Origin of the sequence: Enterobacter ludwigii, assembly GCA_023023105.1 — a bacterium.
GTDB lineage: Bacteria > Pseudomonadota > Gammaproteobacteria > Enterobacterales > Enterobacteriaceae > Enterobacter > Enterobacter adelaidei.
Genome location: CP083824.1, coordinates 1,153,428 through 1,384,113, shown reverse-complemented (window position 1 = coordinate 1,384,113; position 230,686 = coordinate 1,153,428). Strand labels below are relative to the sequence as shown.

The following is a 230,686-nucleotide window of genomic DNA, read 5'->3' as shown; positions in this document are numbered from 1 at the left end:
CTGTGCGATATGTTTAACAACAAGCCGCAACAGGACGACAAACCTTCTCACTAAGCGGCGTTGCGGTACGCCGCTTCATTTTTCCGTCACAATCCCCCTGTACAATGGCGTTTAGCCGCCTTATTCCCGATCTTTTTTACGGATTTGCAATCCCCTTCGCAAAACATCTGCTTAGCAACTGTTGATATTATTTACTACTCGCACTATCTTCTTGCAGCCCTGCACAATTTGCGGCTCGCTGAAGCGGACCCTCATTCCCTCTCCACGCACTGTCAGGCAGGTTATGACCCTTGACGCCAGGGTGAGCACATGGCGTTTTTATCCATGATAGTGACCTATGAATTTAACCCTGATAGATACCGTTGTTACCCGCAGCCGGGCCTTAAGCCCGTGGACGGGGTTTTACTTTTTGCAGTCATTGCTGATTAACTTTGCGCTTGGCTATCCCTTTAGTCTGCTCTATGCGGTCGCTTTCACCTGCATTTTGCATTTGCTGTGGCGAGCCGCACCGCGCGCGCAAAAAACGGTAATCGGGATCTGTTCCCTGGTCGCTGCGCTCTATTTCCCGTTTGGTCAGGCTTACGGCTCACCAAACTTTAATACCCTGCTGGCGCTGCACTCGACCAACATGGAAGAGTCGACGGAGATCCTGACGATCTTCCCGTGGTACAGCTATGTGGTAGGGCTCTTTATCTTCGCGTTGGGCGTTATCGCCATCCGCCGTCAGTCGGGCGAAAAAAAATCCTGGGGTAAGATCGAAATACTCTGTCTGGTGTTCAGCATTGCCGTGGCGTTTGTCGCCCCCATCCAGAATATTCCCTGGGACGGTAAGCTAAGGCTCATCAATATCGGGTATCCGGTTTTCCGCTTCGTGAAAGACGTCGTTGTAAATAATAAAGAGGTTCTCGACGAGCAGGCCCGCATGGCTGAACTCTCCAATATGAAAGACACCTGGAACGTGCTGGCCGTTAAGCCGAAATATCACACCTATGTGGTGGTGATTGGCGAAAGTGCACGTCGGGATGCCATGGGGGCGTTTGGAGGACACTGGGATAACACGCCGTTTGCCAGTTCGGTTAATGGCACACTGTTTACCGATTATGTCGCGGCCAGCGGTTCAACGCAGAAATCGCTCGGCCTGACGCTCAACCGTGTGGTTGATGGCAAGCCACAATATCAGGATAACTTTGTCACCCTGGCAAACCGCGCGGGTTTTCAGACATGGTGGTTCTCCAATCAGGGGCAAATTGGTGAATACGATACGGCCATTGCCAGTATCGCTAAGCGTGCTGATGAAGTGCAGTTCCTGAAAAGCGGCGACTTTGAAGCCGACAAAAATACGAAAGACGAAGCGCTGCTGAAAATGACGTCGCAGGTCTTTGCCACCCCGCGTACTCAGCCTCAGTTGATTGTCCTGCACCTGATGGGATCGCATCCTCAGGCCTGCGATCGCACTGGAGGGAAGTACGCCGAGTTCGTGCAGTCCAAAGAGACCTCTTGTTATCTCTATACCATGACGCAAACCGACGACTTGCTCAGCAAGCTGTATGAGCAGTTACGCAATACGGGTGACAGCTTCTCGCTGGTCTATTTCTCAGATCACGGGCTGGCGTTTAAAGAACGTGGAAAAGAGGTGCAGTATCTGGCGCACGATGACAAGTTCCAGCAGAACTTCCAGGTACCCTTTATGGTGTTGTCGAGTGACGATAAAACGCATCGCGTCATTAAAGCCCGACGTTCGGCTAATGATTTTCTGCAGTTCTTCTCGCAGTGGACGGGGATCTCTGCTGAGCAGATAAAAACGGGGTACCCCTTTGTCTCAGGTAAGAAGGCCCCCCCAGTTTACGTTACCAACTTCAAGTTACAGAAAGTTGACTACAACCATCTGGGTACGGATATCTTCGATATTAAGAGTAAGTAAGCTGAGCGGTAATGCCCTCATCCTGACCCTCTTCCACAAGAATAGGGAACGAAGATAAAAAAAATCCGCCACATTGGGCGGATTTTTTATTAGCTCACCGGAGTGATTAGAAACGGTAACCTACGCCCGCGATCCAGGTGCCAACGTCAACGTTGCGGATACGGCTCTGCTCATAAGAGAAGTCCAGAGCAACGTCCTGGATTGGGTTGAACTGCAGGCCTGCGCCATAGGAGAAGCCGTAGTCGCTGTTGCTTGCAGTGCGGTTCGCACCCTGGTTTTCGGTCTGCTGGAATTTACCGTAGCCAACACCTACAACACCGTAGATGCTTGCCCAGTCGTTCAGACGGTAAGCTGGACCAGCAGTGATGCCGTAGTACTGGCTTTTATTGTACGCGCCGTTGTCAGAACGATCTTTCTCGGTGTAGGTGAAAGAACCGATCACGCCCAGTGGGTTGTTGTCCTGCTCGTAGCGGTACTTCAGGTTGAAACCGTTAGCTTTGTTCATCACGCCCTGATAGTCGCTCTGAGCGTAACCACCGGTAACGGTAGAAGTCGCAGCTACAGCGGTACCTGCGGAAACAGCCAGTACAGCGGCCAGTGCTGAAAGACATGCAATTTTTTTCATAACCACCTCAAATGTGCTTCAAGTAAGTCCGTAAGTTTTAAATATATCAAAAAAATTTGCGAAACTCTTTGTGATTCGTGATGTCTAAAGGTTCCTTTCCTGTAACAGAACGTTTCCAGCTTCAGCTATCTCTTTCAAATCACATGTAATTTTCACTACAAAACGCCCATAGTGCGCGCCTGTGCTGTTACATTCATCCAGATTATTCCTAATCTGACAGGCGATAAATCCAACAACGCTTAACCATTTTACGGATTTCACATGGTTTTTTTTCAACAGCGCCTCAACCGTTGCAGCATATTTCCTTTACACTGCAACCTTTGCTTCATTTGACATAAGCTGACAGGAGAAAGGATGCCTGGGTTATCCCGCACATCGTCGGTCTGGTTGCCGGTCGCAGTCATACTCGTTGCCATGTTGTCCATTCAAAGTGGCGCCTCACTGGCAAAATCACTTTTTCCGCTGGTGGGTGCCCCTGGGGTCACTGCCCTGCGCATCGTGTTGGGAACGGCGATACTGGTGGTTATTTTCAAACCCTGGCGTTTACGCTTCAAAAAAGAGCAGCGTTTACCCTTGCTGTTTTATGGGCTTTCCCTGGGAGCGATGAACTACCTGTTCTATCTCTCCATCCAGACGATCCCGCTGGGGATTGCCGTTGCGCTGGAGTTTACCGGCCCGCTGGCCGTGGCGCTCTTCTCCTCGCGCCGCCCTGTTGATTTTATCTGGGTCGTATTAGCCGTTCTGGGGCTATGGTTCTTGCTGCCGTTGGGTCAGAATGTTTCTGAGATTGATCTGACAGGTGCGGCGCTGGCCTTAGGCGCCGGTGCCTGCTGGGCTATCTATATACTCACCGGTCAGCGCGCTGGGGAAGAGCATGGCCCGGCGACCGTCGCATTGGGTTCATTGATTGCAGCCATCGTGTTTGTGCCCATCGGTATGGCCCAGGCAACGGAATCTATCTGGCAATGGTCAGTCATGCCGATTGGTCTGGCGGTCGCTATTCTCTCGACCGCTCTCCCCTATTCTCTGGAAATGATCGCCCTTACGCGCCTGCCGACGCGTATTTTCGGCACCCTGATGAGTATGGAGCCTGCGCTTGCCGCAATCTCCGGGATGGTGTTTCTTGGCGAAACCCTGACATTGACCCAGACGCTGGCGCTCTGCTCGATTATAGCGGCCTCAATGGGTTCGACGCTGACCATGCGTTCTGAACCTAAAGTTGAAAAGGTCGATATCAACTAAGGCCATATATTCTGCATGGCTTCCGCGCCATGCAGAATAAAGCTCAACTCGCCAGGATTTATAATTTCGTTCACAGTTTGTCATATTATCGAAATATCTTTCCACACTCTTACACCCCAGTCAAAATTAAGAACAACCTGTATTGAATGGAATATTTCTATTTAATTTCAATACATTAAATACTCAACCTTCTTCTTGCTATTAAACTGATAGGTATAGCCAAACCGCAGACAAAAAACCGGTGCTATACTTAGTTCCGTAATTACCTGGGACATAAACATCAAGAGGATATGAGATTATGAGTACCGCTAAACTGGTGAAAACGAAAGCGTCTAATCTGCTTTATACCCGTAACGATGTATCGGATAGCGACAAAAAAGCGACCATTGAGTTGTTGAATCGCCAGGTGATCCAGTTCATCGATCTTTCGCTGATCACCAAACAGGCCCACTGGAATATGCGCGGTGCAAACTTTATTGCCGTTCATGAAATGCTGGATGGCTTCCGCACAGCACTGGTCACCCACCTTGACACGATGGCGGAACGTGCGGTTCAGCTAGGCGGCGTGGCGCTGGGCACCACGCAGGTGATCAACAGTAAAACCCCGCTGAAAAGTTACCCGCTGGATATCCATACCGTTCAGGATCACCTGAAAGAGCTGGCAGACCGCTACGCGATAGTCGCAAACGATGTCCGTAAAGCGATTGGCGAAGCGAAAGACGAAGATACCGCGGACATTTTCACCGCCGCGTCGCGCGATTTGGATCAGTTCCTGTGGTTCATCGAATCTAACATCGAATAATTCATACGAATTTTCTATCCAACCCTCGCCCTATGGTGAGGGTTTTGCACATCTGTGGTGCACGTTTTTGGCCTGAGAACGTGCAAAAGTGAAGAAATTGTAATAATCACCTCACACAACCGTTAACGGAAGATTGTTTTTTCGTCAGAATTTACGCTAAATATCTCCCCGTCAGTTGAGCCAAACGAGACGCACCAAAACGGTGCTTCACTTTGGTGCAATCAGCCATCATTGCCTCATTTATTGTGCAATGCATGACATCATCCCCTTTGCAAAACAATAGCTTGTAAAGTTGGCACGATTTTTTCATTGTGCCACCTGTTCTCGCAGGGGATCGCCCCGTGGATATAAAAGGAAATGCTATGAAGTCTGTATTAAAAGTTTCACTGGCTGCACTTACCCTGGCTTTTGCGGTGTCCTCTCAGGCTGCCGACAAACTGGTTGTGGCGACCGACACGGCGTTCGTTCCGTTTGAATTCAAACAGGGTGATAAATACGTTGGTTTTGATGTGGATCTGTGGGCCGCTGTCGCAAAAGAACTCAAACTGGATTACACCCTGAAGCCAATGGACTTCAGCGGCATCATCCCGGCACTGCAAACCAAAAACGTTGATCTGGCGCTGGCAGGCATCACCATTACCGATGAACGTAAAAAAGCGATCGACTTCTCTGACGGCTACTACAAAAGCGGCCTGCTGGTGATGGTCAAAGCTGACAATAACGACGTAAAAAGCGTGAAAGATCTCGACGGTAAAGTGGTGGCAGTGAAGAGCGGCACCGGTTCTGTTGATTACGCAAAAGCAAATATTAAAACCAAAGACCTGCGTCAGTTCCCGAACATCGACAACGCATACATGGAACTCGGCACCAACCGTGCTGACGCAGTTCTGCATGATACGCCAAACATCCTTTACTTCATCAAAACAGCGGGCAACGGCAAGTTCAAAGCTGTCGGTGAATCACTGGAAGCGCAGCAGTACGGTATCGCGTTCCCTAAAGGCAGCGATGACCTGCGTACAAAAGTTAACGGCGCGCTGAAAACGCTGAAAGAGAACGGCACCTACAACGAAATCTACAAAAAATGGTTCGGTACTGAGCCTAAATAATAATACGTAACAATGACGTTCACTCGGGGGCGACCTTTCGCCCCTGATATTTTTGAAACACGGTAACAGTAACAGGAAAATATCATGCAGTTTGACTGGAGCGCCATCTGGCCTGCCATTCCACTCTTGCTTGAAGGCGCCAAGATGACCCTGTGGATTTCGGTCCTGGGTCTGGTTGGTGGGTTGATTATCGGTCTTGTCGCCGGTTTCGCCCGCACCTACGGTGGCTGGATTGCAAACCACATCGCACTGGTTTTCATCGAAGTGATCCGCGGCACCCCTATTGTCGTGCAGGTCATGTTCATCTACTTCGCCCTGCCCATGGCCTTCACCGATCTGCGTATCGATCCGTTCAGCGCGGCCGTCGTGACCATTATGATCAACTCAGGCGCCTACATTGCGGAAATCACCCGCGGTGCGGTGCTGTCGATTCATAAAGGTTTCAGCGAAGCCGGTCTGGCGCTAGGCCTCTCACGTCGCGAAACGATTCGCCACGTGATTTTGCCGCTGGCGCTGCGTCGCATGCTGCCACCGCTCGGTAACCAGTGGATCATCAGCATTAAAGATACGTCGCTGTTCATCGTTATCGGCGTAGCTGAGCTGACCCGTCAGGGTCAGGAGATCATCGCTGGCAACTTCCGCGCGCTGGAAATCTGGAGTGCGGTGGCCGTTGTCTACCTGATCATTACTCTGGTTCTCAGCTTCGTTCTGCGTCGTCTTGAAAGAAGGATGAAAATCCTGTGATTGAATTTAAAAACGTTTCCAAGCACTTTGGCCCAACCCAGGTGCTGCACAATATTGATTTGAACATTAAGCAGGGTGAAGTGGTGGTCATTATCGGGCCATCCGGTTCCGGTAAATCAACGCTGCTGCGCTGCATCAACAAGCTGGAAGAGATCACCAGCGGCGATCTGATCGTCGATGGTCTGAAGGTGAATGACCCGAAAGTGGACGACCGCCTGATTCGTCAGGAAGCGGGCATGGTGTTTCAGCAGTTCTACCTGTTCCCGCACCTGACGGCGCTGGAGAACGTGATGTTTGGCCCACTTCGCGTGCGCGGTGCCAACAAAGCGGCGGCGGAAGCGCTGGCAAAAGATCTGCTCGCTAAAGTCGGCCTGGCCGAACGTGCGCATCACTATCCTTCCGAGCTTTCCGGCGGTCAACAGCAGCGTGTGGCTATCGCCCGCGCGCTGGCGGTTAAACCGAAAATGATGCTGTTTGATGAGCCAACCTCTGCGCTTGACCCGGAGCTTCGCCACGAAGTGCTGAAAGTCATGCAGGATCTGGCAGAAGAGGGGATGACGATGGTTATCGTGACCCACGAAATCGGCTTTGCTGAGAAAGTGGCGTCCCGCCTGATCTTTATTGATAAAGGCCGTATCGCGGAAGACGGTAACCCGCAGGAATTGATTGCGAACCCGCCAAGCCAGCGTTTGCAGGAGTTCCTGCAGCACGTCTCCTGATCTCTCGCTTTATACGTAAGCCGGGCATGCCCGGCTTTTTTACGCCAGATTGTTCCCAAAAAATCCCCTCTGCTCTCCGCACTCTATACTTATCATTTTGCACGATATTTTCACCGGAGGACGCCGTGCCGTGGTTCCTGCTGCTGTTGATAAGCCTGTTTAGTGCGCCATCTCTCGCCGTGGCGATCCCCGGAGTCACCTCCGGGACCACGGCTACCCAGCAAAATGCGCCGCCGGCGGAACCGGATGTTGAACAAAAAAAAGCGGCTTACGGCGCGCTTGCTGACGTCCTTGAGAACGACGCCTCCCGGCAGGAACTCATTGGTCAGTTGCGGAAAGCCGCCGCCACGCCGCCGCAGGCGTCGGTGCCAACCCTCACACCTCCGCAAGTGGAGGAGCAAAAAACGGTGCTGGAAAACGTCACCGACGTGAGCCGCCACTACGGGGAAGCACTCTCCTCGCGCTTCGCTCAGCTTTACCGCAACCTGATTGGCTCGCCGCATAAGCCCTTTAACCCACAAACGTTTACCGCCGCTGCGACACAGTTCCTGATGCTGGCGGGCGCGGTATTCCTTTTTTACTGGCTGGTGCGCCTGTGCGCGTGGCCGCTGTACCGCAAAATGGGGCAATGGGGACGCAGGAAGAATCAGCAGAAAAGCAGCTGGTTGCACCTGCCGTTGATGATAGCCTCAGCGTTTATCATTGATTTACTGCTGCTGGCGTTGACGCTGTTTTTAGGCCAGATGCTGGCCGATAAGCTGAATGCAGGCAACAAAACCATCGCCTTCCAGCAATCACTTTTCCTGAATGCCTTTGCCCTGATCGAATTTTTTAAAGCTCTGCTGCGGTTATTATTTTGTCCGCGCGTACCGGCGCTGCGACCTTTCACCATCGGGGATGTGAGCGCAAAATACTGGGCGCTGCGTCTCAGCGTGCTCAGCGGGTTGATTGGCTATGGTCTGCTGGTTGCCGTGCCGATCATCTCCAACCAGGTGAACGTCCAGTTTGGCGCGCTGGCAAACGTGCTGATTATGCTTTGTATTACCGTCTGGTCGCTGTACCTTATCTTCCATAACAAAAAGGCCATTACTGAGAGCCTGCTGCACCTGGCCGATCGTTCCCTCTCGTTCTTTAGCCTCTTTATTCGCGCTTTTGCGCTGGTGTGGCACTGGCTGGCAAGCGCTTATTTCATCGTACTGTGCTTCTTCTCGCTGTTCGATCCCGGCAACAGCCTGAAATTTATGATGGGGGCGACGTTCAAAAGTCTGGCCATTATCGGCATCGCGGCATTTGTGTCGGGATTGTTGTCCCGCTGGATCTCGAAAACCATCACCCTCTCGCCGCAGGTCCAGCGTAATTACCCGGAACTGCAAAAACGGGTTAACGGCTGGATGTCGGTATCGCTCAAAGTAGCGCGTATTCTTACCGTCTGCGTGGCGATTATGCTGCTCCTGAATGCGTGGAGCCTGTTTGATTTCTGGAACTGGCTGCACAACGGTGCGGGTGAAAAAACGGTCGATATCCTGATTCGCATCGCGTTGATTTTGTTCTTCTCCGCCGTCGGCTGGACGCTGCTGGCGAGCCTTATTGAGAACCGTCTGGTTTCGGATATACACGGCAGACCGCTGCCCAGCGCGCGAGCAAGAACGCTGTTAACCCTGTTCCGCAACGCGCTGGCGGTCATTATCAGCACCATCACCATCATGATTGTGCTCTCGGAAATCGGCGTGAATATCGCCCCGCTGCTGGCGGGTGCGGGTGCCCTGGGGCTGGCCATCTCCTTCGGTTCGCAAACGCTGGTGAAGGATATTATTACCGGCATCTTTATTCAGTTTGAGAACGGGATGAATACGGGCGATCTGGTCACGATTGGGCCATTAACCGGCACGGTAGAGCGGATGTCCATTCGCTCTGTCGGCGTGCGTCAGGACACCGGTGCATACCATATTATCCCCTGGTCTTCGATCACCACCTTCGCCAACTTTGTACGCGGCATTGGTTCCGTCGTGGCGAACTACGATGTGGACCGTCATGAAGATGCAGACAAAGCTAAACAGGCGCTGCGCGATGCGGTGGAAGAACTGATGCAGATGGAGGATATTCGCGGGCTGGTGATCGGGGAGCCGTCATTTGCCGGCATCGTCGGGCTGACAAACACGGCATTTACCCTGCGCGTGTCGTTCACCACCCAGCCGCTGAAGCAGTGGACGGTGCGCTTTGCCCTCGACAGCATGGTGAAAAAACACTTTGACCTGGCGAATGTGCGGATGCCGGTACAGACCTATCAGGTACTGCCGCCCCCCTCATCGCCGCTCCCACCGCAGGAGCCGACGCTGTAATCTGGTTGCCGGGTGGCGGCTTCGCCTGACCCGGACTGCGAGACATATTATTTGCGGCGCTTGTTATCGTCCATGAATGACCAGGCAATAAAGCGGCTCTGTTTCTGACCTTGCGCCATCTCTTTTTTCACCACTTTTACGGCCCCCGCTTCTGTGAGAGCGCGGTAGAGTGGCGGCAGGTTATCCCCCCGGGAAACCAGCGTCGTGAACCACTTCACCTGACGACCAAACTGCTTGCTTTCCTCAATCATGCGCAGGATAAAGGCGACTTCACCGCCCTCACACCACAACTCCTGCTGCTGTCCGCCAAAGTTCAGTGCAGCATCTTCCGCCTGACCCAGATTGCGGCGCTTGCGTTCGCTGCCCGCACGAGCCGCTGCCGCTGAATCATGGAACGGGGGGTTGCACATCGTGGCATCGTAGCTTTCGTTTTTGTGAATAATGCCGTTGAAGATCGAGGCCGCCTCTTTCTGACGACGCAGGCGAATGGCGCGGCTTAACCCAGGGTTGGCGCTGATAATCGCCTGCGCGCTGGCAAAGGCCTCAGCGCCGATTTCACTCCCGGTAAAACGCCAGTGGTACTCATGAGCGCCAATCAACGGATAGATCAGGTTTGCCCCGGTACCGATATCCAGGATAGTGGCTTGCTGCGGAACTACACCGCCACGGTCGTCAGCAAGAAGATCGGCCAGATGGTGAATGTAATCAGCACGCCCCGGTACAGGAGGACAGAGAAAGCCTTCCGGAATATCCCAGTGAGCCACACCGTAAAAATGCGCCAGCAGGGCTTTATTCAGCATTTTAACTGCCCGGGGGTCAGCAAAGTTCACCGAAGGCTCGCCCGCAGGCGTCTGGACAATATAGTCCTGCAGTGGAGGGCAGCTCTGGCATAACGCATTCATGTCGTAGCGGCTGCGATGGCGATTTCGTGGGTGCAATCCCGGCTTTTGGGAAGTCATGGCATTCTCCTTTAAACAGCGGCGTAAGATACCCTTTGCAGGCCCAACGGTAAATCTTTCTCTGCGACGCGCAAAAACTTGCCATTTATCAGACACCTTTATGTCTATGATCCGTCAGCGAATTGTCAATTTAGATCGTTCAAAAAATAAGCAGATCATCATCAAATATTTGCGCTAAGTCACATTCGTCAGGCTTCTAAACTTAAAGGGAAATCACCTGTTGTTTCCTCATGAGGATGTGATTATGAAAAAGTACCTGACCCTTGCTGTAATCGCAGCCGCCCTGGCGACCGCGTCATTCTCCGCTATGGCCGTTCAGTCACTGACCCAAAGTACCGATACTAGCCAGCTACGTCCTGCGGGCACCGTTTCGGTTAGCCGGGCGAGTAACCTTGACGATTTGCAGGATAAATTGGCCGAAAAAGCGCGCCAGGAAGGTGCCAAAGGATATGAGATTAATTCTGCGAGCGGCAATAACCATCTGTTTGGCACTGCGACCATCTATAAATAATCCGACGTCCACGCAACACACTGCATCTGCAACACAGATGCAGTTTTCCCTCCCCCATACCTTGATTGTTCATTTTTTAACCCCATATTGAGCGTATCACTTCAAAAGACTCCAGGAGGAGTTCATGGCTTCCGGTTGGGCGAATGACGACGCCGTTAACGAACAGATCAACAGTACGATTGAAGATGCCGTTGCCCGTGCTCGCGGCGAAATTCCGCGCGGCGAAAGTTTATCGGAATGCGAAGAATGCGGAGAACCCATTCCGGAGGCACGACGTAAAGCCATGCCGGGCGTGCGGTTATGCATAACCTGCCAGCAGGATAAAGATTCAAAAGCGTCATTAAATTCGGGATATAATCGCAGAGGTTCGAAAGACAGCCAGTTACGTTGACTCTCCTTTACGTAAGCTAACCACCCAAGCGCATTCCTTTACTCTCACGATTTTTAGCGGAACGCGTAGCAAAATGTGCCCTTCTCAACGCGACTGTAAAGCACTTCAACAAGAAGTGTAAAGCGGCACTTTGAATTTATTAATATTCAATAAGTTATTTGTCATTCAATTTTTTTGAGCAACCACGTCAATTCTCTTCGATTTTATCCTCCACAAAAAAGCGTGATACTTATCACATCGACGGAACATCGTCCCCTTAACAGAATAACCTGCGAGAGATTAACTATGAAAACCATCAAATATGCTGTTGCTGCTGTTGCCCTGTCCGCTCTGTCTTTTGGCGCATTTGCTGCAGAGCCTGTCTCTTCTACTCAGGCCCAGGGCATGAATAAAATCGGTGTGGTAAGTGCAGAAGGCGCGACCACGCTGGACGGTCTGGAAGCCAAACTGGCTGAGAAAGCCGCAGCTGCCGGTGCAAGCGGGTACACCATCACCTCCGCTAACACCAACAACAAGCTGAGCGGTACTGCGGTTATTTACAAATAATCGAACGAATTGTGCTCCACCCTCACCGTACCCTCTTGGTGAGCTGCTCCAACCCTCATTGACCTGTTGTTACCCTTGCTTGCCCGTCCGCCACTGGACGGGCTTTTTTTTTGCTTAAAACGTCTCTTCAACGCGTTTCAGCCCTGCTTCGATCGTTTCAACTTCCCCGGTAGCCAGCAAACAACAGGCCATCTGTAGCTTGAGGGAATGCGGAACGGGCACATTTCCGGCAAGGCACTGCTCAATCCAGTGCGCGGTGGTGTGCGGATCTTTTGCCTCAGGCAATATCACGCCGCTATTTTCGTCCCCACGCTCCAGAATGGCGCGCGTACCGACGGAATCAATCAGCACCACCTGAGGGCAGCGCTGCGGGTTAGCATAAACTTCGCCCTCTGTACCCTGCGTCAACAATGCCCTGCCCCCAATGTCCTCGAAAAATTTACCCACACGCGCAACATATTCCGGGTGAGAAACGCTGGAAAGACGCAGAGCGGCATCTTCACCAAAAGGTGTCGCCAGTTTCGCCAGGGTGTGTGCGCTGTTACGCACCCCCATGCGCCAGCGCATATCAAGCTGCTTTTCCAGCGGTGGGCAAAGTGCACCGACAGGGATGTAAACCGGTTGATGGCCATCCAGTTTCGCCTGTGCCTGGCCAGCATGTCGTGTTGGCGCGATCCCCAGCATCCCGAAAATAGTCTCCGTCAGTACGCGCGTAGGATCTTCGCTCACGCCGTGAACCACCACCGGAAACCCGAGTTTGTGTAATAAGATAGCCAGCAGTGGAGTGAGGTTTGCCTGCTTGCGCGCACCGTTATAGCTCGGGATCACAATCGGCATCGGTTTTGCCACCGGCGGCGTTAAGCGCAGCGTATGCGCCTGCATGGCTTCATAGAAGCCGCGCATCTCCGCTTCACCTTCACCCTTGATACGCAGCGCAATCAGAATGCCCCCCATCTCCAGGTCAGGAACCTCACCATTGAGCATATGGGTGTAAAGCGCACGAGCGGTTTCATGGTCCAGATCGCGGGCATGATTTTTTCCGCGCCCTACTTCTTTGATAATTTTGCGATAATCCACGACATCTCTCCTGAAAACATCATCTTGTTAACAATATAGCCCTGAAGAACCTACAGACGTTAGTTTTTTTCAACCGGATCAACCTTCTGTTTTTATGATGAAAAGTGAAACTCAAGCACTATTTCAATTATTTGTAATTCCGCCAGAAGATTCTTAATACGTCATTATTTGCTTAAATAGTCAGCGGAAAGTCATTAAGGGTCACCGGTGAAAACGTCCAGGCAGCGTTCTCACCAGAAACATACCAGGATTTGTTATGAACAAGGTTGCTTTAGGTTTATTCATCGCCGCAACAGTGGGATGTTCTGCATCTGCATTAGCGGCAACAAACGGTGAAGGTCAGATAAACTTCACCGGGGAAATAATTGATTCTGCGTGTCAGGTGGTTAATGGGTTAAGTAATCCATTAAATGTTCAGCTAGGTAAAGTGTCTAAAACGGTATTTACCGGTGCGGGCTCTACCAGCACGTTAACGAAGTTCGATATTCAGCTAAAAGATTGTCCGGAAACCGTTACCTCCGCAGCGATTAACTTCGGCGGAACGCCGGATGCGAATAATAACGCCACGCTGGCATTAACGCCGGATGTGGATGCTGCAACAGGTGTGGCTATTCAACTGGTTGATGCTTCTGAACAACCCGTGAGTCTGTATACGCCGTCTCAGCAATATCCTTTAGCCTCCGGCACGACGGTCAACGACCTGATATTCGGCGCACGGTATATTCAAACCGGGGCCGCAATTACCGCAGGTCCGGCTAACTCTGTATCGACCTTCACCGTTATCTATAACTGATATTATCCATCCTGAGATATTAACGTTTTTATCGGCGTTAATATCTCTTCTTTTTTTGAGAAATAGTTATGCGCCACGGTTATTTACTGAGCACTCTTTTACTGGCAGCCGCCACTGCGCATGCAGGTGTTATTATTAATGGCACCCGTCTGGTCTACCATGGAGATAAAAAGGAGTCCTCTCTTGGCGTTTCAAACCCAGATACCACGGATTATCTGGTACAGTCCTGGGTCGATTCTGGCGGTAAAACCCCGGGCAAAGCGCCCTTTCTGATTACACCACCGCTTTTTCGTCTTGATGCAAAAGAGGATAACGTGCTGCGCGTGGTACGTACCGGTGGCAATCTACCGGAAGATCGTGAATCGCTGTACTGGTTAAATATCAAAGCCATTCCCTCCTCAAAACATGTTGAAGGGATGAATACCCTGCAAATTGCCATTAATACGCGCATAAAATTGTTGTATCGCCCTACTTCAGTTAAAGGCAAACCTGAAGATGTCGCAAATAAACTTGAGTGGCATCGTGAAGGCAACGATCTGGTCGTCAATAACCCAACGCCATTCTATATGAATTTCCAGAAGGTGACGCTGAACGGCCATAAAGTGGATAAAGCCACGTGGGCAATACCTGAAACGGAAACACATTTTGCCTTACCTGGCAACGTCAGCGGTTCCACTGTCGCGTATTCCATTATTACGGATTACGGCAGTATCAGCCAGACATGGTCGAAATCAGTCCACTAATATTATGTGCAGACAATTACTATAATCATGTACAGCCATAAAAAGCCGTTCACCTGCCGAATTTCATCACTGCTGGTCATTTTATGTGGCCTGGCGCTGGCGATCTTTGCACAGCAGGTTATGGCTGATGATTATTTTAACCCGGCATTACTGGATATTGATAATCCTCAACAGGGAAAGACCGACCTGTCCGTTTACGAAAAAGGGCCAGGGCAGGCACCGGGAAAATATCAGGTCGCCATTTTTATTAATAACAATAAAATTGATACACGCGACGTCACGTTCAAATTACAAAAAGATCCGCAAGGTAATAACTCTCTTCAGCCCTGCTTTAGTCTGAGCGACTTAAAAAGCCTGGGTATCAAAACCCAAAAATATCCAGAGCTGATGGCAAAAGGCCAGTGCGCTGATTTAAACACCATCCCGGCAGCCTCCACGTCGTTCCACGTTCGCAATCAACAGCTGCTGCTCAGTGTTCCGCAACTGGCACTAGGCCAGGTTCCACGGGGCTATATCGACCCAAAAGAGTTCGATGAAGGGATCACGGCTGGTCTGCTCAATTACAGTGCGACCGCGAGCCAAAGCCACGCGCTGCAACAGGGTGAACAGGATACCAGCAGCCAGTACGTCAATCTCCGGCCTGGCCTTAACATTGGCGCATGGCGGTTGAGAAACTACTCGACATGGAACCGCAGCACCACGGGTAAAGAACAACAGCAGACGTTTTCATCCATTTATACCTACGCCCAGCGCGATATTGTGGCGATGAAAAGCAGCCTGACGGTCGGACAAAGTTCTTCCCCTGCCGACGTGTTTGATAGCGTGCCTTATACCGGCGTACAGCTTAACTCCGACAGCGACATGCTCCCGGACAGCGAGAAAGGGTATGCCCCGATTATTCGCGGTACAGCACACAGTAACGCTCTGGTGATGGTGCGACAGAACGGTTACGTCATTTATCAAAATACCGTTGCGCCCGGTGCGTTTGAGATCAACGACCTCTACCCGACGGGCAGCAGCGGCGATCTTCAGGTGACGGTAAAAGAAACCGACGGCAGCGAAAGCCATTTCGTGGTGCCCTACGCTTCAGTACCGGTACTCCAGCGTGAACATAACCTGCGCTATAGCGTCACTGCTGGCCGTTATCGATCATATGACAGCGATGTAGAGAAAACGCCGTTTGCCCAGGGCAGCGCAATTTATGGTTTACCGTATGGTTTCACCGCCTATGGCGGCGTACAACAGAGCAGCCATTATCAATCTCAGGCGCTGGGCGCGGGAAAAAACATGGGTGATTTAGGCGCCTTTTCCATCGACGTGACCCGCGCGAAAGCACTGCTTAAAAAGCAACAGGCCAGCAAAGGCCAGTCCTGGCGTGTACGTTACAGCAAAGATTTTGCCGGCTCCGGTACCAACTTCTCTCTCGCGGGGTATCGCTACAACAGCAAAGGGTTTTACACCATGGAAGACACCATGGAGTCCTGGACCCGCTCGGACGACTGGTCGGCCCCACAGCAGCGTCGCGCGCGGGCTGAAGCCACCGTCGACCAGACGCTGCCCAAAGGGTGGGGTTCCGTCACCCTGAGCATGGTGAAAGAGACCTACTGGAGCCAGAGTCAGGACATGACCTCCATGAGCGTCAGCTACAACAACAGCTGGCACGGCGTGAGCTACAGCCTGAGCTACAGCATGAACAAAAATACTGACGACAGCGACGAGAACGGGGAGTCAGTTACCAACGACAACCAGTTCTCTCTGAGTGTCTCCGTTCCGCTTGACCGCTGGATGCACAACACGTGGGCTACGTACAATCTGAATAACACTAAAGAGGGTACCACGCAGAATATTGGCCTGAACGGCACGGCGCTAAAAGAAGAGAACCTCAACTGGAATATTCAGGAAGGTCTGAGCACAACCGGCAGCGGCAATTCCACCAGCGTGAATGCCGACTATAAGGCGACCTATGGCGAAGTGAGCGGCGGTATTAGTCAGGATAAATATCAGCGCACGGTGAATATGGGCCTGCAGGGTGGCGTCGTGGCGCATGCTAACGGCATCACGTTAAGTCAGCCGCTAGGGGAAACCATCGCTCTGGTAAAAGCGCCGGGGACCCATGGCACACATATCACCAACCAGACGGGAGTCGAGACCGATTTCCGTGGCTATACCGTTGTGCCATTTGTCACTGCCTATCGCCATAACACCATTTCGCTGGACACCGAAACGCTACCAGAGGATGCCGACGTGACCCACGCCGCGCAGATTGTCACCCCGACACGTGGGGCAGTCGTTCGGGCGAGCTTCAACACCCGTGTGGGACGTCGGGTATTGATGACGTTGACACAAAACGGTAAACCGCTTCCCTTTGGCGCAACCGTCACCACCGACGATAAGGACAGCGAGTTCATTGTGGGCAGCGACGGCCAGACCTATCTCTCCGGTTTACCTCAGCACGGGAAACTCTCTGTCAGCTGGGGGCCAGATGTCAGCGAGCATTGCAGCGCTGCATACGCGCTAACGGATGAGAAAGATAAATCCACCATCATTCATGCTGGCGCGCAGTGTCAGTGATCCACCGCTCAGGTTCAATATTATGCAATTGATTAAACACTGCTTTTTTCTACTGATTCTGGGAGCCGCTGCATTATTTATGCCGCATGCTAAAGCGACCTGTACCACCCCGGACCTGCCAAAAATGATCAACATCGCGTCGGTCTCGGTTTCCACAACGCTGGCCGTTGGGGCGACCATTCCCGGCTCGGAAAATACCGTTCATGTTGCAGGAAACTGCGATCAAAGCATTGATAGTGGCCTGGAGATCGTGTCCTGCTATTACGGTACGGGGGCTGAAATACCGGGCATGACTGGCGTCTATGACTCCGGCGTGCCCGGGGTTGGTATCGCATTGATGAACGACAAAGGCCAGCGTATTAGCGGAGCTGGCGGCGTACAGTGCGATTCGCGCAGCACCCCCATAGGGTATGTCTCCACCGATGGACAACAATCATTCAGTTTTGACGTCACGCTGGAGCTGGTAAAAACCAGCAATGCGATCTCTTCAGGTACTCTGGTTCAGGCCCAAACCCGGTTTGGCATTGGCGTATTTGGTCATGAAGGGATTGGCGACCCCAATAATATTTCTTACGCGGGAAATATCACGGTGCACGAGGTGACCTGCTCCGTATCCCCAAAAAGCCTGACAATCAAATTAGGGGATTTTCCGGTCAGCGCATTTACCGGTGCGGGTTCAATAGCTCCCTACAGGACGTTTGACGTGGACGTGAATTGTACCGACACCGTGCAGCCGGAGGTCATGATAACAAGTGCAAATGGCTATGATACGAACTTCCCGGGCGTCATCAACCTGACTCAGGAAACCGGCGTCGCAACGGGTATAGGGGTTCAAATGCTGTTTGACGGAGAAGTCCCTGATTTTGGTACCTACAGGAGTACTGCCGCAGTTGCGCAAGCGAATGAAACGCTGGCGATTCCTTTTCAGGTACGTTACGAGCAAACCGCAGCCGACGTCACACCCGGCAGCGCCAACAGCATTGCCACCATCACGCTGGGGTATAAATGACAAAATATCTTCCTGTTTTGCTGCTTGCTTTGACACCTCACGCCTTTGCAGAGGAAATACAGGTGCTCATGCAGGGCAATATTTTTGCCAATACCTGTTCCGTCGACAGCGCCAGCCAGAATTTGACTGTCGATCTCGGTCAGGCATCGTCAGGTGATTTTAAAGACATCGGCGACACGGGGGTATGGAAAAACGTAGATCTGACACTCTCAAAATGCCCTGCCACCACAACCCTTGCCACCGCCACGTTTCACGGACAGGCGGATGGCGCACATCCGACAAAATTTGCGAATAACGGCACGGCTGGCGGCCTGGCTCTCGAACTTGCCGATCGTCAGGATCACATCCTTATCGCTCCTCAGGCCAGCTTTAGCGTACTGATCAATCAAAGCGATCATACGGCAGACTTCCCCTTAGCTGCGCGTTACTACGCCACCTCAATGCCCGTCACCGCCGGCACGTTCAACAGCGTCGTGCAGGTGACCTTCACTTACCAGTAGGACCGCGCCCCTTAGCACGGAGGCTTTTCTTGCGCCCGACAGGCAATTTGGCCGGGCGTTTTATTACCTCAGGCACTTCCGGTTGTTCGATGGGGAAAACGGGCAAAGCATTCAACAGCCGCTGACCGTAATTTTTGGTGAGCAAGCGTTTGTCGTAAATCACCACCTCACCCCAACAACCATGGCTACGGATCAGACGCCCCACCTGCTGGATCAGGTTAAACGATGCCGCGGGTAAGCTCTGCACCTCAAACGGATAGCGGTTAAGGCTTTTCAGCCATTCCCCTTCGGTGATCACTACCGGGCTGTCGATCGGCGGGAAGGCGATTTTATGGATATGCACCTGCGTCAGGTAGTCCCCTTTCAAATCCAGACCTTCAGCAAACGACTGCAAACCTACCAGCACGCTGCGCTCACCGTTATCAATGCGTTTACGGTGCGTCTCCACCAGCCGATAGCGCGGCTGATCGCCCTGCACCAGTAACAGTAAACGCAGATCGGTAACGTGCTCCAGGAAACGCAGCATCGCCCGCCCACTGGCAAATAACACCAGCATCCCGGGGTACTTTTTGCTTTCAACCTGCTCGCGGAAGTAGGCTGCCATCTCGGCAATATGCTGCTCTTCGTTGTCGATAAGCGGCTCATACTTCATGCGCGGGATCACCAACTTGCCCTGCTCACAGTGGTTAAACGGTGAGTCCAGCGCCACAAAGCGATCGCCCGCTTTCTCTTTCAGGCCGCTCATCTCCTGCAAACGCGAAAAACTGTTCAGGGAACGCAGTGTGGCCGATGTGACCACCACATGCGGCACGCTTCGCCAGATAAGTTTTTCCAGCTGATCGGCCACGCGAATACCTACGCAGTGGAAAAAGAGGTGCACTTGTCCGTCACGCACTTCACGGGTGGCCCATTTGGTGACCGGTGCGCCCGAAGCCTGTGCCATCGAGGCCAGCCGCCACAGCTTGCTTTGCGCTTCAAACATACCGAGTGCACGGTTCATCTGGAGCAATATGCGGTGCAATCGCACCACATCGTGTGAACCGGTTTTCTCACTGAGATCGTTTAAAAACATCTCCGCCAGCCCGCGTAGCTTTTCAAGATGCTTCGCCAGTTGCTGACAAATCTCCATCACTTCATCCGGGAGTTCGCCCATCGCAAAGCGGTGTTCAGCCTCCTGCGTTGCCGGAAGCCAGAGATTGAGGATGTTATTGAGTGAGGCAATAAGGCTATACACCTCTTCGCAGTGTTCGCTAAGACGCTCAGGCACCGCCAGCGGTGGCGTGGTTTTCGGGCGGAACTGCTCCATGCAGGTCGCCACCAGCTTGCAAAAGAGATCCAGCTGCAGGCGGAACCACGGTGCGGTAATTTCGGCACTCATTTCCAGCGCGTCCCGCGCCACGTCCGGCAGATGGTGACCTTCATCAAGCACCAGAAGCAGGTTTTTGGGCTCCGGCAGCACCGCTTCGCTCTCGAGCGCCGCCATCACCAGCGCATGGTTGGCGACCACCACTTCCGCTTCCTGAATCTCACGTCGGGCGACAAAGAACGGGCACTCCCGATAGTAGTGGCAGTTGCGGTTCAGACAACTCGCTTTATCGGTGCTGAGCCTGCGCCATAAGTCATCGCTAATTGCCTGGCTGGTGTGATCGCGCAGACCATCCCATTTGTAGCCATCGAGATCGGCTTTTAGCTTTGCACACTGCTCCTGCTCGGCCTTGTTGTTCGGCGTCAGTTCGTCATCGAGAAACGCCAGCAAATCTTGCTGATTAGGCTCGCTGCTGGCAAGTGCCGCCAGGTTACGCGGGCAGACGTAGCGCCCGCGTCCGAAAGCGGCCGTAAAACGCAGATCGGGGATGATTTTGCGCAGCAGCGGTAAATCTTTGCTGAAGATCTGATCCTGCAGCGCCACGTTGGCGGTGCTGACCACCAGCGTTTTGTCCTCTTCCCGCGCAATCGCGATGCCGGGAATGAGATACGACAAGGTTTTCCCGACGCCGGTTGGGGCTTCAATCGCCAGATGTCGCCCGTCGTCCCCGGCGAGCGTTTTTGCCACGTCAGCAATCATCTGCCGCTGCGGCGCTCGGGGGATAAAGTCGGGTATCTGCTGCTGTAGCGCCTTATACCATGCGCCAATTTGCGCCTTGAGCGCAGCGGTTAAAGCCATTGGAAAACCTGAAATACTGTATAAACAGCCACTATTGTGGCACTTTCTCTTTGCTGTCGCAAAAAGAAAAGCCCGGCTTTACGACCGGGCTTCCAGATTACTGCGGGTTAGCAGGTTTACGCGGGCGGCGTCGGCGCTGCCCTTCCCCTGCTGGCTTGCCTTCGCCGCTGCGCCACGGGTTTTCACCGGCGGGTTTGGCTTCGTTGCTACGACGCGGCGGTTTGCCTGCTGATTTCGGTGCACCACCGTCGGCACGACGCGGCTGCTGACCGCGGCCACCGCCGCCCTGACCACGTCCCCCCTGACGACCGTTCTGAATTGGCTCAGCTTTAATCGACGGGTCAACTTCATAGCCCGGCGTTTCAATGCGCGGGATCTCTTTCTTCAGCAGGCGTTCGATATCACGCAGCAGCTTGTGCTCATCCACGCAAACCAGAGAAAGCGCTTCACCGGTTGCCGCCGCACGACCGGTACGGCCGATACGGTGGACATAATCTTCCGGCACGTTTGGCAGCTCGTAGTTCACCACGTGCGGCAGCTCTTCAATATCGAGACCACGGGCGGCAATGTCGGTCGCCACCAGCACGCGGATGTCGCCAGATTTGAAGTCCGCCAGCGCGCGGGTACGTGCGCCCTGGCTCTTGTTACCGTGAATGGCGGCACTGCGGATGCCATCTTTATTCAGCTGTTCCGCCAGGTGGTTCGCGCCGTGCTTGGTGCGGGTAAAGACCAGCACCTGCTGCCAGTTGCCCTGGCCGATCATCTGGGAGAGCAGTTCCCGCTTACGCTTTTTGTCAACGAAGTGAACGTGCTGGGTGACCTGCTCAGAGGCGGTGTTGCGACGCGCCACTTCCACTTCCAGCGGGTTATGCAGCAGCTTTTCTGCTAGCGCCTTGATCTCGTCGGAGAAGGTCGCGGAGAAGAGCAGATTCTGACGACGCGGTGGCAGTTTAGCCAGCACGCGGCGAATGTCGTGAATAAAGCCCATGTCGAGCATGCGGTCGGCTTCGTCCAGCACCAGAATTTCGACGTTATCCAGTTTCACCGCGTTCTGGTGTTCCAGATCCAGCAGACGACCCGGCGTTGCCACCAGCACGTCCACACCGCCGCGCAACTTCATCATCTGCGGGTTAATGCTTACACCGCCGAAAACGACCAGCGAGCGAATGTTGAGATAGCGGCTGTAGTCACGCACGTTCTCGCCAATCTGGGCTGCCAGCTCACGAGTTGGGGTGAGGATCAGCGCACGAACCGGACGACGGCCTTTGGCGTGCGGCTGGTTTTTTACCAGCAGCTCTAACAGCGGCAGCGTAAAGCCCGCGGTTTTACCGGTACCGGTCTGGGCGCTGGCCATCAGATCGCGGCCCTGCAAGACGGCGGGGATAGCCTGCTGCTGGATTGGGGTTGGCTCAACGTAGCCCTGCTCTGCGATCGCGCGCAGAATTTCCGGGTTCAGGCCAAGGGAATCAAAAGACATAAAAACTCCGAACCGCCCCGACCATCACAGGTGTAGTTTTCAGGGAGATATAACGAATAGGCGAGGACAAAAACCACAATGTCGCGAAGGGGCGGAGTGTAGCAGCTTTTGTGACGTAGCGCATAAAATATCCCTCGGTTCCCTCGACGAGGGCGTGAATCAGGCATAGTCTTAATCAATCGATTGATTAATTTTTAATGCCGCTATGAATACGACCCCGACGACATCAAAAGGTGAACAGGCCAAAAGCCAGCTTATTGCCGCGGCGCTGGCGCAGTTTGGCGAGTACGGACTGCATGCCACGACGCGCGATATTGCGGCACTGGCCGGGCAGAACATTGCAGCCATACCCTACTATTTTGGCTCAAAAGAGGATTTATACCTCGCCTGTGCCGAGTGGATCGCCGATTTTATCGGCACGCAATTTCGCCCGCACGTTGAGGAAGCCACCGCGCTGCTCGGCCAGCCGTCGCCCGATCGCGCCGCCATTCGGCAGCTGATCCTCAACGCCTGCCACAATATGATCCGCCTGCTGACGCACGACGATACGCTCAACCTGAGTAAATTTATCTCCCGCGAGCAGCTCTCCCCTTCTGCCGCGTACCAGCTCGTGCACGATCGGGTGATTGCCCCGATGCATACTCACCTGACCCGGCTGATCGCCGCCTATACCGGGCGGGATGCCAACGATACCGAGACAATTTTGCATACCCATGCCCTGCTGGGTGAAATCCTCGCCTTCCGTCTGGGGCGGGAGACTATCCTTTTACGCACCGGCTGGACACAATTTGATGAGGATAAAGCCGCGCAGATTATTCAGGTCATCACCTGTCATCTCGATCTGATCCTGCAAGGTTTAACGCAAAGGAGCCTGAAGTCATGAAAAAACCTGTCGCCATCGTTCTGGTGGTTGTTGTTTTGCTTACTGCGGGAGTCGGTGGCTGGCTGTGGTATCAGAGTCATCAGGATAAAGCCCTGACGCTGTACGGTAACGTTGATATTCGCACGGTGAATATGAGCTTCCGCGTGGGGGGGCGTCTGGCATCGCTTAACGTTGATGAAGGCGACACAATTACGCGCGGTCAGACGCTGGGTATGCTGGATAAATCCCCTTACGAGAACGCGCTGATGCAGGCAAAGGCAGGCGTATCTGTCGCCCAGGCACAATATGACCTGATGCTGGCGGGTTATCGCGATGAAGAGATTGCCCAGGCCGCCGCAGCGGTCAAACAGGCGCAGGCGGCTTACGACTACGCGCAGAATTTCTATGCCCGCCAGCAGGGGCTGTGGAAAAGCCGCACCATTTCAGCCAACGATCTGGAAAACGCCCGTTCATCACGCGATCAGGCCCAGGCCACGCTGAAATCCGCTCAGGACAAACTAAGCCAGTACCACACCGGTAATCGCCCGCAGGATATTGCCCAGGCGAAAGCCAGCCTTGAACAGGCTCAGGCGCAACTTGCCCAGGCCGAACTGGATCTTCACGATACCACTCTGGTTGCACCGTCTGACGGTACGCTGATGACCCGCGCCGTGGAGCCAGGCAGCATACTCAGCGCGGGCAGCACCGTTTTAACGCTCTCCCTGACCCGCCCTGTGTGGGTGCGCGCGTACATCGACGAGCCGAATCTCGGCCAGATGCAGCCAGGACGCGAGCTGTTGCTCTATACCGATGGTCGACCGGACAAGCCGTATCACGGCAAGGTGGGCTTCGTTTCCCCAACCGCCGAATTCACACCGAAAACCGTTGAAACGCCGGACCTGCGTACCGACCTGGTCTATCGCCTGCGTATCATCGTGACTGATGCGGACGACGCGCTGCGTCAAGGCATGCCTGTCACCGTAAAAGTAAACAACGGGGAACGACATGAATGACGCGGTTATTGAGCTCAGCAATCTGGTCAAACGCTTCCCGGGAATGGACAAACCGGCCGTCGCACCGCTGAATTGCACCATTCAGAAGGGCTATGTCACCGGACTGGTCGGTCCGGACGGTGCCGGCAAAACCACGCTAATGCGAATGCTGGCGGGGTTGCTTAAGCCGGATGACGGAACCGCCAGCGTGCTCGGGCTCGACCCGATCAAGGATGACAGCGCGCTCCATGCCATGCTCGGCTATATGCCGCAGAAGTTTGGTCTGTATGAAGATCTGACGGTAATGGAAAACCTGAATCTGTATGCCGACCTGCGCAGCGTGACCGGCGACATTCGCCAGAAGACCTTTGCTCGTTTGCTGGAGTTTACTTCACTCGGTCCGTTCACTGGCCGGCTGGCGGGTAAGCTCTCCGGCGGCATGAAACAGAAACTGGGGCTGGCCTGTACGCTGGTCGGTGAACCGAAAGTTCTGCTTCTGGATGAACCGGGTGTCGGCGTTGACCCCATCTCTCGCCGTGAATTGTGGCAGATGGTGCACGAACTGGCAGGCGACGGGATGCTGATCCTCTGGAGCACCTCCTACCTTGACGAAGCGGAGCAGTGCCGGGATGTGCTGCTGATGAACGAAGGTGAACTGCTTTATCAGGGCGAGCCGACGACACTGACACAAAGTATGGCCGGACGCAGTTTTCTGTTGCACAGCCCGCAGGAATCCAACCGCAAGCTGTTACAGCGGGTGCTGAAATTGCCGCAGGTCAGTGACGGGATGATTCAGGGCCGTTCGGTACGCGTGATCCTCAAGAAAGAGGCAACCGTCGACGACATTCGCCGTGCGCAAGGTATGCCTGAGATCGAGATGGAAGAGACCGCACCGCGCTTCGAAGATGCGTTTATCGATCTGCTGGGCGGCGCGGGAACGTCAGAATCTCCCCTCGGGGCGATCCTGCACACGGTTGAAGGTACGCCGGGCGAAACGGTGATTGAAGCCAAATCCCTCACTAAAAAGTTTGGTGATTTCGCCGCCACCGATAACGTGAATTTCGCGGTGAAGCGCGGTGAGATTTTTGGCCTGCTCGGGCCGAATGGCGCCGGGAAATCCACCACCTTTAAGATGATGTGCGGTTTGCTGGTCCCCACTGCCGGTAAAGCGCTGGTACTGGATATGGACCTGAAGGTCAGTTCCGGCAAAGCGCGTCAGCATCTGGGCTATATGGCGCAGAAGTTCTCCCTCTATGGCAACCTGACGGTCGAACAGAATCTGCGCTTTTTCTCCGGCGTGTACGGCCTGCGCGGGCGGGCACAGAACGAGAAAATCCGCCGTATGAGCGACGCCTTCGGGCTAACCAGCATTGCCTCTCACGCAACGGATGAACTGCCGCTCGGCTTCAAACAGCGGCTGGCGCTGGCCTGCTCGCTGATGCATGAGCCCGATATTCTGTTTCTTGATGAGCCTACGTCCGGCGTTGACCCCCTCACCCGTCGCGAGTTCTGGCTGCACATCAACAGCATGGTTGAAAAAGGGGTTACCGTGATGGTGACAACCCACTTTATGGATGAGGCTGAGTACTGCGACCGTATCGGGCTGGTCTATCGCGGCAAGCTGATTGCCCACGGAACGCCAGATGACCTGAAAGCACAGGCCGCCGACGATGAAGTCCCGGACCCGACGATGGAGCAGGCGTTTATCACCCTCATCCACGACTGGGATAAGGAGAATGCCCATGCACAATAACGCCATTTCCTGGCGCAGGGTGCGCGCGCTGTGCATCAAAGAGACACGCCAGATCGTGCGTGACCCCAGCAGCTGGCTGATTGCGGTAGTGATCCCCCTGCTATTGCTGTTTATCTTTGGCTACGGTATTAACCTCGACTCCAGCAAGCTCAGAGTCGGTATTTTGCTGGAACAGCAGAGCAAAGAGGCGCTGGATTTCACCCACGCGATGACCGGCTCACCCTACATTGACGCCACCATCAGCGACAATCGTCAGGAACTGATCCAGAAGATGCAGGCCGGGAAGATTCGCGGTCTGATCGTCATTCCGGTGGATTTTGCCGCCAATATGGCGCGGGCAAATACCGATGCACCGATCCAGGTGATCACCGACGGCAGCGAGCCAAACACCGCGAACTTTGTGCAGGGTTACGTGGAGGGGATCTGGCAGCTGTGGCAGATGCAGCGCGCTGAAGACCGGGGGGAAACGTTCGACCCTCTGATCGACGTGCAGACCCGCTACTGGTTTAACCCCGCCGCCATCAGTCAGCACTTTATTATTCCTGGCGCGGTGACGATTATCATGACGGTCATTGGCGCGATCCTGACCTCGCTGGTGATCGCCCGCGAGTGGGAGCGCGGCACCATGGAGGCGCTGCTTTCTACCGAAGTGACGCGTGTCGAGCTGCTGCTGTGCAAACTTATCCCCTACTACTTCCTCGGCATGCTGGCGATGCTGCTCTGTATGCTTGTGTCGGTATTTATTCTCGGTGTGCCGTACCGCGGCTCGCTGGTCGTGCTGTTCTTTATCACCAGCCTGTTTCTGCTCAGCACGCTCGGCATGGGGCTGCTTATCTCCACCGTCACCCGCAACCAGTTTAACGCCGCCCAGGTGGCGCTCAACGCCGCTTTTTTACCGTCGATTATGCTGTCCGGGTTTATTTTCCAGATCGACAGCATGCCCGCCGTGATCCGCGCCGTGACCTACATTATTCCGGCGCGCTACTTCGTGAGCACGCTGCAAAGCCTGTTCCTCGCGGGAAATATTCCGGTGGTGCTGATTATCAACACGCTGTTCCTGATGGCGTCGGCAACGATGTTTATTGGCCTGACGTGGATAAAAACCAAACGGCGGCTGGATTAAGGAGCGAACATGTTTCACCGTTTATGGACATTGATCCGCAAAGAGCTGCAATCGCTGCTGCGCGAGCCGCAAACCCGTGCCATTCTGGTGTTGCCGGTACTTATTCAGGTTTTACTGTTTCCGTTTGCCGCCACGCTTGAGGTGACGAACGCCACCATTGCCATCTACAACGAAGACAACGGTAAACACGCCGTTGAGCTGACGCAGCGTTTTGCACGCGCAAAAGCCTTTACCCATATTCTGCTGCTGAAAAGCCCGCAGGAAATCCAGCCCACTATCGACACGCAAAAAGCGCTGCTGCTGGTGAGATTCCCGGCAGATTTTTCCCGTAACCTGGACACTTTCCAGACCGCCCCCATGCAGTTGATCCTCGACGGACGTAACTCCAACAGCGCCCAGATCGCGGCCAACTACCTGCAACAGGTGGTCAAGAATTACCAGCAGGAGCTGATGGAGGGCAAACCCAAACCCAATAACAGCGAGCTGGTGGTGCGTAACTGGTATAACCCGAATCTGGATTACAAATGGTTTGTGGTACCGTCGCTGATCGCCATGATCACCACCATTGGGGTGATGATCGTCACCTCTCTGTCCGTCGCCCGCGAGCGCGAACAAGGGACACTGGATCAGCTGCTGGTTTCTCCGCTCGCCACCTGGCAAATTTTCGTCGGTAAAGCGGTTCCGGCCCTGATTGTTGCCACCTTTCAGGCCACCATTGTACTGGGCGTGGGTATTTGGGCGTACCAGATCCCCTTCGCCGGATCGCTGGCGCTGTTTTACTTCACGATGGTGATTTATGGTCTGTCACTGGTGGGATTTGGACTGCTGATTTCAGCGCTCTGCTCCACGCAACAGCAGGCGTTCATCGGGGTGTTCGTCTTTATGATGCCAGCGATTTTGCTTTCGGGGTATGTTTCCCCTGTCGAGAACATGCCGGTGTGGTTGCAGGATTTAACGTGGATAAACCCGATTCGACACTTTACGGATATCACCAAGCAAATTTATCTGAAGGATGCGAGTCTGGATATTGTGTGGGGAAGTTTGTGGCCGCTACTGGTCATAGCGGCCACAACGGGCTCAGTGGCGTACGCGATGTTTAGACGCAACATTGCGTAGCTTTTTCTCTTTGGTCAGTAACGAGACCACCGCAGGCCCTGCGAGGATTGCCAGACCGGCCAGGGCCAGCAGCAGGTTGTTTTGCAGCACACGGGACAACAACCAAAGCACAATCATCGCGGCACCAAAGTACCAGGTGGTGGTGAGCTCTTCGAGCACATCACCCACCTCACGCCAGCGTGCTTCATGGTGGCGCTGTAAGAACAACATCGACAGTACGGTGACGCCGTAGAGGACGCACAGTCCCAGGCCAACACGCACCAGCGTGCCGCTCATCCAGCCCATCACCAGTACGGCCACGACCAGTAAATGCAACATTATCTGCCAGCAACTGAGGCCAGTTGCGACACGAACACGTTGTTGCCACTTCATGGCTTCTCTCCTGAAGGATTTTTCTCTGCTTATTCAGACTACCGCACTTTACGGAAAATTCCGTAACACCGCATCTTTTTGTGACGCCGACTACACTTTATTTTCATCGGGATAGACACTCAGGAAGGAGCTTATGACGCCAAAAATGCAGCATTTCTCGCTTAACGTGCTGACAATAAACATTCATAAAGGCTTCACAGCATTTAACCGCCGCTTCATTTTACCGGAGCTGCGCGACGCGGTACGCACCGTCAATGCGGACATTGTTTGCCTGCAGGAGGTAATGGGCGCACACGAAGTGCATCCGCTTCACGTTGAGAACTGGCCCGACACGCCCCACTACGAATTTCTGGCCGACACCATGTGGAGTGATTACGCTTACGGACGCAACGCGGTCTATCCGGAAGGCCATCACGGCAACGCGGTGCTGTCACGTTTCCCGATTGAATATTACGAGAACCGCGATGTTTCCGTAGGGGAAAGCGAAAAACGCGGCCTGCTTTACTGCCGTATCACTCCGCCCGACCTTGAGCTTCCCCTCCATGTCGGCTGTGTTCATCTCGGTCTGCGCGAAGCCCATCGCCAGGCGCAGCTGAACATGCTGGCAGAGTGGGCTAATGCACTTCCCGAAGGTGAACCGGTGATCGTGGCCGGTGATTTCAACGACTGGCGACAGCGGGCGAACCATCCGTTGAAAGTGAATGCCGGGCTGGAGGAAATTTTCACCCGCGCGAACGGCAGACCCGCGCGCACCTTTCCGGTACGTTTCCCCTTGCTGCGTCTTGACCGGATCTACGTGAAAAATGCTCACGCCAGCAGTCCTACCGCCCTGGCGCTACTCAACTGGCGACATCTCTCCGACCATGCCCCGCTCAGTGCGGAGATCCACTTATGAAATGTTCCTGGCAAGATGGCAACCGGATCACGCTGCTGGTTAATGGGGACGAGTATTACCCGGCCGTGTTCAAAGCGATTGACCATGCAAAGCAGAAAGTGATCCTCGAAACCTTTATCTGGTTCGAAGATGACGTCGGTAAACAATTGCACAGCGTGCTGCTGCGCGCCGCCCGGCGTGGCGTCAATATTGAAGTCCTCCTCGATGGCTATGGTTCACCGGATCTCAGCGACGCCTTCGTCAATGAACTCACTTCAGCGGGTGTGATCTTCCGCTACTACGATCCCGGCACTCGCCTGTTCGGCATGCGTACCAACCTTTTCCGCCGGATGCACCGCAAAATTGTGGTGGTGGATGAGACGGTGGCGTTTGTTGGCGGCATTAACTACTCCGCTGAACATATGTCCGATTACGGCCCGGAAGCGAAACAGGATTATGCGATCCGCATCGAAGGGCCTGTAGTTCAGGATATCCTGTTGTTCGAACTGGAAAACTTGCCCGGTAAAGAGGTTGCACGTCGCTGGTGGAAACGCCGCCATCGTCCGGAAGAGAACCGGAATCCCGGAGAAGCGCAGGCGCTGTTCGTCTGGCGGGATAACGCCGAGCACAGAAACGACATTGAGCGTCATTATCTGAAGATGCTCGCCAACGCGAAGCGCGAGGTCATCATCGCCAACGCCTACTTTTTCCCGGGCTATCGTCTGCTGCATGCCATGCGCAATGCGGCCCGACGGGGTGTGCGTGTGAAGCTGATTGTGCAGGGCGAGCCGGATATGCCGATAGTCAAAGTCGGCGCGCGGCTGCTGTATCACTATCTGGTGAAAGGCGGCGTGCAGATTTACGAATACCGCCGTCGCCCGCTGCACGGCAAAGTTGCGCTGATGGACGATCACTGGGCAACCGTGGGCTCCAGTAACCTTGATCCGCTAAGTTTATCGCTCAATCTTGAAGCGAACCTGATCATTTACGATCGCCAGTTTAACCAGACCCTTCGGGATAACCTGCAGGCGTTGATCGTCAACGACTGCGTGCGCGTGGATGAATCCATGGTACCCAAACGCACCTGGTGGAACCTGGGCATCAGCGTGCTGGTGTTCCACTTCCTGCGCCATTTCCCGGCGATGGTCGGCTGGCTGCCGGCACATACACCAAAACTGGCGCTCGTGGAGCCGCCTGTGCAACCTGAAATGGAAACCCAGGATCGCGTTGAAGCGCAAGACGGAGGGAAAACCTGATGTCAAAATCGCATCCGCGCTGGCGGCTGGCAAAAAAAATCCTCACCTGGATCTTCTTTATTGCAGTCGCCGTGTTGCTGGTGATTTACGCGCAGAAAGTTGACTGGGAAGAGGTGTGGAAAGTTATCCGCAACTACAATCGGCTGGTGCTGCTGGGTGCTGTTGGGTTGGTTATTATCAGCTATCTGATGTACGGCTGCTATGACCTGCTGGGGCGCGCCTATTGCGGCCACAAACTGGCTAAACGCCAGGTTATGCTGGTGTCGTTCATCTGCTATGCGTTTAACCTGACATTAAGCACCTGGGTCGGCGGGATTGGAATGCGCTATCGCCTCTACTCGCGGCTGGGACTACCGGGCGGAACCATCACGCGCATTTTCTCGCTCAGCATTACCACCAACTGGCTGGGGTACATTCTGCTCGGTGGGGTGATTTTTACCCTCGGCGTGGTGCAGTTGCCCGCGCACTGGTATATCGATGAGACCACGCTGCGTATTCTCGGCATCGTGTTGCTGCTGATTATCGCTTTTTATCTGTGGGCCTGCGCCTTCGCTAAACGCCGTCATATGACCATTAAAGGGCAAGAACTGGTATTACCTTCATGGCGCTTCGCGGTGTTGCAGATGGCGGTATCCAGCGCCAACTGGATGGCGATGGGGGCGATTATCTGGCTGTTGACTGGCGAAGATGTGAACTACTTCTTCGTGCTGGGCGTTCTGCTGGTGAGCAGTATTGCCGGGGTGATTGTCCATATTCCGGCAGGGATCGGCGTGCTGGAGGCGGTGTTTATCGCGCTGCTGGCCGGGGAACATGTCTCTCAGGGGACGATTATCGCTGCGCTGCTGGCCTACCGCATGCTGTATTACTTCCTGCCGCTGGCGCTGGCAACGGTCTGTTATCTGATGCTGGAGAGTCGGGCGAAAAAGCTGAGAGCGAAGAACGAGAAGGCGTTGGCAAAATAAAAGCAAAACGGCAACCAGGTTGCCGTTTTTAGTTTCGTATACCGGGTAAGGCGCAGCCGCCACCCGGCAAAACAACCTTAACGACGGTTGCCGAGGATACGCAGCAGCATCAGGAACAGGTTGATAAAGTCCAGATACAGCGTCAGCGCGCCCAGGATCGCGTATTTGCGCAGGTTCGAACTGTCGCGTACGTCGATCTGCTCACCGATGTTTTTCAGCTTCTGGGTGTCATAAGCCGTCAACCCAACAAAGATCACCACCCCGATATAGGTCACCGCCCACATCAGCGCTTCACTTTTCAGCCACAGGTTCACCAGAGACGCCAGCACAATCCCAATCAGCCCCATAAACAGCATACTGCCAAAACCGCTCAAATCGCGTTTGGTGGTGTAACCATAGAGGCTCATCGCCCCAAACATCCCGCCGGTCACCACAAAGGTACTGGCGATGGAAGAGTAAGTGTAAACGATGAAAATGCTGGAAAGCGTCAGCCCGGTCAGCGCCGAGTAGAGCATAAACAGCGTAGTCGCCATGCCGGCGCTGAGCTTTTGCACCAGGCCTGAAAGGACGAACACCAACGCTAGCTGGGCAATAATCAGCCCAAAGAAGGTGATTTTGCTGGAGAAGATAAACATCATCAGCTCCGGCGTATTGGCCGCATACCACGCGATAAACGCGGTCAGCAACAGGCCAACCGTCATCCAGCCATACACCTGAGCCATATACGTCTGCAGCCCACTACGGGTCTGCTGTACTATTGAATCGGAACGCGGAAATCGGTCCATGATTCACTCCTGATTAAGTTTAAGTAGACACACACGTTAAGATTAACACATCCACGTAAACCGACTACCAACGGCTGGCGGCGTGTTTGTCGCTATCACGAGATTCAACCCAGCGGTCACCTTCCGGGGTGGCTTCACGCTTCCAGAACGGCGCTCTGGTTTTGAGGTAGTCCATAATGAACTCCCCTGCCGCAAACGCGCTGCCGCGGTGTGCGCTGGTCACCCCGACGAAGACAATCTCCTCGCCAGGCCACATTTCGCCAATACGGTGGATAACTGTCACTCGTCCGAGCGGCCAGCGCCCGCGTGCTTCTTCCACAATCGCCGCCAGCGATTTTTCCGTCATGCCCGGATAGTGCTCCAGGGTCAGTGCTTTCACGCTGTCACCCAGGTTGTGGTTACGCACTTTGCCGGTGAAGGTCACCACCGCACCGTCTTCATCACGCTCCGCCAGCCAGCTATATTCTGTACCCACGCTGAAGCGCTCAGGACCTACCAGAATTCGTGTTTCCGCCATTTTAGCCCCCGGTCACCGGTGGGAAGAACGCCACTTCATCCCCTGCGTTCAGCGGATGGGTGAATTCAACCAGCGTCTGATTCACGGCGGCCAGCAGCTTGCCTTCGTCCAGCGCCAGCGCCCAGCGGTCGCTTTGTGCGGCAAGATGCGCGCGCAGGGCGGCAACGTTTTCGAAGGACGCATCCAGCGTCAGGCTGTCGGTATTCACCAGCTCGCGCACCTGGGCAAAAAAGAGCACCTTAATCATGGCTGTCCACCTTAAAATCGCCGGATTTGCCGCCGCTTTTCGCCAGCAGGCGAACCGGGCCAATCACCATATCTTTTTGCACCGCTTTGCACATGTCGTAGATGGTCAGCGCGGCAACGGAGGCCGCCGTCAGGGCTTCCATCTCCACGCCCGTTTTGCCGGTTAAGCGGCAGAGTGATTCAATGCGCACGCGGCTGTGCTCTGGCTGCGCCTGCAGATTCACTTCCACCTTGCTCAGCATCAGCGGATGGCACAGCGGGATAAGATCCCAGGTCCGTTTGGCGGCCTGAATCCCGGCGATGCGGGCGGTGGCAAAGACGTCGCCCTTATGGTGGCTACCGTCGATAATCATCGCCAGGGTCTCCGGCAGCATGGTGACGAACGCTTCCGCGCGCGCCTCGCGCACCGTTTCCGCTTTGGCGGAGACGTCGACCATATGCGCTTCGCCAGCGGCGTTAATGTGGGTCAGTTGTGACATAGCTTATTTCTTTAAATGAGGATGGAAATTACACGGACGGGTTCGGGCATCCAGCTGCGGGGCGATGATGTTTTCCCACGCGGTGCGGCAGGCTTTCGTCGAGCCGGGCATGGCGAAAATCAGGGTGTTGTTCGCGACACCCGCTACCGCGCGCGACTGCAGCGTGGAGGTACCAATCTCTTCAAACGAGAGCATACGGAACACTTCACCGAAGCCTTCCACTTCGCGATCGAACAGTGGGACCAGCGCCTCGGGGGCTTGATCGCCCGCCGTGAAACCCGTACCGCCGGTAACCAACACCACCTGCACGTCATCGCTGGCGATCCACTGAGAAACCTGCGCGCGAATGGCGTAGCGGTTCTCTTTCACAATCGCTTTATCAACAATCTTATGGCCCGCTTCGTGGGCTGCATCACGCAACCAGTGGCCGGAGGTATCATCCTCTTCGCCACGGCGGTCGGAAACGGTAAGAATGGCAATACGTGTCGGGATAAATTCTGCGCTAACCTGACTCATCTTCTTATTCCCTCTTAAGCCTGATTACCCGCCAATATAGGACAGGTTTTGAGTAATACCGGTGTTGCCCTGGTGCAGGAAGTGGGTCTGTTTTTTATGCGTCAGGGCTTCAGAGATGCGTGCTTCAAGCGCATCCTGCTGCGCATCGTCTTCCAGCAGATCGCGAAGGTCCACGCCGCCATCGCCGAACAGGCAGAGATGGAGTTTGCCCACGGAGGAGACGCGAAGACGGTTGCAGCTGGCGCAGAAGTCTTTCTCATAGGGCATGATAAGCCCAATCTCCCCTTCGTAATCCGGGTGACAGAAGACCTGCGCCGGGCCGTCGCTGCGCTGGCGGATCTGATGGAGCCAGCCGCGTTTCAGCAGCTCGTCGCGCAGCACCATGCCGGAGATGTGATGGCGACGGAACAGCTCGCTGCCCTCGCCGGTTTCCATCAGCTCGATAAAGCGCAGTTGAATGGGACGGGATTTGATCCACGCCAGGAAGGTGTCCAGCTGATGATGGTTTACATCGCGCATCAGCACCGTGTTGACTTTGACTTTTTCAAAGCCGGCCGTGAACGCGGCGTCGATACCGTCCATTACCTGCTGGAATTTATCCTGCCCGGTAATGGCGTGGAACTGACGGGCGTCCAGGCTATCGACGCTGACGTTAATTGCCGTCAGGCCAGCATCACGCCAGTTCGCCACATCGCGGGCCATGCGGTAGCCGTTGGTGGTGACTGCAATCTGGCGGATACGTTCGTTTTCACGCACGGCGGCAATGATGTCGGGGAAGTCGCGACGCAGCGAGGGCTCGCCCCCGGTCAGACGCACTTTTTCCGTGCCGAGTTCAGAGAATGCACGCGTCACGCGCCGCACTTCATCCACGGAAAGAAAGCCGTTATTGGTGACGCTGCCCGGTTTGTAGCCATCGGGCAGACAGTAGGTGCAACGGAAGTTGCACACGTCGGTAATCGACAGACGTAAGTAATAAAACTTACGCGCGAAAGCATCAGTAAGTTGTGAAGCCATGTACACCTTTCCAGATACGGGAGGCACAGTCATTTCTTTCTGTACCCTGGTGGCAAATTCGCCACGGCCAGAGCGCCATATCTTTCGACACAGGCACAAGGGCTAGAGTGTATGTTTTCAATTTTGAAAACGTGGTTATGGCGATAGTAGCGCGGAAATTCTGACTGCGCCATTATCGCTTTTCGCTATATAATCATCTATATAACGAATCAATCCTGCATTTTCACTACAGAATACCTAAAAACCGCACTTTCACATTGATATACGTCATTTTGCATCGGCTGAGGCATCGTCTTTTAGGGGTAGTTAGGTTACTGTTACGCGATCAAACGTGATAAGGAATACGTATGCGCAATCGCACTTTTGCGGATCTTGACCGGGTAGTCGCTCTTGGCGGAGGCCACGGTCTGGGTCGGGTGATGTCCTCTTTGTCGTCACTCGGCTCAAGGTTGACAGGGATAGTAACCACCACCGATAACGGTGGCTCAACCGGACGCATCCGTCGTGCCGAAGGCGGCATTGCCTGGGGAGACATGCGCAACTGTCTGAACCAGTTAATTACTGAACCGAGCGTTGCTTCGGCGATGTTTGAGTACCGTTTTGGCGGTAATGGCGAACTTTCCGGGCATAACCTCGGAAACTTAATGTTAAAGGCGCTTGATCACCTGAGCGTACGGCCTCTGGAAGCCATCAATTTAATCCGTAATCTGCTTAAAGTGGATGCATTCCTGATCCCTATGTCTGAACAACCGGTTGACTTGATGGCAATCGATGCCGAAGGACATGAAGTTTACGGCGAGGTGAATATTGACCAACTCGTCCTGCCGCCAACAGAGTTAATGACCTACCCGAGCGTACCCGCCACGCGAGAAGCGGTGGAGGCAATCGGAGAAGCGGATCTTATCCTGATCGGTCCGGGCAGTTTTTATACCAGCCTGATGCCAATTCTGCTGGTGAAAGAGCTGGCACAGGCGCTGCGACGCACCCCTGCCCCGATGGTTTACATCGGTAACCTGGGCCGTGAGCTGAGCCCGGCAGCGGCGAGCTTATCACTGCCGGACAAACTGAATTTAATGGAGCATTACGTCGGGAAGAAGATCATTGACGGCGTGGTGGTCGGGCCGAAGGTTGATGTATCCGGTATCGGCGATCGTCTGGTAGTGCAGGAGCCGCTGGAGGCCACAGACATCAAATACCGCCATGACCGCCACCTGCTGCGTGAGGCGCTGGAGAAAGCGATTCAGGCGCTGGGATAGATTCGTTTTGTGCGGCCTGATGCCCTCACCCCGGCCCTCTCCCACGGGGAGAGGGAGAAAACAACGCTTTACTCACGATGCCGCGATAAACAGATCCCGCAACTGATGCAACTGGTCGCGGATCTGCGCCGCCTCTTCGAACTCAAGATTCTGCGCGTGCTGCATCATCTGGCCTTCCAGCTCGTGGATTTTCTGCTGCAACGCTTTTGGCGTCAGCACGACGGTATCCTCTTCCACCACTGAACGCGCCTTGCCGCGACCTTTCGTTTTGGTCTTCGCAATGTTCTGACCCAGCGCCAGGATATCCACCACCTTCTTGTTCAGCCCCTGAGGGATGATGCCGTGCTCTTCGTTGTAGCGCTGCTGCTTCTCGCGGCGGCGCTCCGTTTCACCAATCGCTTTCGCCATCGACGGAGTAATTTTGTCGCCGTACAGAATCGCTTTACCGTTAACGTTACGCGCGGCGCGGCCAATCGTCTGGATCAGGGAGCGTTCAGAACGCAGGAAGCCTTCTTTGTCTGCATCCAGAATCGCCACCAGCGAGACTTCCGGCATGTCCAGACCTTCTCGCAACAGGTTGATCCCCACCAGCACGTCGAACTCACCCAGACGCAGATCGCGGATAATCTCCATACGCTCAACCGTATCAATATCCGAGTGCAGATAACGCACCTTCTCGCCGTGCTCTTCCAGATACTCGGTCAGGTCTTCTGCCATGCGCTTGGTGAGCGTGGTCACCAGCACGCGCTCATTAATGGCGGAACGGGCGCGGATCTCAGAAAGCAGGTCATCCACCTGCGTCGCCACCGGCCGGACTTCAATGACAGGATCCAGCAGCCCTGTTGGACGCACCACCTGATCAACCACCTCGTCGCCTGATTTCTCCAGCTCGTAGTTGCCTGGCGTTGCCGACACGTAAATGGTTTGCGGCGCTAGCGCCTCGAACTCTTCAAACTTCATCGGACGGTTATCCAGCGCCGATGGCAGTCGGAAACCATACTCCACCAGCGTCTCTTTACGCGCGCGATCACCGCGATACATCCCGCCGATCTGTGGGATAGTGACGTGGGATTCGTCGATCACCAGCAAACCGTCTGCCGGGAGGTAATCAAACAGCGTCGGCGGCGGCTCGCCCGGCCCGCGCCCGGAGAGGAAGCGCGAGTAGTTTTCAATGCCGGAGCAGTAGCCCAGCTCGTTCATCATCTCCAGATCAAACTGGGTTCGCTGGCTCAGACGTTGCTCTTCCAGCAGCTTATTGTTCGCCAGCAGCACCTTACGGCGCTCGGCCAGCTCCACTTTGATCTCCTCCATCGCCTGCACGATACGCTCGCGTGGCGTGACGTAGTGCGTTTTCGGGTAGATGGTGAAGCGCTGGATCACCGACTCGATGTGGCCGGTCAGCGGGTCAAATAGCGACAGGCGTTCAACCTCTTCGTCAAACAGCTCGACGCGCAGCGCCATGTCGTCCGATTCTGCCGGGAAGATGTCGATCACCTCGCCGCGTACGCGGAAGGTGCCACGCTGGAACGCCTGGTCGTTGCGGGTGTACTGCAGCTCTGCGAGACGGCGTAAAATCGCACGCTGATCGATGATCATCCCCTGCGTCAGGTGCAGCATCATCTTGAGATACAGATCCGGATCGCCCAGACCGTAGATCGCAGAAACCGACGCCACCACCACCACATCACGACGCTCAAGCAGCGCCTTCGTTGCGGAAAGACGCATCTGCTCAATGTGTTCGTTTACCGAGGCATCTTTCTCAATGAAGGTGTCAGAACTCGGCACATAGGCTTCAGGCTGGTAGTAATCGTAGTAGGAGACAAAATATTCCACCGCGTTGTCCGGGAAGAACTCTTTCATCTCGCCATAAAGCTGCGCGGCCAGGGTTTTGTTGGGGGCAAGCACCATTGTGGGACGCTGGAGGTCCGCGATAACGTTGGCAATGGTAAACGTTTTGCCCGAGCCGGTTACCCCCAGCAGCGTCTGGTGCGCCAGCCCATCTTCCAGCCCCTCCTCCAGACGACGGATCGCCTCAGGCTGATCGCCAGATGGACGGAAAGCAGAATTCAATTTGAACGGTTTACTCATGGGCGACAACCTGATGACGTTATAAGCGGCAGGTGAGTAATTTTACTCCTTGTTGCCAGGAATGCCAGTAAAAAACACTGGATGAAAAACCAGTAGCATGTCAGGATATTTAGAGTAGCGTCTGAATGATTAGCGCAATAGCGGTCAAAGTTTGGACTCTGACAACATAAAACACCACCCGGGCCAGGTTATCCCCAGAACTTTTTCTTTTTTAACATTTGTCAAGCCGGGTAATGATAGTTTTATGGCAACCGGTGACACTTTCATTACGGGAATTGCTTTTATCTAACCAATTAAATAATAAGCGATATTTCCTAAAGCCGCGTTTCGCGCCAATTTGGGCGTAAGCCGCGTCTTCTCTCGCTTATCGCGTGTTTTCTAACTCTAATGCACATGGTTATCCACAGGAATAGTGGATAACTGCTTCCAGCCCGTGCAGACTGCCGCTCAGCAAATTCCCGGATTTTCCCATGAGACAGCAACAAAAAATTTTTATAGCTATTTTTTGATGATTAACAGTTGCGTCATTCATAACCAACCGATGGGATCTTGCTCACATTTCCGTCATTTCCTGCCTTGCACCACAACTCAACATCTCCGGCACCGTCGATGTGCAAGTCGTCAATTTGTCATCCCGCAACGTTGAGGCTTACTCCTAAAAAAGCTCTTTTTTTAATCACTTTCAGGTTTCTGGCAGGAGTTTTGCACAATCAAAAACGAGCCTCACCTACACACATTTTTAAGGAGAGAAAGATGTTGAGTCTGCGTGCAGTGAATCAGTTTTACGGAAGCCAACATACGCTATGGAACGTGGATTTAGATTTTCCGCAGGGGATGTGTACAGGCGTAGTTGGCCTGCCGGGAATGGGAAAAACCACGCTCATGAATTGCATCGCCGGCAAATTGCCCGTCGAGAGCGGCACGATTATCTGGCATGAAGCAGGGGCCCCGCCATGTGATTTACTCAACCCGCCATCAGAACAACGTTCAGACCCGAAAATAGGCTATGTCCCGCAGGACAGGCGGATTTTCTCCCAGTTAACGATCGAGGAGAATCTGCATATTGCCATGCGGGCAACGGGAAAACCCGACCCGGAAGCAAAAAGCGATGTTTACGACCTTTTCCCGGAGCTCTACGCGCTGCGACAGACCCGTGCCAACACGCTCTCACCCGACGACCAGTATCAGTTGGCTCTGGCCAATGCGCTGGTGAATCGCCCTCAAATGCTGATTCTGGATGAACCCATGCATGGTGCAGGTCACGGCTTTGCACAGAAGCTGGGGCAGCTGCTGGCGCGCTTAAACCGGGAGTTAGGTATGACGGTGTTATTAGCTGAACAGCAGCTGTCGTTTATCCGCCGGGTTGCGGACCGTTTCTGTATGCTCTATCGCGGGCGTAACGTGGCGCAGGGCCACGTTAAGGAACTGGATGACGAGCTCATCGCTCACTGGATGTCGCGGGAAGCAAGACGCTGAGATCGAGATAATGACCCGTTTTGGCATTTTCCGCGCCGTCAGCAAGCCAGGGAATTTCCCCGAGGCACGGCGCGGGAAGGACACGCCTGAGCGTCGTCAGATACTCCTGGTGCCGTTTACCCGGTTCAACCACGTCGTTGGCAATCCAGCCCGCCAGACGCAGTCCAGCCTGCTGTACGGCCTGTGCGGTCAACATAGCGTGATTGATGCAGCCCAGCTTGACGCCGACAACAAGAATGACCGGAAGCTGCTCGGCCCGTACCCAGTCAGCAAACGTCTGTGTATCCGAGAGCGGCGTAAACCAGCCGCCTGCCCCCTCCACCAGCACCCAGTTTGCCTGATTTTCCAGTGTCCGCAATCCGGCAGACAGCACGGCGAAATCAATCGGCCGGCCTTCGTCGGCGCTGGTAATGTGCGGCGACGTCGGCTCGGCGAAGGTGTAGGGATTCACCGCTGAATAGTCGAGTTTAAGGGTGCTGTTACGCTGCAGCGCCAGCGCGTCGGTGTTGCGTAACCCTTCCGCAGTCATCTCGCTGCCGGAGGCAACAGGCTTATAGCCAGCAGTTGTTTTTCCCCTCTGACGCGCCGCCTGTAACAGTGCAGAACTGGCAACTGTTTTGCCCACTTCCGTATCCGTTCCGGTGACAAAATAACGTTCACTCACGTTCGATAATCCCATGAAAAAGTTGATAAGAGAGCGGGAAATGCCCCCGCTGCTGTGGCCAGGCCAGCTCCAGGTGTTGCAACTGCCCACGAGTGAGAGGCTTTTTCTCGCGTCCGGCATGCAGGTGCGTGGCACCAATGCCCTTGAGCGAGCGCATGGCACTGACGGCATCGCTGAAATTGAGGGTGATGACCTGCACCGTGCTTCGATAGCGCCAGCCTGCCAGCGCCTGCGTGACCTGATCATGCGATAAAAATCGGTTGGCATGCGGCTGTTCATCCACCGCTCGCCACGCCTGATCCAGCTCCGGTAGCGAGCTTTCCAGCAGCGTGGTAAAGGCCACCTTGCCACCCGGACGGGCCACGCGGTAAAGCTCGCTTAACGCCAGTGGCAGGCTGTTACACCATTGCACTGCCAGATGGCTCCAGACCAGATCAAATTGTGCCTCAGCCAACGGAATGGCCTCGATATCCGCCACCAGATAGTGATGCGCAGCCTGCTGATGACGCGCCTCATCAAGCATGTCTGATGACAGGTCAATGGCCGTAACGTGGCTTCCCGACTCGCGCCAGTATCGACTATTCCCGCCGGGACCACATCCGGCATCCAGCACCTGCGCAAAACGGTTCTCGCCGAGTAAAGCCAGTAACCCCCGTGCACTCTGGCGCTGGAGTTCATCATGCTGCGAATAGCTGCGTGCCGCCCGGCCAAACGCTGCCGCAATGGCCTGTTTATTGACTGGCGACATACAGAGCCTCCAGAAGTGCCGAAATGTCCTCTGCTTCGTGCGCCGCCGTCAGGGTCAGACGCAAACGCGCCGTGCCCGGTGGCACGGTGGGTGGACGAATGGCAGTGACCCACATTCCCTTCTCGCGCAGCGTCTCTGCCAGCGTGAGCGCCAGACTGTTTTCACCCACGATCACCGGCTGGATGGCGCTTTGCGAATCGGTACTGCGGAAAGGAAGATGGCACAACCCCTGACGAAAACGCTGAATATGCTCCGCCAGACGCGCACGACGTTCTTTGCCTTCCTGGCTGCGGATCACCGCCATTGACGCAGATAACGCCACGGCCTGGGCGGGTGGCATGCTGGTGCTGTAGATCAAATGCCGGGCGAACTGCAACAGATAGTCAGCAACGGACTCACTGCACAATACAGCGGCTCCGCTCACGCCAAAGCCTTTGCCGAAGGTCACAATCAGCAGTTCCGGCTTCACGCCTTGCTGGTGCGCGCTGCCGCGCCCTTCATCCCCCATCACACCAATACCGTGGGCATCGTCGACCAACAGCCAGGCGTTTTGCCTTTTTGCTGCCTCGTGCAGCGCGGCAAGCGGCGCACTGTCACCGTCCATGCTGAATACCCCTTCCGTGATCGCCAGCTGTTGCCCGTCGCAGGGTTTATCCAGCAGCATAGCAAGCTGTCCCGCATCGTTATGGGCAAAACGGCGCAGCTGAGCCGGGCTCAAATTTGCCGCCTCCAGCAGCGAGGCGTGGCTTAAACGGTCGGCGACAATGCGGTCATCTTTTCCCATCAGGGCAGCGATAACCGCCTGATTCGCGGCAAAACCCGAGATAAACAGCAATGCACGCGGGTAACCCAGCCAGTCCGCAAGCTCCTCCTCCAGCGCCTGATGAGCGGTAGTGTATCCGCTGACATGTCCCGAACCGCCGCTGCCCACGCCAAATCGCTCCGCCCCCTGCTGCCAGGCGCGGACGATGGCCGGATGCTGGCTCAGCCCGAGATAATCATTGCTGGAGAAATTACAAAACTGCCGGTTATCACGGGTAAGAAAACGGCCTGCACCGTTTTCAACCACCCTGCGGACGCGAAACGCCTCTGCCGCCCGGCGCTCTTCCAGCGCGGAATGGATACGTGCCTGCCAGGTCATACGGCTGCCGCGTTATAGAACTGGTCGGTGTCGGCGTTGAATATCTGCTGCTCCAGCTGCTGCTGTTGCTCGTTATCACCCGTCAGCACCTCGGTCTGATGCGGGTTAAGCCCCAGCTTACGGAACAGCTGAACGTCTTTATCCTCTTCCGGGTTCGGTGTGGTCAGCAGCTTGCAGCCGTAGAAGATGGAGTTGGCCCCGGCCATAAAGCACATCGCCTGGGTCTGTTCGTTCATCTGCTCGCGACCTGCGGAGAGGCGAACGAAAGAGGTCGGCATCATGATACGCGCCACCGCAATGGTGCGGATAAAGTCAAATGCATCCACGTCTTCGTTATCCGCCAGCGGCGTGCCTTTGACCTTCACCAGCATGTTGATCGGCACGCTTTCCGGCGGGGTCGGCAGGTTCGCCAGCTGCAGCAGCAGGCCCGCGCGGTCTTTCACCGTTTCGCCTAAGCCCACAATACCGCCTGAACAGACCTTAATACCGGCATCACGGACTTTATCCAGCGTGTCCAGACGCTCCTGGTAGGTTCGCGTGGTGATGATATTGCCGTAAAACTCTGGCGACGTGTCGAGGTTGTGGTTGTAGTAATCCAGCCCTGCCGCAGAGAGGCGCTGCGCCTGCTCTTCATTCAGCGTGCCAAGGGTCATACAGGCTTCGAGTCCCATCTCCTTAACGCCCTTTACCATCTGCTCCAGATACGGCATGTCGCGATCGTGCGGGTTTTTCCACGCGGCGCCCATGCAGAAGCGGGTCGAGCCAGCGTTTTTCGCCTTACGGGCGGAGTCGAGCACCTGCTCGACTTCCATCAGCCGTTCAGATTCCAGACCGGTTTTATAACGCGCGCTCTGTGGGCAATATTTGCAATCTTCAGGGCAGGCACCGGTCTTGATCGACAGCAGCGTACTGACCTGTACATGGCGGGGGTCGAAGTGCTGACGATGTACCTGCTGGGCTTCAAACATCAGCTCAAGGAAAGGCTTGTTAAATAATTCAGTGACTTGCGACATCGTCCAGCGTGCGTGGTGAGCCATTGGGCTTCTCCAAAGGGTTTTGTTAATTTTCGGTTCGGTTTATACTCGTAAACCTAAAACTTTTCAAAATGGTTTACAAGTCGATTATGACCCAGGACGATCTCGCCTTCGACAAGCAGCATATCTGGCACCCTTACACCTCCACCACCCGCCCCCTTCCCGTTTATCCGGTGGCTTCTGCTCACGGTTGCGAGCTACACCTCGCCAGCGGTGAGCCGCTGGTTGACGGGATGTCTTCCTGGTGGGCGGCCATTCACGGGTACAACCACCCGCGCCTGAATGCGGCGATGAAAGCGCAGATTGACCAGATGTCGCACGTGATGTTTGGCGGGATCACCCATCAGCCCGCGGTGGATTTATGCCGTCGCCTGGTGGCAATGACGCCTGAAGCCCTGGAGTGCGTGTTCCTGGCGGACTCCGGTTCTGTGGCGGTGGAAGTGGCGATGAAAATGGCGCTGCAGTACTGGCATGCCAGTGGGGAATCCCGTCAGCGGTTCCTGACCTTCCGCAACGGCTATCACGGCGATACCTTCGGGGCGATGTCGGTGTGCGATCCGGATAACTCTATGCACAGCCTGTGGAAGGGGTATCTGCCGGAAAACCTGTTTGCTCCGGCCCCGCAGAGCCGCTTCGACGGCGAGTGGAACGAGATGGATATGGTCGGTTTCGCCCGCCTGATGGCGGCGCATCGTCATGAAATCGCCGCGGTGATCCTGGAGCCTATTGTGCAGGGCGCCGGCGGGATGCGGATGTACCACCCGGAGTGGCTGAGGCGTATCCGCAAGATGTGCGATCGCGAGGGCATTCTGCTGATTGCCGATGAGATCGCCACCGGTTTTGGCCGTACGGGTAAGCTGTTTGCCTGTGAACATGCGGGCATCGCGCCAGATATTCTGTGTCTGGGTAAAGCGCTCACCGGCGGTACGATGACGCTTTCCGCCACACTCACCACCCGTCACGTTGCCGACACCATAAGCGACGGTGAAGCGGGCTGCTTTATGCACGGCCCGACGTTTATGGGTAATCCGCTGGCCTGCGCGGTGGCGAGCGAAAGCCTTGCCATTCTGGAAAGCGGCGAGTGGAAAACGCAGGTTGCGGCGATAGAGACGCAGTTGAAAGAAGAGCTGAGCGCCGCCTCGGGTGCGAATTTTGTGGCGGACGTACGCGTGCTGGGCGCGATTGGTGTGATTGAAACCACCCATCCGGTGAATATGGCCGCACTACAGCGCTTCTTTGTCGAACGTGGCGTCTGGGTTCGCCCCTTCGGTAAGCTTATCTACCTGATGCCGCCGTATATCATTACGCCCGTTCAGTTGCGGAAGCTCACCGACGCGGTCGTCGAAGCCGTTAACATTCCCGCGCATTTCGCGATTTAACCCTATGCATTACACTTTCTGCACGAGTGATTAACGAGGGTAAATCGTATGAAAATCATCAGTAAAGATCTGCGCGACGGTGAAAAACTGCCGGAGCGTCATGTTTTCAACGGCATGGGGTACCAGGGGGATAATATCTCCCCGCACCTTGCGTGGGACGAGGTTCCGGCCGGAACCAAAAGTTTTGTGGTCACCTGTTACGACCCGGATGCACCGACAGGCTCAGGCTGGTGGCACTGGATTGTGGCGAACCTGCCCGCCGACACACGCGTACTGCCACAGGGTTCCGGCTCAGGCCTGGTTGCTCTGCCTGAAGGCGCGATTCAGACCCGTACCGATTTTGGTAAAGCGGGTTACGGTGGCGCAGCGCCGCCAAAAGGGGAAACCCACCGCTATATCTTCACGGTGCATGCGCTGGATGTGGACAAGATTGAGGTGGATGAAGGGGCGAGCGGCGCGATGGTGGGGTTTAACGTACATTTCCATACGCTTGGCAGCGCGTCGATTACGGCGATGTATTCATAAAAAAAGCCGGGTGGCGGCTACGCCTTACCCGGCCTGGATTTCGCACTCGTAGGCCCGGTAAGCGCAGCGCCACCGGGCAAAAAATCACAGCACCGAAGGCAACAGCCCCACCAGCCGCCCTTCTTCCAGAAGCTGCATCGCTTTATCAATATCCGGCGCAAAGAAGCGGTCGTCGTCATAATGCGATACATGCTCGCGCAGCGTATGACGCGCCTGCTCCAGCAGCGGACTGGACTTCAGCCCTTCGCGCAGATCGATTCCCTGACACGCCGCCAGCCATTCCACCGCCAGCACGCCACGGGTGTTGGATGCCATCTCCCACAAACGACGCCCGGCAGCCGGAGCCATAGAAACGTGATCTTCCTGGTTTGCCGATGTTGGCAGGCTATCCACGCTATGCGGATGCGACAGGGCTTTGTTCTCGCTCGCCAGCGCCGCCGCCGTCACCTGGGCAATCATAAAGCCCGAGTTAACCCCGCCGTTACGTACCAGGAACGGTGGCAGCTGAGACATGTGCTTATCCATCATCAACGCAATGCGACGTTCAGACAACGCACCGACTTCAGCAATCGCCAGGGCAATGTTATCCGCCGCCATTGCCACCGGCTCGGCGTGGAAGTTGCCCCCGGACACCACTTCATTTTCTTGAGCGAATACCAGTGGGTTATCGGACACCGCGTTGGCTTCCACCAGCAATACCTCTGCCGCCTGGCGCAGTTGCGTCAGGCACGCGCCCATTACCTGCGGCTGGCAACGCAGGGAATATGGATCCTGCACCTTTTCACAGTTGTGGTGTGAATCTGCAATACCACTGGTTTCGGTGAGAACATGACGGTACATCGCGGCGGCATCAATTTGCCCACGCTGGCCGCGCACCTCGTGAATACGCGCGTCAAACGGGCGACGCGAGCCCAGTACGGCTTCAGTCGTCAGGGCACCGCACACCACTGCTGAGGCGAACAGATCTTCAGCCTCAAACAGGCCGCGTAAAGCGAATGCCGTCGACGCCTGAGTACCGTTCAGCAGCGCCAGCCCCTCTTTTGCCGCCAGGGTGATCGGGTTCAACCCGGCTTTTTTCAGCGCCTCTTTCGCAGGAAGCCACGCACCCTGCCAGCGCGCCTGCCCTTCACCGAGCAGCAGCAGCGACATGTGCGCCAGCGGCGCGAGATCGCCGGATGCACCGACAGAACCTTTTGCCGGGATCCACGGATAGACTTCTGCGTTCACCAGCGCCATCAACGCCTGGATCACGCTCAGGCGAATGCCCGAGAAACCGCGCGCCAGGCTGTTGATTTTTAGCACCATCAGCAGGCGGACAATCTCATCATCCAGCGGCTGACCAACCCCCGCCGCGTGTGAAAGCACCAGCGAACGCTGTAAGTTCTCCAGATCGTGTGTCGCAATACGTGTCTGCGCCAGCAGCCCAAAACCAGTGTTAATCCCGTAGGCGGTGCGCCCTTCGGCAACAATGGCTTCGACGCAGGCAACGCTGTCGTTGATCGCGGCGTGGGCACTTTCATCAAGCGAGAGCGTGACCGGTTGACGCCAGACGCTACGCAGTTGTTTGAGCGTCAGTGAGCCGGGGGTGAGTGTTAAGGCGTTCATTCATGATTTCCTTGTGTGGCAGCGATCATCGGCAGGTTTAGCCCCTGCTCTTTGGCACATTCAATGGCAATCTCGTAACCAGCGTCTGCGTGACGCATCACGCCGGTTGCCGGGTCGTTGTGCAGCACGCGAGCGATACGCGCAGCAGCTTCATCCGTTCCATCACAGACAATGACCATCCCGGAATGCTGGGAGAAGCCCATCCCCACGCCGCCACCGTGGTGCAGCGATACCCAGGTCGCGCCGCTGGCGGTATTCAGTAAGGCGTTCAGCAAAGGCCAGTCGGAGACTGCATCCGAACCGTCGCGCATGGCTTCGGTTTCACGGTTAGGGCTGGCAACGGAACCGGAGTCCAGATGGTCACGACCAATCACAATCGGCGCGGAGACTTCGCCGCTGCGCACCATTTCGTTAAAGGCCAGACCCAGTTTTTGCCGCCACTCCAGCCCTACCCAGCAGATGCGCGCCGGTAAGCCCTGGAAGTTGATGCGCTCGCGGGCCATATCCAGCCAGTGGTGCAGGTGTTCGTCATCCGCGACAATCTCTTTCACTTTGGCGTCGGTTTTGTAGATATCCTCCGGGTCACCGGACAGGGCAACCCAGCGGAACGGACCGATACCGCGGCAGAACAGCGGGCGAATATAAGCAGGAACGAACCCCGGGAAGTCGAAGGCATTATTCACGCCCATCTCTTTCGCCATCTGACGGATGTTGTTGCCGTAATCAAAGGTAGGAATGCCCATCTTACTAAAGGCCAGCATGGCGGAGACGTGTTCTGCCATGGAACGTTTGGCAGCAAGAACCGTACCTTCCGGGTCGGTTTCCGCTTTTTGCTGGTAGGCTTCCCACGTCCAGCCTTTTGGCAGGTAACCGTGCAAAGGATCATGGGCGCTGGTCTGGTCGGTAACCAGATCCGGACGGACGCCGCGGGCGACGAGTTCAGGAAGAATATCTGCCGCGTTGCCGCACAGGGCAATCGACACCGCTTTGCCTTCAGACGTGTATTTTTTGATACGCGCCAGCGCATCGTCCAGGCTGGTTGCCTGTTCGTCGACGTAACGGGTACGCAGACGGAAATCAATGCGGCTCTGCTGGCACTCAATGTTGAGCGAGCACGCGCCGGCAAGCGTGGCGGCCAGCGGCTGCGCGCCGCCCATACCGCCCAGACCTGCGGTCAGCACCCAGCGGCCTTTCAGCGAGCCGTTATAGTGCTGGCGACCGGCTTCCACGAAGGTTTCGTAGGTACCCTGGACAATTCCCTGGCTGCCGATGTAGATCCAGCTCCCGGCGGTCATCTGGCCATACATCGCCAGCCCTTTAGCGTCCAGTTCGTTGAAGTGTTCCCAGGTGGCCCAGTGCGGCACGAGGTTAGAGTTAGCAATCAGCACGCGCGGCGCGTTCTTGTGCGTTTTGAATACGCCAACCGGTTTGCCGGACTGCACCAGCAGGGTTTCGTCGTGTTCGAGGTGAGTCAGAGATTTTACAATTGCGTCATAGCACTCCCAGTTGCGCGCGGCACGGCCTATGCCGCCGTAGACCACCAGCTCGTGGGGGTTCTCCGCGACCTCAGGATCAAGGTTGTTCATCAACATGCGCAGCGGGGCTTCGGTGAGCCAGCTTTTTGCGGTAAGGGTGGTGCCGCGCGGAGCGCGGACATCCTGCTGGCGGTATTTACCTGACGACATTGTGTGCTCCTCATACGGGACAGATGATGCATTTAGATATACTTGTATAGACAAGCACACACAAGGTCAGTTTTAACAAAAAAGATACAATTTTGTTATATTGCGTTAGCTATCACGCTTTTAAAACTTATGACATAAAGTGGCCCTGCAGCCGGTAACGGTTACCCGGGAAAAGCAGCCGGGCATGCGACACAATTTGCGATGACGACCATGTACGACGACGGATCAGCAGGCATGGATCGTGCTCTTTAATGCGCAGCCGTTCACACTCCTGCGGCGTGGCGCGCACGGCCTCCACAATATGCTCCCCTTCCGTCAGCGGTGCGACGAGCGAGAGATAGGCGTGCGGCGTGGTGTGGGTGTAATCCTGGTTCAGGTAGTCCGGTATCCGTTCGGCGTTAACGCAGCGATCTTCAATCTGCACCGGAATGTCGTTTTCGAAATGCACCATCACGGAGTGGAAGATCCGGCTCCCCTCTTTGACATTCAGCTCTACGGCCTGCTCGGCGCTGGCCTGGGTCTCTTCGAGCACCAGCACCTCACAGCGGTGCTGATGGTTACGCGCGGTGATCTCATCGGCAATACTGCGGATTTCAAACAGGGCAGATTGCCCTTTCGGTTCCGCCACAAACGTTCCGACCCCCTGCAAGCGCACCAGAAGACCGTCGTCGGTCAGTTCGCGCAGCGCCCGGTTGACGGTCATCCGGCTAAAACCAAACTGCGCCACCAGCTCGGCTTCCGAGGGAATACGGTCGTGCGGCCGCCAGACGCCGGTGGCGATTTTTTCGCTTATCGCCTGCTTCACCTTTTCGTAGAAAGGTGCGGGAGGGCTCGACTGCGGCAGAGGTGAGCGTGAAAACATCGTGACTCCTTGAATAGTGTTATGCCCACCAGTGAGCAATTTGCCAGGCCAGACGGGCGGCAAGCTTTGCGCCCTGTCCGTCCCGATCGTACTGCGGGTTAAACTCTACCAGATCGGCGGCCTGTAGCTTACCGCTGCGGCAGATTTGTTCGATAACCGGCAGAAGATCCAGCACCGGTATGCCTAACGCGGCCGGTGCGGACACGGCAGGCATTTCGCTCGCGGGGAGGACGTCCAGATCGATCGTCAGATAGATACGATCGGCCTGCGCCAGCACCTTTTCCAGTGCGGGTAGCGCATCGCGCCTGAAATGGAGATCATCCACCAGCGTGACGTTCAGGCGTTCGGCCTCATCCCACAGCGCCAGCGTGTTCGCCGCCCGGCTCACGCCAAAGCAGGCGTACTGAAACTCCCGCCCGCGCTCATCGCAGTAATGCGCCAGCTGGCGAAACGGGGTGCCGGACGTCGCCCGGTCGGCCTTGCGCAGGTCAAGATGGGCATCAAGATTGATCACCACCACGCGCTCGTTCGGGAACGCATCCAGAATGCCCCGACCGTGCGCCCACGCGGTCTCATGACCGCCGCCAAAGACCAGCGTGCGCATCCCGGACTGCTGGCAGGCCGTGACGGCATCGCTTAACGCCTGCTGGGCCGCTTCCAGCTCGTCGCCTTCAACGTAAAACGAGCCCATATCCGCCAGCCGTTCGTGCCCCTGATGGCTTGCCATATTCGCCAGCGCTTTCCGCAGAATATCCGGTGCCTGCACGGCGCCGGGCCTGCCATGATTGCGTTTAACCCCTTCATCACATTCAAAGCCTATCAGCGCGATGCCGGATGGAAGCGGCGTGAACTGCCCCTGCTGCTTTATCGTCTGGAAAATGCGCGTTGCATTGCTGGCCTCGGCGCTGTCGTCGCGCCCCTGCCAGACCGTTTCGGCTACCGGCCGCCATAACCTCATACTGCCTCCCCACGGAAAACACGCTGATACAGCGGATTGCGTCCCGGCTCGTAGACCATCTCAACCGGATGGCGAGCATCCCAGACGATAAAATCGGCGACAAACCCTGCCCGCAGCTGTCCGTGGGTTGCGCCACGACCCAGCGCCTGCGCGGCATTCCGCGTGACGCCAGCCCAGGCTTCTTCAGGGGTCAGACCAAACTGGACGCAGGCCATATTCATCGCCAGGTGCAGGCTGGCAAACGGGCTGGTGCCGGGGTTATAGTCGGTCGCGACCGCCATCGGTATCCCCTGTTTTCTGAGCTGTTCAACCGGCGGACGCTGGCGCTCCTGAAGAAAATAGAACGCGCCAGGCAGCAATACGGCAACGGTCCCGCTTTGTGCCATCGCCTGAACGCCTGCATCATCCAGGTATTCGATATGATCGGCCGACAGCCCCTTATATCGGCTGACCAGCGCCGCACCGCCCTGATTCGACAGCTGCTCGACATGCCCTTTTACCGGGATACCCAGCGCAGCGGCGGCCTTAAAGAGGCGCTCGGTTTGCGACGGGGTAAAGCCGACGTTTTCGCAAAATACGTCGACAGCTTCAAACAATTCTTTTTGCCACAGCACGGGCAATATCTGCTCACAGACCAGCGTGAGGTACGCATCCGGATCCTGTCGGAATTCCGGCGGAACCGCATGAGCCGCCAGCAGCGTTGGGCTTATATCAACCGGATTATTGAGGCTCAGTTGGCGTGCAACCTGCAGCATCTTCTCTTCGGCATCGGCGTTTAGCCCGTATCCGGACTTGATTTCAACCGTGGTGACACCTTCATTCATCAAACGCTGCAGCCGCTGTTGCGCCAGTTTCAGCAGGGTTTCCGGTGAACTGCTGCGCGTCGCCGTCACGGTAGCGTTAATCCCGCCTCCCTGGGCGCTGATTGTTTGATAAGAGACACCGTTCAGACGCTGCTCCCATTCTGCCGCGCGATCGCCGTCAAACACCAGGTGGGTATGGCAGTCAATCAGGCCTGGTGTAACCAGACGTCCCTGAAGATCGACGCTGTGACGGTGTCCTGAAGGTATTTCAGATTCAGGGATCACGGCCTGAATGGTTTGGCCGCGCACCACCAGAGCGTGTTGCTCTTTCAGGCCATACGGAGCGGTGCCTTCCGGATCCATCGTTGCCAGTCGCGCATTTCGCCATATTACATCGTCGGGATGAAGCTGCTGCATGGGTATTCCACTTGTCATGGGTTGTATAGACATTTATTTTCATCCACTGCCCGCTGTCAACCGTCCTGATGGAAAATGTTATTTATTTGTGATGACTTTCCCGCCCCCCGAGGGCAAAAAATGCAACTTTTACCCTTTTTAACTTCCCGTTTCGCTCAACTTAGTATAAAAAAGCAGGCTATTTCGTCTATCCCGTTAAGACTTGCATACCCAGGAGCTTTACCTTGAACATTTCCAGGATTTCCCGTCTGGCGTTAGCACTCGCCTTTGGCGTGACATTATCCGCATGCAGTTCAACACCACCGGATCAGCTGCCTTCTGAGCAGGTAGCACCGGGTACCGCCTCCCGCCCGATTTTGTCCGCTGATGAAGCGAAGAACTTCGACCGTGCACACTACTTCTCGGCGATGGAACCCAACGCTGCGCCGTGGACACCGTCTTCTATTAACCTGCCAAAACAGCCTGACTTCGTCGTTGGGCCGGCAGGTACGCAGGGTGTAACGCATACCTCTATTCAGGCTGCGGTTGATGCGGCCATCACGAAGCACAGCGCTTCTCGTCAGTACATCGCGATCCTGCCAGGCGAATATGAAGGCACCGTTTACGTTCCGGCGGCACCAGGCAGCATTACCCTTTACGGTCTGGGCGAAAAAGCGATCGATGTAAAAATTGGCCTGGCGATTGATTCAGAAATTGACAGCAACGCCTGGCGTCGCCTGGTGAACCCAGCCGGTAAATATATGCCGGGCAAACCTGCGTGGTACATGTTTGATAACTGCCAGAGCAAGCGTTCTGCCACCATTGGGGTGATGTGCTCAGCGGTATTCTGGTCTCAGAATAATGGCTTGCAGCTGCAAAACCTGACCATTCAGAACACCCTGGGTGACAGCGTCGATGCAGGTAACCATCAGGCCGTCGCGCTGCGTAGCGATGGTGATAAAGTACAGATCAACAACGTTAACATTCTCGGCCGTCAGAACACCTTCTTCGTGACCAACAGCGGTGTACAGAACACCCTGCAGAACAACCGCCTGACCCGTACGCTGGTGACTAACAGCTACGTCGAAGGTGATGTTGACCTGGTATCCGGTCGTGGCGCGGTGGTGTTTGATAACACCGACTTCCGCGTGGTGAACTCGCGTACTCAGCAGGAAGGCTATGTCTTTGCACCAGCGACGCAGTCTAACCTGTTCTTCGGTTTCCTGGCCGTAAACAGCCGCTTTAATGCTGCCGGTGACGGCGTGGCACAGCTGGGCCGCTCACTGGATGTGGACTCTGCAACCAACGGTCAGGTGGTGATCCGCGACAGCGTGATCAACGAAGGCTTTAACATGGCGAAGCCGTGGGCGGATGCCGCGATCTCCAAACGTCCGTTCTCCGGCAATACCGGTGCGGTGGACGATAAAGGAAACGTGCAGCGCAACCTGAACGACGCTAACTTCAACCGCATGTGGGAATACAACAACCGCGGTCTGGGTAGCAAAGTGGTTGCTGAGCCGAAGCAGTAAGATGTTTTGCCGGGTGGCGGCTTCGCCTTACCCGGCTTACAGAGATAAAAAAACCTCGCATTCGCGAGGTTTTTTGTTTTAAGCCGCTTAGTGGGCGTTAACCACCACCCACATAGGCCCCTGGCCTACCGCATAGCGCCCTTTCTCTTCCAGCAGGCCCTGCTCGCCTTTGATTTCATACAGCGCAATGTGGTGGGATTTCTGCCCTGCTGCGATCAGATATTTACCACTGTGGTCGATATTAAAACCGCGCGGCTGAGTTTCCGTTGGCTGGAAGCCTTCAATCGCCAGCACCCTGCCATCTTCCGAGACGCTAAACACGGTAATCAGGCTGGAGGTACGGTCACAGGCGTACAGATGGCGGCCATTTGGCGTAATGTGAATATCCGCAGCCCAACGGGTGTCAGAGAAGTCAGACGGCATCATATCCAGCGTCTGCACGCACTCAATCTGGCCGTTAGGATCTTTCAGTTCCCAGACGTCCACCGAGCTGTTCAGTTCATTGACCACATAGGCGTACTGCTGGTTCGGATGGAAAACCATATGACGGGGGCCCGCGCCTTCAACGGTAGTGACTTCAGCAGGAGTCTGCGCCACCAGGTGACCATCGTCGCTCAGGGTGAACAGGCAGATACGATCTTGCTTCAATGCAGGTACCCACAGTGTACGGTTATCCGGCGTGATATTCGCCGAGTGGCAACCTTCCAGCCCTTCCACCACATCGACAGTTTCAACCGGAATACCGTTTTCCAGACGCGTTACGCTGACACAGCCTGCGTTATACGAGCCACTAAAGACAAAATTGCCTTTACGATCGGTAGAGATATGGGTTGGGCTGCCCGGCAATGGCGCTTCGGCAGTGTAAGTCAGCGCGCCGTCGTCCGGAGAGATGCGGTAGGCCAGCACGCGAAACTCCGGGCGCACACCCACGTACAAGAAACGTTTATCCGGACTGATGACCATCGGCTGCACCTGCCCTGGGACATCAACAACCTGCACCAGCGTGAGTGACCCTTCGGTATTTAAACGCCAGACATGGATCTGCTGGCTCTCAGGACTGGCGGTATAAACGGTTTGTTTCATGAATATTCACTCCTCACTGCGCATGAAAGTAGTTAACTTTTGACGGTGAATGCTGAATTGTCGACAGGAATTTTGAAGCGTCCGCCTCTCGGTGTACCATCCCATCAATACGTAAATTCAATATTAACCCGGAAAAAAAAATGACCTCGCGTGTGATTGCTCTGGATTTAGACGGTACCTTACTGACGCCGCAAAAAACCCTCCTCCCCGCCTCCCTTGAAGCGCTTAAACGCGCGCAGGAAGTGGGATATCAACTCCTTATCGTAACGGGTCGACATCACGTTGCCATTCACCCTTTTTATCAGGCACTGGCGTTAGATACACCTGCAATTTGTTGTAATGGCACTTATTTGTATGATTATCAGGCGAAAAAGGTTCTGGCATCCGACCCGCTGCCGGTTCCTCAGGCGCTGCAATTAATTGATCTGCTGGATGAACACGCCGTACACGGCCTGATGTATGTGGATAACGCGATGGTCTATGAACGCCCGACCGGCCATGTGATCCGCACCAGCAACTGGGCGCAGTCCCTGCCTGAAGCCCAGCGTCCGGTCTTTACCCAGGTATCCTCCCTGCGCCAGGCAGCGCAGGATGTTGATGCTATCTGGAAATTCGCGCTGACGGATGAAGACACCACCAAACTGAATACCTTCGCAAAACACGTGGAAGAAACGCTGGGCCTGGAGTGTGAATGGTCCTGGCATGACCAGGTTGATATCGCCCGCAAAGGTAACAGCAAAGGCAAGCGTCTGACACAGTATGTGGAATCTCAGGGGTGGTCGATGCGTGACGTGATCGCCTTCGGCGATAACTACAACGACATCAGCATGCTGGAAGCCGCCGGTACCGGCGTGGCGATGGGCAATGCCGATGATGCAGTAAAAGCGCGCGCTAACGTGGTGATTGGCGATAACACCACTGACAGCATCGCGCAGTACATTTATACCCACCTGCTGTAATCAGGCGGTGATCGAGACGCTCTTAATTTGCGCGTAAAGCCACAGGCCGGGTTTGATCCCTAATTCATCTCTGGCCCACGGGCTGATACGCGCCCAGAGCGTCCTGCTGCCGACCTCAAGCTTTACTTCTACCTGGCCGTTATCATCAAAACACTCCGCCACTTTTGCACGCAGAATATTTCGGATACTGGTCTGCAACGGCGGTTGCAGCACCAGCGAGACATCCGACGCCTGAATGCGAATACGTAGCGCAGACTGCAGCGGTTTGTCGATTTTGTTGACCCACAGATGCTGATCGCCCAGTGCCAGCGCGGTCATTGCGTAATGCGGATGGTGTTCCAGCACGCTGACTTTGAGAATGCTGCTCTGCTGCTCCCGAGGTAACCAGGGGTGCATCACGCTGCTGCCCCACACCTCTTCAAGGTTGCCGAAGGCCTTAACACAACCCTCTTCCAGCACCAGCACTTTATCAGCCAGATGCAGGATCTCATCCAGCGAGTGGCTGACGTAGAGCATCGGAATATTAATTTCGCGCGTCAGGCGCTGCAGATACGGCAGGAGTTCACGTTTACGCGGAATATCCAGCGAGGCCAGCGGTTCATCGAGCAACAGCAACTCTGGCGCGGTCAGTAACGCGCGGCCAATCGCCACACGCTGTTTCTCACCGCCGGAAAGCGAGGATGGCAGCCTGTCGAGCAGCTGTTCAATCCCTAAAAGGGTCACCAGCTTATCAAACTGCCCGGCCATGCTTTTCGCCATGCCGTAACGCAGATTCCCGCGCACGCTGTAGTGCGGGAATAATCGTGCATCCTGAAAAACATAGCCGATACGGCGTTTATCCGGCGAAAGATATACCTTATTTTCCACGTCATTTAAGACGCGGTTATTTAATACAATGCGCCCTGATTGAGGGCGGGTCAGGCCGCTGATCGCATTAATCAACGACGTTTTCCCCGCGCCAGACACGCCAAAGATGGCGGTAATGCCGCTGGCTGGCAGCGTCTCGTTAATCGTCAGGGTATGATTTCCCAGCGTCTGGGTAAATTGAAGCTCCAGCATGACTATTTCCCCATCCGCTCACGGCTGAGTCGCGCTAGCCATTCCGACACCAGCAATGATACCAGCGCTAATACGATTGAGATGATGCACAGTCGCGCTGCGGCGTTTTCTCCACCTGGCGTCTGAATCAGGGTATACATGGCCGAGGGAATGGTTCGCGTCTCGCCGGGGATGTTCGACACAAACGTGATCGTCGCGCCAAACTCGCCCAGCGAGCGGGCAAAGGCCAGCACCGTACCGACAATAATACCGGGTAATGTTAGCGGCAGCGTAATGGTAAAGAAGACGCGCCAGCGCCCGGCGCCCAGCGTGCGGGCCGCCTGTTCCAGTTTGAGATCCACCCCCTCCAGCGCCAGACGGATAGCCCTGACCATCAGAGGGAATGACATCACAGCCGCCGCCAGCACCGCTCCGCGCCAGCTAAAAGCGAACGTCAGCCCAAACCAGTCATAGAGTTTCTCACCGATAAAACCGCGACGTCCCATTGAAATCAGTAACAGATAACCGACCACCACGGGCGGCAACACGAGGGGAAGATGAAGCACACTGTCCAGCAGGGCTTTGCCTGGAAACTTACAGCGGACCAGTAACCAGGCAAAGAAGATCCCAAAGGGCAAACTCAGCACGACTGCCAGGGAAGAGACTTTAAGGCTCAGCAGCACGGCCTGCCATTCAGGATCGGTCAATATCATCAGTGAGTTGTAAATCCATAACGTTTAAAGATTGCAGAGGCTTCTGGTCCTTTCAGATAATCATAAAAGGCAGAAACCGTCGCATTTTTATGTCCATCAACAATCGCAACAGGGTATTCCACTTTCTTGTGGGAGTCTTCCGGGAAGGTACCTACCACTTTGACACCTTTGCCGGCAACGGCATCGGAACCGTAGACAATACCCAGTGGAGCTTCGTTGCGTTCTACCAGCGCCAGCGCACCGCGGACATCTTCAGCCGGGGCCAGTTTCGGTGACAATGTCTCCCATGCGCCCAGTTTTTGCAGTGCTTCTTTGGCGTAGATCCCGGCCGGTACGTGCTCAGGATCCCCCACCGCCAGGCGGCCACCGTTTAGCAGGCTGATCCAGTTGGTCTCTTTGTTGATGGTGATGTCAGCCTGCGCGCTGGCTTTTGGCGCCACCACTACCAGGCTATTCCCCAGCAGCGTTTCGCGGGTCGCCGCATCAATCGCTTTCTTCTCCACCGCGTAATCCATCCACTTCTGGTCAGCCGAGATGAACAGATCCGCCGGCGCACCCGCTTCTATCTGACGTGCCAGCGTCGAGGAAGACGCAAAAGAGGAGACTACATCAACGTTCTTCTCTTTTTTATATGCCGCCGCGATATCCTGCAGCGCGTTGGTCAGCGACGCCGCCGCAAAGACCGTAATTTTACCGTCGTCCGCCAGCGCGTGGCCGGTAAGTGAAAGCGTCAGCGTTGCCCCTGCGAAAAGGCGTACCCAGGTACGTGCCATTTTTAACTCCTGTGAGTAGCGTTATATACACATTAATATAACGATAACGTCAGGGAGATCCCAGCGTTAAATCGTACCGCTGAAGAGGTAAACCAGTGTGATACGTTAAATATTATCGGCGAAAACGGGAAAATCTTGAGAGCAAAACGCCCGGACTAGCCGGGCGTTTTGTAGGGAATCAATGCTGCTTTTTAGCCTGGTCTCGGTGACCAATGTTCGAGAAGACGTTGAACACTTCACCCAGGCCGTAGATGGCACCGAGGATGATGGCCATCACTACTGGTACCATGATCACGGCGAATACCAGACTTTTTAACAACTCTAACATGGTTTTCTCCAGAGATTGTGAATAGCTTATTCTACCCTTTCAAGTGAGAAAAACATCCCCTTTTGTGCGGTACCCTTTGCGCCCTGCACCATTTGGGTCACAATACTCTTTTTGCCAGGATACTGTTATGCAGGCCGAAATTCTCCTCACCCTCCGACTTCAGCAAAAGCTTTTCGCCGATCCGCGTCGTATCACCCTGCTTAAACAGATAGAACAAACAGGCTCGATTAGCCAGGGGGCAAAAAACGCCAGTATCAGTTACAAAAGTGCCTGGGATGCCATCAACGAGATGAACACCCTGAGCGAGCAACCGCTGGTGGACAGAGCTACAGGCGGCAAAGGCGGCGGCGGTGCAGTGGTTACGCGTTTTGGGCAGCGTCTGATTCAACTTTACGATCTCCTGGCCCAGATCCAGCAAAAAGCGTTTGATGTGTTGAGTGATGACGACAATCTCCCGCTGGACAGTTTGCTGGCTGCCATATCCCGTTTCTCGTTACAAACCAGCGCCCGTAACCAGTGGTTTGGTACGGTAACGGCACGCGATAATCTCCAGGTGCAGCAGCATATCGAGATCCTGCTTGCCGATGGGACTACCCGCCTGAAAGCCGCAATAACGGCGCAGAGTGCAAAACGTCTTGAGCTGGATGAAGGTAAAGAGGTGCTGGTGTTACTGAAAGCGCCGTGGGTCAATATCACGAGCAATCCCGATACAGCTAAGGCAGCCGATAACCAGCTTCACGGTGCAATCACCCATATTGAACGCGGTGAGGAACAGTGTGAAGTGCTGATGACCCTGGCGGACGGACAAATGCTCTGCGCGACGGTACCGCTCAACGAGGCTGACGGATTAGAGGAAGGTGCTGTAGTCACCGCATATTTCAACGCAGACCGGGTGATTATCGCCACATTGTGCTGAGCACATTGACAATCGTACCGACAGTGAGTATCCCTGACATCTGTTGCTGCAAAAAATGGGATAAATCATGTCATCATTGCATATTTCGCAAGGCACGTTTCGTCTTAGCGATACCCGAACACTGACAATTGCCGATTTGGCAATTCGCGCAGGTGAAAGCTGGGCATTTGTCGGCACGAACGGGAGCGGTAAATCAGCCCTTGCCCGCGCGTTGGCCGGCGAGCTCCCTCTCCTCAAGGGTGAATATCAGCGCCATTTTACGCGCCTGACACGTCTGTCATTTGAACAACTTCAAAAGCTGGTCAGTGACGAATGGCAGCGTAACAACACCGATTTACTCAGCCCTGGCGAAGAAGATACCGGCCGTACGACGGCGGAAATTATTCAGGATGAGGTGAACGATCCCGCCCGTTGCCAGCACCTGGCAGAACAGTTCGGCATCACCGCCCTGCTGGACCGGCGCTTTAAATACCTTTCAACCGGCGAGACGCGGAAAACGCTGCTTTGTCAGGCTTTGATGAGCGAACCAGAGTTGTTGATCCTTGACGAACCGTTCGATGGTCTTGACGTGCAGTCTCGCGCCCAGCTGGCAACGCTGCTGGCTTCGCTTAACCAGCAGGGGTATACCGTTGTGCTGGTGCTTAACCGCTTCGATGAAATTCCGGATTTCATCCAGAATGCAGGTGTGCTGGCCGACTGTAATTTGACTGAAACAGGCGAAAAATCAGTGCTGCTTAAGCAGGCATTAATTGCGCAACTCGCACACAGTGAACAGCTTGATGGAATCACGCTTCCGGAACCCGACGCCCCTTCAGCTCGTCATGCGCTTGATCCCCACCAGCCGCGCATCGTGCTGTGTGATGGCCTTGTCTCTTATGACGATCGCCCGATCCTTAACCATCTCAGCTGGACGGTCAATCCAGGCGAGCACTGGCAGATTGTTGGCCCTAATGGTGCGGGTAAATCAACGCTACTGAGCCTGATCACCGGGGATCACCCGCAGGGTTACAGTAACGATCTCACGCTGTTTGGCCGGCGTCGCGGCAGCGGCGAAACCATCTGGGATATCAAAAAGCATATCGGGTATGTCAGCAGCAGCCTGCATCTCGATTACCGGGTCAGCACAACGGTGCGCAATGTGATCCTCTCCGGGTATTTTGATTCCATCGGCATTTATCAGGCGGTATCGGACAAACAGCACAAGCTGGCTCAGCAATGGCTGGATATTCTTGGAATGGATACCCGGGTCGCTGACGCGCCGTTTCATAGCCTGTCGTGGGGGCAGCAGCGGCTGGCGCTGATCGTTCGCGCCCTGGTGAAACATCCTACGCTTCTGATCCTCGATGAACCCCTGCAGGGACTGGACCCGCTGAACCGACAGTTAATCCGCCGCTTTGTGGATGTCCTCATTAGTGAAGGCGAAACGCAACTGCTGTTTGTTTCACACCATGCCGAAGATGCCCCCTCCTGCATCACACACCGCCTGGAGTTTGTGCCGGACGGTGAACGCTATGATTATCTGCTAAGCAAAATCGACTAAACTCCGGAGGGCGCCGCCCTCCGTTTTTCAGATAACCTGCACTAAGACATCGCTATCCCTTTGATCTACAATGCCACACGACATCAGAAAATCGGTATTTAAAAACAGTGTAAACGATTCCACTATTTTATCCCATGTCACACTTTTAGCGACTCTGTTATGCTATGGTTATTACATACCATAAGCCCAATGGAGCGAAATATGCGAGTTCTGGTAACAGGTGGTAGCGGTTACATAGGAAGTCATACCTGTGTGCAACTGCTGCAAAATGGTCATGATGTCATCATCCTCGACAACCTGTGCAATAGTAAGCGCAGCGTGCTGCCTGTGATTGAACGTCTTGGCGGGAAACAGCCAACGTTCGTGGAAGGCGACATCCGCAATGAAGCGCTGATGACCGAGATCCTTCACGACCACGCCATTGAAACGGTGATCCACTTCGCCGGTCTGAAAGCGGTCGGTGAATCCGTTGCGAAACCGCTGGAGTATTACGACAACAACGTCAACGGAACCTTGCGTCTCATCTCCGCCATGCGCGCGGCAAACGTTAAAAACTTTATCTTCAGCTCATCCGCCACCGTTTATGGTGACCAGCCAAAAATCCCTTACGTTGAAAGCTTCCCAACCGGTACGCCGCAAAGTCCGTATGGCAAAAGCAAACTGATGGTGGAACAGATCCTGACCGATCTGCAAAAAGCGCAGCCGGAATGGAGCATCGCGTTGCTGCGCTACTTCAATCCGGTCGGCGCCCATCCGTCAGGCGATATGGGTGAAGATCCACAGGGCATTCCGAATAACCTGATGCCGTATATCGCGCAGGTAGCGGTGGGCCGTCGTGACTCACTGGCGATTTTTGGTAACGACTATCCAACCGAAGATGGCACCGGCGTGCGTGATTACATCCACGTTATGGATCTGGCCGACGGGCACGTGGCGGCCATGCAGCAACTGGCAAATAAGCCAGGCGTGCATATTTACAACCTCGGCGCCGGTATTGGCAGCAGCGTGCTGGATGTGGTTAACGCCTTCAGCAAAGCCTGCGGTAAGCCGGTCAATTATCACTTCGCACCGCGTCGTGAGGGTGACCTCCCTGCTTACTGGGCCGATGCCACCAAAGCCGATAAAGAGCTTAACTGGCGTGTGACCCGCACGCTGGATGAAATGGCACAGGATACCTGGCACTGGCAGTCCCGCCACCCACAAGGTTATCCGGACTAAGGATCCGTCATGACTTCATTTAATCCCGTCGATCATCCGCATCGTCGTTTTAACCCGTTAAGCGGGCAATGGATTTTAGTTTCTCCGCATCGCGCCAAGCGCCCCTGGCAGGGGGCGCAAGAGACGCCTGCGAAACAGACGCTGCCGCAGCATGACCCGGACTGCTTCCTGTGTCCGGGCAACACCCGCGTCACCGGAGATAAAAACCCGGACTACAAAGGCACCTTCGTCTTTACCAACGATTTTGCCGCCCTGATGACCGACACGCCGGACGCGCCGGAAAGCCACGATCCGCTGATGCGCTGTGAAAGCGCTCGCGGAACCAGCCGCGTGATCTGCTTCTCGCCCGATCACAGCAAAACGCTGCCAGAACTGAGCGTGGACGCGCTGAAAGAGGTCGTCAGCACCTGGCAGGCGCAAACCGCCGAGCTGGGGCAGAGCTATCCGTGGGTGCAGGTGTTCGAAAATAAAGGCGCGGCCATGGGCTGCTCGAACCCCCATCCGCACGGCCAGGTCTGGGCGAACAGCTTCCTGCCTAACGAAGCCGAGCGTGAAGACCGCCTGCAAAAAGCCTATTACGCGGAAAACGGTTCCCCGATGCTGCTGGACTACACCCAACGTGAGTTGGCCGATGGCAGCCGCACCGTGGTGGAAACCGAACACTGGCTGGCCGTGGTGCCTTACTGGGCTGCCTGGCCCTTCGAAACGCTCTTGCTGCCAAAAGCTCACGTGCGGCGCATTACGGATCTTAGCGACGTGCAGCGCGACGACCTTGCCCTGGCGCTGAAAAAGCTGACCAGCCGTTATGACAATCTGTTCCAGTGCTCCTTCCCGTACTCCATGGGCTGGCACGGCGCACCGTTTAACGGAGAAGAGAATCAACACTGGCAGTTGCATGCCCATTTCTATCCGCCGCTGCTGCGTTCTGCGACGGTACGTAAATTTATGGTGGGCTATGAAATGCTGGCGGAAACGCAGCGTGACCTGGCGGCGGAACAGGCGGCAGAACGTCTGCGTGCCGTTAGCGACGTCCACTATCGCGAATCAGGAGTCTAAAAAAAATGAGTCTGAAAGATAAAACACAATCCCTGTTTGCTGAGAAATTTGGCTACCCTGCCACCCACGTTATCCAGGCACCTGGCCGCGTTAACCTGATCGGTGAACACACCGACTATAACGACGGTTTCGTGCTGCCGTGCGCCATCGATTACCAGACCGTCATCAGCTGTGCAAAGCGTAACGACCGCAACGTCCGCGTGATTGCGGCGGATTATGGTAATGAGACGGACGAGTTTTCCCTCGATGCCCCGATTGTGACGCACGACAGCCAGCAATGGTCTAACTACGTGCGCGGCGTGGTAAAGCACCTGCAGAAACGTAACAAGAACTTTGGCGGCGCCGATCTCGTTATCAGTGGCAACGTACCACAGGGGGCAGGCTTAAGCTCCTCTGCCTCTCTGGAAGTCGCCGTGGGAACCGTGTTCCAGCAGCTTTATCATCTGCCGCTGGATGGCGCGCAAATCGCTCTGAACGGTCAGGAAGCAGAAAACCAGTTCGTGGGCTGCAACTGCGGCATTATGGATCAGTTGATCTCCGCGTTGGGCAAAAAAGAGCACGCGCTGCTGATCGACTGCCGCTCGCTTGGCACCAAAGCCGTTCCGCTGCCAAAAGGCGCCGCGGTCATTATTATCAATAGCAACTTTAAACGCACGCTGGTGGGGAGCGAGTACAATACCCGCCGCCAGCAGTGCGAAACCGGTGCGCGCTTCTTCCAGCAACCCGCCCTGCGCGACGTGACGCTTAATGAATTCAATAAGGTGGCCCACGAGCTGGATCCGGTCGTCACCAAACGCGTTCGTCACGTGCTGACGGAGAACGCCCGAACCGTCGAAGCCGCGTCCGCGCTGGCGAAAGGCGATCTGAAACGTATGGGTGAGTTGATGGCGGAATCGCACGCCTCCATGCGCGATGATTTCGAGATCACCGTTCCGCAAATTGACACCCTGGTGGACATCGTCAAAGCCACCATCGGCGAGAAAGGTGGCGTGCGTATGACCGGCGGTGGCTTCGGTGGCTGCATTGTTGCCCTGGTGCCGGAAGAACTGGTTCCTGCCGTCCAGCAGGCGGTAGAGAAACAATACGAAGCGAAAACAGGTATTAAAGAAACGTTCTACGTGTGTAAAGCATCACAAGGAGCCGGACAGTGCTAAACGAAACACCTACCCTTGCACCGGATGGTCTGCCGTATCGCCTGTTAACCCTGCGCAACAGCGCGGGGATGGTGGTTACGCTGATGGACTGGGGTGCAACCCTTCTTTCTGCCCGCGTACCGATGCCGGACGGCAGCGTGCGCGAAACCCTGCTCGGCTGTGCCTCGCCTGAACAGTATGTCAATCAGTCCGCCTATCTGGGCGCGTCTGTAGGGCGCTACGCTAACCGCATCGCGAAGAGCCATTTTGAACTCGACGGCGTGGAGTATTCTCTGCTTCCAAGCCAGGGTGAGAACCAGCTGCACGGCGGTCCGGACGGGTTTGACAAACGCCGCTGGAAGATTGTTCGTCAAAACGATGGGGAAGTGTTGTTCTCACTGGATTCGCTTGATGGCGATCAGGGCTTCCCGGGGACCCTTATCGCCTCCGCGCGCTTTACGCTGACCGACGACAACCGTATCGCCATTGAATACCGTGCGACGGTCGACAAGCCGTGTCCGGTCAACCTGACCAATCACGCGTACTTTAATCTGGACGGTAACCAGTGCGACGTGCGTAACCACAAGCTGCAGATCCTGGCGGATGCGTATTTGCCGGTTGACGAGATGGGAATTCCTTATCAGGGCCTCAAAGACGTGAGCGGAACCAGCTTTGACTTCCGCAGCGCGAAGACTATCGCCCAGGATTTCCTGAGCGATGACGATCAGCGCAAGGTGAAAGGTTACGACCACGCTTTCCTGCTGCAGGCAAAAAGTGATATCAGCCAGCCTGCAGCACAAGTCTGGTCTGCGGATGAGAAGCTGCAGATGACGGTGTATACCACAGCCCCTGCACTGCAATTCTACTCAGGCAACTACCTTGGCGGCACGACGGCGCGCGAACACGATGAGTATAGCGACTGGCAAGGCCTGGCGCTGGAGAGCGAGTTCCTGCCGGACAGCCCCAATCATCCGGAATGGCCGCAGCCAGACTGTGTGCTGCGCCCGGGAGAAGAGTACGTCAGCGTGACGGAATACCATTTTATCCCGCATTGATTTCCAGCCCTCCTGTCGGAGGGCTTTTTTCTGCTCGCCTTGCTGAAAATAGCGCCGATCGCAGACAAAATCATAACCCTGGATTCACAAGCATCTTACACTCAGAGACTATTTTCGCTATGGTTAGGGTTAAGCGTTGCTGGTGGCACCGCCACGGCAATATAATGAGAATTGTTATCATTCTAAAAATGCTTGAGGAGTAAGAGATGGCTATTACTAAGCTGGTTCTGGTGCGTCACGGCGAAAGCCAGTGGAACAACGAAAACCGCTTTACCGGTTGGTACGACGTTGATCTGTCTGAGAAAGGCGTAAGCGAAGCAAAAGCAGCAGGTAAACTGCTGAAGGAAGAAGGCTTCAGCTTTGATTTTGCTTACACCTCTGTGCTGAAACGTGCCATCCACACCCTGTGGAACGTGCTGGACGAACTGGATCAGGCCTGGCTGCCGGTTGAGAAATCCTGGAAACTGAACGAGCGTCACTACGGTGCGCTGCAGGGCCTGAACAAAGCGGAAACCGCTGAGAAATATGGCGACGAGCAGGTTAAACAGTGGCGTCGTGGCTTCGCAATCACCCCACCAGAGCTGAGCAAAGATGACGAGCGTTACCCGGGTCACGACCCGCGTTATGCGAAACTGACCGACGCTGAGCTGCCAACCACCGAGAGCCTGGCGCTGACCATCGATCGCGTTGTGCCTTACTGGAACGAAACAATTCTGCCACGCCTGAAAAGCGGCGAGCGCGTGATCATCGCAGCTCACGGTAACTCCCTGCGTGCGCTGGTGAAATACCTGGATAACATGGGTGAAGACGAAATCCTCGAACTGAACATCCCGACTGGCGTACCGCTGGTGTATGAGTTCGACGAAAACTTCAAGCCAATCAAACACTACTATCTGGGTAACGCAGAAGAGATCGCGGCGAAAGCAGCGGCCGTTGCGAACCAGGGTAAAGCGAAGTAATTTTCGCCGGATATAAAAAAAGCGCGGAACCTTCCGCGCTTTTTTATTTGTGCCTGATTATTCAGCCGCGACGGGCTTTTACCGCATTCGCCAGCTGACGCAGGATCGTGTCGGTATCTTCCCAGCCGATGCAGGCATCCGTCACGCTCTTGCCATAGACAAGCGGCTCGCTGCCTTCCAGATTCTGGTTACCTTCAACCAGATGGCTTTCGATCATCACCCCAATCACCGCCTTCTCACCGCCAGCAATCTGCTGGCAGACATCTGCCCCCACTTCCATCTGCTTTTTAAACTGCTTGCTGGAGTTGGCGTGGCTGAAGTCGATCATCACCTGCGGTGGCAGCCCGGCTTTGTCCAGACCGACTTTCACTTCCGCCACATGTTTTGCACTGTAGTTTGGCTCTTTGCCGCCGCGCAGAATGATATGGCAATCACCGTTACCGCTGGTGTTAACGATGGCGGAGTGACCCCATTTGGTCACGGACAGGAAGCAGTGCGGCGCGCCCGCTGCGTTGATGGCGTCAATAGCTACCTTGATAGTGCCATCAGTCCCGTTTTTAAAGCCAACCGGGCAAGAGAGACCGGACGCCAGTTCGCGGTGAACCTGCGATTCCGTGGTACGTGCGCCAATTGCGCCCCAGCTCATCAGGTCTGCCAGGTATTGCGGCGTGATCATGTCCAGAAACTCACCGGCTGCCGGCAGGCCACTGTCGTTGATCTCCAGCAGCAGCTTGCGCGCAATGCGCAGACCGTCGTTAATCTGGAAGCTGTTGTCCATGTGCGGATCGTTAATCAGCCCTTTCCATCCCACGGTGGTACGCGGTTTTTCAAAGTAAACGCGCATGACGATTTCCAGCTCGTCTTTCAACTCTTCTCGCAAGGTGAGCAGACGGGCCGCGTACTCTTTCGCGGCTGCCGGGTCGTGAATAGAACAAGGACCAATCACCACCAGAAGACGATCGTCATTACCTTTCAGGATCTTATGGATCGCTTTACGAGCATGACAAACCGTGTTTGCGGCATTTTCAGTGGCGGGGAATTTCTCAAGGAGTGCTACAGGAGGTAATAACTCGTTGATCTCTTTGATACGTAAATCGTCATTCTGATAATTCATTTTCTTTCCAGCTCTGCCATAACTCTAGTAGTGAATGCAATCCTTTCAATCTAACTTGCTCGCCGCTTAGTGTAAACCGCCTTTTACACTCTCTCCCGGATTTGCAGAAACAGACCCAAAAATAGGTTTGTCTAACACATTAAAAACTCTACACTTAACCTAAAATGAACCAGGAAAATAGATATGGCGCACTCTCATTCGCACGCTTCCGGGGACGAAAACGCTAAACGACTGATGCTAGCCTTTGGCGTCACCGCAACCTTCATGATTATCGAGGTCATTGGCGGCCTGGTTTCCGGCTCTCTGGCGCTTCTGGCCGATGCCGGACATATGCTGACCGATGCCGCCGCCCTGCTCTTCGCCCTGCTGGCCGTGCAGTTTGCTCGTCGTCCACCGAATGCGCGCCATACCTTCGGCTGGCTGAGGCTGACCACCCTCGCCGCGTTTGTTAACGCCATTGCACTGGTGGTCATTACCGTTCTTATCGTCTGGGAGGCCTTCCAGCGTTTCAGACACCCGCAACCCGTTGCGGGGATGACAATGATGGTCATCGCCGTGGCAGGGCTGTTGGCTAATATTCTGGCTTTCTGGATTTTGCACCGAGGAAGTACGGAAAAGAACCTCAACGTGCGTGCGGCGGCCCTGCATGTGCTGGGTGATTTGCTCGGTTCAGTGGGCGCGATTGTGGCCGCGCTGGTAATCCTCTATACCGGCTGGACGCCTGCCGACCCGATTCTTTCAGTGCTGGTGTCGTGTCTGGTGCTGCGTAGCGCCTGGCGACTGCTGAAGGAGAGCGTCAATGAACTGCTTGAAGGTGCACCAACATCAATAGATATTGCTGAGTTGAAACGTAACCTGCACCGCTCTGTCCCGGAAGTCCGCAATGTGCATCACGTGCACGTCTGGCTGGTGGGAGAGAAACCGGTTATGACATTGCACGTTCAGGTGATCCCACCTCATGACCATGATGCGCTGCTTGAACGGATCCAGCACTTTCTTGAACATCACTATGAGATTGGTCATGCGACCATCCAGATGGAGTATCAGCCATGTAACGGGCCGGACTGCCACCTGAATGAGGCGCAGTCCGGCCATTCACATCATCAACATTAGCTGGAAAGCGCGTGAGAGCCTCGCTCACGCGCGCTGTTAATCCACATCCGGCTACCGTTCAACGCAATGAAGGTCAGCAGCAGATATTCCAGTGACATCGCATAGACGCCCTGCAGGGCGAAGATCACCACGCTGATGACATTGATGATGACCCACAGCAGCCAGTTCTCAACGTATTTACGGGTCATCAGGATCATCGCGGCAATCGACAACACCATCATGCAGGAATCCCAGAACGGGAAAGCATCTGGCTGAAGCGAAGGCATAGCCACATTCAACCCCATACCAGACATCACCGACACCGCTATGCGGGTCAGGAAAGCAAATACCGGGTTGATATAGACAGTCATTAAACCAATGGCGACCACGCAGGCGACAAACCAGGCGATAGCTTTCGGCAGAGGCAGCCAGCGGATTTGCAGCTCGGCCTCCTGCTGGCTGTTTTGACGCGACCACGCGTACCAGCCGTAAATATTGGCAGCGAAGAAGAACAGCTGCAAAAGCAGGCTGGCGTATAGCTGGATCTGGAAGAAGATAATCGCAAACAGCGTAACGTTAATCAGCCCAAACGCGTAATTGCTGATCTTCTCAAGGCTCGCCAGCCAGATACAGAGTAAACCAGCCAGCGTGCCTACGGCCTCAATCCATGACAGGTCATAGCCACCTGCACCAATCGGTATATGAACCAGAATGTTCTGCGTGCTAAAAAAATCCATCTTTTCCCCAGGGCATTTTGAATTAAGTACGTAGTGTAGCCGCAAAATCCAGCATGCGGTTAAGCGGAATTAACGCACCTTCACGCAGAGCGGCATCCACATGGATTTCATGTGCAGCACCGCCTGTCTCGAGCCCTTCAGCAATCGCCTTCAGGCCATTCATCGCCATCCACGGGCAATGCGCGCAGCTGCGACACGTTGCCCCCTCACCCGCTGTAGGCGCTTCCAGAAGCTCTTTCTCCGGCACGGCCTGCTGCATCTTATAGAAGATACCGCGATCGGTTGCCACGATGAGCTGTTTATTGGGTAGCGTCCTGGCCGCGTTGATAAGCTGGCTGGTTGAGCCCACGGCATCCGCCATGTCGACAATAGACTGCGGTGATTCAGGGTGAACAAGAATGGCGGCGTCAGGATAAAGCGCCTTCATGCGCGCCAGTGCCTGGGTCTTGAATTCATCGTGCACAATGCAGGCGCCCTGCCAGCAAAGAACGTCTGCCCCCGTCTGCTTCTGGACATAATTTCCGAGATGGCGATCGGGCGCCCAGATAATTTTTTCGCCCAGACTGTCCAGATGTTCAATCAGCTCAACGGCGATACTTGACGTGACCACCCAGTCAGCCCGCGCTTTTACCGCCGCAGAGGTATTAGCGTAGACCACCACGGTCCGGTCAGGATGGGCGTCACAGAAGGCCGAGAATTCGTCAATCGGGCAGCCAAGATCGAGTGAGCACTCAGCATTAAGCGTCGGCATCAGAATGGTTTTTTCAGGGCTCAGGATCTTCGCCGTTTCGCCCATAAAACGTACGCCAGCAACCAGTAACGTCGAAGCGGGATGTTTTGCACCGAAGCGTGCCATTTCCAGTGAGTCAGAAATACAGCCTCCGGTCTCTTCCGCCAGCTGCTGAATTTCCGGGTCGGTGTAGTAATGCGCCACCATCACCGCGTCTCGCTCTTTGAGAAGTCGCTTGATCTTCTCACGGTAGAATTGCTTTTCATCCAGGCTCAGCGGGACAGGCTTTGGCGGAAACGGATAGATTGCGGCTTCAGGATCAAACATCACACTCATTATGGCTTCTCGTTTTACTGGCTTAACAATATTGCCTTTCTTTTGCATGACATAGCAAAACGGACGGCAATTGTGTTTTGTATACTAAACAAGATAGCGAATTTGAGAGGAAATGTCATCGGAATGGATAGCAAAAAGGCGCCTTTAGGGCGCCTTTTTACACTGGTGGGTCGTGCAGGATTCGAACCTGCGACCAATTGATTAAAAGTCAACTGCTCTACCAACTGAGCTAACGACCCCTTGCGGGAATTTTTTCTTCGAAGTGGTGGGTCGTGCAGGATTCGAACCTGCGACCAATTGATTAAAAGTCAACTGCTCTACCAACTGAGCTAACGACCCATTCGGGTGCTGACTTCGAAGATTTTTACTCGGTGCCACTTTAAAGTGGTGGGTCGTGCAGGATTCGAACCTGCGACCAATTGATTAAAAGTCAACTGCTCTACCAACTGAGCTAACGACCCGAGTGGTGGGTGATGACGGGCTCGAACCGCCGACCCCCTCCGTGTAAAGGAGATGCTCTACCAACTGAGCTAATCACCCACTCTGTACTGCCGGTAATGCGTTAAGTGGTGGGTCGTGCAGGATTCGAACCTGCGACCAATTGATTAAAAGTCAACTGCTCTACCAACTGAGCTAACGACCCACTTTTACGCTGTTTTCACGTTGTTTGATATCCCGTGGCAACGGCGGCATATATTACTGATTTAAGAATTCAGCGCAACAAAAATTTCGATGAAGATCACTTAACTGCTTAGTAATCATGCTGCACGACCAGAAATAACGCGATTTCTGGTCATGCGATAATCATCCCATCGAATTCAGACGTTTTTGCGCCTGCTTAGCACCTTCGGTACCCGGGAATTTTGAGACCACCTGCTGATAAACCGCTTTGGCTTTCGCAGTGTCGCCTTTGTCCTGCATGATCACGCCGACCTTATACATCGCATCTGGCGCTTTTGGCGATTTCGGGTAATTTTTCACCACAGAGGCAAAATAAAACGCCGCATCGTCCTTTTTACCCTTGTTGTAATTCAGCTGACCAAGCCAGTAGTTCGCATTTGGCTGATAAGTGGAATCAGGGTATTTCTTAACAAAGTTCTGAAACGCCGCAATCGCGTCATCCTGACGAGATTGATCCTGTACCAGGGCAATGGCCGCGTTATAGTCTGTATTCGCGTCACCGCTTTGTACAGGCGCTCCTGTTGAAGCAGAAGCATCAGCCGCCGGGGCTGGCGCAGAAGTCGCCGCTCCGCTCTGATCGCCTGCTGCCGGCTGTGCTTGTGCACCACCACCACTGCTCAGGCTATCAATCTGCAACAAGATTTGCTTCTGGCGTTCCACAACCTGATTAAGCTGATACTGGCTTTCCTGAATTTGGCCACGGAGAGAGTCAATATCGTTTTGGTTATCGGAAAGTTGTTGCTGGAGTTGGGTTAAAAGCTGGCTGTGAGCGTTAGAAATACGCTCGAGTTGAGTGACCCGGTCTTCTACCGAGCCTGAGCCGACACTACTGATTGGTGCCTGAGCAAAAGCGGCCCAGGGGGCCGCTATTCCAACCAGTAACGACAGACTCAACAGATGATGTCTGAAGTTACTGCTCATGCAATTCTCTTAGTAAACCAGTACGGCACGACGGTTTTTGGAGTAAGCCGCTTCGTCGTGACCCAGTACTGCAGGTTTTTCTTTACCGTAAGAAACGATGGAGATCTGGTCAGCAGAAACGCCTTTACCCTGCAGGTACATTTTAACAGCGTTAGCACGACGTTCACCCAGGGAGATGTTGTACTCAGGAGTACCACGTTCGTCCGCGTGACCTTCTACGGTGACTTTGTAAGATGGGTTGCTACGCAGGAAGTTAGCGTGCGCATCCAGCATCGCAGCGAAGTCAGAACGGATGTCGTATTTATCCAGATCGAAGTAAACGATGTTGTTCTGCTGCAGCTGCTGCATCTGAAGACGCGCTTGCTCTTCAGAAGACATGTTGCCATTGCCGTTCGCGTCCATACCGGTGCCGGCACCCATCATGCCTTCGCCGCTCTGGTCATTGCTTGCGTTCTTGTTGGAAGAACACGCTGCGATTGCCATTACAGGCAGAGCGATCATCAGCCCCTTCAGCACTTTGTTCAGTTGCATTTCTATGATTCCTTTAGTAATCAATTAATTATTATTTACAGATACGGCGACCAGGCAGGTGATTTTACCTGTCCATCAGTTGCCGGAATACGCGCTTTGAAACGCCCATCTGTAGAAACCAGATTCAGCACAGATCCCATCCCCTGAGAAGAGCTGTAGATTACCATCGTGCCGTTAGGTGCCAGACTTGGCGTTTCATCCAGGAACGTTGACGACAGAACTTGCACGCCACCCGCTACCAGATCTTGTTTGGCAATGTGCTGCTGCCCACCGTTGGAGCTCACCATTACCATAAACTTACCGTCGCTGCTCACGTCTGCGTTCTGGTTCTGTGTACCTTCCCAGGAAATACGCTGCGGAGCACCGCCGTTGACATTCACTTTATAGATTTGCGGACGGCCTGCCTGGTCAGAGGTAAATGCCAGATTTTGGCTGTCCGGGAACCATGAAGGTTCGGTATTGTTGCTACGACCATCAGTCACCTGGCGAATCTGGCCAGAACCAATGTCCATCACGTACAGGTTCAGGCTACCGGTTTTAGACAGCGCAAACGCCAGTTTAGACCCATCCGGAGAGAATGAAGGTGCACCGTTGTGACGTGGGAACGACGCCACCTGACGAACAGCACCGTTTGCCAGTGTCTGGATAACCAGCGCTGAACGGCCGCTTTCGAAGGTTACATACGCCAGCTTAGAACCGTCCGGAGACCATGCTGGAGACATCAGAGGCTGGGAAGAACGTTTCACCAGGAACTGGTTGTAACCGTCGTAGTCAGATACACGCAGTTCGTAAGGGAACTGACCACCGTTGGTCTGAACCACATAGGCAATACGGGTACGGAATGCACCTTTAATGCCTGTCAGTTTTTCGAATACCGCATCACTGGCAGCGTGAGCCGCGTAGCGCAGGTACTGCTTAGTGACCTTGTAGGAGTTCTGTGCCAGAACGGTACCCGGCGCACCACCGGTATCAACCAGTTGCCAGGCCACGTTGTAAGAGCCGTCCGGGTTAGGCGTAACCTGACCCACAACCACGGCATCAATTCCCAGAGCAGACCATGCAGCAGGCTGTACTTCCTGCGCACTGCCCGGCTGCTGAGGCAGACGAGAACGGTCTAACGGGTTGAATTTACCACTGTTACGCAGGTCAGCCGCCACGATGCCACCAGCATCTTCAGGCGCAGCGCCAGGACCGGCCCACTGGAACGGAACAACCCCGATTGGGCGTGCCGAGTCCACCCCCTGGGTGATCTCGATACGTACTTCTGCGTGCAGTACTGCTGCCCACAGCATTAAAAAACCAAATGCTACACGTAATGCCTGCTTCATCATATCTCCCTTATCCGGGTAACCTTACCCACGATAATTTAGCAGAATGTTAACAAACCCAAATAGACAAAACTACCTGAACCCTGTGACTAAACCTGGTCTATTTTTCCCCGTTTGCACGGGGAAAATGTAACTTAAGGTTTGAAGTCCAGCGGTGCATTTTTGAAGACTTCATAGACTGCCTGAGACGGCGGTTTAGGCATCTTCGCCTGACGCGCTGCAGCCAGGGCCGCAGTACATAAAGCCGGGTCGCCACCTTCAGACTTAATATCTAACAGCATGCCGTCTGGAGCCAGTTTTATACGCAACGTACAGGTTTTACCGGCATAAGACGACGCATCATAGAATCGGCTTTCAATAGCGGATTTAATCTGCGAGGCATAACCGTTGATTTCAGCTCCTGACGCGCCGTTACTCTTAGTGTTACCACTTCCCGTCGGTGCTGCGTTGTTTCCTTTCGCCCCACCACCAGTTTTCGGCGCATTCTTACCAGAACTGAGATCGCCCAGCAGGTCGTCAACGCCCGCAGCGGCAGCGGCTTTCTCCGCAGCAGCAGCCTTTTTCGCAGCCGCTTTTTCAGCCGCGGCTTTCTTATCGGCAGCAGCCTTCTCAGCTGCAGCTTTTTTGTCAGCTGCAGCCTTTTCAGCGGCTGCCGCTTTCTCTGCAGCGGCTTTCTCTGCGGCAGCGGCTTTCTTCGCGGCGTCAGCAGCAGCTTTTTTCTCTGCTTCCTGAGCAGCTTTCTTAGCGGCTTCGGCTTCAGCTTTCTTCTGAGCATCAGCAGCGGCTTTTTTCGCGGCTTCTGCTTCAGCTTTCTTCTGAGCATCAGCGGCGGCTTTCTTCGCGGCTTCCGCTTCAGCTTTCTTCTGGGCATCAGCGGCGGCTTTCTTCGCGGCTTCCGCTTCAGCTTTCTTCTGAGCATCAGCAGCGGCTTTCTTCGCCGCTTCGGCCGCTAATTTGGCCTGGGCATCAGCCTGCGCTTTGGCGTCCGCTGCGGCTTTTGCTGCCGCTTCTTCTGCCTGCTTTTGCTGTTCCTGGGCTTTCTTCGCAGCCTCTTCAGCTTGTTTCTGCTGCTGTGCCTGCTCTTTCGCCGCTTCCTGCGCCTGCAAACGTTCTTTCTCAAGCTGCTTCAAACGCTCCTGCTCTGCGGCCTGCTTTTCACGCAGTTCTTCCGCCTGCTGTTGCGCCTGTTTTTCACGCTGCTCTTCAGCCCGTTTGGCACTCGCCTTCTGCTGTTGTTGGCGATTATAGTTCTGTACTACCGCACCGGGATCCACCATCACGGCGTCAATGGAAGAGCCTCCACCGCCGCCGGCTGATGCATCAATATGCTCGTCGAACGAACTCCAGATCAGCGCTGCAAAGAGAATAACGTGCAGCACTGCGGAGACGATTATCGCTCGCTTAAGCTTGTCGTTCTGTTCGGTTGCCTTTGACACTATCGGTTCCCAAAAACTACGCGGATGATCAAATAGGTTGAGTCATTAAGCCAACTGACTTAACACCCGCACTATGTAGCAAGTTCAGCGCTTTAATAATTTCATCGTATGGTACGTCTTTCGCGCCACCGATTAAGAAGACCGTTTTCGGATTTGACTCCAGGCGACGCTGTGCTTCAGCAATAACCTGCTCAGGAGGTAACTGATCCATACGATCTTTTTCTACCACCACGCTGTATTGCCCTACGCCGGAAACCTCAATGATGACCGGAGGATCGTCATTGGTGCTCACCGCCTGTGATTCTGTCGCATCCGGCAGATCCACTTCCACGCTCTGGGTAATGATTGGCGCTGTCGCCATGAAGATCAGCAGCAGAACCAACAGCACGTCCAGCAATGGAACGATATTGATTTCGGACTTGAGCTCGCGACGACCTCGTCCACGCGATCTGGCCATGGTTTACCCCTTGTTACTCTCGGTGCTGGTAAACGCCTGACGGTGCAGAATCGCAGTGAACTCTTCCATAAAGTTGTCGTAGTTCAGTTCCAGTTTGTTCACGCGCTGGTTCAGACGGTTGTACGCCATAACCGCTGGGATTGCCGCAAACAGACCGATAGCGGTCGCAATCAGTGCTTCTGCAATACCCGGGGCAACCATCTGCAATGTCGCCTGCTTCACCGCACCGAGTGCGATGAAGGCGTGCATGATCCCCCACACCGTACCAAACAGACCGATATACGGGCTGATAGAACCTACAGTCCCCAGGAAAGGAATGTGCGTTTCAAGGTTTTCCAGTTCACGGTTCATGGAGATACGCATCGCACGCGAGGCACCTTCTACAACCGCTTCCGGCGCATGATTGTTTGCACGATGCAGACGCGCAAACTCTTTGAAACCGCTATAGAAAATTTGCTCGGAGCCTGTAAGGTTTTCACGGCGTCCCTGGCTTTCCTGGTACAGACGAGAAAGCTCGATACCCGACCAGAACTTATCTTCAAACGCTTCAGCTTCACGGCCAGCGGCATTGAGGATACGCGTTCTCTGGATAATGATGGCCCAGGATGCGATTGAAAAACCAATCAAAATCAACATGATAAGTTTAACCAGAAGGCTTGCCTTCAGGAACAAATCAAGGATATTCATGTCAGTCACTGCTTAAACTCCGCGACAATAGACTTAGGAAGCGCACGAGGCTTCATTATGGTTGGATCAACACAGACAATCAGTACCTCAGCTGAGTTCAGTACGGTGTTCTCTGCATTGACTATCCGCTGCGTGAAAACCAGTGAGGTCCCGCGCATTGATGTAATTTCAGTTTGGACTTCGAGCATATCGTCGAGTCTGGCAGGCGCAAAATACTCAAGCGTCATCTTGCGTACCACGAAGGCAACTCGCTCAGCCAACAGCACCTGTTGACTAAAGTGATGATGGCGCAGCATCTCTGTGCGTGCCCGTTCATAAAAAGCAACGTAGCTGGCGTGGTAAACCACACCACCGGCATCGGTATCTTCGTAGTAGACACGAACCGGCCATCGAAACAGCGTTGTATTCACTTTACATCCCGGTAATGCAATAAAAGTTAACTCTTTTAAACTTCGCTACTATACGCGCGGGAAAGGTGGTTTGGAATGGGAGAAAGTAAACGGAGAGTAAATTTTTATGGGCTCGGGTAAGCCCATATCGTTAACGGACATTTCTTATTCAGAAGAAGAAGAAAATCAATCCAGCAAGCAGAACGAGATCGGCAATCAGCGGACAGAAGATGCCCTGCCAGTGAACAGCTTTCGGACGAAAGCCCACGCCGTGAATCACACCTGCGCACACCGCCCACATAATGAGGAAACCGTGCCAGATTTCAAGCTCACTGGTTTTCGCTGCAAAGCGCGAAGGGTCCCAGAAAATACAACCTGCCAGCAGTAATGCCATCACTAAAGAAAGCGCCCGTAACGGGCGCTTATCCATTACCGCATATAACCTTGCGATAATGTTCATTAGTGTTTTTCTTCACCCGCTTTAGTCGCTTCAACGTGCTCAAGCGCCAGGGCAGTGATGACACCAAAAGCACAGGCAAGAAGCGTCCCTAAAATCCATGCGAAATACCACATATTCAGCTCCTTACTTAGTACATAGAGTGGGTGTTGCTTTCGATATGTTCTTTAGTAATACGTCCGAACATTTTCCAGTAACACCAGATGGTGTAGGCCAGAACAATCGGCACGAATACGCAAGCAACATAGGTCATTAAGTTCAGCGTCATATGGCTGGAAGTCGCATCCCACATGGTCAAGCTAGCATTCAGCATGGTGCTGGATGGCATGACGAATGGGAACATTGCAATACCTGCAGTCAGGATGATGCACGCCAGGGTCAGTGAAGAGAACACAAACGCCAGGGCACCTTTTTCCAGACGAGACGTCAGAACCGTCAGCAGCGGCAGCAGCACGCCCAGAGCCGGGATAGCCCACAGTGCAGGCGTCGTGTTGAAGTTCACCAGCCATGCACCGGCCTGACGCGCCACTTCTTTGGTCAGCGGGTTAGACGGTGCAGTATGGTTAATGGCAGATGTCACCACGTAACCATCAATACCGTATACTACCCACACACCAGCCAGTGCGAAGCAGACCAGCGTGACCAGCGCAGCAACCTGAGCCGTCGCGCGAGAACGCAGGTGCAATTCACCGACAGTACGCATCTGCAGATAGGTTGCCCCCTGAGTGATGATCATCGCTACGCTCACCACACCTGCCAGCAGACCAAACGGATTCAGCAGCTGGAAGAAGTTACCGGTGTAGTAAAGACGCATGTATTCGTCCAGGTGGAACGGTACGCCCTGCAACAGGTTACCGAACGCCACGCCGATCACCAGCGGTGGAACGAAGCTACCAATGAAGATGCCCCAGTCCCACATGTTGCGCCAGCGGGTGTCTTCAATCTTGGAACGGTAGTCGAAACCAACCGGACGGAAGAATAAAGATGCCAGCACCAGAATCATCGCCACATAGAAACCGGAGAACGCAGCCGCGTAGACCATCGGCCAGGCAGCGAACAGCGCGCCGCCTGCGGTGATCAGCCACACCTGGTTACCGTCCCAGTGCGGGGCGATGGAGTTGATCATGATTCGACGCTCGGTGTCATTACGACCGAGGAAACGGGTGAGCATCCCCACCCCCATGTCGAAACCATCCGTGACAGCGAAACCGATCAGCAGAACGCCGATCAACAGCCACCAGATAAAACGCAATACTTCATAATCGATCATTTGATGACTCCTGTCTTAGCGTGCCGGCTGAGTAGTCGCAGTGGACTGCTCGTAGTGATAGCGACCGGTTTTCAGGCTGCTTGGGCCAAGGCGCGCGAACTTGAACATCAGGAACAGTTCAGCCACCAGGAACAGGGTGTACAGACCACAAATCAGCAGCATGGAGAAGATCAGGTCGCCTGCTGTCAGGGAGGAGTTCGCTACCGCCGTTGGCAGCACCTCACCAATCGCCCATGGCTGACGGCCATATTCTGCAACGAACCAACCGGACTCAATTGCGATCCACGGCAGTGGAATACCGTACAGCGCGGTACGCAGCAGCCATTTCTTCTCGCCGATGCGGTTGCGGATAACAGACCAGAAGGACGCCGCGATGATCAGCAGCATGATGATGCCGCAGCCCACCATGATACGGAATGCGAAGTACAGCGGTGCAACACGCGGAATGGAGTCTTTGGTTGCCATCTGGATCTGTGCTTCCGTCGCATCAGACACGTTCGGGGTATAGCGCTTCAGCAGCAAACCGTAACCCAGATCTTTCTTCACGTCGTTGAACTGGTCACGGACGGCCTGATCGGTCGAGCCAGCACGCAGCTGTTCCAGCAGCGCGTAAGCTTTCATACCGTTACGGATACGGCCTTCATGCTGCACCATCAGCTCTTTCAGACCCGTCACCTGTTTGTCAACAGAACGGGTGGCGATGATACCCAGCGCGTAAGGAATTTGAATGGCGAAGTGGTTTTGCTGCGCATCCTGATCCGGGATACCGAACAGGGTAAAGGCAGCAGGGGCCGGTTGCGTTTCCCACTCAGCTTCGATAGCAGCCAGTTTGGTTTTCTGCACGTCACCCATTTCGTAACCGGATTCATCACCCAGGACGATAACAGAGAGGATTGCAGCCATACCGAAACTTGCAGCGATAGCGAAAGAGCGCTTTGCAAATGCAAAGTCACGACCACGCAGCATGTAGTAAGAACTGATACCCAGGATAAACATCGCGCCGCACACATAGCCAGATGCCACGGTGTGAACGAATTTAACCTGCGCAACCGGGTTCAGGACCAGCTCGGCAAAGCTGACCATCTCCATACGCATAGTTTCGAAGTTGAAATCAGACGCGATTGGGTTTTGCATCCAGCCGTTCGCCACCAGGATCCACAGCGCGGACAGGTTCGAACCTAATGCCACCAGCCAGGTCACTGCCATGTGCTGGACTTTACCCAGACGGTCCCAACCGAAGAAGAACAGACCTACAAAGGTGGATTCGAGGAAGAAGGCCATCAAACCTTCAATGGCCAGCGGCGCACCGAAGATATCCCCTACATAGTGGGAATAGTAAGACCAGTTAGTCCCGAACTGGAACTCCATGGTCAGACCGGTTGCCACGCCCAGTGCGAAGTTGATACCAAACAACTTGCCCCAGAACTTGGTCATATCTTTATAAATCTGTTTGCCGGAGAGAACGTATACCGTTTCCATGATGGCCAGCAGGAACGCCATACCAAGCGTCAGTGGCACAAACAGGAAGTGGTACATCGCGGTCAAGGCAAACTGTAAGCGCGACAGTTCGACTATATCTAACATCATGACTCCTTGCTCATCGCATGAAGACTCCGAGAGTGAACCCCGTCAGAGAGAGATCCACACGCATGCCCCAATACAAATTATTCGCATCCCTGTCGTCGTTATTACCCTGAGGAAGGATAAAAACGATGACGTCAGGTTACAAATACGTTAATAAAAAACTCAAATTGATCCCGCAAATATAATACGCTGCAAAACCCTTACAATAAACAGGTTTTTATTGAATCACATTTACGTTTTTCGACGGTGATCAATTTATAGCAAAATTACCACTTTTCGGCCATTTTGATCGGGGACAATTTAGCGCTTTTCATCGTCTTTTTCCAAGGATTAAACTTTGATTTAAATCAAAAACAAACCTCAATGTTAACCATGTTTAATCATGGTAAGAATGGTGAAATTCTTGTTAATGACATGTGCATTCAAAAGTGTAATTGGTTATCGAAGACGGGAAAAATATGAACAGAAGTGATTTTAATTAACGCAGCGGAACAATGCCATTTCACAAAGAGGCAAACACTAAAGGATAGTCTTCCCTAATTATTTTTCCATTTTTCTTCTGCAATACCGCAAAATTACATTTAATTCACTTTTATTACCCCATAAGTTAACACCGCACCGTAACTATTTAGTGTAAAAGGCCACATTACCTGTGGCCTTTTCAGGCATCACCGCTATCGGTCGATAAGGAAGCTAAAAGTGCGCGACTCTCCGGGTCTAAACGCCCCTACAATGCCCTGCTCCTCTTCCCTGCCCGTTATCCGTTCATTCATATCCGTCTCGCAGCACCGTTTCACCGTCGGGTTCACGGATAACGTCGTGTCACATGCGCTGAACGCCGAGGGGTTGAACAGGCGAAGAATAAGCTCGTCCCGATCTTCCGCCTTCTTGAGGGCACTGAGCACGCATCCCGTGGGCGAAAGAGCTAACAGACTGTAACTTTCCGGCGTGGTAAACGACGAACAATTCAGTTTCATCGCATCCCAGGGAATTTTGTTGTAGCACTGCACGGGCGTTAACCACGATTTGGCCTGCTGCGCGACACCCGCGTTTTCCGGCGTTCCACTGAAACTGAACAGGCTAAAACGACAGGTTAACCGGCCGCGCACCTGAGAGTCAGGAACGGGCAGTTTGATACCCGACGGCCTGCCTGGCCGCAACAACAGATCCTCCTTGCCGAGTAATCCCACGCCGCGCAGTAGGGTCAAGGCAAAGGCTTTTTTGTTCTCACCCACTACCTCAAATTCGCGCAGACCCTCAGTGAACAGCGCAAGTCCGTTTCGCCTTTCCCGAAGAACGGCGTAGTTCAGTAGATTCCAGACGGGCACCGGCGCTTCTTTCCAGCCCTCTTCCTGCCAGTTTTCCATCGCCGGGTCCTGTACCGGGCGGGTGATCGAACCAAACTGCGTATCAGACAGCACCTCTTGCGTGGTAAATGGCGTAGGGATGAGCACCCGTACACGGTGATCATCTGCCTGATTATCCAGACGCACGTCAACATCAATGCGCCTGCTGTTGTGCGTGAGAGTGACTTCAAACGCTACGTCAAGAGACCCCTTTCGCTGACGCGCCGAACGCTCGGCCAGATTTGCCGGAACGGCGAGCCGATGATGGATTATCGCCCTGCTCCGCCAACCCTCATGCACCACCTCAACTTCGTGCTCGCCCTGTGCTGAAGTGAGTCTCCACTCTTCCCGAGAAGGCGAGTAGTCGTATTCATCGCCATCATCAGAGCTCTCTTCGATTTCCAGTACGCGGTCATAAATAAGCCCGGTTTCTTTGTCGCGCAGGCGCAGCGTACCGTCGTCATTTAAGTCAATCTGCCAGAAGGCGTTTTCAAGCAGGGATTCGGTGTTTTCCATCGGAGAGAGCACCTTCCCCGCCACGTTAGGTTCGATAAACAGCGTACGGTAGCCCATCGACGGCAGTATCTGGCTAAGCTGAATATCAAACTCCATAAACGGTTCGTAATTGCCATAATGGACAATCTGCCGGTCAATAAGACCCGGGTCGAGCTCGCACGCGCTGCGGATGAAATAAGGGATCTCATTGCCTTTCTCATCAAGCAGACGGAACTGGCTGGCGCGCAGACGTATCATAGTGTTCATCACCTCTTCACGCGGCCAGGGCATCAGGTTGAACATGACCAGCTTATCGGTATCACTTTGCGGCATGTTGTCGACAATCTTGCGCATATAGAAACGCGACAGGTTATCGGCCATGTCTTCGGCCAGTTCGAACCGGGAGACAATCTCTCGATGCACCTTGTCGCTGCAGCAGCAGCCGATGCTATCGTGAGCGTGGTTTTTGAGGATCTCTTTCCACATTTTTTCCAGTAAACCGTGGTGATAGTCGAAGCCCAGCGCCCAGGCGAGCGTCGCCAGCGGCTCAAGGATGTTGACGATTTTGTTCTCAATGCGCGCATGGGCGATTTTGATGTCCATGCGTGTCGAGCCGATTGTCCGGTGCACGCGCATGTATTTCCCGTCAATAAACTCCCCTTTCAGCGTCGCCAACTCCCCACGGCGTGCCTCAATATGTTCAAAGACGTCCTCAAACCGACTCATTACAAATTGACGCTGCGGATAGATTTCACGAAGCTTATCCATCACCGCAAAAATATTCTGCTGTAATGGCATCTGGTCGTGACCGTTAGGCAGCAAAATCTCTTTGGTGACGGAGGCGTTTTCCAGCACCTCAAAATAGCTGTCGAGCCGTTTTCGCAGCCCGGCTTCGTCCTCCGGTAAGTACTTACCAATCGCGTAGCCCAACGGCAGCACCTGTGTCGTCACTTCACTGCCGTCTGTACTCTGCCATAAAAACTCGGTTTTATCGGTTCCGTGACGTTCAGAACACCCACGCCAGAACAGGGCACGGGTGATGCCAAACCCGTTGTAGATATGCGGAAGTTGCCCGGACATACCAAACGAGTCCGGCAGATAACCGATTTTCATCGGCTCGCCGAACGCCATACAGTCGCGAATGCCGTACATCAGGTTACGGACAATCGACTCACCGCTGACAATCGTGGTATCGGTCTGGGTATACCACGGACCGATAATCAGCTTTCCACGCTCGACCAGCGCCTTCACCCGTGGCCGGTTTTCAGGCACCACGGCGAAGTAATCCTCCAGTACCGCCGTCTGTCCATCAAGGACATAATATTTATATTCGTCATCCTGTTCGAGGCGGGTCAGGATCTCTTCCATATTATTGACCAGAAGAATACGCGACTCCTCGGTGGTGAAGTACCACTCACGGTCCCAGTGCATATGCGGCGTAATATGAACGCGAGATACAGCTTTCATCTTCGTTTCCTGTTAGTGAGTTTTAAGGCGTAACGTCTTCTGTTATGTATTTGCCCTTTCTGACGGCCTGACGTCGCCAGAACAGCAAAACGAGCGTAGAGAGGGTGGTACCTGCCAATGCCGCAGCGAACCAGCCTGCCGCAGCGGCCACACCACCCAGCCCTGCGTCATGAAGTAAAAAGAGGGAGAAAATACCCGCCCCTGGCGTAGACAACCCGATCCCCATCGCACCCACTATTGCGCCCGTTGCCATCGATCCAAGCACAAACGAACCAATAACCCGGACAGGATCTTCAATCGCCATTGGGATCGCCCCTTCTGTGATACCCGCCAGCCCGAGAAGCCACGTTGATTTACCGGTTTCGATTTCAAACTGTTTGAAGAGGTGCGGGGCCAGCATCGTTGACGCCGTGACGGTAAAGGCCGATACCATTTTTACAGAGGCAAAAATGGCGTAAGGGCCATATACACCGTTGGTCATTGCCCCCAGACAGAATGCGTACGCTGCTTTATTGACAGGCCCGCCCAGATCGAACGAACACATAAAACCGAGGAGCGTACCGAGCAATAGCGCATTGGCGCCGGATAGACCGTTAAGCCAGGCCGTCAGAGAGTTGTTCAGCCATGCCACCGGCTCGCCAATCACAAACAGCATCAGGCTGCCCGCGCCCAGCACACCGAGAACCGGGTAGAGGTAATAGGTTAAGAAACCGTTGTAGCGATTATTGAGACGAATATGGTTCTTCACCCAACGCATCAGATAACCCGCAATCAAACCACCTGCAATCGCCCCCAAAAAACCTGAACCGATCATGTTGGCAGCAAGACCGGCAGCGAAGCCTGGAGCCAGCGCGGGTTTATCCGCAAGCGAGTACGCGGTGTAGGCTGCCAGCACAGGCACCATCAAAATGCCGAGCATGCCGCCGCCGAGTTTGCGGTACATCCACAGCCACGAATTTTCCTGATCGAACAGATGCTGCAGTCCAAAGATCTGCGCCAGTAACACTGCGACGGCCAGCACAGTGCCCCCGGCGACAATAAGCGGCACTGCAAAGGAGATCCCGCTGAGAAGCGCCTGCTTGAGTTCCGTTTTAACGCTCTTTCTCGCCTCAGTTTCTGTTTGCACAGGGCGCGCCACCGGTGAGGGCTGTAATGCGAGCGCGCGCTCAATCAACGCCTCAGCATGTCGCAGCGGTTCCGCGACAGGCACTGATAGCGAGGGAATCCCCTGAAAACGCTCACTTTCCTTGATAGCCACCTCTGTCGCAAAAATACAGGCGCGAGCCTCCTGCAGTTGCTCAGGGGTAAGGCGTCCTTCAATGCCGTTCGCCCCCTGTTTTTCAACCACCACGTTCACGCCGAGTTTGCGCCCGGCTTTTTCAAGGTACTCAGCAGCCATGTAGGTGTGCGCAATCCCGGCCGGACACGCCGTCACACAGACAACAGTGGGCGCATCTTCTGACGCGATAACGTCTTCATCCTGTGGCGCATCATTTAACGCGGCAAGCAGCGCTTCTGCCGTGGTTGCCGCCATCACCCGCGCCCGGAGGGCATCATCCGCCAGGCGAGACGTCAGCTCGGTTAACACCTGAATATGCGTTGAGCTCGCCTCAGCCGGGGGAATGGCGAGCAGGACAATCAGCTCGACGTTTTCCGGGCCATCAACGCCTTCCCAGGCCAGCGGCTCCCGTAATGTTGCCACCGCAAAAGCGGCGTCTTTCACTGCGCCAGATTTGCCATGCGGTACCGCCAGGCCTTCTCCCAGCGCGGTAGGGCCAAGTGATTCCCGATGAAAGACGTCGGTCAAAAATGTCTCGCCGTCCGCAATTTTGCCCAGTGCCACCAGCCGCTGAGTGAGCTGGCGTATTGCCTCATCACGGCTGGTATACCGCGCCAGCACGCAGACTGCGCTGGGGTGGGTCAGGGTCGTCAGGTCCATAAAGATCCTCACACTCAATGGTTATTGTTCGGGATCGAGTGTGGCAGACAAAATAATACATTTATGTGATCACTTTCACCTAAAAAACATTATTTGTATTTAATTTGTATTGTTTACAAATTTTAGTCTGAGGGCATAATTCCGTTAAAAGGTATTAGAAAGGCAGATGATATGGGCAACAAACCGATGTACCGACAGATAGCCGATGCGCTTCGCGAGCAAATCAACGCCGGTGAGTTAAAACCTGGTGATGCGTTACCAACGGAATCCAGTCTGCAGGACGCCTTTAGCGTGAGTCGGGTAACGGTGAGACAGGCGCTGAAACTGCTCACCGAAGAGCACATTATCGAGAGCATTCAGGGCAGCGGCTCCTACGTCAAAGAGGAGCGCGTTAATTACGACATTTATCAACTCACCGGATTTTACGAAAAACTGGCGGATCGAAATGTTGATACCCATAGCGACGTAAAAACATTCGAAGTGATCAAAGCGGATGAGAAACTCGCGGAAAAGCTGAACATTCGCCCTGATGACAACGTCTGGCATATCAAACGCGTGCGTTTTATTAAGCAAAAACCTGTGAATCTGGAAGAGACATGGATGCCGCTGGCGATGTTCGACGACCTCACCTGGGCCGTGATGGAAAACTCCAAATATCATTACATCGAACAGATTAAAAAGATGGTTATCGACCGCAGTGAGCAGGAGGTCATTCCCGTGATGCCCTCTGCCGAGGTCGTGAATGCACTGGGGATCGATGCGGCAAAACCTGTCCTCGAAAAAATCTCCCGCGGCTATCTCAGTGATGGACGCGTATTTGAATACAGCCGTAATACCTTCAAAAGTGATGACTACAAATTTACGCTAGTAGCGAAACGTAGACACTAAACGTACATGAATGACAAAAACCCGGTGCTAAACCGGGTTTTCAGGGTAATAATCGCGTTTAAAGCGTAAACGTCATACCAATGCGATAGCGCGACTCAGAGACATTATCCTCACCTTCGTAGTAGCCCTGCTGATCTAAATAGTCGTATTCAACATAGGGACTAAACCATTCGTTCCACTTATACCGCAGTGTAAATGCATTCTCAGTTGCCCAGGTTTTATTATTTTTATAGGTGTAATCCTCATTGGCATGCTTATATGCTGTGCCCTGATATAAGAAACTCCATTCGCGATTAAATTTATAACCCACAAAGATGTCGAGACGATTAACGCTGTCGCGATGTGACTCTCCCTCATCGTTAACAGTCTCATAAGTATTATAATCGTATCGGTAACGCAAACCGAGACTCCAGTCAGCTCCGGGTAGATAGTTGACCCTGATATAGGGACGAATCTGAGTGCCTTTACTGCTCCAGTGGTAAATCCCCCCGGGTTGTAGATTCCACTTATCGGCAAACCGCCAGGTATAATTAGTCTCTATCTCGTTATAGTCAGTTGTGCTGTCACCAAAAGAGTGAGCACTGTCGGACTTATCGGAACCATTTGTACCCTTTCCGTTATTTTTATTGTTTTTATTATCCATCTCCGCGCTTGCCCACCAGCCGTTAGCCCAGCTCTCACTGATCTTATACCGCGACTCATAGGAGTGGCTCCCGGTTTTATAGCCGCCCCGGACATCAAACGTTAGCGCATGGCTCGCCAGCGGCAGCCCGGCAGCGAAGAGAATCAGAAAACGTAATGGATTTTTTTGCATAACAGACCTTCATCCTTTTAAGAAAAGAAAACTCATTGCCATAAACAAATAAAATCAACAGCCATCAACCCGCAATTTTCGAGAATCATATTTATCTACAAATTAAAATCACGAACATTTTTTCATAAACAAGATCGTGATCGTAAAAATTATCAAAACATAGTTTTAATAATTGAAATTGTAAAATAAAAACCTCCCATGAATTATTCATCACATAAATTTAAGATTTATTTACTTATAAAACAGTTAATAAAAACAAACAGAATCCTCTTCCAATCACCTAAACCAAACAAAATGAAATATTGTTTCAAAACTGAGATCAAGATCATAAACACCTCCATCACCAGTCCATAAAATGAAATGAAACATTGTTTTATTTTAACCAAAGCTAATTATCAACGGACAAGGTGAATGTTGTGAAGATCAAAAAACTGCGCTGGTACATTATCTCACTCGTCATGTTAGGTACGATTATCAACTACTTAGCCAGGAGCACGCTCGGCGTCGCAGCACCAGAAATGATGAAAACGCTGAATCTCTCCAGCGAGCAATACTCATGGATTGTGTCGGTCTTTCCATTCACCTATGCCATCGGCGGGATCGCCTGCGGTTTTGTGATCGATAAATTCGGCTTGCGAGTCAGTTTTGCTGTACTGGCCGCGCTGTGGTCTTTGTGCAACATGCTGACGGCATTATTTAGCACATGGTTCCCCATTGCCGCATTGCGCGGGGGCCTGGGCCTGACCGAAGCCGCCTTCAACCCTGCGGGTATGAAAGTCACCGCCGAGTGGTTTCCGGCAAAGGAGCGCGGCTTAGCCTGCGGCGTTTACAGCCTCGGTACCTCCGTCGGTGCCATGCTGGCCCCGCCACTGGTTGTCTGGGCGATTGTTAACTACAACTGGGAAATGGCTTTTGTTGTCACCGGCGCCATCGGCGTTGTTTGGGCCATTCTGTGGGCGGTGTTTTATCGCTCCCCGGAGTCGCATCCTGCGCTGCTGAAAGAAGAGCACGAAGAGGTCATGGCCGATCAAATAGAAGTGGTTAAAGAGAAAGCCTCCCTGATGTCCATGATCAAGGATAAAAGCTTGTGGGCCATCTCCTTACCGCGTTTTATGGCCGATCCGGCATGGGGGACGCTGCACTACTGGATGCCGCTCTACCTGGTGACGGTGCGCCACATGAACATGAAAGAAATCGCCATGTTTGCCTGGCTCCCCTTCCTGACCGCTGACCTGGGTTGCCTGGCTGCGGGTTACATTTCGAAGTTTCTGAATAACCGCGGCGTGCATATTGTTAACGCCAAACGCATCACTTTTACGTTTGCCGCCCTGCTGATGCTGTCGATGGCTGGCGTTGGTTTCGTCAGTAATGTCTATGTGGCCATTGCGCTGTTCTGTATTGCCGGGTTCGCCCATCAGTGTCTGTCCGTAACGGTGATCAGCATGTCATCCGACCTGTTCCCAAGACAAAAAGTCGCCACCGCGACCGGTTTCGCCGCCTTCACCGGCAGCATGGGGAACTTCCTGTTCAGTATTTTCCTTGGCGCGATGGTCGCTGTTGTGGGTTACGACATCTTCTTTATCGGTCTGGGCGTCTTCGATTTGATTGGCGCCCTGTTCCTGTGGATGCTGATTAAGCTCCCTTCTGAAAAAGTCACACCGGTAATCGCCTGAATGACGGGTATAAATGTAAGGAATATACCGATGAATTATCGCAACATTGCGTTTATCAGCGCGCTGTTCTCAACCTCCGCGTTAGCAGCGAGTGGGAATACACAGCCTCAGGGCTCGAATGACGACTGCCTGACGTACGATTGCAGGCAGATGCTTGAGATAAAAGAAAGTATTCAGCGCGGAGATCAAACCTACGCTCCCGCCTGGAAAAATCTGCTGCAGAAAGCAGACCAGGCGCTGGAACATAAACCCTGGAGTGTGACCGATAAAAAATTGTTACCGGCGTCCGGGAATAAGCATGACTATTACAGTTTTGGTCCCTACTGGTGGCCAAACCCGGATACCAAAGACCATCTTCCCTGGATTCGTAAAGACGGCCAGATAAACCCGTCATCTAAGACAGACGATACGGACAGCAAACGCCTGGTGCAGTTCTCTGACGACGTCCGAGCGCTCTCACTGGCCGCATTTTATAGCGCAGACGCCCGCTATGCGCAAAAAGCGGAAATCATGTTGGACACCTGGTTTCTGAACAAGCAAACCCGAATGAATCCTGACCTCAGTTACGCCCAGGCAATTCCGGGCATAGTGAATGGCCGGGGGATTGGCATTATTGATACGCGCGTGTTGATCGACGTCGCTGACAGCATCATCCTGCTGCAACATGCGGGCTTCCTCTCGGATAAAGCGGTTCAGGGTTACAAAAGCTGGTATTCGGACTATGCCACATGGCTGTTATCCAGTGCTAACGGCCAGGAAGAGGGAAACTGGTATAACAATCACGGCGCCTGGTATGACGCGCAGGTTACCGCCTTTTCGTTGTTCTCCGGTGACGTCAAACAGGCTCGTCGGCAAATCGATATTTTCAAAAATCGCCACCTTGCTGCTCAGGTGAACGTCAAAGGCGAACTACCGGCCGAGCTTGAACGAACTCGCTCCTTCCATTACACCAATTTTGCTCTGGCAGCCTACGCCAGAATGGGGCGCTACGGTGAAATAACCGGTGATGATGTCTGGAATTATGCACTGGATGGGCGAACCATGAAAAAAGCCTTTTCCTTCGTCAGCCAGCAAACCGGCAAAGACGCCAGCGACTGGCCGTATCAGGAAATAAAATACAACCCTGAAGAGGCTACTGGTCCGTTACTCGCCGCAGCGAGAGTCTGGAAAGACAATGACTTCAGCAAAAATGCCGCGCTATTGACGCAGGCAAATGACACCGATATCAACATCCTGACCCCGGGCTCTGTATTGGTGAAGTAAGCGCCACGTCAACGCATACAGGTAGATAATGAAACAGTTTACAGAAGCACAGATTGCCGCTGCAAAAGCCCGGGTAACGCCGGAGATCCTTCGCCGCCTGGAGGAAAACAACCGCGACGTCCTTAACCACGACACGCTGGTTCCGCAAACGGGCTGCGCCACCTGGAACCACTATTTTTACTGCCCGGAACACAGCGTGCGGCTGTTCTGGGACCGGAAATCGCCCAATAAGCACCGTTGCCCGGTTGATGGAGCCGTCTTTACCGGTGAACCTTACTATGGTGCCTGGTGGCGCTGGCTTAACGGGCTCAATGCTAAAGCGTGCTATGAGCTGGGCATCCTCTGGCTGCTAACGGACGATAATAAATACCTCAATAAAATTACCGATATCCTGATGCAGTACGCAAAATACTACCCTGACTACGAAGAACACGGCGGTATTCCTTATAACGGTCCCGGTAAAGCCAACGCGCAGACGCTGTGTGAAGCCAACTGTCATGCCGATTTTGCCCGTGGATTCGATATCGTCAGCGCCGCGCTGACGACAGAACAGTATGAGTATATTTCCCGACGCCTGCTGCGCAGCGGAGCCGATTTTCTGATGCAGCACCGTAGCAATCAAATCCACAACCACGAGGTGAAGATCAGCGCGACCATCGGCATTATCGGCGCGATTCTCGACGACGATCGCTATCTGACGTTTGCCGTTAACAGCCCTTACGGCCTGCGGTATCAGCTGGAACATGCCCTGCTGCCCGGCGGCTTATGGTTCGAAGGTTCGCTGCATTACCACTATTACGCGCTTGAGGCGTTCATGGGCTTTGAGAAATTCGCCCAACATGGTCCGTTCAGCCTGCTGGATAAGCCCTGGTATACGAACATGCTGTCGCTGCCATTGGCGCTGCTGATGCCGAATATGACCCTGCCTAAAGTAAACGACTGCGTGAACGGCCAGGAGAGACTCGGCCACGCCGATATCTATGAATTTGCGTTCAACTATTATGGCAACCCGCAATATGGCGAGCTGTTAGCCTGGCTATACACCGCTGGACCGCGCGACAACATTGATGCCCTTTTCTATGGGCAACCGCTGCCGGCGCAGGCGTTAAGCGCCCCGGAGGGTAATGAGCATAATCCTGACGCCGGATTTACGATAATCCGCAACGCGCCAGGCCGCGCCGTATGCATTAAACATGGCCCTTATGGCGGCGAGCACGATCACTACGACAGACTCAACCTTATCGTCTTCAATAACTACAGCGCGCTGTTCCCCGATCTGGGCACAACCGGCTATGGCGCACCGCTGCACTATGGCTACTACAAAAATACGTTTTCGCACAATACGCTGTGCGTCAACGGACTCAACCAGCCCCCTGCACTACCCAAGGTTCTCGATTACCAGCAGCAGGAGGGAGAATCGCGGCTGATCGCCGAAGTGGACTGGTGCAGCGCCGCTGTGTTACCCGACAGCAAAACTCACGTGGAGTGGGATGATGAGTCCTACCGGGATATCGTTTTTCGCCGTAGCATCGTCGTGACGGAAAACCTGCTGATTGATAAATGGGACGTCGATAATCCTCACTACCAGTGCGTCGATGCGGTTTACCACATCAACGCCTCAACAACACCGACGGCGCCACAGAATGGCGTCCGGATCTGCTACCCCTACGTTAAGCAGGCAACTGAACAGCCGCTGAAGGGTAAAATGGAGGTTCACTTCCAGGCCGACGCCCCGGTTTCTGTCACCTGCTTTTCGACCAACAATACGGCGTTAATCAAAGCTCAGGGACCGAATAACCCTTCGACATCGATGATCGACTACCTGCTATTACGCAGCCGAGATAAGCGCATTTCCTTCGTGTTTGTCACAGATTTCACGGGCACCGGGAAAGTCGATATCGTGAAGAGCGACGATACAATAACCGTGATTGACATGACGTTAAACCGCACATACCGCCTCTGACAGCTCGGTCAGAAGTCACTCATTCACTATACAACTGAGGTAATACGATGTTTGTTTTTCACAATCAGACCCAGCTGGAAGAGGCTGGGAATGGCGTAACCCGCCGGATCCTCGCCCATGCCGGCAATATGATGGCGGTTGAAGTACATTTCGCGCAGGGTGCCATCGGCCCCATGCACAGCCATCCCCACGAGCAGTTGACGTATGTTCTCTCCGGTGAGTTTGAATTTACCATTGGCGACGAAACGCATATCGTCAGAGCAGGCGATACGCTGTACAAACAACCCAATGTTATGCACGGCTGCGTCTGTCACAAGGCGGGAACCCTGCTGGATACCTTTACGCCGATACGTGAGGATTTTCTGCAATAAAAAAAGGCCGCTTTACAGCGGCCAACCATGTCGAAACGGACATTTTTTTATTTCAACGCTCTCCTTGCAGAGAGCAGAGAGGATTTACTTAATGATGGTTTTCAGTGCTTCGCCGATATCCGCCAGGCTGCGAACGGTTTTCACGCCTGCGGCTTCCAGCGCTGCGAATTTCTCATCAGCCGTACCTTTACCACCCGCGATAATCGCACCTGCGTGACCCATACGCTTGCCTTTCGGCGCAGTCACACCCGCGATGTAACCGACAACCGGCTTGGTCACGTGTTCTTTGATGTAAGCAGCCGCTTCTTCTTCAGCGCTACCACCGATCTCACCGATCATCACGATCGCTTCGGTCTGTGGATCTTCCTGGAACAGCTTCAGGATGTCGATGAAGTTAGAGCCCGGGATCGGGTCACCGCCGATGCCCACACAGGTGGACTGGCCGAAGCCGTAATCGGTGGTCTGTTTGACCGCTTCATAGGTCAGCGTACCGGAGCGGGAAACGATACCCACTTTGCCCGGCTTGTGAATGTGGCCTGGCATGATACCGATTTTGCATTCGCCTGGAGTGATAACGCCTGGGCAGTTCGGGCCGATCATACGCACGCCAGCTTCATCCAGCTTAACCTTCACGGTCAGCATATCCAGCGTCGGGATGCCTTCAGTGATGGTGATGATCAGTTTAATACCTGCATCGATCGCTTCCAGAATGGAGTCTTTGCAGAACGGTGCCGGAACGTAGATGACGGTCGCGGTTGCGCCAGTGGCTTCTACGGCTTCACGCACGGTGTTAAACACCGGCAGACCCAGGTGCGTAGTACCGCCTTTACCTGGCGTTACGCCGCCAACCATTTGCGTACCGTAGGCAATCGCCTGTTCGGAGTGGAAAGTCCCCTGGCTACCGGTGAAGCCCTGGCAGATAACCTTGGTATCTTTATTAATTAAAACGGACATTATTTCCCCTCCACTGCGGCAACAACCTGCTGAGCTGCATCCGTCAGACTTTTCGCTGCAATAATATTCAGGCCGCTGTCAGCCAGTTTTTTCGCGCCGAGTTCAGCGTTGTTACCTTCCAGACGCACAACCACCGGAACGTTAACACCCACTTCTTCCACTGCACCGATGATACCGTCGGCGATCAGGTCACAACGCACGATACCGCCGAAGATGTTAACCAGAACGGCCTTCACGTTGTCGTCAGACAGGATGATTTTGAACGCTTCGGTTACGCGCTCTTTGGTTGCGCCACCGCCTACGTCGAGGAAGTTTGCTGGCTCACCGCCGTGCAGCTTAACGATGTCCATGGTACCCATTGCCAGGCCCGCACCGTTAACCATGCAGCCGATGTTGCCATCCAGCGCCACATAGTTCAGTTCCCACTGTGCAGCCTGCGCTTCACGCGGGTCTTCCTGAGACTGGTCACGCATTTCGCGCAGATCCGGCTGGCGGAACAGTGCGTTGCCGTCAGCGCCCAGTTTACCGTCGAGGCAGATCAGATCGCCCTGAGTGGTGATCACCAGCGGGTTGATCTCGATCAGCGCCAGGTCACGCTCCAGGAAGATGGTCGCCAGACCCATGAAGATCTTGGTGAACTGTTGAACCAGTTTACCTTCCAGACCCAGTTTGAACGCCAGCTCACGACCCTGGTAAGGCATTGGGCCTGCCAGCGGATCGATAGCCACTTTGTGGATCAGATGAGGGGTTTCTTCTGCCACTTTTTCGATTTCCACGCCGCCTTCGGTAGACGCCATGAACACCACGCGACGGGAACTACGGTCAACAACCGCACCCAGGTACAGTTCTTTCGCGATGTCGGTCGCGGCTTCTACCAGGATCTGGTTAACCGGCTGGCCGTTCGCATCTGTCTGGTAGGTCACCAGACGCTTGCCGAGCCAATGTTCAGCAAACGCACGAATCTCTTCTTTGCTCTTAACAACCTTCACACCGCCCGCTTTACCACGGCCACCAGCGTGAACCTGACACTTAACTACCCAAGGGCCGGAACCGATTTTAGATGCGGCTTCTTCTGCTTCACGCGGGGTAGTACAGGCATAACCCACCGGAGCCGGTAAGCCATACCGGGCAAACAGCTGTTTGGCCTGATATTCATGTAAGTTCATGTGTTCTATCCATCCTTCAGGTAATCGTTAGGTCGTGCTTTTATAGGCCCGGCAGCTATATGCCGCCGGGCAAGACTGCAAACTAGACGTCGAGCAGCAGACGCGTTGGATCTTCCAGCAGCTCTTTAATCGCCACCAGGAAGCCAACGGACTCGCGGCCATCGATCAGACGGTGATCGTAAGACAGTGCCAGGTACATCATCGGCAGGATCTCAACTTTACCGTCTACCGCCATAGGACGATCTTTAATGGCATGCATACCCAGGATCGCGCTCTGCGGCGGGTTAATGATTGGGGTAGACATCAGCGAACCGAATACGCCGCCGTTGGTAATGGTGAAGTTACCGCCGGTCAGGTCATCTACGGTCAGCTTGCCGTCGCGGCCTTTCACAGCCAGCTCTTTAATATTTTTCTCGATATCAGCCATACCCAGGGTATCCACGTCACGCAGTACTGGGGTCACCAGGCCACGCGGAGTAGATACCGCCATGCTGACGTCGAAGTAGTTGTGGTAAACCACGTCATCACCGTCGATGGACGCGTTCACTTCCGGGTAGCGTTTCAGCGCTTCAACCACCGCTTTCACGTAGAAGGACATAAAGCCCAGACGGATACCGTGACGTTTTTCAAACGCGTCACCGTACTGCTTACGCAGGTCCATGATTGGCTTCATGTTCACTTCGTTGAAGGTGGTCAGCATCGCGGTGGAGTTTTTCGCTTCCAGCAGACGCTCAGCCACACGCTTACGCAGGCGAGTCATTGGCACACGTTTTTCGCTGCGGGCACCCAGAGCAGGCTGCGCTGCTGGCGCTGCCGCAGGGGCTTTTGCTTCTGCTTTCGCAGGCGCTTTCGCCAGGTGCTTCTCGATATCTTCGCGGGTCAGACGACCACCCACACCGGTGCCTTTAATAGCAGCCGCATCCAGGTTGTGCTCAGCCAGCAGGCGACGAATCGCCGGGCTGAGCGCATCGTTGGTCTGCTCTTCCAGAGAAGCCTGCTGGCGTTGAGCCGGCGTAGAGGCTTTCTCTTCAGATTTCGCGCTGGACTCTTTGCCCGCGCTGTTGCCTTCGCGCAGGCGACCCAGGATCTGACGAGAGGTTACGGTTGTGCCTTCATCTTCCAGCACAGCATCCAGAACACCATCCGCCGAAGCCGGTACTTCCAGTACCACTTTGTCAGTTTCGATTTCTACCAGCACTTCATCGCGCTTAACGGCATCGCCTGGTTTTTTGTGCCAGGTAGCGACGGTCGCATCTGCTACAGATTCAGGCAGGTCGGGAACAAGAATATCTACGCTACTCATTATGTATCCTTTAATTAATCGACGTTCAGCGCGTCATTGACCAGATCTTGTTGCTGCTTCTGGTGAACGGACATATACCCTACCGCCGGTGAGGCGGAGGCCGGGCGACCTGCATAACGCAGGGCTGACCCAAATGGAATCACTTCACGGAAATGATGCTGGCTGCAGTACCATGCGCCCTGGTTGAGCGGCTCTTCCTGGCACCAGACAAAATCATGTACGTGAGCGTAAGGTTTCAGCGCTTCCTGCACCGCCTGGTGCGGGAACGGATAAAGCTGTTCGATACGCACGATGGCGACATCTTTCTGATCGTTCTTACGGCGCTGTTCCAGCAGGTCGTAATAAACCTTACCAGAACACATCACCACACGCTTCACAGCCTGCGGATCCAGTTCATCAATCTCACCGATGGCTGGCAGGAAGGTGCCATTCGCCAGTTCGTCCAGGCTGGACACGGCCAGCGGATGACGCAGCAGGGATTTCGGCGACATCACCACCAGCGGACGGCGCATACCGCGCAGCGCCTGACGACGCAGCATGTGGTACACCTGAGCCGGGGTGGACGGCACGCAGACCTGCATATTCTGCTCAGCGCAGAGCTGCAGATAACGTTCCAGACGCGCGGAGGAGTGCTCCGGCCCCTGGCCTTCATAGCCGTGCGGCAGCAGCATCACCAGGCCACACATACGGCCCCATTTCTGCTCGCCGGAGGAGATGAACTGGTCGATCACAACCTGCGCACCGTTGGCGAAGTCACCGAACTGCGCTTCCCAGATAGTCAGGGTGCGAGGTTCTGCGGTGGCGTAACCGTATTCGAATGCCAGCACCGCTTCTTCAGACAGCACGGAGTCCCAGACCTTGAACTGGCCCTGACCGTTGTGCACGTGCTGCAGCGGAGTGTAGGTTGAACCGTTGGACTGGTTGTGAACAACTGCGTGACGGTGGAAGAAGGTGCCACGGCCCGCATCTTCACCGGACAGACGAACAGGAATACCCTCGTCAACCAGCGTTGCGTAAGCCAGGGTTTCCGCGCCACCCCAGTCAAACAGCTTCTCGCCTGCTGCCATGGACTGACGGTCAGCGTAGATTTTCTGCACGCGAGACTGCATCTCAATGGCGTCAGGCACAGTGCTGATGCGTTTAGCCAGCTCCTGCAGGCGCTTCATTTCGACCTTGTTCGGGTAGCTCTCATCCCACTCGTGGTTGAGGTACGGCGACCAGGTAAAGGAGTGCATGTTCATTGGGCGCAGCTCTTTCACCACGCATTCACCCGCATCCAGCGCGTCGCGGTAGAGGTTGACCATTTCGGTCGCATCTTCCAGCGTCGCCACTTTGTCGCTCTCCAGCTTGTCAGCATAGATTTTGCGCGGGGTCGGGTGTTTTTTGATTTTCTGGTACATCAGCGGCTGGGTTGCACTTGGCTCATCCGCTTCGTTGTGGCCGTGACGACGGTAGCAGAAGAGGTCAATGAACACATCGCGCTTGAAGGTGTTACGGAAGTCCAGCGCCAGACGGGTAACAAAAGCAACGGCTTCCGGGTCATCCGCGTTAACGTGGAAGATCGGCGCCTGTACCATTTTACCGATGTCGGTGCAGTACGGGGTAGAACGTGCATCCAGCGGGTTAGAGGTGGTGAAGCCCACCTGGTTGTTAATCACGATGCGAACGGTACCGCCCACTTCGTAACCACGCGCTTTGGACATGTTCAGGGTTTCCTGAACCACGCCCTGCCCTGTTACCGCCGCATCACCGTGGATGGTGATTGGCAGTACTTTATTGCTGCTAGGCTCGTCCAGACGATCCAGACGCGCACGCACGGAACCGATAACCACCGGGCTGACGATTTCCAGGTGCGACGGGTTAAACGCCAGCGCCAGGTGAACCAGACCACCTTCGGTTTCGATATCAGACGAGAAGCCCATGTGGTACTTCACGTCGCCGGTGCCGAGGTGTTCTTTATGTTTGCCCGCGAATTCGTCGAACAGATCCTGCGGTTTTTTACCCAGCACGTTGACCAGTACGTTCAGACGACCACGGTGCGCCATGCCCAGCACCACTTCACGGGTGCCGCTCTTGCCGGCGTGACGAATCAGCTCTTTCAGCATCGGCACCAGCGCATCACCGCCTTCCAGCGAGAAGCGTTTTGCGCCCGGGAATTTCGCGCCAAGATAGCGCTCAAGACCCTCGGCAGCGGTCAGTTCGTTCAGGAAGCGTTTTTTCTCGTCAGCCGAGAAGGTCGCGTGGCCCGCTACGGATTCGATACGCTGCTGGATCCAGCGTTTCTCTTCGGTAGAGGTAATGTGCATGTATTCCGCGCCGATGGAGCCGCAGTAGGTTTGCTTGAGCGCGTCAATCAGATCGCCCAGCTTCATCGTGTCTTTGCCGATGGCAAAGGAACCTACGTTAAAGCTTTCCTGGAAATCGGCCTCGGTCAGATCGTGATACGCCGGATCGAGATCCGCCACACGGTCTTGCTGCCACAGTCCCAGCGGATCGAGATTCGCATGCTGGTGACCACGGAAGCGATAAGCGTTGATAAGCTGCAGGACTTTAACCTGCTTCGCATTGGTGTCAGGGTCGGAAATCGCAGAAGAGTAACGTGAGGCATCCTTCGCCAGACGACGGAAATAATCACGTGTTTTGGAATGGAATTGATCCGGTTTGACTCCCGTGCCAGGCAACTGCTGGAACATGGAACGCCAGTTTGCGTCCACTGAGTCAGGATCGGTTAAGAAGTCTTCATAGAGCTGTTCTATCCAGCTCTGGTTGGCACCAGAGAGGTAAGAAGAGTCCAGCCAGGCTTTCATTGCGCCGTTCTGCATCGTGATCCCTTAAGCATTTTTATGCTTACTTTCGCCGTAGAAACTACCACGCACACCACGTGTACGTGCCGGGGTTCACCTGCGAGCTCTTTTCATTTGGCCCGCGAAGGAACCTTTAGAAACTGTCTGGACTTCAGGGTAGTACAGGGCAGTTTTTAAAGGTTTCTGCAATCTGTCCCCTCTCCCACGGGGAGAGGGTCAGGGTGAGGGGAACAGCGCTCCCCTCTCACTACTTACGCACTGCGCTGCAACAACATCGACTTAATATGGCCGATGGCGCGCGTCGGGTTCAGCCCCTTCGGACACACACTGACGCAGTTCATGATGCTATGGCAGCGGAATACGCTGAAAGCGTCACTCAGTCCTTCCAGACGGCTATCGGTTTCGGTGTCGCGGCTATCGATCAGGAAGCGATAGGCAGCCAGCAGACCCGCCGGGCCGATAAACTTGTCCGGGTTCCACCAGAACGATGGGCAGGACGTCGAACAACATGCACAGAGAATACACTCGTACAGCCCATCGAGTTTTTCACGCTGCTCAGGAGACTGTAAGTGCTCGCGAGCGGGCGGATTTTGCCCATTATTCAACAAGTAAGGCTTAATCTTCTCATATTGTGCATAGAATTGCCCCATGTCCACCACCAAATCACGCACGACCGGCAGGCCAGGCAGAGGACGGATAACAATTTTCTGACCTGGACGCTGCAACGCGGAAATTGGCGTGATGCAGGCCAGGCCATTTTTGCCGTTCATGTTCACGCCGTCAGAGCCACACACCCCTTCACGGCAGGAACGACGAAACGACAGCGTCGGATCTTTTTCTTTCAGCTGGATTAAGGCATCCAGCAGCATCATGTCACGACCTTCTTCCGCTTCCAGGGTGTAATCCTGCATACGCGGAGCATCATCAACATCCGGGTTATAACGATAAACTGAGAATTCGAGTTTCATTATCCTGTCTCCGCATTAGTAAGTACGAATCTTCGGCGGGAACGCCGGACGCAGTTTCGGTTCCATGTTCACCTGACGGCGCGTCATGGTTTCCGATTCTGGCAGATACAGGGAATGGCACAGCCAGTTTTCATCGTCACGCTCCGGGAAGTCGAAGCGGCTATGCGCGCCACGGCTTTCGGTACGGAAGTTTGCCGACATCGCGGTGGCAAATGCAGTTTCCATCAGGTTATCCAGCTCCAGGCACTCAACGCGCTGGGTGTTGAACTCGCTGGAAGTGTCGTCCAAACGGGCATTTTTCAGACGCTCGCGGATCGCTTTCAGCTGCTCAAGACCTTTGGCCATCGCGTCACCTTCACGGAATACCGAGAAGTTGTGCTGCATACATTCCTGAAGCGCTTTACGGATTTCCACCGGATCTTCGCCGTTACGGTTGCCGTTCCAGCGGTTGAGGCGCTCAAGAGAGGCACCAATTTCGTCGTCGGTCGCGTCACGCAGGTCGCCCTGCTCGGCAATGGATTCCTGCAGATGCAGACCCACCGCACGACCAAACACCACCAGGTCCAGCAGGGAGTTGCCGCCCAGACGGTTGGCACCGTGTACGGATACGCAGGCGATTTCACCTACTGCGAACAGGCCAGGGATGACCACGTCTTCGCCCTGCTCGTTCACGGTCAGCGCCTGACCGGTCACTTTGGTCGGAATACCGCCCATCATATAGTGGCAGGTTGGGATTACCGGAATTGGCTCTTTTACAGGGTCAACGTGAGCGAAGGTACGGGACAGTTCCAGGATGCCTGGCAGACGGGACTCCAGTACTTCTTTACCCAGATGGTCGAGTTTCAGCTTGGCGTGTGGACCCCATGGGCCGTCGCAGCCGCGGCCTTCACGGATTTCGATCATGATGGAGCGCGCCACCACGTCACGACCCGCCAGGTCTTTCGCATTCGGGGCGTAACGCTCCATGAAGCGCTCGCCGTGTTTATTCAGCAGATAACCACCTTCACCGCGGCAGCCTTCTGTTACCAGAACGCCCGCACCAGCGATACCGGTTGGGTGGAACTGCCACATCTCCATATCCTGCACCGGCACGCCCGCGCGGATAGCCATACCGACGCCGTCACCGGTGTTGATGTGGGCGTTAGTGGTGGACTGATAGATACGGCCTGCACCGCCGGTTGCCAGCACGGTTGCACGTGCTTTGAAGTAGACCACTTCACCGGTTTCGATGCACAGCGCGGTACAACCCACAATTGCGCCATCGGCGTTTTTCACCAGATCCAGCGCGTACCACTCGGAGAAGATGGTGGTGTGGTTTTTCAGGTTCTGCTGGTACAGGGTGTGCAGCAGCGCGTGGCCGGTACGGTCAGCCGCCGCCGCAGTACGTGCCGCCTGCTCGCCGCCGAAGTTTTTCGACTGGCCGCCAAACGGACGCTGATAGATGGTGCCATTTTCCAGACGGGAGAACGGCAGACCCATATGGTCCAGCTCCAGAATCGCTTCCGGGCCAGTCTTACACATATATTCGATGGCATCCTGGTCGCCGATGTAGTCGGAACCTTTTACCGTGTCGTACATGTGCCATTCCCAGTTATCTTCATGGGAGTTACCCAGCGCAACGGTGATACCGCCCTGCGCAGACACAGTGTGGGAACGGGTTGGGAATACTTTTGAGAGCAGCGCACAGGTCTGGCCGCTCTGGGAAATTTGCAGTGCGGCACGCATACCTGCGCCACCCGCACCAATCACGACAGCATCAAATTCTCTGACTGGCAGTTTCATTACACACCCCACACCACAACGAATCCATAAATAACGTAAACCACCAGAGCAACGACGATTGCCAGCTGCAGAGGAAGGCGAATAGCCAGTGGTTTAACGTAATCGGTCAACACCTGCCACATGCCAATCCAGGCATGAATAAGGATGGAGAACAGCGCCAGCAGGGTGAACACTTTGGTGAAGGCAGATCCGAAAAACCCACTCCAGATTTCCCACGTCAGCGTGCCGCTGGTCGCGAAGAAACCGATCATATAGATAATGTAAAGGGTGAGAACGATAGCGGTAGCACGGACCAGAATGAAGTCATGTACGCCGTTGCGTCCTAATGCGGAGGCGTTGCTTACCATACGAGAACTCCTGCGAGAAGTGAAAGCACGACTGTAATCACAAATGAAATGTTAGCGGAGCGTTTCCCGGCTTCGAAGGTTTCTTCCAGGTAGCCAAAGTCCATCAGCATATGGCGAACACCCACCACAACGTGGTACGCCAGCGCGGTCAGAATGCCCCACATGATAAATTTCACGAAGAAGCTGTTCATGATGGCAGAGGCCTGGAGGAATCCTTCAGGAGAAGAGAGGCTGGTGCCCAGTAACCACAGCAGAATACCGACCGCCACAAACGTAATCACACCAGAAACGCGGTGCAAAATGGACGCTATTGCTGTTACAGGGAACCGGATCGTTTTGAGATCCAGATTGACAGGTCTTTGTTTTTTCACATTTCTTATCATGAATAACGCCCACATGCTGTTCTTATTGTTTCCTTCCTCCGGACTGCGATGCGGGTCAAGCAGCGTTCCTTTTCTATAACTGCGCGTCATGCAAAACATTGCTTCCAGATGCTTAAACGACACGTTACAACGCTGGGTGGCTCGGGATTGCAGGGTGTTCCGGAGACCTGGCGGCAGTATAGGCCGTTCACAAAATCATTACAATTAACCTACATACAGTTTGTCGGGTTTTCTCTGGAACAGTGATCAGGGTCACGATAACAACATCTTTTTAAATTTTAATCATCTGATTTGACAAATGTTAAACAATATTGTTACAAACGTCAGCAGAAAAGGCATATAATGCGCAAAAGTTATGAGGTCTCTCTTTCACCTGACAAATAGTTATGTAACAGTGTGATGGTATTGACCGAAGTTATCAGGACAGTTATTAGTGATATACAGGTTTGAATAATTCGGACTGCAAAAACGCTGATTTGCTGTTGTTTCACTGATATTTCATTCGTTTACCTGCAAGGCGCCATAGCTCTGTACCCTGGTTTGTCCTCGTGAGCTGAGCGGTAAGCCAAATAACAATCTGGTAACGGTGATTAACAGCTGAAAGCAAATCCGGTAAAGCGCAGTCTTAAGCATAAGGCGCTAAGGAGACCGTAAATGGCTGATACGAAGGCAACGCTCACCCTAAATGGTGACACTGCTATTGAACTGGATGTGCTAAAAGGCACGCTCGGTCAGGATGTTATTGATATCCGTACGCTGGGTTCTAAAGGAGTTTTCACCTTTGACCCTGGATTCACCTCTACCGCATCTTGCGAATCCAAAATCACCTACATTGACGGTGACGAAGGTATCCTGCTCCATCGCGGCTTCCCCATCGATCAATTAGCCACTGAATCCAACTACCTGGAAGTGTGCTACATCCTGCTGAACGGCGAAAAACCGACGCAGGCACAATACGATGAATTCAAAACCACCGTGACCCGTCACACCATGATCCATGAACAGATTACTCGTCTGTTCCATGCGTTCCGTCGTGACTCTCACCCGATGGCGGTGATGTGCGGGATTACCGGTGCGCTGGCGGCGTTCTACCACGATTCTCTGGACGTGAATAACCCACGCCACCGTGATATCGCGGCGTTCCGTCTGCTGTCCAAAATGCCAACCATGGCAGCGATGTGCTACAAATACTCCATCGGTCAGCCGTTTGTGTATCCACGTAACGACCTCTCCTATGCCGGCAACTTCCTGCGCATGATGTTCTCCACGCCGTGCGAAGAGTACGAAGTGAACCCGGTTCTGGAACGCGCGATGGACCGTATTCTGATCCTGCACGCTGACCACGAACAGAACGCCTCTACCTCCACCGTACGTACCGCAGGCTCTTCAGGCGCGAACCCGTTTGCCTGTATCGCTGCGGGCATCGCCTCCCTGTGGGGACCGGCGCACGGCGGCGCGAACGAAGCGGCGCTGAAGATGCTGGAAGAGATCAGCTCTGTGGAACACATTCCTGAGTTCGTGCGTCGCGCGAAAGACAAGAATGACTCCTTCCGCCTGATGGGCTTTGGTCACCGTGTTTACAAAAACTACGACCCACGCGCCACCGTGATGCGTGAGACCTGCCACGAAGTGCTTAAAGAGCTGGGCACCAAAGATGATCTGCTGGAAGTGGCGATGGAGCTGGAACACATCGCGCTGAACGACCCGTACTTCATCGAGAAGAAACTCTACCCGAACGTCGATTTCTACTCCGGTATCATCCTGAAAGCGATGGGTATTCCGTCTTCCATGTTCACCGTGATCTTCGCTATGGCGCGTACCGTCGGCTGGATTGCGCACTGGAACGAAATGCACAGCGAAGGCATGAAAATCGCCCGTCCTCGTCAGCTGTATACCGGCTACGAGCAGCGTGATTTTAAGTCCGATCTGAAGCGCTAAAAGACAAGCCCGGTGGCGCTAACGCTTACCGGGCATACAAGTGCGAAACGTAGGCCGGGTAAGGCGTAGCCACCACCCGGCTTTTTTATTTCTGACAGTGTGGACACCAGTAAAACGGTCTTGAAGAAAGCATCATCCTGTCGATAATCCCGCCGCACCGCTCGCACTTCTGCCCCGCCCGATGAAACACCTTGAACCGGAACAGCGCCCCGTGATGCTTATTGTCATCCACCACTCCGCGCGTGTTGTACGACAGTCGCGGGATGTCCAGCAGCGCGTGGGACAGCGCCTCCAGCCGTTCATCGCTCAGCTGAGAGGCTTTATGCTGCGGCGCCAGCCCGACTTCCCAGAGGATTTCCACCCGCAGGTAGTTGCCAAGCCCGGCCAGAAACGCCTGGTCAAGGAACAGGCCGGAAAACTGCCGGTTACGGAATTTGGGCGATAACAGTCGGGCCTTCACATCGCTCGCCGTCAGACGCATATCCAGTACGTCCGGTCCCACTCGCTGTAGAAACTGGTGTGCGAGCAGTTGCTCCGGCGTTAACATTTCGATATCAGAGGCGCTATAGAGCAGGATCGCCTTATCGGCAGTTTGCAGCCTGACGCGCAGCACGCGGGTAGTCTGCGGCTGTTCACCCGCCTCCACCACTCGCCAGACGCCGTAAAGCTGGTTATGGCTATATAACGTCAGGTTATGGGAAAAATGCGTGAGCAACGCTTTGCCGCGCGTTTCAATATGGGTTACCGTCTGCCCCACCAGCTGTGATTCAAACGGTTTCAGTTGAGGAAAAGCAAACCAGACCTCCGTCAGATGTTTGCCCTTTATCGCCGCCTCGAGGCTATCCGCCGCGCGGCGGATCTCCGGGCCTTCTGGCATTTTTCTGTCCTTTCATGATTAGTCTGCGCTGACAAGGATGCCCTCCTCAGAGAACGCTGCCCGCAAGCGGCGCGCGAACTGGAGCGCATGCTCGCCATCACCATGTAAACATACCGTATCAGCCTGAACGTGCGCCGATGTGCCATCCACGGCGGTGACCCGCCCGGCGCGCACCATCTCCAGCGTCTGGGCCAACGCTTTACCTTCGTCCGTTATCAGCGCACCGGCTTGCGTACGCGGTACAAGACTGCCGTCGGGTTGATAACCCCGGTCGGCAAAGACCTCCTGCCGCGTGGTTAACCCCAGACGCTCGCCGGCGCGAATAAGCTCGCTGCCTGCCAGACCCACCAGGATCAGCTGTGAATTGCAGTCTCTTACCGCACGGGCAATAGCATCTGCCAGCGCCGGATCTTTTGCCGCCTGGTTATAGAGCATGCCGTGCGGCTTCACGTGGCGCAGCGCGCCCTTCTCGGCGCGAACCATCGCCTCCAGCGCGCCAATCTGGTAGAGCACCTGAGCGTAGACCGTCTCAGGTGGCAGGCTCATCGCGGTGCGACCAAAGTTCTCCCGGTCAGGGAAGCTCGGGTGAGCGCCAATCGCCACGCCATTTTTGATGGCTCGACGCACGCTTGCGAGCATGATTTGCGCATCGCCCGCATGAAAGCCGCAGGCGATATTGACCGAAGAGACCAGTGTCATCAGCTCCGCGTCGGCACTCCCGCCCTCGCCCAGATCGGCGTTTAAATCAATCTTTGCCATCAAGCCTCCACGCCAGTTGTTCCAGATAACGCTGCTGATCCTGACGCGCTTTTAGCGCTTCCTCCAGCGAACATTGCACAAAATGAATCGGCTGCCCGAGAGGGATTTGTGCCAGATGGTAGCGATCGGCTTCAATAATGCAGGCAATTCGCGGGTATCCCCCCGTCGTCTGCGCATCGTTCATCAGTACGATGGGTTGACCGTTACCCGGTACCTGAATGACACCGGGCAATAAACCGTGGGAAAGCAATTCCCGGTCGGTGGTACGGGTCAGCGGTTGCCCCTGAAGACGATAGCCCATGCGGTTACTTTGCGGACTTATTTTCCACGGTGAACGCCAGAAAGACTCCTGAGAAACCTCATCAAACTCCTGATATTCCGGTCCGGGCAACGCGCGGATTTGATTTCCCCACAACAGCTGTTTTACGCCCAGCGTCGTAGAGAAATGGCGGGCTGAAGGTTTAATCGCAAGACGATCTCCGTCGCGCAACAAACGTCCTTCGTGCCCACCGATACCCGCTTTTTGATCGGTACTGGAAGCCCCCATGACCTCCGGTACATCAATGCCGCCCGCGACCGCAAGATAGCTCCGGACGCCGTGCAGAGGTCGTTTAAGCGTCAAACGCTGCCCGGCTTTCGCCCGCAGTCTCCAGCCCGTCCAGACGGCTTTGCCATCCAGCGTAGCGTCACACCCCGCTCCGGTTAAGGCAAACCATGTCTCCTGAGCAAACTCAATGACACATTGACCGAGCGTAATTTCAAGCGCAGCCGTATTGCCGGGGTTGCCCACCAGCACGTTAGCAATCTCCAGTGCAGGCCTGTCCAGCGCACCACAATAGCTGACGCCAGACTGGCGCAAACCAAAGCGGCCTGCATCCTGAACGGAGGTGTAAAGCCCGGCGCGAATAAGCGTTAACATACCCCCTCCTTCTGCGGGATAAAGCGAAGGGTATCGCCTGGACGCAAGAGAACCGGCGATTCCTGCCCGGGTTCAAATAACGGCGTGGACGTGTGTCCAATAAGCTGCCAGCCACCCGGTGATGCCAGTGGATAAATGCCGGTCTGCTCACCGCCAATCGCAACAGTACCTGCTGGCACACTCAGGCGAGGCTCGGCGCGACGCGGCGTATACAGCCTTGAAGAGAGCCCTCCCAGATACGGAAAGCCCGGTTGAAATCCTAAAAACCAGACAACGTAATCAACGGAGGCGTGCAGCTCAACGACCTGCTTTTCCGTTAAGCCGCAGTGTTCAGCCACCACAGAGAGATCGGGCCCCTGCGCACCACCATAAACGACCGGGATCTCAATCGTTCTGGAGTCAGGCTCCAGCGCCTCACTCTCTTCCCACCAGCGCTGCAAACGTTCGATGGCATCGAGGGCCAGAGTATGCGGATTACGCAGTACCACGGTGATGTTATTCATACCTGGAATGGTTTCCACCACTTCAGGGATCTCGGCCAGACGCTGCGTCAGCCGCCAGATACGCTTTTGTGTGGCTAGCGTGATCGGGGGTTCAAGCTCCAGTACGACTGCGGTTTCCCCCAGAAGATAACAACGCGCTCGCTGCACTTAATCACCTCTCATCAGGCCGGGTTGGGGATATCAATAAAGGACACATCCAGCTCGGTATTTTCCGTCAGCCATTCACTGAGGGCACGAATGCCACCGCGCTCAGTGGCATGGTGGCCTGCCGCGTAAAAGTGCAGACCCTGCTCACGAGCAGAGTGAACCGTCTGCTCTGAGACTTCGCCGGTGATGAACGCATCGACGCCGAAGCGGGCAGCGCTGTCGATAAAGCCCTGTCCGCCACCGGTACACCAGGCAACACGTTTAACCAGATCCGGTCCGGTATCACCGCACCACAATGGGCGACGCCCCAGACGCGCTTCAATCCAGGAGGCCAGCTCCAGACCCGGAACCGGCATCGCCAGTTCGCCCCACGGCACCAGAGGTTCAATCTCACCCATCACGGTAATTCCCAGAAGCTGTGCGAGCTGGACGTTGTTTCCCAGTTCCGGGTGTGCATCCAGTGGCAGGTGATAGCCGTACAGGTTGATGTCATTTGCCAGCAGCGTTTTCAGGCGGTTGCGCTTCATTCCGCGAATAATCGGCGATTCGTTTTTCCAGAAATAACCGTGATGGACAATCACCGCGTCTGCGTCCTGACGGACAGCTTCATCCAGCAGCGCCTGGCTTGCCGTCACACCGGTGATAATTTTCTGTACCGTTTCACGTCCTTCAACCTGAAGCCCATTCGGGCCATAATCGCTGAAGGAGGCACTGTTCAGTTTTTCGTTAATCAGGCTTTCCAGTTCGCTATTTTTCATCATGATTCTCTTAAGCTTTACGGGCGGCTTCGTACGCCGCCAGCGTGGCGACGCGCGCCTGTTTATGGTCAACAATCGGACGAGGATAATCCAGCGTGACGCGCTGTTTATCCGCCCAGACCCACGGTTCGTGAATCGCTTTGGCGGGAACATCCTTCAGTTCAGGTACCCAGGCGCGAATAAACGCACCTTCAGCATCAAATTTTTGCCCCTGGGTGGTTGGATTAAAAATCCGGAAATAGGGAGCCGCATCGGTGCCGGTAGAGGCCGCCCACTGCCAGCCACCGTTGTTCGCCGCCAGATCGCCATCGATCAACTGAGAGATAAAATAGCGCTCCCCGATACGCCAGTCGATAAGCAGATCTTTCACCAGGAAGCTGGCGGCGATCATCCGCAGACGGTTGTGCATCCACCCGGTTTCATTCAGTTGGCGCATCGCGGCATCAACAATTGGGTAGCCCGTTTCTCCCTTCTGCCAGGCCTGTAAAAGCGTCTCGCTATACTGCCATTTTACGTTATCGGTCCAGGGAATGAATGGCCGATGCTTACATAAATCAGGGTGATACGTCATCAAATGGCGATAGAATTCGCGCCAGATAAGTTCGTTAAGCCAGACCGAGCCCACGCCTCCGTCCAGCGCCTGAGGTTGTTCGGCCAGAAGGCGGTGCAAACACTGGCGCGGAGAAAGGACACCCAGCGCTAAACAGGCCGATAAACGGCTGGTTCCTTCAATAGCGGGAAAATCCCTGCGCGTGTCATATTCGCCCGCGCCCTGTTTGCAAAACTGGCGCAGTTTCGCGATAGCAGATTTCTCGTTTTCGGGGATCAGAAGTGCATTGAACGCCTGCTGGGGATAGTTAAATGTCAGCTCAGGCAGATCCGCTATCACGTCGCCCCGGACAGCAGGAGCGACCACGCACTCCGGCAGTGCCTCTTTAAGACGTTTAACAAAGGCATTTTTAAAGGGCGTAAACACTTTATACATTTCATGACCACCGGTCATGACGCTGCCCGGTGCCAGCATCACGCTGTCATCAAATCCCTGGCACTGAACATCCTTCAGGATTGACTCCAGCTGGCGATCTCGCTGACGTTCGTTCAGCTCGTACTGATAGTTATAAAAAAGATGTGTGACTTCGTTCTGCTGACAGATCTCCTGTACCGTCTGAAGCTGTGCGGCAAAGTCACTCACCTCTCTATAAATCAGGGGAATGCCTTTTTCGGCCAGCGAGTGCTGCAGATCGTTCAGCCAGGCACGGAGCAAGGCCGCCTGGCGGGGAGCCATATCATGCTGCCGCCACTGCTCGGGCGTGGCAATAAACAGAGCCAGTACGTTAGCGTCTTTGGCGCGACAGGCCGCCGCGAGTGCGATGTTGTCATGTACGCGCAGGTCCGCGCGAAACCAAACCAGATGGGTGGGCATAAAACTCCAGGCAAATATCCATTATGTCCGTAAGGCCATGCCACCAAAGAGAAAATGGTGCAGGCTTTTATGTACTTTGCCATGAAGTGTAGACGCGATGAAATAAAAAAGGCCGCCCGGGGCGGCCTTAACGCTACTTGTCCTGCGCTATGGAGGAAAATGCAATAAACCCGTTCGGTTCATCACTTTTTACAACGAGTACGCTGGCGACAATGAACGCGATGCAAAAATAGCGTTTCATTATGCGGTCCCTGCTGCTAACCGCTCCACCGTTCACCACCGGTGATAAGTCGGTGGACACAAGCTCTGACGAAAGCCTGACTTACGGTTGTGGTGACGCCTTTCCCGGGACCGGTGCCCATGTGCAAGATGGCGGAAAGGGACGCTGCATACTAGTTGGCCGTGGCGTAAAACGTAACCCATGGAAGTGATTTCTAAGAATATATTTAGGGAGTTGCAGTTTGATTACATAAGGACCTGAGATATTCTTGTAAGCCTCTGACGAGAGCTTGAAAACCACCCAACGGACCGCGAATCCCGAGGGACAAAAAAACCGCCACATTGCTGTTGGCGGTTTTTTTATTGCTGTGTGGAATCTTTGTATCAGTAGAAATCGCAGGTCGCTTTCTCGGCCTGATCCATCCACACCGGCTTCTCGCTGGTTTTCGCCCAGACGCGGTGCAGATAGCTGTAAAAACGTGCACGATCTTTCCAGAACAGCATCACCGGCAGCGCCAGCACACCAGCCACTACGGCGAAAGTGCGACGCATGAAAACGATATGAGCCGGAAACTCTTTATAAAGATCCATATTTTTCTCCCCTATAGTTGGCCGGAAACGTCATCCGGAAAATTCAAAATCTGTGACCTGGCTAAAATAATATCGCTTTGTTTGTAATTTTACTACTCATCCGACCACTTATTTTTGTCCGTTTAGTGAAAATTTACACTCGCGCCGTAATTAAGTTACAAAAAAGTTAACAGTTTACTTATCAATAGTTAAATTGTGGGCTTTGTCATTTTTATACTTTTTTTACACCCGCCCTCCCCATTTTTGCGAAATCTTTGCGCCAGAAATCCTACCGTTAACACAACAACAAAAGTCACCCGGAGGTGGATTGTGAGTGCAGGTCTTATTGCCGGCATCGTGCTGGTGTTCCTGTTATTGGGTTATCTGGTCTATGCCCTGATTAATGCGGAGGCATTCTGATGGCTGCTCAGGCGTTTTTGCTTATTGCCAGCTTCTTAGTGGTATTGTTCGTTCTGGCAAGGCCACTGGGAACAGGACTGGCACGGCTGATCAACAACGTACCTTTGCCGGGCACGGGAAGCGTTGAAAAAGGGATCTGGCGTGTACTGGGAGTTCGTGATCAGGAAATGAACTGGCGTCAATATCTGACAGCCATTCTGCTGCTGAATATCGTTGGCCTTATTGCGCTTTTTGCCATGTTGATGTTGCAGGGTATTCTGCCGCTCAATCCACAGCAGTTACCGGGTCTGTCCTGGCACCTTGCGTTGAACACGGCAGTCAGCTTTGTCACCAACACCAACTGGCAGTCCTATTCCGGTGAAACCACGCTCAGCTACTTCAGCCAGATGGTCGGTTTAACCGTGCAGAACTTCCTCTCGGCCGCCACTGGTATCGCCGTTATCTTCGCGCTGACGCGTGCTTTTGCACGCCAAAAAATCAGTACGCTGGGAAATGCCTGGGTGGATCTGACGCGCATCACGCTGTGGATCCTGCTGCCCATTGCGCTGCTGATCGCGCTGTTCTTTATTCAGCAAGGCACCCTGCAAAACCTGCTGCCTTATGCATCTTATACCTCGCTGGAAGGTGCAAAACAGCTCCTGCCGATGGGTCCGGTGGCATCACAGGAAGCCATCAAGATGCTCGGAACGAACGGTGGTGGCTTCTTTAACGCCAACTCGTCTCATCCGTTTGAAAACCCTACCACCTTGACCAATTACGTGCAGATGCTGGCAATCTTCCTGATTCCTGCCGCACTCTGCTTTGCCTTTGGCGACGTGGTCAACGATCGCCGTCAGGGACGCACACTGCTGTGGACTATGTCGCTGATCTTCGTGGTCTGCGTTGCGCTGGTCATGTGGGCAGAATGGCAGGGTAATCCGCATTTCCTCTCACTGGGTGCTGATAGCGCAATCAACATGGAAGGTAAAGAGAGCCGCTTTGGCATTCTCGCCAGCAGCCTGTATGCCGTCGTCACCACGGCGGCATCCTGCGGGGCGGTAAATGCTATGCATGACTCCTTTACGGCACTGGGTGGCATGATCCCAATGTGGCTGATGCAGATTGGCGAAGTGGTGTTTGGTGGCGTGGGCTCAGGTCTTTACGGCATGCTGCTGTTTGTGCTGCTGGCGGTGTTTATTGCCGGTCTGATGATTGGCCGCACCCCGGAATACCTCGGTAAAAAAATCGACGTTCGCGAGATGAAATTAACCGCGCTGGCGATTCTGGTCACCCCTGCCCTCGTGCTGCTCGGCACCGCGCTGGCGCTGATGACCGAAGCCGGACGCAGCGGCATCTTTAACCCGGGTATCCATGGCTTCAGTGAAGTGCTGTATGCCGTCTCGTCTGCGGCTAACAACAACGGTAGCGCCTTTGCCGGCTTAAGCGCCAACTCGCCTTTCTGGAACTGCCTGCTGGCGTTCTGCATGTTCTTTGGTCGCTTTGGCGTCATTGTGCCGGTCATGGCCATTGCCGGATCGCTGGTGAGTAAAAAAATTCAACCGACCACCACTGGCACATTACCGACCCACGGCGCGCTGTTTATCGGCCTGTTGACAGGCACCGTGTTGCTGGTCGGCGCCCTGACCTTTATCCCCGCCCTCGCGTTAGGCCCGGTCGCGGAATTCCTCTCTTTACGCTGATTTTGCGGAGAAATTGTCATGAGTCGTAAACAACTGGCCCTGCTCGAACCGTCATTAGTTCGCCAGGCGCTTATGGATGCGGTGAAAAAGTTGAGTCCGCGCGTCCAGTGGCACAACCCGGTGATGTTTATTGTCTGGGCGGGCAGTGTTCTGACCACCGCCCTGGCGATTGCCATGGGAACGGGCCACATGCCGGGAAATACGATGTTTACCGGCGCCATCAGCCTGTGGCTGTGGTTTACCGTGCTGTTTGCCAACTTTGCAGAAGCACTGGCAGAAGGCCGGAGTAAAGCCCAGGCCAACAGCCTGAAAGGGGTAAAAAAGACTGCCTTCGCGCGCAAGTTGCGTGAACCGAGATACGGTGCGCAGATGGATCACGTTCCGGCGGATGAACTGCGTAAGGGCGATGTGGTACTGGTGGAAGCCGGCGACATTATCCCTTGTGATGGTGAAGTGATTGAAGGCGGCGCATCGGTGGATGAAAGCGCCATCACCGGTGAATCCGCGCCGGTGATCCGTGAGTCCGGCGGCGATTTCGCCTCCGTGACGGGCGGGACGCGCATTCTCTCCGACTGGCTGGTGATCCAGTGTAGCGTTAACCCGGGGGAAACGTTCCTCGACCGGATGATCGCCATGGTGGAAGGCGCGCAGCGTCGTAAAACACCTAACGAAATCGCACTGACCATTCTGCTCGTGGCCTTGACGATCGTCTTCCTGCTGGCAACCGCGACGCTGTGGCCATTCTCCGCCTACGGTGGCACTGCAGTGACCATTACCGTTCTGGTGGCGTTGCTGGTCTGCTTGATCCCAACCACGATTGGCGGCCTGTTGTCGGCTATCGGCGTGGCCGGCATGAGCCGTATGCTCGGTGCCAACGTCATCGCTACCAGTGGACGTGCCGTTGAAGCCGCCGGCGACGTGGATGTGTTGCTGCTGGATAAAACCGGGACCATCACCCTCGGCAACCGCCAGGCGTCAGATTTCTTACCCGCTCCAGGCGTGGATGAAAAAACGCTGGCAGATGCCGCGCAACTCTCTTCCCTTGCCGATGAAACGCCGGAAGGCCGCAGTATTGTGATTCTTGCTAAGCAGCGCTTTAACCTGCGCCAGCGCGACGTTCAGAACCTGCATGCCACTTTCGTGCCCTTCACGGCGCAAACCCGCATGAGTGGGATTAACATTCAGGATCGCATGATCCGTAAAGGTTCCGTTGATGCGATTCGTCGCCACATTGAAGCCAACAACGGTCATTTCCCACCGGAAGTAGACAACCTGGTTGAGAGCGTTGCCCGTCAGGGTGCCACACCGCTGGTGGTAGCTGAGGGGGCTCATGTTCTGGGGGTGATTGCCCTGAAGGACATCGTCAAAGGCGGCATCAAAGAACGTTTTGCCCAGTTGCGTAAAATGGGGATCAAAACGGTGATGATCACCGGGGACAACCGTCTTACTGCCGCGGCGATTGCCGCCGAAGCGGGCGTCGATGATTTTCTTTCCGAAGCCACACCGGAAGCCAAACTGGCGTTGATCCGCCAGTATCAGGCGGAAGGTCGTCTGGTGGCGATGACCGGGGACGGTACCAACGATGCCCCTGCCCTGGCGCAGGCCGACGTGGCAGTGGCGATGAACTCCGGTACCCAGGCAGCCAAAGAGGCGGGCAACATGGTTGATCTCGACTCTAACCCGACCAAGCTGATTGAAGTGGTGCACATCGGCAAACAGATGCTAATGACGCGCGGTTCGCTAACCACGTTCAGTATCGCCAATGACGTGGCAAAGTATTTCGCCATTATTCCGGCCGCGTTTGCCGCGACCTATCCACAACTGAATGCACTTAATGTGATGCACCTGCACTCTCCGGCCTCGGCCATTCTGAGCGCAGTGATCTTTAACGCCCTGATTATTGTCTTCCTGATCCCGCTGGCGCTGAAAGGCGTGATCTATAAACCACTCACTGCGGCCGCCATGCTGCGCCGCAACCTGTGGATTTACGGCCTGGGTGGACTTGTGGTGCCCTTCATCGGCATCAAGGTTATCGACTTGCTGTTGACGCTGTTCGGCCTGGTTTAAAAGGTGAATCAAATGACGATGTTACGCCCCGCTATACTTCTGTTTATTCTGCTGTCTCTGATTACTGGCGGGCTGTATCCGCTGGTGACCACCGCGCTGGGCCAGTGGTGGTTTAAGGATCAGGCCAATGGCTCGCTGATTATGCAAAACGGTGAAAACCGCGGTTCGCGCCTGATTGGACAGAACTTTACGGATGCCCGTTACTTCCAGGGACGCCCTTCCGCCACTGCCGAAAGCCCGTATAATCCGATGGCTTCCGGTGGCAGCAACCTGGCAGGCAGCAACCCAGAGCTGGACAAAGCCGTCGCTGAACGCGTGGCAGCTCTGCGCAGCGCCAATCCTCAGGCCAGCCGCGAGGTTCCCGTGGAACTGGTGACGGCCTCTGCCAGCGGGCTGGACTACAGCCTGACGCCAGCAGCAGTGGCATGGCAGATCCCGCGCGTCGCCGCCGCCCGTCAGTTGACCGTCGAGCAGGTCAGCCAGCTGGTTGCAGAGCACACGCAAAAGCCGCTGGTCGGCTTCATCGGCATGCCTGTGGTAAATATTGTTGAGCTGAATCTGGCGCTGGACGCGCTAAGGAAAAACTAAATGACCGACGAGCCCATGCGCCCGGATCCGGACAGGCTGCTAGAACAGACGGCTGAAGCCCATCGTGGCAAATTGAAAATCTTCTTCGGCGCCTGCGCGGGCGTCGGGAAAACCTTCGCCATGCTGACAGAAGCCCAGCGGCTTCGGGCGCAGGGGCTCGATATACTGATCGGCGTGGTAGAAACCCACGGACGTAAAGAGACGGCGTCGCTGCTGAAGGGGCTGGCCACGCAGCCGCCCCGACGCATCAGCCATCGTGGTCGGTTAGTCACCGAATTCGATCTCGATGCCGCCCTCGCCCGTCGTCCCGCGCTTATCCTGATGGACGAACTGGCGCACAGCAATGCGCCAGGCTCACGCCATCCAAAACGCTGGCAGGACGTTGAAGAGTTACTTGAAGCCGGTATTGACGTTTTCACGACGGTTAACGTTCAGCATCTCGAAAGCCTGAACGACGTGGTGAGCGGCGTGACCGGCATTCAGGTGCGCGAGACGGTGCCTGACCCCTTCTTCGATTCCGCGGACGAGGTGGTGCTGGTCGACCTTCCGCCTGATGATTTGCGCCAGCGTCTGCACGAAGGCAAAGTCTATATCGCCGGCCAGGCCGAGCGCGCCATCGAACATTTCTTTCGCAAAGGCAACCTGATTGCCCTGCGCGAACTGGCTTTACGCCGAACTGCTGACCGTGTTGACGATCAGATGCGTGCCTGGCGTGATCTGCAAGGCCAGGAACGCGTCTGGCATACGCGGGATGCCATCCTCCTGTGTATTGGTCACGGCAGCGGCAATGAAAAACTTGTCCGCACCGCCGCTCGCCTTGCGGCCAAATTTGGCAGCGTCTGGCATGCGGTGTATGTCGAAACGCCGCAGCTACACGCGCTACCAGAAAACCAACGCCGGGCAATTCTGAGTTCGCTGCGCCTGGCCCAGGAGCTGGGCGCGGAAACGGCGACCCTTTCCGATCCTCAGGAAGATAAAGCTATTCTGCGCTACGCGCGCGAACATAACCTGGGGAAGATTGTGATTGGTCGTCGCCAGCACCGTCGCTGGTTTAGCCGCGAATCTTTTGCTGACAAACTGGCTCGCCGCGCGCCTGATTTGGATCTGGTGATCGTTGCACTGGATGACAAACCCACCCCCTTACCGACTCGCGCGCCAGACAGCCGCACCTTTAGCGATAAATGGCGCATTCAGCTTCGCGGTTGCTTTGTCGCCGTCGTGCTTTGCGCCCTGATTACCGTGATTGCCAGCCAGTGGCTGATTGCGTTTGATGCCGCCAACCTGGTGATGGTCTACCTCCTTGGCGTGGTGGTTGTGGCACTCTTTTACGGACGCTGGCCGTCGGTACTGGCGACGGTTATCAACGTTATCAGCTTCGATCTGTTCTTTATTGCCCCCCGCGGAACGCTTGCCGTTTCGGACGTACAGTACATACTCACCTTCGCCGTGATGCTCACCGTCGGGCTGGTGATCGGTAATCTGACGGCGGGCGTGCGCTATCAGGCGCGTATTGCCCGTTATCGCGAACAACGCACGCGTCATCTCTATGAGATGTCGAAATCGCTGGCGGTGGGTCGCACGCCGCTGGATATCGTGCAGACCAGCGAGCAGTTTATCCGCTCGACGTTTCATGCCAGCAACCTGATTTTACTCCCGGACGAACACGGCAAGCTGCGCCCACTGACGTCGGCCACAGGCATGACGCCCTGGGACGAAGCCATCGCGCGCTGGAGCTTTGACAAGGGTTTACCGGCGGGCGCGGGGACAGACACCCTGCCCGGCGTGCCTTATCAAATTTTGCCGCTGCGCAGTGCAGATAAAAACCAGGGGCTGGTTATCGTTGAGCCGTCAAATCTGCGTCAACTGATGATCCCTGAGCAGCAACGACTGCTGGAAACCTTTACGCTGCTGGTTGCCAGCGCGCTCGAACGGCTGGCGCTGACTGCCAGCGAAGAACAGGCGCGTCTGGCAAGCGAGCGTGAGAGTATTCGTAACTCATTGCTTGCGGCGCTCTCTCACGATCTGCGGACCCCACTCACCGTCCTGTTTGGTCAGTCAGAAATCCTGACCCTGGATTTGGCGGCAGAAGGCTCTAAACATGCTCTTCAGGCCAGCGAGATCCGCCAGCATGTACTGAATACCACGCGCCTGGTGAATAATCTGCTTGATATGGCGCGTATTCAGTCAGGCGGATTTAACCTCAAAAAAGAGTGGCTCACGCTCGAAGAGGTAGTTGGCAGCGCGCTGAAAATGCTGGAGCCAGGCCTTGGCGGGCGCCATATTGCGTTGAACATGCCTGAACCGCTTACCTTAATTCACGTTGATGGTCCGCTGTTTGAACGGGTGCTGATCAACCTGCTGGAAAATGCCGGTAAGTATGCAGGATCCAGCGCCCAGATTGGGGTCGATGCAACGGTGGAAGATCAGACGCTTCGCCTTGAAGTCTGGGATACCGGGCCAGGTATTCCTGCCGGACAAGAGCTGGCCATTTTCGAAAAATTCGCGCGTGGCAATAAGGAGTCGGCCATTCCGGGGGTTGGGCTGGGTCTGGCCATTTGCCAGGCGATTATTGATGTCCATGGCGGGACCATTTCCGCAGAGAACCGTCCGGATGGAGGCGCGCGTTTTTGTGTTACACTTCCTCTGGAAACCCCGCCGGAACTTAATGAATTACCAGAGGATTTGTGATCAACGTTCTGATTGTTGAAGATGAGATCGCCATTAGCCGCTTTCTGCGCGCTGCGCTGGAAGGAGATGGCCTGCGCGTTCATGATGCGGGTACGCTCCAACGGGGTTTAATTGAAGCCGCCACACGCAAGCCGGACCTGGTGATCCTCGACCTTGGTCTGCCGGATGGTGACGGTATTGATTTTATCCGTGAAGTCCGCCAGTGGAGCCAGATGCCGATTCTGGTGCTTTCAGCACGTACTGAAGAGACGGATAAAATCGCGGCGCTGGACGCCGGAGCGGATGACTATCTGATTAAACCTTTCGGCATTGGCGAGCTACAGGCTCGCCTTCGCGTGGCGCTGCGTCGTCACAGCGCCACCACGCCCGCCGATCCCACGTACACGTTTGGTGATATCCAGGTTGACCTTGCCGCCCGGCGCATTGTGCGTGGTGAGGAGGAGATCCATCTCACCCCAATAGAATTTCGACTGCTTGCCGTGTTGCTCAATAACCACGGGAAGGTGCTCACCCAACGCCAGCTACTGAACCAGGTATGGGGGCCAAATGCCGTGGAGCATAGTCACTATTTACGCATATATATGGGACACCTTCGTCAGAAACTCGAAGTCGACCCCGCTCGCCCTCGTCATTTATTAACTGAAACCGGTATCGGTTATCGGTTTATGCTTTGAATAACTATTCATTTTTATTTATAAATAAAACTAAGCTCACTTATTAAATATTCTGAAAATAACCCGATGGTTATTTTTCCGTCTTATTTTTGCCCATTCAAAACATTAATAACACAACCCATTAACGCATCACCAACAAATCAGCATTTTGATCTGCGATATTCATCAAAAACGAATATTTATTTCTGATTTGATCGGTTAATGGTGATCTTCTTCACAGTTCATAGCCCTTTCCTGGATAAAATGACCATGCTTTCAATTACTGAAAGGAAAATGAAACATGGAAAACAACAATCGTTTAATGCCCCATATAAGGCGGACAACACATATCATGATGTTTGCCCACCGAAACTGCTTTGACTTTCATCTCTTTAATGCCCGGTAGTCCTTCGACTTCTGGCGCACCCGCTTACAGGTCATCCTGAAACTCATTTATTTACAGGCAATTGCCTGTGAACCCGTGCGCTTATTCATCTTAATTCAGACGCATCTGCAACCGGGCAGACTGAATTTCAATCATCAAAAAGCAACTCACTGATTTTAATCAGCGGTCACCCTTTGCTTTTTTTCCGGGAAATTATCGATTTCTTTTTTACAAAGAATCGAGGGACTTCTATTACCTAAAATAAAGAGATAAAGATGAAAAATTTAAAAATCGCAGCCAGCCGTGCATGCCCTGATTGCTTTACCACTCAGCGTGAACTCGTGGATGTCAGAGCCTCTGATTATATTGATGTTGCCGCTATTGTTCTGGCGGTCAGCGATATTTCCAGCGGCATTCTGGAAGAAATAGAAGCCACCGGGTTTGGCATTCCTGTTTTTGTCGCAACGCACAAAGAAGAGATCATCCCGGCAGACTACTTATCGCGCATTCACGGCGTTTTCGAACACTCAGACACCAGCAACGACTTTTATGGACGTCAACTGGAAGCGGCGGCCCAGAAGTATGAAACCCAGTTGCGACCGCCGTTTTTCCGCGCCCTGGTCGACTACGTGAAACAGGGTAACAGCGCCTTTGACTGCCCGGGGCATCAGGGCGGCCAGTTCTTCCGCCGCCATCCTGCCGGTAATCAGTTTGTCGATTTCTTTGGTGAAACGCTCTTCCGTTCCGATCTGTGCAACGCCGACGTGGCGATGGGCGATCTGCTGATCCATGAAGGTGCGCCGTGCATTGCGCAGCAACATGCGGCGAAAGTCTTTAATGCCGATAAGACCTACTTCGTGCTGAATGGAACGTCATCATCCAACAAAGTAGTGCTTAACGCCCTGCTCACTCCTGGCGACCTGGTCCTGTTTGACCGTAACAACCATAAATCGAACCATCACGGTGCCCTCCTCCAGGCAGGTGCAACACCGGTCTATCTGGAAACCGCGCGTAACCCGTACGGCTTTATCGGGGGTATTGACGCCCACTGCTTTGAAGAGAGTTATCTGCGCGAGCTGGTATCAGAAGTCGCACCAGGCAGAGCGCGTGATGCACGTCCGTTCCGCCTGGCGGTAATCCAGCTAGGTACTTACGATGGCACCATTTATAACGCTCGTCAGGTGGTAGATAAGATTGGCCCTCTGTGTGACTACATCCTGTTTGACTCAGCCTGGGTAGGTTACGAGCAGTTTATTCCGATGATGGCCGACTGCTCTCCACTGCTGCTGGAACTGAACGAAAACGACCCGGGCATTCTGGTGACCCAGTCCGTGCATAAACAACAGGCTGGCTTCTCGCAAACCTCGCAGATCCACAAGAAAGACAGCCACATTAAAGGTCAACAGCGCTATGTGCCCCACAAGCGTCTGAATAATGCCTTTATGATGCACGCCTCCACCAGCCCGTTCTATCCGCTGTTTGCCGCACTGGATATCAACGCCCGCATGCATGAAGGCCAGAGTGGCCGCAACATGTGGATGGACTGCGTGGTCACCGGTATCGAAGCGCGTAAGCTGATCCTGCAGAATTGCCAGTATCTGCGTCCATTCGTGCCAGATATGGTGGATGGTCGTCCGTGGGAAAGCTGGGAGACGTCGGAAATCGCTACCGATCTGCGCTTCTTCCATTTTGTTCCCGGTGAGAACTGGCATGCTTTTGAGGGCTACGCCGAACATCAATATTTTATCGACCCGTGCAAACTGCTGCTGACCACGCCAGGCATTAACGCGCGTACCGGCGAGTATGAGGATTTCGGGGTACCTGCCACAATCCTTGCCAACTTCCTGCGTGAAAACGGCATTGTGCCGGAGAAATGTGACCTCAACTCGATCCTGTTCCTGCTCACCCCAGCAGAGGATATGGGCAAACTGCAACAACTGGTGGCACAGCTGGTGCGCTTCGAAAAACTGCTCGAGAGCGATGTTCCGCTGAAAGACGTCCTGCCTTCTCTTTACAAACAACATCCTGAGCGTTACGCAGATTACACCCTGCGCCAGATTTGCCAGGAGATGCATGACCTGTATGCCCGTCACAACGTGAAACAGCTGCAAAAAGAGATGTTCCGCAAATCCCACTTCCCACGCGTGATGATGAATCCACAAGATGCGAACTACGCCTATCTGCGCGGTGAAGTTGAACTGGTGTCCCTGCGCGACGCGGAAGGTCGCATCGCTGCCGAAGGCGCACTCCCTTATCCACCAGGAGTGTTGTGTGTTGTCCCAGGGGAAGTCTGGGGCGGTTCCGTACTGCGCTACTTTGCCGCACTGGAAGAAGGCATCAACCTTCTGCCTGGCTTCGCACCGGAACTGCAGGGCGTGTATGTCGAGGAGTGTGAAGGGCGCAAAGAGGTTCGCTGCAACGTCATCAAACAACCCACCGCTCAGCCTGCACTGCTGAAAGGAGAGAAATTATGAGTAAATCCAACAAAATGGGCGTGGTGCAGCTGACCATCCTCACCATGGTTAACATGATGGGGTCAGGGATCATCATGCTGCCGACCAAGCTTGCAGAAGTGGGAACCATTTCGATTATCTCCTGGCTGGTGACCGCCGTAGGGTCAATGGCCCTGGCATGGGCCTTTGCCAAATGCGGGATGTTCAGCCGCAAGTCAGGCGGGATGGGGGGCTATGCAGAATACGCCTTTGGTAAGTCAGGCAACTTTATGGCCAACTATACCTATGGTGTGTCATTGCTGATCGCTAACGTGGCGATTGCCATTTCCGCCGTGGGTTACGGTACGGAGCTGTTTGGTGCCACGCTGAGCCCGGTACAAATTGGGCTGGCGACCATCGGTGTGCTGTGGATCTGCACCGTGGCTAACTTTGGCGGCGCGCGTATCACCGGACAGCTCAGCAGCATCACCGTCTGGGGCGTGATTATCCCGGTTGTTGGCCTGTGCATCATCGGCTGGTTCTGGTTCAGCCCGACCTTGTACGCGAACTCCTGGAACCCTCACCATGTACCGTTCTTTACCGCAGTGGGTTCTTCCATTGCCATGACGCTTTGGGCCTTCCTCGGTCTGGAATCTGCCTGCGCGAATGCGGAAGTGGTTGAGAACCCTGAGAAAAACGTCCCGATTGCGGTCCTCGGCGGAACGCTGGGCGCGGCGGTGATCTATATCGTCTCGACTAACGTGATTGCCGGGATTGTGCCAAACATGGATCTGGCTAACTCTACGGCGCCGTTTGGTCTGGCCTTTGCGCAGATGTTCACCCCGGAAGTCGGGAAAGTGATCATGGGCCTGATGGTGATGTCCTGCTGCGGTTCACTCCTCGGCTGGCAGTTCACCATCGCTCAGGTCTTTAAATCCTCGGCTGACGAAGGGTACTTCCCGAAAATCTTCTCCCGCGTCACCAAAGCGGATGCACCGGTGCAGGGCATGCTGGCGATTGTCATCTTCCAGAGTGGATTATCGCTGATGACCATTAGCCCGTCGCTGAACAGCCAGTTCAACGTGCTGGTTAACCTGGCGGTCGTGACGAACATCATTCCGTATATTCTGTCGATGGCGGCGCTGGTGATTATTCAGAAGGTGGCGAAGGTGGACCCACGCAAAGCGCGGGCGGCCAATATCGTGGCGCTGATTGGGGCAATCTACAGCTTCTATGCGCTCTACTCATCCGGCCAGGAAGCGATGCTTTACGGCGCAATGGTCACCTTTATGGGCTGGACGCTGTACGGTCTGGTGTCACCACGGTTCGAGTTAAAGAATAAGCACAGCTAAAAAAAAGGAGCCATTCGGCTCCCTTTTTCATTCTTACGCGTTTTTCAACACTTCACTGACAATCTCTACCGCTTCTTTCTCAATCTGCTGACGATGTTCAGCGCCGAGGAAGCTTTCGCAATAGATCTTGTACGCATCTTCGGTACCGGATGGACGCGCGGCGAACCAGCCGTTTTCAGTCATCACTTTCAGGCCGCCAATAGAGGCTCCATTACCCGGTGCAGCCGTCAGGCGTGCAGTGATCGGGTCGCCAGCCAGCGTGCTCGCACTGACCATCTCCGGAGAGAGTTTGGACAGGGCGGCTTTCTGAGCTGAAGTCGCCGATGCCTGAATACGGTTATAGCTTGGTGCACCAAAGCGTGCAGCCAGCTCATTGTAGTGTTCCTGCGGGTTTTTACCGGTGACAGCGGTAATTTCCGCCGCCAGCAGGCACATAATGATGCCGTCTTTATCGGTTGACCATGGCGTGCCGTCGAAACGCAGGAAAGATGCCCCGGCGCTCTCTTCACCGCCAAAACCGAAGCTGCCGTCGTGCAGACCGTCAACGAACCATTTGAAGCCCACCGGCACTTCCACCAGCTTGCGGCCCAGCGCGTCGACCACACGGTCGATCATCGCAGAGGAGACCAGCGTTTTGCCCACAGCAACCTCTTTGCCCCACTGCGGACGGTGCTGGAACAGGTAGTTAATCGCTACCGCCAGGTAATGGTTCGGGTTCATCAGCCCTGCCGGGGTGACGATACCATGACGGTCGTAATCCGGGTCGTTGGCAAATGCCAGATCGAATTTGTCGCGCAGCGCCAGCAGGCCCGCCATCGCACATTCAGAGGAGCAGTCCATACGGATTGCGCCGTCTTTATCCAGGTGCATGAAGCGGAAGGTCTGATCGACGTGATCGTTCACGATGGTCAGATCCAGCTTGTAATGCTCAGCAATGCGTTTCCAGTATTCAATACCGGAGCCACCGAGCGGATCCACACCCAGCTTCAGACCGGCTTTCTGAATCGCCGCCATGTCGACGATATCCGCCAGCCCTTCAATAAACGGCTGCACCAGATCCAGCTCTTTCACATGACCAGATGCCATCGCAGCATCCAGAGAAATACGTTTCACACCTTTCAGGCCATCGGCTAACAGGGCGTTAGCACGATCTTCCACCACTTTGGTGACGTTAGTATCAGCCGGGCCGCCATTAGGCGGGTTGTATTTGATACCACCATCTTCCGGCGGGTTGTGGGATGGCGTGATAACGATCCCGTCAGCCAGCGCGCCCCCTTTCTTGTTGTGCACAAGAATGGCGTTAGACACCGCAGGCGTTGGCGTGAATCCGTTATTCTCCTGAATAATCACATCAACGCCGTTTGCGGCCAGCACTTCCAGGACAGAAATGAATGCCGGCTCAGACAAAGCATGGGTATCTTTTCCCACATAGCATAGACCAGTAACGCCATTTTTGGCGCGCTCTTCCGCAATGGCCTGAGCAATGGCCAGAATGTGCGGTTCGTTAAAGCTATGGCGCGCCGCGCTACCGCGGTGACCAGATGTACCAAACTTCACGGCGTGTTCTGCATTGCCCACAACCGGCTTCAGAACGTAATACTGCGCGGTCAGCTGAGCGACATTAATCAAATCGCTTTGTTGTGCAGGTTGGCCTGCACGGCTGTGATTTGCCATTACCGGGTCCTTCTGATGCAAGGGTTAAATTGTACCGCAAACCTTTTCAATCAATTCCGCCGGGAACTGCATAGACTGCATGATGTGTTCAATCATGCTGCACTTGCGGCCCGTATTGGTATTGGTGATCACCCAGTACGGAGTGCCAGGGACATGTTTGGGTTTGGTTTGATTGCCATTTTGCAGCAGCGTTTGCTCGTCACCCGCGAAATAGACGCGAGTACGACCGTGCAGCGACTCGGTCGCTTCAGCAAACGCTTTGTTATCCAGTGAGTAGAGTGTAGACAGCACCAGCATAAAGCGGTTAACCGCCTTTTTTTGCTCCGCATATTCATCGGACAGCAGCAGCTCGCGCATCGCCCGTACTTTATCTTTTGCCGGTGTCACGGCAGGTTTTGCTTGTGCAACAACGCTCTGCTGAGACACGACATCTTTGGTAACTGGGGTGACAGGCTGTGAAGCGGCGGAAATTTTAAGCATGCGCCGTAAAATGTCGGACGCACTCTCCCCGATATGCCGCGTCTGGCTGGCAATATACTGATAGAGTTCGTCATCAACTTCGATTGTTTTCATCTTAATCCAGTGCGATATCTTATCTGAATACAAGTCATTGGGATTATAAGGTCAAATCCCAACAGCGGATAGCGTCAAACCAGGTTGGCGGCAAAAGTCAGATTAAACTGGAACCTTGCAGCCGGGCGGCAGAATGGTCAACATGATACCCTAACCTGACATACGTAAAAAAAGAACTTTGCCATGAAATTGAATACCCGAGCGCAAACTGCACAATCGACGAACAATAATTCTCCCATCGTACTGGTTCACGGACTTTTTGGCAGCCTGGATAACCTGGGCGTGCTGGCGCGCGATCTGGTTATCGATCACGACATTTTGCAAGTCGACATGCGCAATCACGGTCTTTCAGGGCGCTCAGAAGAGATGACCTACGCGGCAATGGCGCAGGATCTGCTGGATACGCTGGATGCCAACAACCTGCAAAAGGTCACCCTCATCGGGCATTCAATGGGCGGCAAAGCGGTAATGGCCCTGACGGCGCTGGCACCTGAGAGAATTCAGGGTCTGGTGGTAATCGATGTTGCTCCGGTGGATTACGACGTTCGACGCCATGACGAAATTTTCGCGGCGATCAACGCGGTAACAAAGGCAAGAGCCACGACTCGTCAACAAGCGGCTGCCGTCATGCGTGAGCATCTTGATGAAGAAGGTGTCGTGCAGTTCCTGCTGAAGTCATTCGTTGACGGACAATGGCGTTTTAACGTGCCGGTGCTCTGGGAGCAGTACAACAATATCGTAGGCTGGGAAACGGTACCTGCCTGGCCACACCCTACCCTCTTTATTCGTGGCGTCAACTCGCCTTACGTCACCGACGCGTACCGCGACGCATTGCTGGCGCAATTCCCGCAGGCTCGTGCTCATGTTATCGCCGGGGCCGGACACTGGGTTCACGCGGAAAAACCTGACGCCGTATTGCGCGCCATTCACCGCTATCTTGCTGATACTGCAAATTGATTAAAAAGAGAGCGACTGGAAGGCTGCAGGCTTCCAGTCGTTGGCGTGCCGTTTTTGGTGATGTATGATGGCGCGCTTATCGCCCGGGCATTAGCAGGGCGGCGTGTTTCCCCCGAAGTCTCAGAATCATGGCCAAAGAACAAACGGACCGTACGACACTAGATCTGTTCGCGAATGAGCGTCGCCCGGGACGACCGAAAACGAATCCGCTTTCGCGCGATGAACAGCTGCGTATCAATAAACGCAATCAGCTTAAACGCGATAAAAATCGTGGGCTTAAGCGTGTCGAACTGAAGCTCAACGCCGACGCCGTCGATGCGCTTAACGAGCTGGCTGACGCGCGAAATATTAGCCGCAGCGAACTCATTGAAGAGATGTTGCTCGTCCAGCTTGAGACGTTACGCAGCCAGGCATAAGTCTGAAAATCCCCTTTATCGCCCTTTTCATGTAGCACAGAGTGCAGTCCTGCGCGATAGCTGTTTCCGCAGGGTTGCCAGTTCTGCTATTATTGCCCTTATCCGTGGCCGAATTGCGCCACCATACTATTAAGTTTCAAGAGGTTATTTTACTCATGGCAATCATCGGCATTTTCTTCGGCAGTGATACCGGCAATACCGAAAATATCGCAAAAAACATTCAAAAACAGCTCGGTAAAGACGTTGCTGATGTGCATGACATCGCCAAGAGCAGCAAAGAAGATCTCGAAGGCTATGACATTCTGCTGCTAGGTATTCCAACCTGGTACTACGGTGAAGCCCAGTGTGACTGGGATGATTTCTTCCCGACGCTGGAAGAAGTTGATTTCAACGGCAAGCTGGTTGCCCTTTTTGGCTGTGGCGATCAGGAAGACTACGCAGAATATTTCTGTGATGCGCTGGGTACCATCCGCGACATCATTGAGCCAAATGGCGCGGTTATCGTAGGCCACTGGCCAACGGCGGGTTACCACTTCGAAGCCTCTAAAGGCCTGGCTGATGACGATCACTTCGTGGGTCTGGCCATCGACGAAGACCGCCAGCCTGAACTGACCGCAGAGCGTGTTGAGAAGTGGGTTAAGCAGATCCGTGAAGAACTGCACCTGGATGATATTCTGAACGCCTGATTTTTATCGTGGCGCAACTGCGGTTGCGCCACGCCCCAGGTCAAACCGATTAAATTAATTGCTACAATCTTTTAACTTTTTCGCCCAGACCTGTACAATGTCTCCCTGAAAAATGTGGTTTCCATTGAGCAAGTTTGTTGGTGATACCCCATTTTTATAAGCATATTTTGCCTGAGACTTGCTGTTTTCATTTAGACATGGCAGTTCTATAATGAGACGCATTATCCAAGGTGCATTTTCTGTCACTTCCTACAGAAGTGAATCGTTTAGCAACAGGACAGATTCCGCATGACTGACAACAATACCGCATTAAAGAAGGCTGGCCTGAAAGTTACGCTTCCTCGGTTAAAAATCCTTGAAGTGCTTCAGGGTCCAGACAATCACCATGTCAGTGCGGAAGACCTTTATAAACGTCTTATTGACATGGGCGAAGAAATTGGGCTCGCTACCGTCTATCGCGTGCTGAACCAGTTTGATGACGCGGGCATTGTTACCCGTCATAATTTCGAAGGCGGTAAATCTGTATTCGAACTGACCCAGCAACAGCACCACGATCACCTGATCTGCCTCGACTGTGGCAAGGTCATTGAATTTAGCGATGACTCCATCGAAGCGCGCCAGCGTGAAATCGCGGCTCGTCATGGCATCCGCCTGACCAACCACAGCCTGTACCTGTATGGTCACTGTGCTGAAGGTGATTGCCGCGAAGACGATCACGCGCACGACGCTAAATAACTCAAGCTTTCATACTCTGAGCCAGCCGCGAGGTTGGCTTTTTTTTGCCTGTTATTTGACGCAAAAAAGCCCGGTAGCGCTGTGCTACCGGGCATGATGACAGAGAATTATTTGCTGTTGTTACTGCGAATCTCTTTCCAGATCTGGTCGCAACGCTTCGCCACTTCCTGATCGTTTCCGGTTTTACGTGCCTGAATACAGGCCTGGTAATCCATCACGCGAACGTTTTCCTGTGTGGCGAACTGCTCATGTGCCTTCTCTTTCTTCAGCACATTCAGCACGCTCTGACAGGCTTCGATCTTCTCCGGTGAACCTTCCGCTGTGTTAATGCAGGCGCTATACGCCTCTTTAAGACGCGAGTCCTCTTTCGGTGCCAGCTCCTGCGCACACCCCGCCAGCCCCGCAGCCAGCAACGCGACGATTACGATGTTTTTCATCATGTTCTGTCTCCATTAGAAGATAGTGAATGGAGCGATAACCATGAATTTCACGTCACGCTCATCCTGGAAGATGTTGCCGTAACCGCCTGCGTAGCTCGGAATGTCGGAGTGGTTGTCATACTGGGTGAAGTGCAGTTTGAACATCGTGCCTTTCGCGCGGCCGTCCTGCAGGGTGTAGATAGCATCCAGGCTGTAAGAAGACTCTTTCAGGCGATAGTTTGGATCGTAGTAAGCGTCCGGTGTAGCCATATCTGCAGGTTTTGCATCCCAGGCATAAGCGTAAGATGCACCCACCGCCCAGCCAGGCAGGTTCCAGTTTTTCAGGTCATACATCGCGCCGAAGAACACCGCTTTTTCGCCGTCGGCGTTGAAGTCAGAGCGGTTATCCCACCAGATATCAAGACGACCGTTAGACGATGCATAGGTTGGGGTCATACGCTGCAGGAAGTACCCCTGCTGCCCTTCCGCCTTCACCCATGTGCCTTCCAGACGCAAATCAACCTGTCCGACTTTGTAGCCGAAGGTGAGAGCCTGCAACCACGCGGTGCCGTCATAGATATCGTTGACGCCACCATTACTGACTTTGTCGCGCGTACCGTAGAACTGGTAGCTGGTGCTCAACGGACTGCCCGCGATATCAAATTTATAGCTGGCCTTGGCAAAGTACTGATCGACGTAACCTTGAGCCTGGCCAAATGCCGCCTCAAGTACCAGGTCGTTTTTAAAGTCGTATTTAGCACCCAGTGAATGGAGATAATCTACTTTGGTTTTCTTATCGTTCTGGTAGAACTTGTCCATTTCAATGTGCCATGGTGCTTTGTACTCGTTGGTCCACATATAGGAGAAGCTCAACGCACCTGCATCACCGTAATCAAAGTTGGCACCCGCTTCCGCGCCCTGGTAAGTACCCGGCATAAAGCTCCAGTGTGGTGCTAACAGAGTCTGACCGGTTGGCTGAATATAACCGCCGCGCGCCCATACCGGACCGTATTTGAATTTCGCTGCTGCCTTGTACAGGCTGATACCGCTTTTATCTCCGGACCAGTCTTCTTTATAGGCTTTATTACTGGAGGAGAATGCGATTTCGTTCGGGTGGGCGCTGTCGCCGTTTTCCGCCATTTCAATTGCCGTGAATGCCGCAATATCCAGACCGAACATATCGGCAGCATAACCAGACTGGAAATCCAGATTGGCGTTCCAGGTGGAGTGAGAAAGGTTGGTTTTGTATTTGTCTTCAGTGACGTCTTTACGGTCACGTTCACGCTGCCAGTAGTAAATCCCCCCCGTGAGGGTTGAATCATCAATAAAACCTGCTGCCTTCGCCTCTGGTGCAATCACCAGGCCCGACATTGCTGTCACACCGGCAATAGCCAGCGCCAGCGCACTACGTTTGCCACTGAACGTACGCATAGATTATTCCTCTTTGACGAATTAAAACGCCTTAAACGGCGAAAAATATAAAAGACCTAATGGTCAGGGGTAGTTAGAAATACCCTCGAATTAACTACCGCCTTTAGGTTATTTTTCGCGACGCGAATTATCAATGCTTTTCAGCGAGCAAAAGTCAGGATTATGACGAAGTGCACATAATTGGTAGTGATTTGTAACATCTGTGCCAATGCGAGGATTTACAGGGAATAACGCGTATTTTGAGGGAGTACCGACCGTTTATTCTGCGTATTTTTTGTCCTTAAGGTTATTAGTAAATATTGAAACTTTTTTTGAGTAAAATAAGTAGCACCTCATTGACCTCAATTTCACGAACATCTTATTTGTGCTGTGCCTTAATAGTCTGATCGTTAAATAAAAAAACGCCGCTTATCGCGGCGTTTGTCTCTCATTGACCAGAATGGCAATATTATTCGCCGATCTTAGCCCAGGTGTCACGCAGACCAACGGTACGGTTAAACACCGGTTTTTCCGCCGTGCTGTAACGGCTATCCAGGCAGAAGTAACCTTCGCGTTCGAACTGGAACGCTTTACCCGCTTCGGCCGCTTTTAAAGACGGCTCGGCATAACCCTGTTTAATTACCAGAGATTCCGGGTTGATCGTCGCCAGGAAGTCTTCGGCAGCACCAGGGTTAGGGACACTGAACAGACGATCGTACAGGCGAATTTCAACAGGCAGCGCGTGTGCAGCACTTACCCAATGGATAACGCCTTTCACTTTACGGCCATCAGCCGGATCTTTGCTCAGGGTTTCAGCATCATAAGAACAGAAGATGGTGGTGATATTGCCTTCAGCATCTTTCTCTACGCGCTCAGCCTTGATGACGTAAGCATTACGCAGACGCACCTCTTTACCCAATACCAGACGCTTGTACTGCTTGTTCGCTTCTTCGCGGAAGTCAGCACGATCGATCCAGATTTCAGCGCTGAACGGTACGTCGCGGCTACCCATTTCCGGTTTATTCGGATGGTTAGGCATGGACACCAGCTCGCTTTCACCCTGCGGGTAGTTTTCGATAACCAGTTTCACTGGATCGATGACTGCCATTGCGCGCGGTGCGTTTTCGTTGAGATCTTCACGAATGCAGGATTCCAGAGACGCCATTTCAATGGTGTTATCCTGCTTAGTCACACCGATGCGTTTGCAGAACTCACGAATAGAAGCGGCGGTGTAACCACGACGACGCAGACCAGAGATAGTCGGCATACGCGGATCGTCCCAGCCTTCAACGTGCTTGTCGGTCACCAGCAGGTTCAGCTTACGCTTGGACATCACGGTGTATTCCAGATTCAGACGAGAGAACTCGTACTGACGTGGATGCACAGGGATAGTGATGTTATCCAGTACCCAGTCGTACAGACGACGGTTGTCCTGGAACTCCAGCGTACACAGAGAGTGAGTAATGCCTTCCAGCGCATCGCTGATGCAGTGGGTGAAGTCGTACATCGGGTAGATGCACCACTTGTTACCCGTCTGGTGGTGTTCCGCAAACTTAATGCGGTACAGCACCGGGTCACGCATCACGATGAACGGAGATGCCATGTCAATTTTGGCACGCAGACAGGCTTTGCCTTCTTCGAAGCCACCGGCACGCATTTTTTCAAACAGCGCCAGGTTCTCTTCCACGCTGCGATCGCGGTACGGGCTGTTTTTACCAGGCGCGGTCAGCGAGCCGCGGTATTCACGGATCTCATCGGCAGACAGCTCGTCGACGTACGCCAGACCTTTGTTAATCAGCTCTACCGCATAGGCATACAGCTGATCAAAATAGTCAGAGGAGTAGCAGATGTCGCCAGACCAGTTAAAGCCCAGCCATTGCACGTCGTTCTTGATGGACTCAACGTATTCGATGTCTTCTTTTACTGGGTTGGTGTCATCGAAACGCAGGTTGCACTGCCCCTGGTAGTCCTGGGCAATGCCAAAGTTCAGGCAGATAGATTTCGCGTGACCAATATGCAGGTAACCATTCGGCTCCGGCGGGAAACGCGTATGAATTGTGGTGTGCTTACCACTGGCCAGATCTTCATCGATGATCTGACGAATAAAGTTACTCGGGCGGGCTTCTGCCTCACTCATCGTGGATTCCTCAAAGCGTAAACAACGTATAACGGCATATGATCTTATAAGCCGGACGTAGTGACAACCCTTAAAACGGCTCTGAAGAAAATAATGGGGGCATTTGCTGCAAAAAAAAGCGGCGAGGGATATCCCCCGCCGCTTAAGGCATGACTCTACTCAGGAGCGATTACTTGCCTTTAATCTCATACAGTGGCGTTTGACCCGCAACCACTTGACCTTTCGCCTGAATGACCAGGCCACTAAAGTCATCAATGTTGCTGCAAACGACCGGACTAATCATTGAGCGCGCGTTGGCGTTCAGGAAGTCCAGATCCATTTCCAGGATTGGCTGCCCTGCGACCACTTCAGCACCCTCTTCCACCAGGCGAGTAAAGCCCTGGCCGTTCAGCGCAACGGTATCAATACCCATGTGGACAACGATCTCAGCACCATTCTCGGTTTCGAGGCAGAACGCATGGTTGGTATTGAAGATTTTTACGATGGTACCGGCTGCTGGTGACACCACGGTTTTTTCCGTTGGTTTTACCGCGACACCGTCACCGACCGCTTTGCTGGCGAAGGCTTCGTCAGGCACCTGCTCAATGGCAACGACTTCACCCGTCACTGGGGAAACCAGTGCGGCAATCGTTTTAGCATTTGGTACTGCCTGCGGTTTTGCGGCAGCTGGCGCAGCGGCTGGAGCTGCAGACGTTTCCGCTGCGGCTACCGGACCTGTCGTTTTCATGGCATTGGCAATTTTTTCTGCCACGAACCCAACGATAATCTGCACGCTGGTTTTGTTCAGACGGATAACACCGGATGCACCCAGGCGTTTAGCCAGCGCTTCGTTCACCAGAGAAGAGTCTTTTACGTTCAGACGCAGACGGGTGATACATGCGTCGATACCGGTCAGGTTGTCAGAACCGCCGACAGCGGCGATGTACTGACGCGCCAGACCTGCAACATCCTGGTCTTTGTCCGCGCTCACATTCACGTCCTGACCATCCGCTTCGCTACCGGCAACAGCCAGTTCACGACCTGGGGTCATCAGGTTGAATTTGGTGATAGTGAAACGGAACACCACGTAGTAGATAGCAAAGAACACCAGACCCTGTGGGATCAGCATCCACCAGTGGGTTGCCAGCGGGTTACGGGAAGAAAGCACCATATCCACCAGACCCGCACTGAAGCCGAAACCGGCAATCCACTGCATACTTGCGGCGATGAACACAGAGATACCGGTCAGCACAGCGTGGATCACATACAGCACAGGAGCCACGAACATGAAGGAGAATTCCAGCGGTTCAGTGATACCGGTGAAGAAGGCTGCAAATGCACCCGCCATCATGATACCCAGGACTTTCGCTTTGTTCTCTGGACGTGCGCAGTGGTAGATAGCCAGCGCTGCACCTGGCAGGCCGAACATCATGATTGGGAAGAAGCCCGCCTGGTAACGACCAGTGATACCGACAACCGCTTTACCTGCTTCGATGGACTGTGCGCCACCCAGGAAGTTAGGAATATCGTTAATACCGGCAACATCGAACCAGAATACGGAGTTCAGCGCGTGGTGCAAACCGACCGGGATCAACAGACGGTTGAAGAACGCGTATACGCCCGCACCGACGGAACCCAGCTTCTGAATGTGCTCACCGAAGTTCACCAGACCGTCAAAGATAACCGGCCAGATGTACATCATGATGAATGCAACAACGATCATCAGGAAGGAAGTCAGAATAGGCACCAGACGACGACCGCTGAAGAAGGACAGCGCTTTTGGCAGCTCTACGCCGCTGAAGCGGTTGTACAGTTCAGCAGAGATGATACCGACGAGGATACCAACGAACTGGTTTTCAATTTTCCCGAATGCGGCAGGAACTTGATCCGCTGGGATTTTTTGAATCATAGACACCGCTGCTGGGGAGCAGAGGGTAGTTAATACCAGGAAACCGACAAAGCCGGTCAGCGCCGCTGCGCCGTCTTTATCTTTGGACATACCATAAGCCACACCAATCGCGAACAGGACTGACATGTGATCGATAATGGCGGAGCCCGATTTAATAAACAGTGCCGCCAGAGCGTTATCGCCGCCCCAACTTACCGGGTCAATCCAGTAACCGACACCCATTAATATCGCTGCGGCTGGCAGCGTGGCGACCGGCACCATAAGTGCGCGACCAACCTTTTGTAAATAACCTAGAATACTCACTTTCTTCCCCCTATGAGACCCCGTTTAAGGCATGTTCTCAGCTCTGTTTTTTATTGTGTCACGAACTATAAATACAGTTGATGATTCACTGGCATTGTGAGTGTGTGAAAAATTAATTCGTATCGCAAATTAAACACGTATTTTTTGTGATTTTTGTCACCAAATATCGTTATTAACCCTCCCTTATGCTGGCTAACTGCGAAAACTTATTTTATCATTCAAAAAATCAAGACGGATTGATCCGGCCTGAAAGATTCCAGGTTACGCTTAATTCAGGTTCCGATAGCCATCCGCCCACTCTTCTACTTTAACTCTTGAGGTGAACAATGAGACTGATTCCCCTGGCAACTGCTGAACAAGTTGGTAAATGGGCCGCTCGCCATATCGTTAACCGTATTAACGCATTTAAACCTACTGCCGATCGTCCTTTCGTTCTTGGTCTTCCAACAGGCGGCACACCCCTAACCGCGTATAAGGCACTGGTTGAGATGCATAAAGCAGGCCAGGTTAGCTTTAAACATGTTGTGACCTTCAATATGGACGAATATGTTGGCTTACCGAAGGATCACCCGGAAAGCTACCATAGCTTTATGCACCGCAACTTCTTTGATCACGTTGATATTCCATCTGAAAATATTAACCTGCTGAATGGAAACGCGCCTGATATTGACGCAGAATGTCGTCAGTATGAAGAAAAAATCCGTTCCTACGGTAAAATCCACCTGTTTATGGGTGGTGTAGGTAATGATGGTCATATCGCGTTTAACGAACCGGCGTCTTCTCTGGCTTCCCGTACCCGTATTAAAACGCTGACCCATGACACACGCGTGGCAAACTCCCGCTTCTTTGACGGTGACGTTAACCAGGTTCCAAAATACGCCCTGACCGTAGGTGTAGGCACCCTTTTGGATGCCGAAGAAGTGATGATTCTGGTCCTGGGCGGCGTGAAAGCGCAGGCGCTCCAGGCTGCCGTTGAAGGCAACGTTAACCACATGTGGACCATCAGCTGCCTGCAGCTGCATCCGAAATCAGTCATCGTTTGTGACGAACCGTCCACGATGGAGCTGAAAGTGAAAACGCTGAAATACTTCAACGAATTAGAAGCAGAGAACATCAAAGGTCTGTAATTGAATAACCGCCTCTTCATCAAGAGGCGGCCGCTTTTTTTAACCGGGGGTCGTTATGTACGCTTTAACCCACGGTCGGATTTATACCGGCCATGATATTCTGGATGACCATGCGATTGTTATCGCTAATGGCCTGATTGAACGTGTTTGCCCGCTGGCAGAACTGCCGCCGGAGATTGAACAGCGCTCACTCAATGGAGCAGTAATCTCCCCCGGTTTCATCGACGTACAGCTCAACGGCTGTGGCGGTGTGCAATTCAATGACACTGCGGATGCGGTGACGGTAGAAACGCTGGAGATCATGCAAAAAGCCAACGAGAAATCGGGCTGCACCAGCTATCTGCCAACGCTCATCACCAGCAGTGATGACCTTATGAAACAGGGCATCCGCGTGATGCGTGAATACCTGGCAAAACACCCGAATCAGGCGCTGGGTCTGCACCTTGAAGGGCCATGGCTGAATATGGTCAAAAAAGGGACGCATAACCCGAATTACGTGCGTAAACCTGATGCGGAGCTGGTTGACTACATGTGTGCTAACGCCGATGTGATCACCAAAGTGACGCTGGCGCCTGAAATGACAGGTACGGATGTCATCAGCAAACTGGCTGCCGCAGGGATTATCGTTTCAGCGGGTCATTCAAACGCGACGCTGAAAGAAGCCAAAGCGGGTTTCCGCGCAGGCATTACCTTCGCCACGCACCTCTACAACGCAATGCCGTATATAACCGGTCGTGAACCGGGTCTGGTCGGAGCGATTCTGGATGAGCCAGACGTCTACTGCGGTATTATTGCTGACGGCTTACATGTCGATTACACCAACATTCGTAATGCCAAGCGGCTGAAAGGTGACAAGCTTTGTCTGGTCACCGATGCCACCGCGCCAGCAGGTGCAAATATTGAGCAGTTCATTTTTGCCGGTAAAACAATATACTACCGCAATGGACTGTGTGTGGATGAGAACGGCACGCTGAGTGGTTCTGCCCTGACCATGATTGAAGGGGTACGCAACCTGGTTGAGCATTGCGGTATTGCCCTCGATGAAGTGCTGCGTATGGCGACGCTTTATCCGGCGCGCGCAATGGGCGTCGATAAACAGCTTGGCGGAATTGCACCAGGTATGGTTGCAAACCTGACGGCATTCACACACGATTATAAAATTATTAAGACCATCGTTAATGGTAACGAGGTCGTCACTGAGTAAGTAAAAGTATGACACCAGGCGGACAAGCTCAAATAGGTAATGTCGATCTCGTTAAACAACTTAACAGTGCGGCGGTTTATCGTCTGATTGACCAGCACGGGCCTATCTCGCGAATTCAGATAGCCGAACAAAGCCAGCTTGCTCCCGCCAGCGTGACAAAAATTACCCGCCAGCTCATCGAGCGCGGTTTGATCAAAGAAGTCGATCAACAGGCCTCCACCGGAGGCCGCCGCGCTATCTCTATTATTACCGAAACCCGTAATTTTCAGGCCATTGGCGTCCGCCTTGGCCGTCATGACACCACGCTTACGCTCTACGATCTGAGCAGCAAAGCCATTGCGGAAGAGCACTACCCCCTTCCTGAACGCACTCAGGAGACCCTGGAACACGCGCTGCTGAATACCATCGCGCAGTTTATTGAAAGCTGTCAGCGTAAAATCCGTGAACTCATCGCCATCTCCGTGATTCTGCCTGGTCTGGTCGACCCGGAAAGCGGCGTGATCCGCTATATGCCGCACATCCAGGTTGAAAACTGGGGGCTGGTCGATGCGCTGGAAAAGCGCTTTAAAGTGACCTGTTTTGTAGGCCATGACATTCGCTCTCTGGCGCTGGCGGAGCACTATTTTGGTGCCAGTCAGGACTGCGAAGACTCTATTCTGGTGCGCGTTCACCGCGGTACAGGTGCAGGCATTATCTCTAATGGGCGTATTTTTATTGGTCGCAACGGTAATGTCGGTGAGATCGGCCATATTCAGGTCGAGCCGCTTGGCGAACGTTGCCACTGCGGAAACTTTGGTTGTCTTGAGACCATTGCCGCCAACACGGCCATTGAGCAGCGTGTTCGCCATTTGCTTGAACAGGGTTATCAAAGCCGCGTCACGCTGGACGATTGCAAGATAGGAACTATCTGTAAAGCCGCCAATAAAGGCGACGCGCTGGCCTGTGAGGTGATCGAGCAGGTTGGACGCCACCTGGGTAAAACCATTGCTATCGCGATTAACCTGTTTAACCCGCAAAAAGTGGTGATCGCCGGTGAAATTGTTGAGGCGGAAAAGGTACTGCTGCCCGCCATTGAAGGCTGTATTAATACCCAGGCGCTGAAAGCATTCCGCCAGAATCTCCCGGTTGTTCGTTCAAAGCTTGACCATCGTTCAGCGATTGGCGCATTCGCGCTGGTAAAACGTGCGATGCTCAACGGCATTCTGTTGCAGCATTTGCTGGAAAGTTGATCGAACCTTATAGTAACGCCTTCTTTTTTTGATGTCGGACTGTCCATGACCATTAAGAATGTAATTTGTGATATCGACGGCGTGCTGATGCACGACAACGTTGCTGTGCCGGGTGCTGCGGAGTTTCTTCACCGCATCATCGACAAAGGAATGCCTCTGGTTCTTCTCACGAACTACCCTTCTCAGACCGGTCAGGATCTGGCGAACCGTTTTGCCACAGCCGGTGTCGACGTGCCGGACAGCGTGTTTTATACCTCGGCGATGGCAACGGCTGATTTTCTGAAACGTCAGGAAGGGAAAAAAGCCTATGTGGTGGGTGAAGGTGCGCTGATCCATGAGCTGTACAAAGCCGGTTTTACCATCACCGATGTGAACCCGGACTTTGTGATCGTGGGTGAAACGCGCTCCTTTAACTGGGAGATGATGCATAAAGCGGCATACTTTGTCGCCAGCGGCGCGCGTTTTATCGCCACCAACCCGGATACGCACGGCCGTGGCTTTTATCCGGCATGTGGTGCGCTCTGCGCCGGTATCGAGAAAATCTCTTGTCGTAAGCCGTTTGTGGTCGGGAAACCTAGCCCGTGGATCATCCGTGCCGCACTGAACAAAATGCAGGCTCACTCTGAAGAAACCGTCATTGTCGGCGACAACCTCCGCACCGATATTCTGGCCGGTTTCCAGGCGGGTCTTGAAACTATTCTGGTGCTCTCTGGCGTCTCTCAGCTTGATGACATTGATTCGATGCCGTTCCGGCCGAGCTGGATTTACCCCTCCGTTGATGAAATTGACATTATCTGATACCAAACCACGCCTCAGGGCGTGGTTTTTCATTTTCAGCCCAGCCAAATAAAAGCCCATCTAACAAAAACCACGTTTTATTGAATAATCATCAATAAAAGCATGCATGACATACTCGTTTTTCACTATTCAGCAATTACCATTGCACTATTTCCGTTTTAGCCCGTAAAACGCTTGCGCACCCTGTCCCTTTGCGGCATTTTCATAAGCAAGCAACATCACAATGCAACAGGGTTAACGGAGAAGGTTATGTGTTCTATTTTTGGCGTACTGGATATTAAAACTGACGCGGGCGAACTGCGTAAAAAAGCACTCGAATTGTCCCGCCTGATGCGCCATCGCGGCCCGGACTGGTCCGGCGTTTACGCCAGCGATAAAGCTATTCTGGCTCACGAACGTCTGTCGATCGTAGACGTCAACGCTGGTGCTCAGCCGCTGTATAACGAGAAAAAAACGCACGCGCTGGCTGTCAACGGTGAAATCTACAACCATCAGGCACTGCGTGCCGAGTACGGCGACCGCTACGCATTCCAGACCGGTTCTGACTGTGAAGTGATCCTCGCGCTGTATCAGGAGAAAGGCCCGGCGTTCCTGGACGACCTGCAGGGCATGTTTGCCTTCGCACTGTACGACAGCGAAAAAGACGCCTACCTGATCGGCCGTGACCACATCGGCATTATCCCGCTGTATATGGGTCACGATGAACACGGCAACTTCTATGTTGCCTCTGAAATGAAAGCCCTGGTACCGGTTTGCCGCACCATTAAAGAGTTCCCTGCAGGCAGCTACCTGTGGAGCAAAGACGGCGAGATCCGTCAGTATTATCAGCGCGATTGGTTCGACTATGATGCGGTAAAAGACAACGTCACGGACAAAGCCGAGCTGCGTCAGGCGCTGGAAGACTCCGTTAAAAGCCACCTGATGTCAGACGTGCCATACGGCGTGCTGCTCTCCGGCGGTCTGGATTCCTCCGTGATCTCCGCGATCACCAAGAAATTTGCCGCCCGTCGCGTGGAAGATCAGGAACGCTCTGAAGCCTGGTGGCCACAGTTACACTCCTTTGCCGTGGGCCTGGAAGGCGCGCCGGATCTGAAAGCCGCACAGGAAGTGGCAAACCATCTTGGTACCGTGCACCACGAAATTCATTTCACCGTGCAGGAAGGTCTGGATGCGATCCGCGATGTTATCTATCACATCGAAACTTATGATGTGACGACCATCCGCGCCTCTACGCCTATGTATCTGATGTCCCGTAAGATCAAAGCGATGGGCATTAAGATGGTACTGTCTGGCGAAGGTTCTGACGAAGTATTCGGTGGCTACCTGTATTTCCACAAAGCGCCGAATGCCAAAGAGTTGCATGAAGAGACAGTGCGCAAACTTCAGGCGCTGCATATGTTTGACTGTGCGCGTGCCAACAAAGCGATGTCGGCCTGGGGTGTGGAAGCGCGTGTCCCGTTCCTGGATAAGAAATTCCTCGACGTCGCGATGCGTATCAACCCGCAGGACAAGATGTGCGGCAACGGCAAAATGGAAAAACATATCCTGCGCGAATGTTTTGAATCCTACCTGCCGGCAAGCGTGGCATGGCGTCAGAAAGAGCAGTTCTCTGACGGTGTAGGTTACAGCTGGATCGACACCCTGAAAGAGGTGGCGGCAAAACAGGTTTCCGACCAACAACTGGAAACAGCGAGCTTCCGCTTCCCGTACAACACGCCGGGTTCCAAAGAAGCCTATCTGTACCGTGAAATTTTTGAAGAACTGTTCCCGGTTCCAAGTGCTGCGGAATGTGTGCCGGGTGGCCCGTCCGTCGCCTGCTCTTCAGCAAAAGCGATTGAATGGGATGAATCTTTCAAATCCATGAACGATCCATCAGGACGCGCGGTAGGCGTTCACCAGTCAGCCTACAAATAAACGCTCAGATCGCAATCAGGCCCCTCAGGGGCCTGATTTTTTTGCCTCACATTTCACCACCTAAATCTGATTAATAACCAATAATTGCCGAATATTCGGTCACGCTGTTCGCAACCTAACCAAACAGTCACATTCCGGCCATTTTCGTTGAAAAAGGTGTTGACGCTGCAAGGGTCTATACGCATAATGCGCCCCGCAACGCCGATAAGGTAACGCGAAAAAAAGATGGCTACGTAGCTCAGTTGGTTAGAGCACATCACTCATAATGATGGGGTCACAGGTTCGAATCCCGTCGTAGCCACCATCTTTTTTTGCGGGAGTGGCGAAATTGGTAGACGCACCAGATTTAGGTTCTGGCGCCGCAAGGTGTGCGAGTTCAAGTCTCGCCTCCCGCACCATTCCCAGGTAAGCGTTGCACGGATGGGGTATCGCCAAGCGGTAAGGCACCGGTTTTTGATACCGGCATTCCCTGGTTCGAATCCAGGTACCCCAGCCATATTTCTTCGATTTTGCGGTTCTCCGCGGTATTGGGGTATCGCCAAGCGGTAAGGCACCGGTTTTTGATACCGGCATTCCCTGGTTCGAATCCAGGTACCCCAGCCATCGAAGATTGCAGTACTGGCTACGTAGCTCAGTTGGTTAGAGCACATCACTCATAATGATGGGGTCACAGGTTCGAATCCCGTCGTAGCCACCATATTTAGATTGTCGATTTTTCGGTAATCAAGACAAATTGTTGGGGTATCGCCAAGCGGTAAGGCACCGGATTCTGATTCCGGCATTCCGAGGTTCGAATCCTCGTACCCCAGCCAATTTAAAAAAGTCGTTAAACACTGTTTAACGCAATTGGGGTGTCGCCAAGCGGTAAGGCTCTGGTTTCTGATACCAGCATTCCGGGGTTCGAATCCCTGCACCCCAGCCACTTAGTAACAAAAAAGCCCGCTCTGCGGGCTTTTTTGTTTTTGTTGCTAGTATTGTGCGGCCTGATGCCCTCACCCTGGCCCTCTCCCACCGGGAGAGGGAATAAAGTTTAGAGTCCGAGGGCGTATTTCAACGCCTGACGCTTCAGACCTCCGGCACGCTCAGCCGCCATCAATCCAATATTACGCAGAATACGCACCGGCCCTACGTCATTGCTGAACCCGGCATAGAACAGATCCATCCCTGACTGCATGATGAAGTTATCCGCCATACGCCGCGTCTGGTAACGCTTAAGTACCTGATGGCTTGACCAGTCCTCCGCATGCCCGCGTGCACTACCCAGCACATCCAGTAATGCATCAACATCACGATACCCCAGGTTTACCCCCTGCCCTGCCAGCGGGTGAATGGTATGTGCCGCATCTCCTACCAGAGCCAGCCCTTCGCGGGCATATTGCAACGCGTGTCGACGAGTCAGCGGGAATGCTCCTGCCGCAACCGGCGTCACATATCCCAGTCGGCTCGGGAAGTGGCGCATAATTTCGTCTTGCAGTTGCGCCATCGAAAGCCCCTGTAACTGACGAATACGCGCCGGTTTGTCGTACCACACCAGCGATGCCCAGTTATCGAACAACGGTAAAAACGCGTGCGGACCATTCGGCGTAAAGTGCTGCCAGGTGCTCTCTCCTGGCGCATTCTCACACTGGACAGTAATCAACATACAAGACTGTTGATACTGCCAGGCATGAACCCCAATCCCCGCCATCTCTCTGACCTGAGAGTTGGCGCCATCAGCGCCCACCACCAGCTTCACGGCTAATTCATCATCATTATCAAGCGTCAGGCGATATCCGTTGTCATGACGATGCAAGGCTTTGAGTGACGATGGGACACGCAGCGTCACCTTCGGGTGTGCCTCCAGCGCCTGCCAGAGCGCCTGCTGGAGGACGTTGTTTTCCACCATATAGCCCAGACGGGGCAGCTTGAGTTCAGCGGCATCAAACGCGACGTGGGCATTTTCCCACTCCCACGTTTCGAGGCGGCTGTAAGGGTGAGCACGCATCGTCAGCACCGCGTCCCAAACGCCCAGCCCGCGCAGTAGATCAACTGAGGCGGCACCGATCGCGGAAATACGCACATCCGGCTTTGCCGTCGGGTCAAACGTAGCAGGAGCAGCCTGCTCGATAACCGTCACCTCAAATCCCTGCTGCGCCAGCCCCAGCGCCAGTGCGCCGCCGACCATACCGCCGCCGACAACGGCGATTTCGGTTTGTTGGAGTGTCATGGTCAATTTTCCTTATTGCAGAATCCCTTAAGTTTACCGGATTTTTGGGGTCAGGAGGTTGACAACCTTCATACTGGTCACAACCGCACCAAAGCATTACAATACGCGGCTTGCAATCCTGAGCTGAGCAAGTCGATGACTAAAAAACTCCATATAAAAACCTGGGGCTGTCAGATGAACGAATACGATTCATCCAAGATGGCCGATCTGCTGGATACAACCCACGGATACCAGCTGACTGAAAATGCGAAAGAAGCCGATGTGCTGCTGCTAAACACCTGTTCTATTCGTGAAAAAGCGCAGGAAAAAGTCTTTCATGTGTTAGGTCGCTGGAAACTTCTCAAACGAAAAAATCCGGACTTGATCATTGGTGTTGGCGGTTGTGTTGCGTCGCAGGAAGGGAAACTGATCCGCCAGAGAGCCCCGTATGTGGATATTGTCTTTGGCCCTCAGACCCTGCACCGCCTGCCTGAGATGATCAATCAGGTTCGCGGTAATCGTAGCCCGGTTGTTGACGTCAGCTTCCCGGAGATTGAAAAATTTGACCGTCTGCCAGAGCCGCGCGCGGATGGCCCGACCGCTTTTGTCTCTATCATGGAAGGCTGCAACAAATACTGCACTTACTGCGTGGTGCCTTACACGCGCGGTGAAGAGGTCAGCCGTCCGGCGGATGACATTCTGTTTGAAATCGCCCAGCTTGCCGCGCAGGGCGTACGCGAAGTGAACCTGCTGGGCCAGAACGTTAACGCCTGGCGCGGCGAGAACTATGACGGCAGCACCGGCAGCTTTGCTGAACTGCTGCGTCTGGTCGCAGCCATTGACGGTATCGACCGCATTCGCTTCACCACCAGCCACCCGATGGAATTTACCGATGACATCATCGATGTTTATCGCGACACGCCGGAACTGGTGAGCTTCCTGCACCTGCCGATTCAGTGTGGTTCTGACCGTGTGCTGAACCTGATGGGGCGCCCGCATACGGTGCTGGAGTACAAATCCACCATCCGTAAACTGCGTGAAGCCCGTCCTGATATCCAGATTAGCTCGGACTTTATCGTCGGCTTCCCAGGCGAAACTGCCGACGACTTTGAGCGCACCATGAAGCTCATCGGCGACGTGAATTTTGACGTTAGCTACAGCTTCATCTTCTCTGCACGTCCTGGAACCCCTGCGGCAGATATGGTTGACGATGTGCCGGAAGAAGAGAAAAAGCAGCGTCTGTATATTCTGCAGGAGCGTATCAACCAGCAGGCCAATGCCTGGAGCCGTCGTATGCTTGGTACTGTCCAGCGTATTCTGGTTGAAGGCACCTCGCGCAAGAGCATTATGGAACTCTCCGGTCGTACCGAAAATAACCGCGTGGTGAACTTCGAAGGCACCCCGGATATGATCGGTAAATTCGTGGACGTCGAGATTGTGGAAGTGTTGACCAACTCGCTGCGAGCGAAGGTGGTACGTACCGAGGATGAAATGGGTCTGCGCATTGCAGAATCTCCGGAATCCGTCATTTCCCGAACCCGAAAAGAAAACGATTCTGGTGTGGGTATCTATCAGCCGTAATGCGTCCAGGCCTGCCTTTCTGGCAGGCCTTGTAATTCCCCTCTTCGCCCCCAATATCCATCGCAATGCTTGCGCCTTTATTCTGTGGCGTGAATAATTTCGGTAATGACAGTTTTATGATACCAGCCCTACTAAACACTCAAAGAGGAACGGTTTGAATATAGACACGCGTGAAATTAGCCTTGAGCCAGCAGACAACGCTCGCCTGCTGAGCCTGTGCGGGCCGTTTGATGACAACATCAAGCAACTGGAGCGACGTCTGGGTATCGAAATCAATCGTCGCGATAATCATTTCAAACTGACCGGACGCCCTATCTGCGTCAACGCCGCTGCAGATATTCTGCGTAGCCTGTATGTGGATACCTCCCCAATGCGTGGCGAAATTCAGGATATCGAGCCAGAACAGATCCACCTCGCCATTAAAGAAGCGCGAGTGCTCGAGCAGAGCGCGGAAAGTGTGCCTGACTACGGCAAGGCAATTAACATCAAAACCAAACGTGGCGTGATTAAACCGCGTACGCCAAACCAGGCACAGTACATCGCGAATATCCTCGACCATGACATCACCTTCGGCGTCGGACCGGCCGGTACCGGTAAAACCTATCTGGCGGTAGCAGCAGCAGTGGATGCGCTGGAGCGTCAGGAGATCCGCCGTATTCTGCTGACTCGCCCAGCGGTTGAAGCGGGCGAGAAACTGGGCTTCTTGCCAGGCGACCTGAGCCAGAAAGTCGACCCATACCTGCGTCCCTTATACGACGCGCTGTTTGAAATGCTCGGTTTTGAAAAAGTTGAGAAACTTATTGAGCGTAACGTTATCGAAGTTGCTCCGCTCGCTTATATGCGAGGCCGTACGCTGAACGATGCGTTTATCATTCTCGATGAAAGTCAGAACACCACCATCGAACAGATGAAGATGTTCCTGACGCGTATCGGCTTTAACTCGAAAGCGGTCATTACCGGTGACGTCACCCAGATCGACCTGCCGCGCAGCACCAAATCTGGCCTGCGTCACGCCATTGAGGTGCTGGCCGAGGTCGAAGAAATCAGTTTTAACTTCTTCCACAGTGAAGACGTGGTACGCCACCCGGTCGTCGCGCGTATTGTTAACGCCTACGAGGCCTGGGAAGAAGCCGATCAGAAGCGTAAGGCCGAACTGGCAGCAGAACGTAAGCGCGAAGCGCAGGAGCAAGAACAGAAATGAGTCAGGTGATCCTCGATTTACAGCTGGCCTGTGAAGATAATTCCGGTATGCCAGAAGAGGCGCAGTTTCAGAAATGGCTGGATGCCGTTATCCCCCAGTTTCAGGAAGAATCAGAAGTCACGATTCGCCTGGTGGATGAAGCTGAAAGCCATGAGCTTAACCTGACCTATCGCGGGAAAGATAAGCCTACCAATGTGCTCTCTTTCCCGTTCGAAGCCCCACCGGGCATCGAGATGCCGCTGCTGGGCGATCTGATCATCTGTCGCCAGGTGGTTGAGCAGGAAGCCAAAGAGCAGCAAAAACCCCTTGAAGCCCACTGGGCGCATATGGTGGTACATGGCAGCCTGCATCTGCTCGGCTACGATCATATAGAAGATGACGAAGCAGAAGAGATGGAGTCCCTCGAGACAGAGATAATGCTTGCTCTGGGCTATGAGGATCCGTACATTGCCGAGAAAGAATAGTCAGTCTCCCCACTGACTAACATGCCGCCACGAAAGGAAATCGCGTGGCGGTAAACATTGAACTAACAAGAGAACCCTTAACAAACGCCATGAGCGACGACAATTCACACAGTAGCGACACGACAAACGGTAAAAAGGGATTTTTCTCCCTCATTCTGAACCAGCTTTTCCACGGCGAACCGAAAAACCGTGATGAACTGCTGGAGCTGATTCGTGATTCCGGGCAAAACGACCTTATCGATGAAGATACGCGCGAAATGCTCGAAGGGGTCATGGACATCGCCGACCAGCGTGTTCGCGATATCATGATCCCCCGTTCGCAAATGATCACCCTGAAACGTAACCAGACACTGGACGAGTGCCTCGATGTGATTATCGAATCCGCTCACTCACGTTTCCCGGTCATCAGCGAAGACAAAGATCACATTGAAGGGATTTTGATGGCGAAAGATCTGCTGCCGTTTATGCGCAGCGATTCTGACGCTTTCAGCATGGAAAAAGTGTTACGCCAGGCCGTGGTTGTGCCGGAAAGTAAACGTGTGGATCGGATGCTGAAAGAGTTTCGCTCTCAGCGTTACCACATGGCGATTGTTATTGATGAATTTGGCGGTGTGTCGGGTCTTGTCACGATCGAAGATATTCTTGAGCTGATCGTGGGAGAAATCGAAGATGAGTATGACGAAGAAGAAGATATCGACTTCCGTCAACTGAGCCGCCACACCTGGACTGTGCGTGCGCTGGCCTCGATTGAAGACTTTAACGACGCTTTCGGCACCCACTTCAGCGATGAAGAGGTTGATACCATTGGCGGTCTGGTGATGCAGGCCTTTGGCCACCTCCCGGCGCGCGGTGAAACCGTTGACATCGACGGTTACCAGTTCAAGGTAGCGATGGCCGACAGCCGACGTATTATACAGGTTCATGTCAGAACGCCGGATGACTCACCGGTGCCAAAACTGGAAGATTAATGTAAATGGCATTTGCCCCACTGCTTGAACGCCAGCGCGTCCGTTTGCTGCTGGCGCTGTTACTCGGAGCCAGCGGTACGCTGGCTTTTTCTCCTTACGATATCTGGCCCGCCGCCATTCTCTCCCTGATGGGGCTTCAGGGCCTGACCCTGAATCGTCGTCCGGTACAGGCTGCGGCTATCGGTTACTTCTGGGGACTGGGGCTGTTTGGCTCAGGCATCAACTGGGTCTATGTTAGCATCGCCCAGTTTGGCGGAATGCCTGGCCCGGTTAACGTCTTCCTGGTGGTATTGCTCGCCGCGTATCTCTCGCTCTATACCGGTCTGTTCGCCGGCATCCTTTCTCGCCTGTGGCCAAAAACCACCTGGCTGCGCGTCGCCATTGCGGCGCCGGTTGTCTGGCAAATTACCGAGTTCCTGCGTGGCTGGGTATTGACCGGTTTTCCATGGTTGCAGTTCGGCTACAGCCAGATTGACGGGCCGCTGAAAGGCCTGGCACCGGTGATGGGCGTTGAGGCGATTAACTTCCTGCTGATGGTTGTCAGCGGCCTGCTGGTACTGGCGTTGGCCAAGCGCTGCTGGAAGCCGCTGGTTGCGGCACTGGTATTGTTCGCACTGCCCTTCCCGCTGCGCTATATCCAGTGGTATACCCTGGAGCCAGAACGCGCTACGCAGGTTTCCATGGTGCAGGGTGATATCCCGCAGGCCATGAAGTGGGATGAAAAGCAGCTTCTGAATACGCTGAAGATCTACGCCAACGCGACCGAAGAGGTCATGGGCAAATCACAGCTGATTATCTGGCCGGAATCTGCGATCCCGGACCTGGAAATAAACCAGCAGCCGTTCCTGAACATGATGAACGATCTGCTGCTCGCGCGCGGCAGCACGCTGATTACCGGTATTGTTGATGCGCGTCTGAATCAGCAGAACCGTTATGACACCTATAACACCATCATTACCCTCGGCAAAGATAGCGAATACAGCTACAACTCCACTGACAGGTACAACAAAAATCACCTGGTTCCGTTTGGTGAATTTGTCCCGCTGGAGTCCATTCTGCGCCCGCTGGCACCGTTCTTTGACCTGCCGATGTCCTCTTTCAGCCGCGGCCCATACGTTCAGCCGCAGCTGCATGCGCACGGTTTTGCCCTGACCGCAGCCATTTGCTACGAAATTATCCTCGGCGAGCAGGTACGCGATAACTTCCGCCCGGACACGGACTTCCTTCTGACCATCTCCAATGACGCGTGGTTTGGTAAGTCGATTGGCCCATGGCAACACTTCCAGATGGCGCGAATGCGTTCCCTGGAGTTGGCGCGTCCACTGCTGCGTAGCACCAACAACGGCATCACCGCCGTAATTGGCCCACAGGGTGAAATTCAGGCCATGATCCCGCAGTTTACCCGTGAGGTGCTGACCACCAACGTCACGCCAACCACGGGACTGACGCCGTACGCCCGCACCGGCAACTGGCCGCTGTGGATCCTGACCGCGCTGTTTGGTTTTGGTGCGGTGTTGATGAGTCTTCGTCAGCGTCGTAAATAACCTTACCTTATGTTGCCGGGTGGCGTTGACGCTTACCCGGTCAACTTTTCCATACTGTTGCTACCATCCTACCATTCCCTCCAGACTCCAATTCTGGCACGCCTATTGCTTTGTTTATTCAGGTAAACGCAGTTTGGCTTAACGCGCAACCTGGTCGCACCAGCGTAGATCATCGGTAGCACCGAAACGGTGCAACGAGAGATTTTTGCCTCTGAATGGTGCGGCGCACTTCGCAAAAATAAACAATAACGCAGCAAAATCTTTACATTAAGCCAGACTAAATGTTAACAAGCTTGCATAACACTGCACTCGCATAGCGCGAGATATAACAACATCACAATGGGTATCAATGCGTCTCTGGCGCTGATAAAAAAGGAGTTGGGTATGCAATTACGTAAACTGGCCACAGCAATGCTGGTTATGGGGATGTCTGCAGGCGTGGTTCACGCTGAAGACGCTCCGGCTGCCGGAAGCACTCTCGACAAGATTGCCAAAAACGGCGTGATCGTGGTCGGCCACCGTGAATCTTCTGTTCCGTTCTCTTACTACGACAACACGCAAAAAGTCGTGGGTTATTCACAGGATTACTCCAACGCCATCGTTGAAGCCGTGAAGAAAAAGCTGAACAAACCTGACCTGCAGGTGAAGCTGATCCCAATCACTTCACAAAACCGTATTCCACTGCTGCAAAACGGCACCTTTGATTTTGAGTGTGGCTCCACCACCAACAACCTTGAGCGTCAGAAACAGGCTGCTTTCTCTGACACCATCTTCGTGGTAGGTACCCGCCTGCTGACCAAAAAAGGCGGCGAGATTAAAGATTTTGCTGACCTGAAAGGCAAAGCGGTCGTTGTCACCTCCGGTACCACCTCAGAAGTGCTGCTGCACAAACTGAATGATGAGAAGAAAATGGATATGCGCATCATCAGCGCGAAAGACCATGGCGACTCCTTCCGTACCCTGGAAAGTGGCCGTGCCGTCGCGTTTATGATGGATGACGCCCTGCTGGCGGGCGAACGCGCGAAAGCGAAGAAACCGGACAACTGGGAAATCGTCGGAACTGCACAGTCAAAAGAAGCTTATGGCTGCATGCTGCGTAAAGACGACGCTGAGTTCAAAAAACTGATCGATGACACCATCGCCCAGGCACAAACTTCCGGCGAAGCGGAAAAATGGTTCGACAAGTGGTTCAAGAACCCAATTCCACCAAAAAACCTGAACATGAACTTTGAACTGTCTGACGACATGAAAGCGCTGTTCAAATCACCAAATGACAAGGCTCTTAACTAATTAGAACAACAGGGGCGGGATCTCCTGCCCTCTCGATTGTCGGGAAGCATGGACAGACTATACGTTGAGTGGTCGTTCCCCACTCAGCGCGAAAAATGAGCTTCTCACCAATCTTCGAGGGTAGCGCTGCTACCCTTTTTTTTCTGGAGTTTATTATGTCAATAGACTGGAACTGGGGCATCTTTCTGCAACAAGCCCCGTTCGGCAACACCACCTATCTTGGCTGGTTATGGAGCGGCTTTCAGGTCACTGTCGCTTTATCCATAACGGCATGGATCATCGCATTTCTTGTCGGCTCGCTGTTCGGTATTTTGCGTACCGTCCCTAACCGCTTTCTTTCAACCCTCGGCACCTTGTACGTTGAACTGTTTCGTAACGTTCCGCTGATTGTGCAGTTCTTTACCTGGTATCTGGTGATTCCTGAACTGCTGCCGGAAAATATTGGCATGTGGTTCAAGTCGGAACTGGATCCTAACGTTCAGTTCTTTGTCTCCTCGATGCTCTGTCTGGGGCTGTTTACCGCTGCGCGCGTGTGCGAGCAGGTGCGAGCCGCCATTCAGTCATTGCCACGTGGACAAAAAAATGCAGGTCTGGCGATGGGATTAACGCTGCCACAAACCTACCGTTATGTTCTGCTGCCTAACGCCTACCGCGTTATCGTTCCACCGATGACCTCTGAGATGATGAACCTGGTGAAAAACTCGGCCATCGCCTCGACCATCGGCCTGGTGGATATGGCTGCGCAGGCGGGCAAGCTGCTGGATTATTCCGCTCATGCGTGGGAATCCTTCACCGCAATCACGCTCGCCTATGTTCTGATTAACGCTTTCATCATGCTGGTGATGAACCTGGTTGAACGCAAAATTCGCCTGCCGGGCAATCTGGGAGGTAAATAATGTACGATTTTGACTGGAGTTCTATCGTCCCATCCATGCCTTACCTGCTTGATGGCCTGGTGATTACCTTAAAAATCACCGTTATTGCCATCATCATTGGTATCGTCTGGGGAACCCTGCTTGCGGTCATGCGCCTGTCGAGCTTTAAGCCGCTCGCCTGGTTCGCAACGGCCTACGTTAACGTTTTCCGTTCCATTCCGCTGGTGATGGTGCTGCTGTGGTTTTACCTGATTGTTCCCGGTTTCCTGCAAAACGTACTGGGGCTGTCACCGAAAACCGATATCCGCCTGATCTCGGCGATGGTGGCGTTCTCCATGTTCGAGGCTGCTTATTACTCTGAGATTATCCGTGCGGGTATCCAGAGTATTTCTCGTGGACAATCCAGTGCCGCCCTGGCGCTGGGGATGACACACTGGCAGTCCATGCAGCTCATCATTCTGCCGCAGGCGTTTCGCGCCATGGTTCCACTCCTGCTGACTCAGGGTATCGTGCTGTTCCAGGATACCTCTCTGGTATATGTACTCAGCCTGGCAGACTTCTTCCGTACCGCCTCCACCATCGGTGAGCGTGATGGTACGCAGGTCGAGATGGTGCTCTTTGCGGGTGCGGTCTATTTTGTGATTAGTTTAAGCGCGTCGCTGTTGGTCAGTTGGCTGAAGAAAAGGACGGTATAATGATTTCCCTGAAAAATGTTTCTAAATGGTATGGGCACTTTCAGGTGCTGACCGACTGCTCCACCGAAGTGAAAAAAGGCGATGTGGTGGTAGTGTGCGGACCGTCAGGTTCCGGTAAATCCACACTGATCAAAACCGTCAACGGACTAGAGCCGGTGCAGCAGGGTGAGATCGTCGTCAATGGCACTAAAGTCAATGACAAAAAAACCAATCTCGCCCAGCTTCGCTCTCACGTTGGCATGGTGTTCCAGCATTTTGAGCTGTTCCCTCACCTCTCCATTATTGAGAACCTGACGCTGGCGCAGGTAAAAGTGCTTAAGCGCGATAAAAAAGCGTCGCGCGAGAAAGGGCTGAAACTCCTGGAACGCGTTGGGCTCTCTGCGCATGCCGATAAGTTTCCGGCACAGCTATCTGGCGGCCAACAGCAGCGTGTGGCGATCGCCCGCGCGCTGTGCATGGATCCGGTGGCGATGCTGTTTGATGAGCCAACGTCGGCGCTCGATCCAGAGATGATCAACGAAGTGCTGGACGTGATGGTCGAGCTGGCGCACGAAGGGATGACCATGATGGTGGTGACCCACGAAATGGGCTTCGCCCGCAAAGTAGCAAACCGCGTGATCTTTATGGACGAAGGGAAGATCGTGGAAGACTCACCGAAAGAAGAGTTTTTCGCTAACCCGAAATCAGAACGTGCAAAAGACTTCCTTGCCAAAATTCTGCATTAATCTTCTCAGTGCGCAATCTGCGGATTGCGCACTGCTTCACGCTTTCACTCACTTCCTCTCGTCGGCGTCACATTGCAGCGTTAACCTTGTCACAAAATAACGCTACGTATGGAGAACGCTATGGCACAGCCTATTATTCTCGATTGCGATCCGGGTCATGATGACGCGATCGCGCTCGTCCTCGCTCTTGCCTCCCCTGAACTTGACGTGAAAGCCGTCACCTCGTCCGCCGGAAACCAGACGCCTGAAAAAACCTTGCGTAACGTCCTGCGCATGCTAACACTGCTCAGACGCACTGATATTCCTGTCGCTGGCGGGGCCGTGAAACCGCTGATGCGGGAGCTGATCATTGCCGACAACGTTCACGGTGAGAGCGGGCTGGACGGCCCGGCACTGCCGGAGCCGGGTTTCGCACCGCAACACTGCACTGCCGTGGAGCTGATGGCGAAGGTGCTGCGTGAAAGTGCCGAGCCGGTAACGCTGGTGGCAACCGGTCCGCAAACCAACGTTGCGTTGCTGCTTAACAGTCATCCGGAGCTGCACAGTAAAATTTCCCGTATCGTGATAATGGGTGGCGCAATGGGGCTGGGTAACTGGACGCCTGCGGCGGAGTTCAACATCTTTGTCGACCCGGAAGCCGCTGAGATTGTCTTCCAGTCCGGCTTGCCGGTTGTGATGGCGGGACTGGACGTTACCCATCGAGCGCAGATTATGGCGGACGATATTGAGCGTTTCCGCTCGGTGGGCAACCCGGTTGCGACAACTGTGGCCGAACTGCTCGACTTCTTTATGGAATATCACAAAGCCGAGAAGTGGGGCTTCCACGGCGCGCCCCTGCATGATCCATGCACCATTGCCTGGCTACTGAAGCCGGAGATGTTTACCACAGTGGAACGCTGGGTCGGTGTGGAGACGCAGGGGAAATATACCCAGGGGATGACTGTAGTGGATTACTACTCACTGACGGGGAATGCGCCGAATACCACGGTGATGGTGGATATCGATCGGCAGGCGTTTGTGGATTTGCTGGCGAAGAGGCTCAAGTACTACGCTGCGGCCTGATGCCCTCACCCTACACCTCTCCCAAGGTGAGAGGGGGCAGACACTAAAAACGGCAACATAGTTGCCGTTTTACTTTTATTTATGGCTCAAACGGTCGACGCTGAAACTGATCGTGCCCACATTTCGGACATAACGGCAGCACTTCCGGCGTATACACTGCAATATGGTGATGGCATTTCTCGCAGACCAGATTCCCCAGGCCAACCACTTCGCCGCTGTGGTAGACACCATGATGGTTCAGATCCTGAAACACCTCGCGCCACTCCAGCTGCGTTTTATCGGTGATATCCACCAGTTCCTGCCACAGGCTCTCTTTAATCACCCGCATAAATACGCTGTCAGTGACCTCATCCTGGCTCTCCTGGTAGCTGCGCGCGAATTCTTCCAGGTCACGGCGTACCGCGCGGGTGACCTCTTCCACTTCGGTACGCGTTAACTCACCCGTTTGCGTCACGCGGGCACGAGCCTGCTCCACCAGCGCGTCAATATCGCGCTCGCCGTTACGCAGCCGTTCCGTCAGTGTCGCCACCAGTTCGCGGTAAAATTGAGCAACCTTGTTCATCATTTTGCCTCCCGGGTAAGTAACTATTTCTAATAATAGACCTTATTTCGTCGCCGCTTTGTCAGGTGAAGCACAGACCCGGTAAATTCCTGCAATGTGCATTTGTGCGAAAGGCTGTTTTGACGCGGACGTTTGGGCTATGCTATGCGGATCTGAAATACCACATCCATTGGCTACATTTGTAGCTGTATTGAAAACAGGACCACTGGCTGCCATGCAAGAGCAATACCGCCCGGAAGAGATAGAATCAAAAGTCCAGCAACACTGGGACGAGAAGCGCACCTTTGAAGTAACCGAAGACGAGAGCAAAGAGAAGTATTACTGCCTGTCGATGCTTCCCTATCCTTCTGGTCGACTACACATGGGCCACGTGCGTAACTACACCATTGGTGATGTGATCGCCCGCTACCAGCGTATGCTGGGCAAAAACGTTCTGCAGCCAATCGGCTGGGATGCGTTCGGTCTGCCTGCTGAAGGCGCTGCGGTAAAAAACAACACCGCACCTGCCCCATGGACGTATGACAACATCGCGTACATGAAAAACCAGCTTAAAATGCTGGGCTTTGGCTATGACTGGAGCCGCGAGCTGGCAACCTGCACCCCGGAATACTATCGCTGGGAACAGAAATTCTTCACCGAGCTGTACAAAAAAGGCCTGGTGTATAAGAAGACCTCTGCTGTTAACTGGTGTCCAAATGACCAGACTGTTCTCGCGAACGAACAGGTTATTGATGGCTGCTGCTGGCGTTGTGATACCAAAGTTGAGCGTAAAGAGATCCCACAGTGGTTTATCAAAATCACAGCCTATGCTGACGAACTGCTGAACGATCTGGATACGCTGGATCACTGGCCAGATACCGTTAAAACCATGCAGCGCAACTGGATCGGCCGTTCTGAAGGCGTGGAGATCACCTTCAACGTTGAGAACTACGACCAGACCCTGACCGTCTACACCACCCGTCCAGACACCTTCATGGGCGCGACCTACCTGGCCGTGGCTGCGGGTCACCCTCTGGCGCAGAAAGCGGCGGAGAACAATCCAGAACTGGCCACCTTCATCGACGAATGCCGCAACACCAAAGTGGCCGAAGCCGACATGGCGACGATGGAGAAAAAAGGTGTAGCGACAGGCTTCTATGCTAAGCACCCACTGACAGGCGAAGCGATCCCTGTCTGGGCCGCAAACTTCGTTCTGATGGAATACGGTACAGGTGCAGTCATGGCTGTTCCAGGCCACGATCAGCGCGACTACGAGTTTGCGACCAAATACAACCTGCCGATTAAAGCCGTTATCCTGGCCGCCGATGGTTCTGAACCAGACCTGTCCGCGCAAGCGCTGACTGAAAAAGGCACCCTGTTTAACTCCGGTGAATTCAGCGGCCTGAGCTTCGAAGACGGTTTTAATGCCATTGCAGACAAACTGGCCTCTCTGGGCATGGGCGAGCGTAAAGTTAACTTCCGTCTGCGCGACTGGGGCGTTTCCCGCCAGCGTTACTGGGGTGCTCCAATTCCAATGGTGACGCTGGAAGACGGCACCGTGATGCCAACGCCGGAAGATCAACTGCCGGTGATCCTGCCTGAAGACGTGGTTATGGACGGCATTACCAGCCCGATCAAAGCCGATCCTGAGTGGGCAAAAACCACCGTCAACGGCCAGCCTGCGCTGCGTGAAACCGACACCTTCGACACCTTTATGGAGTCCTCCTGGTACTATGCGCGTTACACCTGCCCGCAGTATAAAGAGGGTATGCTGGACTCTGATGCAGCGAACTACTGGCTGCCGGTAGACATTTACATCGGTGGTATCGAACATGCCATCATGCACCTGCTCTACTTCCGCTTCTTCCACAAACTGATGCGTGATGCCGGCATGGTGAACTCTGACGAACCGGCAAAACAGCTGCTGTGTCAGGGTATGGTACTGGCTGATGCCTTCTACTACGTGGGTGCTAACGGCGAGCGTAACTGGGTGTCTCCGGTTGATGCTATCGTTGAGCGTGACGAGAAAGGCCGCATTGTGAAGGCGAAAGACGCCGAAGGTCATGAACTGGTCTATACCGGCATGAGCAAGATGTCTAAATCCAAAAACAACGGCATCGACCCACAGGTGATGGTTGAACGTTACGGCGCGGATACCGTGCGTCTGTTCATGATGTTTGCTTCTCCGGCGGACATGACCCTGGAGTGGCAGGAATCGGGTGTGGAAGGTGCAAACCGCTTCCTGAAACGCGTCTGGAAACTGGTTTACGAACACACTGCACAGGGTGATGCTCCGGCACTGAACGCCGCGGCACTGACTGAAGATCAGCAAGCGCTGCGTCGTGATGTTCATAAAACGATTGCGAAAGTGACCGATGATATTGGTCGTCGTCAGACCTTTAACACTGCAATTGCAGCTATTATGGAACTGATGAATAAGCTGGCGAAAGCCCCGCAGGACGGCGAGCAGGATCGTGCCTTAATGCGTGAAGCATTGCTGGCCGTCGTTCGCATGCTGAACCCGTTCACTCCGCACGTTAGCTTCACCCTGTGGCAGGAGCTGAAAGGCGAAGGCGATATCGACAATGCGCCATGGCCACAGGCCGACGAAGCCGCGATGGTGGAAAACACTACGCTGGTTGTCGTTCAGGTAAACGGCAAAGTACGCGGTAAAATTACCGTGGCGGTCGATGCAACCGAAGAACAGGTTCGCGAACGCGCGGGCCAGGAACCTCTGGTCGCAAAATATCTTGAGGGCGTTACCGTACGTAAAGTGATCTACGTACCGGGTAAATTGCTGAATCTGGTCGTTGGCTAAGCGCGGGAGGAAACGTGCGACAACTGGCAACAATACTCTTATCTCTGGCGGTGCTTGTCACCGCTGGCTGTGGCTGGCACCTGCGCAATACCACGGCGGTGCCTGCTCAGATGAAAACGATGATCTTTGATTCCGGGGATCCGAATGGCCCACTCAGCCGGGCAATTCGTAACCAGCTGCGTCTGAACGGTGTTGAAATTGTTGAGAAACAAACGCTTCGCCAGGATGTACCGTCTCTGCGTGTGATAGGAGGCGGTCTGTCGAGAGATACAGCCTCTATCTTCCAGGATGGCCGCACCGCAGAGTATCAGATGGTGTTAACGGTCGATGCGGCAGTTCTGATCCCGGGTAAAGATATTTATCCGATCAGCACGAAAGTGTACCGTTCGTTCTTCGATAATCCGCAGACGGCGCTGGCAAAAGATGCCGAACAGCAGATTATTATCAACGAAATGTACGACAAGGCAGCGGAACAGCTGATCCGTAAACTGCCAAGTGTTGCAGCGTCAACCAAGCAAGGTTCTGACATTGTTGAAAAACCGGTTGCTGGCACGCTTCCCGCTGCTAACTCTCTGGGTAAATGATGATCAGGCTGTATCCTGAACAACTTCGCGCGCAGCTCAATGAAGGGCTGCGCGCGGCGTATTTGCTTCTTGGAAACGATCCGCTATTACTTCAGGAAAGCCTGGATGCCGTGCGCCATGCGGCGGCGGCTCAGGGATTTGATGAACATCACACCGTTCAACTGGATAACAACACCGACTGGAACGCCCTCTTCTCGCTTTGCCAGGCGATGAGTCTTTTCGCGTCGCGCCAGACTATCCAGATCCTGCTGCCGGAAAATGGTCCTAACGCGGCCATGAATGAACAACTCGCTACGCTGGTTAGCCTGTTGCACAGCGATCTGCTCTTCATCGTGCGCGGCAACAAGCTCACTAAAGCACAGGAAAATGCAGCCTGGTTTACCCAGCTCGCAACTCACGCAGTGCTGGTCACCTGTCAGACGCCTGAGCAAACGCATCTACCCAAATGGGTGGCGGCGAGAGCGAAGCAAAACAACCTTCAACTGGATGACGCCGCGAATCAACTGCTTTGCTACTGCTATGAAGGAAATCTGCTGGCCCTGGCTCAGGCGCTTGACAGACTCTCCCTGCTCTGGCCGGATGGTAAACTCACCCTACCGCGTGTCGAACAGGCCGTTAACGATGCCGCGCACTTCACGCCATTCCACTGGGTGGATGCGTTGTTGGCGGCGAAAAGCAAACGCGCCCTGCATATTCTGCAACAACTGCGCCTCGAAGGGAGCGAACCCGTTATTCTGCTACGTACTCTGCAGCGCGAATTACTGCTGCTGATTACGCTAAAGCGTCAGTCTGCCCATACGCCGTTGCGTTCGCTGTTTGATAAACACCGCGTATGGCAAAATCGCCGGGCTATGACGACAGAGGCCATTAACCGCCTGAGTCATGAACAGCTGCGACAGGCTGTTCAGCTGCTGATGCGCGCTGAGCTCACGTTAAAACAAGATTACGGCCAGTCGGTCTGGGCAGAGCTGGAAAGCCTTTCTCTGCTGCTCTGCCACAAGGCGCTCGCAGACGTATTTATTGATGGATAGCATGCATTCTTTACAGGCCCTGTATGGTGGCACCTTCGACCCGGTACATTACGGGCATCTGAAGCCAGTCGAAATTCTGGCGAATCTGATCGGGCTTCAGTGCGTCACCATTATGCCCAATAATGTTCCGCCACACCGTCCCCAGCCTGAGGCGACCAGCGAGCAACGCAAAGAGATGCTGGCCCTGGCCATTGCGGATAAACCGCTTTTCAAACTTGATGAACGGGAGCTACGTCGCGATACTCCCTCCTGGACGTCACAGACGCTGCAGGAGTGGCGGACTGAACAAGGCCCTGACAAGCCGCTGGCCTTCATTATTGGCCAGGATTCACTGCTAAATCTCCCCACATGGCATCAGTATGAAACCATTCTGGAGAACAGCCACCTGCTTGTCTGCCGCCGTCCGGGTTATCCGCTGACGATGCGCGAAGAGCAGTATCAGCAATGGCTGGAAGACCATCTCACCGATAATGTTGAAGATCTCCACAATCAGCCTGCCGGGAAAATTTATCTGGCAGAAACACCGTGGTTCGATATCTCTGCGACCCTCATTCGTGAGCGCCTGCAACAGGGCTTAGCGTGTGACGATCTGCTGCCCGCATCGGTACTGGCGTATATTCACGCACACGGGTTGTATCAGAAAAGTGCAGATGCCTGACCCGGGACCATAAAAAGTGGCTTATTGATTATCCTGCCTTGACAGAGTAAGCCATACTGTTATCCTCCGCTGCCAGACTTTCCCGCCGATCATTGCTTTACAGAAATTGTTTTACAAAAATGGCGATGCAATCTCAGGCGGAGGGTGGGATGATACCCGCCTTCAAAAGCCCGGCCGGAGACATTTGTCCCGACACAGGCGCTAGTTCAGGTATACTGTCTGGCCACGAATTCATAGTTATACAATCTCGTTCACCCCAGGGGGAAAACTTGCAGGGTAAAGCACTCCAGGATTTTGTTATTGACAAAATTGATGACCTGAAAGGTCAGGACATCATCGCTATCGACGTTAAGGGTAAATCCAGTATTACCGACTGCATGATTATCTGCACCGGTACTTCTACGCGTCATGTTGTTTCGATTGCCGATCACGTGGTTCAGGAATCACGTGCAGCAGGGCTGTTGCCGCTTGGTGTTGAAGGTGAAGCGACGGCTGACTGGGTGGTTGTCGACCTCGGCGATGTGATTGTCCATGTCATGCAGGAAGAGAGCCGTCGCCTGTATGAGCTGGAAAAACTCTGGGGTTAATGCGTGAAGTTGCAACTGGTCGCCGTCGGCACCAAAATGCCGGACTGGGTACAAACCGGTTTTACTGAGTATCTGCGTCGTTTCCCAAAAGACATGCCGTTCGAACTGGTGGAGATCCCCGCCGGAAAGCGCGGCAAGAACGCCGATATCAAACGTATTCTTGATAAAGAGGGCGAACTGATGCTGGCTGCCGCAGGCAAAAACCGCATCGTCACCCTCGATATTCCAGGAAAACCCTGGGATACGCCGCAGCTGGCGCACGAACTGGAGCGCTGGAAGCAGGATGGCCGTGACGTCAGTCTGTTGATTGGCGGGCCAGAAGGGTTATCCCCTGCCTGCAAAGCGGCAGCAGAACAAAGTTGGTCTCTCTCCGCGCTGACGCTTCCCCATCCGCTCGTTCGGGTACTGGTGGCAGAAAGCCTGTATCGCGCGTGGAGCATTACGACCAACCACCCCTATCACCGCGAATAGTGACTTGACCAGGGTAGATTAAGCAGCGGATGAAACTACAGAATTCTTTTCGCGACTATACGGCTGAGTCCGCGCTGTTTGTGCGCCGGGCGCTGGTCGCCTTTACGGGGATTTTGCTGCTTACCGGCGTGCTGATCGCCAACCTTTATAATCTGCAAATTGTCCGCTTTACCGATTACCAGACGCGTTCAAACGAAAACCGTATTAAGCTGGTGCCAATCGCCCCCAGCCGCGGCATCATCTACGACCGTAACGGCACACCGCTGGCGTTAAACCGCACCATCTATCAAATAGAGATGATGCCGGAAAAGGTCGATAATGTTCAGGATACGCTGGAAGCGCTGAGAAGCGTTGTCGATCTTAACGATGACGATATCGCCGCTTTCAAAAAAGAACGGGCCCGCTCTCACCGTTTCACCTCCATTCCGGTAAAAACCAATCTGACGGAAGTCCAGGTTGCCCGCTTTGCGGTAAACCAGTACCGTTTCCCCGGCGTGGAAGTGAAGGGTTACAAACGTCGCTACTACCCTTATGGCTCTGCGCTGACGCATGTGATTGGCTACGTTTCCAAAATTAACGATAAAGACGTCGATCGTCTCGATAAAGACGGCAAACTGGCGAACTACGCCGCGACGCACGATATCGGTAAGCTGGGGATTGAACGTTATTACGAAGATGTTCTGCACGGACAGACTGGCTATGAAGAGGTTGAGGTTAACAACCGTGGCCGCGTTATTCGCCAGCTTAAAGAAGTGCCGCCTCAGGCGGGACATGATGTGTATCTGACGCTCGATCTTAAGCTTCAGCAGTATATTGAAACCCTGCTGGCAGGCAGCCGAGCAGCCGTTGTGGTCACCGATCCGCGTACCGGTGGCATTCTGGCAATGGTTTCAATGCCAAGTTATGACCCGAACCTGTTTGTCGATGGCATCTCCAGTAAGGACTATTCCGGTCTGCTGAATGACCCTAATACGCCGCTGGTGAACCGCGCGACACAGGGTGTTTACCCGCCAGCGTCAACGGTTAAACCGTACGTGGCGGTTTCTGCATTGAGTGCCGGTGTTATCAACCGTAATACCAGCCTGTTTGACCCGGGCTGGTGGCAGTTGCCTGGTTCTGAAAAACGCTACCGTGACTGGAAAAAATGGGGCCACGGTCATCTGAACGTCACCAAATCGCTGGAGGAGTCTGCGGATACCTTCTTCTATCAGGTGGCGTATGACATGGGGATTGACCGCCTCTCAGAGTGGATGAGCAAATTCGGTTATGGGCACTACACCGGCGTTGACCTTGCAGAAGAACGTTCCGGTAATATGCCAACGCGTGAATGGAAGCTGAAACGCTTTAAAAAACCATGGTATCAGGGCGATACCATTCCGGTGGGTATCGGACAGGGTTACTGGACAGCAACACCGCTTCAGATGAACAAAGCCATGATGATCCTCATCAATGACGGTGTCGTGAAAGTTCCACACCTGCTACTAAGTACGGTTGAAGACGGTAAAAAAGTGCCCTGGAACCAGCCGCATGAAGCGCCTGTGGGGGATATTCACTCCGGCTTCTGGGAAATCGCTAAAGACGGTATGTACGGCGTAGCAAACCGTCCTAACGGTACCGCGCATAAGTATTTCGCTGGTACGCCGTATAAAGTGGCCGCGAAATCAGGTACTGCGCAGGTGTTTGGTCTGAAAGCCAATGAAACCTATAACGCGCACCGCATTGCCGAAAGACTGCGTGACCATAAACTGATGACGGCATTTGCCCCTTATGATAACCCGCAGGTGGCGGTGGCAATGATTCTGGAGAACGGCGGTGCCGGACCAGCAGTCGGGACCATCATGCGCCAGATCCTTGACCACATTATGCTGGGTGATAACAACACCGAACTGCCGGCTGAAAACCCGGCCGCCGCTGCGGCGGAGGACCAATAATCATGACGGATAATCCAAATAAGAAATCGCTGTGGGATAAAATCCACATCGACCCAGCCATGCTGCTGATCCTGCTGGCTCTGCTGGTTTACAGCGCCCTGGTTATCTGGAGCGCCAGTGGCCAGGACATCGGCATGATGGAGCGCAAAATCGGCCAGATCGCGATGGGGCTGGTCATTATGGTGGTCATGGCGCAGATCCCGCCGCGCGTCTATGAAGGCTGGGCACCGTACCTGTATATATTCTGTATTGTGTTGCTGGTTGCGGTTGACGCCTTCGGCGCTATCTCTAAAGGCGCACAGCGCTGGCTGGATCTGGGTGTGGTTCGCTTCCAGCCTTCTGAAATTGCCAAAATTGCCGTTCCATTGATGGTCGCGCGCTTTATCAACCGTGACGTCTGCCCGCCGTCGCTAAAAAATACCGCCATCGCGCTGGTGCTGATTTTCCTGCCGACACTGCTGGTTGCCGCGCAGCCTGACCTTGGCACCTCAATCTTAATCGCCCTCTCCGGCCTGTTTGTTCTCTTCCTGTCGGGCTTAAGCTGGCGTCTGATTGGTATCGCGGTGGTGCTGATTGCGGCTTTCATCCCCATTCTCTGGTTCTTCCTGATGCATGATTACCAGCGCCAGCGCGTAATGATGTTGCTCGATCCAGAAACCGATCCGCTTGGTGCGGGCTATCATATTATTCAGTCCAAGATTGCGATTGGCTCTGGTGGGCTACGCGGTAAAGGCTGGCTACACGGCACCCAGTCTCAGCTGGAATTTTTACCGGAACGCCACACTGACTTTATCTTTGCGGTACTGGCGGAAGAGCTGGGACTGGTTGGCATCTTGATATTGCTGGCGCTCTACGTGCTGCTAATCATGCGCGGATTGTGGATTGCCGCTCGTGCGCAAACCACCTTTGGTCGCGTCATGGCTGGCGGGTTAATGTTGATTTTATTCGTTTATGTCTTCGTAAATATTGGTATGGTGAGTGGTATTCTGCCTGTAGTAGGCGTACCGCTACCGCTGGTGAGTTACGGAGGCTCGGCACTGATCGTGTTGATGGCCGGGTTTGGTATCGTAATGTCGATCCATACCCACAGAAAAATGTTGTCAAAAAGCGTATAAAAATAAGGGGATCGGAATGCGTAAGCAGTGGCTGGGGATCTGCATCGCGGCAAGTTTACTTGCGGCCTGCACAAGTGATGATGGTCAGCAACAGGCAACCGTCGCGCCACCGCAGCCTGCGGTTTGTAATGGCCCGATCGTTGAAATCAGCGGTGCCGATCCCGTTTATGAACCGCTAAATGCCAGCGCGAATCAGGATTACGAGCGCGACGGCAAAAGCTACAAAATTGTTCAGGATCCTTCTCGTTTCAGTCAGGCAGGCTTTGCCGCCATTTATGATGCTGAACCCGGTAGTAACCTGACTGCATCAGGCGAAGCCTTTGACCCAATGCAGCTTACCGCAGCGCACCCAACGCTGCCGATCCCAAGCTATGCTCGTATAACGAACCTGGCGAATGGGCGAATGATCGTCGTGAAAATTAACGATCGCGGCCCGTACGGTAATGACCGGGTGATCTCTCTGTCCCGCGCATCCGCTGACCGCCTGAACACCTCAAACAATACCAAAGTCCGTATTGATCCGATTATTGTAGCGCAGGATGGTTCGCTGTCCGGCCCAGGCACAGCATGTACCACGGTGGCTAAACAGACTTATGCCCTTCCTGACCGCCCAAATCTTGACGGTGGAATGGGGAGCGCCTCTTCACCGGCAGAGCCTGCTCAGCCAGGTGGGGAGATCCGCGCCATCAGCAATGATACCCTGCAAAGCGATGACTCGACCGGCGCGCCGGTAAAGAGTAGCGGCTTCCTTGGCGCACCAACGACCTTAGCCGCAGGCGTGCTGGAAGGCAGTGAACCTACACCAGCACCCGCTCCTGTTACCGCTCCGGCTACCCAGCCAGCTCCTGTAACAGCCCCAGCCGTGACGCAAAGTGCGCCAGTTGCTGCTCCAGCAGCGGCCAGTGGCAGTTATGTGGTTCAGGTAGGCGCAGTGAGCGATCAGGCCCGAGCCAAACAGTATCAGCAGCGTCTGAGCCAGCAGTTTGGCGTACCAGGACGCGTTGAGCAGAATGGCGCGGTCTGGCGTATTCAAATGGGGCCGTTTGCCAGCAAATCGCAGGCAGCGTCCTTGCAGCAGCGTCTGCAGAATGAAGCTCAACTTCAGTCATTTATCGCTGTTGCGAAATAATGAACCGGCGGTATCCGAATTGTCAGTTTGTGTAAAACACATTCACAAACTCATGCTTAAAGTCGGATGCCTGCCTGAATAGCATTTGCTATAGTAGGGCACTTTTTTTAATTCCATCACGGATGTCGTAGTTCTGACCATGAAGACCACTTTTTCCGCTCGTTTTGTGCAGCGCATGGCGCTGACCACGGCCCTTTGCGCTACTGCACTCTCTGCAGCTCACGCCGATGACCTGAATATCAAGACCATGATCCCTGGCGTTCCGCAAATTGATGCTGAATCCTACATCCTGATCGACTACAACTCTGGCAAAGTGCTGGCGGAACAGAACGCCGATGCTCGCCGTGACCCGGCTAGCCTGACCAAAATGATGACCAGCTACGTTATCGGCCAGGCGATGAAAGCAGGTAAATTCAAAGAATCAGACCTGGTCACCATCGGTAACGATGCGTGGGCAACCGGGAACCCTGTTTTCAAAGGTTCCTCGCTGATGTTCCTGAAACCAGGTATGCAGGTTCCTGTTTCTCAGTTGATCCGTGGTATCAACCTGCAGTCTGGTAACGATGCCTGCGTAGCCATGGCCGATTTCGCCGCCGGTAGTCAGGATGCCTTCGTAGGTCTGATGAACAGCTATGTTACCGCGCTGGGTCTGAAAAACAGCCATTTCCAGACCGTGCATGGCCTGGACGCCGATGGCCAGTACAGCTCCGCACGTGATATGGCGCTGATTGGTCAGGCACTGATCCGCGACGTACCTAATGAGTACTCCATCTATAAAGAGAAAGAGTTCACCTTCAACGGTATTCGTCAGACCAACCGTAACGGCTTGCTGTGGGATAACAGCCTGAACGTTGACGGCATCAAAACCGGTCACACCGACAAAGCCGGCTACAACCTGGTGGCCTCTGCGACAGAAGGCCAGATGCGTCTGATCTCCGCCGTGATGGGCGGTCGCACCTTTAAAGGCCGTGAAACAGAAAGCAAAAAACTGCTGACCTGGGGCTTCCGTTTCTTCGAAACCGTAAACCCACTGAAAGCAGGTAAAGAGTTTGCTTCTGAACCTGTCTGGTTCGGCGATAACGACCGTGCTTCCCTCGGCGTTGATAAAGACCTGTACCTGACCATTCCACGCGGTCGAATGAAAGATCTGAAAGCCAGCTATGTACTGAACAGCACCGAACTGCATGCGCCACTGCAGAAAAACCAGGTGGTGGGCACGATCAACTTCCAGCTGGATGGCAAGACTATCGATCAGCGTCCACTGGTTGTCCTGCAAGAAATTCCTGAAGGCAATTTCTTCGGCAAAATCATTGATTACATTAAATTGATGTTCCATCACTGGTTTGGTTAAAAATCGAACACTTGAAAGTGTGATTTTGATCCCCATATACTAAGTATCCTGATAACTCCCACCTGACGTGGGAGTTATTCTTTTTGACGTTACGCCGGAGCTGACATGAAAACCAAACTTAACGAACTGCTTGAATTCCCTACCCCGTTTACCTACAAAGTAATGGGTCTGGCGAAACCTGAGCTGGTTGATCAGGTGGTTGAAGTGGTACAGCGCCATGCGCCGGGTGACTACTCTCCGTCAGTAAAACCAAGCAGCAAGGGCAACTACCACTCGGTTTCTATTACCATCACTGCGACTCACATTGAGCAGGTTGAGACGCTGTACGAAGAACTCGGCAATATCGAAATTGTTCGTATGGTGCTGTAGTCCCTTTGAGGTTACCCGCTTTGCCGGGTAACCCCTCTCCCCGCTGTGATATACTCCCTCTCATCTTATGTCCTTCGTCTTCGGAGACGCAGTTTTGTATCAGGATAAAATTCTGGTCCGTCACCTCGGGCTGCAACCTTATGAGCCTGTCTCCCAGGCTATGCATGACTTCACCGATTCACGCGATGACAGCACCCCTGATGAAATCTGGCTGGTCGAACACCTGCCGGTATTTACACAGGGCCAGGCGGGAAAAGCAGAACACTTATTAATGACGGGTGATATCCCGGTTATTCAGAGCGACCGCGGCGGACAGGTAACGTATCACGGGCCGGGGCAGCAGGTGATGTACGTCCTGCTGAATCTGAAGCGCAGAAAGCTGGGTGTGCGTGAACTGGTGACCTTACTGGAACACACTGTCGTCAATACGCTGGCGGAATACGGTATTGACGCTCACCCGCGTGCCGATGCACCTGGTGTCTACGTCGGCGAAATGAAGATCTGCTCTCTGGGACTGCGTATTCGAAAAGGTTGTTCATTTCACGGTCTGGCGTTGAATATTAATATGGATCTTACGCCTTTCCAGCGCATAAACCCCTGTGGCTACGCCGGTATGGAAATGACACAAATGTGCCAGTGGGTCGACACGGCTGCGCCAGAAAATATTCGTCCTGTCCTTTTGAAGCACATGTTAGCGCTACTTAACAATCCTCCGCACGAATATATCCCTGCTTAATATATTATACAACATGGCTCGATAATTTGACGGGCCAGTGTTTATTTACCGCTTTTACGATTTACAATAAACCATAGATTCTATATTTTCGAAGCGCCCGAATATTACCGTTACATATTATTTAGCCTCCAGCAAGCGCGATACGCAGGATCTAAGTAACTTGAGTGATAATCACACAACTGTTTGTTTTTGATAGACAAGTAAAACAAAACCAACACTTTACGAATCTCTACAGGCATAATAAATAAATTCAACTATCATTCATAATGTGAATGTATACGGAGTAAAAGCGTGGAGTCTACTAATTTACCAGCTAAACGCCTGAATGAACCTGGTGGCGAAGACAAGCCGCAAATTTTTCGGACTTTACGTAATATTGATCTCAATTTACTGACTATTTTTGAGGCAGTATATGTCCATAAGGGTATCGTTAATGCTGCGAAAATTCTTAATCTCACGCCATCAGCAATAAGTCAGTCAATCCAAAAGCTACGCGCTATATTTCCCGACCCGTTATTTATCCGTAAGGGTCAGGGGGTGACGCCAACGGCTTACGCCACACACCTCCACGAGTACATCAGCCAGGGGCTGGAGTCGATCCTGGGCGCACTGGATTTAACCGGGAGCTACGATAAGCAGAGAACCATCACCATCGGCTGCTCCCCTTCTGTGGGTGTACTGGTGATGCCTGCGATCTTCCAGGCCGTGAAAGAGCAAGTGCCGCAGCTCCTGCTTCGCAATGTGCCTCTCAATGAACCTGATATTCAGCTTGCTCAGTTTCAGACAGACCTGATTATTGATAGCGGCAGCTTTAGCGCCAGAGCACTCGGGCAAAATGTGCTTTATGCAGATAACCTGGTTCTGGTGTGCCGCCAACATCATCCTGCTCTTAGCGAGCCATTGGCCATCGAAAACTTGCGTAACTATGATCATTCATCATTCATGACCGATGGGCAGTCTAATCATGCCCTGCGCCAGCGGATTGATGAAATCTTCCCGGAACGTCAGATCAGTTTCAGCAGTTACAATATGTTTACCACCGCATCCCTGATTGGCAGCAGTGACATGCTCTGTATCATGCCTTCACGCCTGTACAGCCTGCTCCGAAAATGCTGGCCGCTGGAGAGTATTCCTCTCAGTCAACTTAATGCGGAATCTATCGAGATTTCACTGCATTACAACAAACTGAGTTTGCGCGATCCGGTACTGGAAAACGTCATCCGCATTATCCGCCAGGCCTTCTGACAGGCTCAGACAGCACAAGCCCCTGCTACAGGCAGGGCAAAAGGCACAAAACAACAACTATTTTACAAATTGGCGACCTGGCAGGCTGCTTTAACGACCGTTTCAATGATATACTGCCTGTCGTTCGTTCAAAAATAGTTGATAAATACAACATTTCCTTGAATTGAAACGCTTTCCTTCGATATTCGCAACTGGAACACGCACGCTATGAGTAAACCCATTGTGATGGAACGCGGTGTTAAATACCGCGATGCCGATAAAATGGCCCTTATCCCGGTTAAAAACGTGGCTACAGAGCGCGAGGCGCTGTTAAGAAAACCGGAATGGATGAAAATCAAACTTCCGGCCGACTCTTCGCGTATCCAGGGGATCAAAGCGGCGATGCGCAAGAATGGCCTTCACTCCGTCTGTGAAGAAGCCTCTTGTCCGAACCTTGCTGAATGTTTCAATCACGGCACCGCGACGTTTATGATTCTGGGTGCCATCTGTACCCGCCGCTGCCCGTTCTGCGATGTTGCCCATGGCCGTCCGGTAGCGCCCGACGCTAACGAGCCTCAAAAACTGGCACAGACCATCGCCGACATGGCGCTGCGTTATGTCGTCATCACATCTGTTGACCGTGACGACCTGCGTGATGGGGGTGCTCAGCACTTTGCTGACTGTATTACTGCCATTCGTGAGAAAAGCCCGAACATCAAAATCGAGACGCTGGTTCCTGACTTCCGCGGCCGTATGGACCGTGCGCTGGACATCCTGACCGCGACGCCGCCAGATGTGTTTAACCACAATCTGGAGAACGTACCACGTATCTACCGCCAGGTACGTCCAGGTGCAGATTATAACTGGTCCCTGAAGCTGCTGGAGCGCTTCAAAGAGGCGCATCCGCATATTCCAACCAAGTCTGGCCTGATGGTTGGCCTGGGTGAAACCAATGATGAAATCATTGAGGTAATGCGCGATCTGCGTCGCCACGGCGTCACTATGCTGACGTTGGGACAATATCTGCAACCAAGCCGCCACCACCTTCCGGTACAGCGCTACGTAAGCCCGGACGAGTTTGATGAGATGAAAGCCGAAGCGATGGCGATGGGCTTTACCCACGCAGCATGCGGCCCATTTGTTCGCTCCTCATACCATGCCGATATGCAGGCGAAAGGCGAAGAAGTTAAATAATTCTGTAATATTCATTTACAGTAATACGAAAAAACCGGCCTCATGAGCCGGTTTTTTTTCGCAAGCCCTCAGGCATTGCTATCACTCTTTGTGAGAAAGCTTGTCTGCCGGGACGTCATCCTCAGCGCTTTTCTTGGCCGCCGCATCATCGTCGTTCATTGCTTTTTTAAAGCCTTTGATGGCAGCCCCCAGGTCACCACCCAGCGTGCGTAACTTCTTGGTACCAAACAGCAGGACGACCAGTGCGGCAACCACCAGCAGTTTGGTAATACTAATCTCACCCATAGATACCTTCTTTACTTAAAACAGGCTGCATTCAGCGCCAAAACCTGATTGTATTAACGGTCATTTGACGCGTGCACACAATAGCAATCTGTAACAAGGTGAATCAAGCATTGTTGAAAAAAACATCACAATAATTGCGGTGGCGCAAACCGACGGTTATGAAGAACAGGTAATTGCTGACGTGCAAGCGCAATCCGTTCTAAATTAATCTCCGCGACCAGCAACACAGGGGTTTCCGCTGCAGCAGCAATCGTCACCCCCAGCGGATCGACCACCCTGCTTTGCCCGATGTTTTTATTACCGCACTCCCCTGCGGCAACGACATAACAAGTGGTATCAAGTGCGCGCGCCGCAAGCAATGTTCCCCAATGATGCTCTTTTAACGGCCCTTTCACCCAAGCCGCAGGCAATACCAGAATGTCCGCCCCTTGTAGCGCCAAATTGAGCGCCAGCTCCGGAAAACGTAAATCGTAGCACGTCATCAACCCAACCTTAAACCCGTCAATATCCAGTAGCGGCGGAACACAGTCACCGGGATCAACAAGCCGTGACTCCTGAATGCTGAACGCATCATAGAGATGAAGTTTGGCGTAACGTGCGACAATGGCGCCGCCACGGATAGCCACAAGCGTATTGACTGCTCGACCCGGCGTTGAGGGAACATGGATCGTTAATATCGTCGTCATCGTATTACCCGCGCTCTGGGCGAGCAATTGCTGTAAAAATTCACCGTCCAGCAACTGCGCGGACTTCACGGATAAATCCGGGTCATTATCATCCCTGGCCAGCAGCGCCTCAGGGAGCACCAGCAACGACGCGCCTTTCTGCCAGGCCTGCTTCATCAGGTTGACGCACGTGAGCGCATTTTTGTGCCAGTCTGGCGTGACCGCAAACTGTCCAACTGCAACATACATATTTGTCCCCTCATCATAAACAGCGTTAAACTCGCTACTCTTACACATCAAATAGCAGGTATTTAGCGTGTTACAACTACTTTTAGCCGTTTTTATTGGTGGGGGAACGGGTAGCGTTGCTCGATGGTTTCTGAGTATGCGGTTTAACCCCCTTCATCAGGCTATACCCATGGGAACACTTGCCGCAAACCTGATTGGTGCTTTCATTATTGGTATGGGGCTGGCCTGGTTTAACCGAATGACACACATCGACCCGATGTGGAAAGTCCTGATTACGACAGGTTTCTGCGGCGGGTTAACCACCTTCTCGACGTTCTCTGCAGAAGTGGTGTTTCTCTTTCAGGAAGGCCGTATCGGCTGGGCGCTGACGAATATCGCGATTAACATGCTCGGCTCCTTTGCGATGACGGGGATCGCATTCTGGCTATTTTCCTCTGCAAGTACGCATTAACTGTCGAACCGTTAATGTTGCCTTAATTTTTCTCTGTCACTCTGGCTCCAGTGCTGAACGAGGGTGACAGAATGAAACAGAGTCTGATGAGCGCAGGAATGGTGTTGTTAAGCGTGCTGATCGTTGCCAGCTTCCTGAAAATGTATCTGATTGGCTGATTCAAAACGAAAAAAACCCGCTCTGTGAGCGGGTTTTGAAATTCTTGCTGACGCGTCTGAATTACAGAGCGATTACGTTAGCAGCAGAAGGGCCTTTGGCACCGTTAGTGATTTCGAACTCTACACGCTGACCTTCAGCCAGAGTTTTGAAACCATTAGACTGGATTGCAGAGAAGTGTACGAACACGTCTTTGCTGCCATCTTCAGGAGTAATGAAACCGAATCCTTTGGACTCATTAAACCACTTAACGTTACCTTTAATCTTAGACATCAAAATTACCTTTACATTAAAAAACGACACAAATGCTGTGTCGGTTACCAGTACATCAATTGTGAGACCTTTTGTCCAGCGGATCTTTGATAAAAAGTGACTAAAGTCGCGTTAATTTTCACTGACAGATTTTTATCGTTTATGAATCAACGTCTGCGCGTTTTTTCACCATCATGTAACGTTTTGTCAGTTAAAACTGAAAACGCATCCAGGCGAAGTAAACGTTTCCGTTGTTGTAAGTCCCCGGGATGTAGGTCATCTGGAACGTTGCGGGGCCATAGCCAATAGAGGCAAGTGGAAGCAGCACCGGGATCGGGATGTAGTTCCAGTTGTCACGTGCAGTGACGCCGGCGGTATAACCTAAACCAACGTGGAAGTTCTCGTCCGCTAACGGACGCCAGGTTTTCTCCCAGCCATAACCCCCAATCGGTTCCCATTTATTAAACGAATCTTTAAAGGCCATCAGATAGATGCCATGCCAGTTGCCCTTTTCATCCCAGCGCGACTGACCAAAACCAGCCCCCCACGGGCGCTCGTTGTATTTATCTGTCTTCTCTTTGTCATAAGCAAAACGTGCATGCCACGTTATTGCCGGAACATAGAGATCATAATGTTCAGGCGCGGTCCAGGTCTGAGAAACATTATCCGTGAAGGTAGAGAACCAGCCTTTATCCTTTGCGTTGTCCTCTGCCTGTGCAACGGAGGAGAACGTTAACTGCCCAAAAATAAACAACAAAATAGAGAAAAATGTATTACGTACGATCACAATGCAATTACCATTCTTAGTATTCGAGGCAAAGTTTACCATAAATTAGTTTAATCAACGCTTAACAGCATCAGTATTATTCCTAATTATTCGCACTTCTGAGGGAATATTCTTAAAATAGTCCACCTGCAAGCGCGAATAATCACACTAAGGGTGTGCCATTAGCGAATTTATTCCCTGGCAATACAAACACTCAGCAACTTACAAAAAATTAACATTTCATTATCATTGTAAAGACAATTTGCGGTGTTACTACTGGTCAAGCCCCTCATGATATAAATGTATAAGCCGTGGCAAAAACACTGTCTGACTGCTCTTTAGTCATCTATTTATTGATTTTAATCAGCAAGAACAGGCCATTAATTCGGCACATTTTCATCCTTCTTTTTTTTGATTATTTGTGCTCAAGGGCAGCAGAGATACAGGGGAAATCATGCTTACGTTAATCGAACTCCTTATTGGGGTCGTCGTCATTGTCGGTGTAGCTCGCTACATCATTAAGGGATACTCGGCAACAGGCGTATTATTTGTCGGTGGTTTAATACTGCTGATTATCAGCGCCATAATGGGTCATCAGGTGTTACCGGCCAGCGCAAGCAGCACGGGTTACACTGCTACCGATATTGTTGAATACATTAAAATATTACTCATGAGCCGCGGCGGCGACCTGGGTATGATGATCATGATGCTGTGCGGGTTTGCGGCCTACATGACCCATATCGGCGCCAACGACATGGTCGTTAAGCTTGCCTCTAAACCCCTGCAATATATTAACTCTCCGTATCTGCTGATGGTCGCAGCCTATTTCCTCGCCTGCCTGATGTCACTGGCCGTTTCGTCGGCAACCGGACTTGGCGTCCTGCTAATGGCCACGCTGTTCCCGGTGATGGTGAATGTCGGTATTAGCCGTGGTGCGGCGGCGGCAATTTGCGCGTCTCCGGCAGCTATTATTCTCTCCCCTACTTCTGGCGACGTCGTGCTGGCGGCAAAGGCAGCGGAAATGTCGCTCATCGACTTCGCCTTTAAAACCACGCTACCGATCTCGATAGTTGCAATTGTGGGAATGGGTATCGCGCATTTCTTCTGGCAACGCTATCTCGATAAGAAAGAAAACATCAGCCATGAAATGATGGATGTAAGTGAAATCACCACGACAGCGCCAGCGTTTTACGCCATTCTGCCGTTCACGCCGATTATAGGTGTATTGATTTTTGACGGTAAATGGGGCCCTCAGCTACATATCATTACCATTCTGGTCATCTGTATGCTGCTGGCTGCAGTGCTGGAATTTGTACGCGGCTTTAACACACAAAAAGTCTTCTCTGGCCTGGAAGTTGCGTATCGCGGTATGGCAGATGCGTTTGCTGGCGTTGTCATGCTGTTGGTTGCAGCAGGCGTCTTTGCTCAGGGGCTGAGCACTATCGGCTTTATCCAGAGCCTGATCTCCATCGCGACCTCATTCGGCTCCGCCAGTATTATCCTGATGCTGGTGCTGGTGGTGCTCACCATGCTGGCGGCCATGACAACGGGTTCCGGTAACGCGCCTTTCTACGCCTTCGTTGAGATGATCCCGAAACTGGCTCACTCTTCCGGGATTAATCCAGCGTATCTTTCCATTCCGATGCTGCAGGCGTCGAACCTGGGTCGTACCATTTCCCCTGTATCCGGCGTCGTCGTCGCCGTTGCCGGGATGGCAAAAATTTCGCCATTCGAAGTGGTAAAACGTACCTCCGTACCGGTTATTGTTGGCCTGATTATCGTGATTATTGCCACGGAGGTGCTGGTTCCCGGTGCCGCTTAAGTTAAATTACTGATATCCAGAAAGCGCCTGCGGGCGCTTTTTGTGCTTTAATAATTTCCAGAAATTAATCATGTTTATTCGATCAGGAAATCACATGTTCAGGAAGGATATCGTCATCCCGTCTGGCGCAATGGCGCTGGCACTTTGTGTCTTCTCCACACAGGCCGATCCGCTCAAGGCAACTCAGTATGGCGATTTCGATCGCTATGTGCTGGCGCTGTCCTGGCAAACCGGGTTTTGTCAGAGCATGGTCGAACGTAACCGCAATGAGCCTGACGAATGCCGACTGCAAAAAGAGCGTGAAAATAAAGCTGATTTTCTGACTGTCCACGGGTTATGGCCTGGTTTGCCGAAATCTATTGCCGCACGTGGCGTGGATGAACGTCGCTGGATGCGCTTCGGCTGCGCCACGCGCCCCATTCCAAATATGCCAGAAGCGAAAACCAGCCGAAAATGCGCTGCCGCCGAAACCGGACTGTCGCTTTCCGGTGCCGCGAAGCTGAATAGCGTGATGCCCGGCGCAGGTGGTAACTCCTGTCTGGAACGTTACGAATACGCCAAACATGGCGTCTGCTTTGGTTTTGATCCCGATGCCTATTTCGGCACGATGGTGCGAATGAATCAGGAAATAAAAAACAGCGAGGTCGGTAAATTCCTGGCGGATAACGGTAATGGTGCCAACTTACTGATTTAGTGTATGATGGTGTTTTTGAGGTGCTCCAGTGGCTTCTGTTTCTATCAGCTGTCCCTCCTGTTCAGCTACTGAAGGCGTGGTGCGTAACGGTAAAAGTACTGCCGGACATCAGCGCTATCTCTGCTCTCACTGCCGTAAAACATGGCAGCTACAGTTCACTTACACCGCTTCTCAACCCGGTACGCATCAGAAAATCATTGATATGGCCATGAATGGCGTCGGATGTCGCGCCAGTGCACGCATTATGGGCGTTGGCCTCAACACGATTTTACGACACTTAAAAAACTCAGGCCGCAGTCGGTAAACTCACGCATACAACCGGGCAGTGACGTCATTGTTTGCGCGGAAATGGACGAACAGTGGGGTTACGTCGGCGCTAAATCACGCCAGCGCTGGTTGTTTTACGCGTATGACAGGATACGGAGGACGGTTGTGGCGCACGTATTCGGTGAACGCACGTTGGCCACGCTGGAGCGTCTTCTGGGCCTGCTGTCGGCCTTTGAGGTCGTGGTATGGATGACGGATGGCTGGCCGCTGTATGAATCACGCCTGAAGGGAGAACTGCACGTTATCAGCAAGCGATATACGCAGCGCATTGAGCGGCATAACCTGAATCTGAGGCAGCATCTGGCAAGGCTGGGCAGGAAGTCACTGTCGTTCTCAAAATCGGTGGAGCTGCATGACAAAGTCATCGGGCATTATCTGAACATAAAACACTATCAGTAAGTTGGAGTCATTACCCGGATAACTACGGTAAAACCGTTACTCGCAGCGATTTTGACAATGCCGTTGCTAAAAGCTGGAGCAAGGAGAATATCAAAGCGTTCAAGCTGACCTGCAATGGTAATCCGGCTTATCTGACCGAAATGCAGGTTTCGCTGAAGGCTGACACCATTAATAATCCACTTTCTGCGACATCATTTGCACCGCAGCCACATCCTGGTAACTGCGGAACACAGTTCATCATTGATAAAGCGGGTTACTGACTTACTACCGGTCGCACCATATCAAACCGGTTTTCATCACTGATGCCATAGTACGCCGTCGGCCCACCCGCACGCAGGATGGGCTGCGCTTTCGCCGTCTGGTATATCCCCTCTTCCAGCAGCGTCTCGTCAATATGGACGCCGACCACTTCTCCTAACACCAGCCAGGTATCTACAGGTGTGCCGTCAGCCCCGGTAAGCTGAATGCATTGCGACAGGCGGCATTCAAAGTTCACAGGGCTCTGCGCGACACGCGGGGCGTTAACCAGCTGGCTGGCCGCAGGCGTCAACCCGGCAAAGGTAAATTCATCTTCCCCATGAGGAAGTGTGGCGGAGGTTTCATTCATTGCTTCGGCTAAATCGCGCGTCGCCAGGTTCCAGACAAACTCTTTTGTTTCAGTAATATTACGTACGCTGTCCTTCCAGCCATTGCTGGAAAACCCGATGATCGGCGGGCGATAGTTAAAACAGTTAAAGAAGCTATAGGGTGCGAGGTTCAACTGACCAGCATGGTCGCAGGAGGAGATCCAGCCAATCGGACGTGGGCCAATAATGGCGTTCAGCGGGTCATGCGGCAAGCCGTGCCCCTGAGACGGTTGGTAGAAGTACATAGTTCTCTCTCAATGGAGGGCAGACACGAATTACGTTTCGCTCAATGCCCTGGTTCAGGACGCTCAGCGTAACGCAATCCGCCAGGAATTAAGACTGAATAAATTTCAGCAAATCTTCATTGATCTGGTGCTTATGCGTGGTGCAAATACCGTGAGAGCCACCGGCATAGACTTTCAGCTCTGCATTCGGCAGGATCTCCGCCGCTACCCGACCACAGGTATCAATGGGGACAATCTGGTCATCATCACCGTGGATCACCAGCGTCGGAATGGTCATCCTTTTCAGATCTTCACGCAGGTCCGTTTCCGAAAACGCTTTCACACAGTCGTAAAGCGCCTTGATTGACCCCTGAAGCCCCTGTTCAACAAAACTTTCACACACCGCTTTGGACTCTTTCGCGCCCGGGCGGTTGTAGCCATAAAACGCGGCGGTCAGCTCATAGAAGAATGCCGCCCGATCGTTGACGACACCTTCCCGAATACCATCAAACACCTCTTTCGGCACCCCGTTCGGGTTGAAATCGGTTTTGATCATAATCGGCGTTACGGCGCCAATCAGCACCGCTTTGACCACGCGCTGCGTACCGTGACGCCCAATGTAGCGCGCCACTTCGCCTCCCCCTGTGGAATGCCCCACGTGAACAGCATCTTTCAGGTTAAGATGCGCCGTCAGTTGTGCCAGGTCATCAGCGTACTGATCCATATTATGGCCGTCCCACGGCTGCGCGGAACGACCATGTCCGCGGCGGTCGTGCGCAATTACGCGAAATCCTTTTGACCCCAGGTATAACATCTGATCTTCAAAGGCATCTGCCGTCAGCGGCCAGCCGTGGCTGAAAACCACCGGTTGCCCGCTTCCCCAGTCTTTAAAATGCAAATAGCTACCGTCTTTCAAGGTAATTTTATCGTAATCGCTCATGAGATCTCCTGCTAAGGAACACTGAATGCGGATAGTCGCCTGCAAGGGGCGCTTAAAAAGGATAATGCAAATTTGCGAGGGATCACGTTTTTCGCCGAAAATTCATATGGACCATGAATGTGACTTTCATCACTTCAAACTTGCACGTTCAGCCAGTATCATCGGGAGAGTTAAACCCTCGCTGCCAGACGGCGAGGGTTTTCTTTTGGATTGGTTTCTGCGTTACACGCAGTATTAACGACATGGAGTAAAAAATGTCCAGACCTACAATTATCATCAATGAACTCGACGCAGAACGTATCGACAGACTGCTGGAAAAAGCAGAATTCGCCTCACTTCCGGTGGCCGACGCCCTGAATGAGGAGCTCGACCGGGCGCAGATGTGCACCCCTGAGTCGATGCCGCATGACGTCGTCACCATGAACAGCCAGGTAAAATTCCGCAATCTGACTACTGGTGAAGAGTTGACCCGTACGCTGGTTTACCCGGCGCAGATGACAGACAGCAGCACTCAGCTTTCCGTTCTGGCACCGGTGGGTGCCGCACTGTTGGGGCTACGCACAGGGGATACCATCCACTGGGAGTTACCGGGAGGTACCTCTACCCACCTGGAAGTGCTGGCATTGATCTACCAGCCAGAAGCCGCTGGTGATTACCTGCGTTAACCCCTTCTGAACAAGCGCCCACCGCTTTGCACAGAGGATGCAGCCGCATCCTCTTTCCGCAAATTCACCCGAAATGCTTATATCGCGCGAAAAGGCCTTAATCCACGCTTAATCTGTTTTGGTGCCGTGGGGACGGTCATGAGTGAGATACTGGCTATCACACTTATTTTTCTGATTTTTGTGGCGATCATTGTCACGGCAGTGCTCTATCTTGAGCGCTACTGGTAACGTGTTTTTCTCCTGCTTCTCAACAGTAAAATGTTCCATGGCATGAAAAAGTGCCAGACAGCTATCAGAAACCGGAATCATTTTGTGCTTGAATGGTTTTAGCGTTTATAAACAAGGAGAAACGGGTATGTATCAGAGAATCATTATGCCGGTTGATGTTTTTGAGATGGAGCTGAGCGACAAAGCGGTACGCCATGCGGAGTTTCTGGCGCAAGAGGACGGTGTTATCCATCTTTTGCACGTATTGCCGGGTTCCGCCAGCCTGAGCTTGCATCGCTTTGCAGCTGATGTGCGTCGCTTCGAAGAGCATCTGCAGCACGAAGCTGAAAATCGCCTGCAAACCATGGTCAGCCATTTCAGCATCGATCCTTCGCGCATCAAAACGCATGTCAGGTTCGGCAGCGTGCGTGATGCCGTTAACGAACTGGCGAACGAACTGAAAGCAGACGTGGTGGTCATCGGTTCGCGCAATCCTTCCATCACCACGCATTTGCTGGGATCAAACGCCTCCAGCGTGATTCGTCACACGCATATTCCGGTGATGGTGGTGAGATAAAAAAAAGAGGCCACCTTTGGGTGGCCTCTTGCTATTGCAGGTGTAATCTTACTTTCTTTTGTTATGCGGTTTTGGTGCGGATCAGATAGTCAAACGAACTCAGCGACGCCTTCGCCCCTTCGCCAGTGGCGATGATGATCTGTTTGTACGGTACGGTCGTACAGTCACCCGCCGCAAACACGCCTTTTACGCTGGTTTCACACTTCGCATCAATGATGATTTCACCCATGCGGTTGCGCTCAATCGCACCTTCCAGCCAGGTGGTGTTCGGCAGCAGACCAATCTGTACGAAGATCCCGGAAAGCTGAACGTTATGCACATCGCCACTCACACGGTCACGGTATTCCAGGCCGGTCACTTTACTGCCGTCACCCTTCACTTCCGTGGTCTGAGCATTCAGTACGATGTCGACGTTTTTCAGGCTGCGCACTTTATCCTGCAGCACCTGGTCCGCTTTCATTTCTGGCGCGAACTCAAGCAGAGTCACATGTTCAACAATACCGGCCAGGTCAATAGCCGCTTCCACACCCGAGTTCCCGCCGCCGATCACCGCCACGCGTTTACCTTTGAACAGTGGGCCGTCGCAGTGAGGACAATAGGTCACGCCTTTGGTGCGATACTGATCTTCTCCCGGGACGTTCATATTGCGCCATTTTGCACCGGTGGCAATGATGATGCTGCGTGCCTTCAATACCGCGCCGGAGGCCGTTTCAATCTGGTGTAAACCGCCTTCTATTGCAGACGGCACCAGTTTGCTGGCGCTCTGGCTGTCGATAACGTCAACCTCATAATCGCTAACGTGCGCCTTCAGAGCACCGGCCAGCTTCTGGCCTTCAGTTTTCGGTACGGAGATGTAGTTTTCGATGTCCACAGTATCCAGTACCTGGCCGCCAAAGCGCTCGCCCATCAGACCGGTACGAATCCCTTTACGGGCAGAGTAAACCGCCGCTGCCGCGCCCGCCGGACCGGAACCGACGATCAGCACGTCGTAAGCATCGCGTTTGTTCAGCTCTTCCGCCGCACGTTTTTCAGCGCCAGTGTCCACTTTGGCAACGATTTCGGTGAGCGTCATGCGGCCCTGGCCAAATTCTTTACCGTTCATGTATACAGCCGGAACCCCCATCACGTTGCGATCGGTGATTTCGTTCTGGAACGTACCACCGTCAATCGCCGTGTGTTTGATGCGCGGGTTCAAAACCGACATCAGGTTCAGCGCCTGCACCACATCCGGGCAGTTGTGGCAGGAGAGTGAATAATAAGTTTCAAACTCAAAATCACCGTCGATATCACGGATCTGTTCCAGCAGCGCCTGCGCTTCTTTTGACGGATGACCGCCAGTCCACAGCAGTGCCAGCACCAGCGACGTAAATTCATGCCCCAGCGGAGAACCGGCAAAGCGCGGCCCCTGGTCAGAACCCGGGTTGGTAATCAGGAAAGACGGCTTGCGGACGGCACGCGCATTATCTTCTTTGAAGGTCACTTTCGGTGACAGTTCAGCGATCTCTGTCAGCAGTTCCTTGATCTCTGCCGATTTCGCGCTGTCATCCAGCGTGGCAATCAGCTCAACAGGTTTAGTCAGTTTCTCAAGATAGGCCTTGAGCTGGGTTTTCATGTTAGTGTCGAGCATTCTTCTTCCCTCTCTTAAAACGTCATCATGCAAGCTGCCTTATACAGGCGGCCTGAACGCAACTTGCATCATGGTGCTGGAATGAAATGGGCGCGGATGCGCCCATTGGGTGGACAAGACTTAGATTTTACCGACCAGGTCCAGGGATGGAGCCAGCGTCGCTTCGCCTTCTTTCCATTTTGCCGGGCACACTTCGCCTGGGTGAGACGCTACGTACTGAGCAGCTTTCACTTTACGCAGCAGGTCAGAAGCATCACGGCCGATACCTTCAGCGGTAACTTCGATAGCCTGAATAATGCCCTGCGGGTCAACGACGAAGGTCGCACGATCAGCCAGGCCTTCATCTTCACGCATGTTGTCGAAGTTACGGGTCAGGGCGCCAGTCGGGTCGCCGATCATCGCGTATTTGATTTTCGCGATGGTTTCAGAGCTGCTGTGCCATGCTTTGTGGGTGAAGTGAGTGTCGGTAGAGACAGAGTAAACGTCTACGCCCAGCTTCTGCAGTTCGTCGTAATGGTCTGCCACGTCACCCAGTTCGGTCGGGCAAACGAAGGTAAAATCTGCCGGATAGAAGAAGAACACGCTCCAGCGACCTTCGGTATCTTTCTCAGTGACTTCAATGAATTCACCGTTTTTGAACGCCTGGTTTTTGAAAGGTTTAATTTTGGTATTAATCAAAGACATCTGTACTTCCTCCGTGTTTTCGTTGAGAAGTAAGGTAACCAACTTTGCTCATCGGGGCTAATGCGTTTGCGTTATCAAATCAATCAGCGATACCTAACAACACCAACAAGACAATAAGGTGAACCTTTTAAAGGAAACGCCAAAAGTAAAAAGGCCGCCTCAACGGGCGGCCCTGATACCTGAATTCCCCGCGGGTACATTCAGTGCCAGCCGAAACTGGCGTTGCGTTGCGCTCTACAACCCTTTATATCAAGGCAGTGACAGCGGTTTGATTACACCACCCGTGCAGGTATTGGGCAATCCATAAGAGCGACATTCCTGTCTATGGCTGCAATAGGTTACGCCTAACACCATTCGGTAATGACTCCAACTTACTGATAGTGTTTTATGTTCAGATAATGCCCGATGACTTTGTCATGCAGCTCCACCGATTTTGAGAACGACAGTGACTTCCTGCCCAGCCTTGCCAGATGCTGCCTCAGATTCAGGTTATGCCGCTCAATGCGCTGCGTATATCGCTTGCTGATAACGTGCAGTTCTCCCTTCAGGCGTGATTCATACAGCGGCCAGCCATCCGTCATCCATACCACGACCTCAAAGGCCGACAGCAGGCCCAGAAGACGCTCCAGCGTGGCCAACGTGCGTTCACCGAATACGTGCGCCACAACCGTCCTCCGTATCCTGTCATACGCGTAAAACAACCAGCGCTGGCGTGATTTAGCGCCGACGTAACCCCACTGTTCGTCCATTTCCGCGCAAACAATGACGTCACTGCCCGGTTGTATGCGTGAGTTTACCGACTGCGGCCTGAGTTTTTTAAGTGTCGTAAAATCGTGTTGAGGCCAACGCCCATAATGCGTGCACTGGCGCGACATCCGACGCCATTCATGGCCATATCAATGATTTTCTGATGCGTACCGGGTTGAGAAGCGGTGTAAGTGAACTGTAGCTGCCATGTTTTACGGCAGTGAGAGCAGAGATAGCGCTGATGTCCGGCAGTACTTTTACCGTTACGCACCACGCCTTCAGTAGCTGAACAGGAGGGACAGCTGATAGAAACAGAAGCCACTGGAGCACCTCAAAAACACCATCATACACTAAATCAGTAAGTTGGCACCATTACCCGATGCTCAGCTAGACATCAAACATCCGGGAACATCACGCTATTCCCCGGCGCTTCCCTGTGCAGATGGATAAAGTTCAGGTGCCGTTCATACTGGTCCAGAATGTCCGTGATCACCTGCTCCTTGCTGTAATCCATCAAATCATTCCCCTGGCTACCCTCCAGTAAGAAGGTTTCCAGCCGGTAGTAGGTCGACTTCCCGCTGCGCGCCCGGTAGGTAAAACCGGGCACCGAGTACTGCTGCGGCCAGATCTGGTAGACAAAGTTCTGCTCGTCGCCCATATGCACCAGCAGATTCAGATGCCCTAACGTCTCTCCCTCCTCCGGCGGCAGGTTTTTCAGCTCCACGTAGGCACCACGCAGCTTCAGTTCCTGCGCCACCTCTTCCATCGCCGGGAAGCAGACCGTCTCCATCATCTGTTTGGTGTAGCGCGTGCCCGGGTAGTTCATCAGGCGCGACAGGCGTTTCTTCCAGCTCAGCCTATCCTGTGCGCCCATCGGGCGCGGCGCGGTGTCACGGCTGGCGCTTTCGCGGCGGTAATCTTCCACCTTGAGGGACTTATAGAGCCCGGCCATCACGAAGAAGATAACGAAGCTGAACGGCAGCCCCATGATCACCGTGGTGTTCTGCAGCGCCGAGATGCCGTTGGTCATCAACATGCCGAGCGTCAGCAGGCCGATGGCGACGGACCAGAAGATGCGCAGCCAGTTCGGCGCATCGCTGTTGATATCTTTCAGCTTCGAAGTGAAGTTGCCCAGCACCAGCGCACCGGAATACGCAGAGGTAACGTAGAACAGCAGGCCGGTAATGGTTGCCACGGAGGCGCTAAAGGTGAACGCAGGGTACTGCGCCAGCAGGCTGTAGAAGCCGCGCTCCGGGTGCGCCATCGCTTCCTGCGCGAAGGTTGCATTGCCGTGGATGATCTCATGGAGCGCGCTGTTGCCGAACACCGACAGCCACAGCAGGGTAAAGGTGAACGGGATAATCAGCGTGCCCATCACAAACTGGCGGATGGTGCGGCCACGTGAAATACGTGCCAGGAACAGGCCAACAAACGGCGACCACGCCACCCACCACGCCCAGAAGAACAGCGTCCAGTTGTTCATCCATTCGACCGGGCGATCAAAGGCGAAACTGTTCAGAGTCATCCCCATAAAACGGTTCACGTAGTCGCCGACGTTAAGCACTAACGCATTGAGCAGGAATGAAGTGTCCCCCATAAACAGCACGAACAGAATTAGGCCAAGCGCCAGGGCCACGTTCAGCTCGGAGAGCACGCGAATGCCTTTATCTACCCCCGACGTCACCGAAATGGTGGCGATAATCACCGACAGCGCAATCAACGCCGCCTTGGCAGCCATCGAATCCGGAATATCAAACAGCACGCTCAGGCCGTAGTTGAGTTGCACCACACCGATCCCGAGCGTCGTCGCGATACCAAAGATGGTACCAATCACCGCCGCAATGTCGACGCTGTGACCAATCGGCCCATTTATCTTTTTCCCGAAAATTGGGTACAGCGCAGAGCGGATGGTGAGGGGTAAATTATAACGATAGCTAAAGTATCCGAGCGCCATCCCCATCAGGGCGTACATCGACCAGCCGGTTAAGCCGTAGTGGAACAGCGTCCAGACCATCGCCTGACGCGCGGCCTCCATCGTCTGCCCAGCCCCTTCCGGCGGCTGCATATATTGCGTGACCGGTTCCGCCACGGAGAAGAACATCAGGTCGATGCCAATGCCCGCGGCAAACAGCATCGCGGCCCAACTCAGCAGACTGAACTCGGGTTTTGACTGCTCTGGCCCAAGCTTCACCGAACCGAAGCGCGAGCAGGCAATACAGACGACAAAGACAATATAGAGCGTCGCCGCCAGTAAGTAGTACCAGCCGAAGGTCTTCGACACCCAGTCAAGAGTGCGCCCAATCCACTCGGCAGAAAAACCGCTAAAGAAGATCGTCATCAGGGAAAACAACAAAATCAGCCCGGCGGAAGTATAAAAAACGACCGGGTTGATTTTGTCTTTTTCTCTGTCTTGTGAAAGGTCTGTCATCCAGTATCCTCACTGTTTTTGTAACTATTAAAATCCAAATCCGCAACAATTAAGACACATTTTATATTGAACGTCCAATCAAAAACCGCTTTAATGTATAACCAACGCTGATGAATGGAGTGGCAAAAATGCCCAAAGTGGGGATGCAGCCGATCCGGCGCAGGCAGCTTATCGACGCCACGCTGGAAGCAATAAATGAAGTGGGAATGCATGACGCGACCATCGCGCAGATCGCCCGTCGGGCGGGCGTGTCCACGGGGATCATCAGTCACTATTTCAAAGATAAAAATGGTCTGCTGGAAGCGACCATGCGCGACATCACCGGCCAGCTTCGCGACGCGGTTTTAAGCCGTTTACGCGCTCTGCCGGACGGCAGCGCGGAGCAGCGCCTGCAGGCCATTGTCGGCGGCAATTTTGATGAAACACAGACCAGCAGCGCAGCAATGAAGGCCTGGCTGGCCTTTTGGGCGAGCAGCATGCATCAGCCGATGCTCTACCGCCTGCAGCAGGTGAGTAGCCGCCGTCTGCTTTCGAACCTGGTGTACGAGTTCCGCCGCGAACTGCCGCGCGAGCAGGCCCAGGAGGCGGGCTATGGCCTGGCGGCGCTGATCGACGGGCTGTGGCTGCGCGCCGCGCTGAGCGGCAAGCCTCTGGATAAGACCCTGGCGCAATCGCTCACCAGCCACTTTATCAGCCAGCATTTACCGACCGAATAACCGAGGAGAATTTATGTCCCGAATGGCAGAACAGCAGCTTTATATCAATGGTGGTTATACATCCGCCACCAGCGGTCGCACCTTCGAGACCATCAACCCGGCCAACGGTGAAGTCCTGGCAAGCGTTCAGGCGGCCGGGCGTGAAGATGTCGACCGCGCCGTGGAAAGCGCAAAACGCGGGCAAAAAATCTGGGCAGCGATGACCGCAATGGCGCGCTCGCGCATTCTGCGCCGAGCTGTCGACATCCTCCGCGAACGTAATGACGAACTGGCGAAGCTGGAAACCCTCGACACCGGTAAAGCGTATTCCGAAACCTCAACCGTCGACATCGTCACCGGCGCGGACGTGCTGGAGTACTACGCGGGGCTGATCCCGGCGCTGGAAGGCAGCCAGATCCCCCTGCGTGACAGTTCGTTCGTCTACACCCGTCGCGAACCTCTGGGCGTGGTGGCGGGCATCGGCGCGTGGAACTACCCGATCCAGATCGCCCTGTGGAAATCTGCTCCGGCGCTGGCGGCAGGCAATGCGATGATCTTCAAGCCGAGCGAAGTGACGCCGCTTACCGCGCTCAAGCTTGCCGAGATCTACACCGAAGCGGGCCTGCCGGACGGTGTGTTTAACGTCCTGCCGGGCGTGGGTGCGGAGACCGGTCAGTACCTGACCGAGCATCCGGGCATCGCGAAAGTCTCCTTTACCGGGGGCGTCGCCAGCGGCAAAAAAGTGATGGCCAACTCGGCGGCCTCGTCCCTGAAAGAGGTGACGATGGAGCTGGGCGGCAAATCCCCGCTGATTATTTTTGACGACGCGGATCTCGATCTCGCGGCAGACATCGCCATGATGGCCAACTTCTTCAGCTCCGGCCAGGTATGTACCAACGGCACCCGCGTGTTCGTGCCTGCGAAGTTTAAAGCCGCGTTTGAGCAGAAAATCGTTGAACGCGTGGGCCGTATCCGCGCGGGCGATCTGTTCGATGAACGCACCAACTTTGGCCCGATGGTCAGCTTTCCGCACCGCGACAGCGTGCTGCGCTACATCGCCAAAGGCAAAGAGGAAGGCGCGCGCGTGCTGTGCGGCGGCGACGTGCTGAAGGGTGAAGGCTTCGATAACGGCGCGTGGGTTGCCCCGACCGTGTTCACCAACTGCACCGACGAGATGACCATCGTGCGCGAAGAGATCTTCGGCCCGGTGATGTCCATCCTCACCTATGAAAGCGAAGAAGAAGCGATCCGCCGCGCCAACGATACCGACTACGGGCTGGCGGCAGGCATCGTCACGGCCGACCTGAACCGCGCGCACGGCGCCATTCATCAGCTCGAAGCGGGCATCTGCTGGATCAACACCTGGGGTGAATCCGCCGCAGAGATGCCGGTCGGCGGCTACAAACACTCCGGCATTGGCCGTGAGAACGGCGTGATGACGCTGCAGAGCTACACCCAGGTGAAGTCCATCCAGGTTGAGATGGGTAAATTCCAGTCCATATTTTAACCGGGAGGTTTATTTGCAATTTGACTACATCATTATCGGGGCCGGCTCTGCCGGCAACGTACTGGCAACGCGACTGACCGAAGATCCAAACACCACCGTGCTGCTGCTTGAGGCGGGCGGGCCGGATTACCGCTTTGACTTCCGCACCCAGATGCCCGCCGCGCTGGCGTTTCCGCTGCAGGGCAAGCGCTACAACTGGGCGTACGAAACCGAGCCAGAACCCTTCATGAACAACCGCCGCATGGAGTGCGGGCGCGGCAAAGGGCTGGGCGGCTCGTCGCTGATCAACGGTATGTGCTACATCCGCGGTAACGCGATGGATCTGGACAACTGGGCTAAAGAGCCGGGCCTTGAGCACTGGAGCTACCTCAACTGCCTGCCCTACTACCGTAAAGCAGAAACCCGCGACGTAGGGCCGAACGACTATCACGGCGGCGACGGTCCTGTCAGCGTCACCACTTCCAAACCTGGCGTGAACCCGCTGTTTGAGGCGATGGTGGAAGCGGGCGTGCAGGCGGGCTACCCGCGCACGGACGATCTCAACGGCTATCAGCAGGAAGGCTTCGGCCCGATGGACCGCACGGTGACGCCGCAGGGCCGACGCGCCAGCACCGCGCGTGGTTATCTGGATCAGGCAAAACCGCGTCCGAACCTGACCATCCGCACCCACGCCATGACCGATCGCATCCTCTTTGAGGGCAAGCGAGCGGTGGGCGTCGAATGGCTGGAGGGCGAAAGCACCATCCCGTCGAAAGCCACCGCTAACAGGGAAGTGCTGCTGTGCGCCGGAGCCATTGCTTCTCCGCAGATCCTCCAGCGCTCCGGCGTGGGCAACGCGGAGCTGCTGAAACAGTTCGATATCCCGCTGGTGCATGATTTACCCGGCGTGGGTGAAAACCTGCAGGATCACCTGGAGATGTACCTGCAGTATGAATGCAAAGAGCCCGTTTCCCTCTACCCTGCCCTGCAGTGGTGGAACCAGCCGAAGATTGGTGCCGAGTGGCTGTTTAACGGCACCGGCGTGGGCGCGAGCAACCACTTCGAGGCGGGCGGGTTTATCCGCAGCCGCGAAGAGTTTGAGTGGCCGAACATTCAGTACCACTTCCTGCCGGTGGCGATTAACTACAACGGTTCGAACGCAGTAAAAGAGCACGGCTTCCAGTGCCACGTTGGCTCCATGCGCTCACCGAGCCGTGGGCACGTGCGCATCAAATCGCGCGATCCGCACCAGCATCCGGCGATCCTGTTCAACTATATGTCCCACGAGCAGGACTGGCAGGAGTTCCGCGACGCGATCCGCATCACCCGCGAGATCATGCACCAGCCGGCGCTGGACAAATACCGTGGCCGCGAAATCAGCCCGGGTATCGAATGCCAGACCGATGAACAGCTGGACGAGTTCGTGCGCAACCACGCCGAAACTGCCTTCCATCCGTGCGGCACCTGCAAGATGGGCTATGACGAGATGGCGGTGGTCGACGGTGAAGGCCGCGTTCACGGCCTGGAAGGGTTACGCGTGATAGATGCGTCGATTATGCCGCAGATCATCACCGGCAACCTGAACGCCACCACCATTATGATTGGCGAGAAGGTTGCCGATGCCATTCGCGGTCGCGAGCCGCTGGCGAAGAGCACGGCGGCGTATTATGTGGCGAACGAGGCGCCGGTTCGCCGCTGAGAATATTTCCCCTCACTCTAACCCTCTCCCATACGGGCTGAGGGATCCCCACAAAATAATACCAGCACGGACGACCCCCTCTCCCTTGAGGGAGAGGGCGGGGTGAGGGGGAACATACGGCAGCGGAGGTTATTCCGTTCACTTTATGTACTTTGCTACTCTGTAAGGACAGCACCTGTGAACGTGCCATGGCGGCTCAATCGCCGCCGCCCTGGCGACCCGGGCTCCCGGCGGTAAATCGCCGCTTCGCGGTACCTTCGGCTTATTCCTTCCGGCTTGTCGGGGACGGGCGGAGGAAACATCCATGTAAAGCCCGCCCTCTCGGCGCATCCCTGCGCCTCGCCCCGGCCTGCAGGAAACACCTCAGCGATTTACAGCCGGACCAGGGCATCGCTGTAAGCCATTAATTTTCCTGAAGCAATATTCTTCGCTTTTGGTTAAAAAATTACTGGGGATCCCTCACCCCATACGGGAGAGGGAAAATTACTTCCGAAACGCCTCAAGCCGCTTAATCTGCCGCCCTTCCCCGTCAAAATTCTCCGCCGCCAGCCAGGCGCGCAGCTCCGCGTCTCTCTGCGGCCATTCGCCGTCAATAATAGAAAGCATATCGCTGTCGCGGTTGCGCCCTTTGCGCACCAGCTTCTGGCGCAGGCGTCCTTCCCAGACAAAACCCAGCCGCTCCGCCGCCCTGCGCGACGCCACGTTCATGGAATCGCACTTCCACTCCAGCCGCCGGTAGCGGTGCTCAAACGCATTTTTCAGCAGCAGCCACACCGCTTCCGTGCCGATGCGCGTACCTTTCATTTTGCGCGACCAGGTCACGTGACCGATTTCGACCGACCCCAGCAGCCGCTCGTTAGCCATATAGCTCACCAGCCCCACCGCTCGCTCAGTGCGTAAATCAATGACGGCAAACGGTACTAGCTCGTCATCCAGCACCTTTCCCAGCACCCAGTGTGCGGTGGCTTCCACGCTTTCAGGCTGCGTGCTGGCAAGCCATGTCCAGTCGCTGTCATCTCCCAGCGCGTAGGCTTCATAGAGATCGGCTGCATGGCGATCGACATCCAGCGGCTCAAGACGGCAGTACTGGCCGAACAGCGGCGTGCGGGTTAATACGCGCGCGCCTTTCCAGTCCGGGACGATATCGTTAACGGTTTGACCATGTTGGTTGATTTCGGGCACGGCGGTGACTCCCTGAAAGGTAAGGAGTTTGTTATAGCAGGTTAAAAAGTGGACGAAAAGAGAGGATTAGCAGGCCGGGTAGCGCAGAACCACCCGGCACAAAATTACTTCAGCAGCTTAACCGTAGCGTCGATGTCGATCTCATCTTCGGTGAAGATCAGCGTCGTGTTCTGGAAGGTGGTGATCGCCAGCTTCTTCACCGTGCGCATTTCGCCCGGCTTTTTCTCGGACTTCGGCTTAATGCTGTTCATCAGCAGCCCCACCGACAGCACCGCGTTCTCTTTGTCGATTTTAGTATCAACCGGTTCTTCTTCGTTAAACACCACGAAGGATTTGATCGAGGTGAGCTTCACGCGCTCGCCGGCAATATAGAGGTGTTTACTTTCCGGGATCACCTTCACCGCATAGGCGGAAAGGCCTTTGTTGTTGGTGGTTGGCTCGAAGGTCACCGCCGCATCTTTCTTAATCAGATCAGGGTTCGCGACCTTAATCACATGAAAATAGCGGTTGTCGCCGTTTTCATCTTTGATAAATCCAAAGCCTTTATCTTTAAACCACGTTGTGATTGTACCGTTCATCGCTGTTACCGCCTGTCAGATCGTAATGACTAAAGTTTTGCAGCGCGCAGTGTAATGCACAATGGCGGAGGAGACAAAAAAAAGCCCCTGCACGGGTGCAGGGGAAAACTCATGTCAGAGCTTATTAGTATTTAGTTAAACACCATCCCACCATCAATTAAGAGCGACTGGCCGGTCATATAGTCGGAATCTGGCCCGGCGAGGTATGAAACGCAGGCAGCGACGTCTTCTGGTTCAGACAAACGGCCAAGCGTAATGCGTTTGGCAAAGGTTTCAGTCCCGTAGCCGAGCGGTTTACCCGCCGCCTCGGACACCTGACGGTCGATCTCCGCCCACATTGGCGTTTTAACGATCCCCGGACAATAGGCATTAACGGTGATCCCCAGCGGCGCGAGATCCCGTGCTGCCGTCTGGGTTAAGCCGCGCACCGCGAACTTGCTGGAACTGTACACCGCCAGTTCCGGGTTGCCGGTATGGCCCGCCTGAGAGCAGGCGTTGATGATCTTGCCACCGTGCCCCTCTTTACGGAAAGCATCGATCGCGGCCTGGATGCCCCAGATCACCCCTTTCACGTTAATGTTGTAAACCTTGTCGACAATCTCCGGTGTAATCGACTCGATTGGCGTGGAAGGCGCGATCCCGGCGTTATTCACGATCACATTGAAACCGCCCAGTGCGGTACGCGCTTTCTCCACCGCCGCAAACACCTGATCGCGGTTCGAAACATCCACCTTCACGGCGACAGCACGACCGCCGTTACGGGTAATTTCATCGGCAACCGCTTTCGCCGTTTCCTCGTTGTAATCCGCAATGGCGACGGCAAAGCCATCTTTCACCAGGCGCAGCGCAATCGCTTTACCAATCCCCTGGCCTGAGCCTGTTACGAGAGCAACTTTTTGCATTTCTCTGTCCTTATATTGAGTCACAAAATCTGGCTGAGATGGAGCTGGCCCATCAGCAGCGGGTTATCGCTATAGTCAACGGGAATGGCCACCACGGCGGGGCCATCGACATCCATTGCTGCACGCAGCGTCGGTTCAAGCGCATCGGCGCTCTCCACGGCAAAACCTTTCGCACCAAAGGCGTCGGCATACACTTTGAAATCGACCGGGCCAAACTCCACGCCGGAAAGACGCTGGTATTTTTTCTCTTCCTGAATGGCGACCATGTTGTAGCCGTTATCCACCCAGATGATGTGCAGCACGTTGGCGTTGAGGCGCACCGCGGTTTCCAGCTCCATGCTCGACTGCAGGAAACCGCCGTCACCGGAGACCGAAACCACTTTGCGCCCCGGGTTCACCAGCCATGCGCCAATGGCCCACGGCAGCGCGACGCCCATGGTCTGTTGACCGTTGGAGATCATCACCTGACGCGCCCGGAAGCTGTAGAGATAACGGGCGATCCAGATGTGGAAGCTGCCCATGTCGACGGTGAGCGTTACGTCGCTGTTTACGATGTCCTGCATGGCACGCACGATGCGCAGCGGATGCAGGGCAAACTGGTTAAGCGATGCGCCACGACGATCGAGCAGATCGCGCTGATGCTGACGATCGACCAGGATTTCAGAGGCGCGTGGACTCAGCTCCAGCTTATGATCGATCCGGCTGGAGAGCAGATTGAGCGTTTCGGCGATGTCTCCCACCAGCTCAAGATCCGGCACATAGTTACGTTCTTCATAGGCAGGCAGCACATCAATGTGCACCAGCGTGGCGTCGCCGCTGTTCCACATAGACGGCTCGTACTCCACCGGGCTGTAGCCGATGCAGATGATCAGATCCGCCAGATGGAGCAGCCTGTCGCCCGCCTGGTTATTGAACAGACCGACGCGTCCGGCAAAGCGGGTGAAGTGCTCCTGGTTAACCGCCCCGGCAGCCTGATAGGTGCTGGTGACCGGAATGCGACTTTTCTCCAGCAGCTTACGTAGTGCGTCACTGTTAGCGGGCTGGCTGGCCATCAGGCCAAGCAGGATGACCGGGTTTTTGGCTTTTTCAATTAGCTTTGCCACGTCGTTAACCGCTGACTCCGGTGCCGGGCCCATTCGTGCCGCGCCGCTGGCGGGTAAAATTGCGCCCGTCGCGGGCTGGTCGACAATATCCTGCGGCAGGCTGACGAACGCGCCCCCCGGTCTGCCGTGCTCGGCGGCACGGAATGCATTCGATACCACTTCGGCAATCGCATCCGGAGAGCTGACTTCCACCGAATATTTGGTGACAGGGCTGAACATGGCGACCGTGTCCATGCTCTGGTGCACCAGCTTAGCTTTATCCGCTCGCTTGACCGCCCCGCCTAGCGCTACCACCGGGTCGCCTTCGCTGTTGGCGGTGGCAATGCCGGTGATCAGGTTGGAACAACCCGGCCCGGAGGTGACCAGCGCTACCCCGGCTTTGCCGGTCAGGCGCCCTACCGCCGCCGCCATAAACGCCGCATTCGCTTCGTGACGCACCGGAATAATCTCGATGGAAGAATCCAGCAGGGAATCAAAGACTTTGTCGATTTTCGCCCCCGGAATACCGAACACCTGCTTCACGCCCTGCGCTTCCAGCTGGCCGACAACCATATCGGCGCCATGCGCCCACTGACGTGACTGTTTCTCACTGTTCACGGTAGTTCTCCTGTTAGTTTTCGACGGAACGGATCGCTGCATCAAGATCGCTGGGGTGCAGGTTGGCCTGCAAAAACGCACTGTCGGCGGGCAGGTCAATCATCAGCTTGTGAATTTCACCGAAGGTCAGCACGCCGCTCTCCAGCTGGTAGTCGAGCAGATGGCCCCCACCCTGACGGTCGTCGGTGATGAAATGTTCGTGGTAGCCCGCCACGTTAATACCCTGCATATGCTGTGGCGTGCGGAACCCGACCAGTACACCTTTCCGCTGGTTGAAGCGGAACACTGGCTGGTCGTCCAGCACGTCTGTCATCGCCCGGTACGGCGGCTTCTGACGTGGTACCGTGCGGGTATGGGCATGGCGGAAGTTACCGTCGATACGCAGCGCGCAGAACAGGTTATCGGAGGGGATTTGCTGGTCGATCGCGTCGTGGATCTGCTGACGGCTGACCGGGCCATTGAAGGTTATCCGGTACTGCGGCTGGAACCAGGTCATCACCGCGAACGGCGTTTTCTGCTCTGGCTTCGCGGCCCGGGCGCTGCCGTCGGCGCGCAGCTGGTACACCTTGCTGCTGAAGGCAATCATTTCGCCGTCCAGCTCGTTGAAGGTGCCCAGCCCAAAATCACCGTGCGCCAGCAGATCGGCGATGGTGGTCTCCCCCTCGTACACGCCGCTTAGCAGGGCGCTCATTAGCGATGTTTGATAGATCACGCTGTCAGGATGCTGAGCAGAGAACCCGCGCAGGGTCTCGCACAGGCTGGCTTCACAGTCGCAGGCAGATGAATGCATCATCGTGCTCGTCCTCTTCAACTTTATTTAGAAAGGTTAAATAAATGTTGACCCGATTCAGCAGAGAGTTCCAATATAGAATCCATGGTGGTTTGAGACGTTTTTGATATGGAACTTCGTTATCTGCGGTATTTTGTCGCGGTTGCACGCGAGCGACACTTCACCAGGGCGGCCGAAGCGCTGGGTATTTCACAGCCTCCTCTGAGTCAGCAGATCAAACGGCTCGAAGAGGAAGTAGGCACGCCGCTGTTCAGGCGTCTGACGCGGGGCGTGGAGCTGACCGAGGCGGGAGAAGCCTTCTATGAGGACGCCTGCAAGATCCTGGCGCTGAGCGACGCCGCGCTGGAGAAAGCCCGCGGCATCGCGCGCGGGCTGAACGGCAGCCTGTCGATTGGCATCACCAGCTCCGACGCTTTTCATCCCAAAATTTTCGCGCTGATCCGTCAGTACCAAGTGCAGAACATGGCGGTACAGGTTCACCAGGTGGAAGCCAATATGTCTTCGCTGACGACGATGCTGGCGGAGGGTGAGCTGGATATCGCCTTCGTGCGTCTGCCGTGCGAGAGCAGCAAGGCATTCGAGTTAAAAATCCTCGACCGGGAGCCGATGGTGGTGGCACTGCATCGCGACCATTCGCTGGCGGCGTGCGGCGATCTGGCGCTGGATCAACTCCGGGATACGCCAGTGGTGCTGTTCCCGCAGGAGGTCGCGCCCGGCCTGTACGACCGGGTTTACGGCTGCTGCGAACGGGCCGGGATCGACGTGCAGCACGCGCTGCAGTCATCACAGCTTTCGTCCTCTCTGAGCATGGTTTCCGCCGGCGGCGGCTTCGCGCTGGTACCGAAATCCATGGCGGCCATTTCTCCGCCGAATGTTACCTACCACGTACTGAGATCACCGGCGCTTTACACCGATATCGCGCTCTGCTGGCGACGCTTTGAACGCTCGCGAACGGTGAAGCGGTTTCTGGCGATGATGAGTGAGGGGTAGCAGCCGGTTTGGTTGGTGGCTTTTGTAGGCCGGGTAAGGCGCAGCCGCCACCCGGCAATGCCCTTCTGGAAGCCGCCTCGCAAACCTGCAAGCAACCTTATGTAATTCAGGGGCATCCCTTTTCATCCCTTCTTCACGGTCGTAAAGTGCCTGCGTTGCGGTACATCCGTAACCGGGCGTAGGAACCCGTTAGCATAAAGCGATATTTTTTGTCGCGACAGCGCATATCCCGTTAGAATCACGGTGGCGCTGACGGAGCAGTCGAAAGGCTGGCCGTTTTTCTTTATGCACGGTATTCCTACCTCCGTCAGCGCTACCCCCTCTGAGCGTAGGAACTCATCGGGCGGTTAACATTTTTTGCATAAAGAGGATGCCTTATGGCTACTATCCCTGGATTTTCTTACGCGCTTACTGAAGAAAGTGCTGTTTATCACCTTCTCCACGTACAACTTCCCGATTCTGCGGATCTCTTTGAACTGGCTGACGCCTGCACTGCGTATGTGAGCGTATTGGTGGAAACTGATGACGCGGTGACGTTTGCCACGCTCTGCAAGCGATTGCTGGCTGCGCTGAAGCGGCTGCGTGAGTGCTGCGATGATGAACTTCCGCAGTATCTGGTTGAACAGCTGATTGCGGGGGAAAAGATTACTTCCTGCGTGCCGGACTGCTGGCAGGAGACGACGCTGCAAGTGGATTATGCTGTGGCGTTAACGCTGGCGGTGATGGGTGGGACACTGCCTACAAGCGTGGCGAAAGAACTCACCGGGCTACTGCATGATATGGTCTGGCTGCTGGCGGAGTTTGTGAAGGAGCCTTATATAACGGCGCACTGAGGCTGGTAATGGGAGGCCGGAGTTCTGCTAGGTAAGAAGCAGGATTTCGGCCTTACGCAAAGTACAATGCTGTCTGTTGAATGTCCGTTAAGAGCGACCAGGGGACATTGATTACAGCATTCTGTGTGAATAAACAGGGGCTGGTCACAATGACCGCCTGAGCGATCACCTTTCATACGGTGTCAGCTATACAGAATTATTCTAACGCGTTATGAGAACAGCCCTTAACAAGAAGGGCTTTTATCTGATACTTTCTAGTCTAGTCTCTGTGGAAAGAGCGCAAGATGTAGTTCACCATACTTATCAGGATTTGAATTTATATGCGTCAGTAAAACATCCAACTGATTTGTTAAATATATATTCCTTTCTCTTTTTTCTTTATCCTTAATCTCCTTGAGCTTTTTCTTTTCTTCGTTTTCAAGGTCTTCCCTCTCCTTTTCAGCTTTTTTCTTAACGTTTTCATCTGCCAGTTTTTTAGCTTTATCTGTTCTGACCTTAATTAAATCATCAACAACACTCTTGACATATTGTTTACCAGAAAGTATTCGCTTCGCTTCTTCGATAATAGTAATACTATAATCAACGCACTCATTCCCATATTTAAAAGCGTACTCTGGGGATAATTCTTTTATAGCTGAGGAACTAGAATCATCAGACAGATACGGCTCACTCAAATGAGCGAAAGATCCCCTATACGAGGAGAAATTTTTCCATGACGAAAAGTTTGCATCTTCCACATCACAATGAATACCTACAGATTGAAGAACAGAATTTAAATGCTTTGTTTTTATTCCATGATTGGAAGTGATGACATTCTTCCATTTCATGATAGTCTTCATTTCACAATCAACAATGAACTCAACAACATGTTGTTTTATATGATAACTATCATCATCGCTGTCATCAGCATCGCCCTTAGTAACAAATCTGTCATCATAACTTTTCGTCCCATTTAATAAAAACATCAGTGGTATAGTGACTTCCCCACATTCCTTGAACAGGAAAAACGAATAGTTAGCGACAAAAAGGCTGACATCCTCAACAAAATTTTCAAGAGCCGCATGTAATAGAACGCAATAACTTCTTGTATCTAATTTAAATTCTTCAACACTACCAGTACCGTTCATGTGTTTTTTAAGAAAGCGCTCATACAAGGCATCATTTGCGGTATACAGAGTGTAATACATATCATCTAATAAGGTGATCTCCATTTTTTCACCTTAAGGTTGATGGGATCTCATTACTCAATCCCATTGAAGAATTTAATCTTTCGTAAGCCAGTCTAAATCTTCTTACATGCTGTTCTATACCTGTTGTAGTTGACTCAATTGCCACAACAAACTCAGCATTATCAAAAAGAGATTTTATAGAATCAATAAATTCGTATTTTTTCCCTATTAAGTCATCTACCTTGTTATTCTGTACCGTACTAGCAATATAGTTAACTAAAACCTCAAAAAATGTACGGTTAAATCTTGATTCCCATCGTTCCTCAATCGGAAGCCATTTTCTACCTACTTTTGTTTCTTCACCATCAAAAAGGTTGACCAGTACCTCACATGATTCATTAAAAAGGTTAAGATAGTTACATACACCTGCTTCTTTGGATGCAAAATTATCATTCATGAATTTAGTGAAGTTATCTAAGTAGACCCTAAGAGAACCATTGTATTTTTCTGGGTTAAGGTTTAATGCTAGAAACTTCAATAAAATCTCAACATCCCGATACCTTTTATCAGATGATTTAAGCTTCATTATTTTATGCAGATGCAAATCGTTATCTGTATGCCTTGTAATGAAATTACTAAAATCCCCCTTGTAAATCGAGTTCCTCAGCTCCTGCATAGACAATGGTGAAGATCCAGTATTTAGTCTGTAAAATATATCATATAGGACACTGTAATCCTTAAAACCTGAAAGTATAGTGCAGCGTAGATCAGCATTGAGTAAGAATCTAGCATCGTCTTTAGAAAATTCTGAAAATTTCAATCCTTCAATCGATTTTTTAATTGTTAGATTTCTTAACTTAGCATTACCATCCCATGTATTAAAACCAGGATCGATGAAACCATTTATAGCTAACAGTCTCTGTTTCCCATCGATGACCATGTATTTTTTCTTTTCGCCTATAACTTCAGCTAATACTACTTCGGGCACCGGGTACCCCACAAGCAACGACTCTATAAGCTTTGATCTTTTATCGTTGTCCCATACATTTCGTCGTTGAAAGTCGGGATTCAAATCAATGTTCCCTTCCTCAATTTGATGAAGAATTGTCTGAACCGTCCAGTCTCTGGAATAAACAACAAGCTCACCGACGTCTATATCGTTACCAGCGCTTTCGACTTGTTCTTTATTACTTTCAATAATCAAATCATCTAATTCATCAATCATTGCATTCACCTTGTTTACTATGTTAAGTAGAAAGAGTAATAGCAAGACTCAACTATAACTCATCTTAAACTTTAGCCTTCCTTTCTTTGTCTAGCACGGAAAGACTAATGCCTCACAGTAATTTTTTACTGTACTCTCGTCTCGAAAACTAAAAGTAGTTAGCTTTGCCATTCTACTGCTAGGTTCAAGGACAATTATCTGGGTCCACTTTTGCAACATCTACTCTATTTTTGTGACGACTTACTGTATAAGCTACAGCTATATAGCTGAAGCACACTTTATAACGCTATCTTCCCTTTTCGTCTATGGTTCGAACCTGATAAACATTGAATTTACTGTTATAAGGTGTTTTTTTGCCACGTCCGCTCCTGACACAAAGCGGACATTTCTTTCACAGTCACCTCATAAAGTGTTCGCACACATTAAATGAGCGCTTTCATCACGAGCATATGAACACTGCACTCCATCAATGTTTCCACATTGTCAACCCACCAACCATCACCTATAATGTTTCCTGTCTGGGAACAAGGAGCAAGGATGCACGTAGTATCAAGAGCGCCTTTCGACGCGGCCACCAGACAATTTCCAAATCAAGCACTTGCCCTAGACGAGCTTTACCGGGTACTAAAAAAAGAGCACTACCCATCACCAGACGACGTGCGAAAGTGCTTCCCCAGCCGGGACAGGATGAAATACCGGGAAAATGGTGAGTCATTGATGTGGGTGGCGGGCATTTAAAAGTGATGTTTCTTGCAGATTTAGAGCGTGGAAAGATCTTCATCAAACACATCAGCACTCACGCAGAGTATGACAAGCTCACGGACCTCTACCGGAGAACGAAAGAATGAACTATGCAGCAGCCATCAAAGCGGCAAACGATCTAACAAGCGAGCTCCCTTTCTTGGGCTCAAGCCCGTCGCGACAAGATTACGAGGATGCTCTGGGGTTGGTGGAGTATCTGATTGAATATGACCCCGATAGCCCGCTGGTAGAGATGCTCACTACGAAGATCGATAAATACGAAAACGAGTCTCAGGAGTTTGCAGAATTCAACGCGCGTGTTGCCAGCATTCCGTCAGGCGTTGCGTTATTGCGAACGCTTATGGACCAGTACCATCTCACTCAGAGCGATTTCGAGAACGAGATAGGCAAGAAGTCTCTGGTGAGTCGGATCCTTAACGGACAGCGCACGTTAACGCTGGATCATATGCGCGCGCTGGCGAAGCGTTTTGGCGTGCCGGTGAGTGCATTTGTGGGGAATTGATGAGGATAATTTTTTTATATTAAGAAAAAGTAACGCAGCCAAGCTGGCCATGTCGCGGCTAAAACTCCTATGGTAATTGTAGAGGCACGTCACTGCCTTCAAACACTTCTCTCAAACACTTTCCAAGCGATTTAGAGTCTTTTGCTGCAGGAATGACCACATGATATTCCCTGATACCAATCATTTTTACAGCATTTTCATTAAGCACGATCACAAGTTTGTCTTCAGTGAGCTGAACAGAACGAATAGAGTCTGTTAACTCATATTCCGTTGACTCACTCTGGAATCCAATACATTCATTAACGGGTAATTCATCTTCGTCGAATCGTCCGATAATGATAAAATTTTTTGGATCATGATTGTAATCCCCTATTCCGATGATGAAGACATCATTTTCTTCATAGCAGTTAATACACGCTGCAATAAGATTTTTAACATTACTCATCACTTCTCCTTATCTTGCGCCATTTTGCTCCTGACAGATTTTATCGGAAGTCTAGCGTTCATTAAGATGGCTTGTATCCTAAGAGGATACCTAAGATAGTACCCGCTCCAATTTTTTATAGATTGCTATTTTTAAAAGGTAAAGTATATATTTCCGGCATAGCGAAGCGGCTGTTGATGCTGTAATCTGCTGCACCAGCTACACCCACCTTACAGCAATAGATGGGCTTCGCCAGGATCACCGCAAGTACACTTTTATTAAAAATCAAGATCGACTTTAACTACCCCTGATGCATCTATTTTATCATCCTGAGCAGTAAGCATATCAACAAACTCATCGAAGGAGTTTGCTATTTTCGTCAGCCCGGAGGTCACTACTGAATCATTGAATATTGGATCAGATTCGTGATCCCAAAACCAGATCTCTCCCGACATACCTCCCTTGAGGCAAAGACAGATTTGATTATCACCAGACGAGGCTCCTATCGGTAACCATTGATCGCGAAAATCATTCCGGTATGTATCAGCCATTTCAAAGACAGTATATTCTTTACCCGATTCTGCAAGGCCGTACAAAGACTCAAGCGTATCGTTTCCTTGCTCATCAGACCACGGAGATGGTTGTAACGCCTTGAAAACAACATTTACATCAAAAAGAACAGAAACGCCAAAATGAAGTAAATAGGCACGATAACTTTCAGGAATTGGCCCTATTGATGTTTCTAATGTATTTAAACTCTTTTTCAGTTCATCTAATGGTAATGGTGTCGGTTTCGCTCCAAAGCGCTCTAATTTTTTCAACATTTTCCTTTCCTCCTCATATCTGATGCGGAGCCAATATGTGGCACATTGCCATGAAGATCTCTTGGGACAAGAATTATAGTATTCGCACTCAGATGATGTGGAGTAAGCATTTTTTCCCTTAACAAATTCTGAGCCGCTTTCTGTGTAATGCCTTTTTTCTCTGCAATGGCACTATATACTTTTGAAAAATCTTTATCCGTCCCATTCAGCACACCATCTTCGAAAGTAAGTGTACCTTTTGACCACGCAGAAAAATCAGGCCTTCCTTCACTGAAAGGTATAGGCTGGTTCGATGTAACTGCATTAACTTTGTCATTATATGAATACCAGTTACTTTCTCCTGGTATTCCGTCCCAATGGCCATTATTTCTTGGGAGCCTGACACCTGCTAACCCCCACGGATCAATCCACCCCAACGGGTTCGGCGCATACTGATAAAGGTTCCACCCACCGTTCAACCCAATCGGATCCTGCACAATAAACCGCCCGACCTGCGGGTCGTAGTAGCGGAACAGGTTATAGTGCAGCCCCGTTTCACCGTCAGCGTACTGCCCGGCATAGCGAAGCGGCTGGTGTGCCATCGCCGAGCGATTCACAAGCCGTGAGAACCCTTCGCTCTGATGGCGCACTTCGCCAAAGCTGCCGTACTGGCCGCTCCAGCGCACCGCGCCGCGCTCGTCAGTGACCTCCAGCGGCGCGCCGTTCAGATCGGTGTTGAACCAGTAAATCTCACCGCTGCTCTGGTCACGTAGGTGATCCACACGCGCCAGCGGGCTCCAGGCTTCATTCGGGTCGTAAATATAGGTGCTGCACTGCCCGGCGTTCTGCTGTTCCTGCAGCAGGCGATAGCCCTGCCACAGGAAGCGGGTGTCGGTGGTGCCATGCGCGGTGGTGACGATTTTGCGCGTGCGGCGACCCAGCGCGTCATAGTGATAGCGCGCCTCAAAGCGCCCTTCCGGCCCGGTTCCGCGGGCGGATACCAGACGGTTCTCGGCGTCATAGACATAATGCTGCTCATACAGCCCGTTGCGGCGGCTGACCAGGTTGCCCCAGTGGTCGTATTTCATAAACAGCGCCTGCCAGTGCTGCAGGCGGTTATCCGTGACCGGTACCGCGTCGTCATTGGCGGCGAGGTTATCCGCGGCATCATAGCTGAACTGCGCACGGCTGTGCCCCAGCCGGGCCTCGTAGTGCTTCAGCAGACGCCCTTCGGCATCGTAACCGTAATCCACCTCTCCGCGCAGGGTGTCGCTGACGCCGGAAAGCTCGCCGCGCGCGGTGTAGCGATACAGGCGTTCCAGTAGCGTCTGCTCCGGCAGGGTCACGTTCGTGCTCAGTTCGCTGCGCTGCAGGGTGCGTCTGCCGAGGCTGTCATACTGGCGGAGCTGCTCGCGCGCGCCCTGAGTGCGGCGAACCTCACGGTGCAGGCGGTCGCGGGTGAACTCGGTCACCAGCTGCTGTCCGAAGCGGATAGCGCTGACGTGGCCGGAGCCGTAGTGCAGCCAGGCCAGCTTTTGCTCGCCGGGCAGCGTCAGGCCGGTCAGGTTGCTCAGGGCATCCCATTCGTAACCGACCGCGCCGTTAATGCCGGATTCGCTCAGCACGCGCCCGGCGGTATCGTGGCGGTAAACGATCTCATCGCTTTCGATACCCAGGGCAACGCCCTCAGCTGTCGGCGTACGGCGGATGCGGGTGATCTGGCCGCTCAGGTCGCGGAAGTAGCGGTACTCAGCATGGCGCTGAGTGCGTCCAATCAGCAGCCCGCTGTCGTCATAGCTGAACTGCTGGACGCGACGAGCGATACCACCGTCGGCGGCAGGCCGTCCGTTTTCTTCGAGCGCGCAGAGGAACCCTCGCGCGTCCCATTCCATATGGCGCACGGTCTCGTCCGGGCGCGTTTCGCTGAGCGGGCGACCCACGGCGTCGTAGGTGAAGCGGTATTCCGCCCCGTTGCCGTTATCGAGTCGCAGCAGGTTACCACGCGGGTCGTAGCGCCACTGGCGCACGCGGCCAATACGGTCGGTAAGGCTGACCGGGAGACCGAGGGCGTTGTAGGCCCAGCTCACCTCGCTTTCCAGCGGGTCGCGCCAGCCCGTGAGCTGGCCGCGCTCGTTCCACACCAGCGACTCGCGGCTGCCGTCCGGGTGGATCACGGCGCTCAGCAGCCCGGCACGGCTCCACTCCCGGCGCGTGGTATTCCCTTCGGCATCCTCGCTGGCAATCAGCTGCCCGAAGCGGTCGTAGGTGAAGCGGGTGACGCTGCCGGAGCAGTCGGTGCGCTGCGTCAGCAGCCCCTGGTGGTTCCAGACCAGGCGCACCACGCCGCCAATGGCGTCGGTAATGCTCTCCGGCAGGTTTTCTTCATCGTCGGGATAGCGATACGCGGTGGTGTTACCGGCCGGATCCGTTTCCGACAGCAGGCGACCGCGAAGGTCGTACATGGCCTGCGATGACGTGCCGTCCGGGTACACCGTGCGGGTGATGCGGTCGGTCAGACGATGCCAGTGATACTCCGTATGGCGGCCAGCCGGGTCCGTCTCGCTGGTCATACGGCCGTATTTGTCCCACGTGCTGCGGCGCATCGCCCCGCCGGGAAGTATGACGTCGCAGAGCTCGCCGTCGCGGTAAACAAACGTCGTCTGGCGACCGTCGTAATCCGTGAAGCGCGCGACGTTGTCATCGTCGTCCACCAGCCAGTGCGCCTGCGCGCCGTCTTCGCGGGTCGCGCGGCGGGTGCCGTTATCAAAATCGTATTCGAACGTCAGCTGTTCGCCGCCGCTGTGGCGGAACCCGACCACGCGAGGCAGGCCGTCAATCTCGCGCCAGCGGTATTCACTCAGCAGGCCATTGGCGTCCTCGTGGGCGCTCATTAGCCCGTCCTGCCAGCTGAAGCGTCGGCGCACGCTACCGCCCCGGCCGGTCACACAGACCAGCCGGCGCTGTTCATCATAAGCGTAACTGACCAGGCAGATCTCGTCATCCAGCCAGGCGCTGGCGAGTCTGTCACGGTCGTAGCGGCAGACAACGCGCTGACCCGCGCTTTCGGTCAGGGCATGCAGGGTATTATCCGCATTCCACTCGAAGAGAATATCGTTGCCGCAGGGTTCAGAGAGGCGCTGGAGCAGTGACGGAGCATCATCCTGCAGCGGTGCATAATGCCAACGCTCGCCGCTGACGTCATACACCGACCAGCTGTCGTCAGAGTGATGTTCAAGCCATTTTTTTTCGCTTTCACAGTAGGTGCGCAGCCCTTTCGGGACCTTCGGGAAGGCGACGTAATCGCCAGACGGTGCGCGCCACACCAGGCCGTCCTGATAAGGTTCAAGGCGGCTTTCCCAGAACAGGCTCCAGCCGCGGCCCAGTGCGCTGTCGCCGGGGTTGCCGCTGCGCCAGTAGCGCTGCCAGCGCACCGGCAGACGGGAAGGCAGGACGAAATCCAGCTCGTCATCCCCGCTGAGAAACTTCTGTCCGCTGACAATATCCACCGGGCGGGCAATGATCCCCGCCGCCGCCACGCCGGTCATCAGCGTGCCGGCGCGGCAGGCGATACGGGCCAGCTTATTAATGCCAGGGATTTTGCCCAGCAGCTTAGACAGCGCCCCGACTTTGCCGGCCGCACCGCCCCAGCCGCCGATAAGCCCGGCGAACAGCAGGGTAAGATCGGAGACTTTGTAGAGCCACTCCGGGACTTCAGACTGAATGGGCAGGGTTTGCTGCGGATCGCCGCCGATGATGACGTTGTCCGAACCGGTCATCACCTTCGCGTCGCAGGTGGTTCGATCCCCGATGCGAGCCGCAGGCAGACCGTTAATAGAGACCCGCGAGGAGCCTTCGGCCATCTGCTGCGAGCCGTCGTCAGAGCACTTCACCGCGCTGTCCGTGGCCATGGCGGCAGGTTTACCGTTGATAAACACATTGGGCGAGCCGGAGGTGATGACGCCTTTCTTCGTCATGCTGGATGCCCCGGCGTCTGCGATGCTGTCCCGGGCGGCGGTCGCCAGCTCCCCGGTGTAATACCCCACGGCCAGGCTGGCGCCGACGAGCAGAACGCCCACACCAAGACAGGATGCGCCAAGGCCGGCAATAAACATGGCCCCCGCCAGAATCCCCCCGGCGGCGGCAATCAGACCACCGACAATCGTTCCGGCAATCATCCCGGCCAGCGCACCGGAGTGGCCGATATCATCACCAACGCGTGCTGCTTCAAACATAACAACGGTCCCTGAAGTTACTGGTGGAAGCGGAAGCTCCTGAGAAGTTCGCCAAACAGCGCGCTGTCGGCATCGTCCAGCACGCGAGTGCAGGTCATGGTGAACACCAGAATTTTATGGCTGTCGACAGTAAACACGGCCTGCTGCTGCCAGACGCGTTTCCCGTCGCGCAGGTAGCTGGCATGGACAATTTCACCCTGCAAAAGGCTGTCGCCAAGCGTCGCGTCGCTACGCTCACCCTGCTTCCAGCCTTTGATGTGTTTTTCCATCAGGGCGAGCTGGCGATCGATATACGCGGCAAGCGTTTCGCCGGGGTTGAGGGCATCGCGGGAGATATTAAACGCTGGTGCATCCGCCGCGGGCGGCGCGAATACGTTTACGGTACGATCCTGATAGCCATCAGGAAAGTTGATCAGTCCTTCACTGAAAAGGCACTGCGAAGATGGTTCTGACATTGAGCGGGTCCCACCACATTTTTTCAGAAGCGGTAAGTTTCGCATATGTGTTTAAGGCTGAAAAGATGCTGGTCCGGCGATCTCTCTGCTGACCGAAGGTCATTTCTGGCTTCACCGCAAATACAACTCTATTTTCCTGGTAATTGCCTGTGGTAAGCCATCTGTTACTCTGGCTGTGCTTAAGGGATGACAAGGAAAAGAGATGCTGAATCCAGGATTCGTTACCCGCCCTGACGCTATTCTGCCGTTAATTGCCAGTTTTGATATCCAGCAAGATGCCGTTATTCGGCGCTTAATGGCATTAAGGAAAATTCCACTAAAAATCCTGCGCAATCAGCAGGCTCAGGCAGCCGGTGATTTTGGCTTGCACAGTTTTATCCTGTTGAAAAGCTCGGCATCAGAGCTCTGCTATGGCTTAAGAGGACAATTCTGGCGGGCAGATTTCGGTTTGGAAAACGTGCCGGATGCCAGTGCATATCAGGCGCCAGTTTCGCCGGGCAGCAGAGCGGATATGCTCTGACATCTCCTTTCTTCCCGTATAAGGATGCGCTACTCTCACCAGTGCGTTCTCGACCAGCACGGTTCGGAACCTGTCGGCTTGCCAGCAAAAGGATAAAAAATGAAAAAAATAATTCCAGAATATACACCCGTTGATTTATCGCGTTGGGCAAGAAAAGAGCATTTTGAGGTATTTCAGGGATTTGCTCAAAGTACATTTAACCAAACGGTTCTGATAGACATTACCGCGCTGCTGAAACATATAAAAGAGGTTGGCTGGAAATTCTACCCTACGATGATTTTCCTCCTTGCTAAAATTGTCAACAGGCATACGGAGTTTCGTATGGCCATAAAGCACAATGAGCTTGTCATTTGGAATGAAATTCATCCCAACTATACTATTTTCCATAATGAAACAGAGACCTTTTCATCAATGTGGAGCCATTACGATGGCAATATTCAACACTTCCAGAATACTTATTCAGAAGACGTTGCACGCTATGGTAATAACCTTGCATATTGGCCTAAGGAAGAGTCTCGGGAAAATATATTTTTCGTATCGGCTATTCCCTGGGTGAGTTTTACCAGTTTTAATGTCAACGTTGCTAATATGCAGAACTTTTTTGCTCCGATGTTCACTCTCGCAAAATATTACGAACAAGATGGGAAAGTACTGTTACCTCTCGCCGTTCAGGTACACCATTCCGTGTGCGACGGTTTCCATGTGGCAAGACTGTTCAATGAATTACAAGAACTCTGTAATGACTTGCCACATCAATAGAAGGAAATAGGGGGCATATTAATCAGACATCAACGATCGATTCTGAATGTCCCGCAATGGATGCCAGCGCTCCCCTCTCTCGAAGACCGCTTTCTCCTTTATCCCGGGCCTTCACTCCCTGCCGCCAGCAGTGGCACTACCACGTCGCTAATGGGAACCGGGATACCGTGCGCGCGACCATAACGTTGAATAACACCGTTACGAATATCCCACTCCAGGGGCCGGTTGGCCTGACGATCTGCGAGGATCGATGTGCCTAAATCGGCAGGTGCATGCTGGAAGTTTGTCAGGATCTCTTGTGCCACCTCATCGTCCAGGTTTGCCCCCTCGGCACGAGCGACGGCCAGCCCTTCACGCAAATACGCAAGCGCCAGCTCGCTAATATCCTCGCGAGAGAACATCCCGGCGCGACGATTGGCCAGCACCATCAGGCCAGCCACCGCATTTTGCAGCAGTTTGCGCCATGCCACACTGGAGAAATCTGCCGACAGTTCAACCGCACAGCGTGTGCCACGCAGGGCATCGACCACTCGTTGTGCCTGCGGGACATCCGGCAATGTCAGACGCGGTTTGGCGCGCAGCCATACTGAAGCATCCGGCTCACGCTGCGCCGGGAACCAGACCACCGACGGCAGTACCGTTGCGCCGTTGACCCACGGCGCAAGCTGGGCTTTTTGCTCAACGCCATTTTGCAGGGCGCAGACCACGGTGTTTTCGTCACACAGCACGCGCAGCCATCCGGCGCTGTCGGCATTTTGCGTCGTTTTTACCGCCACAAAAACGAGATCAACGGGGCGCGTGATGATACTCGGATCCGTTAATACCGGACCGGGCACCACCGTTTCTCCCTCATCGTGACGCAAACGCAATTCCGGGTGCGCGGTGCGTCCGCACAACAACGGCGTGCGGCCAGCGTCATGCAGCACTGCGGCAATGGTGGTCCCAATCGCACCGGGTCCAATCAGCGCAATGGTTGGATAGTCAGACATGAGTCACTCCCCTTTTGCTAAGCCTGCTAACAGTTATACCACCCTGAGACGAGCGCGCCACCCTCGTTGTCTATACTCAACACATAACAGACAACGGAGTGCGCCATGCCTTTACCCGATTTCCATTCCTCCGAACCTTTCACTCTTGGCATCGAACTCGAACTGCAGGTGGTGAACCCGCCTGGATACGATCTCAGCCAGGACTCCTCAGCCCTTATCGCCGCCGTTAAAAACGACATCAAAGGCGGTGAAGTCAAACACGACATCACCGAAAGCATGCTCGAAATCGCTACTGGGGTGTGTCAGAACATCGACCAGGCGGCAGCACAGCTCTCTGTGATTCAGCAAAGCATCCTGCGAGCGGCAGCGGATCAGCATATTCAGATTTGCGGCGGCGGAACGCATCCGTTCCAGAAATGGCAGCGTCAGGAAGTGTGCGACGACGAGCGCTATAACATCACGCTGGAGCGCTTTGGCTACCTGATTTTGCAGGCGACGGTGTTCGGCCAGCATGTGCATATCGGTTGCCGGACCGGGGATGACGCCATTTATCTGCTGCACGGCCTGTCACGTTTTGTGCCGCACTTCATTGCCCTGGCGGCGGCATCGCCGTACATGCAGGGTACAGACACGAAGTTTGCCTCGTCGCGGCTTAATATCTTTTCCGGATTCCCGGATAACGGCCAAATGCCGTGGGTTAACAACTGGCAGGAGTTTGAAGGGCTGTTCCGCCGTTTGAGTGCCACCAGCATGGTCGACAGCATTAAAGATCTGCACTGGGATATTCGTCCCAGCCCACATTTTGGCACCGTGGAGGTGCGGGTGATGGATACCCCGCTGACGCTCGGCCACGCGATCAATATTGCCGGGTTAATTCAGGCTACGTCACACTGGCTATTGACCGCGCGGCCCTATAAGCATCAGGAGCGGGATTTTCTGCTGTATCGTTTTAACCGTTTTCAGGCATGCCGTTACGGATTAGAGGGCATTCTGACGGACGTTTACACCGGCGAGCAGAAGACTGTTGCAGAAGAGATCGACTGGCTGCTGGAGCAGGTTGCACCGTCGGCCGAGAAACTCGGCGCGACAAGTGCGATAACGGAAATTGCCCTGCTGTTAAAGCAGGGCAAGAGCGAGGCGCAACGCATGCGGGACTTTATTGCCGACGGCGGCTCGCTTATTTCTCTGGTGCAAAAACATTGTGAACTATGGGCAACCGCTCCGTAATCCTCTCCCCACCTGGGGAGAGGTGTTTTCGCTATGCAGACTTACGGAACCTGCGGGTCAGCCGCTTCTCGATTTCGACGACGAAGAACATCACGCCTGCAACGGCCAGGGTCACAAACCAGTAGCGCAGCGGAAGGGCTTCCGTACCAAACAGCATCTGCATAAATGGCAGGTAGATAATCGCCGCCTGAAGCAGGAACAGCACACCCGTCACCAGCCAGATCCCTTTGTTCGCCAGCAGGCCGCTGTTCAGGGAGAATGATTCCGTGTTGCGGCAGTTAATCATGTAGACCCACTGGGCACAGACCAGCATCTGTAGCAGCACGGTGCGGATGAACTCCGCGCTGTGGCCGCGCGGGGCCAGCCAGGCTTCAAGTGCAAAGGCCGCAATGGCAATCATGGTGCCGACGAAGGCCACGCGCCACACGGCGTAGGCATCCATCACGTGCTGTCCGGTCTTACGTGGTGGACGACGCATGATGTTGCGTTCGGCGGCCTCAAAGGCCAGGCCGAAGGAGAGCGTGGCGGAAGTGGCCATGTTCATCCACAAAATCAGCACCGGGGTCAGCGGAATGATATTTCCTGCCAGCAGCGCAATGACAATCAGCAACCCCTGCGCGAGGTTGGTCGGCATAATGAAGAGGATGGTCTTCTTCAGGTTGTCGTAAACGCGACGCCCCTCTTTCACCGCGCTGGCGATGGTGGCGAAGTTATCGTCCGTCAGGACCATGTCCGCAGCCTCTTTGGTCACTTCCGTGCCTTTGATGCCCATCGCGATGCCCACATCCGCCTGACGCAGCGCCGGGGCATCATTAACACCGTCACCGGTCATGCCGACGATTTCACCTTTGTCCTGCAACGCTTTCACCAGGCGCAGCTTATGCTCCGGGCTGGTACGGGCGAAGATGTCATACTTCACCGCGGCTTCAGCCAGCCCGGCGTCGTCCATTTTCTCCAGCTGATAACCCGTTACGGCCTGCTCGCTGTTACTGATCCCCAACATCTGGCCGATGCTCATTGCCGTCTGCGGGTGATCGCCGGTGATCATCTTCACGCGGATCCCCGCCTGCTGACAGGCGTTTATCGCCGCAATGGCTTCCGGACGCGGTGGGTCCATCATCCCGGCAATACCGAGGAAGATTAGACCGTGCTTCAGCGCATCGTGGGTTAACGCCTGCTCGCCGCTCGTCGGTTTGAACGCTGCTGCCACCATACGCAGCCCCTGGCGCGCATAGCGCTCCATCTCGGTTTCCCAGTACGCGCGGTCGAAATCTTGTGTACCGTTACGGCTCTGCTGCTGCGCGCACAGGGCGAAAATCACATCTGGCGCGCCGGTAATTAAAATCTGCTCCTCACTGCCGACCTGGTAGTGGGTGCTCATGTACTTATACTGCGAGTCAAACGGGATCTTGTTAACCAGCGTGGTCATGACCGGCTCAAGATGAGCTTTCGCTGCCAGTACCTTTAGCGCGCCTTCGGTCGGCCCGCCGGTAATCCCCCACAGACCGCGCTCGTCCTGAATCAGCTGGCTGTCATTACACAGGTCAATGGTCCGCAGGTACTGCTCCAGCATGGTGCCAGGCTGGATTTGTATGGGCTCGTCGCTCCCCTCCAGGTAAATATTGCCCACCGGCTCGTAGCTGTTACCATCTACACGATAGCAGCTGTCAGCGGTGATGATGGCTTTTACCGTCATCTCGTTCATGGTCAGGGTGCCGGTTTTGTCCGAGCAGACCACGGTCATTGCTCCCAGAGTTTCCACCGTCGGCAGTTTGCGGATAATGGCCCGCTTACGCGCCATCGCCTGCACGCCCAGAGAAAGGATGATGGAGATAATCGCCGGCAGGCCTTCCGGTACGGATGCTACCGCCAGGCTAATCAGGGAGAGCAGTAACTCGCCCATCGGGATCTCACGAAATACCAGGCTGAAAACAAACAGCGCAGCCATCATTGCCAGAATAATGACGAAGATCGCTTTACCCAGCTTGTCCATTTGTACCAGCAGCGGCGTGCGGTGCTTTTCGATGCCCGCCATCATCTGGTTGATGTGGCCGAGTTCCGTATCCTTACCGGTCGCGGTGACCACGCCAACGCCGCCGCCCGCACTTACGGTCGTTCCGGAGAAGACCATGTTGGTACGATCGCCCAACGGTAATTCACCGTTCAGCGGATAAATGTGTTTATCCACAACCGTGGATTCACCGGTCAAAATCGCTTCTTCTACCCGTAAATTATGCGCTTCGATGAGACGCATATCCGCCGGAATACGATCTCCCGCACGTAATACGATAATATCGCCCGGGACTATTTCAGTTGTCCGTATAGTTTCATGATTGCCGTTGCGAATAACGCGCGCCTCGCTGGAGAGCATATTACGAATACTCTTCAGGGATTTTTCCGCATTACTTTCCTGAACATGACCAATTAACGCATTAATGACTGCGACACCCAAAATAACCAGCGTATCGACCCAGTGGCCCATCACTGCCGTTAATACGGCGGCGGCCAGCAGGACATAAATCAGCACATCATTAAAATGGGCCAAAAAACGCAGCCAGGCGGGTTTACCTTTTTTCTCCGGCAGCGCGTTCGGACCAGATTTTTGCAGACGCGCCTGCGCCTCTGCACGGTCCAGACCGCTGGCCTGGCTCTGCGTGTGGGTAAGCACCTGCTCGACGGTCTGCTGATATGCCAGCCCGCCGGAAGGCGGCACGTTTGGGGACAATTTTTTTTCAGTCATCGTATTTTTCCTTCAATATCCGGTGAAGAGAAGCCTGAATTCCTTTCTGGCTTAAATAAATTCATTTTAAAGTCTTGCGGGTAAAATTGATCTACCGCAATATAATTGCGTCTCGGTTATTCAAAACTGCTTAAAACTATTTCGATGAGCTAATTTTTACAAAATGTTTCTAAACCAAATCTAAACGAGGAGGATCCATGTTTGGTATTTATCGCGGGCGCCGCCTGGCGTTATATATTATCGCAGCCATTGTTATTGCCACGTTAATTGGTTTTAGCACCTATACATTTGTAAAATTATTTTCGTAACGCAGACATTTATTGACATAACGCGATATTAATTTAATTATCTGCCGGGTAATATTTTATTCCTGTGATTGACACACAGATTACGGCGATTATTTTCTTGAAATCGAGTAGGCGGGTTTATATTGCTTTACGTTCCGGGATGCCGGACAATGACATTTTTAACTGACGATTAACATTAAGATGAAACACCCGTTAGAATCGCTGCTCACAGCAGGAGGCATTTTATTGCTGGCCCTGCTTTCGTGCCTGCTGCTTCCTGCGCCCTCGCCTGGGCTGGTGCTGGCGGAGAAACTGGTTACCACCTTCCATATGGTCGATCTTAACCAGCTTTACACCATTTTGTTCTGCCTGTGGTTTTTACTGCTTGGGGTTATCGAATTCTTCGTGTTGCGTTTCGTCTGGCGTCGCTGGTTTTCGCTGGCGTCGTAAGCCATAAAAAAGCCGGGTAATGGCTACGCCTTACCCGGCCTGAATTTCGATATGTTCAATGCGCCTGGCTATGATTCTCTTTGCGGTATGCTCCGGGCGGCTGGTTGAACGTGCGGGTAAAGATGCGCGTAAACGTCTGCTGCGAGTCATACCCGTAGCGCAGGCAGATTTCATAGACGCGCTCGTCTGATTCGCGCAAATCGCGCGCCGCCAGCAGCAGCTTGCGTTCACGGATATAACGTCCCAGACTCTCCCCTTTGTACTGCATAAAGAGTCTCTGCAGGTGCCATTTCGAGTAACCCGCGTGGCGAGCAATCTCGTCAATACGTAATGGCTGATGCAGGTTGTCGTCGATCCACTCGACGATGGTATCAATGACTTGAGCGGAAATGGTCATACTGCTCTCCCCTTCAGCTTCTCGCTTAAACATTATTCCCACCACTCGCGAAATGTTTGCGTGGTATCGCTCACCCGAACAGGCTCACCCAACTCCGGTGTCAGCAGCCGATAGTTTTTGTCCTTGCTGGCTTTTGCCAGCTGGATCAGCGGGTCGTTCCATGTGTGCTTCGCCAGTACGAAGCGCCCGTTATGCCCGGGCACGACGGCTTTTGCATTAAGATCGGCTGAAGCCTGCGCCGTTTCATCCGGCAGCATGTGGATGTACTTCCAGTCCTGGTCGTACTGGCCGTTTTCCATAATGGCTAAATCCACCTCGCCAAACTGTTCGCCGATAGCCCTGAAGTGCGGGCCGTACCCGGAGTCACCGCTGTAGTAAACCTTCTGCTCTGGCGTAACGAACATAAAACTGCCCCACAAGGTTTGATCGCGTTTGATACCGCGTCCGGAGAAGTGACGCGCCGGCAGTACATGCACCGTCAATTCATCACTGATGTGCACCGACTGGTTCCAGTCTCGCTCGTCGATAATCTCTGGTTTCATCCCCCAGTAACGCAGGTGAGATCCGACACCCAGCGGTGTCACCACACGCTTCACCTTCGGCAGTAATGCCCTGATGGTGGCGTAATCAAGATGATCGTAGTGATCGTGCGAGATAATCAGCAGGTCGATTTCCGGCATGCTCTCAGCGCGCCATGGATACTCGCCGACGAAGGCTTTATTCAGGAACGAGAACGGCGCGGCATAGTTACCCAGCACCGGATCGATCAGAATGCGTTTGCCCGCCAGCTGGAGATACCAGGAAGAGTGACCAAGCCACACCAGGGTGTCCTGCTCCAGCGGCAGGCTCGCAAGATCGGTTTTCACCATCGGCAGCGGCTGAGCCGGGCGTGCGTTTTCCGTTTTTTGGGTCAGAAACTCCCACATCGCCACCAGCATATTCTTGTCACCGTTATAACCCGGTGTCGGCAACGTATTGTGGAATTTCCCGTCACGATGCTGTGGGGAAGCCTCGACTTCCGTGAGCTGAGCCCCCTGCGGGGACTGGCCAAATCCGGCATTCAGGACAAACGGTAAACTTGCAGCTGAAGCAATAATCATGACAAACACCACGCAGATGAATTGAGGCTTTTTCATATCCTGACCCGAAAACGCGCCCCATCCGATGGTTTGCGCGGGGTAAACTTGATTATGAGTGAGTAAGCACTCATTATAGATGTGATGATAAAGTCGTCAAGACGTTTTCGATCTTTGACATTCCGCGTTGCAGCGTGTCAAAGCACGTGTTTCAATCAGGGTTTTTATAATTGACAGGGGGAAAAATTTAGTGGCACGTCCGAAGAGTGAAGATAAAAAACAGGCCTTGCTGGAAGCCGCAACGGTGGCGTTTGCACAGTCAGGTATTGCCGCCTCAACGGCACTCATCGCCCGAAACGCGGGCGTCGCCGAAGGGACTCTGTTTCGCTACTTTGCTACCAAAGACGATCTGCTGAATGCCCTCTATTTGCACCTGAAGCAGGATCTCTGTCAGGCAATGCTGTCCAACCTGGATCGCAGCCTTACCACGCCAAAAGAGCACACGCGAAACATCTGGAACAGCTACGTTGACTGGGGGATCAAAAACCCTCTCGCTCACGCCGCGATTCGCCAGCTTGGCGTGAGTGAAAAGATCAACGCTGAAACTGAGCAGGCTGTGAAAGAGATGTTCCCCGAGCTGCATGAACTCTGCCGCCGCTCGGTGCGTCATGTATTTATGTCTGATGAATTTAAAACGTTCGGCGATGCGCTGTTTTTATCGCTGGCCGAAGCGACGATGGAATTTGCCACCCGCGATCCTTCCCGCGCCGTTGATTTTAAAGCGCTCGGCTTTGAGGTGATGTGGCGCGGGCTTGCCCAGGAGGAGAGCGATGGAGAGTAAGGCATTGCAGGAGCACGCAAAACGCGTGGCGCTGGAGCTGCCGTTCACCGAACACTGCTGGCCGTTTGGGCCGGGGTTTGACGTGTTTAAAGTAGGCGGAAAAATTTTCATGATTGTGGCGGTTGCCCACAGGCGCCCGCACGTTAGCCTGAAATCAGACCCGGAGAAATCCCTGCTTAATCAGCAGATCTATCGCGGGATAGAGCCGGGCTACCATCTGAGTAAAAAGCACTGGATTTCCCTTTACGGCACTGACGATGTGACACCGGAACTGGTTACCGACCTCATCAATGATTCCTGGCATCTGGTGGTGGATAAGCTACCGAAAAAAGACCAGAAGTGGATCCGTCCGGCTTGATTGTTCGTCTGAGACGAACAGATTAAGCGCTCGAATTGCACTTATCTTTTTCCGCGTCGCGCTGTAATCTGCTCACCTTTCGCGCCCGCACACGGGCGAATTTCATCACCAGGAGTTGTTATGGATATCATTTCTGTCGCCCTGAAACGCCACTCCACCAAGGCGTTCGACGCAAGCAAAAAACTGACCGCTGAAGAAGCGGAAAAAATCAAAACCCTGCTGCAGTACAGCCCGTCCAGCACCAACTCCCAGCCGTGGCACTTTATTGTTGCCAGCACCGAGGAAGGTAAAGCACGCGTGGCGAAGTCTGCTGCGGGCACCTATGTCTTCAACGAACGCAAAATGCTGGATGCTTCTCACGTGGTAGTGTTCTGCGCGAAAACGGCGATGGATGATGCCTGGCTGGAACGCGTCGTGGATCAGGAAGAAGCTGATGGCCGCTTTGCGACACCAGAAGCGAAAGCCGCGAACCACAAAGGCCGCACCTATTTTGCTGACATGCACCGCGTGGATCTGAAAGATGACGACCAGTGGATGGCGAAACAGGTTTATCTGAACGTCGGTAACTTCCTGCTGGGTGTGGGGGCGATGGGTCTGGATGCGGTACCGATTGAAGGTTTCGACGCCGCGATCCTCGACGAAGAATTTGGTCTGAAAGAGAAAGGCTTTACCAGCCTGGTGGTGGTGCCTGTTGGCCACCACAGCGTGGAAGATTTCAATGCCACGCTGCCGAAATCTCGCCTGCCGCTGAGCACGGTTGTGACCGAGTGCTAAACAAAACGGGCCGCTCAGTGCGGCCCGTTACGTTTTACCGGCCGCCAGCATGCCAAATTCTCTCCGCATACCGCCCTATCACCGCCAGCGACGCCGCCAGAATCAGGAAGAACACCACCTTATTCATGCCGTCCCAGAAGTACTCGAAATAGCGGGTATAAAGGTTGATGGCAAGAAACGTCAGGCCAAAGCCGCGTAGCATACCGTCGTCGGTTTTCAGGCTGATATAAATACAGATTACCGCAGCCACCGCAAACAGCAGCGCCCACGGCAGAAGCGATGCCTGCGTCACGCTGTACCAGTTATCAATATCGTAATTGCCAAATATCGACATGATCCACAGGGCAACAAACAGGTACGTTAACCCCATCGCTTTGCTGGTCGTGTAGAGCTGTCGCGCCTGCAATAACGCCCGCAGAACCCAGCACAACGCCAGCAGCCCGCCGCCAAAGAAGATAAACCGTACCGGGTAGTTCATCCCCAGCCAGTACGCGCCCCAGCCGGATACATAGCCCGTCTCAGCACCAAACCAGTTGCCAAGTGAGAGCAGGAAAAACAGCCACACCAGCCCCGAGCGACCAAAAAAGCCCACCAGTCCGTAAATCACACAGCCTGCCAGGAACAACGGCGCCACGTGGCCGCTGCCGTTATCGAGCCGTTCACCAAGCTGCCAGAGCGCGATGGCGGTAAAGAAGACCCCGAGGAACAGGATCGCCTCAGTACTGTAGTGCCACTGGGTTTCCCGCCGCTGTCGGCTGAATCCCCACAGATAAAACAGCACCGCAATCACCGCCGGTAACCCGATGCGGGCGAAAGAAGAGAAAGCGAAGAATTCGATAATACGCGCCATCAACTCACTGTCGGAGAACAGGCTGCCAATGGCGATGATCACGCAGGCGAGTGCCGTCCAGAAGGCGTAGCGGCTGAGGCGCTGCCAGTCCATGGTGACGCGTTTCAGGGTCCCGGTTAGCCGTTGATGTTCCTCGGGGGTTAATACGCCGTCCTGTTGCCACTCATCGAGTGCGCGACGTAAAAGCCGCTCCTGTTTTCGGGTAACGTTCATTTTGCCTGCTCCGCCAGCCATTCCATTGCTTTCTCCCCCGCGTCATCCACTGGCAGATAAACCAGCAGTCGCGAACCGTTGCGAGGAGCAGAGTACCAGTACATTTGTTGCAGGGTAAACTCCCCAAGTTCAGGATGGGTGAATAGCTTGAGCTGGTTTTCCACGCCGCGCACGTCGTTGCGCTGGTGCCACAGGGTTTTAAACTCGTCAGATACCGCGAAGAAGCGTGCCAGTTTAGCTTCCCAGAGCGGGTCACCCCGGTGCTCGGCCATCGCCGCCCGGAAATAGGAGACAAATATCGGCAGCACATCGTCGCGCCGGCCAAGACGAGCACGCCACGCAGGATGCGTGAGGAACAGATAAATACAGTTGCGATCTTCCGGTGGGATAGCATTGAAATCGACCCCCATCAGATGACCAAAGCTGTCGTTCCACGCCACGATGTCGAAATTCGGTTTCTGAATACTGGCCGGTTTTGGCATCAGCGTATCCAGCAGGCGGCGCGTACCTTCGCTGATCCCCTCGCAGCAGGTCGCCTGCGGTGCTTCACCCGGCGGTAATCCGGCCAACACAAACAGGTGCCGTGCTTCAGTCGGGGTACATTGCAGTGCTTTTGCGACGGCGGCCATGACCGCGCTGGAAGGATTAACATCCCGGCCCTGCTCAAGCCAGGTGTACCAGGTCACACCCACGTCAGCCAACAGAGCGACCTCTTCCCGGCGCAACCCTGGCGTGCGTCGACGACCACTGCGCGGAAGGCCGAGACGCTGCGGATCAAGGCTTTCGCGACGGGCACGCAGAAATGCCCCCAGCTGTTTTCGGGTGTCATCCTGAAGTGAGACGACAGGTTCAGACATCAGCGCCATAAATCCCCCTGCATGGTAGTGCCAGTACCAGTATAAGCAAGAACTGGTACCCGTTTATCAGATAGTTGATGCTACGACCATCTGATGAATGACGCAATGGAGTTACCATGAATACGTCAGTTGTTTCACCGGGTCGCGCAGGCCTGATATTGCTGTTAACCGGCCAGATGCTGCCCATGATTGATACCTCAATCACCAACGTGGCGCTGGACGCCATCACCCATTCTCTGCATGCCACCGCCACCGAGCTGGAGCTGATTGTCGCCCTATACGGCGTGGCCTTCGCCGTCTGTCTCGCGCTCGGCAGCAAGCTGGGGGACAACCTTGGCCGTCGTCGTCTGTTTATGTGGGGAGTGGCAATCTTTGGCCTGGCCTCGCTGCTGTGCGGGATTTCGGGGAATATTGAACAACTGCTTGCCGCGCGCATTGTGCAGGGTGCTGGCGCGGCGTTGATCATGCCGCAAATACTCGCCACGCTGCATATCACCTTAAAAGGTACGGCCCACGCCAAAGCGATAAGCCTCTTTGGCGGGATCGGCGGGATCGCGTTTATCGTCGGGCAGATGGGTGGCGGCTGGCTGGTATCGGCGGATATCGCCGGGCTGGGCTGGCGTAACGCGTTCTTTATCAACGTGCCAATCTGTCTGGTGGTTCTGGCGTTGAGCCGTCGCTATGTGCCGGAAACCCGTCGCGAAACGCCGTCGCGCATTGACTGGGCGGGCACCGTCCTGCTGGCAGTGATCCTCTGCTGTCTGCTGTTCCCGATGGCCCTCGGCCCGCAGTGGCACTGGTCATGGCCGCTGAAGGCCGCGCTGATTGCGATTATCCCGCTGGGATATCTGATGGTATTGAATGCCCGTAAAAAAGAGCGTGAGGATGCCCATCCGCTGATCCCACCGCGTCTGATACAGCTTCGCAGCATTCGCTTTGGCGTGCTGATTGCGATGCTCTTTTTCAGCGTCTGGTCCGGGTTTATGTTCTGTATGGCGCTGACCATGCAAACCGGTCTCGGGATGGCGCCGTGGCAATCGGGGAACAGTTTTATCGCCCTGGGTGTGACCTACTTTATTTCAGCATGGTTTGCCCCGCGTATGATCGCCCGCTACAGCACCAGCACGATCCTGCTGACCGGGCTGGCGATCCAGATTATCGGCCTGCTGGCGTTGATCGCCACATTCCGCCTCTGGGGCATGAACAACACAACGCTGACCCTGGTTCCGGCGACCGGCCTGGTTGGCTATGGACAGGCGCTGATCGTCAACAGCTTCTACCGCATCGGGATGCGCGACATCCAGCCTGATGATGCCGGTGCCGCGAGTGCGATCCTGAGTACGCTTCAGCAGGCGGCACTCGGTCTTGGTCCGGCCATTTTCGGCGCAATTTTGCTGCACGGGCTGAGGAATCATCACGGGGATTATACTCAGGCGATAAACCTCTTCCTGGCCGTCGAAACAGGTTTGATGCTTATCCTTGCGCTGGCGACATTACGTATGCGTCATCGTCTGTGTCTGCCCGTGGTGAAGACCTGCCACGTCACTAAATAAGCCAGGCAGATTTGCATAACAGGTTTGCAGCCGCCATTATGGGGCTGCATCAATACAGGAGACGTTATGCAGGAATTAATTGCTCAGGTTGAAGAGTTAGGCATTGAAATTAATCACACCACTTCTTTAGTGATTATCTTTGGTATTATTTTTCTTACTGCCCTTATCGTTCATTTTATTCTGCACAAAGGGGTACTGCGTGTTTTTGAGAAACGCGCGCAGGCCAGTAGCCATTTGTGGTTACAGATCATTACCCAGAATAAGTTATTTCACCGTCTGGCCTTTACCCTTCAGGGGATAATCGTTAACGTTCAGGCGGTTTTGTGGCTGCAAAAAGGCAGCGAAGCGGCTGAAATACTCACCACCTGCGCGAAGCTGTGGGTAATGGTCTATGCGCTTCTCTCCTTCTTCTCCCTGCTGGATGTGATTTTCAATCTGTCGCAGAAAATGGCCACCGCGTCACAGCTGCCGCTAAAGGGGATATTCCAGGGAATCAAGCTGGTGAGTGCGATTCTGGTTGGCATCTTAATTATCTCCCTGCTGATTGGACAATCCCCCGCCATTCTGATTAGCGGGCTGGGTGCGATGGCCGCAGTCCTCATGCTGGTATTTAAAGATCCGATTCTGGGGCTGGTCGCCGGAATACAGCTGTCCGCCAACGATATGCTCAAGCTGGGCGACTGGCTGGAAATGCCTAAATTCGGCGCGAACGGCACGGTGACGGATATTGGCCTGACCACCGTGAAAGTAAGAAACTTCGATAACACCATCACAACGATCCCAACATGGGCGCTGGTGTCCGATGCCTTTATCAACTGGAGCGGAATGTCGGCTTCAGGCGGGCGACGTATTAAGCGCAGTCTGAATATTGATACCACCAGCATTCATTTTCTCAACGAGCAGGAACAGCAGCACCTGATTCAGGCGAAGCTGCTTAAGCCCTATATGGCCGCGCGGCACGAGGAAATAAACCTGTGGAATCAGGAGAACGGTGAAGGGGAGTCGGTATTAAACCTGCGTAAGATGACCAATATTGGCACCTTCCGCGCCTACCTGAATGAATATCTGCGCAATCACCCGCGTATTCGCAAAGATATGACGCTGATGGTGCGCCAGTTAGCGCCTGACGCGAATGGTCTGCCGATTGAAATATATGCCTTCACCAACACGGTGATCTGGGCAGAATATGAGGAGATTCAGGCCGACATCTTCGACCATATTTTCGCGGTGGTGGATGAATTTGGGCTGCGTATTCACCAGTCCCCCACCGGAAACGACATTCGATCTCTGGCAGGTGTTATCGCGAAATAAGCATTTAAGCCCGGTAAGCGCAACGCTACCGGGCGAAAACTGCACTATTTCTTGCGGGAAAGCTTAAACGCCGCAAACAGGAAAATCACCCACACTGGCAGCAGCATCGCCGACAGGCGCATCTCATCCATCGTGCACATCAGCACCAGAATCAGCCCCAGGAAAGCGATACAGAGATAGTTACCTGCCGGATAGAGCAGCGCCTTAAACTGTGTTTCACGCCCCTTGCGGCGCATCGCCGCGCGAAAACGCAGGTGCGCCAGGCAGATCATGATCCAGTTCAGGAGCAACGTGGCAACCACCAGCGCCATCAGCAGGCCAAAGGCCTCTTTCGGTAACAGATAGTTAATCAACACCACCAGCGACGTGATAGCGCCAGAAAGCAACAGCGAATTCACCGGCACGCCACGACGGCTGACGCGGGTTAGAAACCTCGGCGCGTTGCCCTGCACAGAGAGGCCAAACAGCATGCGACTGTTGGAGTAGACACCGCTGTTATAGACCGAGAGTGATGCAACCAGAATGACGAAGTTCAGCGCAGAGGCCACCACGTTGCTGTTCAAATCGTGGAAAATCATCACAAATGGACTGCTGTCAGACTTCACCTCAACCCACGGGTAGAGCGCAAGCAGCACCACCAGCGAACCGATATAGAACAGCAGAATACGGTACACCACCTGGTTGACCGCTTTAGGAATGCTTTTATGCGGATCGCGCGCTTCAGCAGCGGTGATGCCAATCAACTCCAGGCCGCCAAAGGAGAACATAATCACGGCAAGAGAGAGAATAAGCCCCTTCCAGCCCGTTGCCAGGAAACCGCCGTGTTGCCACAGGTTGTCGATAGTGGCACGCTCGCCACCGTGACCTGAGAACAGCAGCCAGAGGCCAAAGCCGATCATACCGATAATCGCCAGCACTTTAATCAGCGCGAACCAGAACTCGGTTTCACCATACAGGCGCACATTCACGAGGTTAACGGCGTTAATGATAATGAAGAAGGCCGCCGCCCAAATCCACGTCGGAACGTCCGGCAGCCAGTACTGCATATAGATGCCAGCCGCCGTCAGCTCAGCCATCCCCACCAGCACGAACATCACCCAGTAGTTCCAGCCGGACAGGAAGCCTGCAAACGGGCCCCAGTATTTATAAGCAAAGTGTGCGAAGGAGCCTGAAACCGGCTCTTCAACGACCATCTCACCGAGCTGGCGCATGATCAGGAAGGCGATAACCCCGGCGATACCGTAGCCCAGCAGAACCGCCGGGCCAGCCATCTGAATCGCAGGACCGATACCGAGAAACAACCCGGTACCAATTGCGCCGCCGAGGGCAATTAACTGAATATGTCGATTTTGCAAACCACGTTGCAGCGTCGGATTCTGTTCCGACGAAGCTTCAGTACTACCGTTGCCTGAAGCGGATGACGCGTCTTTCACGTCCTACCCCTGTCTCTTTTTTAGAAGGGGCACGTTTTAACACTTCATGCTGGAGGTAGCAAGGGATTGGGTGGCACCTCGGGCAGCCACCCCGATACCGGAGTGGCTGTGGTGTCATTATTTTTTCTTGTAAATATTCGCCGTACCGTGAATTTTATTGTTGGTGTTACCTGAAGTGAGCACCAGCACATCCGCGCCTTTCTTATCCGCTTTTTCAATCAGCTCTTTTTTTGCGTCATCCACCGATACTTCATTCGAGGTGCTTACCGTACCGATTTTTTGATACTGAGACGCAACTTTCTTGAACTCATTTTTTGTCAGCAGTTGGGCAGCAAACGCATTGGTCGTAAACAGTAACGCAGTTCCCAACAAAATAGCTGTTGTCTTTTTCATAACCTTTTTCCTTGAGATTAATCAGCAACTACGAAAAACCTCACACATTATGGTGAGGTTTTATGAGCATGGTAGAGAATCTCAGGAAATGCCATACGTCCTGGAAAATTCTTTTATAACAACCCGTTGCATGAAATTACTAACGACTATTAAGAATATTCAAAAACACGCGCCGTGCCAGCAATATCAATGCGTACCGACGTCCCAGGGTTCCACCCAGGCTGGCTTACCGTCTTCAGAATCACAGGCTGCTGTTGCCCGGCTAATCCCAGGGTGAGCGTCGACAGCTGACCGGTGAAATCCACATCAAGAATCGAGATCGGGCTTTCATGCGCTGCACATGCCGTTACGCGCAGCTGTTCGGGGCGCATCATTACCCTGCCCTCTCCTGTCGCATGCGCGTTGTCCGTCGGCACCTCACCCAGCGCGCACAGGGCACTCCCGGCATTGAGCTGAGCTGGCAGGATCACCGCATCTCCAAGAAACAGCGCCGTTTCTTCGTCAACAGGCTGCGTGTAGACTTCATAAGGCGTACCAACCTGGGTAAAACGTCCGGCACGCATGACGGCAACCTGGGTGGCAAACGACAACGCTTCGTTCTGATCGTGGGTGACCAGAATGGAGGCAACGCCCGCTTCGGCCAGCAGATCGGCCGTTGCTTTGCGCGTCATCGCGCGCAGGCCCGTATCCAGAGCCGAGAAAGGTTCATCCAGCAGCATCAATGAAGGACGTTGGGCCAGCGCACGGGCCAGCGCCACACGCTGCTGCTGCCCACCGGAAATCTCATGCGGCCAGTGTGTCGCAAGCTGCCTGTCCAGCGAAACCATATCCATCAGCGCTTCAATACGCTGACGCTTCTCATGACGGGTACCGTCCAGCCCCCAGGCAATGTTATCTGCCACATTAAGATGCGGGAACAATGCGCCCTCCTGAGGAACAAAACCGATCCCGCGCAGGTGGGCGGGGACAAAACTGTTCTCATCGAACAGCGTTCGCCCCTGCATGACAATACGCCCGGTGTCCGGTGTTTCAAACCCGGCAAGAATTCGCAGCAGCGTGGTTTTACCTGACCCGGATGGCCCGACAATTGCCGTCCGGCTCCCGGGGGCAACGCTCAGGTTTAAGCTGTCGAGCACCTGCACATCAGAGAATGTTTTAGAAATGGAGGTTAATTCAAGCATGTCAAAGCCCTGCAATTTTTTTCGACTGCATATAGAGAATGGCGGTCAGCGGGAGTGAAATCAGGATCATCAGCATTGCGTAAGGCGCTGCGGCCACATAGTCAATTTCACTGGTCAGCGCCCAGAACCCGGTGGAGAGCGTGCGCGTGCCCAGCGGAGAGAGCAGCAGAGTCGCAGTCAGCTCGTTGCTGACACCGAGGAAAACAAGTGCCGCCCCCGCTGCCGCACCTGGCGCAGCCAGCCGCATCGTGACGCTCCATAGTGCCTTCGCCGGCGTACTGCCAAGACTGCGCGCCACGTTTTCCAGTTCCACCGGTGCCTGTGCTATCCCGGCACGCAGGTTAATGAGCGCGCGGGGCATAAACATCAGCAGATAGGCAAGGAACAGGGTAATTTCCGTCTGGTAAATGGGACGGGCGTAATGAATGGTGACAGTGACCAGCGCAAGCGCGGTGACAATCCCCGGCAGCGAACTGGTGATGTAGATGCAGCCTTCCAGCATACGAAAAACGCGGTGGGGGTAGCGAATTCCGAGCCAGGCGATGGGGATCACACACGCTGTCGTCAACAGAGCACCACCCACACCAAGCATCAGCGTCTGGCGCAGTGAGTGCCAGAGATCGGCGCTCATCCAGTTTTGCACACCGCCGAGCCAAATCCAGCGACACAGAACAATTAATGGCACGCCCAGTGCCAGAACAATCAGCACGATGAAAAACAGCTGACCCAGCGCAGCCGCAGCGGGTTTCAGCGGCCAGCGCTTCTGTTCACGTGCGGCACCAGCACCAATGCGCGCGTAGCGTGCTTTTCCGCGCGTCACGCCTTCCAGCACTAAGATAGCCAGACAGCACAGGGCCAGTACACCCGCCAGCATGTTTGCGGCAGGACCGCTGAAGGTAGACTGAAACTGGTCATAAATCGCCGTGGTGAAGGTATCAAAACGGATCATCACGTACAGGCCATATTCCGCCAGCAGGTGCAGCGCCACCAGCAGCGCGCCGCCGCAGATAGCCAGCTTGAGTTGTGGCAGCACCACGCGGAAAAAGACCCGCCACGGCGGCGTGCCGAGCGAAGCGGCCACATCTTCCAGCGTCGGGTCAAGGCGGCGCAGCACCGCCGCTACCGGCATATAGATAAAGGGATAGTAGGCAAGCACGGAGAGGAACACGCCTGCAGAAAGTCCATGCATCGACGGGACAACACTTACCCACGCATAACTTTGTACAAACGCGGGGATAGCCAGCGGAGCCACCGCCAGCGCAGACCAGATCCCTCGTCCGGCAAGCTGCGTGCGCTCTGTGAGCCAGGCGATTGCTACGCCTGTCACAATACAAAGCGGAACCGCTAACGCCGTCAGCCACAGCGTGTTGCTGAGCAACTCAGCAACACGCGGGCGGAACACCAGCGCCTTAATCGTCTCCCAGCCCGTCTCAATGCCAATGGCAATGATAAAACCTAAAGGCAGAAGCGCCATTAATGAAAACAGGACAGCTAACGCAACCATCGGCAGTGCAGGACGCCTGCGAGCAGGCTCCTGCACTCTGTTTTTGCCGATGTCGAGACTTAGACCAGACATAAGACGTTCACTTTACTCTCAGGATCACAGCAGACCGGCTTGTGTCATCAGCTCGATAACTTTTTTACTGTTGAGCGTTGAAGGTTCAACTTTCGGCGCATCGAGATCTTTCAGCGGAACAAGTTTCGGGTTAGAGGCAGCATTTACACCCACAGCATATTCAAAGGCATTGTTGGTACGCAGGCTTTCCTGGCCTTCTTTACCCGTGATGTATTTGATGAACGCCTGTGCTTGCTCTTTGTGTTTGCTGGATGCCAGTACACCACCGCCGGAGAGGCTCACAAACGCGCCCGGATCCTGGTGTTTGAAGTAGTAGAGCTGGGTGTTTTTGCTGTTTTCACCCGTTTTGGACTGGTCGACAAAACGGTAGTAGTGATAAATCACGCCGCCATCAATCTGACCGGCATTGACGGCCTTCATGACGGTGCTGTTACCTTTGTAGGCAACAAAATTGGTTTTCATCGCTTTAAGCCATTCCAGAGTCGCCTTCTCGCCTTTCAGGGCCAGCATTGCGCTCACGATGGCCTGGAAATCTGCGCCTGACGGTGATGCCGCCCAACGGCCTTTCCACTCAGGTTTCGCCAGATCCATCAGCGATTTTGGCAGCTGCTGTTCGGTCAGTTTTTCCGGGTTATACACGAACACCGTGCTGCGGGCAGCAATCCCGATCCAGCGACCGTGCGCCGGACGATATTCTGCTGGTACCTGCTTCAGGGTATCTGCATTCAGCGGCGCGAACAGGTTGGCATTATCCACCAGAACCATGGACGGCGAGTTTTCCGTCAGGAATACGTCTGCTGGCGATGCGCTGCCTTCCTGAACCAGCTGGTTACCCAGCTCGCTGTCATCACCGTTACGCAGAGTCACTTTAATACCGGTTTCTTTAGTAAAACCGTCAACCCACGACTTAACCAGGTTTTCGTGCTGCGCGTTGTAGACAACGATACCCTCGTTGTTATCGGCCGCAACTGATTGTGTAGAAAGTAAAAGTGATGAAGACAACAAGGCAAGGGAGAAACATGACAGCAGACGAGAATTCATGAACATATCCTTAATTGACCAACGTGATTAACAACGCATAGCTTTGTGGGACAGGATTAAAGCATACAAAAACGCTAATGATAATTAGTATCAATCCAGTTTTAGCGTAAAAGTGTAAAATTTCATTATAGAGGTGTTTAAAGTGATAAAAATCCAGATTTAAGAATGGAGAAAAATAAAGATTAAGAAATCCTTAAGGACTGCCCTAATAAAAGATAATTAGCACTCTATTTATTAAGCCGTTATTTAACCGAAAAGAAAAGAATAAAAATTCGACCACAGGGCATTAGAAAAAAATGACTCCCTTCATGTCATTGTCCTGTTATCGCATTAGTCGATCTTAAGCGGAAGTGTCTCCAGCGTTCTCAGGATCAGACTTCGATTCGACCATTTCGCCTCACCGTCCAAAGCGGTAATCCCTCGCTTGCTCAGGGCCGCCGCCAGATTTTCAGCCTGAAACTGCGCCAGCAACTGCCCGATGCACTGGTGCACACCTGCTCCAAACCCTAGCTGTCGCTGTGCATTCTTTCTGCCCGGAATAAAGCGCGACGCCTCTTCAAAAACGCGTTCATCCCGGTTAGCGGAGCCAAGGCACAGTAACACGTTATCGCCAGCCTTCAGTTCACGCCCCAGAAAATGCACAGGAGCCGCAACATTCCGCCTACCCATCTGAAGCGGGGATTCAAAGCGCATCGTTTCGCTTACTATCTCTTTCATCCGCAGCGTGTTATTTCTGACCCCATCCTGCAATTCCGGATGCAATGCCAGCATATAGAGCAGATTTCCGGTTAGCGCTTCGCTGGTTTCACTGCCGCCAATAAGCATCGTGATGCAGTCCGTGCTAAACCGCTCATAAAGCGCATTCCCATCTCCGCCATATCCTTTCAGCAGGCTGCGATAAAACAGCGAATCGTAACCTTCTCTGTGCGCCTGTGCGAGCTGGAGAAAGCTATCATCCAGACGGGAGAGCGCTTTTATCAGCCTCTGAAGCCCCTCACGGTCAATGGCGCTGGGATCCAGCAATAGCCTGATGGCACTTTTCTCTTGCTCCACCACCTCCTGTTGCGCCTGCGGCAGGTTAAGCCATACGGTGAAAAGCTTCCCCCATAGCGGCGCTGCAATCTGCCGAACTCCGTCAAACGGGCGAGCTGTGGGTAAAGCGGCTACCACTGAATGTGATTCGTGTGAGATGAGATGGGTTAATGCCCTCCAGGATTCGCCGGTAAACAGAGCTTGCAGAGCCTGACGGTGAGCGCGATGAACACTTCCCTCCTCAAAAAGGACAATGCCGTAGAGAAGATCCCGCAGCCGGGGCGGAAGGTTAAAACACTCTTTTTCCAGTACAGCATGCACGTCTTCAGGGATACCTGAAGAGACGAATGCACGCTCTTTCATTGCCTGATACACGTCCTGATAGCGGGTAAGCACCCATGTTTTCCCGATTCGCGTCACCGGCTGATGGTTTCGCATATGGTGATAGACGTCGTGAAGATTCTCCTGAAAGACAGGAGAGGCAGGATTAAACCGAAGCGCTTTGTCGACATATGCCATGGCTGAGTCCTCATCACAGGATTAATCACCATTGAGTTAAGCAGGGATATGTTTCAGTTCAAGTATGGCGATGGAGTCTGGGGGATTACGGGGATCAAATGGCACGCCCTGTAGGATTCGAACCTACGACCTACGGCTTAGAAGGCCGTTGCTCTATCCAACTGAGCTAAGGGCGCACTGAGAAGAGTGAACTTCGCGGTGGTGAAACGCGAAGAATTATACGGTCAATGTCAGGTGAGTCAATGCCTTTTCCGTTTTCAGGCCCAATAACGACTAGTCGGTTGTAAATACGGCTGTTTTTTCAACATTTTCATCAAATTCACCGTAAAATTATGCGCTGCGAAAAGGCTTAGTGGCATTTAAGTAACGCCTGCTGTTTTCCTGAACGTCACCTCGTCACACTAGTAAGAGGTATCCCGGCCGCCCGGAGGCTGACAGACAACAGGACAATGGAGTGACAGCGCAAAACCTGATCTATACGCCCCCCCAGCTACAGACCCTTTCTCAGGACATCGTCGGCATTAAACTTGAGCCCATTGTCGCCCTCACCTCTTTGCGTCAGATTGGCGCTGAGGTGCTTAGCATCATGTCCGAAACACGGCACAGTGAGGCGTTTTTCCATCGTCAGTCCGCAGAAGAGTCGATAACCCTGCTTGAAGCGCAGCTTGTCGCGTTAAAAAATACACCGCACTGTCATAACCTTTTTATTAATCTGCCGATAACCGTCCTGACAGAGTCAGAATCTTTTCAGCGACTTATCCGGCTGAGTGGGGCTCCGCTGAATATTGAGATCGTCGATCTCGCGGCTTTTTTGGCGCTGTCTGTTGCACAGAAACAGAGCGTCATTCAGAACCTGCAGCAACTCAGAAGGCAGGGGCACAGCATCTGGCTGGATGATATTGATGAAGTATTAATATCGTCGTTTATATCCTGTCGCCTACCGTTAAGCGGCATCAAGATTGATAAAGAAGCTTTCTGGCGCTTACGCGCCACCCCTGCGCTGAGGCAACTGGTTTCACTTTGCTTTCAGCTTGCCGGGAAAGTTCTTATCGAAGGGATTGAAACTGAGCGCGATCACACCTGGGCACTGCAGGCGGGCGCAGATCTCGGCCAGGGGTATTACTGGCCGTCCTGGACATGGCCGGAGGATTAAAAAGCCATTTCCAGGAGGGAGACCATGCGAATGACAGTGCGCCGTTACAGGCGGCGGCGTACAGGAAGTGATGCATTGGGATTTACGCACTCGCCTTTTGCTCCCCCCTTTTTCGACCGACTCGAATTTTTGAGCCAGTCCATCAGCCAGCCCCGCAAAACAGACGCCCCGTTTATCCTTCTGGTGACGGAGGATCACTTCCTGCGCACCGGTTTTCTCAACGGGCAGTTTCCCCTGAGCAGTTGCTGCGACTACGCCACGCTGGACGACGCCCTTGTCGCTCAGACGCAGTGGCCATCAGCCCGTCTGGTCGTGGATATTGAAAGCCGCTCCACGGGGCTTCTGGAGAAACTGGATCAGTTGAGACGGCATAGCCTGTTTCCTCCTTTCCTTACGCCCTGGCTGTTGGTCCGGGCCGATAATTACGACACCCGCCTCTTCTGCAAAGCGGCAGGTCCCTTTCATGTGCTCGAACGTCAGCTGAACACCACTGCGCTCCAGCACAGCCTGCTGGATACCCGCCCCCCGCAGGGTACCGGGAAAGACTGGTTCTCGCGTAATGAATGGCCCATCCTGCAGGAGCTTTCCCGGGGCAAGACATTACGTCAGATTGCCCATATGCAGAATCGTCCCTATAGCCGCATTATCTATCGTCTTAGCTGCATCCTGCTGAAACTCGGGCTAAGCCATCGCCAGGAATTGCTGCATCTTCTTAATAATCTCTCAGACTGCACGTTTTCACTCACATCCTAACCCCTTATTTCCTAAAGCGGTTTAGGAATTTACTTACCACTTACGTTGCAACAATGTTAATTCTTAACAATAAAATCGAAATTATAACTATTCCTAATTTATGGGCGTGAACCTTGTGAAATACCACAAATTGACGAAACAGCAGAACTTTCCTCCATCCGTTAAGTGAATGCAGAAGGCGTTAATAAGATGATAATGATGTAAAAACAAGCAGCTTGGTGACACCTTCCAGGAGTAAAAAGCGAAGCGGTCAGCATGTTCTCCTGTACAGCAGACACCGTTATCCAGATCAACGTAAGAACTTTCAGATGAAGGTCTGACGGCCTGTGAGGGTAATTTTTAACCTCTCCACAGCGGGTTCGCCCCTTTAAAAAAGGCGTAATTTTGTTAACAATTAATCAACATACAGAGATATCTGTTATTTTTTGTTATTACATAAAGACGAAAATATGCGGTAAATGAGATACCAGGATATTTCCGCTAATTTTAAAAAATTAGCTATTCAGATCCAGAAGATAATACAAACCAACACACGGATATTAATTTACAGGGTTTTCGGAAAAAACTTACCCTGTATAATAAGATGCGTACCAAATCTGAATAAGAAAAACCTTTTTGCCAACACCAGCCAAATGAGATGACCGCGCTGAGGCATAGTTCTTTTCATTACGTAAACAAGGATGCTTTCGCTCTTTCCAGGGAAATACTTCGGTATAGGGATCTGCACATTATATCCTTCCGGCATTTCGTGAGTTTTACAAAACTCTACATAACGCTTTTAACAATCTGAGGCATTAAAAATGAAACCGGCATCCGTTATCATTATGGACGAACACCCTATTGTCAGAATGTCGATAGAAGTCCTGCTACAGAAAAATAAAAACATCACCGTCAAGCTCAAGTCTGGCGACAGCCATGAAGTCCTTGACTGTATCCGTAATCACCCTATTGATATGGTGATCCTTGACATCGAACTCACCAGTACAGATGCTTTCGCTTTACTAAAGAGAATCAGAAACTTAAATAAAAACATTAAGATTCTGTTCCTCTCGTCGAAATCAGAGTTGTTTTACTCAGGCCGTGCCATTCGAGCCGGGGCAAATGGCTTTGTCAGTAAACGAAAAGACCTGGGTGAGATCTACAATGCCGTAGATATGATCCTGATGGGCTATTCTTTTTTCCCGTCGGAAACGCTGAATTTTATAAATCACCAGGGTTCAGGGAAAGGGATCGCAGTGGATATGCCATTATCGAATCGTGAAGTCACGGTATTACGTTATCTGGCGAATGGATTATCCAATAAGGAAATAGCTGAACAGCTACTATTGAGTAACAAAACCATTAGTGCGCACAAATCCAACATTTATTCCAAGCTGGGCGTGCAAAGTATCGTGGAATTAATTGATTACGCCAAAGCGCACGAACTGCTATAACCTGAATTCACTCCCTGCAGCTTATCTGAGCTGCAGGGAGTGCGGTCAGTGCTAATTATAGTTAATCATGAAAGTGGCATCTGCATCAGCCCGTCCGGGCTGAGGGTTATCAGCAGTCGCGATATAATTGGCATAAAACGACAACACCGCATTCCCCTGCGCATCAACCGTGACTGGCTGGCTGGCCTGTTGAAGCGGCAGGCGCGTTTTATCCGCATCCCTGATCTCAACGGCGACATGACTTGCTGTACTGGCGTCATTCAGCGCCAGCAACCCGTTATTGCTTCCGTCGGCTTTACCCGAAAACGTAATAGACGCCGCCCCCGGCGGGCAGTCGGTCAGCTTCAGCGTAAACGGCATAGGCTGCGTGCGGCTCCCGGTGGAGCTGAGCTGTTTAGTCGGCCAGGTGCCTAACGTGACGGTCTTGTCGCTATCGCTCCCCTCTGCTACACAGGTGAAATCGACAATATTTCCGGACATCTGAATGTTAATCTCTCCCAGTGCAGTGGCAGCCTGCACGTTTGCATGAAGCATCACCAGAGCCACTGCGGCGAGATACCCTTTCCCGTTCAGCATCATTTCCCCTTAATCGTAATCCACACGCAGATAACCGCGAGAGGTGAAACGTCCTTCTGCAGGCTTGTTACCCGTGATGCTCACCGGCCAGACCCGGATCCCTACCTGAGCCTGCGCGTTGTCGTCCAGGCGGAACGGAATTTTGCTGTTCAGATTGTTCGGCGTCAAAGGTGTACCGCTCTCGTTTGCCACCACAAAACCCAAATCTGCATTATTGGAAACCAGCGCATTACCTGAAACTTTTTCCGCCTCGATACGCATCGTCAGATAAGCATTGGCTTCCACATTGGTACACTTAATGGCAATGGTTTTGCTTTGCGGCGAGACTTTCTCGGGACGATTACCAGCTCCGGCCTGACTGAACAGCGATGCGCCAATGTCGCCAAAATCAAACTCCACCACCTGCCCTGCGTTTATCGCACAGCTTTGTGGTACCTGGATTGTTCCGCTGTAGCTGATGGTATAGACCGGCGTATTCAATGGGTCAGACGTTGTCGTCGTGACATACACCCTGAACATGGTCTGCTCGGGAATAACCACCATGTTGATAAACCGCCGCGTGACTCTCAGACGAAAAACCAGCTTCGAGTCGGTGACTGGAAATGCCTTGTTGTTCGGTACGTTAGGATGCTGCCCCATCTGGATGTAATTCGCGGGTGGATAGAACGTGCCCGCAAAGTCGTCATGAATCTGCATGGCGCCATCAAGGTAATCGTTAAGTTTTACATACTTGTAGCTATCAATTACCGTCGTGATCGGCAGACTGGTAACGTAACTACGCATCGTGGATTTCCCGCTTGTTCCCTTAGGGCAAATGGCATTCACCCCGACAAGCCCGGTTTTTTGCGCCAGGGTAACAATCTGCCCCGGTTTGTTATTGGAGCTATTAAAGACGTTTGAAAGATCGTAGGAAATATCCTTCGCCACCCCCGTCGAGTTCTGACAAACCGTAGCCCACGCGGGCAATGCGCTGCAAAGCAGCGCAAAACTAACAGCAGTGCGTAAAATGCGCATCTTTGGGTTCCTGTTAACGATCACAGCTGACTCCCGCCATCGTGATAGCCTGGTTCTGACTCTCAGGCGGTAAGCGATAGTGCGCACGGCACTGGGACTGCGCCCCGTCGCCCCACTGGATAAGCAGTTCACCTTCCAGCGGCAGCCCACTCAGATAGATCTGCCCGTCATCCCCCACCATGCTGGTAACGCCACTCTGGGTTTCGCGCACCACAGCACCGAACGGCACGGGCTGGTTACCGCGCATCACCGTCAGCAGGGCACGCACACCAATACGCGTATCA

212 protein-coding genes, 13 tRNA genes, 5 pseudogenes and 1 riboswitch (2 of these 231 only partly in view) are annotated in these 230,686 nt (G+C 53.8%); of the genes and pseudogenes, 121 read left to right on the top strand and 109 right to left on the bottom strand.

Annotated features, from left to right (window positions below; genetic code table 11):
• A protein-coding gene (gene mntS, locus LCD46_06530; GenBank protein ID UOY71969.1) for a manganase accumulation protein MntS crosses the window boundary here: on the top strand, positions 1 to 54 show its 3' portion. 75 nt of this gene lie to the left of the window's left edge; only the last 54 of its 129 coding nucleotides appear in the window; the start codon falls outside the window, past its left edge; its stop codon occupies positions 52 to 54.
• A gap of 283 nt (positions 55 to 337) precedes the next feature.
• Positions 338 to 1,921, top strand: a complete 1,584-nt coding sequence (locus LCD46_06525) for a phosphoethanolamine transferase (protein ID UOY71968.1) — start codon at positions 338 to 340, stop codon at positions 1,919 to 1,921.
• A 106-nt stretch (positions 1,922 to 2,027) separates the two neighbouring features.
• Here LCD46_06525 and ompX read toward each other — a convergent pair whose 3' ends face one another.
• Positions 2,028 to 2,546 (bottom strand): outer membrane protein OmpX, encoded by a 519-nt coding sequence (gene ompX / locus LCD46_06520; GenBank protein UOY71967.1) that lies wholly within the window; start codon positions 2,544 to 2,546, stop codon positions 2,028 to 2,030.
• A gap of 354 nt (positions 2,547 to 2,900) precedes the next feature.
• Between ompX and rhtA the strand changes: the two genes are divergently transcribed.
• The 6 genes from rhtA (at position 2,901) to ybiO (ending at position 9,498) form a co-directional block, all read left to right on the top strand.
• Positions 2,901 to 3,788 (top strand): threonine/homoserine exporter RhtA, encoded by an 888-nt coding sequence (gene rhtA, locus LCD46_06515; protein UOY71966.1) that lies wholly within the window; start codon positions 2,901 to 2,903, stop codon positions 3,786 to 3,788.
• Positions 3,789 to 4,086: 298 nt separating this feature from the next.
• Positions 4,087 to 4,590 (top strand): DNA starvation/stationary phase protection protein Dps, encoded by a 504-nt coding sequence (dps, locus tag LCD46_06510; protein UOY71965.1) that lies wholly within the window; start codon positions 4,087 to 4,089, stop codon positions 4,588 to 4,590.
• 362 nt (positions 4,591 to 4,952) lie between these two features.
• Positions 4,953 to 5,696: a glutamine ABC transporter substrate-binding protein GlnH gene (gene glnH / locus LCD46_06505; GenBank protein ID UOY71964.1), complete on the top strand. Its 744-nt coding sequence runs from the start codon at positions 4,953 to 4,955 to the stop codon at positions 5,694 to 5,696.
• Between the two features lie 84 nt (positions 5,697 to 5,780).
• Entirely contained in the window at positions 5,781 to 6,440 is a 660-nt protein-coding gene (glnP, locus tag LCD46_06500; GenBank protein UOY71963.1) for a glutamine ABC transporter permease GlnP, read from the top strand.
• Positions 6,437 to 7,159 (top strand): glutamine ABC transporter ATP-binding protein GlnQ, encoded by a 723-nt coding sequence (glnQ, locus tag LCD46_06495; protein UOY71962.1) that lies wholly within the window; start codon positions 6,437 to 6,439, stop codon positions 7,157 to 7,159. Before glnP ends, glnQ begins: the two co-directional genes overlap by 4 nt.
• A gap of 125 nt (positions 7,160 to 7,284) precedes the next feature.
• On the top strand, positions 7,285 to 9,498 hold the full coding sequence (gene ybiO, locus LCD46_06490) for a mechanosensitive channel protein (protein UOY71961.1): 2,214 nt from the start codon (positions 7,285 to 7,287) through the stop codon (positions 9,496 to 9,498).
• A 47-nt stretch (positions 9,499 to 9,545) separates the two neighbouring features.
• Here the strand turns inward: ybiO and rlmF are convergent, their stop codons facing one another.
• Positions 9,546 to 10,457: a 23S rRNA (adenine(1618)-N(6))-methyltransferase RlmF gene (gene rlmF, locus LCD46_06485; GenBank protein UOY71960.1), complete on the bottom strand. Its 912-nt coding sequence runs from the start codon at positions 10,455 to 10,457 to the stop codon at positions 9,546 to 9,548.
• Between the two features lie 244 nt (positions 10,458 to 10,701).
• On the opposite strand from rlmF, the gene LCD46_06480 reads away from it, so the two are divergent.
• The 3 genes from LCD46_06480 (at position 10,702) to ybiJ (ending at position 11,905) form a co-directional block, all read left to right on the top strand.
• Complete coding sequence (locus LCD46_06480; GenBank protein UOY71959.1) at positions 10,702 to 10,968, top strand: DUF1471 domain-containing protein; 267 nt, start codon at positions 10,702 to 10,704, stop codon at positions 10,966 to 10,968.
• A 124-nt stretch (positions 10,969 to 11,092) separates the two neighbouring features.
• Positions 11,093 to 11,359, top strand: a complete 267-nt coding sequence (locus tag LCD46_06475; protein UOY71958.1) for a DksA/TraR family C4-type zinc finger protein — start codon at positions 11,093 to 11,095, stop codon at positions 11,357 to 11,359.
• Positions 11,360 to 11,644: 285 nt separating this feature from the next.
• A complete protein-coding gene (gene ybiJ / locus LCD46_06470; protein UOY71957.1) occupies positions 11,645 to 11,905 on the top strand; it encodes a DUF1471 family protein YbiJ in 261 nt (86 codons plus the stop codon).
• A 114-nt stretch (positions 11,906 to 12,019) separates the two neighbouring features.
• On the opposite strand, the gene ybiB is transcribed toward ybiJ, so the two are convergent.
• Positions 12,020 to 12,982 (bottom strand): DNA-binding protein YbiB, encoded by a 963-nt coding sequence (ybiB, locus tag LCD46_06465; GenBank protein ID UOY71956.1) that lies wholly within the window; start codon positions 12,980 to 12,982, stop codon positions 12,020 to 12,022.
• Positions 12,983 to 13,238: 256 nt separating this feature from the next.
• On the opposite strand from ybiB, the gene LCD46_06460 reads away from it, so the two are divergent.
• The 5 genes from LCD46_06460 to LCD46_06440 all read left to right on the top strand — a co-directional run bounded on the left by LCD46_06460 (position 13,239) and on the right by LCD46_06440 (position 18,598).
• Positions 13,239 to 13,775: a fimbrial protein gene (locus LCD46_06460; GenBank protein UOY71955.1), complete on the top strand. Its 537-nt coding sequence runs from the start codon at positions 13,239 to 13,241 to the stop codon at positions 13,773 to 13,775.
• 68 nt (positions 13,776 to 13,843) lie between these two features.
• Positions 13,844 to 14,518, top strand: coding sequence for a molecular chaperone (locus LCD46_06455; protein UOY71954.1), 675 nt, complete (start codon positions 13,844 to 13,846; stop codon positions 14,516 to 14,518).
• Between the two features lie 27 nt (positions 14,519 to 14,545).
• Positions 14,546 to 17,089: a fimbrial biogenesis outer membrane usher protein gene (locus tag LCD46_06450; protein ID UOY71953.1), complete on the top strand. Its 2,544-nt coding sequence runs from the start codon at positions 14,546 to 14,548 to the stop codon at positions 17,087 to 17,089.
• A 22-nt stretch (positions 17,090 to 17,111) separates the two neighbouring features.
• Positions 17,112 to 18,098: a fimbrial protein gene (locus LCD46_06445; protein ID UOY71952.1), complete on the top strand. Its 987-nt coding sequence runs from the start codon at positions 17,112 to 17,114 to the stop codon at positions 18,096 to 18,098.
• Entirely contained in the window at positions 18,095 to 18,598 is a 504-nt protein-coding gene (locus LCD46_06440) for a type 1 fimbrial protein (GenBank protein ID UOY71951.1), read from the top strand. Before LCD46_06445 ends, LCD46_06440 begins: the two co-directional genes overlap by 4 nt.
• Here the strand turns inward: LCD46_06440 and dinG are convergent.
• Positions 18,585 to 20,762 (bottom strand): ATP-dependent DNA helicase DinG, encoded by a 2,178-nt coding sequence (gene dinG / locus LCD46_06435; protein UOY71950.1) that lies wholly within the window; start codon positions 20,760 to 20,762, stop codon positions 18,585 to 18,587. The genes LCD46_06440 and dinG overlap by 14 nt on opposite strands.
• Positions 20,763 to 20,859: 97 nt before the next feature.
• Positions 20,860 to 22,239, bottom strand: a complete 1,380-nt coding sequence (gene rhlE / locus LCD46_06430; protein ID UOY71949.1) for an ATP-dependent RNA helicase RhlE — start codon at positions 22,237 to 22,239, stop codon at positions 20,860 to 20,862.
• 205 nt (positions 22,240 to 22,444) lie between these two features.
• On the opposite strand from rhlE, the gene cecR reads away from it, so the two are divergent.
• From cecR to LCD46_06405, 5 genes are read left to right on the top strand one after another with little or no spacing between them, the layout of a single operon-like run.
• The gene (gene cecR, locus LCD46_06425; protein UOY71948.1) at positions 22,445 to 23,122 is read left to right on the top strand and encodes a transcriptional regulator CecR; all 678 of its coding nucleotides are present in this window, start codon (positions 22,445 to 22,447) and stop codon (positions 23,120 to 23,122) included.
• Positions 23,119 to 24,114 carry a secretion protein HlyD gene (gene hlyD, locus LCD46_06420; protein UOY71947.1) on the top strand — a complete coding sequence of 332 codons (996 nt, stop codon included), beginning with the start codon at positions 23,119 to 23,121 and terminating at the stop codon, positions 24,112 to 24,114. The genes cecR and hlyD overlap by 4 nt, the downstream gene beginning before the upstream one ends.
• On the top strand, positions 24,107 to 25,846 hold the full coding sequence (locus LCD46_06415; protein ID UOY71946.1) for an ATP-binding cassette domain-containing protein: 1,740 nt from the start codon (positions 24,107 to 24,109) through the stop codon (positions 25,844 to 25,846). The genes hlyD and LCD46_06415 overlap by 8 nt, the downstream gene beginning before the upstream one ends.
• Complete coding sequence (locus LCD46_06410; GenBank protein UOY71945.1) at positions 25,836 to 26,969, top strand: ABC transporter permease; 1,134 nt, start codon at positions 25,836 to 25,838, stop codon at positions 26,967 to 26,969. Before LCD46_06415 ends, LCD46_06410 begins: the two co-directional genes overlap by 11 nt.
• Before the next feature lie 9 nt (positions 26,970 to 26,978).
• Positions 26,979 to 28,085 (top strand): ABC transporter permease, encoded by a 1,107-nt coding sequence (locus LCD46_06405; GenBank protein ID UOY71944.1) that lies wholly within the window; start codon positions 26,979 to 26,981, stop codon positions 28,083 to 28,085.
• Here LCD46_06405 and LCD46_06400 read toward each other — a convergent pair.
• Positions 28,047 to 28,457: a YbhQ family protein gene (locus LCD46_06400; GenBank protein ID UOY71943.1), complete on the bottom strand. Its 411-nt coding sequence runs from the start codon at positions 28,455 to 28,457 to the stop codon at positions 28,047 to 28,049. The two genes, LCD46_06405 and LCD46_06400, sit on opposite strands and share 39 nt — an antisense overlap.
• A 133-nt stretch (positions 28,458 to 28,590) precedes the next feature.
• On the opposite strand from LCD46_06400, the gene LCD46_06395 reads away from it, so the two are divergent.
• The 3 genes from LCD46_06395 to LCD46_06385 are packed head-to-tail and all read left to right on the top strand — an operon-like array spanning position 28,591 to position 31,549.
• Positions 28,591 to 29,352 carry an endonuclease/exonuclease/phosphatase family protein gene (locus tag LCD46_06395; protein ID UOY71942.1) on the top strand — a complete coding sequence of 254 codons (762 nt, stop codon included), beginning with the start codon at positions 28,591 to 28,593 and terminating at the stop codon, positions 29,350 to 29,352.
• Complete coding sequence (clsB, locus tag LCD46_06390) at positions 29,349 to 30,587, top strand: cardiolipin synthase ClsB (GenBank protein UOY71941.1); 1,239 nt, start codon at positions 29,349 to 29,351, stop codon at positions 30,585 to 30,587. The genes LCD46_06395 and clsB overlap by 4 nt, the downstream gene beginning before the upstream one ends.
• Positions 30,587 to 31,549 carry a YbhN family protein gene (locus LCD46_06385; protein UOY71940.1) on the top strand — a complete coding sequence of 321 codons (963 nt, stop codon included), beginning with the start codon at positions 30,587 to 30,589 and terminating at the stop codon, positions 31,547 to 31,549. The genes clsB and LCD46_06385 overlap by 1 nt, the downstream gene beginning before the upstream one ends.
• 77 nt (positions 31,550 to 31,626) lie before the next feature.
• Here the strand turns inward: LCD46_06385 and LCD46_06380 are convergent, their stop codons facing one another.
• From LCD46_06380 to moaA, 6 genes are all read right to left on the bottom strand, one after another.
• A complete protein-coding gene (locus tag LCD46_06380; protein ID UOY71939.1) occupies positions 31,627 to 32,334 on the bottom strand; it encodes a Bax inhibitor-1/YccA family protein in 708 nt (235 codons plus the stop codon).
• Between the two features lie 64 nt (positions 32,335 to 32,398).
• A complete protein-coding gene (moaE, locus tag LCD46_06375) occupies positions 32,399 to 32,851 on the bottom strand; it encodes a molybdopterin synthase catalytic subunit MoaE (protein ID UOY71938.1) in 453 nt (150 codons plus the stop codon).
• A gap of 1 nt (position 32,852) precedes the next feature.
• Positions 32,853 to 33,098: a molybdopterin synthase sulfur carrier subunit gene (gene moaD / locus LCD46_06370; protein ID UOY71937.1), complete on the bottom strand. Its 246-nt coding sequence runs from the start codon at positions 33,096 to 33,098 to the stop codon at positions 32,853 to 32,855.
• Positions 33,091 to 33,576 carry a cyclic pyranopterin monophosphate synthase MoaC gene (gene moaC / locus LCD46_06365; GenBank protein UOY71936.1) on the bottom strand — a complete coding sequence of 162 codons (486 nt, stop codon included), beginning with the start codon at positions 33,574 to 33,576 and terminating at the stop codon, positions 33,091 to 33,093. Before moaC ends, moaD begins: the two co-directional genes overlap by 8 nt.
• Before the next feature lie 3 nt (positions 33,577 to 33,579).
• Positions 33,580 to 34,092, bottom strand: coding sequence for a molybdenum cofactor biosynthesis protein B (gene moaB / locus LCD46_06360; GenBank protein UOY71935.1), 513 nt, complete (start codon positions 34,090 to 34,092; stop codon positions 33,580 to 33,582).
• A gap of 24 nt (positions 34,093 to 34,116) precedes the next feature.
• Positions 34,117 to 35,106: a GTP 3',8-cyclase MoaA gene (moaA, locus tag LCD46_06355; protein UOY71934.1), complete on the bottom strand. Its 990-nt coding sequence runs from the start codon at positions 35,104 to 35,106 to the stop codon at positions 34,117 to 34,119.
• A riboswitch (molybdenum cofactor riboswitch) is annotated at positions 35,094 to 35,228 on the bottom strand. (Overlaps the previous gene by 13 nt.)
• A 225-nt stretch (positions 35,229 to 35,453) precedes the next feature.
• On the opposite strand from moaA, the gene yvcK reads away from it, so the two are divergent.
• Positions 35,454 to 36,362, top strand: coding sequence for a uridine diphosphate-N-acetylglucosamine-binding protein YvcK (yvcK, locus tag LCD46_06350; protein ID UOY71933.1), 909 nt, complete (start codon positions 35,454 to 35,456; stop codon positions 36,360 to 36,362).
• A 72-nt stretch (positions 36,363 to 36,434) separates the two neighbouring features.
• On the opposite strand, the gene uvrB is transcribed toward yvcK, so the two are convergent.
• Positions 36,435 to 38,450 (bottom strand): excinuclease ABC subunit B, encoded by a 2,016-nt coding sequence (gene uvrB, locus LCD46_06345; protein ID UOY71932.1) that lies wholly within the window; start codon positions 38,448 to 38,450, stop codon positions 36,435 to 36,437.
• A 753-nt stretch (positions 38,451 to 39,203) separates the two neighbouring features.
• Here uvrB and LCD46_06340 point away from each other — a divergent pair.
• On the top strand, positions 39,204 to 39,926 hold the full coding sequence (locus LCD46_06340; GenBank protein UOY71931.1) for an ATP-binding cassette domain-containing protein: 723 nt from the start codon (positions 39,204 to 39,206) through the stop codon (positions 39,924 to 39,926).
• On the opposite strand, the gene bioD is transcribed toward LCD46_06340, so the two are convergent.
• The 4 genes from bioD to bioB are packed head-to-tail and all read right to left on the bottom strand — an operon-like array spanning position 39,889 to position 43,516.
• Positions 39,889 to 40,590, bottom strand: a complete 702-nt coding sequence (gene bioD, locus LCD46_06335; GenBank protein ID UOY71930.1) for a dethiobiotin synthase — start codon at positions 40,588 to 40,590, stop codon at positions 39,889 to 39,891. The genes LCD46_06340 and bioD overlap by 38 nt on opposite strands.
• Positions 40,583 to 41,338: a malonyl-ACP O-methyltransferase BioC gene (gene bioC, locus LCD46_06330; protein UOY71929.1), complete on the bottom strand. Its 756-nt coding sequence runs from the start codon at positions 41,336 to 41,338 to the stop codon at positions 40,583 to 40,585. Before bioC ends, bioD begins: the two co-directional genes overlap by 8 nt.
• A complete protein-coding gene (gene bioF / locus LCD46_06325) occupies positions 41,322 to 42,479 on the bottom strand; it encodes an 8-amino-7-oxononanoate synthase (GenBank protein ID UOY71928.1) in 1,158 nt (385 codons plus the stop codon). Before bioF ends, bioC begins: the two co-directional genes overlap by 17 nt.
• Positions 42,476 to 43,516 (bottom strand): biotin synthase BioB, encoded by a 1,041-nt coding sequence (gene bioB / locus LCD46_06320; protein UOY71927.1) that lies wholly within the window; start codon positions 43,514 to 43,516, stop codon positions 42,476 to 42,478. Before bioB ends, bioF begins: the two co-directional genes overlap by 4 nt.
• Before the next feature lie 68 nt (positions 43,517 to 43,584).
• On the opposite strand from bioB, the gene bioA reads away from it, so the two are divergent.
• On the top strand, positions 43,585 to 44,892 hold the full coding sequence (bioA, locus tag LCD46_06315) for an adenosylmethionine--8-amino-7-oxononanoate transaminase (GenBank protein ID UOY71926.1): 1,308 nt from the start codon (positions 43,585 to 43,587) through the stop codon (positions 44,890 to 44,892).
• Between the two features lie 48 nt (positions 44,893 to 44,940).
• A complete protein-coding gene (locus LCD46_06310; GenBank protein UOY71925.1) occupies positions 44,941 to 45,417 on the top strand; it encodes a kinase inhibitor in 477 nt (158 codons plus the stop codon).
• Between the two features lie 84 nt (positions 45,418 to 45,501).
• On the opposite strand, the gene hutH is transcribed toward LCD46_06310, so the two are convergent.
• From hutH to hutI, 5 genes are all read right to left on the bottom strand, one after another.
• Positions 45,502 to 47,022 (bottom strand): histidine ammonia-lyase, encoded by a 1,521-nt coding sequence (gene hutH / locus LCD46_06305; GenBank protein UOY71924.1) that lies wholly within the window; start codon positions 47,020 to 47,022, stop codon positions 45,502 to 45,504.
• Positions 47,019 to 48,707 carry a urocanate hydratase gene (hutU, locus tag LCD46_06300; protein ID UOY71923.1) on the bottom strand — a complete coding sequence of 563 codons (1,689 nt, stop codon included), beginning with the start codon at positions 48,705 to 48,707 and terminating at the stop codon, positions 47,019 to 47,021. The genes hutH and hutU overlap by 4 nt, the downstream gene beginning before the upstream one ends.
• A gap of 127 nt (positions 48,708 to 48,834) precedes the next feature.
• Entirely contained in the window at positions 48,835 to 49,569 is a 735-nt protein-coding gene (locus LCD46_06295; GenBank protein UOY71922.1) for a histidine utilization repressor, read from the bottom strand.
• 19 nt (positions 49,570 to 49,588) lie between these two features.
• Entirely contained in the window at positions 49,589 to 50,527 is a 939-nt protein-coding gene (gene hutG / locus LCD46_06290; protein ID UOY71921.1) for a formimidoylglutamase, read from the bottom strand.
• Positions 50,524 to 51,747, bottom strand: coding sequence for an imidazolonepropionase (gene hutI / locus LCD46_06285; GenBank protein ID UOY71920.1), 1,224 nt, complete (start codon positions 51,745 to 51,747; stop codon positions 50,524 to 50,526). The genes hutG and hutI overlap by 4 nt, the downstream gene beginning before the upstream one ends.
• A 224-nt stretch (positions 51,748 to 51,971) precedes the next feature.
• Between hutI and LCD46_06280 the strand changes: the two genes are divergently transcribed.
• Entirely contained in the window at positions 51,972 to 53,255 is a 1,284-nt protein-coding gene (locus LCD46_06280) for a putative acyl-CoA thioester hydrolase (GenBank protein ID UOY71919.1), read from the top strand.
• Between the two features lie 87 nt (positions 53,256 to 53,342).
• On the opposite strand, the gene pgl is transcribed toward LCD46_06280, so the two are convergent.
• Entirely contained in the window at positions 53,343 to 54,338 is a 996-nt protein-coding gene (gene pgl / locus LCD46_06275; GenBank protein ID UOY71918.1) for a 6-phosphogluconolactonase, read from the bottom strand.
• A gap of 140 nt (positions 54,339 to 54,478) precedes the next feature.
• On the opposite strand from pgl, the gene LCD46_06270 reads away from it, so the two are divergent.
• On the top strand, positions 54,479 to 55,297 hold the full coding sequence (locus LCD46_06270; protein ID UOY71917.1) for a pyridoxal phosphatase: 819 nt from the start codon (positions 54,479 to 54,481) through the stop codon (positions 55,295 to 55,297).
• On the opposite strand, the gene modC is transcribed toward LCD46_06270, so the two are convergent.
• The 4 genes from modC to LCD46_06250 all read right to left on the bottom strand — a co-directional run bounded on the left by modC (position 55,298) and on the right by LCD46_06250 (position 58,149).
• Positions 55,298 to 56,356, bottom strand: coding sequence for a molybdenum ABC transporter ATP-binding protein ModC (modC, locus tag LCD46_06265; protein ID UOY71916.1), 1,059 nt, complete (start codon positions 56,354 to 56,356; stop codon positions 55,298 to 55,300). It abuts the gene before it with no gap.
• A gap of 2 nt (positions 56,357 to 56,358) precedes the next feature.
• Positions 56,359 to 57,048, bottom strand: coding sequence for a molybdate ABC transporter permease subunit (modB, locus tag LCD46_06260; protein UOY71915.1), 690 nt, complete (start codon positions 57,046 to 57,048; stop codon positions 56,359 to 56,361).
• Positions 57,048 to 57,821 (bottom strand): molybdate ABC transporter substrate-binding protein, encoded by a 774-nt coding sequence (modA, locus tag LCD46_06255; protein UOY71914.1) that lies wholly within the window; start codon positions 57,819 to 57,821, stop codon positions 57,048 to 57,050. The genes modB and modA overlap by 1 nt, the downstream gene beginning before the upstream one ends.
• Positions 57,822 to 57,999: 178 nt before the next feature.
• Positions 58,000 to 58,149, bottom strand: a complete 150-nt coding sequence (locus tag LCD46_06250) for an AcrZ family multidrug efflux pump-associated protein (protein UOY71913.1) — start codon at positions 58,147 to 58,149, stop codon at positions 58,000 to 58,002.
• A gap of 127 nt (positions 58,150 to 58,276) precedes the next feature.
• Between LCD46_06250 and modE the strand changes: the two genes are divergently transcribed.
• The 7 genes from modE to gpmA all read left to right on the top strand — a co-directional run bounded on the left by modE (position 58,277) and on the right by gpmA (position 66,026).
• A complete protein-coding gene (gene modE, locus LCD46_06245; GenBank protein ID UOY71912.1) occupies positions 58,277 to 59,065 on the top strand; it encodes a molybdenum-dependent transcriptional regulator in 789 nt (262 codons plus the stop codon).
• A 67-nt stretch (positions 59,066 to 59,132) separates the two neighbouring features.
• Complete coding sequence (gene modF / locus LCD46_06240; protein ID UOY71911.1) at positions 59,133 to 60,605, top strand: molybdate ABC transporter ATP-binding protein ModF; 1,473 nt, start codon at positions 59,133 to 59,135, stop codon at positions 60,603 to 60,605.
• A 201-nt stretch (positions 60,606 to 60,806) separates the two neighbouring features.
• Positions 60,807 to 61,823 carry a UDP-glucose 4-epimerase GalE gene (galE, locus tag LCD46_06235; protein ID UOY71910.1) on the top strand — a complete coding sequence of 339 codons (1,017 nt, stop codon included), beginning with the start codon at positions 60,807 to 60,809 and terminating at the stop codon, positions 61,821 to 61,823.
• A gap of 9 nt (positions 61,824 to 61,832) precedes the next feature.
• On the top strand, positions 61,833 to 62,879 hold the full coding sequence (galT, locus tag LCD46_06230; GenBank protein ID UOY71909.1) for a galactose-1-phosphate uridylyltransferase: 1,047 nt from the start codon (positions 61,833 to 61,835) through the stop codon (positions 62,877 to 62,879).
• A gap of 5 nt (positions 62,880 to 62,884) precedes the next feature.
• Positions 62,885 to 64,033 (top strand): galactokinase, encoded by a 1,149-nt coding sequence (galK, locus tag LCD46_06225; GenBank protein UOY71908.1) that lies wholly within the window; start codon positions 62,885 to 62,887, stop codon positions 64,031 to 64,033.
• Positions 64,027 to 65,067: a galactose-1-epimerase gene (gene galM / locus LCD46_06220; GenBank protein ID UOY71907.1), complete on the top strand. Its 1,041-nt coding sequence runs from the start codon at positions 64,027 to 64,029 to the stop codon at positions 65,065 to 65,067. The genes galK and galM overlap by 7 nt, the downstream gene beginning before the upstream one ends.
• 206 nt (positions 65,068 to 65,273) lie before the next feature.
• A complete protein-coding gene (gpmA, locus tag LCD46_06215; protein ID UOY71906.1) occupies positions 65,274 to 66,026 on the top strand; it encodes a 2,3-diphosphoglycerate-dependent phosphoglycerate mutase in 753 nt (250 codons plus the stop codon).
• Between the two features lie 61 nt (positions 66,027 to 66,087).
• Here gpmA and aroG read toward each other — a convergent pair whose 3' ends face one another.
• The gene (gene aroG / locus LCD46_06210) at positions 66,088 to 67,140 is read right to left on the bottom strand and encodes a 3-deoxy-7-phosphoheptulonate synthase AroG (GenBank protein ID UOY71905.1); all 1,053 of its coding nucleotides are present in this window, start codon (positions 67,138 to 67,140) and stop codon (positions 66,088 to 66,090) included.
• 183 nt (positions 67,141 to 67,323) lie between these two features.
• On the opposite strand from aroG, the gene zitB reads away from it, so the two are divergent.
• A complete protein-coding gene (gene zitB / locus LCD46_06205) occupies positions 67,324 to 68,253 on the top strand; it encodes a CDF family zinc transporter ZitB (GenBank protein ID UOY71904.1) in 930 nt (309 codons plus the stop codon).
• Here zitB and pnuC read toward each other — a convergent pair.
• From pnuC to mngA, 20 genes are all read right to left on the bottom strand, one after another.
• Positions 68,250 to 68,969: a nicotinamide riboside transporter PnuC gene (pnuC, locus tag LCD46_06200; protein ID UOY71903.1), complete on the bottom strand. Its 720-nt coding sequence runs from the start codon at positions 68,967 to 68,969 to the stop codon at positions 68,250 to 68,252. The two genes, zitB and pnuC, sit on opposite strands and share 4 nt — an antisense overlap.
• A gap of 22 nt (positions 68,970 to 68,991) precedes the next feature.
• On the bottom strand, positions 68,992 to 70,035 hold the full coding sequence (gene nadA / locus LCD46_06195) for a quinolinate synthase NadA (GenBank protein ID UOY71902.1): 1,044 nt from the start codon (positions 70,033 to 70,035) through the stop codon (positions 68,992 to 68,994).
• A gap of 163 nt (positions 70,036 to 70,198) precedes the next feature.
• Positions 70,199 to 70,274 (bottom strand) — tRNA-Lys (locus LCD46_06190).
• Between the two features lie 24 nt (positions 70,275 to 70,298).
• A tRNA-Lys gene (locus LCD46_06185) sits at positions 70,299 to 70,374 on the bottom strand.
• A 46-nt stretch (positions 70,375 to 70,420) separates the two neighbouring features.
• Positions 70,421 to 70,496 (bottom strand) — tRNA-Lys (locus LCD46_06180).
• Positions 70,497 to 70,499: 3 nt separating this feature from the next.
• Positions 70,500 to 70,575, bottom strand: a tRNA-Val gene (locus tag LCD46_06175).
• A 27-nt stretch (positions 70,576 to 70,602) separates the two neighbouring features.
• A tRNA-Lys gene (locus LCD46_06170) sits at positions 70,603 to 70,678 on the bottom strand.
• Between the two features lie 161 nt (positions 70,679 to 70,839).
• On the bottom strand, positions 70,840 to 71,637 hold the full coding sequence (cpoB, locus tag LCD46_06165) for a cell division protein CpoB (GenBank protein ID UOY71901.1): 798 nt from the start codon (positions 71,635 to 71,637) through the stop codon (positions 70,840 to 70,842).
• Between the two features lie 9 nt (positions 71,638 to 71,646).
• On the bottom strand, positions 71,647 to 72,168 hold the full coding sequence (gene pal, locus LCD46_06160) for a peptidoglycan-associated lipoprotein Pal (GenBank protein ID UOY71900.1): 522 nt from the start codon (positions 72,166 to 72,168) through the stop codon (positions 71,647 to 71,649).
• 35 nt (positions 72,169 to 72,203) lie between these two features.
• Positions 72,204 to 73,496, bottom strand: a complete 1,293-nt coding sequence (gene tolB / locus LCD46_06155) for a Tol-Pal system beta propeller repeat protein TolB (GenBank protein UOY71899.1) — start codon at positions 73,494 to 73,496, stop codon at positions 72,204 to 72,206.
• Between the two features lie 134 nt (positions 73,497 to 73,630).
• A complete protein-coding gene (gene tolA, locus LCD46_06150; GenBank protein UOY71898.1) occupies positions 73,631 to 74,932 on the bottom strand; it encodes a cell envelope integrity protein TolA in 1,302 nt (433 codons plus the stop codon).
• A gap of 28 nt (positions 74,933 to 74,960) precedes the next feature.
• On the bottom strand, positions 74,961 to 75,389 hold the full coding sequence (gene tolR / locus LCD46_06145) for a colicin uptake protein TolR (GenBank protein UOY71897.1): 429 nt from the start codon (positions 75,387 to 75,389) through the stop codon (positions 74,961 to 74,963).
• Positions 75,390 to 75,392: 3 nt separating this feature from the next.
• On the bottom strand, positions 75,393 to 76,085 hold the full coding sequence (gene tolQ, locus LCD46_06140) for a Tol-Pal system protein TolQ (GenBank protein UOY71896.1): 693 nt from the start codon (positions 76,083 to 76,085) through the stop codon (positions 75,393 to 75,395).
• The gene (ybgC, locus tag LCD46_06135; GenBank protein UOY71895.1) at positions 76,082 to 76,486 is read right to left on the bottom strand and encodes a tol-pal system-associated acyl-CoA thioesterase; all 405 of its coding nucleotides are present in this window, start codon (positions 76,484 to 76,486) and stop codon (positions 76,082 to 76,084) included. Before ybgC ends, tolQ begins: the two co-directional genes overlap by 4 nt.
• Positions 76,487 to 76,634: 148 nt before the next feature.
• Positions 76,635 to 76,925: a cyd operon protein YbgE gene (gene ybgE / locus LCD46_06130; GenBank protein UOY71894.1), complete on the bottom strand. Its 291-nt coding sequence runs from the start codon at positions 76,923 to 76,925 to the stop codon at positions 76,635 to 76,637.
• Complete coding sequence (gene cydX / locus LCD46_06125) at positions 76,925 to 77,038, bottom strand: cytochrome bd-I oxidase subunit CydX (GenBank protein ID UOY71893.1); 114 nt, start codon at positions 77,036 to 77,038, stop codon at positions 76,925 to 76,927. Before cydX ends, ybgE begins: the two co-directional genes overlap by 1 nt.
• Positions 77,039 to 77,052: 14 nt before the next feature.
• Complete coding sequence (gene cydB / locus LCD46_06120) at positions 77,053 to 78,192, bottom strand: cytochrome d ubiquinol oxidase subunit II (protein UOY71892.1); 1,140 nt, start codon at positions 78,190 to 78,192, stop codon at positions 77,053 to 77,055.
• A 15-nt stretch (positions 78,193 to 78,207) separates the two neighbouring features.
• On the bottom strand, positions 78,208 to 79,776 hold the full coding sequence (gene cydA, locus LCD46_06115; protein ID UOY71891.1) for a cytochrome ubiquinol oxidase subunit I: 1,569 nt from the start codon (positions 79,774 to 79,776) through the stop codon (positions 78,208 to 78,210).
• Positions 79,777 to 80,450: 674 nt separating this feature from the next.
• Entirely contained in the window at positions 80,451 to 83,084 is a 2,634-nt protein-coding gene (mngB, locus tag LCD46_06110; GenBank protein UOY71890.1) for a mannosylglycerate hydrolase, read from the bottom strand.
• Between the two features lie 22 nt (positions 83,085 to 83,106).
• The gene (gene mngA, locus LCD46_06105; protein UOY71889.1) at positions 83,107 to 85,023 is read right to left on the bottom strand and encodes a PTS 2-O-a-mannosyl-D-glycerate transporter subunit IIABC; all 1,917 of its coding nucleotides are present in this window, start codon (positions 85,021 to 85,023) and stop codon (positions 83,107 to 83,109) included.
• Between the two features lie 171 nt (positions 85,024 to 85,194).
• Here mngA and LCD46_06100 point away from each other — a divergent pair, with 171 nt between their 5' ends.
• Complete coding sequence (locus tag LCD46_06100; protein UOY71888.1) at positions 85,195 to 85,911, top strand: GntR family transcriptional regulator; 717 nt, start codon at positions 85,195 to 85,197, stop codon at positions 85,909 to 85,911.
• Positions 85,912 to 85,969: 58 nt separating this feature from the next.
• Here the strand turns inward: LCD46_06100 and LCD46_06095 are convergent, their stop codons facing one another.
• Positions 85,970 to 86,725 (bottom strand): oligogalacturonate-specific porin KdgM family protein, encoded by a 756-nt coding sequence (locus LCD46_06095; GenBank protein UOY71887.1) that lies wholly within the window; start codon positions 86,723 to 86,725, stop codon positions 85,970 to 85,972.
• Positions 86,726 to 87,141: 416 nt separating this feature from the next.
• Between LCD46_06095 and LCD46_06090 the strand changes: the two genes are divergently transcribed.
• Genes LCD46_06090 through LCD46_06075 form a run of 4 tightly spaced genes read left to right on the top strand, consistent with a single transcriptional unit; the run spans position 87,142 to position 91,995 of the window.
• Entirely contained in the window at positions 87,142 to 88,398 is a 1,257-nt protein-coding gene (locus LCD46_06090; protein ID UOY71886.1) for an MFS transporter, read from the top strand.
• Positions 88,399 to 88,428: 30 nt separating this feature from the next.
• Positions 88,429 to 89,661, top strand: a complete 1,233-nt coding sequence (locus tag LCD46_06085) for an alginate lyase family protein (protein UOY71885.1) — start codon at positions 88,429 to 88,431, stop codon at positions 89,659 to 89,661.
• 28 nt (positions 89,662 to 89,689) lie between these two features.
• Entirely contained in the window at positions 89,690 to 91,624 is a 1,935-nt protein-coding gene (locus tag LCD46_06080; protein UOY71884.1) for a heparinase II/III family protein, read from the top strand.
• A 47-nt stretch (positions 91,625 to 91,671) separates the two neighbouring features.
• Positions 91,672 to 91,995 carry a cupin domain-containing protein gene (locus LCD46_06075; protein UOY71883.1) on the top strand — a complete coding sequence of 108 codons (324 nt, stop codon included), beginning with the start codon at positions 91,672 to 91,674 and terminating at the stop codon, positions 91,993 to 91,995.
• Positions 91,996 to 92,079: 84 nt separating this feature from the next.
• Here the strand turns inward: LCD46_06075 and sucD are convergent, their stop codons facing one another.
• From sucD to sdhC, 8 genes are all read right to left on the bottom strand, one after another.
• Complete coding sequence (sucD, locus tag LCD46_06070) at positions 92,080 to 92,949, bottom strand: succinate--CoA ligase subunit alpha (protein ID UOY71882.1); 870 nt, start codon at positions 92,947 to 92,949, stop codon at positions 92,080 to 92,082.
• On the bottom strand, positions 92,949 to 94,115 hold the full coding sequence (gene sucC / locus LCD46_06065) for an ADP-forming succinate--CoA ligase subunit beta (GenBank protein ID UOY71881.1): 1,167 nt from the start codon (positions 94,113 to 94,115) through the stop codon (positions 92,949 to 92,951). The genes sucD and sucC overlap by 1 nt, the downstream gene beginning before the upstream one ends.
• An 82-nt stretch (positions 94,116 to 94,197) precedes the next feature.
• Complete coding sequence (odhB, locus tag LCD46_06060; GenBank protein ID UOY71880.1) at positions 94,198 to 95,418, bottom strand: 2-oxoglutarate dehydrogenase complex dihydrolipoyllysine-residue succinyltransferase; 1,221 nt, start codon at positions 95,416 to 95,418, stop codon at positions 94,198 to 94,200.
• 14 nt (positions 95,419 to 95,432) lie between these two features.
• Positions 95,433 to 98,240, bottom strand: a complete 2,808-nt coding sequence (gene sucA / locus LCD46_06055) for a 2-oxoglutarate dehydrogenase E1 component (GenBank protein UOY71879.1) — start codon at positions 98,238 to 98,240, stop codon at positions 95,433 to 95,435.
• A 233-nt stretch (positions 98,241 to 98,473) separates the two neighbouring features.
• Positions 98,474 to 99,190: a succinate dehydrogenase iron-sulfur subunit SdhB gene (gene sdhB, locus LCD46_06050; protein ID UOY71878.1), complete on the bottom strand. Its 717-nt coding sequence runs from the start codon at positions 99,188 to 99,190 to the stop codon at positions 98,474 to 98,476.
• Between the two features lie 15 nt (positions 99,191 to 99,205).
• Positions 99,206 to 100,972 (bottom strand): succinate dehydrogenase flavoprotein subunit, encoded by a 1,767-nt coding sequence (gene sdhA, locus LCD46_06045; protein ID UOY71877.1) that lies wholly within the window; start codon positions 100,970 to 100,972, stop codon positions 99,206 to 99,208.
• Positions 100,972 to 101,319, bottom strand: coding sequence for a succinate dehydrogenase membrane anchor subunit (sdhD, locus tag LCD46_06040; protein ID UOY71876.1), 348 nt, complete (start codon positions 101,317 to 101,319; stop codon positions 100,972 to 100,974). The genes sdhA and sdhD overlap by 1 nt, the downstream gene beginning before the upstream one ends.
• Complete coding sequence (gene sdhC / locus LCD46_06035) at positions 101,313 to 101,717, bottom strand: succinate dehydrogenase cytochrome b556 subunit (protein ID UOY72902.1); 405 nt, start codon at positions 101,715 to 101,717, stop codon at positions 101,313 to 101,315. Before sdhC ends, sdhD begins: the two co-directional genes overlap by 7 nt.
• Before the next feature lie 639 nt (positions 101,718 to 102,356).
• Between sdhC and LCD46_06030 the strand changes: the two genes are divergently transcribed.
• Positions 102,357 to 103,640: a citrate synthase gene (locus tag LCD46_06030; GenBank protein ID UOY71875.1), complete on the top strand. Its 1,284-nt coding sequence runs from the start codon at positions 102,357 to 102,359 to the stop codon at positions 103,638 to 103,640.
• An 85-nt stretch (positions 103,641 to 103,725) separates the two neighbouring features.
• Here LCD46_06030 and nei read toward each other — a convergent pair whose 3' ends face one another.
• The 7 genes from nei to LCD46_05995 form a co-directional block, all read right to left on the bottom strand.
• Positions 103,726 to 104,517: an endonuclease VIII gene (gene nei, locus LCD46_06025; GenBank protein ID UOY71874.1), complete on the bottom strand. Its 792-nt coding sequence runs from the start codon at positions 104,515 to 104,517 to the stop codon at positions 103,726 to 103,728.
• 18 nt (positions 104,518 to 104,535) lie between these two features.
• Positions 104,536 to 105,276: a 5-oxoprolinase subunit PxpA gene (gene pxpA, locus LCD46_06020; protein UOY71873.1), complete on the bottom strand. Its 741-nt coding sequence runs from the start codon at positions 105,274 to 105,276 to the stop codon at positions 104,536 to 104,538.
• Positions 105,263 to 106,195 (bottom strand): biotin-dependent carboxyltransferase family protein, encoded by a 933-nt coding sequence (locus tag LCD46_06015; GenBank protein ID UOY71872.1) that lies wholly within the window; start codon positions 106,193 to 106,195, stop codon positions 105,263 to 105,265. The genes pxpA and LCD46_06015 overlap by 14 nt, the downstream gene beginning before the upstream one ends.
• Positions 106,189 to 106,845: a 5-oxoprolinase subunit PxpB gene (pxpB, locus tag LCD46_06010; GenBank protein UOY71871.1), complete on the bottom strand. Its 657-nt coding sequence runs from the start codon at positions 106,843 to 106,845 to the stop codon at positions 106,189 to 106,191. The genes LCD46_06015 and pxpB overlap by 7 nt, the downstream gene beginning before the upstream one ends.
• Before the next feature lie 14 nt (positions 106,846 to 106,859).
• Complete coding sequence (locus LCD46_06005) at positions 106,860 to 107,603, bottom strand: type 2 GTP cyclohydrolase I (protein ID UOY72901.1); 744 nt, start codon at positions 107,601 to 107,603, stop codon at positions 106,860 to 106,862.
• Positions 107,604 to 107,613: 10 nt separating this feature from the next.
• Entirely contained in the window at positions 107,614 to 109,026 is a 1,413-nt protein-coding gene (gene phrB / locus LCD46_06000; protein UOY71870.1) for a deoxyribodipyrimidine photo-lyase, read from the bottom strand.
• A gap of 603 nt (positions 109,027 to 109,629) precedes the next feature.
• Positions 109,630 to 109,836, bottom strand: a complete 207-nt coding sequence (locus LCD46_05995; GenBank protein UOY71869.1) for a YbfA family protein — start codon at positions 109,834 to 109,836, stop codon at positions 109,630 to 109,632.
• A 309-nt stretch (positions 109,837 to 110,145) separates the two neighbouring features.
• Between LCD46_05995 and kdpF the strand changes: the two genes are divergently transcribed.
• The 9 genes from kdpF (at position 110,146) to potE (ending at position 122,079) form a co-directional block, all read left to right on the top strand.
• The gene (kdpF, locus tag LCD46_05990; protein ID UOY71868.1) at positions 110,146 to 110,235 is read left to right on the top strand and encodes a K(+)-transporting ATPase subunit F; all 90 of its coding nucleotides are present in this window, start codon (positions 110,146 to 110,148) and stop codon (positions 110,233 to 110,235) included.
• Positions 110,235 to 111,914, top strand: coding sequence for a potassium-transporting ATPase subunit KdpA (kdpA, locus tag LCD46_05985; protein UOY71867.1), 1,680 nt, complete (start codon positions 110,235 to 110,237; stop codon positions 111,912 to 111,914). Before kdpF ends, kdpA begins: the two co-directional genes overlap by 1 nt.
• Positions 111,915 to 111,932: 18 nt before the next feature.
• Positions 111,933 to 113,981 (top strand): potassium-transporting ATPase subunit KdpB, encoded by a 2,049-nt coding sequence (kdpB, locus tag LCD46_05980; protein ID UOY71866.1) that lies wholly within the window; start codon positions 111,933 to 111,935, stop codon positions 113,979 to 113,981.
• A 12-nt stretch (positions 113,982 to 113,993) separates the two neighbouring features.
• Entirely contained in the window at positions 113,994 to 114,569 is a 576-nt protein-coding gene (kdpC, locus tag LCD46_05975; protein UOY71865.1) for a potassium-transporting ATPase subunit KdpC, read from the top strand.
• Positions 114,570 to 117,257 (top strand): two-component system sensor histidine kinase KdpD, encoded by a 2,688-nt coding sequence (gene kdpD, locus LCD46_05970; protein ID UOY71864.1) that lies wholly within the window; start codon positions 114,570 to 114,572, stop codon positions 117,255 to 117,257.
• Entirely contained in the window at positions 117,254 to 117,931 is a 678-nt protein-coding gene (kdpE, locus tag LCD46_05965; protein UOY71863.1) for a two-component system response regulator KdpE, read from the top strand. The genes kdpD and kdpE overlap by 4 nt, the downstream gene beginning before the upstream one ends.
• Positions 117,932 to 118,211: 280 nt before the next feature.
• Positions 118,212 to 118,316, top strand: coding sequence for a leader peptide SpeFL (gene speFL / locus LCD46_05960; protein UOY71862.1), 105 nt, complete (start codon positions 118,212 to 118,214; stop codon positions 118,314 to 118,316).
• A 254-nt stretch (positions 118,317 to 118,570) separates the two neighbouring features.
• Positions 118,571 to 120,769, top strand: coding sequence for an ornithine decarboxylase SpeF (speF, locus tag LCD46_05955; protein UOY71861.1), 2,199 nt, complete (start codon positions 118,571 to 118,573; stop codon positions 120,767 to 120,769).
• A complete protein-coding gene (gene potE / locus LCD46_05950) occupies positions 120,766 to 122,079 on the top strand; it encodes a putrescine-ornithine antiporter (protein UOY71860.1) in 1,314 nt (437 codons plus the stop codon). The genes speF and potE overlap by 4 nt, the downstream gene beginning before the upstream one ends.
• A gap of 33 nt (positions 122,080 to 122,112) precedes the next feature.
• Here the strand turns inward: potE and pgm are convergent, their stop codons facing one another.
• The gene (pgm, locus tag LCD46_05945; protein UOY71859.1) at positions 122,113 to 123,753 is read right to left on the bottom strand and encodes a phosphoglucomutase (alpha-D-glucose-1,6-bisphosphate-dependent); all 1,641 of its coding nucleotides are present in this window, start codon (positions 123,751 to 123,753) and stop codon (positions 122,113 to 122,115) included.
• Positions 123,754 to 123,777: 24 nt separating this feature from the next.
• Positions 123,778 to 124,326, bottom strand: a complete 549-nt coding sequence (gene seqA, locus LCD46_05940; GenBank protein UOY71858.1) for a replication initiation negative regulator SeqA — start codon at positions 124,324 to 124,326, stop codon at positions 123,778 to 123,780.
• Between the two features lie 183 nt (positions 124,327 to 124,509).
• Here seqA and ybfF point away from each other — a divergent pair, with 183 nt between their 5' ends.
• The 4 genes from ybfF to fur all read left to right on the top strand — a co-directional run bounded on the left by ybfF (position 124,510) and on the right by fur (position 127,120).
• Positions 124,510 to 125,283 carry an esterase gene (gene ybfF, locus LCD46_05935; protein ID UOY71857.1) on the top strand — a complete coding sequence of 258 codons (774 nt, stop codon included), beginning with the start codon at positions 124,510 to 124,512 and terminating at the stop codon, positions 125,281 to 125,283.
• Between the two features lie 128 nt (positions 125,284 to 125,411).
• A complete protein-coding gene (gene ybfE, locus LCD46_05930; protein ID UOY71856.1) occupies positions 125,412 to 125,699 on the top strand; it encodes a LexA regulated protein in 288 nt (95 codons plus the stop codon).
• 155 nt (positions 125,700 to 125,854) lie between these two features.
• Entirely contained in the window at positions 125,855 to 126,385 is a 531-nt protein-coding gene (fldA, locus tag LCD46_05925; protein UOY71855.1) for a flavodoxin FldA, read from the top strand.
• A 288-nt stretch (positions 126,386 to 126,673) separates the two neighbouring features.
• The gene (gene fur, locus LCD46_05920) at positions 126,674 to 127,120 is read left to right on the top strand and encodes a ferric iron uptake transcriptional regulator (GenBank protein ID UOY71854.1); all 447 of its coding nucleotides are present in this window, start codon (positions 126,674 to 126,676) and stop codon (positions 127,118 to 127,120) included.
• 107 nt (positions 127,121 to 127,227) lie between these two features.
• On the opposite strand, the gene LCD46_05915 is transcribed toward fur, so the two are convergent.
• Together LCD46_05915 and chiP are read right to left on the bottom strand one after the other, a co-directional pair.
• On the bottom strand, positions 127,228 to 127,557 hold the full coding sequence (locus LCD46_05915) for a hypothetical protein (GenBank protein ID UOY72900.1): 330 nt from the start codon (positions 127,555 to 127,557) through the stop codon (positions 127,228 to 127,230).
• Positions 127,558 to 127,572: 15 nt separating this feature from the next.
• Positions 127,573 to 128,970, bottom strand: a complete 1,398-nt coding sequence (gene chiP, locus LCD46_05910) for a chitoporin (GenBank protein ID UOY71853.1) — start codon at positions 128,968 to 128,970, stop codon at positions 127,573 to 127,575.
• A gap of 87 nt (positions 128,971 to 129,057) precedes the next feature.
• Here chiP and LCD46_05905 point away from each other — a divergent pair.
• Positions 129,058 to 129,147, top strand: a pseudogene (locus LCD46_05905) (methionine synthase).
• Positions 129,148 to 129,418: 271 nt separating this feature from the next.
• Here the strand turns inward: LCD46_05905 and glnS are convergent.
• Both glnS and nagE read right to left on the bottom strand, forming a co-directional pair.
• On the bottom strand, positions 129,419 to 131,086 hold the full coding sequence (gene glnS / locus LCD46_05900) for a glutamine--tRNA ligase (protein ID UOY71852.1): 1,668 nt from the start codon (positions 131,084 to 131,086) through the stop codon (positions 129,419 to 129,421).
• 169 nt (positions 131,087 to 131,255) lie between these two features.
• The gene (gene nagE / locus LCD46_05895) at positions 131,256 to 133,277 is read right to left on the bottom strand and encodes an N-acetylglucosamine-specific PTS transporter subunit IIBC (protein ID UOY71851.1); all 2,022 of its coding nucleotides are present in this window, start codon (positions 133,275 to 133,277) and stop codon (positions 131,256 to 131,258) included.
• 326 nt (positions 133,278 to 133,603) lie between these two features.
• On the opposite strand from nagE, the gene nagB reads away from it, so the two are divergent.
• From nagB to LCD46_05835, 12 genes are all read left to right on the top strand, one after another.
• A complete protein-coding gene (gene nagB / locus LCD46_05890) occupies positions 133,604 to 134,404 on the top strand; it encodes a glucosamine-6-phosphate deaminase (protein ID UOY71850.1) in 801 nt (266 codons plus the stop codon).
• Between the two features lie 55 nt (positions 134,405 to 134,459).
• Complete coding sequence (gene nagA / locus LCD46_05885; GenBank protein UOY71849.1) at positions 134,460 to 135,608, top strand: N-acetylglucosamine-6-phosphate deacetylase; 1,149 nt, start codon at positions 134,460 to 134,462, stop codon at positions 135,606 to 135,608.
• Positions 135,609 to 135,616: 8 nt separating this feature from the next.
• Positions 135,617 to 136,837 (top strand): ROK family transcriptional regulator, encoded by a 1,221-nt coding sequence (locus LCD46_05880; GenBank protein UOY71848.1) that lies wholly within the window; start codon positions 135,617 to 135,619, stop codon positions 136,835 to 136,837.
• 45 nt (positions 136,838 to 136,882) lie between these two features.
• Positions 136,883 to 137,635 carry a ribonucleotide monophosphatase NagD gene (nagD, locus tag LCD46_05875; GenBank protein UOY71847.1) on the top strand — a complete coding sequence of 251 codons (753 nt, stop codon included), beginning with the start codon at positions 136,883 to 136,885 and terminating at the stop codon, positions 137,633 to 137,635.
• A 249-nt stretch (positions 137,636 to 137,884) separates the two neighbouring features.
• A complete protein-coding gene (gene asnB / locus LCD46_05870) occupies positions 137,885 to 139,549 on the top strand; it encodes an asparagine synthase B (GenBank protein UOY71846.1) in 1,665 nt (554 codons plus the stop codon).
• 227 nt (positions 139,550 to 139,776) lie between these two features.
• Positions 139,777 to 139,853 (top strand) — tRNA-Met (locus LCD46_05865).
• A gap of 9 nt (positions 139,854 to 139,862) precedes the next feature.
• Positions 139,863 to 139,947 (top strand) — tRNA-Leu (locus LCD46_05860).
• 23 nt (positions 139,948 to 139,970) lie between these two features.
• Positions 139,971 to 140,045 (top strand) — tRNA-Gln (locus tag LCD46_05855).
• 32 nt (positions 140,046 to 140,077) lie between these two features.
• Positions 140,078 to 140,152: transfer RNA gene (locus LCD46_05850), tRNA-Gln, on the top strand.
• Positions 140,153 to 140,169: 17 nt separating this feature from the next.
• Positions 140,170 to 140,246 (top strand) — tRNA-Met (locus LCD46_05845).
• A gap of 40 nt (positions 140,247 to 140,286) precedes the next feature.
• Positions 140,287 to 140,361: transfer RNA gene (locus tag LCD46_05840), tRNA-Gln, on the top strand.
• Between the two features lie 35 nt (positions 140,362 to 140,396).
• Positions 140,397 to 140,471 (top strand) — tRNA-Gln (locus LCD46_05835).
• A gap of 108 nt (positions 140,472 to 140,579) precedes the next feature.
• Here the strand turns inward: LCD46_05835 and ubiF are convergent.
• Positions 140,580 to 141,755, bottom strand: coding sequence for a 2-octaprenyl-3-methyl-6-methoxy-1,4-benzoquinol hydroxylase (gene ubiF, locus LCD46_05830; GenBank protein UOY71845.1), 1,176 nt, complete (start codon positions 141,753 to 141,755; stop codon positions 140,580 to 140,582).
• 135 nt (positions 141,756 to 141,890) lie between these two features.
• Between ubiF and miaB the strand changes: the two genes are divergently transcribed.
• The 10 genes from miaB to rihA all read left to right on the top strand — a co-directional run bounded on the left by miaB (position 141,891) and on the right by rihA (position 152,139).
• Positions 141,891 to 143,315 carry a tRNA (N6-isopentenyl adenosine(37)-C2)-methylthiotransferase MiaB gene (gene miaB / locus LCD46_05825; GenBank protein UOY71844.1) on the top strand — a complete coding sequence of 475 codons (1,425 nt, stop codon included), beginning with the start codon at positions 141,891 to 141,893 and terminating at the stop codon, positions 143,313 to 143,315.
• Positions 143,316 to 143,469: 154 nt separating this feature from the next.
• Entirely contained in the window at positions 143,470 to 144,516 is a 1,047-nt protein-coding gene (locus tag LCD46_05820; protein ID UOY71843.1) for a PhoH family protein, read from the top strand.
• Positions 144,513 to 144,980: an rRNA maturation RNase YbeY gene (ybeY, locus tag LCD46_05815; GenBank protein ID UOY71842.1), complete on the top strand. Its 468-nt coding sequence runs from the start codon at positions 144,513 to 144,515 to the stop codon at positions 144,978 to 144,980. The genes LCD46_05820 and ybeY overlap by 4 nt, the downstream gene beginning before the upstream one ends.
• 89 nt (positions 144,981 to 145,069) lie before the next feature.
• Positions 145,070 to 145,948 carry a CNNM family magnesium/cobalt transport protein CorC gene (gene corC / locus LCD46_05810; GenBank protein ID UOY72899.1) on the top strand — a complete coding sequence of 293 codons (879 nt, stop codon included), beginning with the start codon at positions 145,070 to 145,072 and terminating at the stop codon, positions 145,946 to 145,948.
• Positions 145,949 to 145,953: 5 nt separating this feature from the next.
• On the top strand, positions 145,954 to 147,492 hold the full coding sequence (lnt, locus tag LCD46_05805) for an apolipoprotein N-acyltransferase (GenBank protein ID UOY71841.1): 1,539 nt from the start codon (positions 145,954 to 145,956) through the stop codon (positions 147,490 to 147,492).
• A 384-nt stretch (positions 147,493 to 147,876) separates the two neighbouring features.
• Entirely contained in the window at positions 147,877 to 148,782 is a 906-nt protein-coding gene (locus LCD46_05800; GenBank protein ID UOY71840.1) for an amino acid ABC transporter substrate-binding protein, read from the top strand.
• A 155-nt stretch (positions 148,783 to 148,937) separates the two neighbouring features.
• Positions 148,938 to 149,678, top strand: a complete 741-nt coding sequence (gltJ, locus tag LCD46_05795) for a glutamate/aspartate ABC transporter permease GltJ (protein ID UOY71839.1) — start codon at positions 148,938 to 148,940, stop codon at positions 149,676 to 149,678.
• Positions 149,678 to 150,352: a glutamate/aspartate ABC transporter permease GltK gene (gene gltK, locus LCD46_05790; GenBank protein UOY71838.1), complete on the top strand. Its 675-nt coding sequence runs from the start codon at positions 149,678 to 149,680 to the stop codon at positions 150,350 to 150,352. The genes gltJ and gltK overlap by 1 nt, the downstream gene beginning before the upstream one ends.
• The gene (locus tag LCD46_05785; GenBank protein ID UOY71837.1) at positions 150,352 to 151,077 is read left to right on the top strand and encodes an amino acid ABC transporter ATP-binding protein; all 726 of its coding nucleotides are present in this window, start codon (positions 150,352 to 150,354) and stop codon (positions 151,075 to 151,077) included. The genes gltK and LCD46_05785 overlap by 1 nt, the downstream gene beginning before the upstream one ends.
• Positions 151,078 to 151,197: 120 nt before the next feature.
• Complete coding sequence (rihA, locus tag LCD46_05780; protein ID UOY71836.1) at positions 151,198 to 152,139, top strand: pyrimidine-specific ribonucleoside hydrolase RihA; 942 nt, start codon at positions 151,198 to 151,200, stop codon at positions 152,137 to 152,139.
• 79 nt (positions 152,140 to 152,218) lie between these two features.
• On the opposite strand, the gene LCD46_05775 is transcribed toward rihA, so the two are convergent.
• On the bottom strand, positions 152,219 to 152,701 hold the full coding sequence (locus LCD46_05775) for a zinc ribbon-containing protein (GenBank protein ID UOY72898.1): 483 nt from the start codon (positions 152,699 to 152,701) through the stop codon (positions 152,219 to 152,221).
• Between the two features lie 214 nt (positions 152,702 to 152,915).
• Here LCD46_05775 and leuS point away from each other — a divergent pair, with 214 nt between their 5' ends.
• From leuS to lipA, 14 genes are all read left to right on the top strand, one after another.
• Positions 152,916 to 155,498: a leucine--tRNA ligase gene (leuS, locus tag LCD46_05770; GenBank protein ID UOY71835.1), complete on the top strand. Its 2,583-nt coding sequence runs from the start codon at positions 152,916 to 152,918 to the stop codon at positions 155,496 to 155,498.
• Positions 155,499 to 155,512: 14 nt separating this feature from the next.
• The gene (lptE, locus tag LCD46_05765) at positions 155,513 to 156,082 is read left to right on the top strand and encodes an LPS assembly lipoprotein LptE (GenBank protein UOY71834.1); all 570 of its coding nucleotides are present in this window, start codon (positions 155,513 to 155,515) and stop codon (positions 156,080 to 156,082) included.
• Complete coding sequence (gene holA / locus LCD46_05760; protein ID UOY72897.1) at positions 156,082 to 157,113, top strand: DNA polymerase III subunit delta; 1,032 nt, start codon at positions 156,082 to 156,084, stop codon at positions 157,111 to 157,113. Before lptE ends, holA begins: the two co-directional genes overlap by 1 nt.
• Positions 157,106 to 157,771 carry a nicotinate-nucleotide adenylyltransferase gene (nadD, locus tag LCD46_05755; protein UOY71833.1) on the top strand — a complete coding sequence of 222 codons (666 nt, stop codon included), beginning with the start codon at positions 157,106 to 157,108 and terminating at the stop codon, positions 157,769 to 157,771. The genes holA and nadD overlap by 8 nt, the downstream gene beginning before the upstream one ends.
• A 269-nt stretch (positions 157,772 to 158,040) precedes the next feature.
• Positions 158,041 to 158,358, top strand: coding sequence for a ribosome silencing factor (gene rsfS, locus LCD46_05750; protein UOY71832.1), 318 nt, complete (start codon positions 158,041 to 158,043; stop codon positions 158,356 to 158,358).
• A gap of 3 nt (positions 158,359 to 158,361) precedes the next feature.
• Positions 158,362 to 158,829: a 23S rRNA (pseudouridine(1915)-N(3))-methyltransferase RlmH gene (gene rlmH / locus LCD46_05745; GenBank protein ID UOY71831.1), complete on the top strand. Its 468-nt coding sequence runs from the start codon at positions 158,362 to 158,364 to the stop codon at positions 158,827 to 158,829.
• Positions 158,830 to 158,858: 29 nt separating this feature from the next.
• On the top strand, positions 158,859 to 160,760 hold the full coding sequence (gene mrdA / locus LCD46_05740; GenBank protein UOY71830.1) for a peptidoglycan DD-transpeptidase MrdA: 1,902 nt from the start codon (positions 158,859 to 158,861) through the stop codon (positions 160,758 to 160,760).
• A 2-nt stretch (positions 160,761 to 160,762) separates the two neighbouring features.
• Positions 160,763 to 161,875, top strand: coding sequence for a peptidoglycan glycosyltransferase MrdB (gene mrdB, locus LCD46_05735; GenBank protein ID UOY71829.1), 1,113 nt, complete (start codon positions 160,763 to 160,765; stop codon positions 161,873 to 161,875).
• Positions 161,876 to 161,891: 16 nt separating this feature from the next.
• On the top strand, positions 161,892 to 163,004 hold the full coding sequence (gene rlpA / locus LCD46_05730) for an endolytic peptidoglycan transglycosylase RlpA (GenBank protein UOY71828.1): 1,113 nt from the start codon (positions 161,892 to 161,894) through the stop codon (positions 163,002 to 163,004).
• Between the two features lie 139 nt (positions 163,005 to 163,143).
• On the top strand, positions 163,144 to 164,355 hold the full coding sequence (gene dacA / locus LCD46_05725) for a D-alanyl-D-alanine carboxypeptidase DacA (GenBank protein ID UOY71827.1): 1,212 nt from the start codon (positions 163,144 to 163,146) through the stop codon (positions 164,353 to 164,355).
• A 105-nt stretch (positions 164,356 to 164,460) separates the two neighbouring features.
• The gene (gene ybeD / locus LCD46_05720) at positions 164,461 to 164,724 is read left to right on the top strand and encodes a DUF493 family protein YbeD (GenBank protein ID UOY71826.1); all 264 of its coding nucleotides are present in this window, start codon (positions 164,461 to 164,463) and stop codon (positions 164,722 to 164,724) included.
• A 94-nt stretch (positions 164,725 to 164,818) separates the two neighbouring features.
• The gene (lipB, locus tag LCD46_05715; protein UOY71825.1) at positions 164,819 to 165,460 is read left to right on the top strand and encodes a lipoyl(octanoyl) transferase LipB; all 642 of its coding nucleotides are present in this window, start codon (positions 164,819 to 164,821) and stop codon (positions 165,458 to 165,460) included.
• Positions 165,461 to 165,751: 291 nt separating this feature from the next.
• Positions 165,752 to 166,705 carry a YbeF family transcriptional regulator gene (locus tag LCD46_05710; protein ID UOY71824.1) on the top strand — a complete coding sequence of 318 codons (954 nt, stop codon included), beginning with the start codon at positions 165,752 to 165,754 and terminating at the stop codon, positions 166,703 to 166,705.
• Positions 166,706 to 166,912: 207 nt separating this feature from the next.
• On the top strand, positions 166,913 to 167,878 hold the full coding sequence (gene lipA / locus LCD46_05705) for a lipoyl synthase (protein ID UOY71823.1): 966 nt from the start codon (positions 166,913 to 166,915) through the stop codon (positions 167,876 to 167,878).
• A gap of 81 nt (positions 167,879 to 167,959) precedes the next feature.
• Here lipA and tatE read toward each other — a convergent pair whose 3' ends face one another.
• Positions 167,960 to 168,163 carry a twin-arginine translocase subunit TatE gene (gene tatE / locus LCD46_05700; protein UOY71822.1) on the bottom strand — a complete coding sequence of 68 codons (204 nt, stop codon included), beginning with the start codon at positions 168,161 to 168,163 and terminating at the stop codon, positions 167,960 to 167,962.
• Positions 168,164 to 168,288: 125 nt separating this feature from the next.
• On the bottom strand, positions 168,289 to 169,077 hold the full coding sequence (locus tag LCD46_05695; GenBank protein UOY71821.1) for a deaminated glutathione amidase: 789 nt from the start codon (positions 169,075 to 169,077) through the stop codon (positions 168,289 to 168,291).
• Between the two features lie 67 nt (positions 169,078 to 169,144).
• Between LCD46_05695 and crcB the strand changes: the two genes are divergently transcribed.
• Positions 169,145 to 169,528, top strand: a complete 384-nt coding sequence (gene crcB / locus LCD46_05690) for a fluoride efflux transporter CrcB (GenBank protein ID UOY71820.1) — start codon at positions 169,145 to 169,147, stop codon at positions 169,526 to 169,528.
• Positions 169,529 to 169,747: 219 nt separating this feature from the next.
• Here crcB and cspE read toward each other — a convergent pair whose 3' ends face one another.
• Both cspE and pagP read right to left on the bottom strand, forming a co-directional pair.
• Positions 169,748 to 169,957, bottom strand: a complete 210-nt coding sequence (gene cspE, locus LCD46_05685; protein ID UOY71819.1) for a transcription antiterminator/RNA stability regulator CspE — start codon at positions 169,955 to 169,957, stop codon at positions 169,748 to 169,750.
• A 190-nt stretch (positions 169,958 to 170,147) separates the two neighbouring features.
• Positions 170,148 to 170,720 (bottom strand): lipid IV(A) palmitoyltransferase PagP, encoded by a 573-nt coding sequence (gene pagP / locus LCD46_05680; GenBank protein UOY72896.1) that lies wholly within the window; start codon positions 170,718 to 170,720, stop codon positions 170,148 to 170,150.
• A gap of 436 nt (positions 170,721 to 171,156) precedes the next feature.
• Here pagP and dcuC point away from each other — a divergent pair, with 436 nt between their 5' ends.
• The 4 genes and pseudogenes from dcuC (at position 171,157) to LCD46_05660 (ending at position 174,204) form a co-directional block, all read left to right on the top strand.
• Positions 171,157 to 172,524: an anaerobic C4-dicarboxylate transporter DcuC gene (gene dcuC, locus LCD46_05675; GenBank protein UOY71818.1), complete on the top strand. Its 1,368-nt coding sequence runs from the start codon at positions 171,157 to 171,159 to the stop codon at positions 172,522 to 172,524.
• A gap of 94 nt (positions 172,525 to 172,618) precedes the next feature.
• A pseudogene (locus LCD46_05670) lies at positions 172,619 to 173,191 on the top strand (ribonuclease I).
• A 55-nt stretch (positions 173,192 to 173,246) separates the two neighbouring features.
• A protein-coding gene (locus LCD46_05665) for an IS1 family transposase (GenBank protein ID UOY71817.1) occupies positions 173,247 to 173,944 on the top strand; the annotation gives its coding sequence in 2 pieces (ribosomal slippage) (positions 173,247 to 173,496 and positions 173,496 to 173,944; 699 coding nt in all).
• Positions 173,945 to 173,961: 17 nt separating this feature from the next.
• Positions 173,962 to 174,204: pseudogene (locus tag LCD46_05660) on the top strand (ribonuclease I).
• Here LCD46_05660 and LCD46_05655 read toward each other — a convergent pair.
• Entirely contained in the window at positions 174,198 to 174,815 is a 618-nt protein-coding gene (locus LCD46_05655; protein UOY71816.1) for a flavin reductase family protein, read from the bottom strand. The pseudogene LCD46_05660 and the gene LCD46_05655 overlap by 7 nt on opposite strands.
• A gap of 88 nt (positions 174,816 to 174,903) precedes the next feature.
• Complete coding sequence (locus LCD46_05650; GenBank protein UOY71815.1) at positions 174,904 to 175,734, bottom strand: alpha/beta hydrolase; 831 nt, start codon at positions 175,732 to 175,734, stop codon at positions 174,904 to 174,906.
• Positions 175,735 to 175,988: 254 nt separating this feature from the next.
• Here LCD46_05650 and rnk point away from each other — a divergent pair, with 254 nt between their 5' ends.
• Both rnk and uspG read left to right on the top strand, forming a co-directional pair.
• On the top strand, positions 175,989 to 176,399 hold the full coding sequence (rnk, locus tag LCD46_05645) for a nucleoside diphosphate kinase regulator (protein UOY71814.1): 411 nt from the start codon (positions 175,989 to 175,991) through the stop codon (positions 176,397 to 176,399).
• Between the two features lie 355 nt (positions 176,400 to 176,754).
• Positions 176,755 to 177,183: a universal stress protein UspG gene (uspG, locus tag LCD46_05640; GenBank protein UOY71813.1), complete on the top strand. Its 429-nt coding sequence runs from the start codon at positions 176,755 to 176,757 to the stop codon at positions 177,181 to 177,183.
• A gap of 61 nt (positions 177,184 to 177,244) precedes the next feature.
• On the opposite strand, the gene ahpF is transcribed toward uspG, so the two are convergent.
• The 4 genes from ahpF to betT form a co-directional block, all read right to left on the bottom strand.
• Positions 177,245 to 178,810 (bottom strand): alkyl hydroperoxide reductase subunit F, encoded by a 1,566-nt coding sequence (gene ahpF / locus LCD46_05635; GenBank protein UOY71812.1) that lies wholly within the window; start codon positions 178,808 to 178,810, stop codon positions 177,245 to 177,247.
• Positions 178,811 to 178,930: 120 nt separating this feature from the next.
• Positions 178,931 to 179,494: an alkyl hydroperoxide reductase subunit C gene (ahpC, locus tag LCD46_05630; GenBank protein ID UOY71811.1), complete on the bottom strand. Its 564-nt coding sequence runs from the start codon at positions 179,492 to 179,494 to the stop codon at positions 178,931 to 178,933.
• A gap of 371 nt (positions 179,495 to 179,865) precedes the next feature.
• A protein-coding gene (locus LCD46_05625; protein ID UOY71810.1) for an IS1 family transposase occupies positions 179,866 to 180,563 on the bottom strand; the annotation gives its coding sequence in 2 pieces (ribosomal slippage) (positions 179,866 to 180,314 and positions 180,314 to 180,563; 699 coding nt in all).
• Between the two features lie 72 nt (positions 180,564 to 180,635).
• Complete coding sequence (gene betT, locus LCD46_05620) at positions 180,636 to 182,669, bottom strand: choline BCCT transporter BetT (protein ID UOY71809.1); 2,034 nt, start codon at positions 182,667 to 182,669, stop codon at positions 180,636 to 180,638.
• Positions 182,670 to 182,797: 128 nt separating this feature from the next.
• Between betT and betI the strand changes: the two genes are divergently transcribed.
• From betI to betA, 3 genes are read left to right on the top strand one after another with little or no spacing between them, the layout of a single operon-like run.
• Positions 182,798 to 183,385, top strand: coding sequence for a transcriptional regulator BetI (gene betI / locus LCD46_05615; protein ID UOY72895.1), 588 nt, complete (start codon positions 182,798 to 182,800; stop codon positions 183,383 to 183,385).
• A 13-nt stretch (positions 183,386 to 183,398) separates the two neighbouring features.
• Complete coding sequence (gene betB, locus LCD46_05610; protein ID UOY71808.1) at positions 183,399 to 184,871, top strand: betaine-aldehyde dehydrogenase; 1,473 nt, start codon at positions 183,399 to 183,401, stop codon at positions 184,869 to 184,871.
• A 13-nt stretch (positions 184,872 to 184,884) separates the two neighbouring features.
• The gene (gene betA / locus LCD46_05605) at positions 184,885 to 186,549 is read left to right on the top strand and encodes a choline dehydrogenase (protein ID UOY71807.1); all 1,665 of its coding nucleotides are present in this window, start codon (positions 184,885 to 184,887) and stop codon (positions 186,547 to 186,549) included.
• 483 nt (positions 186,550 to 187,032) lie between these two features.
• Here betA and LCD46_05600 read toward each other — a convergent pair whose 3' ends face one another.
• The 5 genes from LCD46_05600 to budA all read right to left on the bottom strand — a co-directional run bounded on the left by LCD46_05600 (position 187,033) and on the right by budA (position 191,704).
• Entirely contained in the window at positions 187,033 to 187,731 is a 699-nt protein-coding gene (locus LCD46_05600) for a GNAT family N-acetyltransferase (GenBank protein ID UOY71806.1), read from the bottom strand.
• A 104-nt stretch (positions 187,732 to 187,835) separates the two neighbouring features.
• Positions 187,836 to 188,309, bottom strand: a complete 474-nt coding sequence (locus LCD46_05595) for a cold shock domain-containing protein (GenBank protein ID UOY71805.1) — start codon at positions 188,307 to 188,309, stop codon at positions 187,836 to 187,838.
• 131 nt (positions 188,310 to 188,440) lie between these two features.
• Entirely contained in the window at positions 188,441 to 189,211 is a 771-nt protein-coding gene (locus LCD46_05590; GenBank protein UOY71804.1) for a (S)-acetoin forming diacetyl reductase, read from the bottom strand.
• Between the two features lie 20 nt (positions 189,212 to 189,231).
• Positions 189,232 to 190,911: an acetolactate synthase AlsS gene (gene alsS / locus LCD46_05585; protein UOY71803.1), complete on the bottom strand. Its 1,680-nt coding sequence runs from the start codon at positions 190,909 to 190,911 to the stop codon at positions 189,232 to 189,234.
• A 13-nt stretch (positions 190,912 to 190,924) separates the two neighbouring features.
• Complete coding sequence (gene budA, locus LCD46_05580; protein ID UOY71802.1) at positions 190,925 to 191,704, bottom strand: acetolactate decarboxylase; 780 nt, start codon at positions 191,702 to 191,704, stop codon at positions 190,925 to 190,927.
• A gap of 105 nt (positions 191,705 to 191,809) precedes the next feature.
• Here budA and LCD46_05575 point away from each other — a divergent pair, with 105 nt between their 5' ends.
• From LCD46_05575 to LCD46_05565, 3 genes are all read left to right on the top strand, one after another.
• Complete coding sequence (locus tag LCD46_05575) at positions 191,810 to 192,691, top strand: LysR family transcriptional regulator (GenBank protein ID UOY71801.1); 882 nt, start codon at positions 191,810 to 191,812, stop codon at positions 192,689 to 192,691.
• A 243-nt stretch (positions 192,692 to 192,934) separates the two neighbouring features.
• Positions 192,935 to 193,042 carry an ash family protein gene (locus tag LCD46_05570; protein UOY71800.1) on the top strand — a complete coding sequence of 36 codons (108 nt, stop codon included), beginning with the start codon at positions 192,935 to 192,937 and terminating at the stop codon, positions 193,040 to 193,042.
• Positions 193,043 to 193,068: 26 nt separating this feature from the next.
• Positions 193,069 to 193,524, top strand: a complete 456-nt coding sequence (locus LCD46_05565; protein ID UOY71799.1) for a hypothetical protein — start codon at positions 193,069 to 193,071, stop codon at positions 193,522 to 193,524.
• 254 nt (positions 193,525 to 193,778) lie between these two features.
• Here LCD46_05565 and LCD46_05560 read toward each other — a convergent pair whose 3' ends face one another.
• Together LCD46_05560 and LCD46_05555 are read right to left on the bottom strand one after the other, a co-directional pair.
• Positions 193,779 to 194,735, bottom strand: coding sequence for a hypothetical protein (locus LCD46_05560; GenBank protein UOY71798.1), 957 nt, complete (start codon positions 194,733 to 194,735; stop codon positions 193,779 to 193,781).
• Between the two features lie 4 nt (positions 194,736 to 194,739).
• Entirely contained in the window at positions 194,740 to 195,918 is a 1,179-nt protein-coding gene (locus tag LCD46_05555) for a DUF262 domain-containing protein (protein ID UOY71797.1), read from the bottom strand.
• Between the two features lie 537 nt (positions 195,919 to 196,455).
• Here LCD46_05555 and LCD46_05550 point away from each other — a divergent pair.
• Together LCD46_05550 and LCD46_05545 are read left to right on the top strand one after the other, a co-directional pair.
• Positions 196,456 to 196,766: pseudogene (locus LCD46_05550) on the top strand (type II toxin-antitoxin system HigB family toxin).
• Positions 196,763 to 197,182: a helix-turn-helix domain-containing protein gene (locus LCD46_05545; GenBank protein UOY71796.1), complete on the top strand. Its 420-nt coding sequence runs from the start codon at positions 196,763 to 196,765 to the stop codon at positions 197,180 to 197,182. The pseudogene LCD46_05550 and the gene LCD46_05545 overlap by 4 nt, the downstream one beginning before the upstream one ends.
• 67 nt (positions 197,183 to 197,249) lie before the next feature.
• On the opposite strand, the gene LCD46_05540 is transcribed toward LCD46_05545, so the two are convergent.
• The 4 genes from LCD46_05540 to LCD46_05525 all read right to left on the bottom strand — a co-directional run bounded on the left by LCD46_05540 (position 197,250) and on the right by LCD46_05525 (position 203,096).
• Positions 197,250 to 197,627, bottom strand: coding sequence for a hypothetical protein (locus tag LCD46_05540; protein ID UOY71795.1), 378 nt, complete (start codon positions 197,625 to 197,627; stop codon positions 197,250 to 197,252).
• A gap of 257 nt (positions 197,628 to 197,884) precedes the next feature.
• Positions 197,885 to 198,430 (bottom strand): SMI1/KNR4 family protein, encoded by a 546-nt coding sequence (locus LCD46_05535; protein ID UOY71794.1) that lies wholly within the window; start codon positions 198,428 to 198,430, stop codon positions 197,885 to 197,887.
• A complete protein-coding gene (locus tag LCD46_05530) occupies positions 198,424 to 202,641 on the bottom strand; it encodes a PAAR domain-containing protein (GenBank protein UOY71793.1) in 4,218 nt (1,405 codons plus the stop codon). The genes LCD46_05535 and LCD46_05530 overlap by 7 nt, the downstream gene beginning before the upstream one ends.
• A 17-nt stretch (positions 202,642 to 202,658) precedes the next feature.
• Positions 202,659 to 203,096 (bottom strand): DUF1795 domain-containing protein, encoded by a 438-nt coding sequence (locus LCD46_05525; protein UOY71792.1) that lies wholly within the window; start codon positions 203,094 to 203,096, stop codon positions 202,659 to 202,661.
• A 229-nt stretch (positions 203,097 to 203,325) separates the two neighbouring features.
• On the opposite strand from LCD46_05525, the pseudogene LCD46_05520 reads away from it, so the two are divergent.
• Positions 203,326 to 203,595, top strand: a pseudogene (locus LCD46_05520) (hypothetical protein).
• Positions 203,596 to 203,715: 120 nt separating this feature from the next.
• Positions 203,716 to 204,375 (top strand): type A chloramphenicol O-acetyltransferase, encoded by a 660-nt coding sequence (locus LCD46_05515; protein ID UOY71791.1) that lies wholly within the window; start codon positions 203,716 to 203,718, stop codon positions 204,373 to 204,375.
• A 98-nt stretch (positions 204,376 to 204,473) separates the two neighbouring features.
• Here the strand turns inward: LCD46_05515 and LCD46_05510 are convergent, their stop codons facing one another.
• Positions 204,474 to 205,364 (bottom strand): oxidoreductase, encoded by an 891-nt coding sequence (locus LCD46_05510; GenBank protein UOY71790.1) that lies wholly within the window; start codon positions 205,362 to 205,364, stop codon positions 204,474 to 204,476.
• Between the two features lie 105 nt (positions 205,365 to 205,469).
• Between LCD46_05510 and LCD46_05505 the strand changes: the two genes are divergently transcribed.
• The gene (locus LCD46_05505) at positions 205,470 to 206,591 is read left to right on the top strand and encodes a glutamate--cysteine ligase (protein ID UOY71789.1); all 1,122 of its coding nucleotides are present in this window, start codon (positions 205,470 to 205,472) and stop codon (positions 206,589 to 206,591) included.
• Between the two features lie 31 nt (positions 206,592 to 206,622).
• Here the strand turns inward: LCD46_05505 and LCD46_05500 are convergent, their stop codons facing one another.
• Entirely contained in the window at positions 206,623 to 209,331 is a 2,709-nt protein-coding gene (locus tag LCD46_05500) for a cation-transporting P-type ATPase (protein ID UOY71788.1), read from the bottom strand.
• Between the two features lie 488 nt (positions 209,332 to 209,819).
• Between LCD46_05500 and LCD46_05495 the strand changes: the two genes are divergently transcribed.
• A complete protein-coding gene (locus tag LCD46_05495) occupies positions 209,820 to 210,068 on the top strand; it encodes a DUF1158 domain-containing protein (GenBank protein ID UOY71787.1) in 249 nt (82 codons plus the stop codon).
• A 55-nt stretch (positions 210,069 to 210,123) separates the two neighbouring features.
• On the opposite strand, the gene LCD46_05490 is transcribed toward LCD46_05495, so the two are convergent.
• Both LCD46_05490 and LCD46_05485 read right to left on the bottom strand, forming a co-directional pair.
• On the bottom strand, positions 210,124 to 210,465 hold the full coding sequence (locus LCD46_05490) for a RamA family antibiotic efflux transcriptional regulator (protein ID UOY72894.1): 342 nt from the start codon (positions 210,463 to 210,465) through the stop codon (positions 210,124 to 210,126).
• Between the two features lie 32 nt (positions 210,466 to 210,497).
• The gene (locus LCD46_05485) at positions 210,498 to 211,601 is read right to left on the bottom strand and encodes an MBL fold metallo-hydrolase (GenBank protein UOY71786.1); all 1,104 of its coding nucleotides are present in this window, start codon (positions 211,599 to 211,601) and stop codon (positions 210,498 to 210,500) included.
• A 190-nt stretch (positions 211,602 to 211,791) separates the two neighbouring features.
• Here LCD46_05485 and LCD46_05480 point away from each other — a divergent pair, with 190 nt between their 5' ends.
• From LCD46_05480 to nfsB, 3 genes are all read left to right on the top strand, one after another.
• Complete coding sequence (locus LCD46_05480) at positions 211,792 to 212,382, top strand: TetR/AcrR family transcriptional regulator (protein UOY71785.1); 591 nt, start codon at positions 211,792 to 211,794, stop codon at positions 212,380 to 212,382.
• Positions 212,372 to 212,740: an MmcQ/YjbR family DNA-binding protein gene (locus tag LCD46_05475; protein ID UOY71784.1), complete on the top strand. Its 369-nt coding sequence runs from the start codon at positions 212,372 to 212,374 to the stop codon at positions 212,738 to 212,740. Before LCD46_05480 ends, LCD46_05475 begins: the two co-directional genes overlap by 11 nt.
• A gap of 120 nt (positions 212,741 to 212,860) precedes the next feature.
• Positions 212,861 to 213,514, top strand: coding sequence for an oxygen-insensitive NAD(P)H nitroreductase (gene nfsB / locus LCD46_05470; GenBank protein UOY71783.1), 654 nt, complete (start codon positions 212,861 to 212,863; stop codon positions 213,512 to 213,514).
• A 34-nt stretch (positions 213,515 to 213,548) separates the two neighbouring features.
• Here the strand turns inward: nfsB and LCD46_05465 are convergent, their stop codons facing one another.
• Both LCD46_05465 and LCD46_05460 read right to left on the bottom strand, forming a co-directional pair.
• On the bottom strand, positions 213,549 to 214,577 hold the full coding sequence (locus LCD46_05465) for a DUF2157 domain-containing protein (GenBank protein UOY71782.1): 1,029 nt from the start codon (positions 214,575 to 214,577) through the stop codon (positions 213,549 to 213,551).
• Positions 214,574 to 215,443 (bottom strand): helix-turn-helix transcriptional regulator, encoded by an 870-nt coding sequence (locus LCD46_05460; protein ID UOY71781.1) that lies wholly within the window; start codon positions 215,441 to 215,443, stop codon positions 214,574 to 214,576. Before LCD46_05460 ends, LCD46_05465 begins: the two co-directional genes overlap by 4 nt.
• 107 nt (positions 215,444 to 215,550) lie before the next feature.
• Between LCD46_05460 and LCD46_05455 the strand changes: the two genes are divergently transcribed.
• Together LCD46_05455 and LCD46_05450 are read left to right on the top strand one after the other, a co-directional pair.
• Positions 215,551 to 216,987: an MFS transporter gene (locus LCD46_05455; protein UOY71780.1), complete on the top strand. Its 1,437-nt coding sequence runs from the start codon at positions 215,551 to 215,553 to the stop codon at positions 216,985 to 216,987.
• Between the two features lie 66 nt (positions 216,988 to 217,053).
• Positions 217,054 to 218,298 carry a mechanosensitive ion channel family protein gene (locus tag LCD46_05450; protein ID UOY71779.1) on the top strand — a complete coding sequence of 415 codons (1,245 nt, stop codon included), beginning with the start codon at positions 217,054 to 217,056 and terminating at the stop codon, positions 218,296 to 218,298.
• 44 nt (positions 218,299 to 218,342) lie between these two features.
• Here LCD46_05450 and pheP read toward each other — a convergent pair whose 3' ends face one another.
• The 7 genes from pheP to LCD46_05415 all read right to left on the bottom strand — a co-directional run bounded on the left by pheP (position 218,343) and on the right by LCD46_05415 (position 225,649).
• A complete protein-coding gene (gene pheP / locus LCD46_05445; protein UOY71778.1) occupies positions 218,343 to 219,731 on the bottom strand; it encodes a phenylalanine transporter in 1,389 nt (462 codons plus the stop codon).
• 117 nt (positions 219,732 to 219,848) lie between these two features.
• Positions 219,849 to 220,124 carry a DUF1471 family periplasmic protein YahO gene (gene yahO, locus LCD46_05440; protein ID UOY71777.1) on the bottom strand — a complete coding sequence of 92 codons (276 nt, stop codon included), beginning with the start codon at positions 220,122 to 220,124 and terminating at the stop codon, positions 219,849 to 219,851.
• Between the two features lie 149 nt (positions 220,125 to 220,273).
• Positions 220,274 to 221,305: an ABC transporter ATP-binding protein gene (locus tag LCD46_05435; GenBank protein ID UOY71776.1), complete on the bottom strand. Its 1,032-nt coding sequence runs from the start codon at positions 221,303 to 221,305 to the stop codon at positions 220,274 to 220,276.
• A 1-nt stretch (position 221,306) separates the two neighbouring features.
• Entirely contained in the window at positions 221,307 to 222,881 is a 1,575-nt protein-coding gene (locus LCD46_05430) for an iron ABC transporter permease (GenBank protein UOY71775.1), read from the bottom strand.
• A gap of 24 nt (positions 222,882 to 222,905) precedes the next feature.
• Positions 222,906 to 223,922, bottom strand: a complete 1,017-nt coding sequence (locus LCD46_05425) for an iron ABC transporter substrate-binding protein (GenBank protein UOY71774.1) — start codon at positions 223,920 to 223,922, stop codon at positions 222,906 to 222,908.
• A 330-nt stretch (positions 223,923 to 224,252) separates the two neighbouring features.
• Positions 224,253 to 225,473, bottom strand: a complete 1,221-nt coding sequence (locus LCD46_05420; GenBank protein UOY71773.1) for a cytochrome P450 — start codon at positions 225,471 to 225,473, stop codon at positions 224,253 to 224,255.
• Positions 225,474 to 225,572: 99 nt separating this feature from the next.
• Positions 225,573 to 225,649, bottom strand: a tRNA-Arg gene (locus LCD46_05415).
• A gap of 278 nt (positions 225,650 to 225,927) precedes the next feature.
• Here LCD46_05415 and LCD46_05410 point away from each other — a divergent pair.
• The 3 genes from LCD46_05410 to fimZ all read left to right on the top strand — a co-directional run bounded on the left by LCD46_05410 (position 225,928) and on the right by fimZ (position 228,812).
• Positions 225,928 to 226,626: an EAL domain-containing protein gene (locus LCD46_05410; GenBank protein ID UOY71772.1), complete on the top strand. Its 699-nt coding sequence runs from the start codon at positions 225,928 to 225,930 to the stop codon at positions 226,624 to 226,626.
• A gap of 24 nt (positions 226,627 to 226,650) precedes the next feature.
• Positions 226,651 to 227,379, top strand: a complete 729-nt coding sequence (locus LCD46_05405; protein ID UOY71771.1) for a DNA-binding response regulator — start codon at positions 226,651 to 226,653, stop codon at positions 227,377 to 227,379.
• Positions 227,380 to 228,179: 800 nt separating this feature from the next.
• Entirely contained in the window at positions 228,180 to 228,812 is a 633-nt protein-coding gene (gene fimZ / locus LCD46_05400) for a fimbria biosynthesis transcriptional regulator FimZ (protein UOY71770.1), read from the top strand.
• Positions 228,813 to 228,863: 51 nt separating this feature from the next.
• Here the strand turns inward: fimZ and sfmF are convergent, their stop codons facing one another.
• The 3 genes in view from sfmF to LCD46_05385 are tightly spaced (at most 13 nt apart) and all read right to left on the bottom strand, a layout consistent with a single transcriptional unit that may run on beyond the window.
• Complete coding sequence (sfmF, locus tag LCD46_05395) at positions 228,864 to 229,388, bottom strand: fimbria assembly protein (protein UOY71769.1); 525 nt, start codon at positions 229,386 to 229,388, stop codon at positions 228,864 to 228,866.
• 9 nt (positions 229,389 to 229,397) lie between these two features.
• On the bottom strand, positions 229,398 to 230,402 hold the full coding sequence (gene fimH, locus LCD46_05390; protein ID UOY71768.1) for a type 1 fimbria D-mannose specific adhesin FimH: 1,005 nt from the start codon (positions 230,400 to 230,402) through the stop codon (positions 229,398 to 229,400).
• Positions 230,403 to 230,415: 13 nt separating this feature from the next.
• Positions 230,416 to 230,686: the 3' portion of a fimbrial biogenesis usher protein gene (locus LCD46_05385; protein ID UOY71767.1), read on the bottom strand. 2,294 nt of this gene lie beyond the right edge of the window; 271 of the gene's 2,565 nt are visible here — the last part of the coding sequence; its start codon lies beyond the right edge, outside the window; it ends in the stop codon at positions 230,416 to 230,418.

What these genes read in the sequence shown, in the direction of transcription:
- betT (UOY71809.1), bottom strand. Translation starts at nt 182,669, where the DNA reads ATGACAGACCTTTCACAAGACAGAGAAAAAGACAAAATCAACCCGGTC.
- yvcK (UOY71933.1), top strand. Translation starts at nt 35,454, where the DNA reads ATGCGCAATCGCACTTTTGCGGATCTTGACCGGGTAGTCGCTCTTGGC.
- ybfE (UOY71856.1), top strand. Translation starts at nt 125,412, where the DNA reads ATGGCCAAAGAACAAACGGACCGTACGACACTAGATCTGTTCGCGAAT.
- LCD46_05915 (UOY72900.1), bottom strand. Translation starts at nt 127,557, where the DNA reads ATGAAAAACATCGTAATCGTCGCGTTGCTGGCTGCGGGGCTGGCGGGG.
- LCD46_06340 (UOY71931.1), top strand. Translation starts at nt 39,204, where the DNA reads ATGTTGAGTCTGCGTGCAGTGAATCAGTTTTACGGAAGCCAACATACG.
- rhtA (UOY71966.1), top strand. Translation starts at nt 2,901, where the DNA reads ATGCCTGGGTTATCCCGCACATCGTCGGTCTGGTTGCCGGTCGCAGTC.
- ompX (UOY71967.1), bottom strand. Translation starts at nt 2,546, where the DNA reads ATGAAAAAAATTGCATGTCTTTCAGCACTGGCCGCTGTACTGGCTGTT.
- sdhB (UOY71878.1), bottom strand. Translation starts at nt 99,190, where the DNA reads ATGAAACTCGAATTCTCAGTTTATCGTTATAACCCGGATGTTGATGAT.
- gltK (UOY71838.1), top strand. Translation starts at nt 149,678, where the DNA reads ATGTACGATTTTGACTGGAGTTCTATCGTCCCATCCATGCCTTACCTG.
- modB (UOY71915.1), bottom strand. Translation starts at nt 57,048, where the DNA reads ATGATATTGACCGATCCTGAATGGCAGGCCGTGCTGCTGAGCCTTAAA.
- nagA (UOY71849.1), top strand. Translation starts at nt 134,460, where the DNA reads ATGTACGCTTTAACCCACGGTCGGATTTATACCGGCCATGATATTCTG.
- lnt (UOY71841.1), top strand. Translation starts at nt 145,954, where the DNA reads ATGGCATTTGCCCCACTGCTTGAACGCCAGCGCGTCCGTTTGCTGCTG.
- aroG (UOY71905.1), bottom strand. Translation starts at nt 67,140, where the DNA reads ATGAATTATCAGAATGACGATTTACGTATCAAAGAGATCAACGAGTTA.
- ahpF (UOY71812.1), bottom strand. Translation starts at nt 178,810, where the DNA reads ATGCTCGACACTAACATGAAAACCCAGCTCAAGGCCTATCTTGAGAAA.
- LCD46_05490 (UOY72894.1), bottom strand. Translation starts at nt 210,465, where the DNA reads ATGACCATTTCCGCTCAAGTCATTGATACCATCGTCGAGTGGATCGAC.
- fimH (UOY71768.1), bottom strand. Translation starts at nt 230,402, where the DNA reads ATGCGCATTTTACGCACTGCTGTTAGTTTTGCGCTGCTTTGCAGCGCA.
- LCD46_05455 (UOY71780.1), top strand. Translation starts at nt 215,551, where the DNA reads ATGAATACGTCAGTTGTTTCACCGGGTCGCGCAGGCCTGATATTGCTG.
- seqA (UOY71858.1), bottom strand. Translation starts at nt 124,326, where the DNA reads ATGAAAACAATCGAAGTTGATGACGAACTCTATCAGTATATTGCCAGC.
- LCD46_05525 (UOY71792.1), bottom strand. Translation starts at nt 203,096, where the DNA reads ATGTCAGAACCATCTTCGCAGTGCCTTTTCAGTGAAGGACTGATCAAC.
- mngB (UOY71890.1), bottom strand. Translation starts at nt 83,084, where the DNA reads ATGAAAGCTGTATCTCGCGTTCATATTACGCCGCATATGCACTGGGAC.
- chiP (UOY71853.1), bottom strand. Translation starts at nt 128,970, where the DNA reads ATGCGTACGTTCAGTGGCAAACGTAGTGCGCTGGCGCTGGCTATTGCC.
- kdpC (UOY71865.1), top strand. Translation starts at nt 113,994, where the DNA reads ATGACGATGTTACGCCCCGCTATACTTCTGTTTATTCTGCTGTCTCTG.
- glnH (UOY71964.1), top strand. Translation starts at nt 4,953, where the DNA reads ATGAAGTCTGTATTAAAAGTTTCACTGGCTGCACTTACCCTGGCTTTT.
- sdhD (UOY71876.1), bottom strand. Translation starts at nt 101,319, where the DNA reads ATGGTAAGCAACGCCTCCGCATTAGGACGCAACGGCGTACATGACTTC.
- pxpA (UOY71873.1), bottom strand. Translation starts at nt 105,276, where the DNA reads ATGGCAAAGATTGATTTAAACGCCGATCTGGGCGAGGGCGGGAGTGCC.
- LCD46_05595 (UOY71805.1), bottom strand. Translation starts at nt 188,309, where the DNA reads ATGAACGGTACAATCACAACGTGGTTTAAAGATAAAGGCTTTGGATTT.
- asnB (UOY71846.1), top strand. Translation starts at nt 137,885, where the DNA reads ATGTGTTCTATTTTTGGCGTACTGGATATTAAAACTGACGCGGGCGAA.
- LCD46_06095 (UOY71887.1), bottom strand. Translation starts at nt 86,725, where the DNA reads ATGCAAAAAAATCCATTACGTTTTCTGATTCTCTTCGCTGCCGGGCTG.
- phrB (UOY71870.1), bottom strand. Translation starts at nt 109,026, where the DNA reads ATGCCCACCCATCTGGTTTGGTTTCGCGCGGACCTGCGCGTACATGAC.
- LCD46_05485 (UOY71786.1), bottom strand. Translation starts at nt 211,601, where the DNA reads ATGAAAAAGCCTCAATTCATCTGCGTGGTGTTTGTCATGATTATTGCT.
- modA (UOY71914.1), bottom strand. Translation starts at nt 57,821, where the DNA reads ATGGCACGTACCTGGGTACGCCTTTTCGCAGGGGCAACGCTGACGCTT.
- rnk (UOY71814.1), top strand. Translation starts at nt 175,989, where the DNA reads ATGTCCAGACCTACAATTATCATCAATGAACTCGACGCAGAACGTATC.
- hutG (UOY71921.1), bottom strand. Translation starts at nt 50,527, where the DNA reads ATGAGGTTATGGCGGCCGGTAGCCGAAACGGTCTGGCAGGGGCGCGAC.
- ubiF (UOY71845.1), bottom strand. Translation starts at nt 141,755, where the DNA reads ATGACACTCCAACAAACCGAAATCGCCGTTGTCGGCGGCGGTATGGTC.
- LCD46_05995 (UOY71869.1), bottom strand. Translation starts at nt 109,836, where the DNA reads ATGGATCTTTATAAAGAGTTTCCGGCTCATATCGTTTTCATGCGTCGC.
- mrdA (UOY71830.1), top strand. Translation starts at nt 158,859, where the DNA reads ATGAAACTACAGAATTCTTTTCGCGACTATACGGCTGAGTCCGCGCTG.
- hutU (UOY71923.1), bottom strand. Translation starts at nt 48,707, where the DNA reads ATGTCGTCAGGTAAATACCGCCAGCAGGATGTCCGCGCTCCGCGCGGC.
- LCD46_05575 (UOY71801.1), top strand. Translation starts at nt 191,810, where the DNA reads ATGGAACTTCGTTATCTGCGGTATTTTGTCGCGGTTGCACGCGAGCGA.
- moaD (UOY71937.1), bottom strand. Translation starts at nt 33,098, where the DNA reads ATGATTAAGGTGCTCTTTTTTGCCCAGGTGCGCGAGCTGGTGAATACC.
- LCD46_06475 (UOY71958.1), top strand. Translation starts at nt 11,093, where the DNA reads ATGGCTTCCGGTTGGGCGAATGACGACGCCGTTAACGAACAGATCAAC.
- odhB (UOY71880.1), bottom strand. Translation starts at nt 95,418, where the DNA reads ATGAGTAGCGTAGATATTCTTGTTCCCGACCTGCCTGAATCTGTAGCA.
- LCD46_06415 (UOY71946.1), top strand. Translation starts at nt 24,107, where the DNA reads ATGAATGACGCGGTTATTGAGCTCAGCAATCTGGTCAAACGCTTCCCG.
- LCD46_06445 (UOY71952.1), top strand. Translation starts at nt 17,112, where the DNA reads ATGCAATTGATTAAACACTGCTTTTTTCTACTGATTCTGGGAGCCGCT.
- miaB (UOY71844.1), top strand. Translation starts at nt 141,891, where the DNA reads ATGACTAAAAAACTCCATATAAAAACCTGGGGCTGTCAGATGAACGAA.
- modC (UOY71916.1), bottom strand. Translation starts at nt 56,356, where the DNA reads ATGCTGGAGCTTCAATTTACCCAGACGCTGGGAAATCATACCCTGACG.
- LCD46_05500 (UOY71788.1), bottom strand. Translation starts at nt 209,331, where the DNA reads ATGACTGAAAAAAAATTGTCCCCAAACGTGCCGCCTTCCGGCGGGCTG.
- nagB (UOY71850.1), top strand. Translation starts at nt 133,604, where the DNA reads ATGAGACTGATTCCCCTGGCAACTGCTGAACAAGTTGGTAAATGGGCC.
- cecR (UOY71948.1), top strand. Translation starts at nt 22,445, where the DNA reads ATGAATACGACCCCGACGACATCAAAAGGTGAACAGGCCAAAAGCCAG.
- fldA (UOY71855.1), top strand. Translation starts at nt 125,855, where the DNA reads ATGGCAATCATCGGCATTTTCTTCGGCAGTGATACCGGCAATACCGAA.
- hutI (UOY71920.1), bottom strand. Translation starts at nt 51,747, where the DNA reads ATGCAGCAGCTTCATCCCGACGATGTAATATGGCGAAATGCGCGACTG.
- pgl (UOY71918.1), bottom strand. Translation starts at nt 54,338, where the DNA reads ATGAAACAAACCGTTTATACCGCCAGTCCTGAGAGCCAGCAGATCCAT.
- bioC (UOY71929.1), bottom strand. Translation starts at nt 41,338, where the DNA reads ATGTCGCCAGTCAATAAACAGGCCATTGCGGCAGCGTTTGGCCGGGCG.
- LCD46_06085 (UOY71885.1), top strand. Translation starts at nt 88,429, where the DNA reads ATGAATTATCGCAACATTGCGTTTATCAGCGCGCTGTTCTCAACCTCC.
- sdhC (UOY72902.1), bottom strand. Translation starts at nt 101,717, where the DNA reads ATGTGGGCGTTATTCATGATAAGAAATGTGAAAAAACAAAGACCTGTC.
- galE (UOY71910.1), top strand. Translation starts at nt 60,807, where the DNA reads ATGCGAGTTCTGGTAACAGGTGGTAGCGGTTACATAGGAAGTCATACC.
- dinG (UOY71950.1), bottom strand. Translation starts at nt 20,762, where the DNA reads ATGGCTTTAACCGCTGCGCTCAAGGCGCAAATTGGCGCATGGTATAAG.
- LCD46_06005 (UOY72901.1), bottom strand. Translation starts at nt 107,603, where the DNA reads ATGAAAAATAGCGAACTGGAAAGCCTGATTAACGAAAAACTGAACAGT.
- LCD46_05565 (UOY71799.1), top strand. Translation starts at nt 193,069, where the DNA reads ATGGCTACTATCCCTGGATTTTCTTACGCGCTTACTGAAGAAAGTGCT.
- betB (UOY71808.1), top strand. Translation starts at nt 183,399, where the DNA reads ATGTCCCGAATGGCAGAACAGCAGCTTTATATCAATGGTGGTTATACA.
- LCD46_05435 (UOY71776.1), bottom strand. Translation starts at nt 221,305, where the DNA reads ATGCTTGAATTAACCTCCATTTCTAAAACATTCTCTGATGTGCAGGTG.
- hlyD (UOY71947.1), top strand. Translation starts at nt 23,119, where the DNA reads ATGAAAAAACCTGTCGCCATCGTTCTGGTGGTTGTTGTTTTGCTTACT.
- LCD46_05540 (UOY71795.1), bottom strand. Translation starts at nt 197,627, where the DNA reads ATGAGTAATGTTAAAAATCTTATTGCAGCGTGTATTAACTGCTATGAA.
- LCD46_05495 (UOY71787.1), top strand. Translation starts at nt 209,820, where the DNA reads ATGAAACACCCGTTAGAATCGCTGCTCACAGCAGGAGGCATTTTATTG.
- LCD46_06405 (UOY71944.1), top strand. Translation starts at nt 26,979, where the DNA reads ATGTTTCACCGTTTATGGACATTGATCCGCAAAGAGCTGCAATCGCTG.
- LCD46_05880 (UOY71848.1), top strand. Translation starts at nt 135,617, where the DNA reads ATGACACCAGGCGGACAAGCTCAAATAGGTAATGTCGATCTCGTTAAA.
- LCD46_05425 (UOY71774.1), bottom strand. Translation starts at nt 223,922, where the DNA reads ATGAATTCTCGTCTGCTGTCATGTTTCTCCCTTGCCTTGTTGTCTTCA.
- corC (UOY72899.1), top strand. Translation starts at nt 145,070, where the DNA reads ATGAGCGACGACAATTCACACAGTAGCGACACGACAAACGGTAAAAAG.
- uspG (UOY71813.1), top strand. Translation starts at nt 176,755, where the DNA reads ATGTATCAGAGAATCATTATGCCGGTTGATGTTTTTGAGATGGAGCTG.
- clsB (UOY71941.1), top strand. Translation starts at nt 29,349, where the DNA reads ATGAAATGTTCCTGGCAAGATGGCAACCGGATCACGCTGCTGGTTAAT.
- LCD46_06295 (UOY71922.1), bottom strand. Translation starts at nt 49,569, where the DNA reads ATGTTTTCACGCTCACCTCTGCCGCAGTCGAGCCCTCCCGCACCTTTC.
- zitB (UOY71904.1), top strand. Translation starts at nt 67,324, where the DNA reads ATGGCGCACTCTCATTCGCACGCTTCCGGGGACGAAAACGCTAAACGA.
- galK (UOY71908.1), top strand. Translation starts at nt 62,885, where the DNA reads ATGAGTCTGAAAGATAAAACACAATCCCTGTTTGCTGAGAAATTTGGC.
- modE (UOY71912.1), top strand. Translation starts at nt 58,277, where the DNA reads ATGCAGGCCGAAATTCTCCTCACCCTCCGACTTCAGCAAAAGCTTTTC.
- dacA (UOY71827.1), top strand. Translation starts at nt 163,144, where the DNA reads ATGAAGACCACTTTTTCCGCTCGTTTTGTGCAGCGCATGGCGCTGACC.
- rlpA (UOY71828.1), top strand. Translation starts at nt 161,892, where the DNA reads ATGCGTAAGCAGTGGCTGGGGATCTGCATCGCGGCAAGTTTACTTGCG.
- hutH (UOY71924.1), bottom strand. Translation starts at nt 47,022, where the DNA reads ATGAACGCCTTAACACTCACCCCCGGCTCACTGACGCTCAAACAACTG.
- kdpD (UOY71864.1), top strand. Translation starts at nt 114,570, where the DNA reads ATGACCGACGAGCCCATGCGCCCGGATCCGGACAGGCTGCTAGAACAG.
- LCD46_05460 (UOY71781.1), bottom strand. Translation starts at nt 215,443, where the DNA reads ATGGCGCTGATGTCTGAACCTGTCGTCTCACTTCAGGATGACACCCGA.
- rhlE (UOY71949.1), bottom strand. Translation starts at nt 22,239, where the DNA reads ATGTCTTTTGATTCCCTTGGCCTGAACCCGGAAATTCTGCGCGCGATC.
- bioB (UOY71927.1), bottom strand. Translation starts at nt 43,516, where the DNA reads ATGGCTCACCACGCACGCTGGACGATGTCGCAAGTCACTGAATTATTT.
- fimZ (UOY71770.1), top strand. Translation starts at nt 228,180, where the DNA reads ATGAAACCGGCATCCGTTATCATTATGGACGAACACCCTATTGTCAGA.
- nadD (UOY71833.1), top strand. Translation starts at nt 157,106, where the DNA reads ATGGATAGCATGCATTCTTTACAGGCCCTGTATGGTGGCACCTTCGAC.
- sucC (UOY71881.1), bottom strand. Translation starts at nt 94,115, where the DNA reads ATGAACTTACATGAATATCAGGCCAAACAGCTGTTTGCCCGGTATGGC.
- LCD46_06080 (UOY71884.1), top strand. Translation starts at nt 89,690, where the DNA reads ATGAAACAGTTTACAGAAGCACAGATTGCCGCTGCAAAAGCCCGGGTA.
- pgm (UOY71859.1), bottom strand. Translation starts at nt 123,753, where the DNA reads ATGGCAAATCACAGCCGTGCAGGCCAACCTGCACAACAAAGCGATTTG.
- LCD46_05450 (UOY71779.1), top strand. Translation starts at nt 217,054, where the DNA reads ATGCAGGAATTAATTGCTCAGGTTGAAGAGTTAGGCATTGAAATTAAT.
- pal (UOY71900.1), bottom strand. Translation starts at nt 72,168, where the DNA reads ATGCAACTGAACAAAGTGCTGAAGGGGCTGATGATCGCTCTGCCTGTA.
- LCD46_05785 (UOY71837.1), top strand. Translation starts at nt 150,352, where the DNA reads ATGATTTCCCTGAAAAATGTTTCTAAATGGTATGGGCACTTTCAGGTG.
- sucD (UOY71882.1), bottom strand. Translation starts at nt 92,949, where the DNA reads ATGTCCGTTTTAATTAATAAAGATACCAAGGTTATCTGCCAGGGCTTC.
- nadA (UOY71902.1), bottom strand. Translation starts at nt 70,035, where the DNA reads ATGAGTGTGATGTTTGATCCTGAAGCCGCAATCTATCCGTTTCCGCCA.
- fur (UOY71854.1), top strand. Translation starts at nt 126,674, where the DNA reads ATGACTGACAACAATACCGCATTAAAGAAGGCTGGCCTGAAAGTTACG.
- LCD46_05650 (UOY71815.1), bottom strand. Translation starts at nt 175,734, where the DNA reads ATGAGCGATTACGATAAAATTACCTTGAAAGACGGTAGCTATTTGCAT.
- bioF (UOY71928.1), bottom strand. Translation starts at nt 42,479, where the DNA reads ATGACCTGGCAGGCACGTATCCATTCCGCGCTGGAAGAGCGCCGGGCG.
- ybfF (UOY71857.1), top strand. Translation starts at nt 124,510, where the DNA reads ATGAAATTGAATACCCGAGCGCAAACTGCACAATCGACGAACAATAAT.
- LCD46_05555 (UOY71797.1), bottom strand. Translation starts at nt 195,918, where the DNA reads ATGATTGATGAATTAGATGATTTGATTATTGAAAGTAATAAAGAACAA.
- betI (UOY72895.1), top strand. Translation starts at nt 182,798, where the DNA reads ATGCCCAAAGTGGGGATGCAGCCGATCCGGCGCAGGCAGCTTATCGAC.
- moaB (UOY71935.1), bottom strand. Translation starts at nt 34,092, where the DNA reads ATGAGTCAGGTTAGCGCAGAATTTATCCCGACACGTATTGCCATTCTT.
- LCD46_05530 (UOY71793.1), bottom strand. Translation starts at nt 202,641, where the DNA reads ATGTTTGAAGCAGCACGCGTTGGTGATGATATCGGCCACTCCGGTGCG.
- ybeY (UOY71842.1), top strand. Translation starts at nt 144,513, where the DNA reads ATGAGTCAGGTGATCCTCGATTTACAGCTGGCCTGTGAAGATAATTCC.
- LCD46_06410 (UOY71945.1), top strand. Translation starts at nt 25,836, where the DNA reads ATGCACAATAACGCCATTTCCTGGCGCAGGGTGCGCGCGCTGTGCATC.
- LCD46_06100 (UOY71888.1), top strand. Translation starts at nt 85,195, where the DNA reads ATGGGCAACAAACCGATGTACCGACAGATAGCCGATGCGCTTCGCGAG.
- tatE (UOY71822.1), bottom strand. Translation starts at nt 168,163, where the DNA reads ATGGGTGAGATTAGTATTACCAAACTGCTGGTGGTTGCCGCACTGGTC.
- LCD46_06455 (UOY71954.1), top strand. Translation starts at nt 13,844, where the DNA reads ATGCGCCACGGTTATTTACTGAGCACTCTTTTACTGGCAGCCGCCACT.
- LCD46_05430 (UOY71775.1), bottom strand. Translation starts at nt 222,881, where the DNA reads ATGTCTGGTCTAAGTCTCGACATCGGCAAAAACAGAGTGCAGGAGCCT.
- LCD46_05695 (UOY71821.1), bottom strand. Translation starts at nt 169,077, where the DNA reads ATGTATGTTGCAGTTGGACAGTTTGCGGTCACGCCAGACTGGCACAAA.
- LCD46_06030 (UOY71875.1), top strand. Translation starts at nt 102,357, where the DNA reads ATGGCTGATACGAAGGCAACGCTCACCCTAAATGGTGACACTGCTATT.
- cpoB (UOY71901.1), bottom strand. Translation starts at nt 71,637, where the DNA reads ATGAGCAGTAACTTCAGACATCATCTGTTGAGTCTGTCGTTACTGGTT.
- LCD46_06380 (UOY71939.1), bottom strand. Translation starts at nt 32,334, where the DNA reads ATGGACCGATTTCCGCGTTCCGATTCAATAGTACAGCAGACCCGTAGT.
- LCD46_06270 (UOY71917.1), top strand. Translation starts at nt 54,479, where the DNA reads ATGACCTCGCGTGTGATTGCTCTGGATTTAGACGGTACCTTACTGACG.
- pnuC (UOY71903.1), bottom strand. Translation starts at nt 68,969, where the DNA reads ATGGATTTTTTTAGCACGCAGAACATTCTGGTTCATATACCGATTGGT.
- LCD46_06250 (UOY71913.1), bottom strand. Translation starts at nt 58,149, where the DNA reads ATGTTAGAGTTGTTAAAAAGTCTGGTATTCGCCGTGATCATGGTACCA.
- glnS (UOY71852.1), bottom strand. Translation starts at nt 131,086, where the DNA reads ATGAGTGAGGCAGAAGCCCGCCCGAGTAACTTTATTCGTCAGATCATC.
- LCD46_05775 (UOY72898.1), bottom strand. Translation starts at nt 152,701, where the DNA reads ATGAACAAGGTTGCTCAATTTTACCGCGAACTGGTGGCGACACTGACG.
- ybgE (UOY71894.1), bottom strand. Translation starts at nt 76,925, where the DNA reads ATGAACATTATCGCAAGGTTATATGCGGTAATGGATAAGCGCCCGTTA.
- nfsB (UOY71783.1), top strand. Translation starts at nt 212,861, where the DNA reads ATGGATATCATTTCTGTCGCCCTGAAACGCCACTCCACCAAGGCGTTC.
- LCD46_05800 (UOY71840.1), top strand. Translation starts at nt 147,877, where the DNA reads ATGCAATTACGTAAACTGGCCACAGCAATGCTGGTTATGGGGATGTCT.
- nagD (UOY71847.1), top strand. Translation starts at nt 136,883, where the DNA reads ATGACCATTAAGAATGTAATTTGTGATATCGACGGCGTGCTGATGCAC.
- LCD46_06480 (UOY71959.1), top strand. Translation starts at nt 10,702, where the DNA reads ATGAAAAAGTACCTGACCCTTGCTGTAATCGCAGCCGCCCTGGCGACC.
- cydA (UOY71891.1), bottom strand. Translation starts at nt 79,776, where the DNA reads ATGTTAGATATAGTCGAACTGTCGCGCTTACAGTTTGCCTTGACCGCG.
- dcuC (UOY71818.1), top strand. Translation starts at nt 171,157, where the DNA reads ATGCTTACGTTAATCGAACTCCTTATTGGGGTCGTCGTCATTGTCGGT.
- LCD46_05420 (UOY71773.1), bottom strand. Translation starts at nt 225,473, where the DNA reads ATGGCATATGTCGACAAAGCGCTTCGGTTTAATCCTGCCTCTCCTGTC.
- rihA (UOY71836.1), top strand. Translation starts at nt 151,198, where the DNA reads ATGGCACAGCCTATTATTCTCGATTGCGATCCGGGTCATGATGACGCG.
- LCD46_06075 (UOY71883.1), top strand. Translation starts at nt 91,672, where the DNA reads ATGTTTGTTTTTCACAATCAGACCCAGCTGGAAGAGGCTGGGAATGGC.
- LCD46_06310 (UOY71925.1), top strand. Translation starts at nt 44,941, where the DNA reads ATGAAAATCATCAGTAAAGATCTGCGCGACGGTGAAAAACTGCCGGAG.
- LCD46_06450 (UOY71953.1), top strand. Translation starts at nt 14,546, where the DNA reads ATGTACAGCCATAAAAAGCCGTTCACCTGCCGAATTTCATCACTGCTG.
- cspE (UOY71819.1), bottom strand. Translation starts at nt 169,957, where the DNA reads ATGTCTAAGATTAAAGGTAACGTTAAGTGGTTTAATGAGTCCAAAGGA.
- galT (UOY71909.1), top strand. Translation starts at nt 61,833, where the DNA reads ATGACTTCATTTAATCCCGTCGATCATCCGCATCGTCGTTTTAACCCG.
- speFL (UOY71862.1), top strand. Translation starts at nt 118,212, where the DNA reads ATGGAAAACAACAATCGTTTAATGCCCCATATAAGGCGGACAACACAT.
- moaC (UOY71936.1), bottom strand. Translation starts at nt 33,576, where the DNA reads ATGTCACAACTGACCCACATTAACGCCGCTGGCGAAGCGCATATGGTC.
- speF (UOY71861.1), top strand. Translation starts at nt 118,571, where the DNA reads ATGAAAAATTTAAAAATCGCAGCCAGCCGTGCATGCCCTGATTGCTTT.
- leuS (UOY71835.1), top strand. Translation starts at nt 152,916, where the DNA reads ATGCAAGAGCAATACCGCCCGGAAGAGATAGAATCAAAAGTCCAGCAA.
- holA (UOY72897.1), top strand. Translation starts at nt 156,082, where the DNA reads ATGATCAGGCTGTATCCTGAACAACTTCGCGCGCAGCTCAATGAAGGG.
- gpmA (UOY71906.1), top strand. Translation starts at nt 65,274, where the DNA reads ATGGCTATTACTAAGCTGGTTCTGGTGCGTCACGGCGAAAGCCAGTGG.
- budA (UOY71802.1), bottom strand. Translation starts at nt 191,704, where the DNA reads ATGATGCATTCATCTGCCTGCGACTGTGAAGCCAGCCTGTGCGAGACC.
- LCD46_06400 (UOY71943.1), bottom strand. Translation starts at nt 28,457, where the DNA reads ATGAAGTGGCAACAACGTGTTCGTGTCGCAACTGGCCTCAGTTGCTGG.
- LCD46_05475 (UOY71784.1), top strand. Translation starts at nt 212,372, where the DNA reads ATGGAGAGTAAGGCATTGCAGGAGCACGCAAAACGCGTGGCGCTGGAG.
- LCD46_05655 (UOY71816.1), bottom strand. Translation starts at nt 174,815, where the DNA reads ATGTACTTCTACCAACCGTCTCAGGGGCACGGCTTGCCGCATGACCCG.
- sdhA (UOY71877.1), bottom strand. Translation starts at nt 100,972, where the DNA reads ATGAAACTGCCAGTCAGAGAATTTGATGCTGTCGTGATTGGTGCGGGT.
- yahO (UOY71777.1), bottom strand. Translation starts at nt 220,124, where the DNA reads ATGAAAAAGACAACAGCTATTTTGTTGGGAACTGCGTTACTGTTTACG.
- mrdB (UOY71829.1), top strand. Translation starts at nt 160,763, where the DNA reads ATGACGGATAATCCAAATAAGAAATCGCTGTGGGATAAAATCCACATC.
- kdpA (UOY71867.1), top strand. Translation starts at nt 110,235, where the DNA reads ATGGCTGCTCAGGCGTTTTTGCTTATTGCCAGCTTCTTAGTGGTATTG.
- ybiJ (UOY71957.1), top strand. Translation starts at nt 11,645, where the DNA reads ATGAAAACCATCAAATATGCTGTTGCTGCTGTTGCCCTGTCCGCTCTG.
- gltJ (UOY71839.1), top strand. Translation starts at nt 148,938, where the DNA reads ATGTCAATAGACTGGAACTGGGGCATCTTTCTGCAACAAGCCCCGTTC.
- lipA (UOY71823.1), top strand. Translation starts at nt 166,913, where the DNA reads ATGAGTAAACCCATTGTGATGGAACGCGGTGTTAAATACCGCGATGCC.
- sfmF (UOY71769.1), bottom strand. Translation starts at nt 229,388, where the DNA reads ATGCTGAACGGGAAAGGGTATCTCGCCGCAGTGGCTCTGGTGATGCTT.
- cydB (UOY71892.1), bottom strand. Translation starts at nt 78,192, where the DNA reads ATGATCGATTATGAAGTATTGCGTTTTATCTGGTGGCTGTTGATCGGC.
- modF (UOY71911.1), top strand. Translation starts at nt 59,133, where the DNA reads ATGTCATCATTGCATATTTCGCAAGGCACGTTTCGTCTTAGCGATACC.
- kdpB (UOY71866.1), top strand. Translation starts at nt 111,933, where the DNA reads ATGAGTCGTAAACAACTGGCCCTGCTCGAACCGTCATTAGTTCGCCAG.
- LCD46_05465 (UOY71782.1), bottom strand. Translation starts at nt 214,577, where the DNA reads ATGAACGTTACCCGAAAACAGGAGCGGCTTTTACGTCGCGCACTCGAT.
- moaE (UOY71938.1), bottom strand. Translation starts at nt 32,851, where the DNA reads ATGGCGGAAACACGAATTCTGGTAGGTCCTGAGCGCTTCAGCGTGGGT.
- LCD46_05560 (UOY71798.1), bottom strand. Translation starts at nt 194,735, where the DNA reads ATGGAGATCACCTTATTAGATGATATGTATTACACTCTGTATACCGCA.
- dps (UOY71965.1), top strand. Translation starts at nt 4,087, where the DNA reads ATGAGTACCGCTAAACTGGTGAAAACGAAAGCGTCTAATCTGCTTTAT.
- LCD46_06440 (UOY71951.1), top strand. Translation starts at nt 18,095, where the DNA reads ATGACAAAATATCTTCCTGTTTTGCTGCTTGCTTTGACACCTCACGCC.
- LCD46_05505 (UOY71789.1), top strand. Translation starts at nt 205,470, where the DNA reads ATGCCTTTACCCGATTTCCATTCCTCCGAACCTTTCACTCTTGGCATC.
- LCD46_05545 (UOY71796.1), top strand. Translation starts at nt 196,763, where the DNA reads ATGAACTATGCAGCAGCCATCAAAGCGGCAAACGATCTAACAAGCGAG.
- LCD46_05405 (UOY71771.1), top strand. Translation starts at nt 226,651, where the DNA reads ATGCGAATGACAGTGCGCCGTTACAGGCGGCGGCGTACAGGAAGTGAT.
- ahpC (UOY71811.1), bottom strand. Translation starts at nt 179,494, where the DNA reads ATGTCTTTGATTAATACCAAAATTAAACCTTTCAAAAACCAGGCGTTC.
- sucA (UOY71879.1), bottom strand. Translation starts at nt 98,240, where the DNA reads ATGCAGAACGGCGCAATGAAAGCCTGGCTGGACTCTTCTTACCTCTCT.
- LCD46_06525 (UOY71968.1), top strand. Translation starts at nt 338, where the DNA reads ATGAATTTAACCCTGATAGATACCGTTGTTACCCGCAGCCGGGCCTTA.
- mngA (UOY71889.1), bottom strand. Translation starts at nt 85,023, where the DNA reads ATGGACCTGACGACCCTGACCCACCCCAGCGCAGTCTGCGTGCTGGCG.
- LCD46_05515 (UOY71791.1), top strand. Translation starts at nt 203,716, where the DNA reads ATGAAAAAAATAATTCCAGAATATACACCCGTTGATTTATCGCGTTGG.
- LCD46_06015 (UOY71872.1), bottom strand. Translation starts at nt 106,195, where the DNA reads ATGTTAACGCTTATTCGCGCCGGGCTTTACACCTCCGTTCAGGATGCA.
- cydX (UOY71893.1), bottom strand. Translation starts at nt 77,038, where the DNA reads ATGTGGTATTTCGCATGGATTTTAGGGACGCTTCTTGCCTGTGCTTTT.
- LCD46_06385 (UOY71940.1), top strand. Translation starts at nt 30,587, where the DNA reads ATGTCAAAATCGCATCCGCGCTGGCGGCTGGCAAAAAAAATCCTCACC.
- bioA (UOY71926.1), top strand. Translation starts at nt 43,585, where the DNA reads ATGGTTTACAAGTCGATTATGACCCAGGACGATCTCGCCTTCGACAAG.
- potE (UOY71860.1), top strand. Translation starts at nt 120,766, where the DNA reads ATGAGTAAATCCAACAAAATGGGCGTGGTGCAGCTGACCATCCTCACC.
- ybeD (UOY71826.1), top strand. Translation starts at nt 164,461, where the DNA reads ATGAAAACCAAACTTAACGAACTGCTTGAATTCCCTACCCCGTTTACC.
- LCD46_06460 (UOY71955.1), top strand. Translation starts at nt 13,239, where the DNA reads ATGAACAAGGTTGCTTTAGGTTTATTCATCGCCGCAACAGTGGGATGT.
- LCD46_05510 (UOY71790.1), bottom strand. Translation starts at nt 205,364, where the DNA reads ATGTCTGACTATCCAACCATTGCGCTGATTGGACCCGGTGCGATTGGG.
- nei (UOY71874.1), bottom strand. Translation starts at nt 104,517, where the DNA reads ATGCCAGAAGGCCCGGAGATCCGCCGCGCGGCGGATAGCCTCGAGGCG.
- LCD46_05535 (UOY71794.1), bottom strand. Translation starts at nt 198,430, where the DNA reads ATGTTGAAAAAATTAGAGCGCTTTGGAGCGAAACCGACACCATTACCA.
- rlmF (UOY71960.1), bottom strand. Translation starts at nt 10,457, where the DNA reads ATGACTTCCCAAAAGCCGGGATTGCACCCACGAAATCGCCATCGCAGC.
- LCD46_05590 (UOY71804.1), bottom strand. Translation starts at nt 189,211, where the DNA reads ATGCAAAAAGTTGCTCTCGTAACAGGCTCAGGCCAGGGGATTGGTAAA.
- glnP (UOY71963.1), top strand. Translation starts at nt 5,781, where the DNA reads ATGCAGTTTGACTGGAGCGCCATCTGGCCTGCCATTCCACTCTTGCTT.
- LCD46_06395 (UOY71942.1), top strand. Translation starts at nt 28,591, where the DNA reads ATGACGCCAAAAATGCAGCATTTCTCGCTTAACGTGCTGACAATAAAC.
- uvrB (UOY71932.1), bottom strand. Translation starts at nt 38,450, where the DNA reads ATGAGTAAACCGTTCAAATTGAATTCTGCTTTCCGTCCATCTGGCGAT.
- tolR (UOY71897.1), bottom strand. Translation starts at nt 75,389, where the DNA reads ATGGCCAGATCGCGTGGACGAGGTCGTCGCGAGCTCAAGTCCGAAATC.
- tolB (UOY71899.1), bottom strand. Translation starts at nt 73,496, where the DNA reads ATGAAGCAGGCATTACGTGTAGCATTTGGTTTTTTAATGCTGTGGGCA.
- moaA (UOY71934.1), bottom strand. Translation starts at nt 35,106, where the DNA reads ATGGCTTCACAACTTACTGATGCTTTCGCGCGTAAGTTTTATTACTTA.